The sequence below is a fragment of the Kribbella sp. NPDC104218 genome (assembly GCF_055584105.1).
Genome location: NZ_JBVJMQ010000003.1, coordinates 726,427 through 939,598, shown reverse-complemented (window position 1 = coordinate 939,598; position 213,172 = coordinate 726,427). Strand labels below are relative to the sequence as shown.

The 213,172-nt window shown below is 69.3% G+C and carries 208 protein-coding genes (1 of these 208 cut by a window edge); 100 read left to right on the top strand and 108 right to left on the bottom strand.

The annotated features are described in order from the left end of the window. Positions 1–189: 189 nt before the first annotated feature. From ACZ6ZD_RS29145 to ACZ6ZD_RS29125, 5 genes are read left to right on the top strand one after another with little or no spacing between them, the layout of a single operon-like run. Positions 190–975: a carbohydrate ABC transporter permease gene (locus tag ACZ6ZD_RS29145; RefSeq protein WP_465677116.1), complete on the top strand. Its 786-nt coding sequence runs from the start codon at positions 190–192 to the stop codon at positions 973–975. Beyond that, positions 972–1,838, top strand: coding sequence for a carbohydrate ABC transporter permease (locus ACZ6ZD_RS29140; protein ID WP_465677115.1), 867 nt, complete (start codon positions 972–974; stop codon positions 1,836–1,838). Before ACZ6ZD_RS29145 ends, ACZ6ZD_RS29140 begins: the two co-directional genes overlap by 4 nt. Positions 1,839–1,842: 4 nt before the next feature. Further along, positions 1,843–3,270, top strand: a complete 1,428-nt coding sequence (locus ACZ6ZD_RS29135; RefSeq protein WP_465677114.1) for a polysaccharide lyase 6 family protein — start codon at positions 1,843–1,845, stop codon at positions 3,268–3,270. Next, the gene (locus tag ACZ6ZD_RS29130; RefSeq protein WP_465677113.1) at positions 3,267–4,127 is read left to right on the top strand and encodes a helix-turn-helix domain-containing protein; all 861 of its coding nucleotides are present in this window, start codon (positions 3,267–3,269) and stop codon (positions 4,125–4,127) included. Before ACZ6ZD_RS29135 ends, ACZ6ZD_RS29130 begins: the two co-directional genes overlap by 4 nt. A gap of 11 nt (positions 4,128–4,138) precedes the next feature. Further along, positions 4,139–5,551, top strand: a complete 1,413-nt coding sequence (locus ACZ6ZD_RS29125; RefSeq protein ID WP_465677112.1) for a polysaccharide lyase 6 family protein — start codon at positions 4,139–4,141, stop codon at positions 5,549–5,551. Here the strand turns inward: ACZ6ZD_RS29125 and ACZ6ZD_RS29120 are convergent, their stop codons facing one another. From ACZ6ZD_RS29120 to ACZ6ZD_RS29110, 3 genes are read right to left on the bottom strand one after another with little or no spacing between them, the layout of a single operon-like run. Further along, positions 5,552–6,925, bottom strand: a complete 1,374-nt coding sequence (locus tag ACZ6ZD_RS29120; RefSeq protein WP_465677111.1) for an MFS transporter — start codon at positions 6,923–6,925, stop codon at positions 5,552–5,554. 41 nt (positions 6,926–6,966) lie between these two features. Further along, positions 6,967–7,608, bottom strand: coding sequence for a hypothetical protein (locus tag ACZ6ZD_RS29115; RefSeq protein WP_465677110.1), 642 nt, complete (start codon positions 7,606–7,608; stop codon positions 6,967–6,969). A gap of 42 nt (positions 7,609–7,650) precedes the next feature. After that, the gene (locus ACZ6ZD_RS29110; protein ID WP_465677109.1) at positions 7,651–8,403 is read right to left on the bottom strand and encodes a glycerophosphodiester phosphodiesterase; all 753 of its coding nucleotides are present in this window, start codon (positions 8,401–8,403) and stop codon (positions 7,651–7,653) included. 25 nt (positions 8,404–8,428) lie between these two features. On the opposite strand from ACZ6ZD_RS29110, the gene ACZ6ZD_RS29105 reads away from it, so the two are divergent. The 3 genes from ACZ6ZD_RS29105 to ACZ6ZD_RS29095 all read left to right on the top strand — a co-directional run bounded on the left by ACZ6ZD_RS29105 (position 8,429) and on the right by ACZ6ZD_RS29095 (position 11,442). Beyond that, the gene (locus ACZ6ZD_RS29105; RefSeq protein ID WP_465677108.1) at positions 8,429–9,556 is read left to right on the top strand and encodes an aminotransferase class V-fold PLP-dependent enzyme; all 1,128 of its coding nucleotides are present in this window, start codon (positions 8,429–8,431) and stop codon (positions 9,554–9,556) included. Continuing rightward, positions 9,553–10,167 carry a class I SAM-dependent methyltransferase gene (locus tag ACZ6ZD_RS29100; RefSeq protein ID WP_465677107.1) on the top strand — a complete coding sequence of 205 codons (615 nt, stop codon included), beginning with the start codon at positions 9,553–9,555 and terminating at the stop codon, positions 10,165–10,167. Before ACZ6ZD_RS29105 ends, ACZ6ZD_RS29100 begins: the two co-directional genes overlap by 4 nt. 207 nt (positions 10,168–10,374) lie before the next feature. Further along, positions 10,375–11,442, top strand: a complete 1,068-nt coding sequence (locus ACZ6ZD_RS29095) for a glycosyltransferase 87 family protein (RefSeq protein WP_465677106.1) — start codon at positions 10,375–10,377, stop codon at positions 11,440–11,442. On the opposite strand, the gene ACZ6ZD_RS29090 is transcribed toward ACZ6ZD_RS29095, so the two are convergent. Continuing rightward, entirely contained in the window at positions 11,387–14,143 is a 2,757-nt protein-coding gene (locus tag ACZ6ZD_RS29090; RefSeq protein ID WP_465677105.1) for a family 78 glycoside hydrolase catalytic domain, read from the bottom strand. The genes ACZ6ZD_RS29095 and ACZ6ZD_RS29090 overlap by 56 nt on opposite strands. A gap of 118 nt (positions 14,144–14,261) precedes the next feature. Between ACZ6ZD_RS29090 and ACZ6ZD_RS29085 the strand changes: the two genes are divergently transcribed. After that, a complete protein-coding gene (locus ACZ6ZD_RS29085; RefSeq protein ID WP_465677104.1) occupies positions 14,262–15,158 on the top strand; it encodes an AraC family transcriptional regulator in 897 nt (298 codons plus the stop codon). Positions 15,159–15,174: 16 nt separating this feature from the next. Here ACZ6ZD_RS29085 and ACZ6ZD_RS29080 read toward each other — a convergent pair whose 3' ends face one another. Beyond that, positions 15,175–15,633 carry a PGPGW domain-containing protein gene (locus ACZ6ZD_RS29080; RefSeq protein ID WP_465677103.1) on the bottom strand — a complete coding sequence of 153 codons (459 nt, stop codon included), beginning with the start codon at positions 15,631–15,633 and terminating at the stop codon, positions 15,175–15,177. Between the two features lie 41 nt (positions 15,634–15,674). After that, complete coding sequence (locus tag ACZ6ZD_RS29075) at positions 15,675–17,798, bottom strand: peptidoglycan DD-metalloendopeptidase family protein (RefSeq protein ID WP_465677102.1); 2,124 nt, start codon at positions 17,796–17,798, stop codon at positions 15,675–15,677. 126 nt (positions 17,799–17,924) lie between these two features. On the opposite strand from ACZ6ZD_RS29075, the gene lpdA reads away from it, so the two are divergent. Next, a complete protein-coding gene (gene lpdA, locus ACZ6ZD_RS29070; protein ID WP_465677101.1) occupies positions 17,925–19,322 on the top strand; it encodes a dihydrolipoyl dehydrogenase in 1,398 nt (465 codons plus the stop codon). 3 nt (positions 19,323–19,325) lie between these two features. On the opposite strand, the gene ACZ6ZD_RS29065 is transcribed toward lpdA, so the two are convergent. Together ACZ6ZD_RS29065 and ACZ6ZD_RS29060 are read right to left on the bottom strand one after the other, a co-directional pair. Next, positions 19,326–20,075 carry a metallophosphoesterase gene (locus tag ACZ6ZD_RS29065; protein ID WP_465677100.1) on the bottom strand — a complete coding sequence of 250 codons (750 nt, stop codon included), beginning with the start codon at positions 20,073–20,075 and terminating at the stop codon, positions 19,326–19,328. A 30-nt stretch (positions 20,076–20,105) separates the two neighbouring features. Further along, positions 20,106–21,599: a PstS family phosphate ABC transporter substrate-binding protein gene (locus ACZ6ZD_RS29060; RefSeq protein WP_465677099.1), complete on the bottom strand. Its 1,494-nt coding sequence runs from the start codon at positions 21,597–21,599 to the stop codon at positions 20,106–20,108. 112 nt (positions 21,600–21,711) lie between these two features. Here ACZ6ZD_RS29060 and ACZ6ZD_RS29055 point away from each other — a divergent pair, with 112 nt between their 5' ends. From ACZ6ZD_RS29055 to ACZ6ZD_RS29035, 5 genes are all read left to right on the top strand, one after another. Then, positions 21,712–23,070, top strand: a complete 1,359-nt coding sequence (locus tag ACZ6ZD_RS29055; protein ID WP_465677098.1) for a dihydrolipoyl dehydrogenase family protein — start codon at positions 21,712–21,714, stop codon at positions 23,068–23,070. Positions 23,071–23,115: 45 nt separating this feature from the next. Continuing rightward, positions 23,116–24,129 carry an energy-coupling factor ABC transporter permease gene (locus ACZ6ZD_RS29050; protein WP_465677097.1) on the top strand — a complete coding sequence of 338 codons (1,014 nt, stop codon included), beginning with the start codon at positions 23,116–23,118 and terminating at the stop codon, positions 24,127–24,129. Further along, a complete protein-coding gene (gene cbiQ / locus ACZ6ZD_RS29045) occupies positions 24,126–24,884 on the top strand; it encodes a cobalt ECF transporter T component CbiQ (RefSeq protein WP_465677096.1) in 759 nt (252 codons plus the stop codon). The genes ACZ6ZD_RS29050 and cbiQ overlap by 4 nt, the downstream gene beginning before the upstream one ends. After that, positions 24,881–25,654: an energy-coupling factor ABC transporter ATP-binding protein gene (locus ACZ6ZD_RS29040; RefSeq protein ID WP_465677095.1), complete on the top strand. Its 774-nt coding sequence runs from the start codon at positions 24,881–24,883 to the stop codon at positions 25,652–25,654. Before cbiQ ends, ACZ6ZD_RS29040 begins: the two co-directional genes overlap by 4 nt. A 117-nt stretch (positions 25,655–25,771) precedes the next feature. Further along, positions 25,772–26,557, top strand: a complete 786-nt coding sequence (locus ACZ6ZD_RS29035; protein ID WP_465677094.1) for an SGNH/GDSL hydrolase family protein — start codon at positions 25,772–25,774, stop codon at positions 26,555–26,557. Between the two features lie 12 nt (positions 26,558–26,569). Here ACZ6ZD_RS29035 and ACZ6ZD_RS29030 read toward each other — a convergent pair whose 3' ends face one another. After that, the gene (locus ACZ6ZD_RS29030; RefSeq protein ID WP_465677093.1) at positions 26,570–28,825 is read right to left on the bottom strand and encodes an ATP-binding cassette domain-containing protein; all 2,256 of its coding nucleotides are present in this window, start codon (positions 28,823–28,825) and stop codon (positions 26,570–26,572) included. A 106-nt stretch (positions 28,826–28,931) separates the two neighbouring features. On the opposite strand from ACZ6ZD_RS29030, the gene ACZ6ZD_RS29025 reads away from it, so the two are divergent. The 5 genes from ACZ6ZD_RS29025 (at position 28,932) to ACZ6ZD_RS29005 (ending at position 33,750) form a co-directional block, all read left to right on the top strand. After that, the gene (locus ACZ6ZD_RS29025) at positions 28,932–29,987 is read left to right on the top strand and encodes a LacI family DNA-binding transcriptional regulator (RefSeq protein ID WP_465677092.1); all 1,056 of its coding nucleotides are present in this window, start codon (positions 28,932–28,934) and stop codon (positions 29,985–29,987) included. A gap of 107 nt (positions 29,988–30,094) precedes the next feature. Further along, complete coding sequence (locus ACZ6ZD_RS29020; protein WP_465677091.1) at positions 30,095–31,396, top strand: extracellular solute-binding protein; 1,302 nt, start codon at positions 30,095–30,097, stop codon at positions 31,394–31,396. A gap of 12 nt (positions 31,397–31,408) precedes the next feature. Continuing rightward, positions 31,409–32,296, top strand: a complete 888-nt coding sequence (locus ACZ6ZD_RS29015; RefSeq protein WP_465677090.1) for a carbohydrate ABC transporter permease — start codon at positions 31,409–31,411, stop codon at positions 32,294–32,296. Then, positions 32,293–33,174, top strand: coding sequence for a carbohydrate ABC transporter permease (locus tag ACZ6ZD_RS29010; RefSeq protein ID WP_465677089.1), 882 nt, complete (start codon positions 32,293–32,295; stop codon positions 33,172–33,174). The genes ACZ6ZD_RS29015 and ACZ6ZD_RS29010 overlap by 4 nt, the downstream gene beginning before the upstream one ends. 384 nt (positions 33,175–33,558) lie before the next feature. Then, positions 33,559–33,750, top strand: a complete 192-nt coding sequence (locus ACZ6ZD_RS29005) for a hypothetical protein (RefSeq protein ID WP_465677088.1) — start codon at positions 33,559–33,561, stop codon at positions 33,748–33,750. Positions 33,751–33,833: 83 nt separating this feature from the next. On the opposite strand, the gene ACZ6ZD_RS29000 is transcribed toward ACZ6ZD_RS29005, so the two are convergent. From ACZ6ZD_RS29000 to ACZ6ZD_RS28970, 7 genes are read right to left on the bottom strand one after another with little or no spacing between them, the layout of a single operon-like run. After that, a complete protein-coding gene (locus tag ACZ6ZD_RS29000; protein WP_465677087.1) occupies positions 33,834–34,289 on the bottom strand; it encodes a carboxymuconolactone decarboxylase family protein in 456 nt (151 codons plus the stop codon). A gap of 29 nt (positions 34,290–34,318) precedes the next feature. Then, positions 34,319–35,101 carry a sugar phosphate isomerase/epimerase family protein gene (locus tag ACZ6ZD_RS28995; RefSeq protein ID WP_465677086.1) on the bottom strand — a complete coding sequence of 261 codons (783 nt, stop codon included), beginning with the start codon at positions 35,099–35,101 and terminating at the stop codon, positions 34,319–34,321. Then, entirely contained in the window at positions 35,102–35,926 is an 825-nt protein-coding gene (locus tag ACZ6ZD_RS28990; protein ID WP_465677085.1) for a carbohydrate ABC transporter permease, read from the bottom strand. It lies immediately after the preceding gene. Beyond that, on the bottom strand, positions 35,916–36,857 hold the full coding sequence (locus ACZ6ZD_RS28985) for a carbohydrate ABC transporter permease (RefSeq protein WP_465677084.1): 942 nt from the start codon (positions 36,855–36,857) through the stop codon (positions 35,916–35,918). The genes ACZ6ZD_RS28990 and ACZ6ZD_RS28985 overlap by 11 nt, the downstream gene beginning before the upstream one ends. 5 nt (positions 36,858–36,862) lie before the next feature. Further along, on the bottom strand, positions 36,863–38,170 hold the full coding sequence (locus ACZ6ZD_RS28980; protein WP_465677083.1) for an ABC transporter substrate-binding protein: 1,308 nt from the start codon (positions 38,168–38,170) through the stop codon (positions 36,863–36,865). A 19-nt stretch (positions 38,171–38,189) separates the two neighbouring features. Next, positions 38,190–39,374 carry a mandelate racemase/muconate lactonizing enzyme family protein gene (locus ACZ6ZD_RS28975; protein ID WP_465677082.1) on the bottom strand — a complete coding sequence of 395 codons (1,185 nt, stop codon included), beginning with the start codon at positions 39,372–39,374 and terminating at the stop codon, positions 38,190–38,192. 12 nt (positions 39,375–39,386) lie between these two features. After that, positions 39,387–40,424: a hydroxyacid dehydrogenase gene (locus ACZ6ZD_RS28970; protein ID WP_465677081.1), complete on the bottom strand. Its 1,038-nt coding sequence runs from the start codon at positions 40,422–40,424 to the stop codon at positions 39,387–39,389. A 95-nt stretch (positions 40,425–40,519) separates the two neighbouring features. Here ACZ6ZD_RS28970 and ACZ6ZD_RS28965 point away from each other — a divergent pair, with 95 nt between their 5' ends. From ACZ6ZD_RS28965 to ACZ6ZD_RS28950, 4 genes are all read left to right on the top strand, one after another. Beyond that, the gene (locus ACZ6ZD_RS28965; RefSeq protein WP_465677080.1) at positions 40,520–41,389 is read left to right on the top strand and encodes a LysR substrate-binding domain-containing protein; all 870 of its coding nucleotides are present in this window, start codon (positions 40,520–40,522) and stop codon (positions 41,387–41,389) included. Positions 41,390–41,417: 28 nt separating this feature from the next. Beyond that, positions 41,418–42,368 (top strand): SDR family NAD(P)-dependent oxidoreductase, encoded by a 951-nt coding sequence (locus ACZ6ZD_RS28960; RefSeq protein WP_465677079.1) that lies wholly within the window; start codon positions 41,418–41,420, stop codon positions 42,366–42,368. Between the two features lie 104 nt (positions 42,369–42,472). Beyond that, on the top strand, positions 42,473–43,234 hold the full coding sequence (locus tag ACZ6ZD_RS28955) for a putative protein N(5)-glutamine methyltransferase (RefSeq protein ID WP_465677078.1): 762 nt from the start codon (positions 42,473–42,475) through the stop codon (positions 43,232–43,234). Continuing rightward, entirely contained in the window at positions 43,225–43,998 is a 774-nt protein-coding gene (locus ACZ6ZD_RS28950; RefSeq protein WP_465677077.1) for a phosphotransferase family protein, read from the top strand. The genes ACZ6ZD_RS28955 and ACZ6ZD_RS28950 overlap by 10 nt, the downstream gene beginning before the upstream one ends. On the opposite strand, the gene pyrH is transcribed toward ACZ6ZD_RS28950, so the two are convergent. After that, positions 43,991–44,698, bottom strand: a complete 708-nt coding sequence (gene pyrH / locus ACZ6ZD_RS28945) for a UMP kinase (RefSeq protein WP_465677076.1) — start codon at positions 44,696–44,698, stop codon at positions 43,991–43,993. The genes ACZ6ZD_RS28950 and pyrH overlap by 8 nt on opposite strands. Before the next feature lie 129 nt (positions 44,699–44,827). Between pyrH and ACZ6ZD_RS28940 the strand changes: the two genes are divergently transcribed. Further along, the gene (locus ACZ6ZD_RS28940; RefSeq protein ID WP_465677075.1) at positions 44,828–45,502 is read left to right on the top strand and encodes a VOC family protein; all 675 of its coding nucleotides are present in this window, start codon (positions 44,828–44,830) and stop codon (positions 45,500–45,502) included. A gap of 6 nt (positions 45,503–45,508) precedes the next feature. Here ACZ6ZD_RS28940 and ACZ6ZD_RS28935 read toward each other — a convergent pair whose 3' ends face one another. Then, positions 45,509–46,732 (bottom strand): hypothetical protein, encoded by a 1,224-nt coding sequence (locus tag ACZ6ZD_RS28935; protein WP_465677074.1) that lies wholly within the window; start codon positions 46,730–46,732, stop codon positions 45,509–45,511. After that, positions 46,725–47,231 (bottom strand): RNA polymerase sigma factor, encoded by a 507-nt coding sequence (locus tag ACZ6ZD_RS28930; RefSeq protein ID WP_465677073.1) that lies wholly within the window; start codon positions 47,229–47,231, stop codon positions 46,725–46,727. Before ACZ6ZD_RS28930 ends, ACZ6ZD_RS28935 begins: the two co-directional genes overlap by 8 nt. A gap of 300 nt (positions 47,232–47,531) precedes the next feature. On the opposite strand from ACZ6ZD_RS28930, the gene ACZ6ZD_RS28925 reads away from it, so the two are divergent. Then, a complete protein-coding gene (locus ACZ6ZD_RS28925; RefSeq protein WP_465677072.1) occupies positions 47,532–48,464 on the top strand; it encodes a small ribosomal subunit Rsm22 family protein in 933 nt (310 codons plus the stop codon). Positions 48,465–48,510: 46 nt separating this feature from the next. Here the strand turns inward: ACZ6ZD_RS28925 and ACZ6ZD_RS28920 are convergent, their stop codons facing one another. The 5 genes from ACZ6ZD_RS28920 to ACZ6ZD_RS28900 all read right to left on the bottom strand — a co-directional run bounded on the left by ACZ6ZD_RS28920 (position 48,511) and on the right by ACZ6ZD_RS28900 (position 51,851). Beyond that, on the bottom strand, positions 48,511–49,275 hold the full coding sequence (locus tag ACZ6ZD_RS28920) for an SDR family NAD(P)-dependent oxidoreductase (protein ID WP_465677071.1): 765 nt from the start codon (positions 49,273–49,275) through the stop codon (positions 48,511–48,513). 109 nt (positions 49,276–49,384) lie between these two features. After that, positions 49,385–49,825: a GNAT family N-acetyltransferase gene (locus ACZ6ZD_RS28915; protein ID WP_465677070.1), complete on the bottom strand. Its 441-nt coding sequence runs from the start codon at positions 49,823–49,825 to the stop codon at positions 49,385–49,387. A gap of 10 nt (positions 49,826–49,835) precedes the next feature. Beyond that, complete coding sequence (locus tag ACZ6ZD_RS28910) at positions 49,836–50,330, bottom strand: NUDIX hydrolase (protein ID WP_465677069.1); 495 nt, start codon at positions 50,328–50,330, stop codon at positions 49,836–49,838. 4 nt (positions 50,331–50,334) lie between these two features. Beyond that, on the bottom strand, positions 50,335–51,123 hold the full coding sequence (locus ACZ6ZD_RS28905) for an alpha/beta fold hydrolase (RefSeq protein ID WP_465677068.1): 789 nt from the start codon (positions 51,121–51,123) through the stop codon (positions 50,335–50,337). Beyond that, complete coding sequence (locus ACZ6ZD_RS28900; RefSeq protein ID WP_465677067.1) at positions 51,120–51,851, bottom strand: VOC family protein; 732 nt, start codon at positions 51,849–51,851, stop codon at positions 51,120–51,122. The genes ACZ6ZD_RS28905 and ACZ6ZD_RS28900 overlap by 4 nt, the downstream gene beginning before the upstream one ends. Before the next feature lie 62 nt (positions 51,852–51,913). On the opposite strand from ACZ6ZD_RS28900, the gene ACZ6ZD_RS28895 reads away from it, so the two are divergent. Genes ACZ6ZD_RS28895 through ACZ6ZD_RS28885 form a run of 3 tightly spaced genes read left to right on the top strand, consistent with a single transcriptional unit; the run spans position 51,914 to position 55,186 of the window. Further along, positions 51,914–52,363, top strand: coding sequence for a helix-turn-helix transcriptional regulator (locus ACZ6ZD_RS28895; protein WP_465677066.1), 450 nt, complete (start codon positions 51,914–51,916; stop codon positions 52,361–52,363). 5 nt (positions 52,364–52,368) lie between these two features. After that, complete coding sequence (locus ACZ6ZD_RS28890; protein WP_465677065.1) at positions 52,369–52,782, top strand: VOC family protein; 414 nt, start codon at positions 52,369–52,371, stop codon at positions 52,780–52,782. 49 nt (positions 52,783–52,831) lie between these two features. Further along, a complete protein-coding gene (locus ACZ6ZD_RS28885; protein ID WP_465677064.1) occupies positions 52,832–55,186 on the top strand; it encodes an ATP-binding cassette domain-containing protein in 2,355 nt (784 codons plus the stop codon). On the opposite strand, the gene ACZ6ZD_RS28880 is transcribed toward ACZ6ZD_RS28885, so the two are convergent. Together ACZ6ZD_RS28880 and ACZ6ZD_RS28875 are read right to left on the bottom strand one after the other, a co-directional pair. After that, on the bottom strand, positions 55,179–55,616 hold the full coding sequence (locus ACZ6ZD_RS28880; RefSeq protein ID WP_465677063.1) for a hypothetical protein: 438 nt from the start codon (positions 55,614–55,616) through the stop codon (positions 55,179–55,181). The genes ACZ6ZD_RS28885 and ACZ6ZD_RS28880 overlap by 8 nt on opposite strands. A 46-nt stretch (positions 55,617–55,662) precedes the next feature. After that, entirely contained in the window at positions 55,663–56,196 is a 534-nt protein-coding gene (locus tag ACZ6ZD_RS28875) for a maleylpyruvate isomerase N-terminal domain-containing protein (RefSeq protein ID WP_465677062.1), read from the bottom strand. Between the two features lie 149 nt (positions 56,197–56,345). Between ACZ6ZD_RS28875 and ACZ6ZD_RS28870 the strand changes: the two genes are divergently transcribed. Together ACZ6ZD_RS28870 and ACZ6ZD_RS28865 are read left to right on the top strand one after the other, a co-directional pair. After that, positions 56,346–56,630, top strand: a complete 285-nt coding sequence (locus tag ACZ6ZD_RS28870) for an ArsR/SmtB family transcription factor (RefSeq protein ID WP_465677061.1) — start codon at positions 56,346–56,348, stop codon at positions 56,628–56,630. Next, positions 56,627–57,016 carry a VOC family protein gene (locus ACZ6ZD_RS28865; RefSeq protein WP_465677060.1) on the top strand — a complete coding sequence of 130 codons (390 nt, stop codon included), beginning with the start codon at positions 56,627–56,629 and terminating at the stop codon, positions 57,014–57,016. Before ACZ6ZD_RS28870 ends, ACZ6ZD_RS28865 begins: the two co-directional genes overlap by 4 nt. Here ACZ6ZD_RS28865 and ACZ6ZD_RS28860 read toward each other — a convergent pair. Further along, on the bottom strand, positions 56,997–57,623 hold the full coding sequence (locus ACZ6ZD_RS28860) for an HAD family hydrolase (protein ID WP_465677059.1): 627 nt from the start codon (positions 57,621–57,623) through the stop codon (positions 56,997–56,999). The genes ACZ6ZD_RS28865 and ACZ6ZD_RS28860 overlap by 20 nt on opposite strands. Further along, on the bottom strand, positions 57,620–58,288 hold the full coding sequence (locus ACZ6ZD_RS28855; protein ID WP_465677058.1) for a VOC family protein: 669 nt from the start codon (positions 58,286–58,288) through the stop codon (positions 57,620–57,622). Before ACZ6ZD_RS28855 ends, ACZ6ZD_RS28860 begins: the two co-directional genes overlap by 4 nt. Positions 58,289–58,342: 54 nt before the next feature. On the opposite strand from ACZ6ZD_RS28855, the gene ACZ6ZD_RS28850 reads away from it, so the two are divergent. Next, positions 58,343–58,945: an HAD family hydrolase gene (locus tag ACZ6ZD_RS28850; protein ID WP_465677057.1), complete on the top strand. Its 603-nt coding sequence runs from the start codon at positions 58,343–58,345 to the stop codon at positions 58,943–58,945. Here ACZ6ZD_RS28850 and pqqB read toward each other — a convergent pair. From pqqB to pqqC, 4 genes are read right to left on the bottom strand one after another with little or no spacing between them, the layout of a single operon-like run. Then, positions 58,938–59,750, bottom strand: coding sequence for a pyrroloquinoline quinone biosynthesis protein PqqB (gene pqqB, locus ACZ6ZD_RS28845; RefSeq protein ID WP_465677056.1), 813 nt, complete (start codon positions 59,748–59,750; stop codon positions 58,938–58,940). The genes ACZ6ZD_RS28850 and pqqB overlap by 8 nt on opposite strands. After that, the gene (gene pqqE, locus ACZ6ZD_RS28840; protein WP_465677055.1) at positions 59,747–60,838 is read right to left on the bottom strand and encodes a pyrroloquinoline quinone biosynthesis protein PqqE; all 1,092 of its coding nucleotides are present in this window, start codon (positions 60,836–60,838) and stop codon (positions 59,747–59,749) included. The genes pqqB and pqqE overlap by 4 nt, the downstream gene beginning before the upstream one ends. After that, positions 60,829–61,101 (bottom strand): pyrroloquinoline quinone biosynthesis peptide chaperone PqqD, encoded by a 273-nt coding sequence (pqqD, locus tag ACZ6ZD_RS28835; protein ID WP_465677054.1) that lies wholly within the window; start codon positions 61,099–61,101, stop codon positions 60,829–60,831. Before pqqD ends, pqqE begins: the two co-directional genes overlap by 10 nt. Beyond that, on the bottom strand, positions 61,098–61,778 hold the full coding sequence (pqqC, locus tag ACZ6ZD_RS28830; protein WP_465677053.1) for a pyrroloquinoline-quinone synthase PqqC: 681 nt from the start codon (positions 61,776–61,778) through the stop codon (positions 61,098–61,100). Before pqqC ends, pqqD begins: the two co-directional genes overlap by 4 nt. 537 nt (positions 61,779–62,315) lie before the next feature. Here pqqC and ACZ6ZD_RS28825 point away from each other — a divergent pair. Beyond that, a complete protein-coding gene (locus tag ACZ6ZD_RS28825; RefSeq protein WP_465677052.1) occupies positions 62,316–63,158 on the top strand; it encodes an SAM-dependent methyltransferase in 843 nt (280 codons plus the stop codon). A gap of 8 nt (positions 63,159–63,166) precedes the next feature. Beyond that, positions 63,167–63,751 carry a nucleotidyltransferase domain-containing protein gene (locus tag ACZ6ZD_RS28820; RefSeq protein WP_465677051.1) on the top strand — a complete coding sequence of 195 codons (585 nt, stop codon included), beginning with the start codon at positions 63,167–63,169 and terminating at the stop codon, positions 63,749–63,751. Between the two features lie 3 nt (positions 63,752–63,754). Here ACZ6ZD_RS28820 and ACZ6ZD_RS28815 read toward each other — a convergent pair whose 3' ends face one another. Both ACZ6ZD_RS28815 and ACZ6ZD_RS28810 read right to left on the bottom strand, forming a co-directional pair. Next, a complete protein-coding gene (locus ACZ6ZD_RS28815; protein ID WP_465677050.1) occupies positions 63,755–64,024 on the bottom strand; it encodes a hypothetical protein in 270 nt (89 codons plus the stop codon). Positions 64,025–64,111: 87 nt separating this feature from the next. Continuing rightward, complete coding sequence (locus ACZ6ZD_RS28810; RefSeq protein WP_465677049.1) at positions 64,112–65,107, bottom strand: helix-turn-helix transcriptional regulator; 996 nt, start codon at positions 65,105–65,107, stop codon at positions 64,112–64,114. Between the two features lie 93 nt (positions 65,108–65,200). On the opposite strand from ACZ6ZD_RS28810, the gene ACZ6ZD_RS28805 reads away from it, so the two are divergent. After that, complete coding sequence (locus tag ACZ6ZD_RS28805) at positions 65,201–65,596, top strand: RidA family protein (protein ID WP_465677481.1); 396 nt, start codon at positions 65,201–65,203, stop codon at positions 65,594–65,596. Then, complete coding sequence (locus tag ACZ6ZD_RS28800; protein ID WP_465677048.1) at positions 65,532–66,059, top strand: DUF488 domain-containing protein; 528 nt, start codon at positions 65,532–65,534, stop codon at positions 66,057–66,059. Before ACZ6ZD_RS28805 ends, ACZ6ZD_RS28800 begins: the two co-directional genes overlap by 65 nt. 24 nt (positions 66,060–66,083) lie before the next feature. On the opposite strand, the gene ACZ6ZD_RS28795 is transcribed toward ACZ6ZD_RS28800, so the two are convergent. The 4 genes from ACZ6ZD_RS28795 to ACZ6ZD_RS28780 form a co-directional block, all read right to left on the bottom strand. Continuing rightward, positions 66,084–66,422: a hypothetical protein gene (locus ACZ6ZD_RS28795; protein WP_465677047.1), complete on the bottom strand. Its 339-nt coding sequence runs from the start codon at positions 66,420–66,422 to the stop codon at positions 66,084–66,086. 119 nt (positions 66,423–66,541) lie between these two features. Further along, a complete protein-coding gene (locus ACZ6ZD_RS28790) occupies positions 66,542–66,883 on the bottom strand; it encodes a hypothetical protein (protein WP_465677046.1) in 342 nt (113 codons plus the stop codon). Between the two features lie 208 nt (positions 66,884–67,091). Continuing rightward, entirely contained in the window at positions 67,092–67,457 is a 366-nt protein-coding gene (locus ACZ6ZD_RS28785; RefSeq protein WP_465677045.1) for a hypothetical protein, read from the bottom strand. A 64-nt stretch (positions 67,458–67,521) separates the two neighbouring features. Beyond that, complete coding sequence (locus ACZ6ZD_RS28780) at positions 67,522–69,303, bottom strand: FAD-binding dehydrogenase (RefSeq protein ID WP_465677044.1); 1,782 nt, start codon at positions 69,301–69,303, stop codon at positions 67,522–67,524. Between the two features lie 140 nt (positions 69,304–69,443). On the opposite strand from ACZ6ZD_RS28780, the gene ACZ6ZD_RS28775 reads away from it, so the two are divergent. Continuing rightward, positions 69,444–69,941, top strand: a complete 498-nt coding sequence (locus ACZ6ZD_RS28775; protein ID WP_465677043.1) for a hypothetical protein — start codon at positions 69,444–69,446, stop codon at positions 69,939–69,941. A gap of 4 nt (positions 69,942–69,945) precedes the next feature. Here ACZ6ZD_RS28775 and ACZ6ZD_RS28770 read toward each other — a convergent pair whose 3' ends face one another. The 4 genes from ACZ6ZD_RS28770 to ACZ6ZD_RS28755 all read right to left on the bottom strand — a co-directional run bounded on the left by ACZ6ZD_RS28770 (position 69,946) and on the right by ACZ6ZD_RS28755 (position 72,115). Continuing rightward, positions 69,946–70,494, bottom strand: coding sequence for a DinB family protein (locus tag ACZ6ZD_RS28770; RefSeq protein WP_465677042.1), 549 nt, complete (start codon positions 70,492–70,494; stop codon positions 69,946–69,948). After that, positions 70,491–70,886: an NUDIX hydrolase gene (locus ACZ6ZD_RS28765; RefSeq protein ID WP_465677480.1), complete on the bottom strand. Its 396-nt coding sequence runs from the start codon at positions 70,884–70,886 to the stop codon at positions 70,491–70,493. Before ACZ6ZD_RS28765 ends, ACZ6ZD_RS28770 begins: the two co-directional genes overlap by 4 nt. Next, positions 70,886–71,611, bottom strand: a complete 726-nt coding sequence (locus tag ACZ6ZD_RS28760) for a VOC family protein (protein ID WP_465677041.1) — start codon at positions 71,609–71,611, stop codon at positions 70,886–70,888. Before ACZ6ZD_RS28760 ends, ACZ6ZD_RS28765 begins: the two co-directional genes overlap by 1 nt. A gap of 81 nt (positions 71,612–71,692) precedes the next feature. Then, entirely contained in the window at positions 71,693–72,115 is a 423-nt protein-coding gene (locus ACZ6ZD_RS28755) for a hypothetical protein (protein ID WP_465677040.1), read from the bottom strand. 199 nt (positions 72,116–72,314) lie between these two features. Between ACZ6ZD_RS28755 and ACZ6ZD_RS28750 the strand changes: the two genes are divergently transcribed. Next, the gene (locus tag ACZ6ZD_RS28750) at positions 72,315–72,842 is read left to right on the top strand and encodes a pyridoxamine 5'-phosphate oxidase family protein (protein ID WP_465677039.1); all 528 of its coding nucleotides are present in this window, start codon (positions 72,315–72,317) and stop codon (positions 72,840–72,842) included. Between the two features lie 80 nt (positions 72,843–72,922). Here the strand turns inward: ACZ6ZD_RS28750 and ACZ6ZD_RS28745 are convergent, their stop codons facing one another. From ACZ6ZD_RS28745 to ACZ6ZD_RS28735, 3 genes are read right to left on the bottom strand one after another with little or no spacing between them, the layout of a single operon-like run. Continuing rightward, a complete protein-coding gene (locus tag ACZ6ZD_RS28745; RefSeq protein WP_465677038.1) occupies positions 72,923–73,678 on the bottom strand; it encodes a class I SAM-dependent methyltransferase in 756 nt (251 codons plus the stop codon). Positions 73,679–73,736: 58 nt separating this feature from the next. Beyond that, on the bottom strand, positions 73,737–74,315 hold the full coding sequence (locus ACZ6ZD_RS28740; RefSeq protein WP_465677037.1) for a DEAD/DEAH box helicase family protein: 579 nt from the start codon (positions 74,313–74,315) through the stop codon (positions 73,737–73,739). 35 nt (positions 74,316–74,350) lie between these two features. Next, a complete protein-coding gene (locus ACZ6ZD_RS28735; protein WP_465677036.1) occupies positions 74,351–74,854 on the bottom strand; it encodes a DinB family protein in 504 nt (167 codons plus the stop codon). 84 nt (positions 74,855–74,938) lie between these two features. Between ACZ6ZD_RS28735 and ACZ6ZD_RS28730 the strand changes: the two genes are divergently transcribed. The 8 genes from ACZ6ZD_RS28730 to ACZ6ZD_RS28695 all read left to right on the top strand — a co-directional run bounded on the left by ACZ6ZD_RS28730 (position 74,939) and on the right by ACZ6ZD_RS28695 (position 82,642). Next, positions 74,939–75,709, top strand: coding sequence for a phosphotransferase enzyme family protein (locus tag ACZ6ZD_RS28730; protein ID WP_465677035.1), 771 nt, complete (start codon positions 74,939–74,941; stop codon positions 75,707–75,709). Between the two features lie 19 nt (positions 75,710–75,728). Further along, positions 75,729–77,450, top strand: coding sequence for an ABC transporter transmembrane domain-containing protein (locus ACZ6ZD_RS28725; RefSeq protein WP_465677034.1), 1,722 nt, complete (start codon positions 75,729–75,731; stop codon positions 77,448–77,450). Continuing rightward, complete coding sequence (locus ACZ6ZD_RS28720; protein WP_465677033.1) at positions 77,447–79,159, top strand: ABC transporter ATP-binding protein; 1,713 nt, start codon at positions 77,447–77,449, stop codon at positions 79,157–79,159. Before ACZ6ZD_RS28725 ends, ACZ6ZD_RS28720 begins: the two co-directional genes overlap by 4 nt. Positions 79,160–79,192: 33 nt before the next feature. Then, positions 79,193–80,584, top strand: coding sequence for a serine hydrolase domain-containing protein (locus ACZ6ZD_RS28715; protein ID WP_465677032.1), 1,392 nt, complete (start codon positions 79,193–79,195; stop codon positions 80,582–80,584). 190 nt (positions 80,585–80,774) lie between these two features. Continuing rightward, the gene (locus ACZ6ZD_RS28710) at positions 80,775–81,263 is read left to right on the top strand and encodes a hypothetical protein (protein ID WP_465677031.1); all 489 of its coding nucleotides are present in this window, start codon (positions 80,775–80,777) and stop codon (positions 81,261–81,263) included. 29 nt (positions 81,264–81,292) lie between these two features. Further along, positions 81,293–81,748 (top strand): hypothetical protein, encoded by a 456-nt coding sequence (locus tag ACZ6ZD_RS28705; RefSeq protein WP_465677030.1) that lies wholly within the window; start codon positions 81,293–81,295, stop codon positions 81,746–81,748. Between the two features lie 31 nt (positions 81,749–81,779). Beyond that, a complete protein-coding gene (locus ACZ6ZD_RS28700) occupies positions 81,780–82,178 on the top strand; it encodes a hypothetical protein (protein WP_465677029.1) in 399 nt (132 codons plus the stop codon). 38 nt (positions 82,179–82,216) lie between these two features. Further along, positions 82,217–82,642 (top strand): hypothetical protein, encoded by a 426-nt coding sequence (locus ACZ6ZD_RS28695; RefSeq protein WP_465677028.1) that lies wholly within the window; start codon positions 82,217–82,219, stop codon positions 82,640–82,642. A 5-nt stretch (positions 82,643–82,647) separates the two neighbouring features. Here the strand turns inward: ACZ6ZD_RS28695 and ACZ6ZD_RS28690 are convergent, their stop codons facing one another. Further along, entirely contained in the window at positions 82,648–84,678 is a 2,031-nt protein-coding gene (locus tag ACZ6ZD_RS28690) for an AAA family ATPase (RefSeq protein ID WP_465677027.1), read from the bottom strand. Between the two features lie 113 nt (positions 84,679–84,791). Here ACZ6ZD_RS28690 and ACZ6ZD_RS28685 point away from each other — a divergent pair, with 113 nt between their 5' ends. The 5 genes from ACZ6ZD_RS28685 (at position 84,792) to ACZ6ZD_RS28665 (ending at position 88,619) form a co-directional block, all read left to right on the top strand. Next, on the top strand, positions 84,792–85,100 hold the full coding sequence (locus tag ACZ6ZD_RS28685; RefSeq protein ID WP_465677479.1) for an NUDIX hydrolase: 309 nt from the start codon (positions 84,792–84,794) through the stop codon (positions 85,098–85,100). Positions 85,101–85,112: 12 nt separating this feature from the next. Next, on the top strand, positions 85,113–85,649 hold the full coding sequence (locus tag ACZ6ZD_RS28680; RefSeq protein WP_465677026.1) for a DUF402 domain-containing protein: 537 nt from the start codon (positions 85,113–85,115) through the stop codon (positions 85,647–85,649). Continuing rightward, a complete protein-coding gene (locus tag ACZ6ZD_RS28675) occupies positions 85,621–85,944 on the top strand; it encodes a YciI family protein (RefSeq protein WP_465677025.1) in 324 nt (107 codons plus the stop codon). The genes ACZ6ZD_RS28680 and ACZ6ZD_RS28675 overlap by 29 nt, the downstream gene beginning before the upstream one ends. Next, entirely contained in the window at positions 85,941–87,173 is a 1,233-nt protein-coding gene (locus tag ACZ6ZD_RS28670; RefSeq protein ID WP_465677024.1) for an RNA polymerase sigma factor, read from the top strand. The genes ACZ6ZD_RS28675 and ACZ6ZD_RS28670 overlap by 4 nt, the downstream gene beginning before the upstream one ends. A 237-nt stretch (positions 87,174–87,410) precedes the next feature. Then, a complete protein-coding gene (locus tag ACZ6ZD_RS28665) occupies positions 87,411–88,619 on the top strand; it encodes a S1 family peptidase (protein ID WP_465677023.1) in 1,209 nt (402 codons plus the stop codon). Positions 88,620–88,670: 51 nt separating this feature from the next. On the opposite strand, the gene ACZ6ZD_RS28660 is transcribed toward ACZ6ZD_RS28665, so the two are convergent. After that, positions 88,671–89,549 (bottom strand): hypothetical protein, encoded by an 879-nt coding sequence (locus ACZ6ZD_RS28660; RefSeq protein ID WP_465677022.1) that lies wholly within the window; start codon positions 89,547–89,549, stop codon positions 88,671–88,673. A gap of 88 nt (positions 89,550–89,637) precedes the next feature. Here ACZ6ZD_RS28660 and ACZ6ZD_RS28655 point away from each other — a divergent pair, with 88 nt between their 5' ends. Then, the gene (locus ACZ6ZD_RS28655) at positions 89,638–90,264 is read left to right on the top strand and encodes a hypothetical protein (protein WP_465677021.1); all 627 of its coding nucleotides are present in this window, start codon (positions 89,638–89,640) and stop codon (positions 90,262–90,264) included. Positions 90,265–90,772: 508 nt separating this feature from the next. Here the strand turns inward: ACZ6ZD_RS28655 and ACZ6ZD_RS28650 are convergent. After that, entirely contained in the window at positions 90,773–91,897 is a 1,125-nt protein-coding gene (locus ACZ6ZD_RS28650; RefSeq protein ID WP_465677020.1) for a hypothetical protein, read from the bottom strand. 313 nt (positions 91,898–92,210) lie between these two features. On the opposite strand from ACZ6ZD_RS28650, the gene ACZ6ZD_RS28645 reads away from it, so the two are divergent. From ACZ6ZD_RS28645 to ACZ6ZD_RS28635, 3 genes are all read left to right on the top strand, one after another. Then, entirely contained in the window at positions 92,211–93,140 is a 930-nt protein-coding gene (locus tag ACZ6ZD_RS28645) for a tyrosine-type recombinase/integrase (protein WP_465677019.1), read from the top strand. Between the two features lie 104 nt (positions 93,141–93,244). Further along, entirely contained in the window at positions 93,245–93,571 is a 327-nt protein-coding gene (locus ACZ6ZD_RS28640) for an ArsR/SmtB family transcription factor (protein ID WP_465677018.1), read from the top strand. Next, positions 93,564–94,871 (top strand): alpha/beta fold hydrolase, encoded by a 1,308-nt coding sequence (locus tag ACZ6ZD_RS28635; RefSeq protein ID WP_465677017.1) that lies wholly within the window; start codon positions 93,564–93,566, stop codon positions 94,869–94,871. The genes ACZ6ZD_RS28640 and ACZ6ZD_RS28635 overlap by 8 nt, the downstream gene beginning before the upstream one ends. A gap of 123 nt (positions 94,872–94,994) precedes the next feature. On the opposite strand, the gene ACZ6ZD_RS28630 is transcribed toward ACZ6ZD_RS28635, so the two are convergent. The 3 genes from ACZ6ZD_RS28630 to ACZ6ZD_RS28620 are packed head-to-tail and all read right to left on the bottom strand — an operon-like array spanning position 94,995 to position 96,957. Beyond that, complete coding sequence (locus ACZ6ZD_RS28630) at positions 94,995–95,429, bottom strand: GNAT family N-acetyltransferase (RefSeq protein ID WP_465677016.1); 435 nt, start codon at positions 95,427–95,429, stop codon at positions 94,995–94,997. A 13-nt stretch (positions 95,430–95,442) separates the two neighbouring features. After that, positions 95,443–96,195 carry a DUF3626 domain-containing protein gene (locus tag ACZ6ZD_RS28625; protein ID WP_465677015.1) on the bottom strand — a complete coding sequence of 251 codons (753 nt, stop codon included), beginning with the start codon at positions 96,193–96,195 and terminating at the stop codon, positions 95,443–95,445. Continuing rightward, on the bottom strand, positions 96,196–96,957 hold the full coding sequence (locus ACZ6ZD_RS28620; protein ID WP_465677014.1) for an SAM-dependent methyltransferase: 762 nt from the start codon (positions 96,955–96,957) through the stop codon (positions 96,196–96,198). Positions 96,958–97,101: 144 nt separating this feature from the next. Between ACZ6ZD_RS28620 and ACZ6ZD_RS28615 the strand changes: the two genes are divergently transcribed. Next, positions 97,102–98,127 (top strand): hypothetical protein, encoded by a 1,026-nt coding sequence (locus ACZ6ZD_RS28615; protein ID WP_465677013.1) that lies wholly within the window; start codon positions 97,102–97,104, stop codon positions 98,125–98,127. Here ACZ6ZD_RS28615 and ACZ6ZD_RS28610 read toward each other — a convergent pair whose 3' ends face one another. Beyond that, positions 98,128–99,273 (bottom strand): lipid II:glycine glycyltransferase FemX, encoded by a 1,146-nt coding sequence (locus ACZ6ZD_RS28610; RefSeq protein ID WP_465677012.1) that lies wholly within the window; start codon positions 99,271–99,273, stop codon positions 98,128–98,130. A gap of 259 nt (positions 99,274–99,532) precedes the next feature. Here ACZ6ZD_RS28610 and ACZ6ZD_RS28605 point away from each other — a divergent pair, with 259 nt between their 5' ends. Together ACZ6ZD_RS28605 and ACZ6ZD_RS28600 are read left to right on the top strand one after the other, a co-directional pair. After that, on the top strand, positions 99,533–100,366 hold the full coding sequence (locus ACZ6ZD_RS28605; RefSeq protein WP_465677011.1) for an aldo/keto reductase: 834 nt from the start codon (positions 99,533–99,535) through the stop codon (positions 100,364–100,366). Between the two features lie 46 nt (positions 100,367–100,412). Continuing rightward, entirely contained in the window at positions 100,413–101,069 is a 657-nt protein-coding gene (locus tag ACZ6ZD_RS28600; protein ID WP_465677010.1) for an HAD family hydrolase, read from the top strand. 6 nt (positions 101,070–101,075) lie between these two features. Here the strand turns inward: ACZ6ZD_RS28600 and ACZ6ZD_RS28595 are convergent, their stop codons facing one another. Then, positions 101,076–101,366 carry a DUF1905 domain-containing protein gene (locus ACZ6ZD_RS28595; RefSeq protein ID WP_465677009.1) on the bottom strand — a complete coding sequence of 97 codons (291 nt, stop codon included), beginning with the start codon at positions 101,364–101,366 and terminating at the stop codon, positions 101,076–101,078. Beyond that, the gene (locus tag ACZ6ZD_RS28590) at positions 101,359–102,309 is read right to left on the bottom strand and encodes a helix-turn-helix transcriptional regulator (RefSeq protein WP_465677008.1); all 951 of its coding nucleotides are present in this window, start codon (positions 102,307–102,309) and stop codon (positions 101,359–101,361) included. The genes ACZ6ZD_RS28595 and ACZ6ZD_RS28590 overlap by 8 nt, the downstream gene beginning before the upstream one ends. Before the next feature lie 118 nt (positions 102,310–102,427). On the opposite strand from ACZ6ZD_RS28590, the gene ACZ6ZD_RS28585 reads away from it, so the two are divergent. From ACZ6ZD_RS28585 to ACZ6ZD_RS28575, 3 genes are read left to right on the top strand one after another with little or no spacing between them, the layout of a single operon-like run. Next, positions 102,428–103,333 (top strand): LppU/SCO3897 family protein, encoded by a 906-nt coding sequence (locus ACZ6ZD_RS28585; protein ID WP_465677007.1) that lies wholly within the window; start codon positions 102,428–102,430, stop codon positions 103,331–103,333. A gap of 40 nt (positions 103,334–103,373) precedes the next feature. Further along, positions 103,374–104,210 (top strand): C40 family peptidase, encoded by an 837-nt coding sequence (locus tag ACZ6ZD_RS28580; protein WP_465677006.1) that lies wholly within the window; start codon positions 103,374–103,376, stop codon positions 104,208–104,210. Next, positions 104,207–104,983 carry an SDR family oxidoreductase gene (locus ACZ6ZD_RS28575; protein WP_465677005.1) on the top strand — a complete coding sequence of 259 codons (777 nt, stop codon included), beginning with the start codon at positions 104,207–104,209 and terminating at the stop codon, positions 104,981–104,983. The genes ACZ6ZD_RS28580 and ACZ6ZD_RS28575 overlap by 4 nt, the downstream gene beginning before the upstream one ends. Here the strand turns inward: ACZ6ZD_RS28575 and ACZ6ZD_RS28570 are convergent. Next, positions 104,970–105,395, bottom strand: coding sequence for an OsmC family protein (locus ACZ6ZD_RS28570; protein WP_465677004.1), 426 nt, complete (start codon positions 105,393–105,395; stop codon positions 104,970–104,972). The two genes, ACZ6ZD_RS28575 and ACZ6ZD_RS28570, sit on opposite strands and share 14 nt — an antisense overlap. A gap of 30 nt (positions 105,396–105,425) precedes the next feature. Continuing rightward, entirely contained in the window at positions 105,426–106,076 is a 651-nt protein-coding gene (locus tag ACZ6ZD_RS28565) for an SDR family oxidoreductase (protein WP_465677003.1), read from the bottom strand. Positions 106,077–106,094: 18 nt separating this feature from the next. Here ACZ6ZD_RS28565 and ACZ6ZD_RS28560 point away from each other — a divergent pair, with 18 nt between their 5' ends. Together ACZ6ZD_RS28560 and ACZ6ZD_RS28555 are read left to right on the top strand one after the other, a co-directional pair. Then, positions 106,095–106,910, top strand: a complete 816-nt coding sequence (locus tag ACZ6ZD_RS28560) for an alpha/beta fold hydrolase (protein ID WP_465677002.1) — start codon at positions 106,095–106,097, stop codon at positions 106,908–106,910. Then, positions 106,894–107,814: a threonine/serine dehydratase gene (locus tag ACZ6ZD_RS28555; RefSeq protein WP_465677001.1), complete on the top strand. Its 921-nt coding sequence runs from the start codon at positions 106,894–106,896 to the stop codon at positions 107,812–107,814. The genes ACZ6ZD_RS28560 and ACZ6ZD_RS28555 overlap by 17 nt, the downstream gene beginning before the upstream one ends. Here ACZ6ZD_RS28555 and ACZ6ZD_RS28550 read toward each other — a convergent pair. Then, positions 107,807–108,412, bottom strand: coding sequence for a rhomboid family intramembrane serine protease (locus ACZ6ZD_RS28550; protein WP_465677000.1), 606 nt, complete (start codon positions 108,410–108,412; stop codon positions 107,807–107,809). The two genes, ACZ6ZD_RS28555 and ACZ6ZD_RS28550, sit on opposite strands and share 8 nt — an antisense overlap. A 112-nt stretch (positions 108,413–108,524) precedes the next feature. Here ACZ6ZD_RS28550 and ACZ6ZD_RS28545 point away from each other — a divergent pair, with 112 nt between their 5' ends. After that, positions 108,525–109,724: a Cmx/CmrA family chloramphenicol efflux MFS transporter gene (locus ACZ6ZD_RS28545; protein ID WP_465676999.1), complete on the top strand. Its 1,200-nt coding sequence runs from the start codon at positions 108,525–108,527 to the stop codon at positions 109,722–109,724. Here ACZ6ZD_RS28545 and ACZ6ZD_RS28540 read toward each other — a convergent pair. Beyond that, positions 109,666–111,072, bottom strand: coding sequence for an APC family permease (locus ACZ6ZD_RS28540; RefSeq protein WP_465676998.1), 1,407 nt, complete (start codon positions 111,070–111,072; stop codon positions 109,666–109,668). The genes ACZ6ZD_RS28545 and ACZ6ZD_RS28540 overlap by 59 nt on opposite strands. 144 nt (positions 111,073–111,216) lie before the next feature. Here ACZ6ZD_RS28540 and ACZ6ZD_RS28535 point away from each other — a divergent pair, with 144 nt between their 5' ends. After that, positions 111,217–112,155, top strand: a complete 939-nt coding sequence (locus tag ACZ6ZD_RS28535; RefSeq protein WP_465676997.1) for a transcriptional regulator TrmB — start codon at positions 111,217–111,219, stop codon at positions 112,153–112,155. Here the strand turns inward: ACZ6ZD_RS28535 and ACZ6ZD_RS28530 are convergent, their stop codons facing one another. From ACZ6ZD_RS28530 to ACZ6ZD_RS28520, 3 genes are all read right to left on the bottom strand, one after another. After that, positions 112,156–112,776, bottom strand: coding sequence for an HNH endonuclease family protein (locus ACZ6ZD_RS28530; protein ID WP_465676996.1), 621 nt, complete (start codon positions 112,774–112,776; stop codon positions 112,156–112,158). It abuts the gene before it with no gap. Positions 112,777–112,884: 108 nt separating this feature from the next. Further along, complete coding sequence (locus tag ACZ6ZD_RS28525; RefSeq protein ID WP_465676995.1) at positions 112,885–113,646, bottom strand: YaaA family protein; 762 nt, start codon at positions 113,644–113,646, stop codon at positions 112,885–112,887. Next, a complete protein-coding gene (locus tag ACZ6ZD_RS28520; RefSeq protein WP_465676994.1) occupies positions 113,643–114,587 on the bottom strand; it encodes an aldo/keto reductase in 945 nt (314 codons plus the stop codon). The genes ACZ6ZD_RS28525 and ACZ6ZD_RS28520 overlap by 4 nt, the downstream gene beginning before the upstream one ends. A 34-nt stretch (positions 114,588–114,621) precedes the next feature. Between ACZ6ZD_RS28520 and pepN the strand changes: the two genes are divergently transcribed. The 5 genes from pepN (at position 114,622) to ACZ6ZD_RS28495 (ending at position 124,372) form a co-directional block, all read left to right on the top strand. After that, positions 114,622–117,078, top strand: coding sequence for an aminopeptidase N (gene pepN / locus ACZ6ZD_RS28515; protein WP_465676993.1), 2,457 nt, complete (start codon positions 114,622–114,624; stop codon positions 117,076–117,078). A 218-nt stretch (positions 117,079–117,296) separates the two neighbouring features. Next, positions 117,297–118,646, top strand: coding sequence for a septation protein SepH (sepH, locus tag ACZ6ZD_RS28510; RefSeq protein ID WP_465676992.1), 1,350 nt, complete (start codon positions 117,297–117,299; stop codon positions 118,644–118,646). A gap of 247 nt (positions 118,647–118,893) precedes the next feature. Continuing rightward, a complete protein-coding gene (locus tag ACZ6ZD_RS28505) occupies positions 118,894–119,301 on the top strand; it encodes a hypothetical protein (RefSeq protein WP_465676991.1) in 408 nt (135 codons plus the stop codon). Positions 119,302–119,418: 117 nt separating this feature from the next. Then, the gene (locus ACZ6ZD_RS28500) at positions 119,419–123,276 is read left to right on the top strand and encodes a glycosyl hydrolase family 28-related protein (protein ID WP_465676990.1); all 3,858 of its coding nucleotides are present in this window, start codon (positions 119,419–119,421) and stop codon (positions 123,274–123,276) included. A 7-nt stretch (positions 123,277–123,283) separates the two neighbouring features. After that, positions 123,284–124,372: a Gfo/Idh/MocA family protein gene (locus ACZ6ZD_RS28495; protein WP_465676989.1), complete on the top strand. Its 1,089-nt coding sequence runs from the start codon at positions 123,284–123,286 to the stop codon at positions 124,370–124,372. Here the strand turns inward: ACZ6ZD_RS28495 and ACZ6ZD_RS28490 are convergent. Genes ACZ6ZD_RS28490 through ACZ6ZD_RS28460 form a run of 7 tightly spaced genes read right to left on the bottom strand, consistent with a single transcriptional unit; the run spans position 124,369 to position 131,529 of the window. Next, positions 124,369–124,914, bottom strand: a complete 546-nt coding sequence (locus tag ACZ6ZD_RS28490) for a GNAT family N-acetyltransferase (protein ID WP_465676988.1) — start codon at positions 124,912–124,914, stop codon at positions 124,369–124,371. The genes ACZ6ZD_RS28495 and ACZ6ZD_RS28490 overlap by 4 nt on opposite strands. After that, positions 124,911–126,176 (bottom strand): ROK family transcriptional regulator, encoded by a 1,266-nt coding sequence (locus ACZ6ZD_RS28485; RefSeq protein WP_465676987.1) that lies wholly within the window; start codon positions 126,174–126,176, stop codon positions 124,911–124,913. The genes ACZ6ZD_RS28490 and ACZ6ZD_RS28485 overlap by 4 nt, the downstream gene beginning before the upstream one ends. A gap of 51 nt (positions 126,177–126,227) precedes the next feature. Then, entirely contained in the window at positions 126,228–127,481 is a 1,254-nt protein-coding gene (locus ACZ6ZD_RS28480) for an enolase C-terminal domain-like protein (RefSeq protein ID WP_465676986.1), read from the bottom strand. Further along, entirely contained in the window at positions 127,482–128,354 is an 873-nt protein-coding gene (locus ACZ6ZD_RS28475; protein WP_465676985.1) for an NAD-dependent epimerase/dehydratase family protein, read from the bottom strand. Beyond that, positions 128,351–129,232 (bottom strand): carbohydrate ABC transporter permease, encoded by an 882-nt coding sequence (locus ACZ6ZD_RS28470; protein WP_465676984.1) that lies wholly within the window; start codon positions 129,230–129,232, stop codon positions 128,351–128,353. Before ACZ6ZD_RS28470 ends, ACZ6ZD_RS28475 begins: the two co-directional genes overlap by 4 nt. Next, complete coding sequence (locus tag ACZ6ZD_RS28465; protein ID WP_465676983.1) at positions 129,229–130,149, bottom strand: carbohydrate ABC transporter permease; 921 nt, start codon at positions 130,147–130,149, stop codon at positions 129,229–129,231. Before ACZ6ZD_RS28465 ends, ACZ6ZD_RS28470 begins: the two co-directional genes overlap by 4 nt. Positions 130,150–130,152: 3 nt before the next feature. Then, positions 130,153–131,529: an ABC transporter substrate-binding protein gene (locus ACZ6ZD_RS28460; RefSeq protein WP_465676982.1), complete on the bottom strand. Its 1,377-nt coding sequence runs from the start codon at positions 131,527–131,529 to the stop codon at positions 130,153–130,155. Between the two features lie 112 nt (positions 131,530–131,641). Between ACZ6ZD_RS28460 and ACZ6ZD_RS28455 the strand changes: the two genes are divergently transcribed. Continuing rightward, complete coding sequence (locus ACZ6ZD_RS28455; RefSeq protein WP_465676981.1) at positions 131,642–132,109, top strand: GNAT family N-acetyltransferase; 468 nt, start codon at positions 131,642–131,644, stop codon at positions 132,107–132,109. Here the strand turns inward: ACZ6ZD_RS28455 and ACZ6ZD_RS28450 are convergent. The 4 genes from ACZ6ZD_RS28450 to ACZ6ZD_RS28435 form a co-directional block, all read right to left on the bottom strand. Continuing rightward, positions 132,106–133,107, bottom strand: a complete 1,002-nt coding sequence (locus ACZ6ZD_RS28450; protein WP_465676980.1) for a DUF4185 domain-containing protein — start codon at positions 133,105–133,107, stop codon at positions 132,106–132,108. The genes ACZ6ZD_RS28455 and ACZ6ZD_RS28450 overlap by 4 nt on opposite strands. A gap of 139 nt (positions 133,108–133,246) precedes the next feature. After that, positions 133,247–134,068: a sulfurtransferase gene (locus ACZ6ZD_RS28445; RefSeq protein WP_465676979.1), complete on the bottom strand. Its 822-nt coding sequence runs from the start codon at positions 134,066–134,068 to the stop codon at positions 133,247–133,249. Beyond that, positions 134,065–134,718, bottom strand: coding sequence for a thymidine kinase (locus tag ACZ6ZD_RS28440; RefSeq protein ID WP_465676978.1), 654 nt, complete (start codon positions 134,716–134,718; stop codon positions 134,065–134,067). Before ACZ6ZD_RS28440 ends, ACZ6ZD_RS28445 begins: the two co-directional genes overlap by 4 nt. Positions 134,719–134,724: 6 nt before the next feature. Beyond that, on the bottom strand, positions 134,725–135,354 hold the full coding sequence (locus ACZ6ZD_RS28435; RefSeq protein WP_465676977.1) for a hypothetical protein: 630 nt from the start codon (positions 135,352–135,354) through the stop codon (positions 134,725–134,727). A 123-nt stretch (positions 135,355–135,477) separates the two neighbouring features. Here ACZ6ZD_RS28435 and ACZ6ZD_RS28430 point away from each other — a divergent pair, with 123 nt between their 5' ends. Continuing rightward, positions 135,478–137,100 carry a S8 family peptidase gene (locus tag ACZ6ZD_RS28430; protein WP_465676976.1) on the top strand — a complete coding sequence of 541 codons (1,623 nt, stop codon included), beginning with the start codon at positions 135,478–135,480 and terminating at the stop codon, positions 137,098–137,100. On the opposite strand, the gene ACZ6ZD_RS28425 is transcribed toward ACZ6ZD_RS28430, so the two are convergent. The 5 genes from ACZ6ZD_RS28425 to ACZ6ZD_RS28405 form a co-directional block, all read right to left on the bottom strand. Continuing rightward, positions 137,097–138,221, bottom strand: coding sequence for an alkaline phosphatase family protein (locus tag ACZ6ZD_RS28425; protein WP_465676975.1), 1,125 nt, complete (start codon positions 138,219–138,221; stop codon positions 137,097–137,099). The genes ACZ6ZD_RS28430 and ACZ6ZD_RS28425 overlap by 4 nt on opposite strands. Positions 138,222–138,225: 4 nt before the next feature. Then, the gene (locus ACZ6ZD_RS28420) at positions 138,226–138,837 is read right to left on the bottom strand and encodes a DUF5998 family protein (protein ID WP_465676974.1); all 612 of its coding nucleotides are present in this window, start codon (positions 138,835–138,837) and stop codon (positions 138,226–138,228) included. A 58-nt stretch (positions 138,838–138,895) separates the two neighbouring features. Further along, on the bottom strand, positions 138,896–140,530 hold the full coding sequence (locus tag ACZ6ZD_RS28415; protein WP_465676973.1) for an FtsX-like permease family protein: 1,635 nt from the start codon (positions 140,528–140,530) through the stop codon (positions 138,896–138,898). 5 nt (positions 140,531–140,535) lie between these two features. Further along, on the bottom strand, positions 140,536–141,243 hold the full coding sequence (locus ACZ6ZD_RS28410; protein ID WP_465676972.1) for an ABC transporter ATP-binding protein: 708 nt from the start codon (positions 141,241–141,243) through the stop codon (positions 140,536–140,538). A 92-nt stretch (positions 141,244–141,335) separates the two neighbouring features. After that, positions 141,336–142,352, bottom strand: coding sequence for a P1 family peptidase (locus tag ACZ6ZD_RS28405; protein ID WP_465676971.1), 1,017 nt, complete (start codon positions 142,350–142,352; stop codon positions 141,336–141,338). 52 nt (positions 142,353–142,404) lie between these two features. Between ACZ6ZD_RS28405 and ACZ6ZD_RS28400 the strand changes: the two genes are divergently transcribed. Beyond that, the gene (locus tag ACZ6ZD_RS28400; RefSeq protein WP_465676970.1) at positions 142,405–142,911 is read left to right on the top strand and encodes a DUF2087 domain-containing protein; all 507 of its coding nucleotides are present in this window, start codon (positions 142,405–142,407) and stop codon (positions 142,909–142,911) included. On the opposite strand, the gene ACZ6ZD_RS28395 is transcribed toward ACZ6ZD_RS28400, so the two are convergent. Continuing rightward, positions 142,912–145,638: a bifunctional acetate--CoA ligase family protein/GNAT family N-acetyltransferase gene (locus ACZ6ZD_RS28395; RefSeq protein ID WP_465676969.1), complete on the bottom strand. Its 2,727-nt coding sequence runs from the start codon at positions 145,636–145,638 to the stop codon at positions 142,912–142,914. Between the two features lie 35 nt (positions 145,639–145,673). On the opposite strand from ACZ6ZD_RS28395, the gene ACZ6ZD_RS28390 reads away from it, so the two are divergent. From ACZ6ZD_RS28390 to ACZ6ZD_RS28375, 4 genes are read left to right on the top strand one after another with little or no spacing between them, the layout of a single operon-like run. Next, complete coding sequence (locus ACZ6ZD_RS28390; protein ID WP_465676968.1) at positions 145,674–146,726, top strand: ArsB/NhaD family transporter; 1,053 nt, start codon at positions 145,674–145,676, stop codon at positions 146,724–146,726. Between the two features lie 9 nt (positions 146,727–146,735). Beyond that, positions 146,736–148,436, top strand: coding sequence for an AMP-binding protein (locus ACZ6ZD_RS28385; RefSeq protein WP_465676967.1), 1,701 nt, complete (start codon positions 146,736–146,738; stop codon positions 148,434–148,436). Further along, positions 148,433–149,200, top strand: a complete 768-nt coding sequence (locus ACZ6ZD_RS28380) for an ABC transporter permease (protein ID WP_465676966.1) — start codon at positions 148,433–148,435, stop codon at positions 149,198–149,200. Before ACZ6ZD_RS28385 ends, ACZ6ZD_RS28380 begins: the two co-directional genes overlap by 4 nt. Further along, a complete protein-coding gene (locus ACZ6ZD_RS28375) occupies positions 149,197–149,445 on the top strand; it encodes a DUF2630 family protein (protein WP_465676965.1) in 249 nt (82 codons plus the stop codon). Before ACZ6ZD_RS28380 ends, ACZ6ZD_RS28375 begins: the two co-directional genes overlap by 4 nt. Here the strand turns inward: ACZ6ZD_RS28375 and ACZ6ZD_RS28370 are convergent. Genes ACZ6ZD_RS28370 through ACZ6ZD_RS28355 form a run of 4 tightly spaced genes read right to left on the bottom strand, consistent with a single transcriptional unit; the run spans position 149,442 to position 152,183 of the window. Continuing rightward, entirely contained in the window at positions 149,442–149,861 is a 420-nt protein-coding gene (locus ACZ6ZD_RS28370) for a TIGR03667 family PPOX class F420-dependent oxidoreductase (RefSeq protein WP_465676964.1), read from the bottom strand. The genes ACZ6ZD_RS28375 and ACZ6ZD_RS28370 overlap by 4 nt on opposite strands. Positions 149,862–149,869: 8 nt before the next feature. After that, positions 149,870–150,271, bottom strand: a complete 402-nt coding sequence (locus tag ACZ6ZD_RS28365) for a CoA-binding protein (RefSeq protein ID WP_465676963.1) — start codon at positions 150,269–150,271, stop codon at positions 149,870–149,872. Positions 150,272–150,285: 14 nt separating this feature from the next. Next, positions 150,286–150,939, bottom strand: coding sequence for a response regulator (locus ACZ6ZD_RS28360; protein ID WP_171673285.1), 654 nt, complete (start codon positions 150,937–150,939; stop codon positions 150,286–150,288). After that, positions 150,921–152,183: a sensor histidine kinase gene (locus tag ACZ6ZD_RS28355; RefSeq protein WP_465676962.1), complete on the bottom strand. Its 1,263-nt coding sequence runs from the start codon at positions 152,181–152,183 to the stop codon at positions 150,921–150,923. Before ACZ6ZD_RS28355 ends, ACZ6ZD_RS28360 begins: the two co-directional genes overlap by 19 nt. A 121-nt stretch (positions 152,184–152,304) precedes the next feature. Here ACZ6ZD_RS28355 and ACZ6ZD_RS28350 point away from each other — a divergent pair, with 121 nt between their 5' ends. From ACZ6ZD_RS28350 to ACZ6ZD_RS28320, 7 genes are all read left to right on the top strand, one after another. Then, positions 152,305–153,072, top strand: a complete 768-nt coding sequence (locus tag ACZ6ZD_RS28350) for an ABC transporter ATP-binding protein (protein WP_465676961.1) — start codon at positions 152,305–152,307, stop codon at positions 153,070–153,072. Then, complete coding sequence (locus ACZ6ZD_RS28345) at positions 153,069–155,024, top strand: ABC transporter permease (protein ID WP_465676960.1); 1,956 nt, start codon at positions 153,069–153,071, stop codon at positions 155,022–155,024. Before ACZ6ZD_RS28350 ends, ACZ6ZD_RS28345 begins: the two co-directional genes overlap by 4 nt. 138 nt (positions 155,025–155,162) lie before the next feature. Next, a complete protein-coding gene (locus ACZ6ZD_RS28340) occupies positions 155,163–157,532 on the top strand; it encodes a DNA gyrase/topoisomerase IV subunit A (protein ID WP_465677478.1) in 2,370 nt (789 codons plus the stop codon). A 4-nt stretch (positions 157,533–157,536) separates the two neighbouring features. Continuing rightward, positions 157,537–158,241: an LppX_LprAFG lipoprotein gene (locus ACZ6ZD_RS28335; protein ID WP_465676959.1), complete on the top strand. Its 705-nt coding sequence runs from the start codon at positions 157,537–157,539 to the stop codon at positions 158,239–158,241. Further along, positions 158,238–159,911, top strand: a complete 1,674-nt coding sequence (locus ACZ6ZD_RS28330; protein WP_465676958.1) for an MFS transporter — start codon at positions 158,238–158,240, stop codon at positions 159,909–159,911. Before ACZ6ZD_RS28335 ends, ACZ6ZD_RS28330 begins: the two co-directional genes overlap by 4 nt. A gap of 45 nt (positions 159,912–159,956) precedes the next feature. Beyond that, positions 159,957–160,913 carry a sucrase ferredoxin gene (locus ACZ6ZD_RS28325; RefSeq protein ID WP_465676957.1) on the top strand — a complete coding sequence of 319 codons (957 nt, stop codon included), beginning with the start codon at positions 159,957–159,959 and terminating at the stop codon, positions 160,911–160,913. Beyond that, entirely contained in the window at positions 160,910–161,410 is a 501-nt protein-coding gene (locus tag ACZ6ZD_RS28320; protein ID WP_465676956.1) for a beta-class carbonic anhydrase, read from the top strand. The genes ACZ6ZD_RS28325 and ACZ6ZD_RS28320 overlap by 4 nt, the downstream gene beginning before the upstream one ends. Here ACZ6ZD_RS28320 and ACZ6ZD_RS28315 read toward each other — a convergent pair whose 3' ends face one another. Next, positions 161,411–162,196 carry a carbonic anhydrase gene (locus ACZ6ZD_RS28315; RefSeq protein ID WP_465676955.1) on the bottom strand — a complete coding sequence of 262 codons (786 nt, stop codon included), beginning with the start codon at positions 162,194–162,196 and terminating at the stop codon, positions 161,411–161,413. A 134-nt stretch (positions 162,197–162,330) separates the two neighbouring features. Between ACZ6ZD_RS28315 and ACZ6ZD_RS28310 the strand changes: the two genes are divergently transcribed. Continuing rightward, positions 162,331–163,626, top strand: a complete 1,296-nt coding sequence (locus tag ACZ6ZD_RS28310; protein WP_465676954.1) for a pyroglutamyl-peptidase I — start codon at positions 162,331–162,333, stop codon at positions 163,624–163,626. A 56-nt stretch (positions 163,627–163,682) separates the two neighbouring features. Here the strand turns inward: ACZ6ZD_RS28310 and ACZ6ZD_RS28305 are convergent, their stop codons facing one another. Continuing rightward, positions 163,683–164,309 (bottom strand): HAD family hydrolase, encoded by a 627-nt coding sequence (locus tag ACZ6ZD_RS28305; RefSeq protein ID WP_465676953.1) that lies wholly within the window; start codon positions 164,307–164,309, stop codon positions 163,683–163,685. Further along, complete coding sequence (locus tag ACZ6ZD_RS28300; RefSeq protein ID WP_465676952.1) at positions 164,309–166,393, bottom strand: DNA gyrase/topoisomerase IV subunit B; 2,085 nt, start codon at positions 166,391–166,393, stop codon at positions 164,309–164,311. The genes ACZ6ZD_RS28305 and ACZ6ZD_RS28300 overlap by 1 nt, the downstream gene beginning before the upstream one ends. A 385-nt stretch (positions 166,394–166,778) precedes the next feature. On the opposite strand from ACZ6ZD_RS28300, the gene ACZ6ZD_RS28295 reads away from it, so the two are divergent. Then, a complete protein-coding gene (locus ACZ6ZD_RS28295; RefSeq protein ID WP_465676951.1) occupies positions 166,779–167,021 on the top strand; it encodes a DUF7455 domain-containing protein in 243 nt (80 codons plus the stop codon). A gap of 103 nt (positions 167,022–167,124) precedes the next feature. Here the strand turns inward: ACZ6ZD_RS28295 and ACZ6ZD_RS28290 are convergent, their stop codons facing one another. After that, positions 167,125–168,600 (bottom strand): aminotransferase-like domain-containing protein, encoded by a 1,476-nt coding sequence (locus ACZ6ZD_RS28290; RefSeq protein WP_465676950.1) that lies wholly within the window; start codon positions 168,598–168,600, stop codon positions 167,125–167,127. An 86-nt stretch (positions 168,601–168,686) separates the two neighbouring features. Between ACZ6ZD_RS28290 and ACZ6ZD_RS28285 the strand changes: the two genes are divergently transcribed. After that, positions 168,687–169,319 carry a LysE family translocator gene (locus tag ACZ6ZD_RS28285; protein ID WP_465676949.1) on the top strand — a complete coding sequence of 211 codons (633 nt, stop codon included), beginning with the start codon at positions 168,687–168,689 and terminating at the stop codon, positions 169,317–169,319. On the opposite strand, the gene ACZ6ZD_RS28280 is transcribed toward ACZ6ZD_RS28285, so the two are convergent. After that, on the bottom strand, positions 169,309–173,316 hold the full coding sequence (locus ACZ6ZD_RS28280; protein ID WP_465676948.1) for an RICIN domain-containing protein: 4,008 nt from the start codon (positions 173,314–173,316) through the stop codon (positions 169,309–169,311). The genes ACZ6ZD_RS28285 and ACZ6ZD_RS28280 overlap by 11 nt on opposite strands. A 183-nt stretch (positions 173,317–173,499) precedes the next feature. Between ACZ6ZD_RS28280 and ACZ6ZD_RS28275 the strand changes: the two genes are divergently transcribed. Next, a complete protein-coding gene (locus tag ACZ6ZD_RS28275; protein WP_465676947.1) occupies positions 173,500–179,952 on the top strand; it encodes an RHS repeat-associated core domain-containing protein in 6,453 nt (2,150 codons plus the stop codon). 103 nt (positions 179,953–180,055) lie between these two features. Here ACZ6ZD_RS28275 and ACZ6ZD_RS28270 read toward each other — a convergent pair whose 3' ends face one another. Further along, on the bottom strand, positions 180,056–181,996 hold the full coding sequence (locus ACZ6ZD_RS28270; protein ID WP_465676946.1) for a glycogen debranching N-terminal domain-containing protein: 1,941 nt from the start codon (positions 181,994–181,996) through the stop codon (positions 180,056–180,058). Positions 181,997–182,038: 42 nt separating this feature from the next. On the opposite strand from ACZ6ZD_RS28270, the gene ACZ6ZD_RS28265 reads away from it, so the two are divergent. From ACZ6ZD_RS28265 to ACZ6ZD_RS28250, 4 genes are all read left to right on the top strand, one after another. Then, the gene (locus tag ACZ6ZD_RS28265; RefSeq protein WP_465676945.1) at positions 182,039–182,524 is read left to right on the top strand and encodes a DUF456 domain-containing protein; all 486 of its coding nucleotides are present in this window, start codon (positions 182,039–182,041) and stop codon (positions 182,522–182,524) included. An 81-nt stretch (positions 182,525–182,605) separates the two neighbouring features. Further along, complete coding sequence (locus tag ACZ6ZD_RS28260) at positions 182,606–183,127, top strand: hypothetical protein (protein ID WP_465676944.1); 522 nt, start codon at positions 182,606–182,608, stop codon at positions 183,125–183,127. Between the two features lie 78 nt (positions 183,128–183,205). Further along, a complete protein-coding gene (locus tag ACZ6ZD_RS28255) occupies positions 183,206–183,907 on the top strand; it encodes a response regulator transcription factor (RefSeq protein ID WP_465676943.1) in 702 nt (233 codons plus the stop codon). Continuing rightward, positions 183,907–185,349: a sensor histidine kinase gene (locus ACZ6ZD_RS28250; RefSeq protein WP_465676942.1), complete on the top strand. Its 1,443-nt coding sequence runs from the start codon at positions 183,907–183,909 to the stop codon at positions 185,347–185,349. Before ACZ6ZD_RS28255 ends, ACZ6ZD_RS28250 begins: the two co-directional genes overlap by 1 nt. Here the strand turns inward: ACZ6ZD_RS28250 and ppk2 are convergent. Beyond that, positions 185,346–186,254: a polyphosphate kinase 2 gene (gene ppk2, locus ACZ6ZD_RS28245; RefSeq protein ID WP_465676941.1), complete on the bottom strand. Its 909-nt coding sequence runs from the start codon at positions 186,252–186,254 to the stop codon at positions 185,346–185,348. The two genes, ACZ6ZD_RS28250 and ppk2, sit on opposite strands and share 4 nt — an antisense overlap. Positions 186,255–186,384: 130 nt before the next feature. On the opposite strand from ppk2, the gene ACZ6ZD_RS28240 reads away from it, so the two are divergent. Further along, positions 186,385–189,015, top strand: a complete 2,631-nt coding sequence (locus tag ACZ6ZD_RS28240) for a GH92 family glycosyl hydrolase (RefSeq protein ID WP_465676940.1) — start codon at positions 186,385–186,387, stop codon at positions 189,013–189,015. A gap of 1 nt (position 189,016) precedes the next feature. On the opposite strand, the gene ACZ6ZD_RS28235 is transcribed toward ACZ6ZD_RS28240, so the two are convergent. From ACZ6ZD_RS28235 to ACZ6ZD_RS28185, 11 genes are all read right to left on the bottom strand, one after another. Further along, positions 189,017–190,330 carry an MFS transporter gene (locus ACZ6ZD_RS28235; RefSeq protein WP_465676939.1) on the bottom strand — a complete coding sequence of 438 codons (1,314 nt, stop codon included), beginning with the start codon at positions 190,328–190,330 and terminating at the stop codon, positions 189,017–189,019. A 46-nt stretch (positions 190,331–190,376) separates the two neighbouring features. Next, positions 190,377–190,970, bottom strand: a complete 594-nt coding sequence (locus ACZ6ZD_RS28230) for a LysE family translocator (RefSeq protein WP_465676938.1) — start codon at positions 190,968–190,970, stop codon at positions 190,377–190,379. Continuing rightward, positions 190,967–191,659, bottom strand: coding sequence for a class I SAM-dependent methyltransferase (locus tag ACZ6ZD_RS28225; RefSeq protein WP_465677477.1), 693 nt, complete (start codon positions 191,657–191,659; stop codon positions 190,967–190,969). Before ACZ6ZD_RS28225 ends, ACZ6ZD_RS28230 begins: the two co-directional genes overlap by 4 nt. Beyond that, positions 191,659–192,861 carry a riboflavin synthase gene (locus ACZ6ZD_RS28220; protein ID WP_465676937.1) on the bottom strand — a complete coding sequence of 401 codons (1,203 nt, stop codon included), beginning with the start codon at positions 192,859–192,861 and terminating at the stop codon, positions 191,659–191,661. The genes ACZ6ZD_RS28225 and ACZ6ZD_RS28220 overlap by 1 nt, the downstream gene beginning before the upstream one ends. 300 nt (positions 192,862–193,161) lie before the next feature. Continuing rightward, on the bottom strand, positions 193,162–193,839 hold the full coding sequence (locus tag ACZ6ZD_RS28215; protein ID WP_465676936.1) for a YidC/Oxa1 family membrane protein insertase: 678 nt from the start codon (positions 193,837–193,839) through the stop codon (positions 193,162–193,164). Between the two features lie 48 nt (positions 193,840–193,887). Further along, a complete protein-coding gene (locus ACZ6ZD_RS28210) occupies positions 193,888–194,145 on the bottom strand; it encodes a DUF6412 domain-containing protein (protein WP_465676935.1) in 258 nt (85 codons plus the stop codon). Continuing rightward, positions 194,145–195,464, bottom strand: a complete 1,320-nt coding sequence (locus ACZ6ZD_RS28205; protein ID WP_171673254.1) for an RNA polymerase sigma factor — start codon at positions 195,462–195,464, stop codon at positions 194,145–194,147. The genes ACZ6ZD_RS28210 and ACZ6ZD_RS28205 overlap by 1 nt, the downstream gene beginning before the upstream one ends. A gap of 239 nt (positions 195,465–195,703) precedes the next feature. Further along, on the bottom strand, positions 195,704–196,324 hold the full coding sequence (locus tag ACZ6ZD_RS28200; RefSeq protein WP_465676934.1) for an HhH-GPD-type base excision DNA repair protein: 621 nt from the start codon (positions 196,322–196,324) through the stop codon (positions 195,704–195,706). Between the two features lies 1 nt (position 196,325). Then, positions 196,326–196,739: a universal stress protein gene (locus tag ACZ6ZD_RS28195; protein WP_465676933.1), complete on the bottom strand. Its 414-nt coding sequence runs from the start codon at positions 196,737–196,739 to the stop codon at positions 196,326–196,328. Positions 196,740–197,113: 374 nt separating this feature from the next. Then, the gene (locus ACZ6ZD_RS28190; RefSeq protein WP_465676932.1) at positions 197,114–198,592 is read right to left on the bottom strand and encodes a glutamate-cysteine ligase family protein; all 1,479 of its coding nucleotides are present in this window, start codon (positions 198,590–198,592) and stop codon (positions 197,114–197,116) included. Between the two features lie 81 nt (positions 198,593–198,673). Further along, complete coding sequence (locus tag ACZ6ZD_RS28185) at positions 198,674–199,429, bottom strand: MBL fold metallo-hydrolase (protein ID WP_465676931.1); 756 nt, start codon at positions 199,427–199,429, stop codon at positions 198,674–198,676. 50 nt (positions 199,430–199,479) lie between these two features. Here ACZ6ZD_RS28185 and ACZ6ZD_RS28180 point away from each other — a divergent pair, with 50 nt between their 5' ends. After that, positions 199,480–200,838 carry a DNA polymerase IV gene (locus ACZ6ZD_RS28180; protein ID WP_465676930.1) on the top strand — a complete coding sequence of 453 codons (1,359 nt, stop codon included), beginning with the start codon at positions 199,480–199,482 and terminating at the stop codon, positions 200,836–200,838. Further along, on the top strand, positions 200,831–201,757 hold the full coding sequence (locus ACZ6ZD_RS28175) for a tetratricopeptide repeat protein (RefSeq protein WP_465676929.1): 927 nt from the start codon (positions 200,831–200,833) through the stop codon (positions 201,755–201,757). Before ACZ6ZD_RS28180 ends, ACZ6ZD_RS28175 begins: the two co-directional genes overlap by 8 nt. Here ACZ6ZD_RS28175 and ddaH read toward each other — a convergent pair. After that, entirely contained in the window at positions 201,726–202,487 is a 762-nt protein-coding gene (ddaH, locus tag ACZ6ZD_RS28170) for a dimethylargininase (RefSeq protein ID WP_465676928.1), read from the bottom strand. The genes ACZ6ZD_RS28175 and ddaH overlap by 32 nt on opposite strands. A 54-nt stretch (positions 202,488–202,541) precedes the next feature. Here ddaH and ACZ6ZD_RS28165 point away from each other — a divergent pair, with 54 nt between their 5' ends. Next, positions 202,542–203,054 carry a hemerythrin domain-containing protein gene (locus ACZ6ZD_RS28165; RefSeq protein WP_465676927.1) on the top strand — a complete coding sequence of 171 codons (513 nt, stop codon included), beginning with the start codon at positions 202,542–202,544 and terminating at the stop codon, positions 203,052–203,054. 100 nt (positions 203,055–203,154) lie between these two features. Here the strand turns inward: ACZ6ZD_RS28165 and ACZ6ZD_RS28160 are convergent, their stop codons facing one another. The 5 genes from ACZ6ZD_RS28160 to ACZ6ZD_RS28140 are packed head-to-tail and all read right to left on the bottom strand — an operon-like array spanning position 203,155 to position 207,150. Continuing rightward, entirely contained in the window at positions 203,155–203,889 is a 735-nt protein-coding gene (locus ACZ6ZD_RS28160; protein ID WP_465676926.1) for an MBL fold metallo-hydrolase, read from the bottom strand. Then, positions 203,886–204,278 (bottom strand): YccF domain-containing protein, encoded by a 393-nt coding sequence (locus ACZ6ZD_RS28155; RefSeq protein ID WP_465676925.1) that lies wholly within the window; start codon positions 204,276–204,278, stop codon positions 203,886–203,888. Before ACZ6ZD_RS28155 ends, ACZ6ZD_RS28160 begins: the two co-directional genes overlap by 4 nt. A gap of 4 nt (positions 204,279–204,282) precedes the next feature. Continuing rightward, on the bottom strand, positions 204,283–205,152 hold the full coding sequence (locus ACZ6ZD_RS28150) for an alpha/beta fold hydrolase (protein WP_465676924.1): 870 nt from the start codon (positions 205,150–205,152) through the stop codon (positions 204,283–204,285). Then, a complete protein-coding gene (locus ACZ6ZD_RS28145) occupies positions 205,124–206,260 on the bottom strand; it encodes a saccharopine dehydrogenase family protein (protein ID WP_465676923.1) in 1,137 nt (378 codons plus the stop codon). Before ACZ6ZD_RS28145 ends, ACZ6ZD_RS28150 begins: the two co-directional genes overlap by 29 nt. Then, positions 206,257–207,150: an SDR family oxidoreductase gene (locus tag ACZ6ZD_RS28140; RefSeq protein ID WP_465676922.1), complete on the bottom strand. Its 894-nt coding sequence runs from the start codon at positions 207,148–207,150 to the stop codon at positions 206,257–206,259. Before ACZ6ZD_RS28140 ends, ACZ6ZD_RS28145 begins: the two co-directional genes overlap by 4 nt. Before the next feature lie 70 nt (positions 207,151–207,220). Here ACZ6ZD_RS28140 and ACZ6ZD_RS28135 point away from each other — a divergent pair, with 70 nt between their 5' ends. The 4 genes from ACZ6ZD_RS28135 to ACZ6ZD_RS28120 all read left to right on the top strand — a co-directional run bounded on the left by ACZ6ZD_RS28135 (position 207,221) and on the right by ACZ6ZD_RS28120 (position 211,967). Beyond that, a complete protein-coding gene (locus tag ACZ6ZD_RS28135) occupies positions 207,221–207,811 on the top strand; it encodes a TetR/AcrR family transcriptional regulator (protein WP_465676921.1) in 591 nt (196 codons plus the stop codon). Positions 207,812–207,820: 9 nt separating this feature from the next. Then, a complete protein-coding gene (xth, locus tag ACZ6ZD_RS28130; protein ID WP_465676920.1) occupies positions 207,821–208,624 on the top strand; it encodes an exodeoxyribonuclease III in 804 nt (267 codons plus the stop codon). 40 nt (positions 208,625–208,664) lie between these two features. Further along, positions 208,665–210,749: a S9 family peptidase gene (locus ACZ6ZD_RS28125; RefSeq protein WP_465676919.1), complete on the top strand. Its 2,085-nt coding sequence runs from the start codon at positions 208,665–208,667 to the stop codon at positions 210,747–210,749. Positions 210,750–211,007: 258 nt separating this feature from the next. Continuing rightward, the gene (locus ACZ6ZD_RS28120) at positions 211,008–211,967 is read left to right on the top strand and encodes a sigma-70 family RNA polymerase sigma factor (RefSeq protein WP_171673240.1); all 960 of its coding nucleotides are present in this window, start codon (positions 211,008–211,010) and stop codon (positions 211,965–211,967) included. 87 nt (positions 211,968–212,054) lie between these two features. On the opposite strand, the gene ACZ6ZD_RS28115 is transcribed toward ACZ6ZD_RS28120, so the two are convergent. Together ACZ6ZD_RS28115 and ACZ6ZD_RS28110 are read right to left on the bottom strand one after the other, a co-directional pair. Further along, entirely contained in the window at positions 212,055–212,762 is a 708-nt protein-coding gene (locus ACZ6ZD_RS28115) for an HAD family hydrolase (RefSeq protein ID WP_465676918.1), read from the bottom strand. A gap of 42 nt (positions 212,763–212,804) precedes the next feature. After that, positions 212,805–213,172 carry the final stretch of a lysostaphin resistance A-like protein gene (locus tag ACZ6ZD_RS28110; RefSeq protein ID WP_465676917.1) on the bottom strand. It continues 1,027 nt past the right edge of the window, so only the last 368 of its 1,395 coding nucleotides appear in the window; its start codon lies beyond the right edge, outside the window; the stop codon is at positions 212,805–212,807.

The following is a 213,172-nucleotide window of genomic DNA, read 5'->3' as shown; positions in this document are numbered from 1 at the left end:
GTGTGGCTTTCCCGGCCCCCTTTTCCCCCCCCCCCGCCCCCCCCCCCCCCCCCGCCACCCCCCCCCCCCCCCCCCCCCCCCCCCCCCCCCCAGCACCGCCGCGGACACCGGACGTCGGGCGCCTGGTGGATCCCGTGGCTGTTCCTCGCCCCGGCCCTGATCCTGTTCGTCTACTTCAAGTTCATCCCGATGGCCCAGGCCATCTCGATGTCGGTCCAGGACGTCCGGCCCTACCTGGGCAACCTGTACGTCGGGGCGGCCAACTACACCGAGATCCTGTCGTCGGAAGGTTTCCGCGCCGCGACCTGGAACACGATCCTGCTGGCCGTCGGCCAGACCTTCGGCTCGATGATCCTCGGCTTCGCGCTGGCCCTGCTGGTGGAGGGCCAGACCCGCAAGCTGACATTCATCCGGTCGGCGGCGTTCCTGCCGGTCGTCGTCCCGATCGCCGTGGTCGCCGAGCTCTGGCGGATCATGTACCACCCGACCGGCGACGGCCTGCTGAACCAGCTGCTCGGGCTGGTCGGGCTCGGCCCGTCCGGGTTCATCAACGACCCGGACACGTCCCTGGCCTCGATCGTCGTGACCGGGATCTGGCGCGGCGCGCCGTACGACATGATGATCTTCCTGGCCGGCCTCGCGGGGATCGACCGCGGGCTGTACGAGGCGGCGATCGTGGACGGCGCGTCCGTCCGGCAGCGGATCCGGCACGTCACGCTGCCCGGGCTGCGGGCGGTGTTCGCGATCTTGTTCGTCCTGGCCGCGGTGCGCGGGTTCCGCGCCTTCACCGAGGTCTTCCTGCTCACGAACGGCGGGCCGAACGGCTCGACCGAGGTCGTGATGACGCTGATCTACAAGCTCGGCTTCGAGCAGAACCGGCTCGGGGTCGCCTCGGCGGGCGCCGTCCTGCTGTTCGTCGCGACGCTGATCCTGACGATCTGCGTCCAGCTGCTCCGGCGAAGGAGAGTCGCATGAGTGCCGCCACCGAGACCGCGCTCGGTCTCACCGAGAACAAGGGCCCGGCCGCCAAGGCCGCGAAGTTCGTGATCTACGCCGGGCTGTTCTTCGTCTTCGCGGGCCCGCTGCTCGCGCTGCTGGTCAGCTCGTTCAACCATGTGTCGGACCCGACCCAGCTGAGTGTGATCCCGAAGAGCCCGACGCTGGAGAACTTCCGGATCGCGTTCGACCACGGCGTCCTCAAGTACCTGCTGAACTCGTTCTTCGTGGTCGGCTTCGGGCTGCTGCTGCAGGTCGCGGTGTCGGTGCTGGCCGGGTACGCGCTGGCCCGCAAGCAGTTCCGGTTCATGACGCTGGTGATGGTCGCGATCCTGGCCACGATGATGCTGCCCGAGGAGATCCTCGCGCTGCCGCTGACCCTCGTGCTGGCCGATCTCCCGCTGCTGCACCTCGACCTGATGGGCACGCTGGCCGGGATGATCGTGCCGCTCGGCGCCTGGGCGTTCTCGATCCTGGTGATGACCGAGTTCATGAAAGAGGTTCCGCGCGAGCTGGAGGAGGCGGCCCGGATCGACGGGGCCGGCGAGTTCCGGATCTTCGGCCAGATCATCCTGCCGCTGTGCCGGCCGGCCCTCGGCGTGATCGGCGTCTTCGGCTTCACGATGATCTGGGACCAGTACCTGCTGCCGTTGCTGGTGGCCACGAATTCGTCGGCCTACACGCTGCCGCTGGCGCTGCGGACGCTGCGGATCGACCCGGTCGTCACACCCGGCGTCGTGATGGCGGCCTCGCTCCTCGCACTGCTGCCGTCGGTGACGGTCTTCCTGCTGTTCCAGCGTTCCTTCGCCCGGGGCCTGACCTCGGGCGCCCTGAAGGGGTGACTCCATGAACCGCCGCACGTTTCTCACCACCACGACCGGCGCCCTCGCCGCCGGGGTCGCCGTGACCACGGCCACGCCGGCCGCCGCCTCGGCGTCCGACCGCCGCCACGTCCGGACCCTCGACGAGCTGCGCCGGGCCCTGGAGACCGCGGGCCCGGGGACGACGATCACCGTTGCTGACGGCCACTATCCGGTCACCGAGCCGATCGCCATCACGAACAAGCGCGGCCGCCCGGGCCGGCCGATCACGCTTCGCGCCGAGTCGATCGGCGGCGTCGTCCTGACCGGCGCGCAGAGCTTCGTGTTCTCTGCCTCGGCCGACATCACGCTGCAGGGGTTCGCGTTCCGGCAGAGCACGACGCTGGAGCTGCCGCCGGACTGCCGGCGGATCCGGCTCACCCGCAACGACTTCCAGCTGGCCGACATCGCCGGGCTGCACTGGCTGATGGTCCGGGCCGACCACTCGACGATCGACCACAACGCCTTCCACGGGAAGACGACCCTCGGCATCTACCTCGGGATCGAGGGCGCCGGGACCGACCAGATGGCGCAGGGCGTACATGTCTACCGCAATCATTTCAGCGACCACAGCTTTCCTGGTGACAATGGCGGTGAGCCGATTCGGCTGGGCGTTAGTCCGCGGGCGCTCTCGACGGCGGGCGCGGTGATCGAGTCGAACCTGTTCGAGCGCGCGAACGGCGACCCCGAGGCCATCTCGGTGAAGTCGTCGGGCAACCTGATCCGGCACAACACGATCCGGGACAGCTTCGGCGGGATCGTGCTGCGGCACGGGAACGACAACCGGGTCGAGGGCAACTACCTGCTGACCGGCAAGAACGGCATCCGGATCTACGGTAACGACCATCTGATCGTGAACAACTACGTCGAGCGGATCGCCGGCACCGGCGTCGTCCTCGGCAGCGGGAACGTCCGCGACCACTTCCCGGGGGAGCCGCCGAACTCGCGGACCGGCAACGACGCGCCGGACGGCGTCGAGATCGTCCTGAACACCGTGCTCGACTGCACGACCGCGATCAGCGGCGAGAGCCACCGGACCCTGCCGCCGCTCGGTTGCACGATCGCGGACAATCTCCTGGTGGCTGAATCCGGGCAACTTCTGAACGTGCCGTTCCAGGACGGCATCACCTGGTCGGGCAACCTGCACTGGGGCGCGGCGACCGACGGCAACGCACCCGCCGCCGGCTTCCGCCGCCTCGACCCGAAACTGGCGGCCGGCCACGACGGCATCCGCCGGCTGACGGCGGGCAGCCCGGCCATCAACGCGGCGAGCCGGTCGTACCGAGACGTCGAGGAGGACCTCGACGGGGACCGGCGGACCCGCCGGCCCGACGTCGGCGCGGACGAGTTCTCGCGGCGCCGCCCCTGCCGCGGGCCCCTGACCGCGGCCGACGTCGGCCCGCACGCGCGATGAGTACGACGGAGCCGACCGACGTCCGGACCCGGAGCGAGGACGAGGTGATCCGGGCCCAGCTGGACCGGCTGCGGCTGGACCTGGTGGTCGCGGCGCGGATCACCAAGGTGCACCCGGAGTGGTCGCGGCCGCTGGAGCCGGACCCGTTCTCCCGGCTGTACCTGATCCTCGAGGGCGAAGGCCGCCTGGTGGTCGGCGACGTCGAGCTGTACCCGAAGCCGGGGGAGCTGTGTTACCTCCCGGCCGAGGTCCCGATCTCCTACGAGACGATCAGTGCCAACGTGTTCCGTAAGCACTGGCTGCACTTCTCCGCGCTGGTCGGCGACCGGGACATCGGCGAGGTGCTGTCGCTGCCCTACATCGTGCCGAGCAAGTCGCCCGAAGAGGCGGCGACCCTGTTCGAGCAGGTCGGCGCGGCGGACCGGGACCCGCCCGGGCTGGCGACGCCGCTGCGAGTCCGGTCGGCCCTGACCGCGCTGTTCGCGCACTACCTGGACAGCGCGCCGCCCGGTTCCGTCCGGTTGGCGCAGCAGCAGTCGGCGGAGTCCGGCGTCGTCCAGTACATCCAGGACAACCTCGGCAACCCACTCGCCGTCGAGGATCTGGCGGCCCGCAACGGCCAGGACCTGGCCGGCTTCGTCCGGCGGTTCCGGACCGAGTACGGGTTGTCGCCCAAGCAGTACATCAAGCGGGCCCGGATCGAGTGGGCCCAGCGCGAGCTCATCACCACCACCCGTCCGATGGAGGAGATCGCCGCCGCCGTCGGAATGGACCAGTCGTACTTCTCGAAGGTCTTCCGTCAGGTCAGCTCGGTGACGCCGAGCGAGTACCGAAAGCTGTACCGCCCACGCAGTTGAGGAGCCTCATGATGAAACGTCGTACCTTCCTGACCGGCGCCGTCGGCGTCGGCACCGCCGCGGCACTGCAGGTCAGACCCGCGTTCGCCGCCCCGGTGACGTCGCTGTCCCAGCTCCAGTCGGCCATCAACTCGGCCACCGCCGGCACCACGATCACGCTGGCGAACGGCTCGTACGCCGTCGGCTCGAGCGGCATCACGATCAACGGCCGCAACGGCACCACCAGCTCGCCGATCACCATCCAGGCCGAGACCAAGGGCGGGGTGACGCTGACCGGCTCGAAGAGTTTCGTCATCTCGAGCTCGTCGAACATCACGATCAGCGGTTTCGTCTTCAAGCAGACCTCGACCTTCGACCTGGCCACCAGCGCGACCCGGATCCGGCTCACCCGCAACGAGTTCGCCCTGGGATCGGCGGCCAGCCACTCGGTCGTCGTCCGCGGTGACGACGTCAAGATCGACCGGAACATCTTCCGGGACAAGTCCTCCGTCGGGTGTTACCTGGTGATCGACGGTCCGGGCGGCGACGACGTGATCGCCAAGCGCACCTACATTCTGCGCAACCACTTCCGCGACCACACCTTCAGCGGGTCGAACGGCGGTGAGCCGATCCGGCTCGGCGTCAGCAGCCGCGCGCTCGCGGACGCCGACGCGACGGTCGAGTACAACCTGTTCGAGCGGGTGGACGGCGACCCCGAGGCGATCTCGGTGAAGTCGTCGGGGAACACGATCCGCTACAACACGATCCGCAACAGCCTCGGCGGCATCGTGCTCCGGCACGGGAACGACAACCGGGTCGAGAGCAACTACATTCTCGGCGGCGACAACGGCATCCGGATCTACGGTAACGACCACCTGATCGTGAACAACTACGTCGACGGCGTCGGCAGCGCGGGGATCGTGCTCGGCAGCGGCTCCGAGCGCGACCACACACCTGGTGAGCCGGACGACGACCGCCGCGGGAACGACGCGCCGGACCGGGTCGTGATCGTGCTCAACACCCTGCGCAACAACAGCGAGGCGATCGCGGGCGAGAGCAACCGGACCGTGCCGCCGCTGAGCTGCCAGATCCGGGACAACCTGCTGGTCGGCAGCAGCGGTCAGCTGACCAGTCTGCCCTACCAGTCCGGCATCACCTTCTCCGGCAACATCCTGTGGGGATCGGCGTCCAACGGGACGATCCCGTCGTCCGGCTTCACCCGGGCCGACCCGAAGCTCACCTCGAGCTCGGACGGGGTCTACCGGCTCGGCAGCGGCAGCGCGGCGATCAACGCGACGTCCGCGAACCACTCCAGCCGGGTCACCGACGACCTCGACGGGCAGAGCCGGACGGCGCCGTACGACGTCGGCGCGGACGAGTACTCGACGGCGACGCCGGTCCGCCGTCCGCTGAACGCCGCGGACGTCGGACCGAACGCGACGTAATCAGATCAGGGTGGGCTGGGTGTTGCCGGCTTCGTCGATACCGCGACGCATGTCGACGCGGCTGAGCAGCACCAGCCCCACCAGGAAGAACAGGCCGAGCGCGACGATGGCCGGGCGGTAGGAGCCGGTCAGCTGGTGGACCAGGCCGAAGACGAGCGTGCCGAGCCAGGAGGTGCCGCGCTCGCCGGCCTGGTACAGGCTGAAGTACTCGGCCTCGCGGCCCTTCGGGATCAGCTGGCTGAATGCCGACCGCGACAGCGCCTGGGTACCGCCGAGGACGATGCCGATCGCGGCGCCCATCGCGAGGAACGGCACGATCTGCTTGGCCGGGAGCATGAACCCGGAGATCACGATCAGCATCCAGACGACGAGACCGCCCATGATCGTGTTCTTGGTGCCGAACCGGCGCGCGAACCGGCCGAAGGCGAGCGCGCCGAAGAACGCGATGAACTGGACCAGCAGGATCGTCATGATCAGCACCTGGGTCTCGAACCCGAGCTGCTTCTCGCCGTACGTCGACGACACCGAGATGACGGTCTGGATGCCGTCGTTGAAGAACAGGTACGCGACCAGGAACAGCAAGGTGACCGGGTAGCTGCGCATGTGCTTCAGCGTCGCGGCGAGCTGCCCGAAGCTCTGCTTCATCAAGCTGCCGCTGCGGACCGGGACGACGTTCGCCGGCGGCCGGTTCCGCAGTTTGACGAACGGGAAGAACGTGAACGCGCCCCACCACAACCCGGCGCTCAGCAGACTGAGCCGGACGGCGGTGCCCTGACTGATCCCGAGCGCTTCGTGCGCGGTGACGACGCCGAGGTTGATCGCCAGCAGGATGAACCCGCCGAGATAACCGAACGCCCAGGCGCGCGACGAGACGTCGTCCCGGGCGTCGGGCGGTGCGATGTCGATCAGGATCGAGTCGTAGACGACCATCGACGAGCCGAGACACAGGTTGCCGACGAACAGCAGTAGCGCCCCGAGCTCCCAGCGGCCGCCGCCGACAAACACCATGCCGCAGGCCGCGAGCGCGCCCGTCCAGGCGAAGCCGCACATCAGCAGCTTCTTGCGCTCCATCCGGTCCGCGATCGCGCCGACCACGGGCAGGAAGAGCGCCGAGAACAGCGTCGCGACCGTGACGACGTAGAAGGCGAGTGAGCCGGGCGAGATCCCGAGCCCGAGGACTTCGAGGTTCGTGTGACACGGCTTGTCCGCCGAACCGACGTACCCGCAGGCGGCGGTCTCGGCGACCGAGGTCAGGTACGGCGCGAACAGCACGGTGCCGACGGTCGTCACATAGCCGGAGTTGGCCCAGTCGTACAGGCTGAAGCCCCAGTACTCCCGCTTGTCGACGGCCGCGGGGGCGGAGAGAAGTCCCATGCGCAGAGTCTGGCAGCTTCAGGGGACCAAAAGGTGTCTTGTCAGGAGGAGGCCAGCCGCGCGTCGGCCGCGGCCAGCCCCGCGCGCAGCGCCTCCTGCGCGCCCGGCTCCCACGGCCCGGACCCGGCCAGCGGGATCTCGGTCAGGAACCGGCGCTCGGGCTCGGGGATCCGCGCGACGAGCAGGTCCGGATCCTCGGCGGCCGTTCGGTACAGATCGGGGCCGTCGGCGTAGTACAGATCGGTCACCACGAGCCGGCCGCCGGCGCCGCGCATTACATTGGCCGGGTTGTGGTCGAGCGGACCGCACCAGGGCAGCTCGGCCAGCGCCTGCGCGTGGATCCGGTCGATGATCTCGGCAAGCTGCGCGACCTCGGGGGCGCGCTCGGCGATCGTGCGGTGGAAGGCCGCCGCCTCCTCGGGCTCGACCGGGCTGAGCCACTCCATCAGCTGGAGATCGCCACCGCCGGTCAGGCGCTGGTGCTCGAACAGCTGCGGGACCTGCCGCGTGTGGGCAGCTTCGCGATACAGCTGCGCGGTGTACGGGCCGACCGGGTCGAACGGGCTGATCCGGACGGCGGTGGCGCCGTCGGGCGATCGGAGTGCGAACGCCCAGTCGCCGGTGCCGCACGGCGTCCAGCCTGCTGCCCGGTAGGAACGCTCGGCCTCGCGGTGATCGGTCATGTCGCGCACCTTATGTACTGCGGGTCGGGGCGCGCCTTCGATTTACCGCCACTGACCTCGCTCGATCAGGACGTCGCGGAGCAGATCGGTCCGGTCGGTGATGAGACCGTCGACGCCGGCGTCCAGCATCCGGTGCATGGTGGCGGGGTCGTCGACCGTCCAGACGTGGACGGGTTTGCCGCGGGCGTGAGCGCGCTGGATCAGACCGGGGGTGAGGACCTTGAAGGACTTGTAGGTCTCGGGGATCTGCAGGCAGGCGCCCTTGGACGGCAGGGCGAAGGGCAGGAAGCGGATGAGGGCGGTCTCGTACTCGCCGTAGCCGGTGCAGAGCTCGGGGCCGAGGAGTTTGCGGATCCGGCGGACGCGGGACTGCGAGAAGGAGGACACGCAGACGCGGTCGAGCGCGTTCGCGGCACTCAGGACGCCGGCCGCGGGCAGCAGGCCGTTCTCGTGTTTGATGTCCAGATTGAACCGGACGTCCGGGAAAAACTCGAGCAGCTCGTCCAGGCGGGGGATGGGCTCCCGGCCGTTGATCTTGGCCTGCCGCACCTCGGACCAGGGCAGCTCCGAGATCAGGCCGGTCCGATCGGTGACCCGATCCAGCCGGTCGTCGTGGAAGGCGATCACGACGCCGTCGCTGGTCGCGTGCAGGTCGGTCTCCAGGTAGCGGTACCCGAGACCGACGGCGTGCTCGAAGGCGAACAGCGTGTTCTCGTACCCGATCAGCTCCGGATGCCGGGCGCCGCCGCGATGCGCCATCACGATCGGGCCGTCGTGGTCGAGGTAGGGGTACACGTCAGGAATTATGTACCGTTCGGTGGTGACGCTACTCAGCCCCCGCCCAGACCTGTGGAGCCTCGACCCCGCCGTGGCGCACCTCAATCACGGCTCGTGGGGCGCGGTGCCCCGGCGTACCCAGGAGGTCCTGAGCGCGTTGCGCGCCGAGGCCGAAGCGAACCCGATGCGCTGGTTCCGCTCCGTCCCGGCCCGGCTGGCCGCGGCCCGGCTCGAGCTGGCCGCCTTCCTGGACGCCGACCCGGCCGGCTTCGCCCTCGTCCCGAACGCGAGCGCCGGTATCACCGCCGCCTTCGCGACCGTGCCGATCTCGACCGGCACCCGGATCGTCACGACGAGCCACGTCTACGGCGCCTCCCGGTACGCCGCCGAGCGGGTCGCCCGGGCCCGCGGCGCCGAGCTGTACGTCGTCGACGTCCCACTGCAGGCGGACGACGACACCGTGGTCGCCCTGATCGAGCCGGCCCTGGTCGGCGCGTCGGCGCTGCTCGTCGACCACGTCAGCGCGGCCACCGGGGCGATCCTGCCGATCGCGCGGCTCGTCGCGCTGGCACACGACCGCGACGTACCGGTGATCGTCGACGGCGCACATGCTCCGGCCCTGATCGACGCGCCCACCGGCGACGGCGCCGACTTCTGGACCGGCAACTTCCACAAATGGCCGTCGGCGCCGCGCGCGACCGCCGGTCTGGTGGTGGCCGAGCGCTGGCGGACGGCGTCGTACCCGCTGATCACCTCGTGGTCGGAGTACGACGAGCGGTTGCCGGAGCGCTTCGACATGCAGGGCACGCAGGACTACGCCGCCTGGATCGCGGCGCCGGAGTCGCTGCGGGTGCTGGCCGAGCTGGAGTGGCCGGTTCGGCGTCCGCAGCTGACCGCGATGCTCGATGAAGGCGCGCGGCTGGTCGCCAAGGCGCTGGGGACATCGGTCGGTGAGCTCGTCAACCCGGCCCCGACGCTGCGGCTGGTCGAGCTGCCCTCGGTCGTCGCCGACGCGGAGGCGTTCAAGGAGCGTGTCTCGCGTGAGCACCAGGTCGAGATCACGCTGACCGGGTACGAAGGGCGCAGCTACCTGCGGTTGTCCGCGCACGCTTACAACAGCCCCGAGTGCTACGAGAAACTGTCGGTGGCGCTGCCTAAAGTCCTCGCGTGAATGACATCCAGACCTCGTACAACACTGCCGCTGCCGACTACCACGCGATGCTGAAGGACCTCCTCGCCGACGGCGTCGCCGAGCGGATGATGCTCACCTACTTCACCGAGGTCGTTCCGGCCGGGCCGATCGCCGACCTCGGCTGCGGCACCGGTCGCGTCACCGCTCACCTCGCGGCGGCCGGCCGCGACGTCTTCGGTCTCGATCTCGCCCCGGGCATGATCGAGGTTGCCCGGGCCAGCCACCCCGGCCTCCGCTTCGACGTCGGCTCGATCTTCGACCTGGACCTCGCGGACGACTCGCTGGCCGGCGCTCTGCTTTGGTACTCGCTCGTCCACACCCCGCGTGCCGAGCTCCCAGCGGCCTTCGCCGAGGTCCACCGCGTCCTGCGACCCGGCGGCCATCTCGTCTACGGCTTCAAAGCCGGCGTCGACACGTACCACCTCACCTCCGGCTACGGCCACGCCATCGACCTCGACGTCCACCTCCAAGACCCGTCCGACATGGCCGACCTCCTCACCGCCGCCGGCTTCGAAGAGGTCGCCAGACTCGTCCACGCCCCGGAGTGGGGCGAGAAGCAACCCCAGGCCTACCTCCTGGTCCGCAAGTAGTCCGGGCGAGTGACGACCCGAGGGGCGTAGGTCAGCCGATCCGGTGACCTGGCTGGGCACCTGCGAGCGATGTCCCGCGGGCCGGGCGTGGCAAGGCTGGGCGGTGTGACTTCCAGCCTTGCCGTTGCTCCTCCGCAGCCCGCCGGGTCCGGACGTCGGCGGTGGATTCGGGGTGGCCTTCTCGGTGCCGGGGTCGTGGTCTATCTGGTGGCTTTGTTCGCTCGGTGGCCGCCGCTCGACTATCGCTACGACCTCAGCATCTACGTGGCCGCGACCAACGATCTGCTCCACGGGCATGATCTCTACACCGGTCCGTTGGCCTCGACTTTCGACACCGGCTTCACGTATCCGCCGTTCGCCGCGCTGTGCTTCGTGCCGTTCGCGCTGCTGGGGACGGCGGGCAGCCGGGCGCTGATGATGGGCTTGTCGGCGCTCTGCCTGCTGGCGATCTGCTGGCTGACGCTGCGCGCTGCCCGGCCCACCTGGTCGCCGTACCGGGTTGCTGTGGTGGCGGTGATCTGCGGGCTCGTCGGACTTCGGTTCGAGCCGGTGCAGTCAACCTTCGACCTCGGGCAGGTGAACCTCCTGCTCGCGGCGATGCTCTTGTTCGACCTGCTCGGCCACACCCCGCGACGCTTCCGGGGCGTGCTGGTCGGTATCGCGACCGGTATCAAGCTCACCCCAGGCATCTTCCTGCTCTATCTACTGCTCACCCGCCGGTACGCCGAAGCGCGGACAGCGATTGCCGCGGCCGCGGGCACCGCGCTCCTCGGGTTCGTCGTGATGCCCGCGGCCTCGTGGAACTACTGGACCAACTACCTGTTCGACCCGACCAGAGTCGGCGACGTCCGGCGCTTGGCCAACCAGGCGCTGTCCGGAGTCGCGGCCCGGCTGGCGCTGCCGTCGATGCTGTCGCTGATGGTCGTCGGGGCAGCTCTCGTGCTGGGTCTGCTCGCGGCGCGCTGGGTCTACCTGCGCGGACACCACCTACAGTCCGTGCTGATCGCGGCAGCCACCGGCCTGCTGGTCTCGCCCATCTCGTGGACCAGTCACTGGGTATGGGCCGTGCCGATCACGCTCGTCCTGACGCCCGCCGCCGCGCTGCTGTGGCTCCTGATCTTCGTCACCGGTCCGGAAGACGCTCTGACCAACTCCTATCCGCTCGCCGCGCTCGCGCTGATCGCCCTTTCACTGCACCCGGCGTCATGCACGCGACTGATCAGTGGTCGAGGAGGCCCTCGAGGGCGGAGCGAAGCGCTGCGGAGTCGCCGATGACGTCGCTGAGCTGGGCTGCGGGCCGGTCGAGGTACGGCGTCAGCCGGCCGGCGAGTGCGGCGTCGTCGGCCGCGACACCGCTCTCCACCGCCGCCGCGACGATCGCGGTCCAGCTCGGCTCATGATCGATCAGCTGCCGGATCGTCGGTTCCGCGGCCAGGCCGGGCGGCGTGACGTCGGCCGCGGTCCACTCGTGGGTGCCGTGACCGACCTCGATCGGCTCGGCGATGCCCGGGACGACGACGCGGGCCCGGGATCCGACCGGAACGGTCACAGAGAGCGCTATCTCACCGTTTCTCCGGCTCCAGGCGACGGCCGCTTCGCCGTACGGCGTGAGGTGTTTGGCCGCGGCGCTGGTCAGCGGCGCCGAGATCAGCGGATCGACGACGAGAGAGCGGTATCCCGGTTCTCCGGGCGCGAGGCCCGCGACCCGGCGGTGCAACCAGTCGGCGACCGCGCCGAGGGCGTAGTGGTTGAACGAGGTCATCTCGCCCGGGTTGATACTGCCGTCCGGCAGCATGCTGTCGTAGCGCTCCCAGACCGTGGTCGCGCCCATCGTCACCGCGTACAGCCAGGACGGGCAGCTGGTCTGCAGCAGCAACCGGTACGCCAGGTCGGGATGGCCGGCGTCGGTGAGCGCGTCGGCGATCAGCGGCGTACCGACGAAACCCGTGCTGATCCGGAAGCCGCTGCCGCGGACCAGATCGGCCAGTCGCGCGCCGGCCCGTTCGCGCTGATGAGCATCCGGTAGCAGGGCCCACTGGAGGGCCAGCGCGTAGTTCGTGGCCGAGTCGCTGAGCACGCGGCCGCCCGCGGTGGTGTACTCGGCGGCGAACGCCTGCCGGACGCGCGCGGCCAGGTCCGCGTACTGCTTGGCTAGGTCGGTTTCCCCGAGGACCTGGGCCGCCTGCGCGACGACGCCGGCCGACCGGGCCAGATGCGCCGTCGCGAGGACGTCCGGGTCGGCCTTGGCCAGCGACGCGTTCTCGGGCGGCGCAGTCGGGTCGAGCCAGTCGCCGAACTGGAAGCCGCCCGACCAGAGCAGATCCGGCCCGGCCAGCTCGGTCATCTTGTCCACCCAGGCCCGCATACTCGGCAGCTGGCGGCGCAGCAGCTCGACGTCCCCGCTCGCCGTGTAGACGGCCCACGGGACGATCGTTGCCGCGTCACCCCAAGCGGCCGTGGCCGGTTCGGCGTCCCGGAGGACGTCGGGGATCACGAACGGGACCGAGCCATCCTTGTGCTGCTCGGCCGCGAGGTCGGACAACCAGTTGCCGAGGAACCCGGTGGTGTCGAACAGGAAGCTCGCGGTGGGGGAGAAGACCTGGATGTCACCGGTCCACCCGAGCCGCTCGTCGCGCTGCGGGCAGTCGGTCGGGACGTCGACGAAGTTGCCGCGCATCCCCCAGACGACGTTCTGATGGAATCGGTTCAGCAGCTCGTGGGACGACTCGAACCACCCGGTCCGCCGCAGATCGCTACCGACCACAACCGCGCGCAAATCCTCCAGCCGTAGCTCTGGGACGCCGGTGACCTCGGCGTACCGGAAGCCGTGGAACGTGAGCGGCGAGTCGAGCACGAGTTCCTCAGGCCCGGCGAGCACGTACGAATCGGTCGCCTTCGCCGTCCGCAGCGGCCGGACGCCGAGCTCGCCGTCCTCGAGCACCTCGGCATGCCGGACGACGACCTCATCGCCGGCCGCGCCGCCGCGGACCGTGAGCTGCACCCGGCCGACCAAGTTCTGCCCGAAGTCGACCAGCGTCTTGCCCGACGGCGACGTGCTGATCTCGACCGCGCGCAACTCCTCGGTGATCCGCACCGGCGGCCCGTCCGGCGCGACGAGCAGCGAAAGGTCGGCATCGAGTACGTCGACCGGTGTCGGCGCGCCGATCGGACGCCGGAAGTCGGTGCGCTGGCCGTCGTAGAAATCGTCGGCGACAACAGCGCTCTCCCGAGACGTCCAGGTCGCGTCGCTCCCGAAGGTGTGTACCTGTCCGTCTCCGGTGGTCACCTCCAGCTGGGCGAGGACGGCGAGGCGGTCGCCGTACAGGGCGGTCTGGTCCTGGAAGCCGAGCCGCCCGCGGTACCAGCCGTTGCCGAGCAGGAAGTCGAGCCGGTTGGCGCCCGGCTCGACCAGCTCGGTCACGTCGTGGGTCTGGTAGCGCAGACGTTGCTGGTAGACCGTCCAGCCGGGGGCGAGCTCCTCGTCGCCGACGCGGCGGCCGTTCAGCTCGGGGAAGTAGATGCCGTGCGCGGTGACGAAGAGCCGTGCCTTGGCGATGTCACCGGGCAGCTCGATCTCGGCGCCCACCAGGGGAGCGGGGGAGCCGTGCGGGTTGTCCTGCGGGCTGACGAAGCGGGCGGTCCAGTCGTCCGGGCTGAGCAGACCGGCCTCGACGACGGCCGCCTCGCTCCAATCACTCCAGTCGACCCCACGGACGCGGACCCGGACGACAGCCGCCTGACGCGAGGCCAGCGGCGTACCAGGCCACGGCACGAGAACTTGGTCGGCGGACTCAACAGTGTGGATCTGCGTCGTGTCGGTGCTGATCTCGACCTGGTACGCCGTCTGGACGTAGTCGGCCGGTGCGGACGGGACCTGCCAGGACAGCCGGGGCGCCGGCGTGCCGAGGCCGAGGGCCGGCCCGGAGTCGGTGCGGTGCTCGAAGCGGATGCTGCTCGGTGCGGCGAGGTGCGACATGCGGCTCCAACCGTTGCCAGTGAAACGATTCAGGCCAGCTTGCGACGGTCCGGCGAGCAGTCATAGCCCGGAGTGCACGAGACCTAGCACGAAATGCACCTCGGCCCTAGGGTGAGGCATGCCCAACGAGCCGGTGCGGATCCACGGCACCCTGCTGCACTTCATCGAGGGGACGATCGTGCATGCGGGTCCGCATGTCCACGAAGGCGGGCATCCGCTGCACACGCACAGCTTCTTCGAGATCGCGCTGGTGATCGCGGGGGACGGCGTCCATCACACCCAGGCCGGCCGGCAGTGGCTCACCGCCGGGGACGCCGTCCTGCTCCGGCCGGGCGTCTGGCACGAGTACGAGCAGTGCAACGGCCTGGAGGTCTACAACTGCTGCTTCGCCGCGGACCTCGTCCGACGCGAGCTGGCTTGGACCAGGGAGGATCCACTGCTCGGCTACCTGCTGTGGACCGGGCCGTTCTCCGCGCAGCGGCGCGGCGTACTGAGCATGCATCTGGACGACGAGACGTTCGCCGAAGCGCGCGGGCATCTGGACGGCTTGCGTGAGCTGCGCGACCAGCCGGTCGGCCTGCATCGCGGCGACGTCATCGGCTGGCTGTCGCTCTACTTGAGCTGCCTGGCCCGGGCCGTGGCCGAACGCAACGACCTGCGCCAGCAGATCCACCCCGCCGTCCTCGACGCGATGCGGATGCTCGAAGCCGATCCCGCGCGCCCCTGGACGCTCACCGAGCTCGCACAGTCGCTGCACCTCGCGCCGGGGTACCTCGTCCGCCTGTTCAAGTCGGCCACCGGGCTACCGCCGATGGCCTACCTGTCCCGGCATCGCGCCGAGCTCGCGGCCGGCCAGCTGCTGCACACCGACCTCCCGGTGCACCGCATCGGCGAGGCGGTCGGCTGGCCGGACCAGAACTACTTCGCCCGGCGCTTCAAGTCCCACTACGGGCTGAGCGCCAGCACGTACCGGCAACGTTTCAACCGCCCGAAATACGGCCCGATCGCGCACTGACCGGCTGCCCGGCGGATCAGCCGAGCAGAGGCAGCTTGTGCAGGAACGTCTCCCACGAGTCCGGGAGCCAGCCCGGGACGCCGAGCACGGCCATGTAGAGCCAGACCGCGATCAGGACGCAGCAGAACAGCGCGACACTGCCCAGCGTCTTGAGCCAGGCGGGCTGCTTCCCCGTCCAGGCGGTCAGCTCCTTGACCCAGTCCTTCACCTTGTAGAGCAGGCGCTGCGCCCACTCGAACTCGCTGGCCAGGATGGCCAGACCGGCGATGAACAGCGGGATCCCGCCCGGCCCCGGCAGCCAGCCGGTCAGCGGGGCGGCGATGATCAGCACGCCGCCGACCACACCCACCAGGACTCGGTAGATCAGGTGCTTCTTCGGATCCGCCCGGATCCGTCGGCGCCACTCCCACCGGTCGTCCTGCGCATCCAGCGTGATGTTGTGATCAGTGCGGTCGGGACTTTCCTGCTCGGCCACGTTTCCCACCCTACGTGCTGAGTCCACCGAATTCCCGGACCTCAGGCCTTCGGGGGTTTACCGAATTCCCAGTGCCAGGGCTCTTCGCGGTTCCCGCCCTGGTCGGCCCAGGCCGGATGCCGCCAGCCGAAGGCCTGGGCCTGCTGTTTCATCCACCGGTACTGCGCGGTGCCGAACTTCTCGATCCCGCCGCACAGGTCGACCGCGACACCCCAGCCGTGGTTCGACGTACCGGGCAGGGCGGCCAGCGACGGCTTCCGCGCGTAGAGGTTCACCTGGGCCTGGTAGGACCGGTAGGAGTCGGTGATGCACAGCGACCGGCCGAAGGCCTGCCGGTAGGCGCCGCTGAGCTGCAGGTACGCAGCGGCAGCGTCACAGCGCAGCATGTGACCGTTGCCGACGGCGCACAGTTTGCTCGACGGGATCATGCCGTTGCTGAACCCGCCCCAGCCGGTCGTTGCCGAACCGGTCGCCAGGAACGGCATCGGGTTCACCGGGTCGCCGCCGATCCGGACCTCGAAGTGCAGATGCGAGCCGGTCGAGTTGCCCTCGCTGCCGACGCCGCCGATCCGCTGGCCGGCCTTCACCTGCTGGCCGTCGGTGACGCTGACCGAGCTCAGGTGCGCGTACAGCGTCTCCAGGCCGCCGCCGTGGTCGATGCGGACCAGATTGCCCGCCCAGGGCGGATGCTCGACGCGGACCGTGCCGGACGTGACCGCGCGGACCGGCGTCCCGAGCGCGGCCGGGAAATCCTGACCGGTGTGGTAGCCGCTCGACCACAGCGCGCCGGACTGACCGAACGACGTCCCGATCTCGTACGTCCCGTCGGCGAGCGGCCACGTCCAGGCGCCGGAGGCGACGCTGTACGACGTCCCGGTGTTCCCGCAGCGGAAGTCCTCCGCGCCGGAGCCGGTCGGGGGAGCGACCTGCGGCTTGCTCGGCGCGCCGAGCGTCGGCCGGAGGACGGCGTACAGGGTCTCGGGCACCGGGGTGACGACGACCGCGCCCTTGGCCTCGTCGGCGGCGATCATCTCGTCGTTGTCGAGCGCGACGCCGATGTGGACCAGGCCGAGCGACTTGCCGCCCATGAGCATCAGGTCGCCGGGCTGGGCCTGCTCGTGCGGGACGGCCTGGTAGCCGGGGTAGGTCTTGGCGATCGTGGCCGGGAGTTTCGCGTACGGCGCCCAGGCCGTGCGGGCCGCGCCGAGGCAGCCGAACAGCGTCGGGCCGCTCGCGTCGACGCCGTAGCCGCGCCCGACCAGCGCGAAAGCCTGGTTGACGGCCTTGATCGTCTCGGCCGACAGCACCCGCAGCGACTTCCCGGTGACGAGGACGGACGCCGCGCCCGGGATCGTCTGGCCGCCGTCGATCAGCGGCGTGAGCGGGGCGGGCAGCTTGGAGGGGTCCTTGATCGCGGCGGCCGCGGGCAGGACGACCTTCGCCGTGCTCAGCTCGGTCAGATACGCCTGCCAGCGCATCAGCGCCTGCTGGTTGCGGGCCAGTTGCAGCTGCTTGGACAGCTCGGAGGCGCCGTCCAGCTCGGGGAGCTGGTCCATCGCGCGGGCGGCGGCATCCGCGGCCTTCTGCTTGACGTCCTTGCCGAGCTGGGTGGCCTTGTCGGCCGCGAGCTGGGCGTCGGCGCGTTTACCGGCCGCCTCCGCCTTGGCCTTGGCGGCGTCGTTCCCGGCGTTGACGGCCTTGTTGTACTGCGAGACCTGCGTGCTGCCGAGCTGCTGGATGGCGGTCTGCCGGTCGGCGATCTCCTGCAGGTTCTCCGCGACCGGGGACAGCGACCAGATCATCGACTCGGCGCCGAGCGTGGTCGGGATGCCGAGCTGGTAGGCCTGGGCGGTGATCACGCCGAGCCGCCGGCGCTCCTCGTCGGCGCGGCCGCCGACGGTCGCCGCGGCGGCCTCGGCCTTCTTCGCGGCGGCTTCGGCCTGCTCGGCGGTCTTGAGCGCGTTGGTGTAGGCGATGGTCGCCTTGGCGAACTCGGCCTGCAGCGCGGCCGCTTCGGCCTGGAGCTGCTCGAGCGATCGTTTGACATCGGTGACCGAGGCCGGCGGGGGCGGAGTGGGCGTGTCGGCGTACGCGGGCAGCGAGACCACTGCCAGCAGCGTGCCGAGCGCTGCGAACCGCAGCCCCCGACGGTTCCCCAGAACCATCAGGCCCCCATCGTCGTCGCCTCACCTCAGGCGCGCGGCAGCGAGCGGGCCCCCGCGCCTGCCCAGGGTATGCCGGGAAAGGTCCCCGCGAAACCCCGCCCTGGACGGACCTACTAAAGTTCAGGTATGGCCTCGCACTTTGACGTTGTTGTCCTCGGCGCTGGTCCGGGTGGGTATGTCGCGGCGATCCGCGCGGCTCAGCTCGGTCTCAAGACCGCCATCATCGAGAAGAAGTACTGGGGCGGTGTCTGCCTGAACGTCGGCTGTATCCCGTCCAAGGCACTGCTGCGGAACGCCGAGCTGGCGCACATCTTCCGGACGGAGGCGAAGACCTTCGGTATCAGCGGCGAGGTCAGCTTCGACTTCCCGACCGCCGTCCAGCGCAGCCGCAAGGTCGCCGACGGCCGGGTCAAGGGCGTTCACTTCCTGATGAAGAAGAACGGCATCACCGAGTTCGACGGCTGGGGCAGCTTCACCGACGCGAACACCCTCGACGTCACGCTGAACGACGGCTCCTCGGAGACCGTGACGTTCGGCAACGCGATCATCGCCACCGGCGCCACCACCAAGCTGCTGCCGGGTACGCAGCTGAGCGAGCGGGTCGTCACCTACGAGGAGCAGATCCTCACCGAGGAGCTGCCGGGCTCGCTGGTGATCGCCGGCGCCGGCGCGATCGGCGTCGAGTTCGCCTACGTCCTGGCCAACTACGGGGTCAAGGTGACGATCGTCGAGTTCCTCGACCGGCTGGTCCCGCTCGAGGACCCGGATGTGTCCAAGGAGCTCGCCAAGGCGTACAAGAAGCTCGGCGTCGATGTCCTCACCTCCACCCGGGTCGACTCGATCGACGACTCCGGCGACAAGGTCAAGGTGACCGTCACCGGTAAGGACGGCGCCGGCAAGGTCATCGAGGCCGACAAGGTGATGCAGGCGATCGGCTTCCAGCCGCGCGTCGACGGCTACGGCCTGGACAAGACCGGCGTCCAGCTCACCGAGCGCGGCGCGATCGGCGTCGACGGCCTGTGCCGCACCAACGTGCCGAACATCTTCGCGATCGGCGATGTCACCGCGAAGCTGATGCTCGCGCACGCCGCCGAGGCGATGGGCGTGATCGCCGCCGAGACCATCGCCGGGCACGAGACGATGGAGCTCGACTACGCGATGATCCCGCGGGCGACCTTCTGCCAGCCGCAGATCGCCAGCTTCGGCTACACCGAGGAAGAGGCCAAGAAGCTCGGCCACGAGGTCAAGGTCGCCAAGTTCCCGTTCACCGCGAACGGCAAGGCGCACGGTCTCGGCGACCCGACCGGGTTCGTCAAGGTGATCAGCGACGCCAAGTACGGCGAGCTGCTCGGCGCGCACCTGATCGGCCCCGAGGTCACCGAGCTGCTCCCCGAGCTCACCCTGGCCCAGAAGTGGGACCTGACCACCAAGGAGCTGGCGCGGAACGTGCACGCCCACCCGACGCTGAGCGAGGCCCTGCAGGAGGCCTTCCACGGCCTCGAAGGGCACATGATCAACTTCTGATCGTCAGGGAAACCGGTAGAACGTCTGCAGCGGCCCATCCGGGTAGAGCACATGGAGTGCCAAACCCGGGTGGGCTTCTGTGTCGACGATCCCGCTCGGCACGGCCGGCTCGAACGGCAGCGGGACGGTCGAGCGGATCCCGGGCGCCCCGAGGACGCGATGCCCGGCGAACGAGGTCACCAGCCCGTTGTGCACGTGGCCGGTCAGGATCGCGGTGATCGATTTACCGCTCAGGACTCGTTCGAGCGCGTCCTGGGCGTGCAGCAGCCACTGGTCCATGATCGGATGCCGCATCGTCAGCGGCGGGTGGTGCATCGCGACAAAAGTCGGCCCGTCGTACGGGTCGCTGAGAGTCGCGTCCAGCCAGTCGAGTGAGTCGGCCGAGAGCAGGCCGTGATCCGCGCCCGGGACGCTGGTGTCGACCAGGACGAACCGCGCGCCGGCCACCTCCCGGACCTGGTGGACCGGGTGGTCGACGCCGGGGGATTCGAGGTAAGCGGCCAGGCCCTTGCGCAGCGGCTCGCTGACGTCGTGGTTACCCGGCAGGACCAGGACCGGGACGTCGGTCGGCAGCTCGGCCGCGAGCTCGGCGTACTCGCTGTCGAGACCGTGGTCGGCCAGATCACCCGACACCAGGACGACGTCCACCGGCCGCTGGAAGGCGCTCAGGTACGCCGTGATCCGGCGCAACCGCTCCCGGGGGACGTCGGTGCCGTCGAGATGCGGGTCACTCAGGTGCGCAATGACGATCATCGCCCGACCCTAACCGCAGGACCCGGTCGTTCAACCGCAGAACCCGGTCGGCAGATCCCCGCAGGGCAGCAGCCCGCCGCGCTCCAGCACCGGCCGCGCCTGAGTCGAGCGCAGGTAGTCGAGGAACGCCGCGGTCAGCGACCCCGGCTCCGGGGACTTGTAGGTGTAGGCGTGCTCGACCTCCCAGAACTTGTACGTCCCGTCGGCCACCTTGGACCGGTCCGGGACGACGCCGTCCACCGCGGCGACCCCGATCCCGGGGTACTTGCGCGCGGCGCCGAGCTCGGCGTACCCGATCGCGCCGTCGATCTCGTTGACCCGGGTGAGCAGCTCCTCGGTCGTACCGACCTCGCAGCGGTGGTACTTCGCGCCCGCGTCGTCGTCGCGCCGGCAGTCGTCGGACGAGATCCCCAGCTCCTGGTCCCCGGCCAGCACCTTCTCGCGGAAGACCCGGCGCGAGCCCGAGTCGGGCCCGACTCGGCTGATCATCCGGATCGGCAGGTCCCGTCCGCCGAGCTCTTTCCAGTTGGTCACCTTGCCGCGGTAGATGTCGCGCAGCTGCGCGCCGGTGACCGCTGCCGGTGCGGAGTCCCGGTTCACCACGACCGCGAACAGGACGACGGCGACCGCTTCGCCACGCAGCTCGGGTGCGTCTTCGGCCGGGCCGTCCGACATCGCGATCAGCCCGGCCGCGGCGCCGGCGTCCTTGGCACCGGTCTCGCTGAGCGTGCGGACGCCGCTGCGGCTACCGGTCGCGGCGATCGTGATGTCGGCCCGCGTGCACTCTGCGACGTACGCGGACCGCACCTCGCGCATTGTCGGCTCGACCGCGGTCGACCCGATCACCCGGACCTGGCCGGCCACGCAGTCGTCCGGCGGCTGCAGGACGTCGACCACGAAGAACGCGACCAGGGCGCCGACCAGCACCATCGACAGCGCCCCGAACATCAGCGTCCGCCGGCCCGGACCGCGGGGCCGCGGCTCGTGATAGACCCCGCCGCCCGCCGAGCCGCCGGCCAGGTACCCCGAGTGCGTGACGCCTTCGCCGCGGCCGGACAGCACGAGCAGGAACTTGAAGCTGTCGCCGCGGTTGATCGCGATCCGCGGCAGGACCAGCTTGCCGGTGTCGACGAAGTTCTCCGAGTCCAGCCGGCGCTGCAGCATCTCGCCGAGCGCCTCGGGTTTGGCCTCGGTCACCTCCAGCCCGACGATCGTGCGGTCCGGGAACGCGAACGAGATCTTCTCGTGCATGTCGTGCGGCTCGATGTCCATACCGCCGGCGTTGTCCAGCCGGAGCAGGACGACGCTCGGGTCGTCGACCACGGCCCGCTGGTGGCGGACCTCGACGTCCAGCATGTGCGAGCTCGGGAAGACGCCGATCGGCGCGTCCACCTGGACGCGGTAGACCAGCCGTTTGCGGCGCAGGACGTAGCGGTCGATCAGCCAGGCGGCGGCGGTGCCGAGCAGCGCGACCGCGGCGATCACCGTCTCGAGGTTGATGTCGCCGAGACCAGAGAAATCCAACTCATCCCCTCCGCGCCGGACGCTACGCGCGCGGAGTGAACGCGTCCTTACCGCGTGATGACGCGCCGGGGTGGGGCTTGGCCGGGGCGGGGCGGTCTGCGAGATTGGCGGCATGGCTGAACAGGTTGATGTGGTCGTGATCGGGTTGGGCGTCGGCGGCGAGGAGGCGTCCGGCCGGCTGGCCGAGGCCGGTCTGACCGTCGTCGGTCTGGAGCCGCGGCTGGTCGGCGGCGAGTGCCCGTACTACGGGTGCATCCCGAGCAAGATGATGATCCGCGCCGCGAACCTGATCGCCGAGACCCGTCGCGTCGACGGCCTGGCCGGGACGGCGACGATCGAGCCGGACTGGGCACCGGTCGCGCAGCGCATTCGCGACGAGGCCACCGACAACTGGAACGACCAGGTCGCGGTCGACCGGCTGGTCAAGAAGGGCGTCACGTTCCTCCGTGAGCCCGGCGTGATCACCGGCCCGCGCACGGTGCGTGCGGGCGACCGCGAGTTCGAGGCGAGCCGCGGCATCATCGTCGCGACCGGCACGGTCCCGTTCGTCCCGCCGGTCGAGGGGCTGGCCGGTACGCCGTTCTGGACGAACCAGGACGCCATCCGCGCCGAGACACTGCCTGCGTCGCTGGTGGTGCTGGGTGGGGGCGCGATCGGGCTCGAGCTGACTCAGGTCTTCGCGCGGTTCGGCGTCCAGGTGACCGTGATCGAGGGTGCCGAGCGGGTGCTGTCGATGGAGGAGCCGGAGTCGGGTGACCTGGCCCGCGCGACCCTCGAGAAGGACGGCGTGACCGTCCACACCGGCGTCCACGCGAAGCAGGTCGGGCACGCCGGCGGCGAGTTCACCGTCACCCTGGACGACGGCCGCGTGGTCACCGGCGAGAAGTTGCTGGTGGCAACGGGTCGCCGGGTGGACATCGGCGGCCTCGGCCTGGACCAGGTCGGCCTGGACGCCGGGGCACGGCGGATCGAGGTCGATGAGCATGTCCGGGCCGCGGACGGCGTCTGGGCGGTCGGCGACGTCACCGGTGCCGGTGCCTTCACGCACACCGCGATGTACCAGGCGAACATCGCCGTCCACGACATTCTCGGGACGCCGGACGCGCCGCTCGCGTCGTACCACGCGATGCCGCGGGTCACCTTCCTGGATCCGGAGATCGGCGCGGTCGGGCTGACCGAGAAGCAGGCGCGAGAGAAGGGGCTGAACGTCGCGACCGGCGCCAGCCAGCTGCCGTACTCGTCGCGCGGCTTCATCCACAAGGCCGGTAACGAGGGCTTCATCAAGCTCGTCGTCGACGCCGACCGCGGCGTCCTGGTCGGTGCGACCAGCGCGGGCCCGACCGGTGGCGAGGTGCTCGGCGCGCTGGCGGTCGCCGTCCACGCCGGTGTCCCGGTGAACTCTCTGCAACAGGTCATTTACGCCTACCCGACGTTCCACCGCGCGATCGGGGATGCCCTCAAGCAGTTGTGAGATGTCTTGTTGCGATTCGATCGCAACAGGTTCAAGATCGAGCCCGTGCATGTTCCTGATGGGTTCTTCGACGCCCCGACGTCCGTCGCCACCGGCCTGATCGCGGCCGGGGCGGTGGGCTTCAGTCTGCAGCGTGCGAACCGGGAGATCCGCGAGACCGGTCCCGCGCTGGCCGGGCTGACGGCGGCCTTCGTGTTCGCCGTACAGATGGTGAACTTCCCGGTCGGCGCCGGCACCAGCGGCCACCTGCTGGGCGGCGCGCTGGCCGCCGCGCTGGTCGGGCCCTGGACGGCGGTGCTGGTGATGTCGACCGTCCTGCTCGTCCAGGGGCTGCTGTTCGCGGACGGCGGGCTGACCGCGCTCGGCACGAACATCACGCTGATGGGTCTCATCACGGTCCTGGTCGGCTACTTCGTCACCCGGGCGCTGCTGGCCGTGCTGCCTCGGCGTACCGGCAGTGTCGTCCCGGCGGCCACCGTCGGCGCGCTCGTCTCGGTGCCGGTCGCCGCGCTCGCTTTCACCGGCCTGTACGCGATCGGCGGCGCGGTCGACATCCCGCTCGGCAAGCTCGCGACCGCGATGGTCGGCTGGCACGTCCTGGTCGGGATCGGCGAGGCGGTCATCACCGCCGCGGTCCTCGGTGCGGTCGTCGCGACCCGGCCCGACCTCGTGTACGCCGCCCGGCATCTGCAGCCGGAGCTCGTCCTGATCGATGCCGACGGCAACAGTTCCACCGTCGCCCCGGATCAGCCGATCGCGGCCAAGCCGGCCGGGCGCTCGCTGGGGATCGGTGTCGCGGTGTCGCTCATCGTCGCCGGCGCGGTCAGCCTGCTGGCGAGTGCGCATCCGGACGGCCTGGAGTTCGTCGGCGCCAAGCTCGGCTTCGACAGCGCCGCGAAGGATTCCGCGGTCGCGGGCAGTCCGCTGGCCGACTACGGCGTCAGCGGGATCGGCAACGCACAGGTGTCCGGCGCGCTGGCCGGGATCATCGGCGTCCTGGTCACGATCGCGGTCGGCCTGGCCATCGCGAAGATCGCCTCGCTGCGCAAAGCGTCATGAGCGGCGACGGCCTGCTGGTCGCGGTCGACAGCAAGGTCCATCGCATCCCGGCGCAGGTCAAGCTCGTCGCGCTGTTCGTGTTCGTACTCGCTGTCGTCTCGACCCCGGCGGCGAGCTTCTGGGCCTTCGCCCTGTACGCCGGGCTGCTCGTGGGCGCCGTCGTCGTGGCGAAACTGCCCGCGCTGGTGGTGTCGCGGCGGCTGGCGGTGGAGACGCCGTTCATCGTCTTCGCGCTGCTGCTGCCGTTCGTGGCGACCGGTCCGACGATGGACGTTCTCGGCCTGGAGTTGTCGCGGTCCGGCGTCCTGGGCGCCTGGAACGTACTGGCGAAGGGGACGCTCGGTGTCGTGGCGGCGACTCTGTTGTCGGCGACGACCGGGCCGCGGCAGCTGCTCGCCGGACTCGAGCGGCTGCGGTTGCCGGCGACGCTGATCGCCATCCTGTCCTTCATGGTTCGCTATCTGAGCGTCGTCTCCGACGACCTGCACCGGATGCGGGTCGCACGCGAGTCCCGGGGGTACGTCGGCGGCCGAGCCGGGCACCTGCGGGCCGTCGCCGGGGGAGTGGGCGCGTTGTTCGTGCGCAGTTTCGAGCGCGGTGAGCGGGTGCATCTGGCGATGCGGTCGCGCGGATACACCGGCCGGATGCCGTTGCTCGGTGAGGTCGGCGCGACGCGCGCGCAATGGCTGACCGGGCTGACCATTTCCCTGGCCGCGGTGGCGATCGCGGTGACAGCTAGGGTGGTCGGCTTGTGAGCGGTCCCGCGATTCAGGTCGAGCGTCTGGTCTTCGCCTATCCCGACGGCCGGCAGGCCCTGTTCGGCGTCGACTTCACCGTCCAGCGCGGGGAGCGCGTCGCGCTGCTCGGCCCGAACGGCGCCGGGAAGACCACCGTCGTCCTGCACCTGAACGGCATCCTCGGCTCGGTCGCGGGTGGGACCGGCAGCGGCCGGATCCAGATCGGCGGGACCGGGCTGCACCGCGATCACCTGCCCGAGATCCGCCGCAAGGTCGGCCTGGTCTTCCAGGATCCCGATGACCAGCTGTTCATGCCGACCGTGCGCGACGACGTCGCCTTCGGCCCGGCCAATCTCGGGCTCCGCGGCGCCGAGCTGGACGACCGGGTCCGCGAGGCGCTGGTCCAGGTCGGGATGCAGGATCACGCCGACCTCGCGCCGCATCACCTGTCGTTCGGCCAGCGCCGCCGGGTGGCGGTCGCGACCGTGTTGGCGATGCGGCCCGAAGTCCTGGTCCTCGACGAGCCGTCGAGCAACCTGGACCCGGCCAGCCGCCGCGAGCTGGCCGACATCCTGACCGGTCTCGACGTGACGCTGCTGATGATCACGCACGACCTGCCGTACGCGCTGCAGCTGTGCGAGCGGAGCCTGCTGATGGACGGCGGCCGGATCGTCGCCGACGGCCGGACCAGGGAGCTGCTCGGGGACGCCGAGCTGATGAGCGCGCACCGGCTCGAACTGCCGTACGGGTTCGACCCGCTCTCGGTGCCCGGTCCCGAAGGCCGCTGACCCGCGCCAGAAATACCTCGTCAGTTTCTTACCAGGACCTTGTCTGTTACCCGCTGGTCAGGGAGGGTGACGTTCAGTACTTCTGTCGTCACCCCTCGCACCCAAGGCGGTCCGCCCATGAAGTCCATCGCCAGTGTTCTGTCCGCCGCGGCCCTCGGCGCCGCGATGCTGCTGCAGCCCGGCGTCGCGCACGCCGCGGTCAACTACGTCGCGCTCGGTGACTCCTACGCCTCCGGAGTCGGTACCCGCAGCTACATCGCGGGCAGTGGCAACTGCCAGCGCTCGGCGAAGGCCTACCCGTCCCTGGAAGCCGCCCGGCTCGGGGCGAAACTGACCTTCGTCGCCTGCTCTGGCGCCCGCGTCGCCGACGTGACGAACAACCAGCTCAGCGCGGTGACCAGCGCGGCCAACCGGATCACCGTGCAGGTCGGCGGGAACGATGCCGGCTTCTCGTCGGTGATCACCGAGTGCGCCAAGCCCGCCTGGCTCGGGAACTGCGAGACCGCGATCAACAACTCGCAGGCCACCATCAACAACACGCTGCCCGGCCGGCTGGATGGCCTGTACGCCGCGATCAAGACCCGCGCGAGCTCGGCCCGGATCATCGTGGTCGGCTACCCGCGGCTGTTCAACGGCACCGACTGCAACGCCGGCACCTTCTTCAGCGCCGCCGAGATGACCCGGCTGAACCAGACCGCCAACCTGCTCAACACCAGGATCAAGGCTGCCGCCGACGCGGCCGGCTTTGCGTTCGTGGACCCCACCGCGAAGTTCATCGGCCACGCCGTCTGCGGCAACCCGGAGTGGATCAACGGCCTGTCCAACCCGGTCGGCGAGTCCTACCACCCCAACGTCACCGGCCAGGCCCAGTACGCCACGCTCGTGGCGCCCGCACTGGCCTGACCGGTTCGACGCTCACTGCCGGACGTACTCGCGGAGGTGTTCGGCGGTGAGGGTCGGGCTGCTCTCGACGAGGTCGGCGGGGGTGCCGGTGAAGACGACCTGGCCGCCGTCGTGGCCGGCGCCTGGGCCGACGTCGATCAGCCAGTCGGCGTGCGCCATCACGGCCAGGTGGTGCTCGATGACGATCACCGTGTTGCCGTCGTCCACGAGGGCGTCGAGCATCGCGAGCAGCCGGTCGACGTCGGCCAGGTGCAGGCCGGTCGTCGGCTCGTCGAGGATGTAGATCGAACCGCTCTTCCCCATGTTGATCGCCAGCTTGATGCGCTGCCGCTCACCTCCGGACAGGGTGGTCAACGGCTGGCCGAGGCCGATGTAGCCCAGGCCGACCGTGGACAACCGGTCGAGGATCGCCCGGGCCGGCCCCTTGGTGAAGAACTCGCGCGCCTCGGCGACCGTCATCCGCAGTACTTCGCTGATGTTCTTGCCGCGCAGCTGGTAGGCGAGCACCTCGGCGGTGAACCGGGCGCCGTTGCAGACCTCGCAGACCGACGCGACCTCGGCCATCATGGCCAGATCGGTGTAGGTCAGCCCGATGCCCTTGCAGGCCGGGCAGGCGCCGACCGAGTTCGCGCTGAACAGACCAGGCTTCACCCCGTTCGCCTTCGCGAACTCGGCCCGGATCGGGTCGAGCAGACCGGTGTACGTCGCCGGATTGCTCCGCTTCGATCCGCGGATCGGGTCCTGCCCGGCCACGATCACACCCGGCCGACCGGCCAGCGAGCCGTGCACGAGTGAACTCTTCCCGGAGCCGGCCACCCCGGTGATCACCGTCAGCACCCCGGTCGGGATGTCGACGCTGACATCGCGCAGGTTGTGCAGGGTCGCGTTCTCGATCGCGAGCTTCCCGGTCGGACGGCGGACGTCGTCCCGAACCGGCACCCGATGGTCGAGGTAGCGGCCGGTCAGCGTCCCGGACTTCTTCAAACCGTCCAGATCACCCGCGTAACACAGCCGCCCGCCGGCCGTCCCCGCGCCCGGGCCGAGGTCGACGACGTGGTCGGCGATCCGGATCGTCTCGGGTTTGTGCTCGACGACCAGCACGGTGTTGCCCTTGTCCCGGAGCTGGATCAGCAGGTCGTTCATCCGCTGGATGTCGTGCGGGTGCAGCCCGACGGTCGGCTCGTCGAACACGTAGGTGACATCGCTCAGACTCGAACCCAGATGCCGGACCAGCTTCACCCGCTGCGCCTCGCCGCCGGACAGCGTGCCCGACTCGCGGTCGAGGCTCAGGTACCCCAGGCCGATCGTGACCATCGAGCCGAGCGTCTGCTGCAGCCCCTCGAGGACCGGGCCGACGGAGGGGTCGTCGAGCCCGGCGACGAAGTCGGCCAGGTCGCTGATCTGCATCGACGAGCAGTCGCCGATCGTCAGACCCTTCACGGTCACCGAGCGGGCGGCCTCGTTCAGCCGGGTGCCGCCGCACTCGGAGCAGATGTCCTGGGTGACCGCGCGCTCGGCGAACGCGCGCGCCTGGCTCTGCATCGCGTCGATGTCCTTGCCGACGTACTGGCGCTTGATCTTCGAGACCAGCCCCTCGAACGTCATCGAGACCTTGCCGAGTTTGATCTTGGTCGGCTCCTGGTGCAGGAACTGCTGCCAGGTCTCGGCCGGGTAGTCACGCAGCGGCAGGTCGGGGTCGAACAGCCCGGACTTCGCGAACGCCTGCCACCACCAGGTGTCGACGGCGTAGCCGGGCGCGGTGATCGCGCCCTGGTTGAGGCTCAGCTCGCGGTCGACGAGCTGGTCGACGTCCAGCTCGGTGGTGCGGCCGAGGCCGCCGCAGGCCGGGCACATCCCCTCGGCGCGGTTGAAGCTGAACGCGGACGGCGGCCCGGGGTTCGGCGTCCCGGCCCGGCTGAACAGCACCCGCAACATGGTGTGGGCGTCGGTCGCGGTGCCGACCGTCGAGCGCGAGTTGGCGCCGATCCGCTCCTGGTCGACGATGATCGCGGCGGACAGGTTCTGTAGCGCGTCGACGTCCGGACGGGCCAGACTGGGCATGAAGTTCTGGATGAAGGCGGTGTAGGTCTCGTTGATCAGCCGCTGCGACTCGGCGGCGATCGTGTCGAACACGAGCGAGGATTTCCCGGAGCCGGAGACTCCGGTGAAGACGGTCAGACGGCGTTTGGGGATATCCAGCGACACTCCGGCGAGGTTGTTCTCGCGGGCGCCCCGGACTTCGATCACGTCATGGCTGTCGGCAAGCATCCTTGAATCGTCTCATTGAACCATTCGTACCAACTTGTCCTGAATCCGCAGCCTGCACGTTGCGCCGAAAGCTTCAACACCGACGTGAAGGTGTGAGAATGTCCGGGTGCGAGCCACCGTGAAGGACGTAGCGAAACTGGCCGGGGTGTCCCCGAAAACCGTGTCGAACGTCATCAACGGTGTGGTGTTCGTCCGGCCGGAGACCCGCGCCCGGGTCGAGCAGGCGCTGGCCGAGCTCGACTACGTGCCGAACATGAGCGCCCGCGGCCTGCGCAACGGCCGCTCGGGCATGATCGCGCTGGCCCTGCCGGACCTGCTCCGCCCGTACTCCGCCGAGGTCGTCCACCTCGTCGTCGAGCTGGCCCACGAGCGCGGCTGGGGAGTCCAGATCGAGCAGACCGCGGCCGAGCCCAAGCGCGAATTCGAGTTGTTGTCGAAGGCGCGCGCGTACCTCGTCGACGGCCTGATCCTTAACCCGGTCAACCTCGACGACAGCGCCGTCCTGACCGCTGGGCCGCTGCCGCCCGTCGTCCTGATCGGGGACGTCGACCAGGACATGGTCAGCCAGGTCGCGATCGACAACCACGCGGCCGCCCGCGACATGACCCGGCACCTGATCGCCAGCGGCTGCCGCCGGATCGCCGCCCTCGGGACGCCGGAGATCCCGCGCGGCTCGAGTGGCGCCGGCGTCCTCGCGGGAGCGGCGGAAGGCCCCGGTACGGCGGCTTCGCGGCTGCGGACCGCGGGCTACCACGAGGCGCTCGCCGAGGCCGGGATCGCGCCCGACCCGGCGCTGGAGCTGGGCCTGGACCGGTGGCGGCCCGAGGGCGCGACGAAGGTGGTCAGCCGGTTCCTCGCCGAGCACGAGCTGCCCGACGCGTTCTTCTGCTTCACCGACACCCTCGCGTCCGGCGCGCTGTCGGCGCTCTGGGCCGCGGGCGTCGGCGTCCCGGAGCAGACCCTCGTGGCCGGCTTCGACAACATCGCCGACAGCCAGTTCATGATCCCGCCGCTGACGACGGTCGACTTCGACCGGCGCGCTTTCGTCGCCGCCGCCCTGGACCTCCTGGGCGAGCGGATGACCGACCAGGCCGCCACCCCGCGACGCGTCCTGATCCCGCACCGCATCATCGAGCGCGCGAGCACCCAGCGCCCGCGCTAGTCCACGTTCGCTCACCGATCGACACTTTCCCGCAAAAACAAACAGATTTCTCTTGTCAACGGATTCTAACGATGTAATCCTGCAGGGGCCCTGCGAAGGAGACTCGGATGAGTGCGTTGGAACGGCAGTTCTCGCGGCGCCGGCTGCTCGGATCGGCGGCCGCGGTCGCCGGCGGCGGCCTGCTGCTGGGATGTGCGCCCGGTGCGGCCCGATCGGCCGCCGACCTCAGCTATTGGCACCTGATGACCGGTGGCGACGGGATCGTGATGGCCGGCCTGGTGGACGCCGTCAACGGTCTCGGCCTCGGCTTCCGCGCGACGCAGACCGTGCTCGCGTGGGGCCCGCCGTACTACACCAAACTGGCGATGGCCTCGGCCGGCGGCCGGGCGCCGGATCTCGCGATCATGCACGCGTCGCGGATCGCGGGTTACGCGCCGGGCGGCCTGCTGGAGCCGTGGGACCTGGAGCTGCTGGCCGAGGTCGGCGTCCACGAGCGGGACTTCCCGCCGCTGGTCTGGCAGAAGGGCGTGTACGACGGGAAGCTGTACTCGATCGCGCTCGACACGCACCCGTTCGTCCTCTACTACAACACCGACCACGCTCAGAAGGCCGGTGTCACGGACGCACTGCAGACGATGAAGTCACCCGAGGAATTCACCGAGGTGGCGCTCAAGTTGCAGAAGGTGACCGGCAAGCACGGCTTGTCGTACGGGTATCTCGGCGACGGCTCACAGATGTGGCGGCTGTTCTACACGCTGTACCGCCAGCAGAACGCGGAGATGAAACTCGTCCCGGGGCAGCAGGCCCAGGTCGACGAGGCCGCGGCGGTGAAGGCGTTGCAGTTCGTCCAGTCGTTGCTGGACGACACGATCGCCACGAAAGCCGGCGACGGTGGAACGGCGACGAGTGAATTTCTGCACGGTGAGAGCGGCATGCTGTTCGGCGGGGTGTGGGAGCTGCCGGTCCTGAAGGATTCGAAGCTGCCCTTCGACGCGCGGCCGATTCCAACGTTGTTCGGGACGGACGCTGCGTACGCCGACTCCCATACGTTCGTGCTGCCGCGGCAGTCGAAGACCGACCCGGAGCGGCGGCGGCACACCTATCAGCTGGTCGCGGAGGTACTGAAGCGGTCAGTGAAATGGGCCGGCGCCGGCCACATTCCGGCGTACCAGCCGGTCGTGCAGAGCGCGGAGTACCAGGCGCTGAAGCCGCAGTCGAACTACGCCGGCATCCCGGCGTACGTGAACTACGACCCCGATGCCTGGTTCGGCGGCGCCGGGAGCGACTTCCATCGGTACTTCGCCGAGAACGTCCAGAACGTGTTCCTGGGCAGCGGCGATCCGGCCGCTGGGTTCAAGGGATTCGTGCAGCGGCTCAACGTGCTGCTCGACCGCCCGCAACCGGTCTGAGGAGGCCAGTAGATGTCGACCACCCTCGGCCGGCGCAACGAGAGCCTCACGGGCTGGGCGTTCGCGGCGCCGTTCGCCGTCCTGTTCGTGCTGTTCCTCGTCGTCCCGGCGATCTACGGCCTGTATCTGAGTTTCACCGGCGAGTCCCTGACCGGTAAGGGTGGTGAGCTGCTCGGTTTCTCGAACTACGCCGAGGCGCTGACCGACCCGGACATGTGGCGCTCTCTCGGGAACACGTTGTGGTTCACGCTGCTGAGCACCGTGCCGCTCGTCGTCCTGTCGCTGGCGTTCGCGCTGCTGGTGAACCTCGGCCTGCCGGGGCGCTGGCTGTGGCGGCTGTCGTTCTTCCTGCCGTACCTGCTCGCCTCGACCGTCGTCGTGATGTTCTGGTCCTGGATGTACAACCCGAAACTGGGGCTGATCAACGGCGTCCTGGCCGAGTTCGGCATCGCGCCGGTGGCCTGGCTGCAGGATCCGAACGTCGCGATGATCTCGGTCGTCGTCACCACGCTGTGGTGGACGATCGGCTTCAACTTCCTGCTCTACCTGGCCGCGTTGCAGAACATCCCCGAGCAGCAGTTCGAGGCCGCGGCGATCGACGGCGCCGGCAAGTGGCGGCAGCTGTTCGCGATCGTGATCCCGCAGCTTGCGCCGACGACCGGGCTGATCCTGACGCTGCAGGTTCTCGCGTCGCTGAAGGTCTTCGACCAGATTTACATGCTGACCAACGGCGGGCCGGCCGGATCGACGCGCTCGATCGTCCAGTACATCTACGAGTCCGGCTTCACCGGCTACCGGTTCGGCTACTCGTCGGCCATCTCGTACCTGTTCTTCGCGATCATCGTGCTGGTGTCGCTCGCGCAGTACAAGCTGATCAACCGCAACCGGAGCGCCGCATGAATAGCCAGACGTTGTCGCGTGGGATCAAACAGCGGCACAAGCCGGGGGAGAACCCGTGGAGTGTCTCGCGGATGGTTGCCCTGCTGGTGCTGGCGGTCCTGGCCGCGACCTGGCTGGTGCCGTTCGCCTGGGCGGTGCTGACCTCGCTGAAGAGTGAGGCGGACGCCGGTGCGTCGTCCATCAGCCTGAACCCGCCGGACGGGCTCGGGTTCGATGCCTACCGCAAGGTGCTGGCGGCCGGCGACATCCCGGCCTGGGCGTGGAACAGCCTGATCACCTCGGTCGCGATCACGCTGATCACCGTGGCCACGTCAGCGCTGGCCGGCTATGCGTTCTCGCGGATCGGCTTCACCGGACGGCGCTGGCTGTACGCGGCGATCATTGCCGCGATCATCATCCCGCCGCAGTTGCTGATCGTGCCGCTGTTCCGCCAGATGCTGTCGTTCAACCTGGTCGACACCTATTGGGGCATCATCCTGCCGCAGGCGTTCGCACCCGCGATGGTGCTGATTCTCAAGCGGTTCTTCGATCAGATCCCGGTCGAGCTGGAGGACGCCGCCCGGGTGGACGGCGCGAACCGGTTACGGGTGTTCTGGTCGATCGTGTTGCCTTTGTCACGCCCGATCCTCGCGGCGGTGGCGATCTTCGTCTTCATCGGTGCATGGAACAACTTCCTCTGGCCGTTCATCGTGACCACCGACGCGGAACTGATGACGCTGCCGGTCGGCTTGCAGACCGTGAAGAGCGCTTACGGGCTGCAGTACGCGCAGAACATGGCCTCCGCGATCCTGGCAGCGCTTCCACTGGTGCTGGTGTTCCTGTTCTTCCAGCGCCAGATCATCAAGGGCATCGCTACCACAGGATTTGGCGGACAGTGAGTATTTGAACGATTACGTGATGGCGCAAGCATTTCCTGTCCTGGACAGCAGTTCCGGAACCTGGGAAACCTGTCACCATCCCTTGAAAACGTCGTCACTCTCAGCAAGGCTTCACGGATCACTTCCGCGTCGTTTCCGGGTGCGGGAAGGACGGGGGAGTGTGCGGCCGTGCGCAAAACGCCCACGGTCGCGCCATCCGCCACTCGGGGGTAGTAACGACGAGAAGAAGGGGGATCCGTGTCAGCGATGACAAGGCTCGCCGAGCAGTGCCGTGATGTGAGGAGTCACGGCAACGGAGGACTCGGACGGGCTTCGATCCAACCAGCGGTTTGCACCGGCATCCACGAGGTGACCTCGTCGATCCCGTCGGTGCGTCCGCGACGCGTGGCACTGCTCAGGCTGAGTAGCGGCCTGACGACCACGCTGCGGCTCGACGACGGCGCCCCGGCGCCCGAGCGAGGCGCGACCGTGTACGTCCGGGGTGGCCGAGGGATGGGCGACGAACCGCCCTCAGGTGGCGTCACCCTCGCAACCAGCGACCCCGGCCGGAACCGACGGTCCACCCTGCTGGGCTGAATCAGTGACTCGCCGGTCTCAGGTCCCAACGCCGAGCTGAGGCCGGCAAGTCCCTGCCGAGGTCCCCCGCGGGGGTTACGAGTTCACCAGGTCGCGCCGGCCTTGGCGCGGGTGGTGGCGTTGATGCGGTTGAACATGTTGGTCAGGCCGATCATCAAGATGATCGCGGAGAGTTCGCGCTCGTCGAAGTGCTCGGCCGCGGCCGCCCAGGTCGGATCGGCGACCGCCTCGGCGCGATCGGCGATCCGGGTGGCCTCCTCGATCAGCGCGAGCGCGGCGCGTTCGGCGTCCGTGAACAGGTCGGTGTCGCGCCAGGCCACGACCTGGTGCAGGCGCTCGTCGGTCTCCCCGTTCTTGAGTGCCGACTTGATCCCGCCGTACACGCAGGGCGCGCAGCCGTTGATCTGGCTGGCCCGCAGGTGCACCAGCTCCAGCACCGTGCCCGACGTCCCGGAGGAGTGGATGGCCTTGAAGATGTTCTGGATGCCCTTCATGGCGTCCGGCAGGATCGCGACGGGGTTGGTCAGACGCTCGGTCATGGTGGTGCTCCTGGTTCCGTAGGGGGTGTTCACTCCCTCGACGGAGGCCGGCCCCACGATGTGACAGCCGTGCGCAGATCTTTGTGGACGCGTTCTTCGACCGGGATGCTGAGGTCGGAGTACTGACCGGTCAAGCAGACCGGTCCGCTGAAGCCGACCCGGGTGAGCGCCGCGTGGACGGCGTCCCAATCGGCGAGGCCCTCGTCGGCCTGACCGAAGTGGGTCTTCCAGCCGTCGGCCGTCCGCACGTACTGCGCGTTCTTCAGGTTGACGATGCCGAGCCGATCCGCGCCGAGCTCGATCGTCGTCGCGGGGTCGTCCCCGGCCAGCGCGTCGTGTGCGGCGTCCCAGACCAGCTTGTACCGCTCCGGCAAGCCGTCGAGCAGCTGCAGGACGCCGAGCGTCGACGTCACGAACCGGCCGTGATGGGGCTGCACCCCGACCTGGACGTCGTACCGCTCGGCCAGGACGACGGCGTCCTCCAATTGCGCGCGATTCCGCCGGACGCCCTCGGCATAGCTGTCGGAGCCGAGTGGCGCCATGATCCGGATCATCGGCACGCCCGCTTCCGCACAGGCCCGGAAGACCGGCTCACTCAGATCGCTCGCCACACTGATCGGCTCGACCCCCTCCGCGCGCAGCTGCTTCACGAATCCCGGCAGCTCGGCCTCGACACTCGCGGTGGTGACGTACGCCGAATCCCGCACCGGTACCTCGGCGCCGGCGAACCCGAGCCCGGCGACCAGCCGGCCCAGCTCGGCGCCGGGCAGCCCTGCCCACGGCTTGGTGAAGACGGACCACAAGTAGCTCATTCAGCGGCCTCCCAGCCCACTCATCGTGATACCTCGGACGAACCAGCGCTGCGTCAGGAAGAACAAGACGACCAACGGCACCGTGGTGACGGTCGCGGCCATCAGCAGCAGGTTCCACTGGGTGCCGTTGGTGTCCTGGAAGACCTGCAGCCCGACGGACGCCGTCCGCGTCGCATCGCTGTTGGAGATGATCAGCGGCCACAACAAGTTGTTCCACTGACCGATGAACTTGAAGACCGCGAGCGTCGCGATCGCCGGCACGGCCAGCGGGACGATCACCCGGACGAACGCCTGCCACCGATTGGCGCCGTCCAGCCGGGCGGCCTCCTCGTAGTCGCGCGGGATGCCGAGAAAGAACTGCCGGAGCAGGAAGACCCCGATCGCGGTGAACGCGTGCGGCAGGATCATGCCCGGCCAGGTGTCGATCCCGTGCAGCTTCGCGACCAGCACGAACTGCGGGATCAGCGTCACCTGGGACGGGATCATCAGCGTGGCCAGGTAGATCCCGAACAGCCAGCTCCGCCCGGGGAAGTCGAGCCGGGCGAACGCGTACGCCGCGAGTGCGGCCGTGACGGTCTCGAGCAGCGTCGTCCCGGCGGCGAAGTACACCGTGTTGAGCAGATACTTGCCGAGCGGGACGAGGTCGAACGCGCGAGTCAGGTTCTCCGGGTGCCAGCTGCTCGGCCAGAAGGACGGCGTCGCGGCCATCGACTCGGTGTCGGACTGGAACGCGACCAGCATCATCATCACGACCGGCGTCAGCGTCAGCGCGGTGACGGCGAAACAGGTGAAGACGACCAGCTTGTGCCTGAGGTCAGTTGTCATAGTGCACCAGCTTCCGCTGGAAGGTGAACTGGGCGGCGGTGATGAGCACGATGAACGCGAACAGCACCAGCGACTGGGCGGCGGCGTACCCCTGGTCGTAGTTCTCGAAGCCGGTCCGGTAGATGTACATGACGAGCGTCGTCGTCCGGGTGCCCGGGCCGCCGTTGGTCATGATGAGGGCCTGGTCGAAGACCTGGAACGAGCCGATGATCGAGGTCACGATCACGAAGAACAGCGCGGGGGACAGCATCGGCAGCGTGATGTTGCGGAACGTCTGCCACGGTGAGGTGCCGTCGACGCGGGCCGCCTCGTAGAGCTGTTGCGGGATGGCCTGCAGGCCGGCCAGGAAGACCACCATGCCGAAGCCGAAGCTCTTCCAGACGCTCATCAGGATCAGCGCGGGCATCGCCCAGGCGTCCGAGATGAGCCAGGCCGGGCCGTCGATGCCGATCAGGCCGAGCACGGCGTTCACCAGGCCGTCGTGCGGGATGTAGAGCCAGATCCAGACGAACGCGACCGCTACCGTGATGGTTGCGTAGGGCAACAGGAGGAGCGAGCGGAAGACGGCGACCCGGCGCAGACCCTGGTTGAGCAGGAGGGCCAGGGCCAGGCTCACGAGGATCGTGAGCGGGACGCTGACGAGGGTGAAGTACGCCGTGTTGCCGAGCGCGGACCAGAAGGTCGGGTCCGGGCCGAGGCGGGCGAAGTTGCGCAGTCCGGCCCACTGCGGCGGGCTGAACAGGTTCCAGTTCAGCAGCGAGATGACACCGGCCGCGACGACCGGTCCGGCGGTGAAGATCAGGAAGCCGATCAGGCTGGGCAGGATGAACAGCCACGCGGTCAGCGACTCGCGGTTGCGCCAGCGCGGGGTCGGCTTCTGCGGCGCCGGGGTGGTCGCGGCGGTCGGGCGTTGCACGGTGTCGATGGCCATCGTCGTCACCCCTTCCGGGCGGTGGCTTGGCGGACGTTGTCCTGGTGCTGACGCATCAGGATGTCGAGGCGGGGCGTGAGGCCGGCGACCGTCTCGGCGACCGGGACCTGCCCGAGGAACGTGCGGGGGAGATCCTGACCGAGCAGCTGCTTGACCTGGTTCCAGTTCGTCGTCACGTCGAACGCGTGCCCGCCGGCCACCCTGCCCGCGAGGATGTCCTGGACGACGCCGAGGTTGTCCGGCGGTGGCGTGAACGCGCTCCCCGCGCTCAGCCGGGCCGGATTGTTGCGGCCGGCCTTGGCGTAGATGTCGAGCGCGCCGGTGCTGGTCAGGGTCTTGAGCAGCTTCCACGCGAGGTCGAGCTGAGCGCCCTCGCGAACCCCCGATGGAATGGCGAAGCTGGACCCGGACACCCGCGGAGTGCTCCCGGCGGCCCCGGCCGGGAACGGGACGATGTCCCAGTCGAATTTGGCCTTGCGGACGTTGACGACCTGCCACGGCCCGTTCTGCATGAACGCGACGTTGCCCTGGAGGAAGTTGGCCAGCGAGCTCTCGGTGACCAGGTTCTTGATCGGCGGCGTGACCTTGTCCTTCACGAACAGCCCGATCGCGAACTGCAGCGCCTCCATCGCCTCGGGGGCGCCGAGGGTACTGCGATCGGCGGCGTCGTTCATCACGTTGCCGCCGGCGCAGTAGATCCAGGAGACCAGGTCGTCGATGGCCGGCGCGCAGGTGAAGCCGTACTGGCGATCGGTGGTGAGCTGCCGGGCGAGCTCGCGGAAGGTTGCCCATGGCATCGGCTCGGTGGGTGACGGGAGAGCGATTCCCTGTTTCTCCAGCAGCGTCTTGTTGTAGTAGAGGACGGTCGGTGCGACGTCGAAGCCGATCGCGTAGGTCTTGCCGTTGAAGCTGGAGAGCCGGCGGCTGGTCGGGTAGAAGTCGTCGAGCCGGAAGTCCGGGTCGGCGGCGATCAGATCGTCGAGCGGGCGGTGCGCGCCGCGCGCGGCGTAGGTCGGGATCAGGGTGCCGTTGAGCGCGGTGACCAGGCTCGCCGTCCCGCTGACCAGCTGCAGGTCGAGTTTGGTCGGGTAGCCGCTGGACGGCGTCAGGGTCGGGTACGACGCCACGCCGAGCTGCTGCTCGACGTACGCGCTGAAGTCGTCCCAGACCTTCTTCTCGGCCGCGCTGCTCGACCACATCGCCCAGGTCGCGGCGCCGGCCGGCGGGCCGGTCGAGCAACCGGTGACGGCCGCCCCCAGGCCGGCCAGTCCGGTGAGTTCGAGAAAGCTGCGGCGGGACAGCTTTGCTGGCATGGCTCTCCTCGGTGTCACTTCAGTGGAAGGCGAGGTCGATCGACTCGGCGCGGATACGCTCCTCGTCGACCTGAACGCCCAGGCCCGGGGCGGTGGGGACCGTCGCGACGGCCTTGGTGATCGTCAATCCCTCGACATACAGATCGGCCAGCAGCTCGGGACCGTTGAGCTCGGCGGGCAGCGCGAGCTCGAGCTGGCTGAACACGTGCAGCGCGGCGGCGAACGCGATCCCGCAGTCCGTGAGCCCGCTCGCGAGAATCTCGAGACCGCCGGAGAGCGCTGTCTGAGCGGTCTTCAGCGCGTTCCGCAGCCCGCCGGACTTGCAGACCTTGACCACGACGAGGTCCGCGGCGTCCAGGCGGATCACGCGGGCCAGGTCCTGGGCGGAGAAACTGCCCTCGTCGATCGCGATCGGCAGGTCGATGAGGCCGCGCAGTCGCTGCATCGCGAGCGTGTCGGTGCTCGGAACTGGTTGCTCGACGCAATGAATCGTGCGGATGTCGCTGGTTCGGTCGAGCAGGTGCCGAAGCGCGCTCGGGCGGTACGACTGGTTGGCGTCGAGCCAGATCGGCTTGCCGCCGGCCACCTCGGCGACCGTGCGGATCGCGGCGGCATCGGCGTCCGGATCGCCGCCGATCTTCACCTTGTACGCCGTGTAGTCCGCGGATTGGATCGCGTGTTCGCGCACGGTGTCGGGGTCGCCGACCCCGATCGCGGAACAGAGCGGGATCTCGTCGGTCGTCTTCCCGCCGAGTAACGCGTGCACCGGCACTCCGGCCAGTTTCCCGGCCGCGTCGTGCATGGCGACGTCAACCGCGGCCCGCGCGAACGGAAACCCGTTCGACACTGCCGGGCTCAGCCGTTTCGCCGCCCGCTGGTGGAACAGCTCGACATCGAACGGCGTCAGCTCCAGCAGGATCGGCCTCAAATGCCGCTCGATCACCACGGCCATCGTCTCGGCGGTCTCGTAGCTCCAGCTAGGGAGCGCTCTCTGCTCTCCCCACCCGACAATCCCGTCCTCGGTGGTCAGCTTCACGAACACCACCGCCGACGCCTGATCAGGTTTCGTATCCGGCGCCCCCACCGTCCCGCTCCCCAACACGAATCGCCGCGCGAACGGCACCGCAACCGCGAACACCTCGACCGACCGAATCCGAGCCCCGCTCCCGACTCGCCCTGCCACCTCGCCACCGCTTTCCGTCATCGGGTCGTCCTCTCAGGCGGCGATCGACCAGGTGGCCGGGTCGACGAAGCTTGGCCCTCGGGCGCCCGTGTCGAGCCAGCTGAGGGCGTCGCGCAGGACGTAGCCGGCGAGGGCCAGGTGACCTTCGGTGGTGTCGCCGGCGATGTGCGGGGTCAGCAGGAGGTTCTCGGTCCGGAGAACGCTCTCTCCGAAGCTCGGCGGTTCGGGGTCGTAGACGTCGAGCGCGGCGTACAGGCGGCCGTTGCGGGTGTGTTCGAGGAGCGCCTGCTGATCGACGGCCGGTCCGCGGGAGGAGTTGACGACGACGGCCCCGTCGGGGATGGCGGCGATCAGCTCGCGCGTGATCATGCCTTTGGTCTCGGGCACGTTCGGCACGTGGATCGTCAAGAAAGCGCTCTCTACGGTCTCTCCGAGGGACGCCGTCCGGACGCCGAGCTCGGCTGCCCGCTCCGCGCTCAGGTACGGGTCGTAGACGACGATGTCGCAGCCGAACGGCTTGAGCAGCGTGATCAGCGCCCGCGCGGTGCTGCTCGCGCCGACGATTCCGACCTTGGCTCCGGCCAGCTCGTGCCCGCGGAACGCGCTCTGCTTCCACCCACCCGCGCGGATCGCCCCGTCGAACCGGGGGAGTCGCCGTGCCAGCGTGAGCATCGCCGCCAGGCAGTACTCGCCGACCGACCAGGCGATCCGCGGCCCGGCCGAGAACACCGCGACCCCTGCGTCGAGGATCGACGGGTCGATCAGGTTCTTCACCGTGCCGGCCGCATGCGCGACGACCTTCGGCCCGGCGCCGCCCGTCCACAGCTCTTTGCCGAGCGTCGGCGTCCCCCAGCTCGTCAGCAGGACGTCGGCGCCCGCGGTCAGCTCGCCGAGCGCGGCTGGGTCGAGTGCGGCGGGTTTGGCGGGGGAGTCGGCGCCGCGCAGGTGCTGCTCGGACGCCCACACCACCTCGAACCGCTCGTCGAGCAGTCGGCGCGTCGCGGCGTCCACCACATCGGCGGCCCGCGCGGGCGACATCAGCGCAGCAAGTCTCAGCCTGGAATCCGGCACCGGGTAACTCCCTCAACTCGTCGGTGCTCCGACGGTAGGCGTTTTCCGTTATGCAGGTCCAAGCCCGATTTCGCATGAACCGATACCGTGCCGGTATGGATCTCTCGCTCCAGCAACTGCGCGGCTTCGTCGCCGTCGCCGAGGAACTGCACTACGGCCGTGCGGCCCAGCGGCTGAATCTCACCCAGCCGCCGCTGACCCGGCAGATCCAGGGCCTGGAGCGCTCTCTCGACGTCCGCCTCTTCGACCGCACCGGTCGAGGCGTCCGGCTGACCGCAGCCGGGAGCGCTTTCCTGGAGCATTCCCGCCGCGTTCTGGCGCTGCTCGAAGTCGCTCCCGAGGCGGCGCGGCGGGCGGCCGACGGGCATACCGGGACGCTGCGAATCGCGTTCACCGCGATCGGCGCGTACGCCGTCCTGGCCGACTTTCTGACCACGGTCGGGAAGCACGCGCCGGCTGTGACCGCGGAGCTGACCGAGCTGGTGAGCCCGGCGCAGTTCGAGGCGCTGGCCAAGCTGGAGATCGACATCGGGCTGGTCCGGCCGCCGATCCCGGCGCAGTTCGCGTCCGTGCTCGTGCACTCCGAGGATCTGGTGCTCGCGGTCCCGACCAGCCACCGGCTCGCCGTCGGCTCCGCGCCGGTCACGCTCGCCGATGCCACTGACGACTACATCGGCTACAGCCCGGAGGGATCGCAGTACCTGCACGACATCTGCGCCGCGATGATCGGGATGGACCGGTACGCCGTCAGCCAGCTCGCCTCGCAGGTGCCGACGATGCTCGCGCTCGTCCGGGCGGGCCTGGGGTGCGCGCTGATTCCGCGGTCGATCAAGGCGATGCGCGTCGAAGGCGTGACCTATCGCGAGCTCGATCCGGCTGACGCGCACTCGGTGACGCTGCACGCCTGCTGGAGCCCCGACAACCCGAACCCGGCGCTGCAGCGCCTGACCGCCGCCTTGACTTAGAGCGCGCTCTAGCTCATAGGTTCGAACCATGACTGCACAGCAACCGATCGGCTCCGGCTTCGGGGCGGACAGCACCGCGGACGACGTCCTCGACGGTCTCGACCTCACCGGCAAACTCGCGATCGTCACCGGCGGCTATTCCGGCCTCGGCCTGGAGACCACCCGCGCCCTGACCAAGGCGGGCGCGCACGTCGTCGTCCCGGCCCGCCGCCGAGAAACGGCCGAGGAAGCGCTCTCTGGGATCTCCGGCGTTGAGCTCGACGAGCTGGATCTCGGCGATCTGGCGAGTGTGCGCGTGTTCGCGGACCGGTTCCTCGCCTCCGGCCGGGGCGTCGACATCGTGATCGACAACGCCGGGATCATGGCCGCGCCGGAGACCCGGGTCGGTCCGGGCTGGGAGGTGCAGTTCGCGACCAACCACCTCGGCCACTTCGCGCTGATCAATCGGCTCTGGCCGGCGCTCGTCGCGGACGGCGGCGGCCGGGTGATCTCGGTGTCGTCGAGTGGGCACCGACGCTCGGACATCCGCTGGGACGACCTCGAGTTTGCCCAGGGCTACGACAAGTGGGAGGCGTACGGCCAGGCGAAGACGGCCAATATCCTGTTCGCCGTCCAGCTCGATGCCCTCGGCAAGGACTCCGGCGTCCGCGCGTTCGCCTTGCACCCCGGCGGAATCCTGACGCCGCTGCAGCGGCACCTGACCCGCGACGAGATGGTCGGCTTCGGCTGGATCGATGCCGACGGCAACTCGCTGAACCCCGAGTTCAAGTCGCCCGAGCAAGGCGCCGCCACCCAGGTCTGGGCCGCGACCTCCCCGAAGCTGGCCGGACACGGCGGCGTCTTCCTCGAGGACTGCGAGGTGGCCCGCGTCTCGACCGACGACGCCCCCGGCGTCCGCCCGTACGCCGTCGACCCCGACTCGGCCGCCCGCCTCTGGGCGATCTCCGCCGAGCTGACCGGGGAAAACGCCTTCGCCTGACCCGAGCAGCGCGCGCCCGGCCGGCGTACTCGGCGCGACTAAACTCAGGCCCCGTGCGCTCATCCCGCGACTCGCCGGCTTTCCCTTCCTCCCGAAGGAGGCCTATGTCCGAGGTTGCCGATCGGTTGCGCGCCGCCGGTTGCGTCTTCGCCGAGGACGAGGCCGCGCTGCTCACCGAAACCGCGCGAGACGCGGCCGAGCTCGAGGCGATGATCGAACGCCGGGTCGCCGGCGAGCCACTCGAATACGTGCTGGGGTGGGCGGAGTTCCGCGGCCTGCGGATCGCCGTCGACCCCGGCGTCTTCATCCCACGCCGGCGTACCGAGTTCCTGATCGCCGAGGCGTTGCGGTTCACCGCGCCCAACGCGGTAGTCGTCGACCTGGCCTGCGGCTCCGGCGCCCTCGGCGCCGCCATCGCGGCCGAGCGCGACGTCACCCTCTACGCCGCCGACCTCGATCCGGCCGCGGTCGCCTGCGCCCAACGCAACCTCACCCCCTACGGCGGCCGCGTCCACCAAGGCGACCTGTACGCCGCCCTCCCCACCCACCTCCGCGGCCGCATCGACATCCTCCTGGCCAACGTCCCCTACGTCCCCACCGACGAGATCGCGCTCCTCCCACCCGAAGCACGCCTGCACGAACCACGTGTCACCCTCGACGGCGGCCCCGACGGCCTCACCCTCCTCCGCCAAGTAGCCGCCGAAGCGGCGGCATGGCTGGCCCCCGGCGGCCACCTCTTCACCGAGACCAGCGCCCGACAAGCGCCACTCGCCCAATCCATCCTCGCCACCCAGAGCCTGACCGCCGAGACCATCGTGGACGACGATCTGGGCGCCACCGTCGTCCACGGAGTCCTGTGCACCTGACCGAAGCCACGTTGTACGCCGCCGCCGTCCTCGGCCCGATTCACGCCACCGAACCCGTCCAGGGTTTCGCTGGCAACCAGACCTACCGCTTGCGAGCGGCCTCCGGTCAGGTCGGCTACCTCAAGTCCGGTCCGGCGATCGCGGCCGAGACGCACGCGCTCGAGCAGGCCCGCGGCGTCGGCGTACCGGTGCCGATCGTTCTCGCGGCGACCGGGCGCTACCTGATCACGGCCGAGGTCACCGGGACCCCTTCTGTCGATCCCGACGTTCTGGCCCAGGCAGTACGGCACCTGCGCCGCCTGCACGAGTTGCATGACGCGAATGCCGACTGGGCGGGCCGGCTCCATCAGTTGCTTGCCGGGCTGGACGTGCTGGTCGATCACCTCGGGGAAGCGCTGATCGACCGGCTCCGGCGAGTGCTGACGCCGTCCGTCAACGAGCTCGCTGCCGTGCCGCCGTCCCTGCTGCACGGCGATCTGCATCCTCGCCACCTGTACGCGGCCGACGGCGTCCTGACCGCGATCATCGACTGGGATGACGCCTGCTACGGCGATCCGCTGTACGACATCGCCCGGCTGACGATGACGACTGACCCGGAGTTGGCGCTCGCAGCCTACGGCTTGCAGACGACGCCGGCGCTGAACCGGCGCCTGTCCCACTACCGCATCGTTTGGTCGCTGACCGCGCTTCGCGCCGAGCTGGTCGCCGGTGGGGACTGGTTCGCAGCGCATGTGGAGCGGATCCGCGCCGAAGTGGTTAGTTGATGAGGGTGCCGATGGGGGTGCCGGTGCTGATTGCGGCGGCGGCGGAGGGGCGGTCGATGTCGAAGACGTGGAGGGGGAGGCGGTGGTCGCGGGCGAGGATGAAGGCGGACTGGTCCATGACGCCGAGGCCGCGGTCGATGACGTCCTGGTAGCCGAGGTGGTCGAAGCGTTTGGCGCCGGGGGATTTGTTCGGGTCGGCGTCGTAGACGCCGTCGGTGCCGTTCTTGGCGACGAGCAGGGCGTCGGCCTCGAGCTCGACGGCGCGCTGGACGGCGGGGTAGTCGGTGGTGGTGAACGGCTGGCCGTTGCCTCCGGCAAGGACGATGATCGAGCCCTTCTCCAGGTGCCGGAGCGCGCGCAGCCGGATGTACGGCTCGGCCAGGTTGTTGATCGGGACGGCCGTCATCAGCCGGACGCCGTGCGCGCCGAGCGCCGCGAGCCGGCCGCGCAGGAGGACGGCGTTGATGACCGTGCCGAGCATGCCGATGTTGTCGGCCTCGACCCGGTCGATACCCCAGTCCTCGGCGCGGTTGCCGCGGAACACGTTCCCGCCGCCGACGATCACCGCGACCTGGACGCCGGTGGCGCGTAAGGCGATCACCTCGTTGGCCAGGTGCGTGAGCCGCGCGCTGTCGAACCCGAAGTCGTCACCTCCGGCGATTGCCTGTCCGGACAACTTCAGGACGAGCCGTCGGTACATGGTGCTCCGATCACGTGGGCGGGCGGGCCGTCAGAAGATCTACCACGGATGGCGGGTACCGGGGAGGCGCACAGAGTGTCGGTGGCGGGTTCTAGCCTGCTGGCAAGCGAGAAGTGGGGAGCCGGAGAGATGGAAATGTTGACGGTGCAGGCGATTCAGGCGGCCGGCCTGGCCGACTGGAGCAAACTCGCCCAGGCCTTGCACGCCCGATTCCTGGTCGGCTCGTTCGCGGCCGGGGCCGGCTTCGCCCAGGTCGTCGGCGAGCTGGCCGGTGCGCATGAGCCCGAGGTCCGGGTGACCGCGGCGTTCGTCGACGTCCGGCTCGTCACGCCGGGCGCCGTCCATCGCGGCGCGGACGGCGCCGAGCAGAGCTGGCCGTCGGTCACGCAGCTCGATGTCGATCTCGCCCGGCAGATCAGCGCGGCCGCGGCCGACCGGGGTCTGCGGGCCGATCCAGGCGGGATCGTCCAGCTCGAGACCGGTCTGGACACGGCCGACCCCGACGAGATCGGTCCGTTCTGGGCCGCCCTGCTCACCGGTGATGCGGCCAACTACCACCATGGCGAGGTCGGCGACCCGACTGGCAGTACGCCGAATCTCTGGTTCCAGAAGACAACGCCGCACGACCCGCCCCGCCAGCGGTTCCACTTCGACCTGTGGCTGCCGATTGCCCTGGCGCCCGCCCGGATCGCGGCGGCCGTGGCCGCTGGTGGGGCGGTCGTCTACGACGAGGAGCCGTCGTTCACCGTCGTGGCGGACGCGCAGGGCAATCGGGCCTGTGTGTGCACGATCGAGGGGCGGTGAGCCGGTTCAGCGCGGCTCGAACAGCTGCCAGTCGACGCCGCGGTTGGTGCTGAGAGCGACCTTGCGGATCGGCTCCGGCGTCGGCGGCAGGGGAGTCGGGGTTCCGGTAGGTACGGGGCTCGGGGAGGTGATGGCCGGTCCTTCGACCAAGCCGACGACGGTGTCGCCGTGGCTTTCGATCGATCCGAGCGCGTACTTCGTCTGTGAGTCGGTGCCGATGGCGCCGTCCGCAGCGATTCGGTACAAGCCGGTGGTGACGGCGTTGCGGTACGTGATGTCCGTGATCAGCCCGGTCCCGTCGTTGAACACGGCCTCGAACTGGAGCACCCACTTGTTCGGCTCCTGAATCGTCTCCCACGTCTTGCCGCTGTCCCGGGAGCGCTGGTAGCTGCCGGTGCCCTTCTGCGGGTCGGTCTGGTCGTGCAGGAGGATCGTGCGGCCGTCGAGGCTGAACGCGTCCGTCCAGGACTGTTTGGTGGTGATCAGCTGCCGGGTCCAGGTCCGGCCGTCCGCCGTCCAGGCGAGCATCCGGTTCTTGACCAGCCACCAGCGGCCGGTCGAGTCGTGCCGATAGCGGCTCGGTCCGGCCAGATCCGCGGGCAGCTGCAGTCCTTTCGCGCGCCCGGTCCGCGGGTCGACCACCAGGAGCTTGTTGTCCAGGGTGATGATCAGCCCGGCGCCGATCGCGGTCGTCGTCCCGGAGATGGTCAGCGGACGCTCGATCGGCCGTCCGTTCTCGAAGGTGATGAGCCGCCGGTTCTTCAGATTGTCGTGCACGTTGCGGAAGCCGTAGGTCAGGTCGCCGTGCTGGTCGAGGACGGGGAAGTCGTCGGCCGGTTCGGTGAACTCGACACCGGACGCCGACTTGTACGCCATCGTCGACCAGCAGACCGGGGCCTCTTCCGGGCTCTCCGCGCGGCAGCGGTTCCACAGGGCGACCCACTTCCCGCCGGACAGCGGCAGGATGTTGACCAGCTGTGCGTCGGCCGAGTGTGCGAGCTCGTGCCCGGTCCGCGGGCGGACGGCGAGGGTCGCCGGGTCCGGCGCGACCTCACGATCCTGCTGGCTCAGCACCACGACGGCCGGTACGGCGATCGCGACCAGGCTCGTCGCAACAGCCACCGCGCGGCGGCGCCGGATGCGGGTTCGGCTTCGCTTGAGCAGCGTGTCGAGCGCCGGCGGCGGGGACTGGTTCTGCGCCTGCCAGGCGAGATCCTTCAGTTCAGACATGGTGTTCCTCCGTCTGCGGGTCATCGGCGAACTCGTGGACGAGGGGTGCCAGTCGCTGTCGGCCGCGGCTCAGCCGGGCCTTCACCGTGCCCTCCGGGATGCCGAGCGTCTCGGCGATCTCCCGGACGGACAGATCCGCGATGTGCCGCAGCGCGATCGCTTCGCGCTGGTCCAGCGACAGCCGTCGTAAGGCGTCGACCAGGGCGATCCGGTCCGGCGACAGTCCAGGCAGCGTGACCGGCCTCGGCTGCAGCCGCAGCAACTGCCGAAGCCGCACTGTCCGGCGGAACCTGTTCCGGGCCAGATTGAGCGCGATCGTCCGCAACCAGGCCTCCGGGTTGTCCACCTGGCCCAGCTGCCGCCGCTTCGTCAACGCCAGCACGAATGCCTCCTGGACGACGTCCTCCGCCTCGGCGAGATCACCGCAGACAGCGAACATCTGCCCGATCAGCCGCCCGTAGCAGCCCTCGTACAGCTCCCGCAGCCGCTCGTCGTCCATCAGCCCTCCGAGTTCGTCTTGTCACCTCCACGACAATCGGTACACCACATCGGTTGCACCCCGGCCCAAAATTCCCAGCGCGGACGGCGCCGCCTGGCTAAAGTGCGTGCTGAGCTGCTGTGACGGCAGCGTCCCAGGAGGTGACTCATGGTTTGCATGGCGACTCGGTTCCGTGCCAGCTCCTCCTGCTCGGCTGTTCACTGACAGCCTGACTTCTCCGGACCGGTTGGCGCGTCGCGGCTCAGGCCGCGGGTTCCGTGCGCCCTGGCGCACCCGTGCCGACCGAACCGGAGTCTCCGCATGTCCGCCGAGCTACACACCGCGCTGCTGCGCGCCCTCAGCGGCGTCAACCACGACGCCCTCCGCGCCCGCTTCGCCGACCTTTCCACCCGCTACCGGGCCGCCGAGGCGCCGACCTTTCGTGACGACCTCGATTGTCTCGCCTACGCCGCGGTCCGGATGCCTGCCACGTATCAGGCCGCCGAGAGCGCTCTCCGAGCCGCCGCTCACCACCTTGGCCGCGTCTCGACCCACCTGGATCTGGGCGGTGGCACCGGCGCCGCGGCCTGGGCGGCGCATTCGATCTGGCCGACGATCCGAACCGAAGTCCTGGAGCGTTCGCCGGCCGCGATCGCTCTGGGGCGACGGCTCATGGACGGCTCGTCGGTCCGGGCAGCTTGGACGGCGGCCGATCTCCGGCGCTGGACGTGGTCGGAGCGGGTCGATCTCGTGACCGCCGCATATGTCCTCAATGAGCTGTCGGCTGCCGCCCGGCGTACCGTCGTCGATCAGGCTGCGTCGGCCGCGAGCACCGTCGTGATCGTCGAGCCCGGTACGCCACGGAGTCACGGCATTCTCCTGCAGGCTCGCGACCAGCTCCTGCGGCGTGGCTTCTCGATTGCCGCGCCGTGCGCGCATCAGCTGGTTTGTCCGCTGAGCGACCCCGATTGGTGCCACTTCGCCGTCCGGCTGGCTCGGACCGAGCTGCACCGCAGGCTGAAGGACGCGACGCGGAACTTCGAGGACGAGAAGTTCAGCTATCTGGTCGCGACGCGCGCGCCGGCCGGGGACGCCGATGCGCGGATCCTCAGCCGGCCGGCGATGCCGAAGTCCCGCGTGGTCCTCGATCTGTGCACGCCTGGTGGTGAGCGTCGGCGGACGGTCATCGCCAAATCCGCGCCGGGCTATCGCGCGGCGCGGCGGGCGGCCTGGGGTGATACCTGGCCGGGCTGAGAATTGGCGCCGCCGGGGTGGATCAGCCCCGGCGGCGCGGTTCGGGTCAGAGGTCGTAGCCGCCGGAGGCTTCGAGGGTTTGGGCGGTGATCCAGCCGGCCTCGGGGGAGAGCAGGAAGGCGATGATCGCGGCGACGTCCTCGGATTCGCCGATCCGGCCGAGGGCGGTGGCGGCCGCGATGGGCGGGATGAGCTCGGGGTACTGGGCGAAGGCGTCGCCGCCGAGGCGGGTCCGGGTGACTCCGGGGGCGACGGCGTTCACGCGGATGCCGCGGGCGCTCAGCTCCTTGGCGAGGTACCGGGTCAGGACGACCTGGGCGCCCTTGACGCTGCCGTAGACGGAGTAGCCGGGCGAGGGTCGCGAGCTGAGCAGGCCGGACGAGCTGGTGGTGAAGACGACCGCGCCGCCGTCCGTCATCAGCGGCAACAGACTCTGCGTGAGGAAGTACGGCCCCTTCAGATGGACGCCGACCATCTGGTCGAACAGCTCTTCGGTCGTCTCCTCGAACGGCACCGGCCCCTGCCCGACCCCCGCGTTGTTGACCAGGAAGTCGAACGTGTCGCGATCCCACCGCTCGCGCAACACGCCCGAGATCGCGTCCCGGAAACCGGAGAGCGCTCCCTGGCTGCTCACATCGAGCCGCAGCGCCACCGCCGTCCCGCCGTCCTTCTCGATCCGCGCCGCTGTCTCCAGCCCCCGCTCAGCACTCCCGTGATACGTGAGGATCACCCCCACCCCACGCTTGGCGACCTCCACCGCCGCCGCCTGCCCGATCCCCGAACTCCCACCCGTAATCACGGCAACCTGCATGATCCTCTATCTCCCAATCCGTTGCGGTCAGCTACTACCTCCAGTACATCCCGCACCGAACGGATCCCTTAGACCAATACCCCCCACCCCTTGCCCAATCCTCCAAACCTCACGACGCAGCGTGCGCCACGAACCCGAACTTCGCGTCCCCCGAGAATCCGCACGCCCGATAGAACCCGTGCGTGGACTCCCGCCGCGACCCGGTCAGCAGCATCACCTTGTAGCACCCGAACTCCCACGCCGCCGCCAGCGTCCCGGCCATCACGGCCTTACCCAGCCCACAACCCCGCCGTCCCTCGTCCACCACCACGTTCTCGACGACGCCGTACGGCCGCAGCCCCCGCGACAAGTTCGGCACCAGGTTCAAGTACGTCGTCGCCACCAGCTCGCCGGCCTCCTCGAGCACGTACAACCGCGTCCCCGGCGTCCGCACGATCTCGTCGAACACCACCCGAGCCCGCGCACCATCCGGCACCGCATCCGCCGGATGCAAGTGCCGGTACAACCGCATCACGCCCTCAAAATCCGCCCCACCCGCCTCACGGAACATGGCTCGAACCCTACCCGCGGCAGACCCGCCGTCCGGTGATCACCGGCTCCCAGCCGCCTGCCGTCCGCCGGTGGGTGGCAGTCAGGTGCAAGTGGCCTTCGTTGCCGGCAGCGACGTGGCGGACGGTCGGCCAGGCCAGTGGCGAGGTCTCGGCGAGGTCGAGGGTGCCCGGGTCGAGCCAAGCGACAGCGGTGATCCGCGGATCGCCGGTGCGCAGGTCCGCGGACTGCAGGGTGGCGCGGTAATAGAGGATGTCGACGCCGCGGCCGCGCCAGCGGTGCCGGCATTCCGCGACGAGGTCGCCTGGGACGACGACGGCGCCGGCTTCTTCGCGGGTTTCGCGGACTGCCGCGGCGGGAGCGAGCTCGCCGGGTTCGACGTGTCCGCCGGGGAGTTCCCAGCGGACGACGCCGAGGCGTTCGTGACGGACCATCAGCACCTCGCCGTGGTCGTTGACCGTGCAGGTGAACGCGGTCAGCCGGTGCGGCAGGTCGAGCCCGGGCACGTGGTCAGGAGTCGAGGAAGGTGGTTACGGTTTCCAGGACGAGGGGGGTGCGGGCGAGGCCGTTGAAGTGGGTGGTGCCGGGGAAGACGGCTAGTTGGGAGGTGGGGACGCCGACGAAGTCGCCGTTGACGTCGCCGCCGCGGAGCTGGAGGAAACGGACGGCGTGTTCGAGGGTGACGGCGTCGCAGTCGCCGACGGTGAGGAGGGTGGGGGCGGCGATGGCGCGGATGGCGTCGTCGGACCAGCCGTCGGCGCCGCGGTCGTAGGCGCCGAGTTTGGTGAGGAGGGTCTGGAGGTGGTCGAGGTCGGGGTGCGGCGACTTCGCGAGGTAGTCGGACTCCATCGGCGTCCCGGCGATCATCTCGACCTTCATCTCGCCGACGGCGGAGTTCTCCGGGCGGTCGCCCTCGGGCCGGAACGACACCGAGGAGATGACGGCCTTGCGGATCAGCTCCGGGTGCTCGGCGGCCAGTTTGAGCGCGACGGCGCCGCCGACGCTGAAGCCGAAGACGTCGACCTGCGGTACGTCGAGCGCCTGCAGCAGCCCGACGACGTCGGCGGTCAGGTCGGCGGTGCCGAGTGGGCGGTCGATGTCGTTGGTGTAGCCGTGGCCCTGGAAGTCGGTCGCGATGACGCGACGGCCTTCGGCCAGCCCGGGCAGCAGCGCGCCGAACTGGAGGTCGATGTTGAACAGGCCGCCGTGCAGCAACAGCAGCGGTGTGCCGCCTGAGCCGTGCAGCTCGTAGTACATCCGCAGGCCGTTGACGTCTGCGTATCCGGTTTCCTTGCTCACGGTGCCCCCACGAGTAGACAGAACGGATGCCCGGCCGGATCGGCCAGCACATACAAGGGCTCGGACTCTACCTGCGTCCGGTCCAGCAACACCTGCGCGCCCAGCTGGACGGCGTACTCCCGGTGCAGCTCCAGCGCCTCAGCTGTCGGGACGGCGAAGTCGAGGTGCATCTGCATCGGAATCTCCGTCGACGGCCAGGTCGACCGCGGCAGGACGTCGGTGCGCTGGACGGCGAGCTGCCGCCGTCCAGCCGTATCGACCAGGACGAGCCAGTCGGCGTCGTCCGGCGTCCCATCTGTCGGCGGTTCGTCACCAGGGCGGTACTGCAGGCCCATGAGCTGCCGGTAGAACTCTGCGAGCGCCCGCGCGTCCTCGGCGTCCAGCGCGGTGTGCATGCGCTGCGGGTGGGCGACCTCGTCGACGTCGAAGCGGACGATCAGCAGCTCGTCGTCCGCGGTCAGCTCGGGGTAGTAGTCGCGCAGGCCACCCAGCACGCCCGCAGCGTCCGGGAAGCCGTCTTCGCGCGCCTCGGCGTCCCCCACGGTCGTGACGGTCTTCGCCACCGCCGAGGTGATCCGCCCAGGCAGCCGGACCTCGGGCGTGGACTCGAAGACGAGCGTCGCCGGGCCGACCTCGACAGGGTCCTGGAAGCGCATGGTGATCCGCTTGCTGCCGTTCAGGACGGCGGGGAGGTGCGTCGCGCGAAATCGCAGTTCCTGGAGGCCCATGGCACCCACCCTGTCAGAACGGATACTGGGAAAGGTCCGGGGCTCGTGACAGGATCATGGGTATGGCGGGGAAATCAGCGGACGAGCAGCGGCTGGCGGACCTGGCCCGGCTGCGCCGGGTGCGGGACCGGATCGACCGCGAGTTCGCGCAGCCGCTGGACGTCGACGCGCTCGCCCGCGGCGCGAACATGTCGTCGGGCCACCTGAGCCGTGAGTTCCGGCGCGCGTACGGCGAGTCGCCGTACAGCTACCTGATGACGCGGCGGGTCGAGCGGGCGATGGCCCTGCTGCGGCACGGTGAGCTGAGCGTGACGGAGGTCTGCTTCGCGGTCGGCGGCTCCTCGCTCGGCACCTTCAGCACCCGCTTCAGCGAGCTGGTCGGGATGTCGCCGAGCGCGTACAAGGAGCAGGTCAGCCAGGCCGCCGCGGGGCTGCCGGCGTGTGTTGCCAAACGCGTGACCAGACCGATCAGGAATCAAGAAGCACCCCAGGCCGCGACGCACCTACTGTGATTGCCATGACCGAGCTCAAGATCGTCCACAGTTTCCTTCCGCACAACGACCCCGACGAGTCGATCGCGTTCTACCGCGACCTGCTCGACTTCGAGGTCCGCAACGACGTCGGCGGCGGCGCGATGCGCTGGGTCACGATCGGCCCGGCCGGCCAGCCGGACACCTCGATCGTGCTGCACCCGCCGTTCGCCGACCCCGGGATCACCGAGGCCGAGCAGCAGATGATCCGCGAGATGATGGCCAAGGGCACCTTCGCGACCGTGGTGCTGGCCAGCAAGGATCTCGACGCGACCTTCGAGAAGGCCGTGGCCGGCGGCGGCGAGGTGATCCAGGAGCCGACCGACCAGCCGTACGGCGTCCGCGACTGCGCGTTCCGCGACCCGGCCGGCAACCACGTCCGGATCAACCAAATCGTCTGACCAGCCTGCCCTGACCCCTGCCGCGCCTGGACACCCTGGAGAACCCCGAATGACCGAGCATGTTGCCGACAGCCACGATCTGATCCGGGTCGTCGGCGCCCGCGAGAACAACCTGAAGGACATCAGCGTCGACATCCCGAAGCGCCGGCTGACCGCCTTCACCGGGGTGTCCGGCTCGGGCAAGAGCTCGCTGGTGTTCAGCACGATCGCGGCCGAGTCGCAGCGGCTGATCAACGAGACCTACAGCGCGTTCGTCCAGGGCTTCATGCCGAACCTGGCCCGCCCGGAGGTCGACGTCCTGGACGGGCTGACCACGGCGATCATCGTCGACCAGGAGCGGATGGGCTCCAACCCGCGCTCCACGGTCGGCACGGCGACCGACGCGAACGCGATGCTGCGGATCCTCTACAGCCGGCTCGCCGAGCCGCACGCGGGCCCGCCGACGGCGTACTCGTTCAACGTCCCGAAGCGGACGGCGTCCGGCTCGATGACCACCGACAAGGGCGCGGGCGAGAAGAAGGTCGTCGTCAAGCAGGTGTACGCCGGCGGCATGTGCCCCCGCTGCGAGGGGATGGGCGCGGTCACCGACTTCGACCTGACCGCCCTGTACGACGACTCCAAGTCGCTGAACGAGGGCGCGCTGACCATCCCGGGGTACTCGATGGAGGGCTGGTACGGGCGGATCTACCGCGGCTGCGGCTACTTCGACCCGGACAAGCCGATCAAGAAGTTCACCAAGAAGGAGCTGCACGACCTGCTCCACCGGGAGCCGACCAAGATCAAGGTCGAGGGCATCAACCTGACCTACTCGGGCATCATCCCGCAGATCCAGAAGTCGTTCCTGAGCAAGGACGTCGACGCGATGCAGCCGCACATCCGCGCGTTCGTGGAGCGGGCGGTCACGTTCACCACCTGCCCGGAGTGCGGCGGCACCCGGCTCAGCCAGGAGGCGCTGGCCTCCAAGATCAACGGCAAGAACATCGCCGACCTGTGCTCGATGCAGATCAGCGACCTGGCCGACTGGATCCGTAAGCTGAAGGCGCCGTCGGTGGCGCCGCTGCTCGAGGCCCTCGCGGACACCCTCGACTCGTTCGTCTCGATCGGCCTGGGCTACCTGTCGCTGGACCGCCCGGCCGGCACGCTGTCCGGCGGCGAGGCGCAGCGGACGAAGATGATCCGGCATCTCGGGTCGTCGCTGACCGACGTCACGTACGTCTTCGACGAGCCGACCATCGGTCTGCACCCGCACGACATCCAGCGGATGAACGAGCTGCTCGTCCAGCTGCGCGACAAGGGCAACACCGTGCTCGTCGTCGAGCACAAACCGGAGGCGATCGCGATCGCCGACCACGTCGTCGACCTCGGCCCGGGCGCCGGCAGCGACGGCGGTGAGGTCGTCTTCGAGGGCACGGTCGACAAGCTCCGCACCAGCGGAACGCTCACCGGGCGGCATCTGGACGACCGGGCCGCGCTGAAGACCGAGCTGCGGACGGCGAACGGCGTCCTGGAGGTCCGGGGCGCCGACACGCACAACCTGCGCAATGTGGACGTCGACGTCCCGCTCGGCGTGCTCGTGGTCGTGACGGGGGTGGCCGGCTCGGGGAAGAGCTCGCTGATCCACGGGTCGATCGCGTCGCGAGACGGTGTGGTCACGGTCGACCAGAGCCCGATCCGCGGGTCGCGGCGGAGCAACCCGGCGACGTACACGGGGATGCTGGAGCCGATCCGGAAGGCGTTCGCGAAGCAGAACGGGGTGAAGCCTGCGCTGTTCAGCGCGAACTCCGAGGGCGCCTGCCCGGCGTGTAACGGCGCTGGTGTCATCTACACCGAGCTGGGCGTGATGGCGACGGTCGAGGCGCCCTGCGAGGAGTGCGAGGGGAGGCGGTTCCAGGCGTCGGTGCTGGAGTACACGCTGGGCAGGAAGAACATCGCGGAGGTGCTGGCGATGCCGGTGACCGAGGCGGTCGAGTACTTCGCCGACGGTGAAGCCAAGACGCCCGCGGCGCACAAGATCCTGGAGCGGCTCGCGGATGTCGGGCTCGGGTACCTGAAGCTGGGTCAGCCGCTGACGACGCTGTCCGGTGGCGAGCGGCAGCGGCTGAAGCTGGCGACGCAGATGGCCGACAAGGGCGACGTCTACATCCTCGACGAGCCGACCACGGGTCTGCACCTGGCGGACGTCGACAACCTGCTCGGGCTGCTCGACCGTCTCGTCGACTCCGGCAAATCAGTGATCGTCATCGAGCACCACCAAGCGGTGATGGCGCACGCGGACTGGATCATCGACCTCGGCCCCGGCGCCGGTCACGACGGCGGCAAGGTCGTCTTCGAGGGCACGCCCGCGAAGCTGATCAAGTCCCCGAAGACGCTCACCGGCAAGCACCTGGCCGAGTACGTCAAGTAGCCAGCGGGCTCGGGTCGGGTCGCTCACTACGGACGGCCCGGCCCTTGCCGTACCGCGCGGCGACCGTCAGCCCGATCGCCGCGACGCCGGTGATCAGCACGACCGTCATCAGCCCATCGGGCACGACCTCGCCCGAGTACGACGTCCCGTCGTCCAGAACGCAGTCGAAGCGCGGCGGCAGGTAACCGGTCTTGTGCTCGACGACCCGCTCGGCGAACATCGGCCCGACCTTCTGGCACGACTGCGGCGGCCAAGCCCCGGCTCCGCTCGACGACTCGCTCACCTCCAGCTGAACCATCAGCAGCCCATACGCATACCCGACCACAGCCACCGCCCCGCAAAGCCGCGCCAACCCCCGCGCAACCATCCGCACGTCGCGCTTGATCAGCCCGACAATCGCCGGCACCAGCCCCCAAACAGCAACACCCACCAACACCACCAACAGCAACACCAGAATGCCCACGCGCGCGATTCCATCACGCCGACCGGCCAAACGCCCCCAAAAGCCGCCCCTGCCCACCATCTCGCGATAGACCACGAGGCCCATCCCCATACGCCCCAAAAGCAAGCATCTCGCCAAGATGCGGCTCGACCAGCGCCCAGAGTTCGTCGGTCACCTCTGGGTCGAGCGTCTCGTCCAGGCCTGCCGTGTGCAACAGGTCCCAGGCGTGAACGACCAGGTCGACCAGCCGGTACCTGAGGAATGCTTCCGCCGAGATGTCGCCGCCAGGATGGTGCACGACCTGGTCCGCCCGCGCCGCGCGAAACGCCTCCACCTGGTCACGAGCCGCCTCATCCGTCGCCGTCGTCCCACGGACGGCTTCCCACGCCTCCGCCGCGCTGGCACCACCGAGGACCGCGACCGCGAAGCGGTTCCCCTCGACGACGTGCTCGACGAGCTCCCGGGCGTTCACCTCGCACGGCGTGGCCCGCTCCCAGCTGTCGGCGGGATAGGCGTGGACGACCCGCTCGAACTCCGCCGTCGCCTTGGCCAGCAGCGTCACATCCATAGGGCGACCTTAACGACAGGAGGTAGTTGTCTACGTAGACGCAGGTGGCCGCCTGGGGGCGGTGGGATTGGGGTGGTTTGGGGGTGTACCTCCTGTCGTTGGTGGTGCGGGGTTGATAGGCAAGTGGGGGCTTGCCTATAGTCGGGGATGTGGTGACGGTTTATCGGGCGCTGGACGACGAGACGCGGCGGGTCATTCTGGACGAGCTGGCGGCGCGGGACGGGCAGACGTTGTTCGAGATCTGCTCGGTGCTCGCGACGCGGCACGGGACCGGGCTGACGCGGCAGGCGATCTCGCAGCATCTGGGCGTGCTGGAGGCGGCCGGGCTGGTCGTGACGGAGAAGCGCGGCCGGTCGAAGTTCCACTATTTCAACCCGGAGCCGCTGGCGGAGATTGCGCGGCGGTGGCCCCTTGACGAGAGGAAACAACGATGAGGATCAACCTGGTCAGCGTGTTCGTCGACGATCAGCGCAAGGCGCTGGCCTTCTACACCGACGTGCTCGGCTTCGTGCTGAAGCACGACGTACCGGTCGGTGACGCGTCCTGGCTGACGGTTGTGTCGCCCGAGCGGCCGGACGGGCCGGAGCTGCTGCTCGAGCCGTCGGGTCACCCGGCCGTGAAGCCGTACCGCGACGCGCTCATCGAGGACGGCATCCCGCTGGTGCAGTTCGAGGTGGACGACGTCAGCGCCGAGCACGTGCGCCTGACGGCTCGCGGCGTCGAGTTCACCCAGCCGCCCACCGACATCGGCGCGAACCTGATGGCCGTCTTCGACGACACCTGCGGCAACCTCGTCCAGCTCATCTCGCCGAAGAACTGAGCCAAGCGAGCAACTCCGGCATCGTGTACACGGTCGCCGGCTCGAAACCGGCCTGGGCGTTCGCATCGCTGTCGTCACTGTGGAACAGCACCGGTGTGAACCCGGCCGCCCGAGCGGCGAGCAGGTTCGTCGGCCGATCGTCGACGAACATCGTCCGCCCCGGCTCCAGACCCGGGTGCCGCAGGACGGCGTCGTACGCGGCCGGCGCCGGTTTGCGAGCGCCGAGCTCCGAGCTCACGTACCAGCGCTCGACATCACCATCCAGACCGAACCGCCGCCGCAGCCGCTCCGACCAAGGCGCCGCATCATTGGTCAGCACCAGCGGCGTGATCCCGGCAGACCGGAGACCGCTCAGCAGCTCGGGCGCACCAGGCGTCAGCTCGTGCCGTAGGCAGTAGCCGGCGTCATCAGCTGGTACGCCGAGCAACGTCCAGAGCTCGCTCGTCGAGATCTCGCTAAGCGTGCAGCGGCGGTACGCATCACGGATGTCGGCCTCGGCGCGCGGACAGCCGTGGTCCCGCAGGTACGGGATCAGCACGTCCCGGACGACGTTGCCCCGCCGGTACAGCACTCCCATCGCGTCAAGGACGACGAAGCGCGGGCTCATCGCATCAACAGACCGAACTCGTTCCCGTCCGGGTCCGCCAGGACGCCGTCCTCGAGCACGGTCGCGCCGAGGGCGACCAGCCGCTCGACGTCCTGAGCGTCGTCCGCGCGTACCTCCAGCCGGAGGCGGTTCGGGCCAAGTTTGGCCGCGACCGGCGGGCCGCCCCAGGCGATCTTGGTCCCGCCGCTGGGGGACTGGATGGCGGTCTCCTCGTCCTGGTCCCAGACCAGCGGCCAGTCGAGGGCCTTGCTCCAGAAGTAGCCGACGGCCTGGCTGCCGTCCGACGACAGGGCGCCGATGCCGCGGATCCCGGCGAGGAAGTTGTTCGTCGGCTCGATCACGCAGAACTCGTTGCCCTCGGGGTCGGCCAGGACGACATGCGGCTCGTCCGGCGACTGCCCGATGTCGAGGTGCCGCCCGCCCAGCTCCAGCGCCCGGGCGACCATCCGCTCCTGGTCGGCCGGCGACATACTCGTCACATCGAAGTGCATCTGATTCGGACCGAGCTTCGGCAGATCGCTCTGGACGAACCGGATCCGGTACGCCTCATCAGCCGGAGTCAGCACGACGCCGTCCGCCGCGAACCCGAGCACCCCGGCCCAGAACCGCGCCAGCCCCGCCGGATCCTGCGCCGCATAGGTCAACGTCTCGAACCGAATACCCATGGCCTCACCCTAGGCACGGCCCCATCGCCCCGGCACCTGAATATCATCGGCCGGGTGATTCGCCATCTGCTCTTGGACGCCGACGGAGTACTGCAGGATCTGCCCGGCGGCTGGTACGCGGCGGTCGAGCCGTACGTCGGCGCGCACGCCCGCGAGTTCCTGCACGAGACCTGGAAGGCCGAGCTGCCGATGCTCGCCGGCTCCGGCGACTACCTCCCCGTCCTGGCGGCCGGCCTGCGCAAGTACGGCGCCCAGACTCCCGCCGACGAGGTGTACGACGCCGTCTGGAAACGGATCGTGGTCATCGAGGAGTCGATCGAGGTCGTCCACGCGCTCCGGCGCAACGGGTACGGCGTCCATCTGGGCACGAACCAGGAGCACCGGCGGGGCGGTCACATGCGGACGGTGCTCGGGTACGACGAGCTGTTCGACGTGAGCTGTTACTCGCACGAGCTCGGGGTCGCGAAGCCCGACCCGCTGTTCTTCACCCGGGCAGCCGAACGGATCGGAGCGCCGGCCGACTCGATCCTGTTCATCGACGACCGGGCCCGCAACGTCGAGGGCGCCCGGTCGGCCGGGATGCCCGCCGAGCAGTGGGACTTCACGCAGGGGTACGACGTCCTGGCCCGGCTCCTCGCCGATCACGGAGTCAGCTGAGATCCCACCGGACGCCGTCCTCGGGTACGTCGTGGCCGCGGGCCGTCAGCTCGGCCCGCTCCGGAGAGTTCGGGTCGACGAGCGGGTTCGTGTTGTTCAGGTGTGTGAAGACGAGCGGCCGGTCGAGCCGCTCGATCGTCGTCGCGACCGGGAGGTGGCCCATCACGGTCTGACCGGGCATCTCGTCGGCGCTGTGGAACGTGCCGTCCAGGACGACGTACGACGCGCCGGCCGCGAACTGCTCGAACCCGTCGGGGAGATCGGCGAGACAGGGCGCGTAGACGAGCGCCTGGCCGTTGTGCTCGAAGCGGTACGCGACGACCCACGGGCCGGGTGCGGGCTCATCGGCGTACCGGGGTCGTTTGTTGCTGACAGCAAGCGTGCTGATCGCGATGCCGTCGAGTTTGTCGGGCACCGGGTACCACGACCAGGCGTGGTACCGGTCGGTGATGTCCCGGAAACGGCCGAGCGCGGTCAGGACGGCGGGCGGCGCGTACACGTCGAGGGCCTCGGCCTCCCGCAGGAGCAGCAGGCCGAGGGTGTGATCCAGCTCGGCGTCGGTGAGCAGGACGCCGCGGATCGGTGTCTCCCGCAGACCGGGGCCGGCCCGCAGCTCGGGCGTGGCGAGGATCTGGGCGCGGAGATCGGGTGAGGCGTTCACCAAGTACCAGTTGTTGCCGTCGGCACTGATCGCGAGACCGTCCTGCGTGCGGGCCGGCAGCATGGGGTCGGCGCAGGTCGGGCAGGCGCAGTTCCATTGCGGGAACCCACCGCCCGCGGCGGTCCCGAGCACGATCACCTTCACTGCGGACTCCTCATCACGAAACCGCTCCGGCGCGGCTCGGCCAGGATCAGATCGACGACCCCGCGGTCCGGCGATCGATGGCAGACCGGATCAGTCGCGGCGGCGTCCCCGGTCAGCAGGAACGCCTGACATCGGCAGCCGCCGAAGTCCAGCTCGCGACGGTCGCAGGTGCGGCAGGTGTCGCTCATCCAGTCCTGCCCGCGGTAGGCGTTGAACGCGCCCGAGTCGTACCAGATCGCGGCCAGAGAGCGCTCTCGAACGTTCTCCAGCTGCAGCGTCTTGATCGACGCGGCGGCCGGGCACGGCAGCACCTTCCCGTCCGGCGCAACCGTGATCTGCCGCGCACCCCAGCCGTAGGTACACGGCTTCGGGTACTTCTCCGGGTAGTCGGCGATCACATACACGATCTGCATCCGGCCCTTGAGCCGGCGCATCGCCTCGTCAACGATCGGCTCGGCCGCGGCCAGCTGCTCCGGTGTCGGCATCAGCTGCGAGCGGTTCTTGAGCGCCCAGCCGTAGTACTGCGTGTTGGCCAGCTCCAGCCGATCCGCGCCGAGCTCCTCGGCGAACGTGATCAGCTGCGCGAGCTGGTCGTGGTTGGCGCGATGCAGCACGACATTCACACTCAACGGGAGCCCGGTACGGCGTACCAGCTCGGCGGCGGTGATCTTGTGCTGATGCGCGCGGGCGCCCGCGATCAGGTCGCCGACGGCGGCATCAGCGCCCTGGACGGAGAGCTGCACGTGGTTGAGCCCGGCGTCCACCAAGCTCTCCAGACGTCGCTCGGTCAGGCCGAGGCCGCTGGTGACGAGATTGATGTACGAGCCGAGGCCAGCGGTGTGCGCGATCAGCTCGGCCAGATCGCGGCGTCCAAGCGGCTCGCCGCCGGAGAAGTGCACCTGCAGGACGCCGAGCTCGCGCGCCTGGGTGAGGACGTCGCGCCAGTCGTCGGTACTCAGCTCGTCCGCGCGGCCGAGCAGCTCGAGCGGGTTGGAGCAATACGGGCAGTGCAACGGGCAGCGGTGGGTGACCTCGGCGGTCAGGCTGAGCGGGGGAGCGGCGCCGTACTTGTTCTCGGTCAGCTCCATTGGATGACCTGCTTGTCGGCGAGGCGGTCGAGGAGCGCGCGGATCTGCTCGGGGCGGACGCCGGCGTACGTGTCACCGAGGAGCTTCGCGATCTCGGCCAGAGAGCGCTCTCCGTCGCACAGCTCGAGGACGGCCGTCGCCGTTGCGTTCGGCATCAACACGCCCTCGGGATGCAGCACGACCCAGGCCGAGCGCACGGAGTCGTAGCTCAGCCGGACACCACGCCGCAGCACCGGGCGAGCCTCCGGCTCCGGCGTACTCATCGCTTACTCGCGGCGAGATCGATGGCGTCGAGCAATGACCACAGCACGTCGCACTTGAACGAGAGGGCCGCGATCGCGTCGTCCTGTTCGGCCCGGCTCCGGCAGTGCGTGACGACGAGGTCGAGCGTCGCCTGCCCTTCCCCGGAGACCGCGTCGATCCGGTTCGTGAAGTAGGCGAGATCCTCGCGACGGATCCAGTCGTACTGCGCGAGCATGTCAGCCACCCGCGCCTTCATCAGATGCCCGGAGAACATCTCGGTCAGCCCGGACGCGACCGCGATCACCCACGGCTTGGAGCGCGCGAACTCGACGTACGCGTCAACGGCGAACCGGGCCGCCGGCGCGACATGCCGCTCGTCCAGCACCTCGTCCCGCGTCAGTCCGACGGCTTCGCACAACCGCAGCCAGCGCTCCATCCCGCCTTCACCGGGGACGGCGCCGTCGTGGTAGACGATCCGGGGCAGCCACTGGCGGCGGACGTCGGGCAGCGGGCAGTTGCTGATGATCGCGGCATCCTTGCGCGGGATCGCGCTCTGGTAGTACCAGCGGTTGGCCGCCCACACCTGCAACTCGGGCTGCGACAACTCGCCGGCGTGCATCCGCTGGTGGAACGGATGCGTTCCCCAGTACCGATGCGAAAGGCCGCGCAACGCGTCGACGAATTCACCCGCACCCATCGGCTGCATAAATCCTCCGAGTCCAACGACGGTAATGGAACACCTTCCACACGCCGCCCACGGGATGGAACTCAGGGGAATACGCACCGCATGACCGTGGGCCCGCCCGGCCCGGCGGCACACGGCCGCGGGGCCCGGGCAGGAAGATGATCGAGCTGGGGCGGCGGCCCGATCAGCGTGTCGTCACACGGGTTTCAGGCGAAACTCACCCGAGGCGGCCGGCGTAGCCGGTGACCTCCGTAGGTGTCTCGAACTCGGTGAAATCAGGTACAACCCAGCCAATCCGGCCGTCGTTTTCCACCATCATTTTCTCCTCGCGATCGTGGCGGGGGGCGCCGTCTCGATTCCCGACCCCAGCAGAGCCGGGAATCAGACACTAAAGCCCCGGAGAGCGCATTCCAACCCCTGATCCGCAATCCGATCACTTTCGATCATCGGCGCCGCTCGGCGACCCGCGGCGGGGGAGGCGGTCACAGGGAGCGGGGTGACGGCTACGATACGGATCTAGCCGGACGGGGCACAGCGTCGAGGAGTTTCATGAGCGAGCAGAACGACGAGACCGCGACCTCCATCGCGGATCGACTGAACCTGGGCGTGCCGCACAGCGCGCGGGTGTACGACTACTTCCTTGGCGGTAAGACGAACTTCGCGCCCGACCGCGCGGTGGCCGAGAAACTACTGGAGGCCTTCCCCGGTTTCCGCACCGCCGCGCAGTCGAACCGGATGTGGATGCACCGGGCCGCCCGGTACGTCGCGGAGCAGGGCGTGACCCAGTTCCTCGACATCGGCACCGGGATCCCCACCAGCCCGAACCTGCACGAGGTGGTCCAGGCGGTCCTGCCCGCGGCCCACGTCGTGTACGTCGACAACGACCCGATCGTGCTCGCGCACTCGCGCGCGCTCCTGGTCAGCACCGAGAGCGGCGAGACGGCCTACATCGAGGCCGACATCACCGACCCGCAAGCGATCCTGGACTCCGACGAGGTCGGCTCGGTCCTCGACCTGACCAAGCCGGTCGCACTGAGCATCGTCGGCGTCTTCCACTACCTGCCCGACGACGCCAAGCCCTACGAGCTGCTCCAGCAGCTGGTCGACGCGCTCGCCCCCGGCTCGTTCCTGATCTTCTCGCACTGCACCCCGGACTTCGCCCCCGAGATGTGGGAGCAGGCGATCCAGGTCTACAAGGCCGACGGCGGCGACGCCCAGGTCCGCAGCCGCGCCGAGATCGAGCGCTTCTTCGCCGGCCTCGAACTCGTCGACCCCGGCGTCGAGGTCCCCTACCGCTGGCACCCCGACGACGAAACCCAAGCCCTCGTCGACAACGAAACCTTCACCGACGTCAGCTGCAGCCTCTGGGTAGGCGTAGCCAAAAAGCCGTAACCCGATCGATGGCCGCCACCCAACTGCCATGGCTGGCGGCCGTCCTTCCACGCCTGAACGCCGACGCCGTCTGGCTCGTCGGCTCGTTCGCGACCGGAACAGCCGACAGCTGGAGTGACATCGACCTCCTGCTCGTCGAAGGCGAGCCGCTGCTCGACAACGCCATCCTCACGCTGGACATGCCGTCGAACGGCCCTGCCGGCGGCGGATATCTCGGCGCGATGTACGAGGTGGACAGCCTGCCGCTCTGGGTCGACTGGTACCGGTGGCCGGCGACCGCGCCCATCCCACGCGAGGCGCGCCTGCTGTCGGGGTTCGGCGTCCCAGGAGAGCTTGATCTCTCGGCCACACTCGACCAGATCGGCCGCGGTGCGCCCGGGCCACCCGTCGACCCGACCACCTTCACCCTCGCCATGTTGCCGTTGGCAGCGAAGTACCTGGCTCGGGGCAATCTCTCCACGGCCCGCGACCTGGCTGCCCTCCTCGACGCCGAACCCGAACTTCCCGCTCTGTACGACGTACTTGCGCGCATTGACATAGACCACCCCGCGGCGGCCGTCGTCCGCCGTCAGCTCGACCTTGTCGAGCGGTGAGAATCAGGTGCGCGCTTTGGGAGCAGCCTTTGGGCGCGGGGTGCCGTCGACTGTGAGGCAGATGCCGTAGATGCGGTTGTGGGTTGTCCAGCCGTTGATGCGGCCGCGGTTGTTGCTGATCTGGACGCGGTGGTTGGCGGGGTCCAGGGCGGAGACCAGGTGTAGGTAGGTCGTGCCGGCGACGCGGGCGAGAACGATGTCACCGACTTCGAGTTTGGCGGGGTCGACGGGGGCTACTACGACCTGTTGGCGGCTGCGGATGAGCGGCACCATCGAGGATCCGGTGGGTCGGAAGGTGACTGTCGCGCCTGCTGAGACTCGCTGCGCCACGCCGTCTAGTGCCCCCATCGGTTGATGGTCTCAGGGTTCGTCGGTGCGGTGCACGGGGTTTTCGGCGTACTGGGTGGCTAGGGTGGCGGCTTTGGTTTGGAGGGTTTGGCGGAGCCAGGTGGGGGAGAGGGCTTCGGCGGTGGTGGCTTGTTGCCAGAGGGCCCAGGTGGCGTGGCGGGCGTCTTGGAAGGTCAGGTGGAGGCGGAGCCAGCCGTCGGGGTCGGTGGACTCGGTGTGGATGGTGAGGGCGGTGGCCGCGAGGGGTTCGCGGTGGTCGGGGTGGACTCGGGCTTCGACGGCGACTTGGGGGCCGCTGGTGCGGAAGCGGGTGCTGCGGTCCTGCCAGGCTTGGTCGAGATCGACGGACGCCGGACGATCGGCTGGCTCGGGGAGCTGCTCGGCGGCGTGGATTCGGGAGAGGCGGTACGTGCGGTCCTCGCCGGACTTCGTCGCCAGCAGGTAGCCCTGGTCCCGGACGGTGACCAGACCGATCGGGTCGACGGTGCGCCAGTCGGCCGGCTGGTCGATGGGCTCGTACCGGATGCGGAGTTTGCGACCCGCGAAGACAGCGCGGCGGACTTCGGCGACGACGTCCTCCGGCACCTCGTCGGGGACCTGGCGGCGCGACAGCAGGTCGGTCTCCGGGTCGATCAGTAGCCGCTCGGCGACATCCGCCGCGGTGTCACGCTGACTCTCAGGCAGCGCATCGACGACCTTGAGCATCGCGGACGCCAGCGCTGAGCCGAGGCCGAACGCCTGCGCTCCCCGGCGCGAACCGGCGACCAGGAGCGCAAGCGCCTCCTCATGGTTGAGCCCGGTCAGCTCCGTGCGGAACCCGGGCAGCAGCGCGAAACCGCCATGCCGCCCGCGCTCGGCGTACACCGGTACGCCGGCCGCGGACAACGCCTCGATGTCACGCAGCACCGTCCGCGTCGACACCTCAAGCTCGCGCGCGAGCGTCTCCGCGGACAGCTGGCCGCGCTGGCGCAGCAGCAGGACGAGCGACACCAACCGATCGGCACGCATCCGAAAACCGTACCGGAATACACGACACAGGGTGTCGTGATTGCTCGGCAGGCTGGGCTCCGACAATCCGAACCGAACGGAGCTGAAGTGGCAGTGGAACGAACGGCGATCAACCCGTGGGCATGGTCGGCCAAACTGGGATTCAACCAGGCCGAGCTGGTGTCCGGGCACACCCGAACCCTGTACGTCTCCGGCCAGACGGCCATGAACGCCGACGGCGGCGCCGAGCACGACGGCGACATGGCCGCCCAACTGGCCCTGGCACTCGACAACCTGGAGGCCGTCCTCACCGAGGCCGGTATGACGCTGGCCAACCTCGTCCGGCTCAACGTCTACACGACCGACGTCCCCCGAACCTTCCAGCACTACGGTGTCCTGGCCGCCCGGCTCGGCGCTGCCGGGGTCGCGCCGGCCACGACCATGCTTGGCGTCAGCAGCCTCGCCGTCCCCGCATTGCTGGTCGAACTCGAGGGAACAGCGGTCGCATGATGGTCACGATCGGCGTCTTCGGCTTCACCGTCGACGCCTCGTCGAGAAACTCACCCAAGCCCACGTCGGCCTGCTCCTGGACCTGCGGCAACGCCGGGGCCTCCGCGGACCGGAGTACGCCTGGGCGAACTCCGCCCGACTTCAACAAGCCCTCGCCACCGCCGGCATCGCCTACCGGCACCTCCGCGAGCTGGCGCCGACAACCGAACTACGACACCTCCAGTACCGCGAGGACGACCGCGAAGGCGTCGGCAAACGCAGTCGGGTAGCGCTAGCCCCGGCGTACCGCGAGCGCTACACCCGAGAGATCCTCGACCCGTACGACGTCGACCAGCTGCGCACCGACGTCCGCACCGCGCTGTTCTGCGTCGAGCGCGACCCAGAGGCCTGCCACCGATCACTCGTCGCCGCGCGACTGCGCACGGAGTACGACGTCCCGGTGACAGACCTCAGGCCGGACTGATCGTGAACTACTGGTCGTGGGTTGTTACCGGACTGGGAAATACGGCGAGCAGCCGCCGAAATAGTTCGTCTCGCAGATGGTCACACTGGTGATGGTGTCCTGCGTGTAGTTGAAAGCCCGCTGGCTCTTGGGCGGGATTCTCTTGGTTCGGTCTTTGGGGCCGTCCGAGAACGTCACCTCGAGCCGGATACCGCCGCGACCGCCGTTGACGACATAGACCCAACTGCCCCCGGTGCCGGGCTCGTTGTCGACCTGCAGTGTGTGCTCGCGCCAGTGAAAGAAACGGACAGGGCCGGCTGTTGCCGTCGGTGCGAATGTGACTGTGCTCAGGAGGGAGACCGCTGCAACCAGTAGGGCGCTCAAAGCCCGCATTCTCGAGGTTTTCATACCTGTCAAGACAGGCAACCACGAGGCGTAGTGACTCGTTGACCTGGTGACGGCAGCCACACGTCTCGGCGGCCCGACCGGGGGCGAGTCAGCGGCTAGCGAATCAGGATGTAATGCGAGCAGCGTCGGTTGTAAGACGTCTCGCAGATGTAGAAGCCCGTGATCGTGTCCGGACGGTAGTTGAAGGGCCGCTCGGTCATGGGCGCGATTCTGCCGGAATCGTTGAAGGAGCCGTCGGAGAAGTCGACGCTCAGCTCGATGCCGCCGCGGCCGCCGTTCTTCACATATGCCCAGCTGCCTCCACCGCCGCCGGGCTGGTTTTCGATCTGTACGGTGTGTTCGCGCCAGTAGAAGGTCTGGGCCGGGCCTGCTGTTGCCGTCGGTGCGAAAGTGATCGAGCTGATGACGGAGACTGCTGTTACCAGTAGGGCGCTCAAAGCCCGCATTCTCGAGGTTTTCATACCTGCCAAGACAGGCAACCACGAGGCGTAGTGACCCAACGACGCTGTGATGGCAGTCACGCGTTATACAGACGACCGATGCGCGCTGTCGAACGCGACCAGAGGCCTGCCACCGATCACTCGTCGCCGCACGGAGTACGACGTCCCGGTGACAGACCTCAGGCCGGACTGTTCGTGAAGCTCGTTACCGAACGTCGTAGTCCGGCGAGCAGCGGCCTTGGAACTCGTTCGTCTCGCAGATGGCCAGGCGGACGATCGTGTCCTGCGCGTAGTTGAAAGGCCGCTGGGTCTTGGGCGGGATTCGGCCGGAATCGTTCCTGCTGCCGTCCGAGAACAAGACGAGGAGCTTGATGCCGCCGCGGCCGCCGTTGATCACGTAGGACCAGCTGCCTCCACCGCCGGGCTGGTTGTCGATCTGTACGGTGTGTTCGCGCCAGTGAAAGGTCTGGATGGGGCCGGCTGACGCCGTCGGTGTGAAGGTGACAGCACAGAGGACGGAGGCTGCCGCTACCAGTAGGGCTTGTCGGGTACGCGTTCTCGAGGTCTTCATATCCAGTAGGACAGGCGGCCACGCGGCGTAGTGACCCGTTGACGCTGTGATCGCAGCCACAGGGTCACGCAGTCGCGGATGCGGCGGCGCGGCCGGTTTGGCGGCCGGTGAAGAGGCAGCCGCCGAGGAAAGTTCCTTCGAGGGCGCGGTAGCCGTGGACGCCGCCGCCGCCGAAGCCGGCTACTTCGCCGGCGGCGTACAGGCCGGGGACGGGTTGTCCGGTCGGGCCCAGGACCCGGCCGGACAGGTCGGTCTGCAGGCCGCCGAGGGTTTTGCGGGTCAGGATGTTCATCCGGATGGCGATCAGCGGGCCGGCCGCCGGGTCGAGGATCTTGTGCAAGGACGCCGTCCGGGCCAGGCTGTCGCCGCTGTAGGCGAGCGAGTTCCGGATTCCCATCACCTGACTGTCCTTGGTGAACGGGTTGTCGACCTGCTGGTCCCGGACGACGATCTGCCGGCGGAGCTGCTCGAGGTCGATCAGGCTCGCGCCGGTCAGCCGGTTCATCCCGGCGACCAGCTCGGGCAGGGTGTTCGCGATCACGAAGTCCTCGCCGCGATCCATAAATGCCTTCACCGGCGGCGGCGTACTGTTCAGCAACCGGCTGGCGAGGTAGCCGAGCAGGTCCTTGCGGGTCAGCTCCGGGTTCTGCTCCGAGCCCGACAGGACGAACTCCTTGTCGATGATCTTCTTGTTCAGCACGAACCACGAGTAGTCGTGACCGGACTTGCCGATCAGCTCCAGCGTCCCGAGCGTGTCGTAACTCGGCACGCCCGGGTTCGCGAACCGGCGTCCGGCCGCGTCGAACCACAGCGAGGACGGCGCCGCCAGCACCCGGATCCCGTGCCCGGGCCAGATCGGGCTGTGGTTCACCATCCCCTCGGTGTAGTGCCACATCCGATCCGGGTTCACGATCCGCGCGCCCGCCTGGTTGCTGATGGCAAGCATTCGCCCGTCGACATGCGCCGGTACGCCGGTGATCAGCCGGGCCGGCGGCGTCCCGAGGCGGGCCGGCCAGTTCGCGCGGACCAGGTCCGGATTGCCGCCGATACCGCCCGAGGTGACGATCACGACCGGCGCGTTCAGCTCGAACTCACCGACCTTCACCCGCGAGCTCGGCGTACCGCGCGCCGCACTGCTCGCCTCCAGCACACTGCCCTGGACGCCGGTGATCGCACCGTTCGTCGTGACCAGCCCATCGACCTGATGCCGGAACCGCAACGTCACCTTCCCCTCGGACGCCGCCTTCCGGACGAGCTTCTCGAACGGCTCCATCACGCCCGGCCCCGTGCCCAGCGTCAGGTGGAAGCGCGGAACCGAGTTACCGGGACCGTCCGCGAGCTGGCCGCCGCGCTCGGCCCAGCCGACGATCGGCACCCAGGTCAGCCCGAGGCTCGCCAGCCACGACCGCTTCTCACCGGCCGCGAACTGCAGATACGCCTCGGCCCAGCGGCTGGCCCAGTAGTCCTGGCCGAGCGGATCGTCCACGCCGCGGTCGAACCCGGCCGTGTTGAACCAGTCGTTCCGCGCGAGGTCGAGCGAGTCCTTGATCCCGGCCAGCCGTTGCTCGGGGGAGTTGACGAAGAAGAGCCCGCCGAGCGACCAGAACGCCTGCCCGCCCAGCCCCGTCGCCGGCTCCTGATCAAGCAGCAGCACCCGCCGCCCAGCCGCAACCAACTCGGACGTCGCCACAAGCCCCGCCAACCCGGCGCCGACCACGATCGCATCGGCGTCCGCCCGCGCCCCAGCAGCCGCCGGCCGGACGCCAAGCGCCGTCCCAGCCGCAACCCCGGCGCTGACCGCGAGCACGCGGCGGCGGGTGACGTGATTCTCCTGCGGATCCGTCATCAGTCAGCTCCCTCAGAAAGATGTACTACCGTTCAGTAAGGGTAGGGGTGTAGTCAGTCGACTACCAGAGGTGAGTCCGAGAGTCCGAGTTCAAGCAACAACTGGCGGGACGCCGAGCAGTACGCCGGGTGCGCCGGCAGATGAACCGGCAGCAGTTCACGCACTACGTGTTCAGCGACGGCCGGGGAGCCACGCCGAACCGGGTCGACACCTACCTCGCCGTCAAAGAAGTAACCACCCCGGACGCCGACTATCCGAACGTCCGGCGCTTCGATTCGGTGACCCCAGGACATACCTGGTACCTGCGCCGCCAGGACCCTGACGACCTCGACGCCGCAGCCAGCACCCGCACGATCACCCTCTTCGTCACCGCCGACCGGACGCCGATGCTGCGCTGCGGCCCCGACATCGCACCGGCCTCCCGAGCGGCCTGGACGGCGATGGCGCAGTCCGTCCTCGAACCACTCGCAGACCGCCGCCGGCGCGTCACCGCCGGCGCCCGCGAAGGGACCCTCAACCTGCTGTGGGAGCTCTTGTCCTCACCGGCCGGAATCTTCTGCCTGCTCGTCTTCCTCTCCGCCTTCCTGCTCCTGGGCGGCCTGCTCGTCTCCGAGGTGATCGGGTCGGCGGGGGAGTAGGGGTTTAGTCTCTGCGTCGATAGAGGTCGCGCAGCAGGCAGATCTCGCCGCCGTGGTGAAAGACCTCACCGGTCGTGTAGAGCACCAGCCGCGCGATCGGGGCGTCCGCGAACTCGGGCGGAACCGTCCGCCCTTGAGGTTCGGCGAGGCCCGCGTCACCCAGACGCCGTACGCCGTCGATCCAGTCCGCGTGCGTTTCGTCGAGCTGACCAAGTGCCTGCTTCGCCGTCCCGGCGTACTCGAAGGTCGCGACTCCCGCGGGCGGCCCACCGAAGTGTGTCCCGTTCATCTCAGCGAACCCGACGATCAGGTGCGCCAACCGCCAGGCGATCGTCGTCACCGGCTCCGGTTCCTGCGTCGTTCCGTAGTCCCAGGTGTAGTCACCCGACCCGAGCGACATCGGCGCCGAGCTCGTGCCGCGCCGGCTGACCGTCCAGCAGTCGGCTACCGGCTGCCAGAAGTACTCGTCGTCAGTGAGCCCGTCCAGCCGCGGCCGCAGGCGTTCGTGCCAATGCGTTTCGAGCTGGCCAGCCAACTCGTCGGTCCAGTTCATGAGCGTGCGGCGTCCAGGAGATTGGGGAGGCTTGTTGGGTGCGCGAGGTTCAGGGTGCTGAGTTCAGTTGGTTGGAACCAGCGCAGGGTGTCGTGCTCGTGTGGTGCGGTGTTGGTTGGTTCGCCGTCCCAGCGGGTCACGAGGAAGGCGTGGACGTCGAGGGCCGGGTCGCTGGTGGTCATGGCGAACGGGACGGGCTCGTGGATGCGGACGCCGAGCTCCTCGAGGCACTCACGGACGACGGCCTCGCGCGCCAACTCGCCGGCGTCGATGTGCCCGCCGACGAGATCCCAGCAGTCCGGGTACCAGCGACGCGCCGGGTGGCGGTGCGCCAGCAGTACGCGGCCGTTGCGTTTCAGCAGTGCGACGGCGATCGCCGTCCAGGGGAGCATCACGCGGGGGAGAGGAGGCAGAACTCGTTGCCCTCGGGGTCGGCGAGGACTCGCCAGGAGATGCCGTCGACGTCGAGAGCCGTGGCTCCGAGGGCCTGCAGACGGGCTGCTTCGGTGTCGACCTCGCCGTCCGGGTACGGGCGGACGTCGAGATGCACTCGGTTCCAAACAGTCTTCGGCTCGGGCGTACGCAGGAACTGCAGGTACGGGCCGACACTCTTGGACGAGCGCAGGACGGCCTTGTCGTCGGTCACCTTGAGCAGCGTCCAGTCCGTCGCCTGGCTCCAGAAACTCGCCATCACGTGCGGATCCGCGCAGTCGACCACGACGCTGGCGATCGGCCCGGTCTCGTCGTACAACGAGTCCAGCACACAGAACTCGTTACCCTCCGGATCAGCCATCACCACCCACGACACCTCACCCTGACCCACATCAGCCAGCGTCGCGCCAAGCTCCTGCAACCGCTTGACCAGCTCGACCTGATGATCCGTCGACCTGGCCGCCAGATCGACGTGCACGCGATTCTTCACCGTCTTGGGCTCCACCGAGCTCACAAGATCCAGCACAACAGCCGCCGGATCCGGATACACCGAACCCGCCGGCTCCAGATTCGTCACCCCAGGACCTTCACTGGAAACCGCCCACCCCAGCGCCGCCGCCCAGAAACCCCCGAGCACAACGTCGTCCCGAGCCTTCATATTGATCTGCACCAGCCGCGTCCCCATACGCACGATCCTAAGCTCAGCCCCTCGCACCCGCCCTCCAGATCTGGCAGGTAGGCCGAGGGGACGAGGACCTAGGTTGCGTTACTTGACGATGATGTCAGGGACGTTGCCGGCGACATCGAAGGTCCACCGGTCCCGGAGCTGGTTGTAGGCGGGATACTCGGCCAGGCCTCGTGACACGAACGCGGTCTGCTTGCCGTCCGCCGTCTCGTAGTACCCGATGAACTCGACGTTGGGCTCGCCGTTGTTGATCAGCTGCAGCCCGGTCCCGAGGCCGCCGACCAGGACGCGGGTCACGGTGCTCCCGATGAACTGCAGAACGCTGTAGCCAGTGATCTTGTTGGAGACGATCACCTGCTTGAGGTAGTAATACGACCGGCCCTGCGGGGTGTACGTGGAGGACGCGGCGGCCGGAGTCGGGGCCGCCGGCGCGGCCGAGGCGGTGGCGGGGACCAGCACGGTGGCCGTGAGCACGAGGGCCAGCACGGCGAGAAGTTTCTTCATGGGGCGGAACTCCTGACGGATCCGGAATCTGACCGGTCTCACAGTTCGCGCGACTCCGGCTCATCCAACAGGTCATTCAGCATCCGACTTCTGTTCAGCCGGTCAACTCAGCCCCTCTCAAGCCTCCTCCCAGAAGCGCCGATAAGCGACATTATGTCAACTGGAGTCCACGTAGTGCTGCGGCTGAGAGAATCACGCCATGCCGCCACTCACGAATCCGTGGCTCGCCGGCCCTGTGCCGACAGCGTCGCTCCCCCGTGCCGAACTCGAGGAGCGGATCCTGAATCTGCTTTCCTCGCAGAACATGGCCGTCGTCGCCACGGTCAACGCAGACGGGTCACCTGCGGCCACACCGGTGCGCTACTTCAGCCTCGGACTCGAGATCTTCTACACCAGCTGGAACGCCTCGGTGAAGTCGCGGAATCTGCTCCGTGATCCGCGGGTGTCGGCCGGCATCTTCGCTCCTCTCGTCGGTCAAGCCAGCAGCCGCGGAGCACAACTCTTCGGCACGGCTCGAACCTTGGAGCGCAACGACCCCGACGCCCCCGAGTATTGGGAGGCAGTCCGGTGGCAGTCAGACCACGTCGAGCGCGGGCGTTCGATCGACGAACCGCCAACCGACCCCATCACCATCATCGCGCCGGAACGGATCTTGTACACCGAGCACTGGCTGCGCCGATCAGGCTACGCGCCACGCCAGACCTGGCGAGCCGAGCGCTCTCACTGACTCGCAGCGTGCGCCAGACCCGGTCGACCTACAGACGCCGGAATACACACGACCGTGATACGCAGACTGTGTGGTAGCGGCTAGATCCGCCTCGCTACCACCCTGTAGTTCTCGGCCTCGAGGTCGAAGGTGTTCACTTCCGTATGGAGTCCGGCCTGGTGTAGCTCGGCTTCGAGTTGGTCGTGGCGGTAGGGCCAGCAGGACAGAACTTCCGAGCGGACGTGGACTGGTCCGGTTGCATCGACTTGGGCTATCGCGATTTCGATTCGGTGTTCTTCGTCCCAGGTCGGCGCGATCTCCCAGCGGTAGACCACGACGGCGTCGCGGCCGTTTCGGCGGACGAGTCGGTTGCCGATGTCCAGCCGGGAGCCTCTGGATCGCACGAGTTCCCAGGTGCGGGAGGTGAGCACCAGATGGCCGCCAGGGCGCAGGAGTCGTGACATCGACTCCAGGGCTACTCCCCTGGCTGTCGTGCCCGCGGCGTGGTGAAGTGAGTTGCCAACGCAGAACACCATGCCGAACGTGCCGTCCTCGAAATGGTCGGGCAGTTCGTCCCAGCTCGCCTGTTCGGTTCGGATCGATGTCCCGAGCGCCTCGGACAGCTCTGCAGTCCGTCGAACCATCGCTTCGCTGGCGTCAGTTGCGACAACCTCTATGCCACGCCCGGCGAGCCCAACCGCCAATTGTCCGGTTCCGCACGATGCGTCGAGGACGCGTGCGTTCGGCGGCAGGAGGCTGAGGACGTCGTCGAACGACGCGGCGAATTCGGCCGGCGGCAACTTCGCATCCGAGATCAGCCATTCGTACACCTCGGCAAGCTCATCGTATTCCGTCACGACTATTACCTCCAGGTATATGCCGCGATCCCGATCTGCTTCTCCCCCGCGACTGAAATCAACCGAGCCAGTCGAGCGCGGTCTGGGCGACCGTGGCTGCGGGCTGATCTCGAGTGTCAATGCGAAGATGGCTGTGTCGGGCGAAGAAGTCGTCCGCGGGCGTCGGCGTACAGGCGGCCGGATCAGTATTCAGTTGGTATGTCTCCATTTGCCGGACGTTTTGATCCGACCATTCGATATTTCGTTTGCTCGGTTTCGCGGCCAGCCTGGACTCGCCCCGATTGCGGGCCAGGCGGGTGTCGACGTCGGCGGCCAGCTCGAGTAGGCAGGTTTCCCCACCGGCATCTTCGTACGGCGTGACCAGCTGCTCGACGTAGGCGGTGTCCGCCGGGTCGCGGAAATCCCAGACGAATGTGAAGATCAGATCGAGCTCACTACGCGCTGACTCTTCGATCACGCGGCGGCGGAATTCGAGGTTCAAGACGTTGAATGGCGCGGTTCCGTAGTCGAATACCTCGATGAGCGGCTCGATCGTGTGGTGATTGTGAAACAGTCTGAAATCGCTCCGGGCGGCGATCTCCCGGCCGACCGTCATCTTTCCGACGGCCGGTGGTCCTACGATCAGCAGCAGCTTCATAATCGTCAACGGTTTCGATGTTCGAACACGAGGTTTTACCGCAGGTTGTAGAGGTCGCGGAGTAGGGCGATTTCGGCGCCGTGGTGGATTAGTTCGCGGTTTTGGTGGAGGACCATGCTGGCTACGGTCCAGCCTTCGGTGGGGGTTGGTTGGGCCAGGGCTTCGTCGCTCAGGTTGGTGATGCCTTCGACCCAGGCGCGGACGAAGGTGTCCAGTTGGTCGAGGGATTCTTTGGCGGTGGCGGGGGGTGGGGTTGCGTCTTGCCAGTCGATGGCTGGGCCGCCGATGAGGACTTGTTGGAGCTCGAAGAGGACGTTGAGGTGGGCGAGGCGCCAGGCGATGGTTGTCACGGGCGCGGGTTCTGGGGGTGGGACGGCGAAGTCCGCGCGGAGGATGCCGGTGGCATCGGGGCGGATCGACCAGGCGCCCGGGCCCGGTTCCCAGAGGTACTCGTCGTCGCTCATCCCCGCGAATCGCGGCCGGAACTGCCGGTTCCAGTGGACGTCGACCTGCTGCGCAATCTCATGGCTCCAGTTCATCGCCCCAACCCTTGCCAATCCCCCGGCCCGACCACAACCCATTTTCACTTGCGTTTCACAGTCGATTCGCCGAGCGTCGGGCTCATGACCGACGACTCGGCCGAGCAGGCCAACCGTGCGGCGCGTCCGATCCGTTTCGCCGGCGACCGGGTGATACGGCCGGCGAGTTCGGCGACCGTCCACGACTTCCTTCGTTTCATCCGCGGCCGAGGACTGCGCTCCGTCCCGGAACCGGTTGCCTTGGGCCCCGATGTCGAGACCCTCGGTTTCCTGCCCGGCGCGAGCGGCGGCGACGCCTGGTACCACCAGCACACGGACGCCGGGCTCGCGTCCGCCGCGCGGCTCCTGCGCCGCCTGCACGACGCGAGCCAGGGCTGGACGCCGCCCGCGGACGCCGTCTGGACCGCACCGCCGATCGCGGGCGACGACCTCGTCTACTGTCACGGCGACCCGAGCCCGTGGAACTTCGTCTGGCACGACAACACCGCCGTCGGCCTGATCGATTGGGACTACCTGCACCCCGGTCCGCGGATCGACGACGTCGCGTACGCGTTGCAGTGGTTCGTCCCGATGCGGTCCGACGAGCACGCGCTCAACTGGCACCACTTCCCCACCGTCCCCGATCGCCGCCGCCGGATCGCGACCTTCCTCGACGCGTACGGCGACCTGCCGGCGTTCGATGTTGTCGACGCGGTGATCGATCGCATGTCTGCGACCTGCGACCTCGTCCAGCAACTCGCGGACGCCGGGCAAGAGCCGCAACGCACGTGGGTCCGGGACGGCGTCCTCGAGCGTGATCGCGCCGAGATCGACTGGGTCCGGCGCAACCGGGCGCACCTCTCCCCCGGCGACTGAGGGCTGAGAGGATCTGGGCATGGTGCGCGCGTGGCTCGATCGCATGGCGGATGGGTGGGCGCCGCCGTCCAAGGACGACCTGCGCGGGGCCTATCGGTACCTGTGGTGGTTGACGCGGTCGCAGGGACGGCGGGTCGCGGCGGGGGCGACGCTCGGGACCGTGTGGATGGTGGGGCTAACGGTGCCGCCGTGGGTGTTGTCGCGGGCGGTGGACGACGGCCTGGTCGGGGATGACTCAGGAGCGCTGGTCCGGTGGGCACTCGTGCTGCTCGGAGTGACGGTGCTGAACGCACTCGTGGGCATCAGCCGGCACCGCACGATGACCAAGATCCGGATGGACGCGTCGTACCGCTCGATCCGGACGACGGTCTGGCACACGTCGCGATTGGGGGCGTCGCTCACGCGCAGGGTGAGTGCCGGCGAGGTGGTGACGGTCGGCATCAGCGACGTCCACGTCGTCGCGCAGGCGCTGACCGTCACCGGCCCAGGTGTCGGGGCAGTGGTTGCGTACGCCGTCGTCGCGGTCGTGCTGTTCACGATCTCGCCGTTGCTGGCGGCCGTAGTCCTGGCAGGTGTGCCGCTGCTGGTGCTGGCCGTCGGTCCGTTCCTCCAGCGCATCGAGCGCACCGGCAGCGACTACCGCGCCCAGCAGTCCCGGCTCACCACCCGGTTGATCGACGTCCTGGCCGGTTTGCGCGTCCTGAACGGGCTCGGCGGGAAGGGGTTCGTCGCCGACCGGTACGAAGAGCAGTCGCAACGACTCGTCCGCCGGGGCTATCGCGTCGCCGGTCCGGCCAGCTGGGTCGGCGCCCTGTCGACGGGGCTGCCGGCGCTGTTCTTGGCCGCGGTGGTCTGGCTGTCGGCGCGGATGGCGGCCACGGGCGCGATCTCGATCGGCGAGGTGGTCGCGGTCTACGGGTACGTCGCCGTCCTGGTCATCCCGGTCGCCAGCTTCATCGAGAGCGGCAGCGACCTCGCCCGCGCCCGAGTCGCCGGTCAACGCATCATCGACTTGCTCAACCTGCCGGCGGTCAGCGAAGCGGGCGAGCCGCTCCCCCACGGCAACGGCCCGCTAATCGACCCGTTTTCCGGCGCCGTCGTCCGCCCCGGGCTGCTCACCGCGCTCGTCAGCGCGCGGCCCGCCGACGCGGCGACGGTCATCGAACGTCTGGGCCGGCTGACCGAGACCGAAGCGACCTGGCAGGGTGTCCGACTGGACAGCGTCGCCCGCGGTGAGCTCCGGAGCAGGTTGGTTGTCGCCGACAACGATGCCGAGGTGTTCGCCGGCACTGTGCGCGAGGTCGTCTCGGGACGCCGTGATCCGGACGACGCCCGGCTCCGGGCCGCCCTGCACGCCGCGGTCGCCGAGGACATCGTCGACGCCCGGCCCGGTGGACTCGATGCGAGGATCGCCGCTGGTGGTAGCGATTTGTCCGGCGGTCAGCGGCAGCGGATCCGGCTCGCGCGGGCCGTCTACGCCGAACCCGACATCCTGCTCGCGATCGACCCGACCTCCGCCGTCGACGCGAACACCGAGGCGACCATGATCGATCGCGTCCGCACCGCGCGCCAGGCGATGACCACGCTGATCGCGACGACGTCACCGCTCGTCCTCGATCGTGCCGACGAGGTCGTCGTCCTCGTCGATGGGAAGGCGGCGCTGGTCGGTACGCATCAGGACCTGCTCGATCGTGACGCCTACTATCGCGAGCTGGTCTCGCGCGTTCAGGCGGACCGATGAGCAGCCAGCTGCCGATCGCGAGCCGGACCGCGGTCCGGACGACGGCGCTTCGCGACTTGGCCGCCGATCGCCGTGCCGTGATCGGGCTCGTCGTGGTCAACGCCCTCGCGGCCGCGGCCGGGCTCGCTGCGCCCTGGCTGCTCGGCCGCATCATCGACACGATCCGGGCCGACTCTGGTGATGTGTTGAGTGCGGTGGACAAGTTGGCGTTGGGTGCGCTGCTGTTCACCGTCGTCCAGACCGGTTTGTCGTGGTGGGCGCTGAAGATCGGCTACCGGTTCGGTGAGCGGACGGCGGCGCGCGTGCGGGAGCGGTTCCTGCAGCGGACGCTGGCGTTGCCGCCGCGGGTGGCCGACCATCTGCCTGCCGGTGATCTGATTGCCCGTGGCAACACGGACACGTCGCTGGTCGCGAGCACGCTTCGCTCCGCTGTTCCAGAGGTGCTCGTCGCACTCGTCCACGCACTGTTCTTAGTGGTCGCAGTCCTGATCTTGGATCTGCGGCTCGGGCTGTGCGGGCTGGTCTGTCTGCTCGGCGTCGCCGCGGCGATCCGCTGGTACCTACGAAGGGCGCGTCCCGCGTATCTGGCGGTCGCGGCGACCGGCGCTGACCTCGCGGACGTCGTCGCGAGCACGGCCAAGGGCGCTCGGACGATCGAGGTCCTCGGCTTGGAGGGACGCCGCAGCGAGCTCACCGAAGCCGCGATCGGGAGCTCGCGCCGGGCGCGGATCGACGCGCTGTGGCTGCGGACCATCCTGTTCCCGTGGTCGGAGATCGCTCTCGCGCTGCCGGTCGTCGGCGTCCTGCTGATCGGCGGCGCGCTCTACGCCAACGACTTGGTCAGCCTCGGCGCGGTCGTCACCGCGACGGTGTATCTGCGTCAGCTCATCGGGCCGCTCGACACGTTGATGCTCTGGATCGAGCAGCTGCAAGGCGCCGGCGCTTCCTACGCTCGTGTCGAGGGCTTGGCCGACATCCCGGCCGACGAGCGGGCGGACGCGCGGACCGATGGCGACCGGATCCGGGTCGACAACGCGCACTTCAGTTACACCGGTGAGCGCGACGTGCTGCGCGGTATCGACCTGGTCGTGCAGCCGGGTGAGCGGCTGGCGATTGTCGGTACGTCGGGCGCCGGTAAGTCGACGCTGGCCCGGCTGCTCGCGGGTCTCGACCGTCCGCAGACTGGGGCGGTGACAATCGGAGGCGCGCCAGTCGCGGACCTGCCACCGGATGAGCTACGTGAACACGTCGTACTGGTCACCCAGGATCAGCACGTCTTCCACGACACACTCCGCGCGAACCTGCTGATCGCTAAGCCGTCGGCGACCGACGAGGACCTGTACGCCGCACTGCGCGCGGTCGGCGCCGACTGGGCCCAGGACGAGCTGGACACCGAGGCGGAGCTGGACGACGCCAGTGCGCAGCAGCTGTCGCTGGCACGCGTCGTCCTGGCCGACCCACACACGCTGATCCTGGACGAGGCAACGGCACTGCTCGATCCCCGGACAGCGCGGCAGACCGAGCAATCGCTGGCCGCCGTACTGCGCGGCCGAACGGTGATCGCGATCGCGCACCGGCTGCAGACAGCTCATGACGCGGACCGGATCGCAGTGATGGAGGCGGGGCAGTTGGTCGAGCTCGGCACCCACGCCGAGCTGGTCGCCGCGGACGGCGTCTACGGGCGGCTCTGGCGGACTTGGCACGGCTGAAAACCAGTTGCTCGCGATTGTTAGGTTCCCTGCATGTCTGAGCTGCTGCCCCGGATGACGCCGGCCGAGTCGGGAATCTCGTCGCGGGCGATCCTCACCTTGCTGGATCAGCTCGCGGAGCAGTCCGTCGAGTGCCACTCGTTGATGATCGTGCACCGCGGGCATGTCGTGGCCGAGGGCTGGTGGACGCCGTACAGCGCCGATCGGCCGCATCTGCTCTACTCGCTGACCAAGTCGTTCACGTCGATCGCGGTCGGGCTCACGATCGAGGACGGGTTGCTGTCGCTGGACGACCGGATCGTCGACGTCCTGCCTGATCACGTACCGGACGACGTCTCCGAGCAGGGACGGCGGCTCACAGTTCATCACCTGTTGTCGATGACGGTCGGGTATCCCGAGGACACTCTGTTGCCGGCGTGGGAGCTGGAGCCGCAGGACCTGGTGAAGGGCTTCCTGCGACTGCCGTTCGCCGCCGACGCGGGGCATGTCTACGACAACACGACCACCTTCATCCTCGCCAGGATGGTCGAGCGGGTCACCGGCCGGAGCCTGCCAGAGCTCTTGGACGAGCGTCTGTTCGGCCCGATGGGGATCGATCACGCCGACTGGGATCACGTGGGCGGCGGGCTCGTGTTCGGTTTCCATGGTCTGCATCTGCGGACCGAGGCGATCGCGGCGTTCGGTGAGTTGCTGCTGCGCGGCGGCCGGTGGGGTGAGCGGCAGCTCGTCCCGCGGGCGTGGATCGAGCTGGCGACCCGCAAACACGCCGACACCGTCCCGCTGCCGAACTGGGCGGTGAATCCTGACTTCATCTGCGGCTACGGCTATCAGATCTGGCGGTCCCGGCAGGGGTTCATGGGCAGCGGCTCCTGGGGACAGACCTGCGCCGTCGTCCCGGAGCACGAGCTGGTGATCGCGATGACCGCGACGCTCGTCCCGGAGACCGTCGTCCCCGGCCTGTTCTGGGACAACCTGCTCGACACGTCACCCACTCCCGAGGACGACGCCCTCCTGGCCGCCCGCCTCCGTGAGCTCTCCCTGCCCGCGCCGTCCGGGACGCCGGGGCGCGCGCTCATGTCCACGATCGACGCCTCCCCCGCAGAGTCGGCCCTTCCCGACGGGACGCCGATCGTCCTGGACCCGACCGACGACGGCTGGCGGCTGAGCATCGGCGCGTTCTCGGTCGACGTCGGCCACTCCGGCTGGCGCGAAAGCGCCGCCTTCGGCCGCCCGATCGTCGCGCGCGGCGCCTGGGAGGGCGACACCTTCACCGCCGACCTCCACCTCATCACCTCCCCGCACCGAGTCCAGGTCACCCTCACCCCCGACACCGCCCACGCGACCTGGAACGTCGTCCCTCTCACCACCGCGGACCTCGAGCGCCACCTGCACCACCCGCTCACCACCCGCCCCACCTACGGCTGACTGGTATTGCTCCGTTGAACTGAGTATTGGTCACGCTCAATTAGCCGCGAATCACCAGTCGTACTGCTCAAAGTGGACAGTAATGGACACTGATGGACAGCGGACTGGTCTGGTGACGCGGGTGGTATGCCGATGAGGATCGGGTCATGACCTCGACAATCCGTTGAGGCCCAAGCACTGGGAGTGACCCGTGAACGTACTTCGCAGGAGTGTCGCGGCCGCCGTCCTCGCCGGCGCCGTGTTCGTGCCCACCTGGGCCGCCGGGACCGCCACCGCAGCGCCGTCCGCAACCACCGGAATCCAGGCGGTGCAGGCCGGCAACGTGGACGTGATCTCCGGCTCGCTCGACATCGCCAAGAAGGTCCTGACGATCGCGTTCGACCAGGCCAAGATCAAGGACAACCGGTCCGGCGTCGTGCGCGGGCTGCGGGAGGCCGCCTGGTTCGAGACCGGCGAGCGCCGCAACGTGCTGGTGATCAAGGCTGATCACAACTTCACCCACCAGGTCCATGGGGTCGTCTCCGACGCCGTTTACAAGTACAAGAACTACCCCGACTTCCGGGTGATCGTCTTCGACTCCGGCACCGTGACGAACCGGGGCGACGGCGGCTACATCAACTGGGCCTATCGCGGCTGGTTCACCGAGAACGGCAAGACCGTCACCTTCCGGCGCCCCTGAGCAGCGACGTCGAGGACCAGGAGATCGAGATGAAGAGACGTACTGTGCTGACCAGCCTCGCCGTCGCGTTCGCTGCCGCCGTACCGCTGACCGGGCAGGCCGCCGCAGCGCCGGCCAGTGAGGGGCCGCTGCCGGTGGTCAGCGTGCACAAGGCCGACGGCATCAACGGGGTCGTGGTGGCCAACGCCATCATCGCGGTGCGCGAGGAGAACCGCGCGATTTTCACCCAGAAGGCCGTGGACAAGGCCTTCGAGAGCGACGGCGGTAACTACAACGTCGTGCTGATGAACCTGTCGCAGAACTACAAGGACCGGCTGAACAACGTCCGGCTCTACGCGACCATCCGCCACGGGCGGGTCACCTACGGCCTGTGGATCGCCGAGCACGGCACGTTCCAGAACCAGGGCGACGGCGGCTACATCAACTGGGCCTACCGCGGCTGGCACACCCGGGACGGGAACACCGTCCACTTCCGCCGCCCGTGAGCGCCACCGATTCCGAAGGCAGGACCGTGACATGAACAAACTCCGTCGTACCGCCACCATCACCGCGGTCGCCGCGGCCATGGCCACCGGCGCCGTCGTCGGCGCCACCCCGGCGACCGCCGCCTGGGACTCCTGCGACCTGCGCGTGAAGGTCGAGGAACTCAAGCGCTGGGACGCCAACAACGAGTTCAACATCATCGTCTGGAAGGGCAAGGTCTTCGAGTCCGCGCGGCTGCACGGCGTCGTCCTCAACGACCACCACACGACGAGGGCCTGCGGCTCGCAAACCACCGAAGAGGACACCTACCACTGGGTCGTGTTCAAGTCCGGTGAGTTCACCCGCAAGGGGGACGGCGGCTTCCGCAACTGGTCCTACTCCGGGAACTGGGAGCGCAAGGGCGACAAGCACGTCATCTTCCGCAATCGCTGACCGAACACCTTTCCGAGCGCATCGAAAGAGGTAAATCAATGACCGTCAAGAAGGCGAGCAGCCGGCTCGCGCGCTGCCTGGGCGTGGCCGCCGCGGCCGGTGGACTACTGACCGCCGGAGCGACCTCGGCCGCCGCGGACGACAGCGTCGTCCTCGATCCCTGTGATCTGAGCAAGACCGTTCGCCACCTGCAGAACTACGGCGACGACCTGTCGAAGAACATCATCGTCTACAACACCGCGCGCCAGCAGCACGCCCACTTCGAGGGGATCGTCAAGGAGGACACGATCAAGGCCTGGGGCTGCAACGTCCAAATCGGGTCGCCGTCCCACTACCGGTACGTCGTGTTCTCCGGGAAGGGCGAGTTCGTACGCAAGGGCGACGGCGGCTTCCGGAACTGGTCGTTCGCCGGTAAGTACCACCGGCCCGACAACGGTCCGAAGGTCACCTTCTTCGCCCGCTGATCGGCTCAGCGGCTGAGCCAGAGCTGTTCGCAGACCTCGGCCAGCGCGACCCGGAGGTAGCGGCGGTAGGTGCCGAACGGCATCCCGACCCTCGCCGCCGCTGCCTCCTGCGAGACGGACCGCTCCAAGAAGGTTGCCTGGAGCACCCGATGGTGCCGGACCCGGCGCGGGTTCTCGTCGAGCCGGGCAACCGCCGCCGTGACCGCCGTCCGGACGGCCTGCTCGTTGCCGTGGAGCCGCACCAGCGGGTTCACGGCAACGGCGTCGTCGTCCAGCCAGTCGCGGAGCAGCTGCTTGACGGCCTCGTCGTGCTCGTCGCGGGACATCGCGAGCGCGTCGGCCTGCTTCGGGCGGTAGTAGATGTGCGGCGCGCCGGTCGGTGACCAGAGCGTCGGGATCGACCGTTCGAGGTGCTGCGACAGGGAGAGCTTGCGCCGGTCGTTGAGGAACAGCACCCATGGCGCGCCCCGCGGGCCCGTGAGCTCGCCGGCCGGGAAGTAGTCGAACGACGCGAGGTCGCCCTCGAAGGCGGCCGGGCTGGGGAACGTGAGGAAGTTCGCGACGAGGCCTTCGTGGTAGCGGAACAGCTGGGTCGCGACGCGGACGCCGTGCAAGTGCGAGGTGCGCGAGTACGAACCGCTCGTCGGCTCCGGGACGCTGAATCGCGCGAAGCCGACCGACTGGCCGGGCTGCAGACCGCCGATCTCCGCGACGTAGGTCATGATCTCGGCCACGAACGGGTCGGCCGCGGTCTCTTCGGCGTTCACCTCCTCGAGCCGGAGCCAGGTCAGGAACGAGATCGGGCGCAGGTCGTCCGCGGCACAGTAGACGTGGAAGGCGTCCGGCCGGCGATCCAGCCAGTACGCCACCAATCCGGCGTACGCCTCGCCCTGGTCGTCGCGAGCCAGCCGCAGGACGTCGTCCCGCAGCTCGGCGGCGTACTCGCGCTCGAAGATGCCGCCGGATCTGAGCGCCTCCGCGACCTCCGCGCCGGCTTCATGGCTGTATCGCGTGAGGTAGAGGAGCTCGGCGACGGCGATCCCGACGGCGTCGCCGGTCTGCGCCTGGGCCCGCTCCCCCAGGCGCAGCCAGAGCCGCGCGTGCAGGTCGGCGTACGTCGCGGGGTCGCGCCAGGCGAAGTCGGCGTCCAGGACCTCGCGTACCAGCTCGTGCGGCAACAGGCCGTGCGGGCCGCGCTCGACCCAGGGCAGGTCCTCGAGCCATTCGAAGGCGGCCACGGCGGCGGTTTCGTCGAGGCCGGTCCGCAGCAGGTCGAGGGTGGTGTGCCGGACGTGACTGCAGACGCGGAGGGCGAACTCGTGTGACGCGGACGGCACCTGGTCGACCAGCTGCGCGAGCAGGGCCTTGATGACGTCGAGGCTCGGCTTCCACCGGTCCTCGTCGAGGGACGCGCCGTCGGTCACAGCCTGGGCGGCCAGGGACAGCGCGAGCGGACTGCCGGCCGAGAATCTGGTCAGCGCGTCGCGCAGGCGCTCGGGGATCTGCCAGTTCTCCAGCAGGGTGGTCGCGTCGGCGGGCGACAGCGGTTCGAGCGGCAGCAGCCGGACGAGACCGCGAAGGCCCGGCTCGATCGTCCACTGCGACTCGGGCCGGTTCCGGCCGGCCAGGACGACGACCGCGTCCTCCGGCAGCTTCGGCAGGAACTCCTCGCGCACCCAGCCCTCGAGCGCCTGGCAATGTTCGAAGGCATCCACCAGGATCACGGGCCGGTCGGCGCTGTGAGCCGCGGCCGCCGCGCGTTCGAAGGCCGCGCTCGACGTCTCGACGTCCTGGCCGTCGATCAGGATGACTTGGCGAACGGCCTTCTCGGCGTGGTCCGCGAACTGGCGCAGCAGCGCGGACTTCCCGATCCCGCCCGGCCCGTGCACGAGCAGCACCCGCGGAGCGTCGGCGTACTCGCTCATCGCCGCGACGAAGACCTGCCGCTGCTCCGCGCGCCCGACGAACTCCCGCAGCCGAAGCTGCCGCATCCGGTCGGCCATCGACCGACGCTGACCCAACGGCGGACGGCTCACGACGTCATGCTAACCACGCGTGACAAGACGGTTGCGGCACACCAGCCGCCACGTTCACGAAACCGCGACGCGACTGAGATCGGCCTGTATCGCGCGGAAACTGTCGGCGGCCCCTGGCGATCTCCTCCCATGCCAAGGACGGCGAGACGCCTGAGGAGACCGCCATCCGGGAGCTCGAGGAGGAGACGACGCTGACCGCGACCATCGACCGGCTCCTCTGGAACGGCACGCACAACAGCCGTCCCGCCCACTACTACCTGGTTACCAACGTCCAAGGCACCCCACGCCTGTCCGGTCCCGAAGCCGCCGCCGACCACCCCGACAACAGCTTCGAACTCCACTGGTCCACGCCCGAAGCCCTCCACACCCACGCCATCTACCCCGCCGACATCCAGTCCCGCCTGACCCACCTCCTCCCGTGAGAAGGTCGGGGCGTGGAGAGTGTTCAGGTCCTGCATCGCACCGGGCAGTGGTGTCCTGGGCGTCGGGTCGACGGCGTCGTCGCGTACGACGTGCGGATCTTGCCGCGGTACCAGGTGCCGGGGCGGCCGTCTGTCGAGCGGTGTTTCCTGCTGCTCGATGAGGGCGTGCAGCTGACGCGGCCGGCGGTATTCGAGGGGCCGGTCGAGGGCTGGTGGTACGTCGACGTCGTCGAGATCGAGGGGTCGGGCGACGGTTACGTCGTCCATGATCTGTACGCCGACTTCCTCGTGCCGCCCGGGGGTGAGCGGTACCACGTGCTCGACCTGGACGAGTTGGGTCAGGCGCTGCGCGCGGGCCGGATCACGGCGGAGCAGTGTGCGACGGCGCTGGAGCGGGCGCAGCGGTTCGCCGAGCGGCATTTGCGGGCGGAGGGGACGGTCGAACCGCCGGGGGAATTTCCGCCGGCAGGGGTCTCGGCTTTTGACGGGTTGGGTTGCCTTTTCGAGGGAGAGGTTGGGGATGCAGTTCTTCGTTTCGGTGATCGATGATCGGACGGGGTCGGCGACGGCTGCGGAGATGGCGGCTATTGATGCGTTCAACGAGCGCGTGATGGCGGCCGGGAGCTGGGTGTTCGCGGGTGGGCTGGCGGCGCCGGGGGCGGCGACGGTGGTGGACGGGCGTGGGGCGGAGCCGTTGTTCACGGATGGGCCGTTCGTGGAGACGAAGGAGTATCTGGCCGGGTTCTGGATTTTCGAGGCGCCCGATCTGGAGGCGGCGTTGCGGCTGGCGGCCGAGGGGTCGAAGCACTGCAACCGGCGGGTCGAGGTGCGGGCGTTCCTGTGAGTGACGTTGCGGAGGCGATCGGCGCGGCGCATCGCGGTGAGTGGGCGCGGGTGGTCGCGTCGCTGGCCAAGCGGTTCGGCGATCTGGACGTCGCCGAGGAGGCCGCGGCCGAGGCCTTCGCGACGGCGGTGGCGCGGTGGCCGGAGGACGGCGTCCCGCCGAACCCGGGCGCCTGGCTGACCACCACCGCGAACCGGAAGGCGATCGACCGGCTGCGCCGCGAGAGCAAACGCGATGCCAAACATCGCGAGGCCCAGCAGACGTACGCCGAACCGCCCGAGCCGCTCGGAATCATCGACGACGAGCGGCTGCGGCTGATCTTCACCTGCTGCCACCCGGCGCTCGCGCTGGAGACGCGGGTCGCGCTCACGCTGCGGATGATCGGCGGACTGACCGTGCCCGAGATCGCCCGCGCGTTCCTGGTCCAGGAGACGACGATGGGCCAGCGGATTTCCCGGGCGAAGGCGAAGATCAAGACCGCGCGCATTCCGTACCGGGTGCCGGACGCCGCCGACCTGCCGGAGCGGGTGTCCGGCGTCCTCGCCGTATTGTTCCTGGTTTTCAACGAGGGCTATCTCGCGACCGGCCCCGGCACCGATCCGGTCCGCCTCGAGCTAACCGGCGAGGCGATCCGGCTCACCCGGCTGATCCACGCGCTGCTGCCGGACGACGGCGAGGTCGCCGGGCTGCTCGCGTTGATGCTGCTGACCGAGGCCCGGCGGACGGCGCGGGTGTCGGCGTCCGGCGTCCTGATCCCGCTCGGCGAGCAGGACCGGACGGCGTGGGACGCGGAGCTGATCGCCGAGGGGCACGCGCTGGTTCGCGCGCGGCTGGCGACCGGCGTCGCGCCCGGCCGTTATCAGCTTCTCGCCGCGGTGAACGCCGTCCACACCTCGGCGCGCAAGGTCGAGGAGACGGACTGGTCGCAGGTCGTGGCCCTGTACAACCAACTCGTCCGCCTCGACCCGTCGCCGATCGTCGTCCTGAACCGTGCGATCGCCGTCGCCGAGCTGGACGGCCCGGAGGTCGCGCTCACCGCGGTCGACCAGCTCGCCGGGAGCCTCGGCGGGTACCACGCGTACCACGTGACGCGGGCGGATCTGCTCCGCCGGCTGGGCCGGGCCGAAGAATCTCGCGCGGCCTACGACAAAGCCCTGGAATTGACCGGGAACACGGCGGAAATCGCCTATCTGACCCGTCGGCGGGACGAATTGGACGCCGAAAACTAAACCGGTCTACTGCAGAATGGCGGGCAGAAGGCTCCCCCTCGTTCCGACCTTCGCCGGCTGCCGTTCGGCGCGCGTTCACCCTCGACCTCCGGCGCCCCGGCCCGGGTTCACCGAAGGCATACCCTTGCCCGGCCCCTCGTGACGTGGCGTGCCCTTGTCGTCATCCTGGGTCACCTCAACGATTCAGTGCACCGGAGCCTCCGAGGCAGGCTCCACCGAAGAATCGGATGTGACCCGATGCGCTTCCCGCCCCGCCCCCGTAAGTCCTTCGCCGGCGCCGTCCTCGCTCTCGGACTCGGCGCCGCCGCCCTGGCGCCGATGCAGACCGCGACCAGCGCGCCCGTCCCCGCCCCGGCCGACGGCGTGTACGACGTCCTCGGCAAGACCTGGGGCGTGACCGCGACCCAGGCCAAGGTCCGCCTGGACGGCGAGCACGCCAAGGCGAACGCCTTCGAGTCGGCCAAGAAGGAGTCGGCCAACCTGGACGGCGCGTTCTTCGACGCGAAGCGCCAGCTGGTCGTCAACGTGCACTCGGCCAAGGCCGCCGAGGTCGCTCGCGAGCACGGTCTGAGCCCCCGGACCGTCGCGCGCGGTGAGAAGGCCCTGGCCAAGCTGCAGCAGCAGGTCCAGGCCCTGGCCGACAAGTCCGGCTCGCTGCAGGTGCAGTCGATCGGCGCCGACCTGCCGACCGACCGCCTGCAGGTCGTGCTCCAGCCCGGCAAGCAGTCCGCCAAGACCGCGGCGCTGGTCAAGCAGCTGAAGGCGCTGCCCGGTGTCGACGTCAGCACCAACACCACCACGCTGACCATGACTGCCGACGTCATCGGCGGCCAGATCATGGACCTGGTCCCGGGGACGAACTGCTCGCTCGGCTTCTCCGGCACCCGCAGCGGAAACAACGTGATGCTGAGCGCCGGCCACTGCGTCGAGGGCAACCCGATGGTGCAGAACCGCTCCGGCGTCCGGCTCGGCGTCGGTATCGCGAGCCGCTTCCGCACCGGCTCGCCGAGTGTCGACATGGGCCTGATGGACATCGACTCCAACAACGTCGGCCGCGGCTACATCGACAACCGCAACGGCCAGACCACCCGTGTGACGGGCTCTTCGAAGGCCCCGGTCGGGACGACGATCTGCAAGGCCGGTAACACCACCGGCTGGACCTGCGGCTCGATCACGCAGTACAACCTCACCGTCAACTACGGCGGCGCGGGCGGCAGCGTCACCCGCACCAGCGGCCTGGCCCGCTCGACCGTCTGCACCGAAGGCGGCGACTCCGGCGGCGCCTACATCTCCGGCACCATCGCCCAGGGCATGACCTCGGGCGGCCCGAACGACGGCCACGACTGCGGCTTCAACCAGGGCGGCAACGCCACCGGCTCCTACTCCTTCTACCAGCCCGTCGTCGACGCCGCGAGCTACTACGGCGTCACCCTCACGCTCGGCTGACCCCTCCCCCGCGCGGCCCTCTCACCACTCGGTGAGAGGGCCGTCGCGTTGTCAGGAGATCGTGCCGAGCCAGTCGCCGGGCAGCGGCTCTAGGTTGAGGGCGACGAAGATCAGCTCGTCGACCTCCGGCCGGAGCGGGTCGAACAGAACCAGGACCGCTGCTCCGGCGGCGACCGGCGTCCGCCCCTGGAGCGTGCGGATCACCCACCGATCGACGCCGCCTCGATCGGTGAACTTGACGACGATCTTCGCGCCGACGACGGAGCGCTGGCCGACGTCGTTCGAGGCGGTCTGAACGGTGACATCGGTGACGACGCCTTCGACCTTGGCGCCCTCGGCGAGCAGCCGGGCGCGGTCGGCGAGCTGCTGCCGTAAGCGGCGGTTGTGCCTGACGGCGAAGACGATCGAGGCGATCGCAGCCAGCGCGAAGAGGGCCGGCAGCCAGCTGGTCGCGTGGTACATGACCCAGCCGAACGCACTCCACGGCTTGTCGTGCTGGAACACCGGGTCGACCTTCGTACCGACCGCGAGCGGCTCGACCCAGCCCAGGGTGCTCAGCACGACGCCAACAGCCACCGCGCTCAGCGCGACCGGCAGCTGGACGACGGGCTGCTTCACGCCGCCGCGGTACTCGCCGATCAGATAGCGGGTCAGCCCGGCGGTCAGCATCAGCCCAAAGGTCCCGACGACGAACCAGATACCCATCGCGGCCGGACCCCAGAGCCCGGAGTCGATCTCGTTGTCGGCGAAGATGCTGTCGGTCGCGCTACTGCGCAGCATGCCGACCATCGCGCCGATGCCCAGACCGAGCGCTACAGCGGCGACCGTCTGACCGACGCCGGCAACGATTGCACCGATCAAGAACTTCGGCTTCCCGGCCCGTTGCAGCCGCCGCGTACGGCGTGCTTGTACCGGATCAACTGTGCTCATGGCTCCCCCTCGGACCCCAGCCCCGAGCCCGCAGCCTACCCCGCCGGCAGTCCTGTCACGGCCTGCCGCGGTCAGCTGTCTTGGAGGCATGAAACCAAGAATTCTGCGGATCGGCGCCGCCCTCCTGACGCTGGTCCTCGCATCCACCGCACTTGCCGCGCCGCAGGCGCTGGCCGGCCCGGCGTACACCTGGCAGTGGCGCGAACACACCCTGCAGATCGACCACGCACCGGGAACCGGATCTTCCTGGGCCTGGGTCCACAACGGCGGCCGGGCCGATCTGCGGGTCGCGGCGTACGACTTCGACCGGCAGATCCAGTCGCCCCACACGATCAAGCCGGGAGCGTCCTGGCAGCGGACGTTCGACACCAAAGCCATGCGCCTGCAGATCTGCGAGGCCACCGGGCAGAAGCGCTGCCGCAACGCGATCTACCCCAACGTCGCCCACTCACCGCACAACTACAGCTGGGAATTCGGTACCTGGGGGCTGCAGATCGACAACGATCCCGACATCGGGACTGCCTGGTTCTCCGCCAGAAACCGCTCCGAGCAGCCGCTCCGAGTCTTCCTCGATCTCACCAAAGGCAGCAAAGAGTCGATCATCCCGTCCGGCCGAAACACCTCGGGCGAGCTCAGCGCGCGCGTCGAGAACTTCAAGATGTGCAACCACCACACCAACACCTGCCTGGACTCCCTCATGCCAGTAGGCCCCTAACTCTCCGCCCGCCTCCCCCTCACCCCCAGGGGGAGGCCCAACTCCGGCCCCGGCGCGGGCCCGTTGGAGGCGTACTCCGCGACCCGCGTGCAGAACGGGTGGAACCACCAGGCGTACGCCGCGCAGACCTCATGCACGACCCGCGTGACGCACAGGTGGAACTACCAGGCGTACGCCGCGCAGACCTCTTACACGACCCGCGTGACGCACAGGTGGAACTACCAGGCGTACGTCGCCTGGTTCACCGACCTCATGCATGACGCGGGAGACGCTGCACGGACACCATCGTCACGACGATCGCGCCCGCGTGGGCGCACAACACGGTCGGCGGCATCATCCACGTCTCGTATCGCGGTGAGTTCCGGCGCCGCCTCGCATGGGCCGAGTTTCGAACCCCGTCCGGACAGCTCGACCAGGCCGAGGGCTCTACGAGTCCGAGACCGCGGCTCGGCTCTTCGGCGAGTTTCTGAACGGCCTCAACTGGGAGCGCTACCTCCGGGCTGGGGGGCTAGTTCTGGGGGTCGGTGGTTGGGTCGGGGGTGGTTGTGGCTTGGGCTAGCTGGACTCGGAGGTCGGCGGCGGTTTGTTCGGCGGCCTGTTGGGCTGTGGTGGCGGCGGTGATGCGGTCGGTGGCGGCTTGGCGGAGGTCGGCCAGCTGGGCTTGGTGGTCGGTGCGGAGCTGCTCGCGGTCGGCGCGGTGGTCAGCGCGGAGAGAGTCGAGGGCCGCGCTGTGTTGGGTGTGGAGGTTGCGGAGCTCGGAGCGGAGGTCCTCGGCAGTCTTGAGGGCTGCCTGACGCTCGGAGTCCGCAGTGGCTTTAGCGGTCTGGGCGGCTCGCGCAGCGGCTCGGATCTCGTCGAGCTGGGTCTGGTTGGCGGCTTGGACGGCGGCCAGGCGCGTGTCGGCTTCCGCACGGAGCTGCTGGAGCTCTGCAGCAGCCGTCTGCTGGGCGGTTGCCAGCTCTTGACGCGCCTCAGCCAGCTCACTGGCGGCCACCTCGCGCGCGGCGGCGGCCTCCTGACGGGCCTCCTCGGCTGCGGCCAGCGCGGTGGCAGTCTCACGATTCGCGGTGACGAGCAGCTCGAAGGCCTCCTGAGCTGCGGCGTCCGCCTCGTCTCGAGCGTCTTCGGACTCCGCGGCCTGCTGCTCAGCCTGCCGGCGGCGGTGCTCCTCCTCACCACGCAGGCGCTCGGACTCGGCCAGCTGCGCGCGCGACGACGCCTGGAGCTGCTCGACCTCGGCCGCTACAGCTTCGGCCGAGCCGTACGCCCGGACCGCTTCGGTGATCCCGGTGAGGAACTCCTGCAGCTGGTCGAGCCGACGCGGCAACTCGAGCATCTGATTCTCGAGGGTGGCCCGGGCGGTCGTCACCGGCCCAGTCACCGCCGGCTGCGCATTCACCACGCCAGCTGCGTCACTCGGACGCTTCTGGACAGCCTTCTTCGCCGCCCAGGCCGTCGCCTTGTTATGGACGACCGGCTTCCCGTCGACTCCAGGCCCTTCGATCCCGCAGTACTTCGGCGGCCGGCCGGTCGCTCCGGCGTCCGTCTGTTTCGGGTTCGGGCAGTTCACTCCCGGGAACTCGCACAGGCCCACGCGCGCCTGTGCGGTCTGCTCAATCTCCGCCGTCGTCATGTCCTCACCCTACCACGTTTCGTCACTTCCGTTTCGTATTTCGTTAGTTTAGTTACGTCAAACTAAACTGAACTATCTCTACTAAATCATAATGACTGAGAGCGCATAATCCCCGTTATGCGCTAAGATCTCTCCTGTGGACGACGAGCTGGCGAAGCGCTTTCAAGGAGCTGTAGTCGAGCAGCCAAAACCTGATGGGGTGACGGAAGCCGCTGTACGCCGCTCACTGGGGGCCCGTAAACCGATCGGTGCCGGCCATTCGGCCGAGACTGTGGACCGGCTTGATCTGCTAACCGGAGTACTTACTCCGGAGTTGACCGCTCTGACCGTCCTCTGGCTGGGCGGGAGTCGTCGCGCTAGCCCGCAGACGCGGATCGCGTACGCCGACGACCTGCTGCTCTGGGCCGAGTGGGCCCGCCGCGAGCTGGGCCGGGATCGCTTCGCGCTCGACCTGCACCGCGGTGAGATCACCATGTGGCTGTCGCAGCAGCAAGATGCCGGCGCGTCCGAGTCGTCGATCGCCCGCCGGCTCTCGACCCTGTCCAGCCTCTACCGGTACGCCGCCAGTTGGGGCCTTCCCGTCCTCTCCCCCATCTCCGACGACGACCATCGGCCCAAGTTCCGTCGCGGCCGCCGTGCGACGTCCGCCCGGGTCCTGCAGGCGGACGACGTCACCGCGTTGCTCGCGGCGGCGACCGACGTCCGCGATGCGCTGGTCGTCGGCTTGCTCTTCACCGGCGCTCTGCGTGTCTCAGAGCTGTGCGCGATCGACGACAGCGATCGGCACGACGAGGGTCGGCGTACCTGGCTGGTCGTCACCCGCAAGGGCGGTGAGTCGGTCCGCGTCCCCCTCGAGACCACCGTCGCCGAGCTTCTCGACCTGTACGTCGCCGTCCGCCCGCCCTGGGCAGACACCGGCCCGGCCCCGCTCATCGCCGACACTAACGGCCACCGCCTCGATCGGCACGACGTCACCCGTCTACTCCGCCGGCTGGCGAAGTCCGCTGGTATCCCCCGCCCGGAGAAGGTCACCCCGCACTCCCTGCGCGCCACCGCGATCACCGACCAGAAACGCCGCGGCCTGAACGCCGAAGACATCCAGGAGCTCTCCGGTCACGCCGACGTCCGGACCGTCATGATCTACATCGACGACGACGGCCGCTCCGAACGCGTCACCGCCATCACCGACGACCTCGGCCGCGTCATGCGCGCCGTCCCCCGCCACCTTCGCCGCACAACCTGACCCCGCCAGACGCGTCACCCCAGCCCGACCGTCGCGCAGGAGGCGCGAAGATACACTTGCGTGTATATACAGCTAGCTGTATGTTCTGGGCCATGGTCAATGACGTGCAGCAGCGGCTGACGGTGATCTCCGAGCCGAACCGGTTCCGGATCGTCGAGTCGCTCAGGGACGGTCCCCGGTCGGTCGGCAGTATCGTCGCCGAACTCGAGCTGGGGCAGCCCCAGGTGTCACGCCATCTGCGGCTCCTCGCCGAGGTCGGCGTGGTCGACGCGACGAAACATGCGCAGCAGCGGATCTACCGGCTGCGCCCGGAATCGATGCGCGATCTGAACGACTGGACGCAGCGCTTCGCGGGCCTCTGGGCCGAGCGGATGGAGCGTCTCGACTCCTTCCTGAACGAAACGAAGAGTGAGGACCCAGAACATGCCTGACGACGGGGTCGTGATCGATAGCTCACGCAATACCGTTCGGATCACTCGTCGTTACGGCGCGGGCGTGGACCGGGTGTGGTGGGCCTGGACCGATGCCGCAGCGATCACGCAGTGGTGGGGCCCGGCGGGCTGGGCGACGACCGTTCACGAGATGGACGTCCGTCCGGGCGGCCGCTGGCGTTTCGAGCTCGCGCCGCAGGACAGGTCGGCCGAAACCGTGCGTGGTATCGCGACCTATGGCCGCGTCGTTCCAGGGACCGAACTGACCTATGACGACACGTTTGCCAACGAGGAGTGGCAGGCCGACGGGACCGGCACCTTTCCGACCTCGGTCGTCTTCACTCCGTCCGGCACCGGCACCCGTGTCGAGGTGGAGATCAGCTTCCCCGATCACCGGGCACTGCAGCGAGCGGTCGAACTGCAGATGGTCGAGGGGTATTCCCAGTCCTTCGACCGGCTCAGCGACCTGTTACGAACAAACCAGGAGGACCCGACCTTGTTGACCATCGATTCCGCTGACGGCACCACGATCGCCTACGAGAAGGTCGGCTCCGGCCCAGCCATCATCGTGGTCAGTAACGTCGCCGAGGACCACACTGCCGTCAGCGGCCTGGTCAAGGCGCTCGCCGACCACTTCACCGTGATCAGCTTCGACCGGCGTGGACGTGGCGCCAGCGGTGATCCGCAGCCCTACGACCCGGCCCGCGAGATCGAGGACATCGCCGCCCTGATCGACATCGCCGGCGGATCCGCCGCCCTGACCAGCGGTTCTGGCGGCTGCGCGATCATCCTTGACGCAGCAGATGCACTGGGCGACAAGGTGACCGGGCTCTACCTCTACGATCCGCCGTTCCTCGTCGACGACGCCCGGCCACCGGTCCCCGCCGACTACGTCGAGCACGTAGCAGAGCTGGTCGCGGCCGGCCGGCGCAGCGACGCCGTTGAGTACATGATGACCGAAGTTATCGGCGTCCCCGCCGAGTACATCGAGCCGATGAAACAGGACCCTTCCTGGAACGACATGACCCGCTACGCCCACACTTTCGTCTACGAGGGCAAGAACCTGCACGGACTGATGGACGGCAAACCCCTCCCCACCGACCGCTGGTCCATCACCGCACCGATCGCGGTCGCCATCGGCAGCAACAGCGAACCCCACTTCCACACCGGCGCCGAAGCCCTGGCCGCACTCCTGCCCAACGTCACAGTCCTCAACCTCCCCGACCAGGGCCACGGCGCCTTCTGGGCAGCCCCCCAAGAGGTCTCGGACCAGATCCGCAGGTTCCTACTAACTCAGTAGCCGAGGCCGCACCTCCACCGCCCACCAACTCTCATTCGGGGCTCCTCAGCCGGCGCAGTTGAGCGGGGCTGAGTCGCGAGCAATGAGGTTGGTGGGTGACGGGCGTCCGCCGTACGACCTGGGTTACAGGGGGCGGGAGTAGATGAGGAAGCCGTGGTGGCTGGCGAGCTGGTCGTACAGGTGTCTGGCGGTCTGGTTGGACTCGTGGGTTGCCCAGTAGAGGCGGTCGCAGCCGTGGGTGGTTGCCCAGGTGGCTACTGCGGTGATGAGGGCTCGGGCGGCGCCTTGGCCGCGGGCTTCGGGGGCGGTGAAGAGGTCTTGTAGGTAGCAGGCGTCGCCGGAGGTTGTGCTGGGGTGGGTGAGGAAGTGGGCGATGCCGATCAGGTGGTTGTCGAGGCGGGCGCCTAGGGCGTGGAGTTCGCCGGAGTGGAAGCGCGGCCAGGTTCGGTCGTAGAAGCCGGTCGGCATGGTTGGTCGGCCGTAGAACTCGCTGTAGCCGGCGAACAGGCGCTCCCAGTCGTCGCGGTCGGTCGGCTGCAGCGGGCCCAGGGTCAGCATGTTGGCCAGCTTGTCACGTGGGTCGGGCGTCGGTTCGGCGGCCGTAGTGGGCCAGACAGTGCCAGAGGTGTTTCAGGTCCTGGGCGGACTGGCTGGTGGAAGTGAGGGTGGTGGGTGTTAGTAGTGGGCCGAGGGACTTGGCGAGGTTGGCGATGTGGGGGCCCCGGAAGGTGGGGTCGATTGCTTCGGGGCGGACTTCGAAGCCCGGGTGGTACTCGACCGGGCAACCGAGGCGGGCGGCAGCGTGGGCGACTGGGGTGTTGGCGAAGGACGGGTCGAGGACGACGGCATCGACGTCCGCGGTGAAGCGGACGGGGCCGTGGACGTGGGCTTCGACGTAGTCGTCGAGATCGTCGTTTGCTGTCTTGTCGGCGAGGTGGCACAAGTGCGGCAGGAGGGATTGGTCGCCGAGGTCGGTGGGCTCGTAGACGGAGTCGGGGAAGCAGAAGGTGGCTCGGTCGACTGTGGCTGGGCGCAGCCGGAGGTAGGAGGAGCCGAAGCGGATCGCGCCGCCGTAGGGGCTGGCGTGGCGGTTCCAGGCGCCGTACACGGGACGGCTTGTGGCGGGGGCGTCGTCGTACCGGCCGGCGAAGAGGCGGCTCTCCCAGCGCCAGCGGTCTCCGCCGGGGTGTGCGGTACGGCCGCCGTTGGAGGTGCCGGTGCTGAACTGGGAGCGGTAGATACCGTCGGCGGCCATCGAGTCGATCACGGTGCCGTCGCCGTAGGGCCAGTTCGGGTGGAACTGCAGGGTGATTGCCGGGGGCATCTAGTTGCGGTGGGCGAGGAGGCGGACGAGGCCGATCAGGTTTCCTTGGTCGGCTTCGAGCATGGTGGCGTCGGGTGCGTAGCCACGGCCGATCAGGTCGCAGGCCTTGAGCCAGGACAGCCAGTCGTCCCAGCCGCCGGGGACCAGGTCGGCGGTGTCGATGGTGACCAGGCCGGTGCGTTCCCAGAGGTTGCGCCACCAGTCGGCTGCGAGCCAGGTGAACATGTCCGGCGTCCAGTGCGCGGCGAGGTACGGCGGGAGGCCAGTGCCGAAGTCGTTGACGAGGCCTGGGGTGACGACGCCGAGGGCACCGCCGGGTTTGAGGTAGTTGAGGAGGTACGCGAGGTAGCGGCCCTCGGTGCCGAAGTAGTGGTAGGAGCCGACGCTGACGACGGCGTCGAAGAAGCCGTGGGCGAACAGGAGCTCGGTGGCTTCGGTACGCAGGGGGTGGACGCGGTCGGCGAGCTCCCAGTCGCGGATCCGCGCCCAGTTCTCGGTGGGGTCGATCCACAGGTCGGCCGCCCAGACCTCGACGTCGTACTCGCGGGCCAGGAAGATGGACGTCGCCGCCCGGCCACAGCCGAGGTCGAGCACCCGCATCCCGGGCCGCAACGTCATCACCTGCATCAGCGCCTCGACGCACCACAGCGGATGCGGGCCCATCGCGTTGTCGATGATCCAGAGCGGCTCGTAGCCGGAGCTGCGGGGGTAGCGCTCACGGGTGAGCGCTGCGCGGAGTTCTTCATCGGGAGCTGGAGGCATCTGTTAGAAGGTCGCAGTACGCCGTTGCCGTCGCAACAGAATTTCGGCCTCCGGTTCTGGTCCACTGCCGAGGCCTGATCGGGCAAGGCTCGGCACGGCGGTGGCTTTGGGAGCGGGAACTCCGGCAGGGTGGGGAGGGTGGAGATGAGAAGAAGGCTGGCGGCGGGACTTTCGGTGGCTCTGGTCGGTTCGGCGGTCGGGGCGGTGCCGGCGGCTGCCGAGGTCGGTCCGGTGAAGGTGACGTTGAGTAAGACGAGTGTCGCGGTGTCGTCGCTCAACACGGTGCCGGTGACTGTGACGGTCGAGGGGTCTTACGAGGACTTGTCGTTCGACAAGTCGCTCTTCGTCCAGTTCAAGCGGATCAGCGGAAGTGGGCCGGCGAACGAGTTCTCGTCGATGCCGCTCCAGCTTGTTGATGGTGACGGGACTCCGGGGCTTTGGCGCGGTACGGCGTACGTTCCGTCGACGCTGAACGGGACGGTCGAGCCGGCCGCGGTCGACGGGCTGGAGTTCGTCGAGGGGAAGCCGGCGTCCAGCCCGGTCCCGGTCGCGAATCCGCCGGCGCTGGTGGTGAACGGGGTCCATGTCCCGAAGTTCACCTCGGTCCTGACGCCGAGCGTGGTGCCGTACGACAAGCCGTGGTCGGTGCGGTACACCGTCGTCGACTCGCAGACGGGCAAGCCGTACGGGACGCGGTTGAAGTTGTGGTTCGGGATCGAGGAGCGATGCCTCGAGGCGAACGAGCACGAGGAAGTGCTGAGCGACACCAACGGCAACTTCACCCGGTCGTTCGCCGCGAACCCTAACGGCGACTGGACGAGCTGTATGAAGCTGCCGGGGAAGCCAGGCGGGATCGCGCGGCTCGTCACGCGGGTCAAGCGGCCGGCCGCGATCTCGGCCGCGCCCTCGAAGACCAGCGCGCCGGTCGGCACGATCGTCCCGGTGAACGGCGCCGTCGTCCGCGGCAACTACTGCCAGGTCGCTCTGCAGCGCCTCTACGGCGCGACCGCCTGGCGCACCGTCAGCACCACCAAGGTCCGGATCAGCGACCGCTTCACCCTGAACGCGCAACCGGCGTACAAGGGCAACATCAGCTACCGCGCCTACCTGCCGCCGTGCGGTGACAAGGTCGCCGGCAGCACCAAGCCCTTCGTCATCCGCGGTACCTGATCAGCCTCGGCGGTAGCGAGTCATCGCGCGCAGCAGCAGCTGATTGACCGGACCGGGGAGGGGCCGCTCCCACTCCCCCACGGTCTGGATCAGCTCACCACCGGTCCCGAGCTTCCAGCGGAGCAGACCGAAGGCGGGGTCCGCTGGGTCGAGGCAGCCGCTGACGCCGCGCATGTCGTAGCGCTCGGCGCCGAGCTGGTGAGCGTCCGACATCATCCGCCACTGCAGAATGTGACTCGGACGGACGTCGCGGCGGTGGCTGGCCGATCCGCCGGACTGGTACCAGACTCGGCGTCCGACCACGTTCATCGTGTGCGCGGCGAGCAGCTCGTCCCGATACGTCGACAGGTAGAGCCGCATCCGGCCCTGGAGCTCGGCGTTCAGGACGCGGTACTGGCGTTCGTAGTACGCGAGGGACCGGCCGAGGCGGAAGCCGTTGCGCCGCTCCGTTGCCTGCAGCAACTGGAAGAAGGCGGGCAGGTCGGTCTCGGTGCCGATCCGGATCCGGACGCCGGACTTCTCCCCCTTCTGGATGTTGCGCCGCCACTCCTTGCTCAGCCCCGACCACAGCTCGGCCTCGGTCCGCCCGGCGAGCGGCACCTGGAACTGGTACCGCGGCTGCGCGTCCCCGCCTGTCCCGTCCTCGCCGCCGCGGGACCACCCGAGCGACCGCAGCCGTTCGACCACTGCCGACCCGACCGGCTCCACGACGTCCGGGAGGACGTCGTCCACCTGGCGGCCCGGCGCCCCGGCCGACTTGAGTGTCGCCGCCTGCCAGCGCCGCAGCGCTGGTGGCGGACCGAGCCGGACGGCGAACACCTGTCGCCGGTCGAGGTACTCGAGCAGCGGGTCGAGCCACCGCTCCAGCCGTGGGTCGGCCCAGTCGATATCCGGGCCCTCCGGCAGGTAGGCATACCACCGCGAAACCCCCGGCAACCGGCGCAGCAACACCAGCGTGGTGCCGACGACGGTGCCGTCCGGCTCGCGCCACGCGAGTAACTCCGACGTCCATTCGGCTTTCACCGCGGCCCACGCGGCGACCTGTAGATAACTGCGCCCGCCGTGCAGATCCGCCAGCGCCTGGTATTCCCCCGGAGCAATTGCTCCGATTGTCAGCACACTCGCTCTGGTCGCGACCTCACTCATCGTGTTCCCTCCTCAGCAGCACAACCGCCTCACTACTGAAGAGCGCCTGAACCCACCGAAAAGTCACACCACAGTGTGGATCCGGCGGGCCGGCCGGTCGGCGGGCGCGGGGAAACGGCACCCGGCCAGGCAACAAAAAATCCACCCGGAAAGGGTGGACTGGAGTTTATTGGTGATTTATCCTGGCGGGATGCCGGAAATAGAAATGAATGCGCTATTACCTACAAACTTAGCATCGGGAATTGCGGAGGTCAAGTCGATGGAATTGCGGCGGGTCGGATTCGGGGCGAAGCGGCTGGGCGGCGGCAGCGGGGAGCTGACGGTCGCGGACGGCGCGGCGCTGGTGCGGCTGGCGGTGGAGCTGGGGGTGAACCATGTGGACACCGCGTTGTTCTACCCGTCGTTCGCGCGGGCGGGCGAGGTGTGGGAGTTCGAGGTGCTCGGGTGGGCGAACGAGGCGGTGCGGGCCGGGGTCGGGTCGGCGGAGGTGCTGGTCGCGACGAAGGTCGGGCCGACGCCCGAGGGGATGGCGCGGCCGGACCAGTTGGCGGCGTACGTCGAGGAGAATCTGCGGACGCTCGGTCGGGACACCCTCGATCTGGTGTATTTGCGGCAGGCCGGGCTGACGTCGGTCGCGGAGCATTTCGGAGTGCTGGCCGAGCTGCGCGACAAGGGGCTGATTCGACAGCTCGGGTTGTCGAACATCCGCAACGAGCATCTGGCGCAGGCGCAGGAGATCGCGCCGGTCGCCGCCGTCCAGAATCGGTACGGCGTCGGCTACGGCCGGGTCAACGACGAGCTGCTGCGGGTCTGTGGTGAGCAGGGCATCGCGTTCGTGCCGTACTTCGCGCTGACCGGCGCGTCGCGGGAGGCCGGCGGGCTGAGCGCGGACGACGTCGTCCAGCAGATCGCCGATGCGCATGGCGCGACCGCCGCGCAGGTCCGGCTCGCTTGGGCGTTGGCGCAGGGCGAGCACGTGCTGGTGATCCCGGGGACGGGTAACCCGCGGCATCTGGAGCAGAATCTCGCCGCCGCCGATGTCCGGCTCACGGCGGCCGAGCTCGAAACTCTGAGCGCGATCCCCTCCGACTGAGCGATGATCGGTGCGCCCGGCCCCGGGCGCACCGGTTGGAGGTCTCGTGCTGCAAGCAGTTCTGTTCGATCTCGACGGGACGCTCGTCGAGCAGCAGCAGGCCGCCGCCCGCGCTGCCGTCGAGTGGGCCGCCGAACACGGCGACACCGGGCCGGACGTCGCCGTCCGCTGGGCGCGGATCTCCGAACATCACTACGGCCGGTACCAGCTTCGCGAGCTCACCTTCGCTCAGCAGCGCCGGGCGCGCGTCCGCGAGTTCCTGAACCGGCCTGACGTCTCGGACGCGGCGGCCGACGAGCTGTTCGAGGGGTATGTCTGGCGGTACGAGGCCGGGTGGAGTCTGTACGACGACGCCGTGCCGACCCTGCGCCGGGTCCGGGCCGCGGGGCTGCGCGCGATCGTCTTCACCAACGGGAACACCGCGCACCAGACCTACAAACTCGGGCGCTTCGGTCTCCTCGACGAGCTCGACGACTTCATCTCCGCCGAGCAGTTCCCGGCCGGCAAGCCCGACCCGCGCGCCTTTCAGCAGGCGCTCACCCAGGCCGGGCTGCGGGCGGACGAGGCGCTGATGGTCGGTGACTCGCTCGAGAACGACGTCCGCGGCGCGGAGGCCGTCGGGCTGCCGGCCGTCCTGCTCGACCGCCTCGGCCACCACCCCCAACTCCCCCACATCACCACCCTGACTGCTCTCACCTGGTGAGGGTGGTCAGGTGCGGAGGCGGAGGTGCAGGGTGGGGGTATCGCCGTCGTCGAGGTTCTCCGCTCGGCGGACAGCGGCTTTGAGCGGGACGATGTAGGCGCCATCCTTCGGAAACAGGGAGGTTTCCCAGGTGGTGTCGTTGATCTGGGCGGTGACGGGGATCATGCCCCAGCCGTAGCTGACGAGGGGTGACTCGGCTTCGAGGTAGGCGGACTCCTCGTCGGGGACGGTGACGAAGTAGAAGGGGGACGGGCCGCGCCAGTACCAGATCTCGCCGGTGAAGGTCAGGTCACGCATCGCCGGAGGCCTCCAGGAGTCGTTGGGCCAGCCGGCGGGAGGCCTGCTGGAGCTCGGGTGGGGAGACGATGCGGTACGGCGCGTGGATCGCGGTCAGCTGAGCGGCGTACCAGTCGGGCTCGTCGGTGCTGGCGAGCAGGCGGGTGCGGGCGGGCGTGACCTCCTCGAGGCGGCCCATGCTGCGGGCGATCCACTGGCGGACGTCGTCCACCGGCGCCTCGATCAGCACCTCCAGCGGGTACTTCCAGCCCGAGGACAGGTGTTCTTCGACGGTCGCCAGCGCGTCCAGGTCGTCGGGTGGGCAGAACTCGCCGCCGGTCTCCTCGACCGCGACAACCTTGTCGGCGCGCAGGACGCGGCGGGCGTCCTTGGTGTGCGACCAGCCGAGCAGGTACCAACGACCGCGCCGGACGACGACCGCCCACGGATCGACCTCCATCGCGGCGACCTCGCCGGGGCAGCGCTCGTAGGAGAGCGCGATCCGGCGGCGGTCCACGCTGGCCGCGACCAGGGCGGCGGTGATCTCCGGGTCCGGCGTCCGGACGCCGGGGTCGGAGCCGCGGGCGCTGACCTGGCGGACGGCGTCCGTCGCGCGGGCGACCGGCTCGGGGAGGACGCGGATGATCTTGCCGAGCGCGCTTTCCACCGGATCCGCTGCGCCGCGTGGGCCCTCCAGCACCGCCATCACCAGCCCGAGCGCCTCGGTGGTGCTGAACATCAGCGGCGGCACCCGCAGGCCGCGGCCGACGCGATACCCGCCGTACGGGCCGCGGACGGACTCGATCGGGATCTCGGCCTCGCGCAGGATCGCGACGTACCGGCGGGCGGCGCGTTCGGAGACGCCGAGTTTGCCGCCGAGCTGCTCGGCGGTGATCCCGGGCCGGTTCTGGATCAGCTCGAGCACGGTCAGCGTCCGCGCGGTGGGGCTCACGTCGTGCGCCATCGTCGTCCATTCCGGAAGGAGGTCGTCCGGTGTTGGATCCTAACCGACCGGTGCGGTGATCCCGGGGGAAAGTAAGGTTCACGGGTTCGATTCAGACTTCTAGTCCCAGGAAGTTCTCGTGACCTCAGTTCCCCCGCAGCCCCCGCAGAACCCGTACCCCGGCCAGCCGGGCGGGTACGGGCCCCCGCAGGAGCAGTTCCCGCAGTACAACCAGCCGGCGCCGCAGTACGGCCAGCCGCAGGGCCAGCCCCAGTACGGCGCTCCCCAGGGCCAGCCCGGGTACGGCGCTCCGCAGGGTCAGCCGCAGTACGACCCGCAGCAGTACCAGCCCTACGTCCAGCCGCAGCAGCAGGCGTCGTTCCCCCAGCAGCAGCAGTTCCAGCAGCCGGGTCAGTTCCCGCAGCAGCAGTTCGCCCCGGGGACCTGCCGGTTCTGCGGCGGCTACCCCGCGGTGGATGCGCTCGTTCGCGGCCACCAGGGCTACGTCATCGTGATGCGGTTCCTGAAGCTGCAGGGCCCGTTCTGCAAGACCTGTGGGACGGCGTCGGTCCGGAACATGACCGCGAACAGCCTGATCCAGGGCTGGTGGGGTCTCGCCTCGCTGATCATCAACCCGGTGACGATGATCGCGAACCTGATCACCTTCCAGAAGTTCAAGCGGCTGCCCGAGCCGCAGCCCGGCCCGGGCCGGCCGATGGACCTCGGCAAACCGCTGATCAAGCGTCCGCAGATCGTCATGGTGCTGATCCCGATCGCGATCATCACGGCGATCGTGATCGGCAACCTGACCACCACCTCGACTGCCGAAGCTTCGGTCGGCCAGTGCGTCCAGAACAAGGGCACCAACGACAAGCCCGAGGTCAAGGTGCTCGACTGCAGCAAGGCCGACGCCGAGTTCCGCATCATCGGCAAGGTTCCCGGCACCACCGACAGCAGCCGCTGCGAGCAGTTCCCCGGCTACGAGGCGTCGTACACGGTGCAGGAGCGCTACACCCGCTACACCCTCTGCCTCGGCAGCAAGTAATTCCCGCGCCACGCGGCCGCCGCTGTGACAGGGTGGCCGCGTGCCGCTGACTGTGCTCGGTATCGACGTCTCCCCCGAGCTACTGGCCCAGTGGGTCGACCGGCTGGCGCCCGACGAGCAGCCGTTCTTTGTGACACCTGACGAGGCCGCCGCCTGGGGTCTCCAAGGCAGCGAGCGTCAGCTGACTCGCGACGAGCGGGACACGTTTCTGGTGTACGACGTGGACGCCGCCGCCAGTGTGACCGTCTGGCTCACCGAGGAGCAGTTCAGCGCACTGGAGCCGGCGGTTCGCAGCCGGTTGGTCCGAGCTCAGGCCCGCTACGAGCGTGGCGCAGTACCGACGGTCCGGCGTTGGCAAGGGCTGCTTGGCGACGGCCTGCGCAGGCAAGCCGACGGGCACCGGTTCGTGTGGTGGCGGTCGCTGCTGGCCGAGCACGCGGCGGAGGTGCTTCCGGTCGTGGTGAGCGAGTGGCTCGGGCCCAGCCGGCATGCCGAGGTCAGGCGGTGGCCGACGGCGCTGCCTCGGGCTCAGGAGCTTGCGGGGACGTTTCCGCCGTTCAGCGGGCCCAACTGCTTCGGCACTGTGATGGCCGCGGCCGGTGCGGAGGATGTGTGGATGCAGCGTGAGCCTTTTGAGGCGTGGCTGGCTGGAAACACCAGACCGGGCGGCCGGGACGACGAGCCGGGGACGGTGTTCGTCTGGCGCGCGACCGACGGCAGGGTGAACCATGCGGCGATCACCCTCGGCGACGGCTGGATCCTGCACAAGCCGTCACAGTCCTGGTGGACGCCGCGGAAGGTGCGCACGGTCGCCGAAGTGCGACGCTCCAAGCGGGACGTCGGCCAACGGCTGTTGCGGCGTACGCTGACTCGGTGAAGCTGCTGGTCACTGGTGCCGCGGGGTTCCTGGGCCGCGAGGTCGTACGTCTGGCGACCGACCACGACGTCGTCCCGACGTACCACTCCACGCCGGTGGACGGCGGCGTCCACCTAGACGTCCTCGGAGACGTCCAAGCCGTCATCGACCAGGTCCGGCCGGACGCCGTGATTCATGCCGCGTTCCGGCAGGACGACTGGGCGACCACGGCGGACGGCCCCGCCAACGTCGCAGCCGCCGCGCGGGGCGCCAGGTTCATCCTCGTCTCGACGGACGTCGTCTTCGGCAACAGCCCGGAGCCGTACGCCGAAGACGCGTCGCCGTGTCCAGTGACGCCGTACGGCGCTGCCAAGGCCGCAGCGGAGACCGCGGTCCGCGCGATCCACCCGAATGCGCTGATTGCTCGGACGTCGCTCATCGTCGCCAGCGATCGGACGTCGCAGGCGGAGCGGCTGACGCACGCGCTGGCTGCCGGCGCGGCCGGAGCGCTGTTCACGGAGAACATCCGCTGCCCGGTACATGTGACCGACCTGGCGACGGCCCTGCTCGAGCTGACCACCAGCGACCACACCGGTATCACCCATGTAGCCGGACCGGAGGCGGTCAGCCGACTGGAGCTGGGCCGACTCATCGCCGTCCGAGACGGGCTGGACCCAGATGCGCTGCCGGAAACGCCAGGTGTCGAGTCACATGTCCGTCTGGACGGCGTCCGGACGCAGCGCCTGCTCAGCACGCGACTGCGCCCGGTGAGTGAGTTCCTCAGTCCGCAGTAGTGGTGACCGGCGTGCCCAGCTCGACAGTGCGGCTGACGGTGCAGAGCCGGTCGTGGGACATCTTCACCGCGCGCGGCAGCGCTTCGCGCGCCTTGTCGCCGTCCTCGCCCTCAGGGAAGCGGATCGTGAACTCGACCGCCAGGTTCTCCATCCGGTTGCCCTCTTCGGCGTCGCGGACCTTGTCGCCGCGGACGACGGCGCTGAACTCCGACGGCTCGGCGCGCCGGCTGACCACCACGTCGACGTCGATCGCCGAGCAGGTCCCGATCGCGGCCAGCAGCAGCTCGACCGGCGTGAAGTCGGTGTCGTCACCGCCCGAGCCGACCGTGATACTGCCGCCCCGGACGTTCTGCACCCGGTAGCTGCTGTTGCTCAGCCGCTCGAACGTGACGTGTCGCGAACTGTCGCCCATTGCCTTCACAATCTGTTGCCAGTGGCAACGTCAGAGGTTCTCGAGCGCGTCGGCCACCGGGACGTCCCCGGCCACCAGCTCGAGCGTTCGGCCGATCGCGGCCCGGGTCGTGCACAGCCCGGCGAGCACCAGCGCGACGTCGTCGCGGGTCACCTCGCCGCGGCCGGTCTTGTCGGCCAGCTTCACCAGACCGGTGCCGCGCTCGTTGGTCAGGTGCCCGGGACGCAGGATCGTCCAGTCCAGATCGCGGGCGCGCAGGTCGTCCTCGGCCGCCTTCTTCGCGCGCAGGTAGATCGTGAACGACTCCTCCGGCGGCAGCTCGTCGACGCGGTCCGCGCCCATCGAGCCGACCTGGATGTGCCGCCGGACGCCGGCCTGGCCCGCGGCCTCGGCGAACAGCGCGGCCGCACCGCGGTCGACCGTGTCCTTGCGGTCGTTCCCGCTACCCGGGCCGGCGCCGGCCGCGAAGATCGCGACGTCCGCGCCCTCCAGGACGGCGGCGACCGAGTCGGTGTCGGCGTCCTCCAGATCCAGGACGGCGGCCTGCCCGCCCAGATCCGCGACGTCGGGCAGATGGTCCGGGTTGCGCACCAGCCCGACCACCTCGTGTCCGTCATCGCTCAGCAGCTTGGTCAGCCGCAGGGCGATCTGTCCGTGTCCACCCGCAATCACGACTCGCATACCCCGAGCCTAACCCGCATGGGGCAGACTGCTTACGTGCCGTACGCAACAGCGCAGGACGGAACTCGCATCGGCTACCAAGTCAGTGGCGAAGGGCAACCACTCGTGCTGCTGGCGGGTCAGTCCAACAACCACACCTGGTGGGATCCGGTGCGCCCCGACTTCGAGACGACGTACCGGACTATCACGCTGGACTGGCGGGGCACCGGCGTCAGCGACAAACCGGACGAGGTCTATTCGACCCCTGGATTCGCGGACGACGTCATCGCCGTCCTGGACGAGCTCGGTCTGCCGTCGGCGCACGTGTACGGGACGTCGATGGGCGGCCGGGTCGCGCAGTGGGTTGCGATCAACCACGCCGATCGAGTCCGTGGGCTCGTGCTCGGTTGTACGTCGCCGGGGCCGGCCCATGGGTACGAACGCAGCCAAGAGCTGCGCAAAGCGCTGGCGGATCCGATCCGCGCCGGCCGGGTGCTCATCGATCTGATGTACACCCCGCGGTGGCGGGCCGCGAACCCCGGGCCGTATCCGGTGCTCGGGGACGCCGGGATGCCGCCGTACGCGAAAGGCCGGCATCTGGTCGCGAGCAACCGGCACGAGGCCTGGGAGCGGCTGGTCGAGATCTCCGCGCCGACGCTGGTCCTGCACGGCGCGGACGACATCTTCAGCCCGGTCGCGAACGCGAAGGTGCTCAGTGAGCGGATCCCTGGCGCGCGGGCCGAGGTGATCGCCGGCGCGCGGCACGCCTACTTCCACGAGTTCCGGGCGGTCGCCAGTCCGCTCGTCCTGGAGTTTCTTGCCGTGGCAGGGTTGAGGCATGACAGTTCGGGTTGAGGACGTGCAGGCGGCGGCGCAGCGGATCGCCGGACGGGTTCGGCGGACGCCGGTCATCGAGGTCGCGCCCGGGCTGACGTTCAAGCTGGAGCTGCTGCAGCACACCGGGTCCTTCAAGCCGCGCGGCGCCTTCAATCGGCTGCTGCTCGCCAAGGAGGAAGGCCGCCTGACCGGCCAGGGCATCGTCGCCGCCTCCGGTGGCAACGCCGGTCTGGCCGCGGCGTACGCCGCCCGCGAGCTCGGCGTACCGGCCCGCATCTTCGTCCCGGTCAACGCCCCCGCGCCGAAGGTCGCCAAACTGCACAGCCTTGCCGCGGACGTCGTCCAGGTCGGCAGCCAGTACGCCGAAGCCTACGAAGCTGCCCTGATCGCGCGCGACGAGACCGACGCCCTGCTCGTCCACGCCTTCGACCAGCCCGAGATCGTCGCCGGCCAGGGCACCATCGGCCTCGAACTGCTCGACCAGGTCCCCACCTTCGACACCGTCCTGGTCGCCGTCGGCGGCGGTGGCCTGGTCGCCGGCATCGCCACCGCCCTCGGCGACCGAGCCAACGTCATCGGCGTCGAACCAACTCAAGCCCCCGACCTCCACCGAGCCCTCCAGCACGGCTCCCCCATCGACGGCCCCGTAGGCGGCATCGCCGCCGACTCCCTCGGCTCCCGCCGCCTCGGCGACCTGGCCTTCGAAGCCGTCCAGCAACACTCCATCGGCTCCCTCCTCGTCGAAGAGGAAGCCATCATCGCCGCCCGCCACCACCTCTGGCACAACCACCACCTAGCCGTAGAACACGGCGCCGCCACAGCCTTCGCCGCCCTCCACTCAGCCACCTACCAACCCGCCCCCGGCGAACACGTACTAGTCCTCATCTGCGGCGCCAACACCGACCCGACGACCCTTACCTAGCCGTTTTCTTCTCGTCGGCGAGGAGCCAGGCGGATAGGAGGCCGGCTAGGGCGCCGAAGAGGTGGCCTTGCCAGGAGATGCCGTCTTGTGGGAGGAGGCCGGAGAGGAGGGCTGAGCCCCAGGTGGCGATGACTAGGACGCCGACGAGGACTTGGAGGAGGCTGCGGTTGAAGAGGCCTCGGGAGACAAGGTAGGTGGCGAAGCCGAAGACGAGGCCGCTGGCGCCGATGGTGATGGTGTGGGGTGGGGAGATGAGCCAGGTGCCGAAGCCGCCGATGACCGCGACGAGGGCGGTGACGGCGAGCAGGCGGGTGGCGCCGGACAGGGCGATCAGGGCGCCGAGCATGACGAGGGGCAGGGTGTTGGAGATCAGGTGGCCGAAGCCGAGGTGCAGGAACGGCGAGGTGATGATGCCGAGCAGGCCCTCGGGGTCGCGGGCGATGATGCCGTAGTTGTCGAGGCGGCCGTTGAGCGCGGTGTCGACGATCTCGCTGAGCCACATCAGCCCGAGCAGCGCCGCGAGCAGCTTGAGGCCGCCGCCGATCCGGGCCGTGTCGACCGACCGGCCGGTCCGTCGCGCGGGAGTCTGGTAACTCATGTCTCAACGATGCCGTATGACACAAGTCTCAGTCTGTGACAGGCGCGGCGACAGCGCAGAGTGATTCCTGAGATACTCAAGGTGGCTGTCCAGTGGGGCTTGGGGGAACACGATGCCAGTCGCCGTCTACGTACTCGGGTTGAGCATTTTCGCGCAGGGGACGTCCGAGCTGATGCTGGCCGGGCTGCTCCCGGAGCTGTCACACGATCTCGAGGTGTCGATCCCGGCCGCGGGGCTGCTGATCTCGGCGTTCGCGCTCGGCATGCTGCTCGGTGCGCCGATCCTCGCCGTCGTCACGCTCAGATGGTCCCGCCGGACGGCGCTCGCGCTGTTCCTCAGCGTGTTCGCGCTCACCCACGTCGTCGCGGCCCTCACGCCGAACTACGCCGTCCTGCTCGCGACCCGCGTGGTCGGCGCGTTCGTGTACGCCGGGTTCTGGTCGGTCGCCGCGGTCACCGTCATGTCGCTCGTCGCGGCCGACCGGCGCGCCCGCGCCATGAGTGTGGTCACCGGCGGCCTGACGGTCGCGACCATCGTCGGGCTCCCGATCGGCACGGTCCTCGGCCAGCACCTCGGCTGGCGGGCCGCGTTCTGGACGGTCGCCGGCCTGTGCGTGATCGCGCTGGTCGGCGTGCTGCGGACGATCCCGCCCGGCCGGCCGGATCCGGCGACCGCTCCCGACCTCGGCGCGGAGCTGCGGGCGCTGATCAACCCGCGGCTGTGGCTCGCGTTCGCGACGACCGCACTCGTCACGTCCGCGATCCTGGTCGTGTTCAGCTACCTCGCGCCGCTGCTCATCCGCGAGACCGGGCTGCCGGCCGGCGCCGTCCCCGGCATCCTGGCGCTCTACGGCCTCGGCTCGTTCATCGGGATCACGCTCGGCGGCCGCACCGCCGACGCGCTCCCGTTCCACACCTTGTTCGTCGGGATCAGCGGCCTGATCGCGCTCTCGGCGCTGCTCGCGCTGACCGCGGGCAGCCCGGTGGTCGCGATCGCGACGATCTTCCTGCTCGGCGGGTTCGGCTTCGCCGTCAACCCCGCCCTGAACGCCCGGGTCTTCAGCCTGGCCGGGGACGCGCCGACGCTGGCGACCGCGACGAACTTCTCTTCGTTCAACATCGGGATCTCGCTCGGGCCGTGGCTCGGCGGGCTCGCGATCGGAGCCGGGGCGGGTTACCCCGCCCTCGGCTGGATCGCGGTCGGCACCGGGCTCGCGGCCCTGGCCACGGTCGTCGTGGCCGCCTACCTGCCGGTCAGTTCACCGGACCACTCGGGTCGAGGTGCGACGGATCGAAGTCCGCGTGCCGCTTGAACACGTACTTGTTCAGCAGCCAGGTCAGCACCCACAGGACGACGCCGACCACCATCAGCCAGCCGGCGATCTTGTAGTCCTGGGTCGCGCGGCCGGACAGCGGGCTGGCCAGGTAGACGCAGAGCACGACGCCCAGCACCGGGAGCAGCGTCGGCGCGTGGAAGTGCTTGTGCTCGACCCGGTCCCGGCGGAGCACCAGGACGGCGACGTTCACGATCGCGAACACGCACAGCAGCAGGAACGCCGTCGTCCCGCCGAGCGCGGTGAGGTCGGCGTACCCGATCAGGAAGAACGCGAGCAGCGTGGTGAATAGGATCGCCACCCACGGCGTCCGGCGCTTGCGCAGCACCCGGCCGAGTGGACCCGGCAGCACCTTCTCGTGGGACATGCCGTAGAGCAGCCGGCTGGCCATCAGCATGTTGATCAGCGCCGAGTTGGCCACCGCGAACATCGTGATCCAGGCGAAGATCTCGAGCGGGAAGCCCGGAGCGCCCGCCTCGATCACCTTCAGCAGCGGCGCGTTGCCCTCGTTCAGGTCGTCCGGCGCGACCAGCGTGACCGCCGAGATCGCGACCAGCACGTAGATCACGCCGGTGACGGTGAGGCCGATCAGCATGATCTTGGGGAAGATCCGGACCGGGTCCTTGGTCTCCTCGGCCATGTTCACCGAGTCCTCGAAGCCGACCATCGCGAAGAACGCCAGCGCGGTCGCGGCCGTCACCGCGCCGAACGGCGACTCGCCGTCGGGCGTCTTGAACTCGGTCAGCCGTGAGGTGTCGCCGTCGCCGCTGGCGATCGCCCACACGCCGATCGCGATCACGATCAGCAGACCGGTCAGCTCGATCAGCGTCAGGACGACGTTCGCCTTCACACTCTCGCCGACGCCGCGCAGGTTCACCAGCGCGATCAGCGCCATGAACGCCAGCGCGACGATCAGCAGCACCGTGACCCGATCCTTGTTGATCCCGACCGCGGCGGCGAAGTTCGTCGAGAACGCCTTCGACGCGCTGGACGCCGAGGTCAGGCCGGAGCACATCACCGCGAACGTCAGCAGGAAGGTCAGGAAGTGGATCCCGAACGCCTTGTGCGTGTAGACGGCGGCGCCACCGGCCCGCGGGTACTTCGTCACCAGCTCCAGATAACTGGTCGCGGTCAGCATCGCGACGATGAACGCGCACAGGAACGGCAGCCAGACCGCACCGCCCACCTCACCCGCGACCTTGCCGGTCAGCGCGTACACGCCGGTGCCGAGGATGTCCCCGACAACGAACAGCAGCAACAGGCCGGGACCCATCACCCGTTTCAGCTCGGGACGATCCCCAGTCTGCTGAGCAGTCGTCTCACTCATCGTGCCTCCCTGCGATCGGAGCGTAGGGACATGCTGCCACCACAACGGCCCCACGTAACGCCGGGCGCGCGCCAAATCGGGCCTGGCGTGCGTCGGACATGACAGGAACCGGCCAGTGACCGGGTCAGGGGATAGCTTGATCGGATGCTGGAGCCGCTCGGGGTCGCGACGCCCGACGAGCATGCCTATCGGATGCTGCTGACCGCGCCCGGATCGGGTGTGCGGGAGCTTGCCGGGCTGCTGGATCGCACCGAGGACGACGTCGCCGACACCGTCACCCGGCTCGAAACACTCGGCCTGCTCACCCGGGCCGCCGAGCGCCTGTTGCCGACCCGTCCGGACGTCGCCGTCGACACTCTGGTCGCCGTACGCCGAGCCGAGCACGACCGGGTCCGCGCCGAGGCGCGGGAGATGATGTCCGCGCTGCGCGAGCAAGAGCGTCACCAGCCGGAGAACCTGGTCGAGGTCGTCGTCGGGCAGGAGTCGATCGCCGCTCGCTTCGCCCAGCTGCTGAACGGCACCCACGAGGAGCTCCTCGTTCTGGACCGACCGCCGTACGCCGCCCCCACAGACGACTCGGACAGCCGAGTCCGCGGGCTGCTCGGCGAGGGGGTCAAGGTACGCGGCATCTACTCCCCCGACTCGTTCGAACGACCAGGTGGCGTCGACGACGCCTACAGCGCGGCGGACGCCGGTGAGTCCTCACGGACGCATCCGCTCGTCCCGATGAAGCTGGCCGTGTTCGACCGCCAGGCCGCATTGCTACCGCTGTCCGTCGACGCACTGGTCGACAGCGCGCTCGTCGTGCACCCCTGCTCGCTGCTGGACGCACTGGTGGAGATGTTCACCCTGCTCTGGGACCAGGCCGTCCCGGTCGTGCCAGCTGAGACTCCTGACGCGCTGGACTCGCGGCTGCTGACACTACTGTCGGCTGGCCTGAAGGACGACGCGATCGCCCGGCAGCTCAATCTGAGCAGCCGGACGGTCGGTCGCCGAGTCGCCGAGCTCATGGACACGCTCGGCGCGCGCACCCGGTTCCAGGCCGGCGTCCACGCCCAGCGTCGCCGTCTGCTCGGCGAATAGTCAGCAGCTGGCCAGCATCTGCTGCAGTGCGGTCTTCTCCGTGGGCTGCAGCGACAGCGCGTAGGTGTGCTTCACCCAGATCCACTCCCGCGCGTAGACGCAGTGCACCGAGGTGTTGGTCGGCTTCCACGCCGCTGGGTCGGAGTCACCCTTGGAACGGTTGCTGGACGCCGACACCGCGATCAGCTGCGCGATGCCGAGGTCGTTCGCGAACTGCTCGCGTTTGGCAGTCGTCCAGCCGCTCGCGCCGGACTTCCACGCCTCCGACAGCGGCACGATGTGGTCGATGTCGATCGCGGAGTCGTCCTCGACCCACACCGCGTCGTACACGCTGTACCAACGGCCGCCGGTCGGCTCGCAGTTGGCGTCGACCGTCACACCGGAGCCGTCCCGCTTGAGCACCTGGTCGCGGGTGTCACAGGTGCCGGTCACGGTGTGCCAGTGCGGGAACTTGTCCCGCGAGTAGCCGCTGCTCGAGCCTTCGGCCTTCACCGTCAGCCCGGCCAGCTGAGTGGCCGCGGTACTCGCGGACGGCGGTGTCGGCGGATATGCGAGTGCAGGGCTCGCAGACAGTGCCCAGACGGCGGTACCGGTCAGGAGTAGTGCAGTGGAGCGTCGCATCGGTCAGGCCTCCGAGGGTAGGGCGGATCCCCCCTGACGTTGCTGACTTCAGCCTTCCCCTGGCCGCACCGGCGGGAAACCACCCGCCGGTGAAAGCCGTGTGAACGCTCAGTCGTGCTCGACGACCGTCAGCGTCCACCCGGCCGCGGCCGGAGTGAGCTCCGCGTTCCACCGCTCGCTGACCAGCTTGTGCAGCGCCTTCGGCGTCCCCGGGTCCTTACCGGTCTCCAGCAGGTGCCGCGCGACCAGACCGCGGGTGTGCTTCGCCATATGCGAAACCACCGTCCGGACGCCGTTGCGCTCCCGCACCACGTTCACCGACACCCATTTGGCGGCCTGCTCCGCGCTGGGCCGCCAGGCCGCGACATACGTCGACGAACGGCAGTCGACGATCACGCCGTCGGCTCCGGTCAGTGCAGCCGCCAGTGGCTCGCGCCAGACGCCGGCCAGCGGACCGTGGCCGGGCAGCGTCGTCCCCATCGAAAGCCGGTACGGCGGCACCCGGTCCGCCGGACGCAGCGCACCCCACGCGGCCGAGACGACCAGCAGCCGGTTCGCCGCACGGCGCTTCGACCCGGCCGGCAGCGTCGCGTAGCCGAGAGCGTCGTACAGAACACCGGAGTACAGCTCCGACACCGGTACGGCGGGCTCGGTGCGCCACCGGGTGTTGCGCTCGACCTCGGGCTGCAGCGAAGCGCCGACGCCCAGAACGCCGTACGCGTCCTCGGACGCCGACACCTTGGCGAGCGTCTCCAGGACCTGCTCGCGGACCGGATTCAGCTCGGGGAACGACAGCGACTCGAAGTCGACGGCACGGCCGCGGGCCCGGCCGGTCTTGCCCTCGGAGGGCGGCAGCAGGATCAGGGTCACGTCAGCTCGTCCAGAACGGCCAGGTCGGCGGCGGTGGGCTCCCACTGCCCCGCGGCGACGTTCTGCTGGATCTGCTCGGGCGTCGAGGCGCCCGCGATCACCGACGAGACGGCGGGCTGTGCCGCGAGGCCGCCGATCGCCACGTCGATCATCGACAGGTCACGCTCGGCTGCGAACGTCTCCAGCGCCTCGAGCTTGTCGAAGTCGGCATGCTCCAGCCGCTGCGGCTGGTTGACCAGCCGCGTGCCCTCCGGGGCGGCCTCGCCGCGCTTGTACTTCCCGGTGAGCAGCCCGGACGCGAGCGGGAAGAACGGCAGGATGCCGATGCCCAGGTGCTCGCAGGCGGGGACGAGCTCGTCCTCGACGTCGCGCTCGAGCAGCGAGTACTGGTTCTGCGCACTGATGAAGTGCGCCGAACCGCTCGTCCGCGCGGCCCAGTCCGCGTCCACCACCTGCCAGCCCGCGAACTGCGAGCTGCCGATGTAGCGAACCTTGCCCTCGGCAACCAGCTCGGTGAGCGCGGCGAGCGTCTCCTCGATCGGCGTCACCGGGTCCGGGAAGTGCAGCTGGTAGAGGTCGATCCAGTCGGTGCCGAGCCGGCGCAGGCTGGCCTCGACCGCCCGGCGGATGTAGCGCCGGGAACCGCGGACGCCCCAGTCCGGTCCGTTGTCGCCCTGCATGTCGCCGCCGAACTTGGTCGCGACGACCACCTGGTCCCGGCGGGCGCCGAGCGCGTTGCCGAGCAGCTGCTCGCTCGCGCCGTGCTCGCCGCGGTAGATGTCGGCCGTGTCGAACAGCGTGATCCCGGCGTCGACGGCGGCGTTCACGACCGCGTCCGTGGCGGTCGCGTCCAGCCGGCGTCCGAAGTTGTTGCAGCCCAGACCGACCACACTGACCGTGAGGCCGGAGTCACCCAGTTGCCGGTACTCCATAGTGCTCATGGGGAGAGCCTAGTCATTGCATAGAGTGGCTGACATGCCGAGCCTCTCCGTCGACGGCGCCCGCACCCGGGCCGCCGCGCTCTCCGTCCAGTCGTACGACGTCGATCTCGACCTCACCCAGGGCGATCGCACGTTCTCCTCGACCAGCACGATCCGGTTCACGGCGTCCGAGCCGGCCAGCTGGGTCGACGTCAAACCGGACGAGCTGCTCTCGGTCACGCTGAACGGCGCGCCGGTCGACGTGGCCGGGCTGACCGACGGGCGGCTGGAGCTGACCGGTCTGCAGGCCGACAACGTGCTGGTCGTCACCGCGACCATGCTCTACACCCACGACGGCGAGGGCATCCACCGCGCGGTCGACGCCGCCGACGGCCTCGTCTACACCTACGCGATGTCGTTCCTGGACGCCGCGCCCCGGATCTTCGCCTGTTTCGACCAGCCCGACCTGAAGGCGCCGTACCGGGTCAAGGTGACCGCGCCGGCCGAGTGGCTGGTGCTGGGCAACGGCGCCGCGACGCAGGTCTCCCCCGGGCGCTGGGAGCTGGCCGAGACCAAGCCGCTGTCGACGTACTTCGTCACGATCGTCGCCGGGCCCTACCACCAGGTCACCGACGAGCACGACGGGATCCCGCTCAGCCTGGTCGCGAAGCAGTCGCTGAGCGCCGAGCTGGACCGTGAGGCCGAGGACCTGTTCCGCGTCACCAAGCAGTCCTTCGACGAGTACCACCGGCTGTTCGGCTACCGGTACCCGTTCGGCGAGTACCACCAGGCCTTCGTCCCGGAGTTCAACGCCGGCGCGATGGAGAACCCGGGCTGCGTCACCTTCCGCGACCCGATGATCTTCCGCTCGGCCGCCACCGAGGGCGAGCGCGGCGTCCGCGCCAACACCGTCGTGCACGAGATGGCGCACCAGTGGTTCGGCGACACGGTCACGATGCAGTGGTGGAACGACCTCTGGCTGAACGAGTCGTTCGCCGAGTACATGGCGCACCGGGTGTCGATGGCCGTCACCGAGTACCAGAACAACTGGACGGACTTCGGCTTCGTCCGCAAGTGGTGGGGCCTGCAGGCCGACCAGCGCTCGTCGACGCACCCGGTCGCGGCCGACCCGGTCAAGGACGCGCTCGACTCACTGAACGACTTCGACGGCATCTCCTACGCCAAGGGCGCGGCCGCGCTCAAGCAGCTGGCCGCCTACCTCGGGGACGACGTCTTCCTGGCCGGTGTGAACGCGCACATCCGGGCCAATGAGTTCGGCAACGCGACCTTCGGCGACCTGCTCGCCAAGTGGACCGAGGCCGGCGCGGTCGACATCGACTCCTGGGCGCAGGCCTGGCTGCGGACGCCGGGGGTCGACACGATCAGCGCCGTCCGTACGGCCGACGGCATCAAGCTGCGCCGCGTCGCTCCGGCGGCGTACCCTGCGGCCCGCCCGCACCAGCTGACCGTCGACGGGTACGACGCCGACGGCGGGGTCACGACCGTCGACGTCCTGCTCGACGCGGACGAGGTCGACGTCCCGCTGGATCCGTCGGTCGCGGTCGTCGTCCCGGACGCCGGTGACGACACCTGGGCCAAGATCCGGCTCGACGCCGACAGCCTGGCCAACCTGACCGCCGTCCTGCCGTCGATCAGCAGCGGCGTGACGCGCGCCGTCGTCCTGAACAGCGTCCGGGACTCCGTCGCCGACGCCGAGCTCGACCCGGCGCTCGGCTTCGACATCCTGCTCTCGATGCTCGCCGTCGAGAGCACCGACGTCGGCGTCACGACGATGGCGCAGTGGGCCGAGACGCATGTGCTCGGCGGCTACCTGCCCTACGAGGAGAACCGCGCGCGGATCGAGCAGGTGCTCGCTGACCGGCTGCCGACCGTGGACGCCGGGACGAGCCTGCAGCTGGCCGTCGTCCGGGCGTATGCGCGGTTCAGTGCGCAGGCCGACGTCCTGCGTGGCTGGCTCGCCGGGAACGACGTCCCTGACGGCGTGACGATGGACGACGAGCTGCGCTGGAAGGTCATGCTGCAGCTGGCCCGTCTCGGCGCGATCGGTGCGGCGGAGATCGAGGCCGAGCTCGAGCGGGATTCGTCCTCGGCCGGGCGGGTGCACGCGACCCGCTGCCGGGCCGCGCTGCCCGACGCGGCCGCCAAGGAGGCGGCGTGGGCGACGATCATGTCGGACCCGGATGTCGCGAACTACGATCTCGAGGCCGCCTGCGACGGGTTCTGGCACCCGGCGCAGCTGGAGCTGACCGCGCCGTACGAGGACCGGTACTTCGCCGAGGTGGCCGGCGTCGCGAAGCTGCGGTCCGGCTGGATCGTGGCGACCACGGCGCTGCTCGCGTTCCCGCGGTACTCGATCGACGAGCGGGTGGTCGCGCGCGGCCGCGACATCGCCGCCGACGAGGGCGTCGCCTCCGGCATCCGGCGTTCGGTCGGCGACCGGGCCGACGACATCGCGCGGGCCGTCGCCGTCCGGACGGCGCACCGGGGCTGAGCTGGGGTCGTTCGGCGCGACTCACCAGGGTCCTGCGGTCGCGGTCCCGGCAGGTTGTGACTACTGTGACTGATGTGACTCACAGGGCCCTGGTGAGCAGCGAAATTGTGATTTCGTGACGTAACCTCCACAATGACCGGCCGGTACGGCGCGCCGGTCTTGGTCCGGCCCGGTGTCCCGGGAGAGACTGTCGAGAACCGCACAGGAGAACAAAGGCAATGCGCGAGGCGAGGCTCGTCGGTCTGAGCCAGGATGGCAAGCAGCTCATCCTGGCGATGTCCGAGACGGGTGAGGAGTTCGCCGTCCCGGTCGACGACCGGTTGCGTGCGGCCCTGCGCGGCGACCGTGCCCGACTCGGCCAGCTGGAGATTCAAATGGAGAGCGCGCTGCGGCCACGAGACATCCAGGCTCGTATCCGCGCCGGCGAGAGCCCCGAAGCGGTGGCCGCGGTCGCCCAGATGCCGATGGAGCGCGTGATGGCGTTCGCCGGGCCGGTGCTGGCCGAGCGCGACCACATCGCGAACCTGGCCCAGCGCGCCTCGGTCCGCCGCAAGGGCGGCGCCGACGCCCCGACCCGCAATCTCGGCGCCTGGGTCACCGAGCGGCTGCGCATCCGCCACGTCGACCCGGCCTCCGCCGACTGGGACGCGTGGCGCCGCGACGACGGTCGCTGGGCCGTCCGCGTCTCGTACTTCGTCGAATCCGACCAGGTCGCGGAGGAGAAGGACGAGAAGATCGCGATGTTCGCCTACGACGCGCCCGGGCGGTACGCCGTCCCGGACGACGACGAGGCGCGCTGGCTGGTCGGCGAGCAGGCCCAGGTGGTCGCGCCGCCGCTGCAGCCGATGCCGCAGCCCGGCGAGCGCCGGCTGACCGCGGTCGCCGATATCGATCTGTCCGTCGCGCCCGATCACGGCGCCGACTCCTACGAGGCCGGCTTCGAGGACACCGTCAGCCTGCCGCGGCGCAACCACCCGCCGGCGCGCGAGGTCCGCGAAGCCGACATCCCCTACGGCGCCGAGCCGGCCCACGACGATCGTGGGCCGCGGCGCGGTGAGCCCGCCCGTGAGCTCGCCCGGGACGAGCGCGGCCCGCGCCGCGTTCACGCCGTCCCGAATCCGGACGACGAGCCGACGCTGATCGACGTCCCGATCGAGCAGCCGCCAGCGCTGCATCCGACCGTCCGCGCGGTGGAGCGCCCAGCGCCGCCCGTGGCCCAGCCGGTGGCTCAGCCGACCGAGCGCCCGACCCAGCCGGTGGCTCAGCCTCCGGCCGAGGCGCCGGAGGCCACGTCGCCGGAGGAGCGCGCCGCCGTCCAGCCGACGCCGTTCCCCGACCGGCCGGTCGCTCGTCAGCCGGAGCTCCCGGCCGAGCCGCCGCGGGTCGAGCCGGAAGTTGCCCCCGAGCCCGCGCAGCCTGTTGCCGAGGCTCCGGCGGCTGCCGTGGAGGAGCCCGCTGCCGAGGCTGCTCCGGCCGAAGAGCCCAAGAAGAAGCCCGCCCGGCGGAACTCCAAACGCGCGAGCGTCCCCAGCTGGGACGAGATCATGTTCGGCAAGAAAGCCGACTGACCCGCTCACTCCGAAGCCCGCACCGCACCCGGTGCGGGCTTCGTTCTGTGCTGCGTCAACCAGGTGACGGACAGTCGTCCCGGATGGCGGACAGTGTTTGTGGTGCGCGTCCGGCTCTGCCATGATCGTCCGCATGCAGATGCTGCTGTGTTGTTGCTGTTGTCGCTGACGCGCGCCGTCTGAGGCGCTCGAGGCCCTGTCCACTTGGCCCGCCCGCCGACACCAGCACACACAGGAATCAGCTCTGATGAATCTTCCGGCCTTTGCCGATCTTCTCGCGTCCCGCGGCCTCCGCCTGCTGCCCGGCTCACACGCCGTCCCGGTCGAGCTCCTCGTCGAGCTCCCCGACGCGACCATCGGCCACTTCACAGCCCGCGGCACCACCCTCCGCCTCAGCCGCTACGCCCCCGACGCCCTGATCTCGATCACCATCGCCGCCGAATGCGGCTGCGGCGACCACCACCCCCACACCGGCCCCGACCGCGTCACCCTCAGCCGCTACGCCGTCCCCTTCGAACAACACACCATCGACGGCGAGCTCCTCTTCGGCTGGCGCCACCACGAAGCCGGCCTCCTCACCCTCCCCGACGCCGCCACCCACTTCTTCACCCTCCTCGAAACCCTCCTCACCCGCCAACTGGTCGGCGTCGCCTGACCCCACCCGACCACCGTCTCCAGCGGGTGGATCGCAGGCTCTTGAATTAGTAACACGCTTGGTTTAACTTATCGGCGCTTGGCCTGTGTGCTTCCGGACCGCCACCTGGAGACCCGTATGACCAGACGTCTGCTTGCCCGGTTCTTGCCCGCGTTGTTGCTTGCCGGTGCTGTTGGGGTGCCGCAGGCGCAGGCGGCGACGATGTATCCGAGTGGGGTGGGTGCCGATCTTGGGCCGGCGCCTACGACGCTCGGGGTGAAGCCGGCGGCTGGGGATGCTCCGGCCGGGTTGCGGACGGGGACGGAACAGGGGCGCGGGTACTGGCAGACGGATCGGGCTGCTGGGACGGGGTACCTGGAGTTCGATGTCGATCGGGATTACGTCGACGAGATCGGTACTGACGACGTCCTGGTGACGGTGACCTATCTCGACAACGGCTCGGGGACGCTCGAGTTGCAGTACGACGCCGCGGACAACCCGCAGGCGGATGCGACCGACGTCCAGCTGGCCGGGAGCGGGCAGTGGAAGACCGGGATCTTCGCGCTCAGCGACATCGGCTTCACGAACCGGCTCGGGGACGCCGATATTCGCGTGTTCGGCAGCGGTGACGTGACGATCGGCAGCCTGCGGATCAGCACGGCGGGCGCCTCGGTCGAGCTCGGTACGTCGCCGGTGCAGTCCGGGATCAGCCCGCGGCCTGGTGACCGCGGTGAGAGCCTGGTGACCGGCGTCCAGGACGGCCGTACGTACTGGCAGACCGACCGCACCGCCCCGGCGCCCGGCATGTCGTTCTTCTACATGAACATCGCGGACACCTACCTCTACAACAACTCCGGTCTCGTCCTGGTCAGCATCGACTACTTCGACGCCGGCAACGGCCAGTTCGGCCTGCACTACGACTCCCCCGGCACGACGATCCCGGACATGTTCAAGAACTCCGAGGTCGTCACCTACGGCAACACCTCGACCTGGAAGACGCACACGTTCGCGCTCCCGGACGCCGTGATGACCAACCGCTCGAACGGCGGCGACTTCCGGATCCACAACGGCGACGGCGCGGTCGATCTCAAGGTCGCGGCCGTCCGGGTCGCCAAGGTCGCCAGCACGCTCAACGTGACCGAGGGCCTGCTCGATCTGATCAACACCGCCGCGCGCACGGAGAAGGCCGCGCGCGAGGGGACGCGCGACGGCCAGTACCCGGCCGGGAGCCGCGCGACCCTGCGCCAGGCGATTGCCGACGCGCGCACGGTGGCGAACACGCCCGGCGCGACCGACGTCCAGGTCAAAGCGGCGCTGCAGACTCTGCAGTCCAAGCTCGACGCCTTCACCGCCTCGATCGTCGACACCAACTTCGCCCGCACCGGTACGCCGTCCGCGAGCGGCGGCACCGGCGTCGCGAACCTCAACGACAACAACCACCAATCCGCCTGGACGAGCGGCGCCGGCGACTCGTGGATCCAGCTCGACCTCGGCAAGGCCCGCCCGCTGAACGACGTCCGCGTCGAATGGGCCCAGGCCTTCTCCCCCGACTACAGCGTCCAGGTCTCGAACGACGGTCAGAAGTTCACGACCGTCGGCCGGACCGGTTCGCCAGGTGGCAACCAGTTCAGCCGGACCAGGTTCGCGACGACCTCCGCCCGGTACGTCCGGGTCGCGATGACCGGCGCCGAGTCGTTCATCGTCCGCGAGCTGCAGCTGCGGCTCACACCGGTCGGGACGCCGAAGCCGCGCCTGGTCGACACCGTGCACCCGACCGAGGACGGCGTGATTGCCGACTTCGACGCGACGGCGTACGGCGCGGACCGGACCGGCCGGAAGGACTCGACGAAGGCCATCCAGCAGGCGATCTACGCCTGCCAGGACGCGGGCGGCGGGACGATCTGGCTGCCGGCCGGCAAGTACAAGGTGACCGACACGATCGAGGTGCACGCGTTCTGCACGCTCCGCGGCGACCGGCGCGACCCGGACGGCCGTACCCAGGACGGCCGCGACCGGCGCGGGCAGGCCGACTACGGGACGACGGTCGTCGCCGACCTCGCGCCCGGTGACGACGGGCCGAGCCTGTTTCGGATCGGCGGCAGCGCCGGCGTCCTCGGCGTGACGACGTACTACCCGAACCAGAACGCGACCACCCCGGTGCCGTACGGCTACACCTTCGAGGTTCCAGGCGGCGCCTGGATCGGGAACGAGAACTACATGATGTCGACGATCGCCGACATCACGATGCTCAACTCCTACCGCGGTATCGGCATCAGCACGCTGCCCAACGACCGCGGCAACGCGCCCAGCTCCGGTCAGGTGCACGAGTCCACGACGATCCGGAACATCCGCGGAACCGCTCTCTTCGAGGGCGCCCGGGCCTACAACGGCGCCGACGTCGGCACCTGGGAGAACGTAGCCTTCAGCAACGCCTACTGGGCGGCCGCACCGCGCGCCTTCAACCCGCCGGCCCGGGCCGCGCTCGACACCTGGACCCGGGCCAACGGCACCGGCCTGGCGCTCGGCGACCTCGAGTGGGACCAGTTCCACCGGATCGCGCTCTCCGACTACCGCACCGGGATCCACATCGTCCGCGGCCAGCGGGCCCAGTTCACCGGTAGCTTCCACGAGCTGGACATCCGGCGGACGAACGTCGGCGTCCTGGTCGACGAGATGGACAGCCGCTGGGGCTGGCAGGTCGCGGGCGGCCGGATCGAGGGCAGCCAGCAGGCCATCGACAACAACTCCCAGGGCTACGTGAAGCTGACCGAGGTAGCGCTCTCCGGCGCTCTCGACGGCGTGATTCACCAGATGCCCGGCAAGGCGCCGAGCTACACCCAGAGAGCGCTCCCCAAGCCCGTTCAGCGCTTGTACGTCGCGGCCGCGCCGCACGGGATCGGGTATCTCCCGGCCGCCGATGCGACCGCCGCTGTCCAGAAGGTTCTCGACAAGGCCGGCAAGACCGGCGGGATCGTCTACCTGCCCGCGGGCTGGTACCGGATCAGCACGCACCTGCGCGTCCCGGCGAACGTCGAGCTGCGTGGCGCGTCCGCCGTCCCGAACCGCGACCAAGGCGGCGCCAGCTACGGGACCGTCCTGCACGCCTTCGAGGGCCGCAACCAAGCCGATGGCACGCCGCTGATCACCCTCGGCAAGAGCAGCGGCATCCGCGGGCTGCGCGTCTTTTACCCGGAGAACAACCCGGGCAGCGCGGACGGCGTCGTCCCTTACCCGTACGCCGTTCGCGGGCACGCGGGCGCCAACTACGTGATCAACTCCGGCTTCCCGAACACCTGGAACGGGATCGACCTGCGCGGCGACCGCACCGTCGTCCGCAAGGTCGCCGGAGCCTTCTTCGACCACGCCATCCGCCTCGGCGCCGGTCGGGACGCCCGGATCGAGGGCGTGCTGTCGAACGGCAACGCGGTCACCCGGACGGGCTACCAGCAGCCGTACTGGATGGACGAGGGCCGGATCTTCGAGCTCGTCATCGACAAGTACATGCGCAAGACCGCGAAGATCGTCACCGTGGACGGCGCCACCGGGGTCAACCTGCTGAACGTGTTCGCCTACGGCTTCCACGACGGTCTGGTCGTCAACAGCGGTCAGGTCCAGGCGATCAACCTGGGCACCGACAACCTCGGCGACGGCGGTTTCACCGTCAGGGTCGCCCAGGGCGCGGTCGAGGTCACCAACATCGCCCGCTACAACGGCGCGACGCTGTCCGGGCCGGCGCTGTTGCGCAACGTGATGGCGATCAACATGGTCCAGCGGAGTGTGAGCGTCGAGGCGAACGGGAACGGTACCGTCCGGATCAGCGGGAACGCATCCGAGCCCGGGAAGTACGAACCCGGCGCGCAGGTGACCGTGACGGCGACGCCATCTTCGGATAGCGTTTTCCAGAACTGGACCGTGGCCGGGACCGTGGTCTCGACCGAGCCGTCGTACACGTTCCCGGTGAGCACGGACCAGGTCCTGACCGCGAACTTCCAGTAGGAGCGAGATGGCTGACACAACCCAGCAGGTCGCGATCGTCGGGTGCGGCATCATCGGCCGCACCCACGCCGACACCATCGCGGCGCGGCCCGACGCGACCGTCACCGCGCTGGTCGACAGCGACCCGGCCGCGCGCGAGGCGCTGGCGGCGCGACTGAAGGAAGCCGGTCAGCCCGAGCCGACGCAGTACGACGACCTCACCGCCGCGCTCGGCGGCGGTGAGGTCTCACTGGTCGCGATCTGTACGCCGAGCGGCACGCACGCGGCCCTGGCCGAGCAGGCGCTGGACGCGAAGAAGCATGTCGTCATCGAGAAGCCGCTCGACGTCGAGCTGACCCGGGCCCGCCGCCTCGGCGCGGCGGCCACCCGGGCCGCGAACCACGGCATCATCTCGAGCGTCATCAGCCAGCACCGGTTCGACGCCGGCAGCGCCCAGGTGAAGCAGGCCATCGACGCCGGCCGGTTCGGTCAGCTGACGTCGGCGACCGCGTCGGTCGCCTGGTGGCGCAGCGACGAGTACTACGCCTCGGCCGGCTGGCGAGGCACCTGGGAGCAGGACGGCGGCGGCGCCCTGATGAACCAGGGCGTCCACACCGTCGACCTGCTGCTCTGGTTCATGGGCCGCCCGGTCAGCATCTACGCCCAGGCCATCCGGGCCGCGCACCACGCGATCCAGGTCGAGGACACCGTCGTCGCCACACTCACCTTCGAGAACGGCGCGGTCGCCACCCTGCACGCGACGACCGCGGCCTTTCCTGGTGGCCGGACGCGGGTGTCGGTCCACGGGACCGAGGGCGGCGCCGAGGTCGAGGACGACCTGCTCGCCCGGTTCAACGCCGACGGCCAGAAGGAGGACCAGTCCATCGACGCCGGCCCGCCCGGGGGTCACGAGGCGCAGTACGACGACATCTTCGCGGCGATCGCCAACAACGAGCAGCCCGGCATCACGGTGAACCACGCGATCGACGCGCTGGCCACGGTCCGCGCGGTCTACATCGCGTCGACCCTGCAGCGCCCGGTCAAGTTCGTCGACGTCCTCGAAGGCCGGTACGACGACATCGACGTCTCGCGCGGGATCGGCCTCCCGCCGAGCTAGAGCGGCCGGTTGTGCAGGACTCGCTGGAACAGATGCGAGTCCTGCCAGGCGCCTCCGATGTAGAGGTACTCGGTCGCCGTCCCGATCTGCTGGAAGCCGGTACGCCGAAGCACGGTCTGTGACGCCGTGTTGGCCACCTGTGTGCTGGCGGCGAGCCGGTGCAGCTTGAACTCGGATTCGGCGATCTCCGCGATTGCCTCCACCGCGGTGGTCATCAGACCGCGACCGACGTACTCGACCGAGAGCCAGTACCCGAGGTCGGCGCTGCGCAGGCAGCCGCCGATCACGTCGCTCAGCCCGATCAGACCGGCGACGCGCTTGCCGTCGGCGAGCATCCACGTCCCGCCGCGGCCCTCCGCGTAGCGCTCCTGCAGCGCGACGATCCGCTCGCGCTGGTACTCGCCTGTCAGCCAGGCAGCCGGCCGATCCGGCTCCCAGCGCGCCAGATGCCGGCCACACCGGCGGTACGCGTCGGCCAGCTCGGGGCCGTCGTCCGGAGTGAAGAGGCGCAGCTCGATCCCAGGAGCGAGTTGGAGCGTCACTTCGGCAGCCTACGAGCCTGACTCGAGCCGCTCACCCGTGGGGTGAACGCGTCGTGGAAGATCGTCGACGCGGCGCCGACCGCGGCCGCGTCGGTCTGCAGCATCGACTCCTCGACGGCCACCGGGCGGATCGCCCGCGCGACCGGATGCGCGTTCACCGCGCGAGCGACCTCGGTCATCAAGATGTCCGACACCTCCGGCGCGAACGCGGGCCCGCCGAGGACGACGAGCTCGATGTCGAGCAGGTCGACCAGGCCGACCGCGCCCTGGCCGATCACCTGCGCGATCCGGGTGGCCGCCTGGCGGGCCGGCTCGTTCCCCGCGGCGACCGCGCGGCAGACCGCCTTGTAGCGCTTGGCCTCGTCGGTCGCTGTCGCGTCGGTCTCGACGTACCCGTACTCCGCGGCGATCACCGGTAGCGAGGCGGTCGGGTTGCACTCGGGCAGCATCCGCGGGCCGCTCTCGGCGTCCCACTCCCCCATCCGCAACGCGGCGACCTGGCCGAACTCGCCGGCGTTCGCCGTCCCGCCGCGGTAGATCGACCCGTTGAGGATCAGGCCGCTGCCGACGCCCGTGCCGAGGTAGAGGTAGGCGAAGTCGCGGGCGCGCGCCGAGCGGCCGATCCAGCGCTCGCCGATCGCGGCCGCCGTCCCGTCCTTCTCGACCAGCACGGGGTGCTGCAGCTTGCCCTGGAGCAGATGGCGGATCTTGAGCCCGCGCCAGGCCGGCTGCAGCGGCAGGGCCTGCAGCGAGCCGTCGGCGTCGATCGGCCCCGGGACGGCGACGCCCACGCCGAGCATCGACTTCAGGTCGACCTGGCTGATGCTGAGCGCGGCGGTGACGGTCGCCGCGACCAGGTCGATGAGTTTGTCGGTCGGCAGGTCGTCGGCCAGGTCGACCGTCTCGCGGCGCACGATCGTGCCGTCCAGGTCGACGACGGCGACCGTGAGGAGCTCGGGGTCGAGGTGGATGCCGACGGCGTGCGCGGCGTTCGAGCGCAGGCGCACCGGCGTCCGCGGCTTGCCGAGCCGCTCGGCGCGCTCCTGCGCCTCTTCGACCAGCAGCCCCTGCTGCAGCAGGATCCGCAGGATCCGCGAGACCGACTGCTGGGTCAGCCCGGTCCGCCGGGAGATCTCCGTCCGGCTGACGATCCCCGCGAGCCGGATCGTCTCGATGATCACGGCCTCGTTGAAGGACCCCAGGTCGTACTGGTTGGCCCCCGCGCGTCCCGGCTCGTCGAAGCCGTCGTCGGCCGTCACCATCGTGCACCTCCCCGTCGTATCAGCCGTGATCGTACTGCGCTCACGGCGTCGTCACGGCGCTTCGAGCGCCCCGTCGATGCGTCGCACCCCGGCCGCCCACTCATCGTGTCCGGACAACTCCGCCGGATAACGGGCCGCCGCCTCCAGATCCAGGCCGATCCCCCAGCCCGGCGTGTCGTTCGGCGTCAGCCAGCCGTTCTCGATCCGCAGCGCGCCCGGGAACACCTCGTACGTCGCGTCGTTGTAGAGATGGCCCTCTTGGATGCCGAAGGCAACAGATGTGACGTCGAGCGCGACATTCGCCGCGGCCCCGATCGGCGAGGTGTCGCCGGGCCCGTGCCACGCCGTCCGGACGCCGCACAGCTCGGCCAGGTCGGCCAGCTTGCGCGCCGGCGTCAGGCCGCCGATGTCGGAGACATGCGACCGGATGAAGTCGACGCCGCCGTCGCGGACGAGCCGGACGGCGTCCCCCATGGACGTCGTCAGCTCGCCGACCGCCAGCGGGACCGGGGACGCCGCACGGACCTCCGGCAGCCGGTCCCAGTGCTCAGGCGGCAGCACGTCTTCCAGGAAGAACAGGCCGAACTCCTCCAGCGACCGGGCGAGCAGCACGGCCTCCTTCGGTGTGAGGCGCGAATGGACGTCGTGCAGCAGCTCAGTGTTGGCGGGCAGCGCGTGCCGAGCCTCGGCGAACAGCTCCGGAGTGGCTCGGAGGTAGTCGCGGGCCGACCAGCCGTTGCGGTACGGCGCGTCCGGGTACAGCGTCGGGACCTGGGGAGCGCCGTACCCACCTCCGCCCGGCGTCGACATCTGGAGCCGGACGTGGCGCAGCCCCTGGGCTACCAGTTTCTGCGCGTGGTCCAGCGTTTCGTCGATCGTCCGGCCACTGGCGTGCAGGTAGGTGTCAGCCGCGGCGCGGACCTTGCCACCGAGCAGCTCGTAGACCGGCATGCCGGCGCGCTTACCCGCAATGTCCCAGAGCGCCTGGTCGATACCGGAGATCGCGTTGTTGGTGACCGGGCCGCCACGCCAGTAGCCGCTGAACCCGGCCAACCGGGTCAGGTCGCCAATGTCGCCGGGGTACCGGCCGATCAGCAGCCGGGCCAGATGCTCGTCGACGAACGTCTGCACCGCCTTCCAGCGCTGTGTGAAGGTCGCACAGCCGAGCCCGTACAGCCCCGGCTCGGTGGTGTCGATCTTCACCACGACCAGCGGGATGCCCTGCGGCGCGGTGACGATCGCCTTGACCGCACGGATCCGGACGTCGTCCCGGACCGGCCAGGGCTGGTCGAAGTTGGAGGGCATTCAGAGCTCCAGAGTGGGGAGGTCGAGTTCGTACCGGGCCTGGAAGCCCAGCACGGTACGTACGGCGGTCAGGTCGATCGGGACCTCCCGGCCGACGAACCGGCGGACGCGTGGTACGTCCGGCGCGAAGGCGTCGAGCAGCGCGTCGGTCCGGTACGGCGCGTTCGTCGTACCGGCGGCCACGAAGAACGTGTGCGCGCCGGACAGCTCGGCGGTCAGCCCGAGCTCGATCGCGGTCGCGGCGTCGCGGGTGTCCAGGTAGCTCCAGGCCTCGCGCAGCCCGGCGGCCGGCTTGTCCCGCAGCTGGTCGGCCTGCGCCTGCAGGACCGCGGCCGAGTTGGTGTGCGGGAAGCGCAGGGCGACCACGTCGATCCCCCAGCGCCGCCACGCCATCCGCGTGGTGTTCTCGTCGTTCTGCTTGGACAGCGAGTACGCGTCCGCGATGTCGACCGGCATCCGCTCATCCCACGGGTAGTAGGCCGGGCGGACCTCGTGCAGGTTGAACGGGAGGCCGATCGCGTTGATGCTGCTCGCGACCACCGCCCGCTTGATCCCGAGCGCACCGGCCTGGGCCAGCACGTTGAACGTCGACACCACATTGATGCTGTAGACGTCGTACGGCGTACCGGCCGACGGATGCGCCAGAGCCGCGAGATGGACGACGTACTCCGCGTCGGTCAGCGCCGTCGCGACGTCGGACTCGGATCGGGTGTCGCCGATGAGCACCCGGTCCGCCTTCAGATCCGGATGCTCGGCGTTCGACAACGCTGTGACCAGCGCGCCGAGCTCGTTCAGCCGCTGGACGGCGACCAGCCCGATCCGCCCGCTGGCGCCGGTGACGAGCACTCTTCGGCCGTTGAGCGCAGATGTCATTCCTTGATGCCTCCCGACATTCCGACACCTTTGAGGAACTGTTTCTGGAAGACCAAGAACAGCACGACCGGGATCAGCACGGCCAGGAACAGCGCGCTCATCTGCAGGGAGATCTCGGTCGTCTTGGCCACCCGCGGCAGCGCGACCGAGATCGGCTGCAGGCGCGGGTCCGGCAGCACGAGCAGCGGCCAGAGGTAGTCCTTCCAGGAGCCGATCACGGTCAGCAACGCGACCACGCCGACGATCGGCTTCGACAGCGGCAGGATCAGCGCGGTGAACATCCGCAGGTTGCTCGCGCCGTCGATCCGGGCCGCCTCGATCAGCTCGCGCGGGATCGAGTCGAAGTACCGCTTCATCACCAGCACGTTGAACGCGCCGGCCGCCGAAGGCAGCCAGACCGCCCAGAACGTGTTCTGCAGGCTGACCCCGAGCACGGGCATCTTCAGGATCGTCATGTAGAGCGGGACGAGTGAGATGACACCGGGCAGGAAGAGCGTCGCGAGGACCGCGCCGGTCACGACCGGGCCCCACTTCGGCCGCAGCACGCTCAGCACGAACGCTCCCGTCGTACAGACGAACAGCGTGGAGAGCATCGAGCCGATCGCGATGATCGCGGTGTTGCCGAGGTAGGAGCCGATCTGGACGCGGTTCCAGGCGTCCGGGATGTTGCGCCACTGGATGCCGGACGGCCAGAGCTGCATCGGGCCGCTGAGGATGTCCTGGCTGGTCGAGACGCCGGACTTCAGCAGCCAGAGCAGCGGGCCCACGCCGGCCACCAGGACGCCGATGAAGATCAGCACCTGGATGATCGGCAGCCCGATCCGGACGGCCGTGCGCTGCCGGTCCTTGGTCGAGATGATTCCGCGCTCGTGACTCATGTCGTGCTCCAGCGGCGAGTGACGAAGTGGTAGACGACCGACAGCACGCACAGGACGCCGGCCAGCAGCACACTCAGCGCGGTCGCGGCGCCGAAGTCGCCGTTGATGAACGCGTACCGGTAGATCAGCAGCAGGATCGTGGTGGTCGCGTTGTTCGGGCCGCCGCCGGTGAACAGGAACGGCTCGGTGAAGACCTGGAACGTCCCGATCAGCTGCAGCAGCATCATGATGAAGATGATTCCGCGGATCTGCGGGAGCGTGACGTGCCAGACCCGGCTCCAGATCCCGGCGCCGTCCAGCTCGGCCGCCTCGTACAGCTCGGTCCGGACGCCGGTCAGCGCGGCCAGGTAGATGATGGACGTCGCGCCCGCGCCGGCCCAGGTCGCCTCCAGGACGATCGCCGGCATCGCGAGACTCTGCGAGTTCAGCCAGGCGAACGGCCCGATGTCGAACCAGCCGAGGATCGCGTTGAAGACGCCGGACTCGCTCGGGTCGTAGAAGAACGTCCAGAGCAGGATGGCGGCCACCGGCGGGACGACGGCCGGCAGGTAGGACAGCACGTTGTAGAGCCAGCCGGTGCTGCGCAGCTCGCTGACGAACACGGCCAGGAACAGCGGGACCGGGAATCCGAAGACGAGCGCGAGGGCGGCGAAGTACAAGGTGTTGAGCGCGGCCTGCGGAAGCTGCGGGTCGGTCAGCACGTAGCTGAAGTTCGCCATCCCGACCCACTCGGGCGCGGTGACCAGGTTGTTCTTCTGGAAGCTGAGGACCAGGCCGCGGACGATCGGGCCCCAGGAGAAGTAGAGGAACGTCAGCACCAGGGGGACGGCGAACAGGACGGCGCTGAGCCCGCCGGAGCGGTACCAGGTCACGATCGACCCGGTACCGCCGCGGCTCTGCTTGGTTGACTGGAACATGGGCTACCGCGCGAGGCGCGCGTCGATCTTCGCGGCGGTGTCGCCGAGCAGCTTGTCGATGTCGGCGTCCTTCTTGGTCAGCACCTGCTGGACGACCGGGTCGAGCAGCGAGTAGACCTCCTGGCCCTTGTTGCCGGGCTCGGGCAGCAGCTTCAGCGACGTCGTCGACTCGACGTAGCCCTGGAACTGCTTGACCGGCACGTTCACGAACGGCTCACGCCACTTGTTGTACTGGTCGTACGTCTCCTGGCTGAGCGGCGTGATCCCGGGCCGGCCGACGAAACCCTTGTCGGCGATCGTGGTCTCGGCGTCCTTGACCGCGACGTCCTGGGAGGTGAACTTGTCGAACTGGTCGAACTTGATCCACTTCAGCGCCGCGACGATCTCGTTCTTGGTCGCCTTCGGGCTGATCATCTTCAGCGAGCCGCCGGTCAGCGTGCCGTGCGGGCCGCCGTCCTGCGGGAGCGCGCCGTGACCGTAGTCCGCCGGTTTCATCGCGAAGTTCTTCACGCTCATGTCGTAGGCGTCCGGCGCCTGCATGACCATGCCGATCTTGCCGGCGGCGAAGTCCTGACGGACCTCCTCCTGGTTGTAGAGGAAGCGGCTGCCCATCGAGTTGTCGGTCCAGCGCATGTCCTTGAGCAGCTGCAGGGCCTTCTTGGTCGGCGCGTCGTCGAAGGTCGACTTCTTGCCGTCCTGGCTCTGGACCGTGCCGCCCATGCTGTAGGTCATCGTGGTCAGCATCCAGCCGCCGGTGTTGTTCGTGGTCAGCTGCGCGTAGCCGGCCTTACCGGTCTTCTCGGTGATCTGCTTGGCGTACTGCCGGACCTCGTCCCAGGTCGTCGGCGGCTTGTCCGGATCGAGGCCGGCCTGGGTGAACAAGGCCCGGTTGTAGGCCAGCCCGACCGAGAACACGTCGATCGGGACGCCGTAGATCCGGCCCGCGCCGTCCTGGACGATCTTCAGCACGTTCGGGTTCAGGTCCTTGGTCAGGTCGACCAGTTTCAGCTCGTCGGTGATGTCCGGCAGCTGCTTGTTCGGGATCATGTTGGCCGGCTCGGTGAAGCTGATGCTCATCACCGTCGGCAGCGTCCCGCCGGCCACCTGGGCCTGGAACGTCTGCGCCTGCCAGGCGGTCTCGGTCGACTTCACCGTGATGTTCGGGTGCTTGGCCGTGAAGTCCTTGATCTTCTGCTCGAACGCCTTGATGTCGTTCGGCTTGTCGGGGGTGGGCCGGTCCCCGATCGTGATCGTGACCGGCGCGTTCTGGTCGATCGCGCCGGTGCTGTCCGCGGGCGTCGTACCGTCGGCGCACGCCACCAGGCCGAGCGCCAGTCCCGCCACGCCGACCACGGCGCCCAACCTGCTCACACTCTTCATGCGAACTCCTCACAGGGGAATTTCGAGTAAGTTAAACCAAGCGTGTTACTAACTCAAGAGCCCAGCGATAACTGCTGGAACCGACCCGGGTGCGCCCGGCAGGATGTGTCCCATGCTGATTCGCGCGGCGACTGCCGCTGACCTGCAGTTTCTGACCGCCATGTTGCTGGAGGCCTACAACTGGGACGGGACGCCGGTGTTCACGCTCGAGAAGCTGCTGGCCGACGACAACGCGTCGCCCTACATCAAGGGCTGGCCCCGGCCGGACGACGTCGGCGTGGTCGCGGAGGTGGACGGCGTCCCGGCGGGAGCGGCGTGGGCGCGGCTGATCCCTGGCGGCTACGGCTATGTGGCGGACGACGTACCGGAGCTGACGCTCGGGGTCTCCCCCGATTTCCGCCGCCGCGGCGTCGCCCGAGCGCTCCTGACGGCGCTCATCGATGCCGCGCGAGCCGCGTCGTACCAGCGGCTCGCGCTCAGCGTCGACGCGGCGAACCCGGCGGCCGGCCTCTACCGGTCGGTCGGCTTCACCAAGGTCGGCGTCTCGGGGACGTCCGACACGATGGTGATCGAGCTTTAGCCGAAGCCGCGGACGCGGAACTGCATGGAGCGGTAGGGCCAACCGGCGTCCGTCTTCCACTGGCTCACCGATAGGTGCAGGTCGGAGAGTGTGGAGCCGGGGATGATGTAGCCGCCGTAGAGCTGGGCGACGTGGTTGTCGTTCTCCTGGCCCCAGGCGCCGCCGTAGATGAGGGTCTGGCGGTGGGCGGTGTAGAGGTTGGACGTCGGGGTGTCCATGATGATGCCGTCGATGCGGTAGTCGCCGGCGTTGAACCAGGTCAGGATCCATTTTCCGCCGAGCGGGCGCAGGCAGAGTTCACCGAAACTGCCGTTCAGGATCGGCGTCGCCGGGTTGCCCCAGCCCCAGGCGTTGTTGCGGAACCCCCACGGCTCGTACGCCGCCGGGTTCGCGAGCTGGTTGCTGCGGACGCGTTTGAGGATGATCGGCTTGTTGCGCTGGAAACCGGTCGAGTACACGTAGACGTACCCGTCGTTGCCTTCGCCCCAGGTGATGCACTGGAACAGTCCGCCGTCCAGGTTCGGGGCGAACTTGGCTCCCGTGTGGTACCAGTTCGCGCCCGAGTTGTCGCTGCGCCAGATCTCGGTCCAGACGACGTTGCCCAGGCCCTTGTTCACCATCACGTGCAGGTACATCGACCCGCCGATCGTGATCACGTCCGACGGCAGCACCGTCGAGAACGTCGGGTTGTCGTGCGGATAGTCCCAGAACTGCTGCGCCGCCGCCCCGCCCACGGCCCCCGACCACGTCACTCCCCCCGCCAGATTCGTCGTCGTCGACCACAACCCCACCGGCGACCGCCACCACCCACCCCCGACCCGCGCCTGCTCGAACGTATCCCCGAACACGTACAACGTCCGCCCGTCCGGCGTCCGCGCCGGGATCCCCAGATCCGTCCCCGCCATCCGGAACCGATCCGTCAACCCCGGCCCGGTCAAGTCCTTCACCTTCGTCGTCACCACCGCCTGCGCCCCCACCAACCCAGCAGCAGGCACCACCGCAACACCCTTCAACACAGCCCTACGCGAAACCTTCATCGAGAACTCCCAAACTTCGAGGCGGCCGGGAAATCGATTACTCCCGACACCGTCCAAGAGCGGTCCGACGAAGTCAACCCTTTACACGGACGCCGACGGGTCAGGCGGGGCCGGTGGCTATGGGGCGGGTGGGGTCGGTGATCCAGTCGGACCAGGAGCCGATGTAGACGGGGGCTTGGAGGCCGAGGGTGGTGAGGGCTAGGGCGGTGTGGGCGGCGGTTACGCCGGAGCCGCAGTAGGTGGCCAGGGTGGTGTCGGCGGTTACACCGTGGTGGGCGAAGTAGGTCTGGAGGTCGGCGGGCGGCTTGAAGTGGCCGTCGGGGGTGAGGAGGGCGGCCATGGGGGTGTTGACGGCGCCGGGGATGTGGCCGGCGACCTTGTCCATGGGCTCTACTTCGCCGGCGAAGCGCTCGGGGGCGCGGGCGTCGAGGAGGACGCCGGACGCCGCTACCTTCGCGGCGCCCTCGGCGTCGATGAGGGGGAGGTGGCCGGGGGTCGCGGTGAAGTCGCTTGAGGCGGCGTCGGGGACGGCGGTGGTGAGCTCGCCGCCGGCGGCGCTCCAGGCGGACAGGCCGCCGTCCAGGACTCGTACGTCGGTGAGGCCGAAGTAGCGCAAGATCCACCAGGCGCGGGCCGCGGCCAGGGAGTTGGCGTTGTCGTAGACGACGACCGGGGTGTCGGCGGTGGCGCCGGTACGGCGGGCCAGGGCGGTGACGGTGGCCGCGTCGGGGAGGGGGTGTCGGCCGGGGCCGGGAGCGCCTGCCAGCTCGGTGTCCAGGTCGACGAAGTGGGCGCCGGGGAGGTGGCCGGCGTCGTACGCTTCCCGCCCGGGAGGGCCGGCCAGGTTCCAGGTGGCGTCGATCAGCACCGGCTGCGGCTCCAGCGCGCGCAGTTCGTCGACCGAGATCAGGGGACTGCTCACGATGCGGCTCCTCCAAAGGGCAGGACTTCGGGTGACAGGGTGGCGCGGGCCCGGGCCTGGGTGAGCCGGCGCCGGTGGTGGCGACGGCACAGCACCTCGTACGCCATCTGCGACGCGTTCGACTCGATGTCGCCCACTGCCAGCTGCTCGCCCTCGGTCACCATCTCCCCACCGATCGTACGGGCGTTGTGCGTGGCCCTCTCACCGCACCAGCACAGCGCCTCCACCTGCAGCAGCTCCATCCGGTCCGCCAGCTCGACCAGCCGCGCGGACCCCGGGAACAGCGTCGCCCGGAAGTCAGTCAGGATGCCGAAACAGAACACGTCGATCTGCAGCTCGTCGACCAGCCGCGCCAGCTGCTCGATCTGCAGCGCGCTGTAGAACTGCGCCTCGTCACACACCACGTAGTCGATCCGCCCGCCCTGGGTCAGCTCGTTCACCACGTGGTCCCAGAAGTCGAACTCGGCCCGGACCTCGATCGCCTCCGCCACCAGCCCGAGCCGCGACGACAGCACCGACTCCCCCGCCCGGTCATGACTGGTGAAGATCCGCCCCCGCCTCCCCCGCGCCTTGTGGTTGTGATCCATCTGCAGCGCCAGCGTGGACTTACCGCAGTCCATGGTCCCGGTGAAGTAGAGCAGCTCAGCCACGGGCGATCATCCTGCCAAGTCAGCCGACCGCCCCGCACTCCGGGGTGTGTCGCGGCGCCTGGAGACGGCGTGGGCCAGCTCGTCGGCCAGCTGGATGAGGATGAGCAAGGCGAGGCAGACGAAGAAGACGGCGAAGGCGGGCCACATCCAGCGCGGCCTGCGTACGGGCGTCGGATCTTCCCCGTGCAGCCGCCTGATGTCGTCAACGACGAGCTCGATGAGCACCTCGTCGTCGGCGTCGATCCGGGAGTTTCCCGTCGCCAACGATTTGCTCAACGTGAAGATCCGGCGCGCCTCAGCTTCGGTGAAGTTGCCCAGCGCACCGCCGGTCTGTTCAGGTGGCTCCGGCGTCACCCGCAGCTGCTTCGGGTACCAGGTCACCTCATCGTGCGGCCGCGGCCAGCTGTGGTGCTCGACGGCCATCCGGTCGCCGTCGATGTCGTTGATGTAGAGGTACCCCTCGGAGTACCGCTCGCCCGGTGTCGCGTACCGGACGCCGTACTTCGTCGGCGGGTCGCCGGACCGCTGTAGGCCGATGCCGCTGACGATCAGGCTGGGGACGCCGATCGCGATCGTCAGCAGGAGGGCGCAGCCGACGACGAGTTGGCGGCGCGTCGGGGGCTTGTCGGTCGGCATGGGGTCAGGCAAGCACGGGGTGGTTGTCGGGAGGGTTGGGTGGCCGTTAGCTGCCGACATTCCGTGGACTGGACTTGGGAATGAGCCGTCGGCCGGTTTGAATGGGATGTGCGCAAAGGTCTGGTGCTGGGTATTGCGGTCGGGTTGACGGCTGCCACTTCGTTGACGACGCCTGCGGTGGCGGTGCCGACGGCGGGGTCGCGGGCGTATTTCGTGATCACGGAGCCGCGGCAGACGGCGCGGGTGACGGGGGCGATCACGCAGGGCGGCGGGTCGGTGTACGCCGCGTACGACGAGATCGGGGTGCTGGTCGCGCATTCGAACGCGACGGACTTCGCGAGCAAGATGCGGAGTACGAGTGGCGTGCAGAAGGTGGGCGCGACGCGGACGAGTGATCTGCCGCCGGACGTCGGGGCCCCGGCGCTGCCGCAGGAGCCGGCGCAGAGTGCGACGACGGCGGCCGAGGTCGACCGGTCGGACATGACGCAGATCGGCGCCGACCGGGCCTGGGCGAAGACGCTGGGGTCGAAGGCGGTGACGGTGGCCGTCCTGGACACCGGGGTCGACGATCAGCACGCGGATCTGAAGGCGAACTTCGACGCGTCCAAGTCGGCGTCCTGCGCGTACGGCAAGGCCGACACGCGGCCGGGCGCCTGGCGCGACATCGGCGATCACGGGACGCATGTGGCCGGCACCATCGCCGCGGCGAAGAACGGCGTCGGCATGATCGGCGTCGCGCCCGGGGTGAAGGTGTCGTCGATCCGCGTCGCCGAGGCCGGCAGCCAGCTGTTCTTCCCGGAGAACACGGTCTGCGCGTTCATGTTCGCGGCCGCCAAGGGCGTCTCGGTGACGAACAACAGCTACTACGTCGACCCGTGGATGTACCTCTGCCCCTCGGACCCGGACCAGGCCGCGATCAGCGAGGCCGTCCGCCGCTCGGTCGCGTACGCCGATGCCAAGAACGTCGTCAACGTCGCCGCCGCCGGTAACGAGTCCTACGACCTGTCGAACAAGGCCAGCGACGACACCAGCCCGAACGACTCGACCCCGGTCGAGCGCCCGGTCGCCAACGACTGCATCAGCCTGCCGACCGAGCTGCCGAACGTCGTCGTGGTCGCCTCGGTCAACGGGACCGGTGCGAAGTCCGGCTTCTCGAACTTCGGCGTCGACAAGATCACCGTCGCGGCCCCCGGCGAGAACGTCTACTCGACCGCCCCCGGCGGCGGCTACAAGTCCAACAGCGGTACGTCGATGGCGTCGCCGCACGCGGCCGGCGTCGTCGCGCTGATCCGCAGCGCGAACCCCAAGTTCACCCCGGAGCAGGTCCGCGCGAAGCTCGCCCAGCAGGCCGACGACATCGCCTGCCCGCCCGGCGCGTCAGCCGGTTGCCAGGGCAGCGCCGCCAAGAACTCGTACTACGGCGAAGGCCTGATCGACGCCGCCGAAGCGGTCGGCGCGGGCCCGGGCCAGGCCAAGGGCGGCCTGTCGGTGACCAAGCCCGGTGACCAGCTCGGCGTCGGCGGTTTGCCCGCCGCGCCGCTGCTGATCAAGGGCATGGGCGGCAGCGGCACGATCAGCTACACCGCGACCGGTCTGCCGCCGGGTCTGGAGATCAACCGCGAGCGCGGCTGGATCACCGGCGTCCTCACCCCCGGCCAGGGCCGGTACAAGGTGACGGTCACCGCGCGCGACGGTGAGGCGAAGGTCGCGTCGTCGAGCTTCTACTGGAACGTCTGGAGCTTCTAGCGCCCCGGGTCGACGAGCAGCGGGATCTCCATCTCGTCGGCGGTCAGGGAGCCGTGCAGACCGATCAGCCCGGCCTCCTGCGGGTACCGCCGGCTGGCGACCAGGGCCAGCGGCCCGAGCGCGGCCACGACCACGTCACCCAGCCGCGGCGAGACCCGGTCCTCGACGCCGCCGAACCAGCCGCGCCCGATCGCCTCCTCGCGGCTCAGCACGAGCGCCCGGTCGCCGAGCCGCTCGCGGTAAGTCGCGAGGACGTCGTCCAGCGCGCCGTCCACGCAGTACAGGTGCCGGAAACGCGATTCGCCGCCGACCAGCCGCAGCCCGGCGGTCAGCGCGGGCTCCGCATCCAGGTCGACGCGGTACTCCGGGGCGACGTCGATCATCCCGTGGTCGGCGATCACGACGAGGACGGCGTCCCGCGGGAGCGCGGCCCGGACCTGCGCGGCGAACGAGTCGGCCGCGACCAGCTCCTCCTCCCACTGCCAGGACTCCGACCCGTGGCCGTGGCCGATGTAGTCGAGCTGCGAGTCGTAGACGTAGACCAGGGACGACGCCCCTTCGCGGCTCGCGAAGCGGGTCGCATCCAGCCGGTCCTCGATCGTGTCCGCGCCGCGATGCAGCGTCCCGCGGAAGGCCGACCTGGTCAGCCCGGACTTCTCGAACCGGGCCTTGCTGACGTTGCGCGTGACGACGCCGGCCGCGGCGACCCGGTCGAAGACCGTCTCGTGCGGCTGCCACTGGAACGGGTCGACAGCGGCATCCCACTGCAGCGCGTTCAGCAGGCCGCCGGTCGCCGGGACGATCGACGTGTAGCCGACCATCCCGTGCGCGCCTGGCGGCAGACCCGTCCCGAGGCTGGTCAGACTCACCGCCGTCGTCGACGGCACCCCGGCGGTCAGGCTTCGCCCGGTCGGCAGCAGCGACGCCAGGTACGGCGCCGCCTCGGCATGACGGCGCAGCAGCCCCCAGCCGAGCCCGTCGAACAACAGGACGGCGTACCGGCTGGCGGGCGGCAGGTTGAGCGGGTTGGCGAAGCCGGGAACGGACAGCGCCCCGGCCACCGAGGGCAGGACGTCGGCGAGCGCGCCGCCGCCGTACTGCGGGCTGACCGGGACGATCACGGCACTACCGGCTGGTCGCGAACGACAGCGCGCGAGCGAAGTCGAGCACCTGCTGGATGCCGGCCGGGCCGTCGGCGGCCGCGCTGATCCGCAACGAGATGTCGTCGGCCGCGACCGAGCCGGTGTAGCCGTGGTCGGCCTCGCAGTTCGGGTCGGCGCAGACGGCCGGCTCGAGGTCGATCCGGTTCACCATGCCCCAGCCGATCGTCAGCACGACCTCGCCGCCGCCGGAGACGGCCGGGTCGGCCTTGCCGGAGGCGTAGCCGGCCGGATTCGGGACGACGCGGTTGACGACCACGGCGTTCACCCGCTGCAGCGGGATGGCCTCGGTGGACGTCGACGCGTACGGCGCGCGGATCAGGTCGTCGGCGGCGTGCTCGTCGGTGTGGCCGACGATCAGCCGGGTCGGGGTCAGGCACAGGATCGTGATGTGCCGCCGGACCTCGTCGCGGTCGAAGGTCGGCTCGTGCTGGAGCACGAAGGCCCGGATCGGCTCGCTCGCGATGGCGATCGCGAGCGAGTCCGAGACGACGTCTGGGTAGTAGCCGCACTGGTCGATCGCCTGCCGGAGCGCCGTCGAGGCGTCGGCGAGCTCCGGTGCATTCAGGTCACGCATGCCCTCATCCTTGCACGACCGCGCCCTGGCCCGTTGCCCCCTTGTGGACAACTCGCGATCAGTTCGCACTTGCCTTCCGCAGCACCGGCGAACCCGCGGTGCCGGCGACCGCGACCAGCGCGAGCCCGACGACGACCTGACCGATCAGGAGCAGGACACCGGTGTTGCCCTGGGTGAAGACCTGTCCCCCGCTGAGCGCCAGCCCGCACAGCGCGCCGAACCCGACCACCGGTAGCCCGACCCCGAGCACCGGCGTCACCGCGGCCAGCCGCGCGGACCGCTCGATCACGCTCAGCGGGACCCCGGCCCGGCGCAGCGCCTTGGCTGGTTTGGCCTGGTCCAGCGCCGTACCGACCGCACCGGCCGCAGTGGACGCGGCGACGGTCAGAAAGACCAGACCGAGCAGAAGCGCGACGCCGATCCGCATGTCCTGAGTGGTCGGGTCGCTGTCGCCACCGGGGATGAAGACCGAGATGAACCCAGTCACGAAGCCGCTCAGCACCAGTGCCGCGACCGGCCGGAATGCGCCCTTCGGGTCGTCAGCCAACCGGCGTCCGGCCAGCAGCATCACCGGACCGTTGGACGTGTTCGCCATCATCTTGCCGATCATCTGCACCGCCCACGGCCCGATGATGCGGACGGCGAGTGCCCCGAAGCCGATGGCGATCAGCAGGGGCACGATCGCCGCACCCATCCCCAGGGTGGCCAGCATGATCGGCCCGATCAGCAGAAGCACCAGCCGGAACGCACTGGTCGCTTTCCGGGTCTGACCGCGGACGACGCCCAGCGGGGTGATGCTGACCCGGCCGAGCCCGATCAGCGCACTGATCACCGACAGGACCGGTACGGCGACCAGCACCAGCGGAACGGTCCACCAGTTCGGGGTGATGTCGGAGACGTACCAGCGGCCGCCGCCGAGTGGGATGAGGGCGATCAGCGGTGTCAGGACGACGTACCCGATCAGTCCGACGACCGCACCGGCCAGACCGAGGACGGTCTGCTCGACCGAGCTCAGCCAGAGGACCTGGGCACGGGTGGAGCCAGCCAGACGCAATGCGGCCAGCCGGTGCTCACGCCGCTTCGCAGCGACACCAGCCGCCTGCCCGACCAGACTGAGCAGCGGGAACAGCACCAGGATGATGCCGAACGCGACGGCGATCAGCAGCGCGTAGATGCGGTCGTCCTTGGTGTCGTTGACCCAGCTGCTCACGTAGTTCGGGTAGTTGCTGTCGATCTTCGCCACGCCCTGGATGACGACCAGCTCTTCCGGCGACGCGAGGCCCTTGTCGGTGATCACACCGGTTGGCTTATCGATGCCGTACTCGCCCTTGAGACTGGACCAGTGTTTGGCGACCTCCGGTGAGACGAACACCTCCCCCGGCGCCGGCACGTGGTCCAGCCCGGGCGGCGGCTGGCTGCTCGGCTTCAGCGACTGCAGCTGGAGCACGGTCAGCGGATCGCCGTTGAGCTTCTTGCCGTGCACGTCCTTGAGGACGCCGACCGCCCCCTGCTCGGTGCCCTCGTCCGTACCGCGCCAGCCGACCCGGTCCGAGCGCTGCGCCAGTCCGAGCGAGCCCGCGATCAGAAACGTCAGCAGCAGCGCAACGATCGCCGTCGCGCCCAGCGCCGCCAGGTTGGCCGCCCGTCCACCCGGACCGGGACGGCGGACGAACCGCAGTCCCAGATCAGTCATCGGATTCATCGCACGGCCCCCATCGACTCGCTGACGCGACCGTCGACGATCGTCAGCACTCGGTGGCAGCGTGCGGCGACCGAGTTGTCATGTGTGACCACGACGACGGCAGCACCGCGGTACGTCGCCGCACCGATCAGCAGGTCGATCACCTGCGAACCGGTGGCCGCGTCCAGCGCGCCGGTCGGCTCGTCGGCGAACACCACCTGCGGCTCGCCGACCAGCGCCCGCGCGATCGCGACGCGCTGCGCCTGCCCACCGGACAGCTCGCCAGGACGCCGTCCGGCCTCCTGCGCCAGCCCTACCTGGGCGAGCATGTTCCGGGCCCGGCCGATCGCGTCCCGGCGGCTGAGGCCGTCGACCATCAGCGGCAGTGCGACGTTCTCGTCGGCCGGCAGCTCGGCGAGCAGCTGGTTGTCCTGGAAGACGAAGCCGAGGCGGCGGCGCCGCAGGACGGTGCGGGCGGCGTCGTTCAGGTTGTCGACGCGCTCGCCGCCCAGCCGGACCTCGCCCTGGTCCGGGGTGAGGATGCCGGCCAGGACGTGCAGCAGCGTGGTCTTGCCGTTGCCGCTGGGGCCCATCACGGCCAGCGCCTCGCCGGACCGGACGCCGACGTCCACGCCGGCCAGACCGACGACGTTGCCGTAGTACTTGACCAGGCCGTGACCACTGAGGACGACCTGGGGGCTGAGTTGGGGACTCTGGAAGCTCATGGTGACGAGCTTTCCGCCTGCGCGGCCCTGATTCGTCGGCCCGTGGACCGGTCTTGGTATCGCCTTACGGTGTCGTTCGGCGACGGCGCGTACTACCTCGGTCGTACATCGAAAGCCGAGGGGAACGCGTCGCGATAGCTCGGGAACCCGCCCGCGGACTCCGCGTTCAGGACGCCGTGCACGACCGCACGGCTCAGCGTCCGCGCGCCGGCGGCGAAGACCGTCTCCAGCCGCAGCAGCGCGGCTGGGTCGGTGACGCTCAGGCGCTCCCCGGCGCCGGTAGACAGCGCGAAGATGCTGTCGCCATCGACGAGCGTGTGGATCGGATCGACCGCGCGGGCCAGCCCGTCGTGCGCGACCATCGCCATCCGCTTGGCGGCCGCCTTGTTCAGCGGGACGTCGGTCGCGACGACCGCGATCACCGTGTTCATCGCCGGCCCGGTCGCGACCGGCGGCGGCTCCGTCGGCGGGCGGAGGTCAGCGAACTCCTCCCCCAGGCCGAGCCGCGCGCCGTACAGGACGCCGTCCGCGTCGATCGCCGAGCCGACCGCGTTCACGATCACCAGCGCGCCGACCGTGCTGCCGTCGTCCAGCCGAACGCTGGCCGTGCCGACGCCGCCCTTCAGCGCACCGGCCTTGGCCCCGGCGCCGGCTCCATGGTTGCCCATGGCAACTGGCCCGTCGGTGGCGGCAGCGATCGCGTCGCGACCCCACGACGCCTCCGGCCGCGCCTGGAACCCGCCGCCCCGGCCGAGATCGAAGATCACCGCGGCCGGCACGATCGGGACGACGTCCAGCACGCCGGGCCCGACCCGCACACCCTCGCCGCGCTCCTCGAGCCAGCGCATCACCCCGCCCGCGGCGTCCAGCCCGTACGCGCTCCCGCCGGTCAGTACGACCGCGTTCACCCCGGGGTTGGAGTTCACCGGGTCGAGCAGATCGGTCTCGCGCGTCCCCGGCGCCCCGCCGCGGACGTCGACGCCCGCAACCGCGCCGGCCGGCACGTGAACGACCGTCGTCCCGGTCAGGTAGGGCGCGTCAATGCGCTCGACCTGGCCGACCAGCACCCCCGGCACGTCGGTGATGGCGTTCAGCGGACCGGGCTGCATCGGCGGTTCCTCTCCCGAAAATCTGGTTGCCACCGACATTAGCGTGGAAGCCATGAACACCCATCAGCTCTGTGGTCTGCTGGCCGAACCGTCGAGACTGCGCACGTACTCCGCCGTCGTCCTCGGCGCCACCACTCCCGAGCAGGTCGCCGGGAGCACCGGGCTGAGCGCAGCTGTGGTCGGGAAGGCGCTGCAGAAGCTGATCAAGGCCGGGCTGGTCGAGGCCGCGCCGAAACTCACCGCCGACGAATCAGTGTTCAAGGACGCCGTCCGCGACAACGCCCCGGAGTGGACGCCGCTCGTCGACGACCCCGAGCGCGATCACGTCCTGCGCGCCTTCGTCCGCGACGGCCGCCTGACCCACTTCCCGACGTACCCGGAGAAGCTGCAGATCGTGCTCGAGTACTTCGCGACCGACTTCGAACCCGGCCGCGACTACCCCGAGCGCGAGGTCAACGAGCTTCTCAACCGCCGGCACGCCGACCACGCGGCCCTGCGCCGGATGCTGGTCGACGCCCGCCTGCTCACCCGGGCCGACAGCGTCTACCGCCGGGCCTGATCAGGTCAGGCGGCGGGCCGGGGTGTCCTGGCGGGGCTTCTCGTTCGGGGCGATCCGGATCGTGGTGTCGAGGACGGTCGAGCCCTGGACGGCGACCAGGACCGAGCGGAGGTCGAGTTTGACGACCTCCTCCAGGTCGAGGGTCAGCCGGGACACCCGGTGCAGCAGGTTCTCGATGGCGGAGATGTCGACCGGGTCGCTGCCGCGGTAGCCGTAGAGCAGCGGCGCGGCCCGGACCTCGCGGACCATCTCGGCGGCGTCGCGGGTGGTCAGCGGGGGCATCCGGTACGAGCTGTCGCCGAGCAGGTCGGTCGCGACGCCGGACAGGCCGAAGCTGACCACCGGCCCGAACGACACGTCCTCGATCGCCGAGATCACCACCGGGACGCCGGGCGGCGCCATCTTCTGGACGACGAACTGCGCGCGGCCCGGGTCGGCCGCGACGCCGAAGGTGCGGGTCATCTCGGCCCACGCGGCGCGCATGTCGTCCTCGTCGTGGATGTGCCGCCAGATGTCGGCCAGGTCGGGGCGCATCCGCCACTGCTCGGCGGTCGCCTTCAGGATCACCTCGAAGCCGAGGTCCGCGGCGCGGGCGACCGCTTCGTCGGCGCTGAGCACCGGGAAGGACGGGAGCACCGAGATCCCGTAGAAGCTCAGCAGCCGCTGCCGGTCGGCCTCGTCCAGGTCGGCGCCGCGCGGGTGCCGCTGCAGGTACTCGGCGACGAAGTCCTCCGCGCCGGCGGTGTCGACGTCGGGCAGCTCGGGGATGTGGCTGTCGGACCGGCGGCGCCACTCGGCGTACTGCGTCGCCTTCGCGAGCGCGCCCACGGCGTACTGCGGGTTCAGGAACGAGGGGATCGACCCACGGGCCGCGCCGCCGTCGCCGTCCGGGACGCGGAGCTGCTCGGGGACGCGCCGGGAGGCGAGGAACGTGGACAGCACCGGCTTGTCCGAACCGGCGGCCGCCGCGGTGATCGCCGCCGCGACCTCGGCGCCGCTGGACTGCACCGGCGGGGTGTAGATCACGACGACGGAATGGACGCTGTCGTCGGCGAAGACCTCGGACAGGGCCGCGCCGAAGTCTCCGGCGGCGGCATCCGGGCTCAGGTTGCGCGGCTCCCCCGCCGTCTCCAAGCCGCAGGTCGCCATCGTGTCCAGCGCGAGCAGCGTCAGCGCGTCGGAGTTGCTGACGATCGCGACCCGGCGGCCCTTGGGCAGCGGCTGGTGCGCGAGGAGCTGCGCGACGTCGAACAGCTCGCCGGTGGTGTCGACGCCGATCAGCCCGCTCTGCCGGAACATCGACTCGATCGTGGCCGGGGGCAACTTGCTGCGCCGGACCAGCTGGCCGAGCGGCACGCCCTGCGTGGCCCGCCCCGACTTCAGCGCGACCACCGGTTTGCGCCCGGCGAGCCGGCGCGCGACCCGGCTGAACTTGCGCGGGTTGCCCAGCGACTCCAGGTAGAGCAGGACGACCTCGGTCGCCTCGTCGGAGTACCAGTACTGCATCAGGTCGTTGCCGGAGACATCGGCCCGGTTCCCCGCCGAGACGAAACTCGACAGCCCGACGCCACGCGCGGCCATGTCGGCGAGGATCGGTACGCCGAGCGCGCCGGACTGGCAGAAGAACGCCACCCGCCCGCGGCCCGGCATGACCGGTGAGAGGGTCGCGTTCAGCGAGACGCCGACCGCGGTGTTGATCAGGCCGAGCGCGTTCGGCCCGATCACGCGCATGCCGTACGAGCGGGCCAGACCGGTCAGGTACCGCTGCCGTTTGCGGCCTTCGTCGCCGATCTCGGCGAACCCGCTCGACACGACGACCAGCCCGCGCACGCCCTTGGCCGCGCAGTCCAGGACGACGTCCGCCACGGTCTCGGCCCGGACGGCGACCACGGCCAGGTCGACCGTGTCGTCGATGTCGCGGATCGTTCCGTACGCCGGAACGCCCTCGATCTCGGTCGCGGAGGTGTCCGCGTTGACGGCGTACAGGCGGCCGGGGAAGCCGCTGTCGCGCAGGTTCCGGACGAGGGCGTTGCCGATGCTGCCTTCGCGCCGGCTGGCGCCGATCACCGCGACGCTGGACGGCGTCAGCAGCCGGGCGATCGACAGCGCCTCCGAGCGCTGCTCGCGGGCCTGCATCACCCCGAACGACGTGTCGGTCGGCGCGATGTCGAACTCGACCATGATCACGCCGTCCTCGAACTCGCGCGCGACCTTGTAGCCGGCCTCGGTGAAGACGGTGATCATCTTGCGGTTGTCGGGCAGGACCTCGGCGACGAAGCGGACGATGCCGTTCTCCCGGGCGGCCTGGGCCAGGTGCTCGAGCAGCAGTTGCCCGAGGCCCCGGCCCTGGTGCGCGTCCTCGATCAGGAACGCCACCTCGGCCGTGCGGCGGCCGGTCCGCTCGTAGCGGCCGACGCCGATCATGTCGTTGCCCACGGTCACGATCAGCGCGAGCCGGTCGTGGTAGTCGACCTGGGTGAACCGCGCCACATCGCGGTCGGACAGCTGCGGGTAGGGCGCGAAGAAGCGGTAGTACTTGGACTGCTCCGACACCCGCGCGTAGAACGCGACCAGCAGGTCGGCGTCGCCCGGAGTGATCGGCCGTAAGTGGGCTGTCGCGCCGTCGCGCAGGACGACGTCCGCCTCGTAGTCCACCGGGTAATCCGCCGGAGCCCGCACGGCATACTGTGCAGGCTCGTCGGGCGTCTGGTCATCCGGCGGGGTCACTCGGCCAGCGTACTCAACGGGACTGACAGGGGGCGGTGAATTTGGTCGCGCGGATCGCACCGGTCCTCGTGTTCCTGGTCGCAGTGACGGTCATCGCCGAGCTGGCCGACAAGGCCAAGGTCTTCGACGTCGCCGCCCGCGAGGCAGCTCACCTGGCCCGCGGCAAGGTCTGGCGGCTGTGGCTGCTCGTGGTGGTCCTGGCGACCGGGCTGACGATCGTGCTGTCACTGGACACCTGTGCGGTGCTGCTGACACCGGTCGTGCTGGCGATGGCCAGGCAGCTGAGCATCCCGCCGAAGCTGTTCGCGTTCACCACGGTCTGGCTGGCCGGTACGGCGTCCCTGCTGCTGCCCGTCTCGAACCTGACCAACCTGCTCGCGCTCCACCAGTTCCGCACCCTCGACACGTCGTACCTGGCGCACACCTGGCGACCGGCGATCGCAGCGATCCTCATCACGGTCGTCGTGCTCGCAGTGCTGTTCCACCGCGACCTCGGCCGCTCGTACGACGTACCGGCGACGCCACACGTCGACGACAAGGTGTTGTTCTGGGGCTCGACAGCGGTCTGCGTACTACTCGGACCGGCGTTCGTCTCCGGTGTGGAGGTCGCCTGGCCGGCCAGTATCGGTGCGCTCATTCTGGTCGGGCTGTTCGCGGTCCGGCGCCGCAGCGAGCTCCGCTGGTCGCTCATCCCGGCCAAGCTGGTGGTCGGCGTCGTCATCCTGTTCACGGTCGTTGCCTTCCTCACCGACCACGGTCTGGAGACTGTGCTGCGTCAGGTCGCCGGTACGACGTCCGACCTGCGGCTCAGCGCGACAGCGGCGCTCGGCGCCAATCTGTTCGACAACCTGCCGGCGTACCTGGCCATGGAGCCGGTCGCGTCGTCCGACCCGCACCGGATGACAGCGCTGCTGATCGGCGTCAACACCGGTTGCCTGCTCACCCTGTGGGGTTCACTGGCCACTCTGCTGTGGCGGGCGCGCTGCCGGGCGGCCGGCGTCCACATCTCTTGGTGGTCGTTTCTGTGGCGTGGGCTGATTCTGACACCGCTCGTGATCGTGGGGTCGGTTCTCGCGCTGAATGGGTAATGTGCGGGCATGGCTACGGAACGCAGCACGGCCGAGGTGACGCGGCAATTCCGGGCAGCACGCGACTTTCTGGTTGCGCACCGGGAGGACTACGACACGGCGTACCGGGACTTCAACTGGCCGGTCTTCGAGCGGTTCAACTGGGCGCGGGACTGGTTCGACGCCCTGGCGGTCGAGCAGCCGGAGGTAGCGGCGCTGACGATCGTCGAGGAGGACGGCGAGGTCAACTCGCGCACCTACGCCGAGCTGGCCGAACGGTCCGGCAAAGTGGCCGGCTGGCTCACCGAGGCCGGTCTGACACCAGGCGACCGCGTACTGATCGTGCTGGGCAACAGCGTCCCGCTGTGGGAGGTGATGCTGGCCTGCATCCGCGCCGGCGCAGTCATGATCCCGGCGACCACACTGCTCACCGACGCCGACCTGGCCGACCGGATCGCCCGCGGCAACGTCCGGGCCGTCGTCACCGCCAGCAGCGAGACCAGCCGGTACGCCGGGATCGCGGACGACCTCATCCGGGTCGCCGTCGGCGAGCCGGTAGACGGCTGGCAGCACTACGACGACTTCGCCCAGTACGCCGGCCCGGTGCCGGACGTCGACACCGCAGCCGACGACTCGTTGCTGCTCTACTTCACCTCCGGAACGACCAGCCAGCCGAAGCTCGTCGAGCACACCCAGGTCAGCTACCCGGTCGGCCACCTCTCGACGATGTACTGGATCGGCCTGCAGCCCGGCGACGTCCATCTGAACGTCTCCTCACCCGGCTGGGCCAAGCACTCCTGGAGCAACGTTTTCGCGCCCTGGAACGCGGGCGCGACCGTCTTCCTCTACAACTACACGCGCTTCGACGCCGAGAAGATGCTGCAGGTCCTGCAGACCTACGGCGTGACGACGTTCTGCGCTCCGCCGACCGTCTGGCGGATGCTGATCCAGGCGGACCTGTCCGCGGTCGAGGTCGCGATCCGCGAGTGCATCTCGGCCGGTGAGCCGCTGAACCCAGAGGTGATCGAGCAGGTCCGCAACGCGTGGGGCATCACGATCCGCGACGGCTACGGGCAGACCGAGACCACCGCGCAGATCGGCAACCCGCCCGGCCAGCCGGTCAAACTCGGCTCGATGGGCCGGCCGCTGCCCGGGTACACGATCGCGCTGGTCGATCCGGCGTCCGACGAGATCGGCGACGACGGCGAGATCTGCATCGAGCTCGCTCCCCCGCCGGTCCCGCTGATGCGCGGCTACCGCGATGCGGCCGAGCTGACCGACGAGGTGATGCGGGGCGGCTACTACCACACCGGCGACGTCGCGAGCCGTGACGAGGACGGCTACATCACCTATGTCGGCCGCTCCGACGACGTGTTCAAGGCCAGCGACTACCGGATCTCGCCGTTCGAGCTGGAGTCGGTGCTGATCGAGCATCCGGCCGTCGCCGAGGCCGCCGTCGTCCCGTCGCCGGATCCGGTCCGGCTGGCGGTTCCGAAGGCGTACGTCGTCCTGGCCGCCGGGTACGAGCCGACGCGGGAGCTGGCCGCGGAGATCCTCGGCTTCTGCCGCGACCACCTGGCGCCGTACAAGCGGATCCGGCGGATCGAGTTCGCCGAGCTGCCGAAAACCATCTCGGGCAAGATCCGGCGCGTGGAGCTGCGGACCGCCGAGGCCGCGAAGACCGAGGCCGGCGAGCACGCGTACGACGAAGCCGACTTCAAACCCGAATGAATCTCGACACCGGGCTCGGCTGGGCCGCGATCGCCGTCCTGCCGCTTCTGATCGTGATCGGCGTGGCCGGTTCGCGGTACGCCGGGCTGCGGCACGACAAGGGGATCGTCACGGCCGCGCTGCGGGCAGTCCTGCAGCTGGCCGCGGTCGGCCTGGTCGTCGGGTTCGCGCTCCAGCACACGTACGGCGCGATCGCGTTCGTACTGCTCATGTTCGGCGTCGCCACCTTCACCAGCACGAGGCGGCTGCACGAGACCGCCGCCGTACCCCGCCAGTGGCTCTACTGCGGCACCGCGATCGGAGCGGGCGCTCTGACCGTACTGCTCCTGCTGATCCTGCCCGGCGTCGTCCCGCGGAACCCGGCCACGATCCTGCCCATGGGCGGCATCATCGTCGGCGGAACGATGACAGCGACCACTCTGGCCGGTCGGCGGGTGCTGAGCGAGTACGGCGCCCAGTTCGGCCAGTACGAGGCCGGGCTGTCGATCGGGCTGCTGCCGCGCGAGGCGTTCAAACTCGTCGTAGGCCCGGTCGCAGGCGACGCGCTGCTCCCGGCCCTCGACCAGACCCGCACGGTCGGCCTGGTGTCGCTGCCCGGCGCCTTCGTCGGGATGGTGCTCGGCGGGGCCTCGCCCGCCGCCGCGGCCGCGCTGCAGCTCGTCGTCCTGGTCGGGCTGATCGCCGCCGAGACGATCGCCATCCTGACCATCACCGAGCTGTTGTCCCGCGCCCGCCTTCCGGACGGGCGTACGGTTTCCTCATGACCGATGACAAGAGCCTCTTCAGCCGGATCGACGAGCTCGTCGCGGAGGAGCACGAGCTCCGCGGCAAGCACGCCGCCGGCCAGATCGCCGACGAGGACGAGCACGCTCGCCTGAAGGCCCTCGAGGTCGAGCTCGACCAGTGCTGGGACCTGCTCCGGCAGCGCCGGGCCAAGCGCGAGTTCGGCGAGGACCCGGACACCGCGCAGGCCCGCCCGGCCTCGACCGTCGAGGGCTACCTCAACTAGAACCCGCGCAGCTTGTCCGGAGTGATCCGGATGACCACCGAGTACTCCGCGTGGAACTGCTCGGTGGTCATCCCGAGACCGACGATGTCGTCGCCGTACTTCTTGTTGTAGATCGCGACCACGTCGGCCGGCAGCGGCTCGGCGTCGATCCGCGCCGCCCCGGAGATGACGCCGACGTCGCCGCCGCCGTACGTCGCGTTGAAGTTCACCGCGACCTGCGGATGCGTCTCGATGTTGCGCACCTTGGCCTTGTTGCGCTGGCTGCTGATCAGCAGCTCGCCGTCGTGCCACAAGAACCAGACCGGGTTCGGCGCCGGCGTCCCCGATTTACCGACCGTGGTCAGCCACACGACGCGCTCGTCGTCCAGTTGCCGGGTGATCCGCTTGCCGAAGTCGGTCGAGGTGTCGATGTCCATCTGGCCCCTTAGGTCGGTCCGAGCCGCGCCCACTCGATCGCCGGGCAGTGGTTCATCACCATCGTGAGCCCGGCGGCCGTCGTCCGCGTGTACGCGTCGTGGTCGATTACACCCAGCTGGAACCACACCGCCTTGGCGTTGATTCCCACCGCCTGGTCCGCGATCTCGCCGGCCAGCTCGGAGCGGACGAACACGTCCACGCAGTCCACCGGGAACGGGATGTCGGCCAGCGACGCGTACCCCGGCTCCCCGTGCACGGCCGCGGCCGACGGGTGCACCGGGACGATCCGCTTCCCGCGGCCCTGCAGGAAGCGGGCTACGCCGTACGCCGCGCGCTCGGTGTTGTTCGACAGGCCCACCACGGCCCAGGTCTCGCAGTCGGCCAGGATCTTCCGGATGTCCGCGTCCATACCTCGATGTTCCCTCAGCCACGCAAGTACGTGAGCACCGCGGAGACCCGGCGGTCGAGGCCGTCGTCGAGCTGGAGCTTGGCGAAGATGTTGCCGACGTGTTTGCGGACGGCGGCCTCGCTAACGACGAGCTGGTCGGCGATCGCGCCGTTCACGTGCCCTTCGGCCATCAGCGCGAGCACCTCCAGCTCGCGCGGCGTGAGCGCGGCCAGCGGGCCGTCGTTGCGGCGCCGGGCGAGCAGCTGGCGGACGACCTCGGGGTCGACGACGGTGCCGCCGCCGGCGACCCGGTCCAGCGACTCCAGGAACTCCGCGACGTGGCCTACCCGGTCCTTCAGCAGGTAGCCGATCCCGCCGGTGGTCGACTCCAGCAGCGAGGACAGGTACGCGTCGGCGACGTACTGCGAGAGCACCAGGATGCCGATCGCCGGGAAGTCGGCCCGGATGGCGGCGGCCGCGCGCAGCCCCTCGTCGCTGTGCCCGGGCGGCATGCGGACGTCGGTGATCACGACGTCCGGCGGGTCCTTGCGGACGACGGCCAGCAGCGTCTCGGCGTCCCCGACGCTGTCGCGCACCTCGTGCCCGGCGCGGTCGAGGATGCTGGCCAGGCCCTCGCGTAACAGCATCGAGTCTTCGGCCAGCACAATGCTCAGTCGCCGAGTCGGCACGGGCACTCCATTCGCAGTCGGGTCGGCCCACCGGGCGGGCTGTCGACGACGAGTGTGCCGCCCAAGGCGTCCAACCGAGTCACCAGCCCGGTCAGACCGCTCCCGGCACCGACCGTCGCACCGCCGATCCCGTCATCGGTGATCGTGATGATCAGGAGGTCGTCCGCACGCCGGCCGACCACCTCGCAGGTGGTCGCGTTCGCGTGTTTGGCGACGTTGGCCAGCGCCTCGCTGACCACGAAGTACGCCGCGGCCTCGATCGGCGCGGGCAGCCGGTCCGGAAGTGAGATCGTCACGGTGGTCGGCAGCGGACTGCGGTCGGCGACCTCCCGGATCGCGGCCTCCAGACCGAGGTCGACCAGCACCCGCGGGTGGATGCCTCGCACCGCTTCGCGCAGGTCGGCCAGCGCGGCCTCGGCTTCGGAGTGCGCTTTGATCACCAGCCGCTTGCCCTCGCCCTCGGGCAGGTCCAGCTCAGCCAGACCCAGGGTCATCGTCAGACCGACCAGCCGCTGCTGGACGCCGTCGTGCAGATGCCGCTCGATCCGCTGACGCTCGGTCTCGAACGCGTCGACCAGATCGAGCCGGGACCGGCGCAGCTCGGCCACATTCCGCTGCAGCTCCTCCTGACGCGGCCCGAGCATGGCCTTGGCCAGCGACGCCTCCGCGGCCGCCAGCACACCGATCAGGTACGAGCTCACCGCGTAGAACACCGGACCGAACGTGAACAGGAAGAGGAAGCCTTCCTGCGCGTTGTCCAGCGTCCAGGGCCCCATCCCCATCTCGTCGCCGTCGGCAATGATCGGCGCCAGCACCGTGACGCCGAGGATGGTCGCGCACAGACCGGCCAGCGCGAGGCTGAACGGCCAGACGAACACCCCGAGCACGAACCCGTAACCCAGCGCCCGCATCGACGCCTGCTCCCGACGGCGGAACTTCAGCTTCTGCCGCAGCGTCAGCGCGTCCGGCATCGCCGCGTGCGGACTCCGGACGCCGTCCACCAGCATCAGACCGGCCCGGAACCGCTCGGTGGTACCGATCAGCACCCCGAACAACGGGAACAGCGGCAGCAGCATCAGCCCGATCAGAATCGGGCTCAGCACCGCGCTGGTCGCGGCCGCGCCCATCAACAGCGTGATCGTCACGATCCCGATCGGGACCGAGCTGAACAGGTAGGCATAGCTACGCCACGGCCACGACGACACCAGGAAGCGCGGCGATGCCAGCGCCTGCCAGCCCGTCATCGGTCTCTCCACCCGGTCAACCCTAGGTCCGGCGCGGGCCGCGGGACGGTAGCGTGCGCGCTACTCCGGGTCTCTTCCGTAGGCCCGCGCTTCGCGGCCGCTGCCGCGGTTGGCTGACACCATGACCGCAATCGCGCCCTCGTACCCGAGTGCCCCGCAGGCCTCGGCGCCCGCTCTCGTCCTGGACGGGATCACCAAGACCTACCGTTCCAAGGCCGGTGGAGTCGACGCGCTCCGCGGCGTCACCTACCACTTCCCGCGGGGCTCGTTCACCGCAGTGATGGGCCCGTCGGGCTCGGGCAAGTCGACGCTGCTGCAGTGCGCGGCCGGCCTCGATCAGCCGACCACCGGCGCCGTCGTCCTGGGTGGGGTGAACCTGCGCGGTCTCGGCGAGGTGGAGCTGACGAAGCTGCGGCGTGCGGAGATGGGCTTCGTCTTCCAGGCGTACAACCTGCTCCCCTCGCTGACGGTCTTCGACAACGTCGCGCTGCCGCTGCGGCTGACCGGTAAGCGGCCGAGCCGCAGCGACGTGCTCGGCGTCCTGGAGCAGGTCGGTCTGGGCGACAAGGCCAAGCGGCGTCCGGCCGAGCTGTCCGGCGGCCAGCAGCAGCGGGTCGCGATCGCGCGCGCGTTGATCACCCGGCCGTCGGTGTTCTTCGCCGACGAGCCGACCGGAGCGCTCGACAGCAACAGCAGCCGGCAGGTGCTCGCGCTGTTGCGGGAGGCAACCGACCGGGCCGGGCAGACGGTCGTGATGGTGACCCACGACCCGGTCGCGGCGGCGTACGCCGAGCGCGTGCTGTTCCTGTCGGACGGGCTCCTCGCCGGTCACATCGACCGCGGGACGCCGAGCCAGATCGCTGCTGCGATGAGTGAGCTCGAGCGATGATCTTCCAGCTCAGCCGGCAGACCGTCAGCCGGCACAAGTCCCTGTACGTCGGGTCGTTCGTCGCGCTCGCGTTCGGGGTGTTCATGCTCGGGCTGGCCGCAACGGCGACCGCCGCGACCGTCGCCTATCGCGGCCCGCTCGGCGCGGTCGTCAAGGTCACGACATTGGGCGGGCAGGACACTCCCCCGCAGCGCGTCAGCATCCGGACCGGCGCCGAGGACCTCTCCGGCCTGCAGACCGTCCTCAGCATGGTCGGCTCGATCTGCGGCTTCATCACGATCTTCGTGATCGCCAGCACCTTCGCGTTCGCCGTCGCCTCCCGGCGCCGCGAGCTCGGCCTGCTGCGGCTGATCGGCGCGACGCCGCGCCAGATCCGCCGGATGATCCTCGGCGAGGCCCTGGTCGTCGCGGTCGCCGCCGCGCTGACCGGCGCTCTCTTCGCCCACCTGGCGACTCCGCTACTGCTGGCCAAGGCGTCGTACTCCGAACTCGCACCGGTCAAGCTGGAGCCCGCATCACCCTGGCTGCCGCTGTCGATCGCGATGGCCATCGGACTCGTGGTCGCGCTCCTCGGCGCCCACGCCGCGGCCCGTCGCGCGGGCCGGATCGCGCCGATCGACGCACTCCGCGAGGCCGCGCTGGAACCGCCGCGGATCGGGCCGGTACGGATCGTCTTCGGCAGCCTGTTCCTGGCCGGTTCGATCGCGCTGCTCGCGCTGATCCGGCCGTCGTCCGGCGAGGCCGCGATGCCGTTGGCGATGTTCACCCCGATGCTGCTGGTGATCGGACTGACGCTGATCGCGCCGATCGTCGTCCCGCTGCTCGGCAAGCTCTGGGCCGCGCCGCTGGTCGCCTGGACGCACGTATCCGGGCGGCTGGCCCGCAGCAACATCGTCGCCGCGCCCCGGCGCAGCGCCTCGCTGGCCGCGCCGATCCTGACCATCTCCGCCATCGCCGGGTCGATGGTGCTCAGCCTGAGCTTCGCCGCGGACAGCGAGGCGGCCAGTCTGCGGGACACGATGATCGCGCCGATCGTCGTCCCGGGCGGATCGGCCGCGAAGGTCGCGGCGACACCCGGCGTCGAGGTCGTGGACGCCGGGCTGCCGGTGCAGTTCGTGCGGATCAGCACCGACTACGCGGAGCTGGAGTCCGCCGAGGGCATCGACCCGGCCGTCGCCGGCCGGACCCGGCAGCTGACGCCGCTCAAGGGCGATCTGCGCCGGCTCACCGGCAACACCGTTGCTGTGAGCAAGGAAATGGCCGGGTTCGAGCGGTACCGGGTGGGCAGCAAGATCCCGGTCACGTTCCTGGACAAGACCCAGGTGAAACTCACCGTCGTCGCGATCGTCCCGGACGCGTTCGGGCTGAACCCGTCGTTCCTCGTCCCGGCCGACCTCGCCCGCAAACACGCGCCGGCCGCACAGCCCGAGCGGCTGTTCGTCCTCCCGGCCGCCGGTGTCGACGCCGCCGAGCTGACCACCCGGATCGACGGCGCCATCTCCGCCCGGGCCTGGGAGGCGCAGCAAGCCGAGGGACTGCGGAAGGGCAATCAGTTCGGCCTGATCCTGCTGCTCGGCCCGGCCGCCCTCTACAGCGCGATCGCGATCGCCAACACCCTGCTGATGGGCAGCCTGCAGCGGCGCCAGGAGTTCACCACCTCGCGACTGCTCGGCGCCACTCCGGCCCAGCTCCGGCGGATGGTCCTGTGGGAATCCGTCCTGGTCGGCGCGACCGCGCTCAGCCAGGGCGCGGTGATCACGCTGACCGTCGGCCTGCTCGTCCGGTACGCGATGACGGCGGGTCTGAGCGACGTCCCGATCACCGTCCCGTGGGGTGTTCTGCTGGGTATCGGCGGAGTCTGTCTGACCTTGGCGGTAGGGTCCGCCTTGGCCCCGGCTAGCTACATCCTGCGGGTCGTGAACCGGGAAACGGCGGTTCACCAGGGACAATGAGGGTTGGCGTCCGCCCCGTCGCGGCGCTGCACCGGTTCGATCGAGGAGTCTGCACCCCGTATGGCACGCCGTTCCAGTACCACCGCCGAGCCCGAGGACTTCGAGGAGCGCATCCTCGACGTCGATGTCTCCGACGAGATGCGCTCCAGCTTCCTGGAGTACGCCTACTCGGTGATCTACGCCCGGGCGCTGCCCGACGCCCGGGACGGCCTCAAGCCGGTGCAGCGGCGGATCCTGTTCTCGATGGCGGAGAACAACATCCGCCCCGACCGCGGGCACGTGAAATCGGCCCGCGTCGTCGGTGAGGTGATGGGTAAGTACCACCCGCACGGCGACGGCGCGATCTACGACGCCCTGGTCCGGACGGCGCAGCCCTGGTCGATGCGGCTGCCGCTGATCGACGGCCACGGGAACTTCGGCTCCCTCGACGACGGCCCGGCCGCGATGCGGTACACCGAGTGCCGGATGGCGCCGTCGGCGGTCGCGATGACGAACGGCCTGGACGAGAACGTCGTCGAGTTCCGCCCGAACTACGACGGCCGCGAGGAGGAGCCGGCCGTCCTCCCGGCCGCCTTCCCGAACCTGCTCGTCAACGGCGCCGCCGGGATCGCGGTCGGGATGGCCACCAACATGGCCCCGCACAACCTGATCGAGGTGGTCCAGGCGCTGCGGCACCTGATCAAGACGCCGAACGCCGACCTCGACGACCTGATGCGCTTCGTCCCGGGTCCGGATCTGCCGACCGGCGGCAAGGTGGTCGGGCTGGAGGGCATCAAGGACGCCTACGCCACCGGCCGGGGCAGCTTCAAGATGCGCGCGACCGCCCGGATCGAGAACGTCACCCCGCGCCGCAAGGGCATCGTGGTCACCGAGCTGCCCTACACGGTCGGCCCGGAGAAGGTGATCGAGAAGATCAAGACGCTGGTCCAGGCCAAGAAGCTGCAGGGCATCTCCGACGTCAAGGACCTGACCGACCGCGCGCACGGCACCCAGCTGGTGATCGAGGTCAAGAACGGCTTCGTCCCCGAGGCGCTGCTGGAGCAGCTGTACAAGCTGACCCCGCTGGAGGACTCGTTCTCGATCAACGCGGTCTGCCTGGTCGACGGCCAGCCGCGCACGCTCGGCCTGCGCGACCTGCTGCAGGTCTACCTCGAGCACCGCTACGACGTCGTCAAGCGGCGCAGCGAGTTCCGCCGGACGAAGGCCCAGGACCGGCTGCACATCGTCGACGGCCTGCTGATCGCGATCCTCGACATCGACGAGGTCATCCAGATCATCCGGACCAGTGACGACGCGGCCGCCGCCCGGGCCCGGCTGATCGAGATCTACGACCTGTCCGAGATCCAGGCCAACTACATCCTGGACATGCCGCTGCGCCGGCTGACGAAGTTCTCCAAACTCGAGCTGGACACCGAGAAGGCCGAGCTGGAGCGCGAGATCGAGCGGCTCACCGCCATCCTCGAGGACGAGGCGCTGCTGAAGAAGACCGTCTCCGAGGAGCTGGCCGAGGTCGCCAAGACCTACGGCACCCCGCGCCGCACGGTGCTGCTGGAGTCGTCGGGCGCGACGAAGACCGCGGCCGTCCCGCTCGAGGTCACCGACGACCCGTGCTGGATCCTGATGAGCTCGACCGGCCTGCTGGCCCGGACCAACGGCGTCGAGCCGTTCGGCACCGAGGGCCGCGCCAAACACGACGCGATCGTCTCGGCGATCAAGAGCACCGCCCGCGGTCAGTACGGGCTCGTCACGAGCACCGGCCGGTTGATCCGGCTGGAGTCGCTCGACCTGCCCGCCGTCCCGACGACGGCCAACGCGCCGAACCTGCAGGGCGGCGCGCCGATCGCCGAGTTCGTCTCCCTCGACCCGGGTGAGAAGGCGCTCGCGCTCACCACGATGGATCCGGAGTCCGTCGGCGTCGCGCTCGGTACGGCGGGCGGCGTCGTGAAGCGCGTCGTCCCGGACCACCTGAGCAACCGCGACTCCTGGGAGATCGTCCGGCTCAACGACGGCGACGAGGTGATCGGCGCGGTCGAGCTGAGCACCGGCGAAGAGGAGCTGTGCTTCGTCACCTCCGACGCGCAGCTGCTGCACTTCCCGGCGTCCGCCGTCCGTCCGCAGGGCCGGACGGCCGGCGGAATGGCCGGCGTCCGGCTGGCCAGCGGTGCGAAGGCGGTGTTCTTCGGCGCGATCGACCCGGGCCGGGAGGCTCAGGTCGTCACGATCGCCGGCTCGTCGTCCGCCCTGCCGGGCACGGAGGTCGGCGCGGTGAAGGTGACCCCGTTCTCGGAGTACCCGGGCAAGGGCCGCGGCACCGGCGGTGTGCGGTGCCAGCGGCTGCTCAAGGGTGAGGACGGGCTGCTGCTCGCCTTCATCGGGGCGGCTCCGGTCAAGGCGAGCGCGAGCAGCGGCGCGCCGGTGGATCTGCCGCCGGTCGACCCGCGTCGCGACGGTTCCGGCGTCCCCGTGGCGCAGCCCATCGCGGCCCTGGCCGCCGAGCTGGCAGGCTGATGACATGAAGAAACTGTTCGCGCTCGGCGCGGTGCTCGTGGTGGTGCTCGCCGGTTGCAGCGACAAGAAGGACGCCGGGGGCGGCGGCGGGCAGTCCGACGACGCCGTCGCGCAGCTCACGGCCGCCAAGAAGGCGATCGACGAGGCGAGCAGTGTGCACATCGTGCTCACCGGCCGTGACCTGCCGGACAGCGCCCAGACGCTGGCCAGTGGCGACGGCGTCGCGACCCACGCTCCGGCCTTCAAGGGCAAGCTGACCATCCGGACCGGCGGCTCCCCGATCGACTCCGAGGTCGTCGCCGTCGACAAGAAGGTCTACGCGAAGCTCCCCTTCACCGGCAGCTTCATCGAGCTCACCCCCGACCAGCTGGCCGGCTTCGGCGCGCCCGACCCGGCCATCCTGCTCGACCCGGCCAAGGGCCTGACCGCCGTCCTGCCCGCGCTGAAGGACCCGAAGGTCAAGGGCGACACCCGCGACGGCGCCAAGGTGCTCACCGAGATCACCGGCGCCGTCACCGGCAAGTCCCTGCAGGGCATCTTCCCCAAGGCTCCCGCCGACCAGGACTTCCCCAGCACCTTCAAACTCGACAAGGAGACCAAGCAGCTCGTCGCCGCGACCATCTCCGGCCCGTTCTACGACGGCGCGACCAGCAGCTACGACATCACCTTCGACAAGTACGGCGAGCAGGTAGAAATCACCAAGCCGTGACCGAGGTAGCTGTGCGGCCGCGGGTGCGGCTGGGGCTGGCTTCGGCGGCGGTGGCTTTTGCAGCGGCCGATACCTACGTCGTCGTGCTGGCGTTGCCGGAGCTGATGGCCGGGGTGGGGTTGTCGGCGGACGAGTTGCAGCGGGCGGCACCGATCATCTCGGGGTTCTTGCTGGGCTACATCGCGGTGCTGCCGTTGATCGGGCGGATCGCTGATGTGGTCGGGCGGACGCCGGTGCTGGTCGCGGCGCTGATGTTGTTCGCGGTCGGGTCGCTGGTGACGGCGGCGGCGTACGACCTGCCCTTGGTGGTAACCGGTCGGTTTCTGCAGGGTGTAGGCGGCGGCGGGCTGGTGCCGGCGACGCTGGCGCTGGTGGCGGACCTGTGGCCGGCTGAGCGGCGCGGATTGCCGCTGGGGGTGGTCGGTGCGGTTCAGGAGCTGGGGTCCGTTCTAGGGCCGCTCCTGGGCGCGGCTGTGCTTGCGGTGGCTGACTGGCGGTACATCTTCTGGCTGAACCTGCTGGTCGCCGTCGTGCTGGCTGTCCTGCTGCGCGGCGTACGGCGTCCGCCCTGGTCAGCAGCTCTGGGGGTCGTGGCGTGCGTCGCCCTGGGCTTCACGCTGACCGCACCGCAACGCCTGGCCACCGATGTGACCCTTGGCCTGCCTTTCGTGCCGTTCAGCGGCGACTCACGGCTGCTGACCCCGATCGGCGTCGTCACGCTCGTGCTGGCCCTGGCGTGGGCTGCGCTCGTCTTGTGGCGCGCCCGGGGGCGGCTGACCGGCGTACTGGGCCAGATCGACCTCATCGGCGCCCTCCTGCTCGCGCTGGCGCTGTCCGGCGTCGTCCTGGCCTTCGCCACGGCTGACCCCGAGCGTGAGCTGATGGCGCCGGCTGGGCCCTGGCTGCTGGTCGGCGCCGCGGTCTTCGGCGTCCTGTTCGCGCTCTGGCAGCGGCGTACGACGCATGCGATCGTCCCGGCCGGCCTGTTGCGGCCTGGCCCGGCCTGGGGCTCGCTCCTGGTCAGTTTCCTGGTCGGCTGTGCGCTGATCGCCGCGCTCGTCGACGTACCGGTCTTCGCCCGCACCACTCAGGGCGGCGGTCAGCTGGCTGCGGCTCTGGTGCTGCTCCGGTTCCTGATCGCTCTCCCGGTTGGCGCAGTGGCCGGCGGCTGGCTCACCCGCCGGTTCGGCCTCGGCTGGATCACCGCCGCAGGGCTCGCGCTCGCGGGCGCGATGTTCGTCGTGATGGCTTTCTGGAGCCGCGACGCGCTGGACCATTTCGCCTCGACCGGCGTCCTGCTCCTGTGCGGCTTCGGCTTCGGGCTGGCGCTCTCCCCGGTCAACACCGCCGTCCTCGGCGTCACGCCCGCGCACAGCCACGGCCTGGTCAGCGCGCTCGTCGTGGTCGCGCGGATGGTCGGCATGCTCGTCGGCGTCTCCGCGCTGACCGCGATCGGTCTGCGCCGGTACTTCGCCCTGGTCGCCGACGTCCCCTCGCCGAACGAGCTCTGCCCGTCGTCCCCCGGCTCCTGCCGCCCGTTCGTCGACGCCCTCCAGGACGCCGCCGTCGCACAGGTGCACACGATCTTCGCCGGCGCCGCCGTCTGCGCGTTCCTGGCCGCAATCCTCGCCGTCGCGCTACTCGGGCGGCGTGTCGTTGTGCACACTTGATGGACCCTGCGCCGAACTGAGGCATACCTAACCTACAGTGGTCTCGTGAGAGTTCCACCCGACGCGACCGGTCGGCCAGGTCTGTGCTCGACCTTCTGCCGTCAGCTCCTCGAGCCGCTCGAGGGATCAGCCATTGTCGCCAGCGGCTGGGTCGTCCTGGAGCAACCCGGCCCGTGGGGCGCGGACGCCGTCGTGAACAGCCATCTGAACCCGGAGTTCGGCGGCCGGTTCGATGCCGAGTGCAAGAAGGCCGACGTCCGCTTCGGCCTGATCCGGACGCCGGGGCGGCACTCGTTCCCCGCCAACCACGTCCAGCAGGTCTACGTCGCCTCGACCGTGCCCGGCCGATCCTGGTTGCTGACCGCCCACCTCGAGGACCCGCTGCTCCTCGACCACCTCGATCTCAGCGCGATCGCCCGCGGCGACCGCGAGGCCGTCGACGCCTCGCTGCCCGGGCTGGTCCCGGTCGAGGAGTCGATCATGCTGGTCTGCACCAACGGCAAGCGCGACGAGTGCTGCGCGATCCTCGGCCGCCCGCTGGTGAACGCGGTCGCCGAGGCCAAGCCCGGCCGGGTCTGGGAGGCCAGCCACCTCGGCGGGCACCGCTTCTCGCCGACCGCGACGCTGCTGCCGGCCGGCACCATGCACGGACACCTCAACACCGAGACCGCGCTGGAGGTCCTCGACGCGTCCGACCGCGGCGAGACCGTGCTCACCGGCCTGCGCGGCCGCACGACCTGGACGAAGCGCGGTCAGGCCGCGGAAATCGCGGTGCGTAAACTGACAGGCGAACTAGCACTGGACGCCCTCACCGTCGCGGGCGAAGACGTCGAATCCGTGACTGTGTGGCATCGCGACGGCCGGTCCTGGAAAGTACCGGTCACCAGCGCCCCCGCCGATCCACCCCGTCCGGAATCCTGCGGAAAGGAGCCGTTCGCGATGAACATCCTGCAAGCCGGTATCCCGGTCCCCGTCCTCACCGTCGCCGGTGGCCTGCGATGACGGCCCCGGGTTTCGAGGACCTGCTGGCGGCGAACGCCGAGTACGCCGCCGACTTCCACTACGGCGGTTTCGACGGGATCGCCCAGGCGGGCGTCGGCGTCGTCACCTGTATGGACTCGCGGATCCCGCCGCTGGAGATGCTCGGCCTGAAGCCGGGTGACGCCAAGGTGCTGCGCAGCGCCGGCGGCCGGGTCACCGAGATCACGCTGTCCGGGCTGGTGCTCGGCGTCCAGCTGCTCGGCGTCCGGCGGATCATGGTCATCCCGCACACCCGGTGCGCGATGGCCGCGATGTCGGAGAGCGAGCTGCGCGCCAAGGTCGCGCAGGCCTCGGGCAAGCCGGCCGGCTACCTGCCGATCAGCGTCATCCCGGACCAGCTGGAGGCGCTGCACCACGACGTGGTCGCCGTCCGCGAGCACCCGCTGATCGGCGAGGACATCCTGGTCGGCGGCTTCATGTACGACGTCGACAGCGGCAAGCTCACCCAGCACGACTAGTCAGCTGACGAGTACTTTGCCGGTGTCCAGTTCGTAGTAGGCGCCGACGAGTTTGACCTTGCCGGCCTGTTCGAGCGGGCCGATCACCGGGGACTGGCGCAGCTTGCCGAGCACCATGTCGACATTTGCGTGGATGGCGTTGGTCAGCCGGTCCCCGGGCTGACCTGCCACCCGCCGGACGGCGGGGGCCAGGGTCTCGACCAGGTAGCCGATCTGACCGGCCTCAGCGGTCCGCTGCTTGGCGTCCACCGCCTTGATCGTGGCATCCAGCGCACCGCAGCGCTGATGGCCCAGAACGACCAGCAGCGGCGTGTGCAGCTCGGCGACGCCGAACTCCAGGCTCCCGGTCACCGAATGGTCGAGCGCCTCCCCCGCGCTGCGGACGACGACCAGGTCGCCGAGCCCCTGGTCGAAGACGAGCTCGATCGGGACCCGTGAGTCCACGCAACCGAGGATGGTCGCGAACGGGTGCTGGCCCTTGCTGACGGCGACCCGGCGCGCGACGCCCTCGTCCAGGCGCTCATCGCGTTCGGCGACGAAGCGCGCGTTCCCGGCGAGCAGCCGGTCGAGCGCCTGCCGGCCGGTGGCGACCGGTTCGGCGGTCGGCGGGAACGATCCGCCGGTGGCTGACCCGGCGTTGGTGGGCGGCGCGTCCGAACCGGTACCCCCGGGGACGACCGACGCGTCCGGGGGCGTACCGTCCGAACAGGCGGCGAGGCCGGTCAAACCGGCTCCCGTGGCCAGCGCTGTGGTCAGAAAGCGGCGGCGGGTGGTGGTGCTGCTCAACGGCGTACTCCTCAAAAGGCTGCGCGGCGTGGGCGTCCGCCGCCTTCCGAAGGTAGCGCGTTGCATACTGTCTGCAATACCCATTCTTGTGTAGATCTCTCGGCGTTTGTGCCGAGATCTGATAGACAGCCTCCATGAGACTCCGCCCCGGGTCATTTCCGCGCTCCCTCCTGGTCGGAGCGCTGGCGCTGACCAGCGTTCTGACCGCCGCCCCGACAGTGCAGGCCGCGCCGGTCGTCACCGGCTGCCTGGACCGGACCATCACCGGCACCGTCGAGGAGCAACGCCTGGACAACGGCATCGCCGGCGGGCCCTCGGTCCCGGCCGAGATCCTGCGCCGCAGCGGCTTCGATCGGCAGGTCGAGCTGTTCAGCCGGCTGCTCTGCGTGATGCCGAGCCGCGAAGCCGTCCGGCTGCTCGTCCGCGCCCAGGCCGAGGCCCTGTGGCGGACGGCGACGTTCCGTGCGCAGCGCCCGGTCGAGGCCGCTCCGGACGCGCTACCGGCCAGCGACGACCGCGGGCTCTACTGGGCGCGGATCTCGATGGCGCTGACACTGCGGCAGTGGCAGCCGCGTTTCGGCGTCAGCGCTGCTGAACGAGCCGAGCTGATGCGTTCGCTGGAGTACTCGTCCCGCGGGATCACCGGCACGCGCTTCTCCCCCGGCGTCAAGAAGATCCTCGTGACCGGCTTCGACCCGTTCACCCTCGACGCGGATATCCGGATCGGCAACCCGTCGGGCGCCAACGCGCTCAGCCTCGACGGGCAGCGCTGGACGGTCAACGGGACGACGTACGAGATCCAGACCGTCGTCTTCCCGGTCCGCTACACCGACTTCGACCAGAACATGGTCGAGGACGCGCTCGCCCCGCACTACCGCCCCGGCCCACAGCACGCGGACTTCGTCGTGACGGCGAGCCAGGGCCGGACAGGCATCTTCGACCTCGAGGTCTTCAACGGACGCCGTCGTTCGACCAGCTCGATCGGCGACAACAACAACCTCTGGGGCGGTGGCAGCACCGCAGCCCCGGTCGTCTCCCCCAGCATGCCCGCCGGCCCCGAGTGGCTGACCGCGAGCCTGCCGTTCGCACGGATGACCCAGGCCGATGTCGCGCCGTTCCGCACCCGCGTGAACACCTCGGTCCTGGAGATCCCCGCCGGCCAGTCAGCGCCCGTCCGCCGTCCCGATGGCCCAACCCCCGGCTCGATCGCCTCCGAAGGCGCCGGCGGCGGCTACCTGTCCAACGAGGTCGCCTACCGCAACACCCTCCAACGCGATCTCCTCGACCCGTCGATGCCCGCCGGCCACCTGCACGTCCCGGTCCTGTCCTTCGACCCGGCCAACAGAACCCACATCACCGACCCCACCTACGAGGCCAACCGAACCGCCATCCTCCGCGGCGCCCACAACACTCTTCGCGCCGCCCTCTGATCACTATCCTGCGCGGCGATGATCAGAATTCTGATCATCGCTACCCAGAAACCTGATCACGTCAGGATGATCTCCATCGCCCGCACCACATCCGGCACCTGATGGTCCGCTGCCGGATCTCCCACCCGCTCCCCCACCAGCACAGTCCGCAAACCGGCGTTCCGCCCACCCAGTACGTCGTGCGCGGGCTGATCACCCACCATCCAACCACCGCTGAGCGGCGCTCCGGCGCGCTCAGCGGCAATCTCGAAGATCCGCGCGTCGGGCTTCCGGACGCCGGCCTCCTCGGAGATGACGCAGGCGTCGATCACCGCGGCGATCCCGGTGTGCTCCAGCTTCCGCGTCTGCTGCAGGACAGTCCCGTTCGTCACCACAGCGACTCGCCAGCCGGCTGTCCGCAGTTTGGTCAGTTGGGTGAGCACCGAAGTGTTCACAAAAGTGAACAAGGGGTGTTCATGATCGTAGGTATCCAGGTTCGGAGCGCTGCCGAACTCGCGGCGGAGCCCCTCGAACAGTTCCGCGCGCGGGTGGAAGCCACTGTTGTCGTGGGCAACTAACCAGTCGACGGCGGCGCTGGGCAGGCCGGAGCGCTCGCACCAGCTGATCGACCACGCGCGGAAGGCCGCGTCGCGGTCGATCAGGGTGTTGTCGAGGTCGAAACAGGCCAGCCGCGGGGGCGGCATCAGACGTCGATGCGGCTCTCGTCGAGCTCGTAGGCGCCCTGGACGATGAACTCCTTGCGCGGAGCGACGTCGTTACCCATCAGCAGGTCGAAGACCTGGGCCGCGGCCTCACCATCGTCCACGGTCATCCGCCGCAGCGTGCGGTGCCGCGGGTCGACGGTGGTCTCGGCCAGCTGGTCGGCGTCCATCTCACCGAGGCCCTTGTAACGCTGCGGGGGCTCCTTCCAGCGGACGCCCTTCTTCATCAGCTCGGCCGACTTCCGCTGGTACTCGGCGTCGCTGTACGTGTAGAGGTACTTGTCCTGGCCCTTTTTCGGGTTCGTCAGCTCGAACCGGTGCAGGGGCGGGACGGCGGTGTACACGCGGCCCGCGTCGACGAGCGGGCGCATGTAGCGGAAGAACAGCGTCGCCAGCAGGCAGCGGATGTGCGCGCCATCGGAGTCGGCGTCGGCCATGAAGATGATCTTGCCGTAGCGGACCTGCTCCAGGTCGAAGCTGCGGCCGGACCCGGCGCCGACCACCTGGATGATCGCGGCGCACTCGGCGTTCTTCAGCATGTCGCCGACCGAGGCCTTCTGCACGTTCAGGATCTTGCCGCGGATCGGCAGCAGCGCCTGGAACTCCGAGCTGCGCGCCAGCTTCGCCGTGCCCAGGGCCGAGTCACCCTCGACGATGAACAGCTCCGAGCGGTCGACGTCGTTACTGCGGCAGTCGGCCAGCTTGGCCGGCAGCGCCGACGACTCCAGCGCGGTCTTACGCCGCTGCAGCTCGCGGTGCTGGCGGGCGGCGACCCGCGTCCGCGAGGCGGCGACGACCTTCTCCAGCACGGCCCGGGCCTGGGCCTTGTGCTCGCGTTTGGTCGAGGTCAGGAACGCCTCGAGCTCGCTCTGCACGACCTTCGCGACGATCCGCGAGGCGGCCGGCGTCCCGAGCACCTCCTTGGTCTGGCCGTCGAACTGCGGCTCGGCCAGCCGGACCGTCACGACCGACGTCAGACCCTCCAGGACGTCGTCCTTGATGATCTCCTCGCCGCTCTTCAGCAGCCGGGTGCCCTCCATCGCGGCGGTGAAGCTCTTCGACAGCGCCCGCTCGAAGCCGGCCACATGCGTGCCGCCCTTCGGCGTGGCCACGATGTTCACGAACGAGCGGACCTCGCTCTCGTACCCGTCGCCCCAGCGGACCGCGATGTCGACGTCCAGGTCGCGCTCGACGTCGGTCGGCGTCATGTGCCCGGCGTCGTCGAGCATCGGCACGGTCTCGGTGAAGTGACCGGTGCCGGTCAGGCGGACGACGTCGGTCACCTTCTGGTCGGTCGCCAGGAACTCGCAGAACTCGCTGATCCCGCCGTCGTGCTTGAAGTGCTCCTCGGTCGGCTCGTCGCCGCGCTCGTCGCGGATCACCAGCAGCAGGCCGGGGACCAGGAACGACGTCTGCCGGGCCCGGGTGACCAGCTCGTCGTAGTTGAAGGTGGCGTCCCGGGTGAAGATCTGCCGGTCGGCCCAGTAACGGATCCGCGTCCCGGTCATGCCCTTCTTGGCCCGGCCGGCCTTGCGCAGGCCGGCCGCCGGGGTGAAGCTCGCGTCGGCGCCAGCGGTGTCGAACTCACCGGCGACCCCGCGCCGGAAGGACGTCGTCCAGACCGAGCCGCCGCGGTCGACCTCGACGTCGAGCCGCGCGGACAGCGCGTTCACGACGGAGGCGCCGACGCCGTGCAGACCACCGGAGGCGTTGTACGAGCCGCCGCCGAATTTACCGCCGGCGTGCAGTTTGGTGAACACGACCTCGACGCCGCTGAGCTTGGTCTTCGGCTCGATGTCGACCGGGATCCCGCGGGCCCGGTCGCGGACCTCGACCGAGCCGTCCTGGTGCAGGACGACGTCGATCCGGTCGCCGTGCCCGGCCAGGGCCTCGTCGACGGCGTTGTCGATGATCTCCCACAGGCAGTGCATCAGGCCGCGGCTGTCGGTCGACCCGATGTACATCCCCGGCCGCTTCCGCACGGCCTCGAGACCTTCGAGGACGAGCAGGTTACGGGCGTTGTACGTCGGGTCGAGCTCGGTACTGCGAGGCGTCGGGGCGGCCACAGGGCTCCTTCACTGGTTCACCAACTCACTACGAGGGACAGCCTATGCGGCCGCACCCCCAAAATCCGTTAGCGGCTCCGACACACTGGGCACCTGACAGAACAACGAGAAACCTGCTGTCGCAGATATCGATCCGGACTCGATCGGGCGCGCTCGGACGACACTCCGATCATCAGCACTCGGTGACCGGCAGGTGGCGCACAGTGAGATAGGACACCCCGATAGGGTGGTGAAACGGTCAATTCACCCGAATGCGAAACGATTCCCCGTCAACATGCGTCATACGAGGACAGGTGCTTCGTCTCACATTCGGACACGTTGACCACACCGGGAAGCGATCCGCATGTCAGGATGTTGCTATCTGGTGAGAACGGAACTAGATGAGATGAGGCCTCAAGTGACTACAGCACTCGCCCCGAGTTCGGCCCTGTCGGCCGCGGATCGTTGTGACCGCTGCGGTGCGCAGGCCTACGTCCGTGTCACCTTGACCAGCGGTGGGGAGCTTCTGTTCTGCGCCCACCACGGCCGGGAGCACTCGGACAAGCTGCGCGACATCGCCGTCACCATTCACGACGAGACGGGCCGGCTCGACGCCACCCCCGCCGTCGCCACGGAGGACGAACGGTAAGCCAGGTCTCATAAACGCGCCGACGACGGCGCCAAAGTCCTACAGATCCGATGGCGGTTCCCGGTTCGGGAGGCCGCCATCACTCCTGTTCAGGCGCTGGTGTTCAGACCAGGGGGACGCCGGGGCCCGGGCCGTGCCGGCGCAGCTCACGCCAGGCCGCTGCCAGCCGCCCGACCGCGTCCGCGAGGACCGGCTCCGGATACGCGAACGGGACGCGCAGGTGATCGTCGTACGCGCCGGTCGGGTCCATCGCGCGCCCGGCGACGACCTCGACGCCGTGCCGCAGCGCCACCTGCGCGAAGACCCGGGCATCGACGTCCGGCAGCCGGATCCACAACGCCGACCCGCCGACCGGCTCCTGCCATTCCCAGTCCGGTAGCCGTTCGGTCAGTAGTTGCCCCATCACCTGCTTGCGGATCGTCGCGGTCCGCGCACGCTCCGCGGTCAGTTCGGTGAGCCGGGGCAACATTCGCGCCGTCAGTGCCTGATCGATCAGCGGACTGCCGAGATCGGCCAGCGCCTTGTGCCGGGCGAGCCGTTCGGCACAAGGCCGCGGCGCGCGGATCCACCCGATCCGCAGCCCGCCCCACACCGCCTTCGACACCGACCCGATCGTCAGCACCTCGGCGTCCTCCGGGGCGTACGCCGCCAGCGGGGGCGGGATCTCCGGACCGGCCGGGTCCCACGCGGCGTAGGCGTTGTCCTCGACAACGACCACGCCGTACTTGGCGGCGATCTCAGCCACCTGCCGGCGGCGGTTCGCCGACATCAGGCGGCCGGTCGGGTTGTGGAACGTCGGCATCACGAACAGCATCGCCGGGGAGTGCTCGGCACACGCCGTGGCCAGCAGGTCCGGCCGGATGCCGGCGTCGTCCAGCGGGACGCCGACCACCCGCCCACCGGCCGCCCCGAACAGGTCGAAGCAGCCAGGCCAGCTGGGCTGCTCGATCAGTACGGCGGCGCCTGTGCGCAGGTACATCCGCGTCACGAGCTCAATGGCCTGGTGTGCCCCGGTCGTGACGACGATCTCGTCCGGACTGGTCGGCAACCCACCGTCGGTGAAGTGCTCGGCGACCCGATCCCGCAGCACCTCCAGACCGCGCGGGTGGTAGCCGACGTCGTCCAGCAGCGCCGGGAGGTCCTCCCGGGCTAGCGCCGTCAGCTCGTCAGCCAGCTCGGGCAGCCCGGGGTCGACGGCGTACGTCAGTGAGATCACCTCCCCCGGGCCGACCGCGATCCGGTGGAACAGCGAGTCGCCGTACCCGGCGGGCATCCGCTTGTCGGTCCGTGACCGCCCACGGCTCGCGGACCGCGCCACCGTCGTACCGCTACCGCGCCGGCTGTCCACCAGGCCGCGGGCCCGCAGTTCGTCGTACGCCGCCACCACCGTCGACCGGCTCACCGCCAGCGCCTCGGCCAACCGCCGCTCCGCCGGTAGCCGGGCGCCAACAGGCAGCTCGGCCGAGCCGATCAACGCGGCGATCTCATCAGCCAGCCGCCGGTACAGACCACCGGTCCGCGCAGACAGCCGCGGACCGATCTGCTCGGCCAGCGCGGCGGCATCTCCGGAACGGTCCACTTCTCCTCGGATTGGCTCGGGTGGACTGCTTGCTGTCCCGTCAGGCTAGTCGGTATCAGCAGTCCACCACGAGTAGAGGCGGGTCGATGGGTATCGCGCAGGTTCTGGGCTTCACAGGAGCGACCCTGGTCCTGGTCGGCACACCCGGACCGAACAACCTGTACATCTCACTGCGCAGCCTCACCCAGGGCCGCCGCGCCGGAGTCGTCTCCGCACTGGCCATCGAGACCGGCACCATCGTCTACGTCGTCGTCGCCGCCCTGGGCCTGGCCGCAGTCGTCCAGGCCTCCCCCGGCCTCTTCACCGCCATCTCCGTCGCAGGCGCCCTCTACCTCGCCTACCTCGGCATCCGCACCCTGACCGCCCCCACCGCCGAAACCCCCGGCGGCATCCCCCCGGCCCCCCTGTCCCGCATCTACCGAGACGGCGTCCTGGTCAACCTCCTCAACCCCAAAGCCGCCCTCTTCTTCCTCGCCTTCCTCCCCCAATTCACCACCCAGAACGCCACCCCCACCCAACTGCGCACCGAGATGCTCCTCCTAGGCCTGGCCACCATGCTCATCGGCCTCGCCCTAGACCTCTGCTACGCCTTCGGAGCCGCCGCCATCGGCCGCCGCCTCCGCTCCCCCCGAACCCCCACCAGACTCCGCAACCACCTAACCGCCGCCGTCTACCTCCTCCTAGCCACCATCGCCCTCCTCACCGCCTTCACTGCTTGATGAAGAACCACCGCTGGCACTTCGCGCCGTGGTACGTCCAGGTGATCAGGCCGGTGCCCTTGGCGGGATTGCAGTTGTCGACGTCCAGCGCCAGCCCGGTGCTCACCGACGTGACCGCGTAGCTGCCGTCCGGGCTCGGTTCGATCCGCCAGCGCTGGCATTCGGAGTTGTTACTGGGGAAGGCGATCACGGTGCCCTTCAGCAGCTTCGAGCAGCCGCGGATGTCGAGCGCCCGGTTACTGCTGGGGTCGACGATCTTGTATACGTCGTCGCCCAGGCTCTCGAGCTTCCACTGCTGACACGGGCTGCCCGGCACCCATTCCCACATCCGGATCTTGTCCGTGGCGATGCAGTGCTCGATATCGAGGACATGGTGCGACGTCGCGGCCTCGACCCGATAGCGGGCGTCGCCGTTCTCCCCGAGCTGCGTCGGGTTGTACGACGGCCGCAGCGTCCATTGCTGAGTCGTCAGCTGCCCGCAGGTCTGCTGCTTGATCGGCGCGTAGTCGTCGAAGATCGTCTTGTCCCCGTCCGGGAAGACCGTGGCGCACTTCTTGCTGTGCGCGAACCGCAGCTGGACGACGGTGTCGTAGCTGGTGCCCTCGATGTACTCGACCGTCAGTTGCTGGTTCGCCGTCGGCTCGCCACTGCCGCTGCCGCACGGCCACTGCAACAGCTGGCGACCGTCTTCGAGACCGACGTCCGCGATGTCCGCGCATTTCATGCTGTGCATCGGGCGGACGCTGAACTGATCGGTGCCGGCGATCGGCGTCAGCCGGAAGCGGGCGTTGAGATCCACCGGCAGGCACCCGTACTGGATGTACCGCGCCTGGTCCGCCGTGCTGGCGAACTCCACGTTCAGGCATTTGTTGCTGTTCTTGCTGACCAAGTCGTACGCGCGGTGCTCGAGCTCGAACTTCGGCCCGGTCACCGCGTCGACCTGGCCCGACCAGGTCTGCAGCCGGGCGCCGAAGGCCGCTCCCGTGGACAGTTGAGTGAACGCCTCCCGCACGCCTGGCGTGGACCCGCCAGCGTACAGCAGTGCGATGTCGTCCTTCCGGTCGCCGTTGAAGTCACCGACCGAGAGGCTGGTCTTCGACAGGTCCAGCTCGTTGTCGGTCACCGTCCACCAGGCGCTGCGGGACAGCGTCGCGCCGCTCGGCTTGAACACCTGCAGGGAGACCTTCGCAGGCGTGTCCTCGTAGAGCGCGACAAGGTCGTCGCGGCCGTCCCCATCGGGATCGCCGACGGTGATCTTGCTCTTCTCCCAACAGTAGTTGCCGGCCCCCGAGTCGTACGCCGACGCCCCCGCGGCGAAGCCGGTGCCGCTGGATCGGAAGACCTCCACCGACGTGCGGCAGCCGTCCAGGTTCCGCATGCTGACGAAGTCCGCCTTCCGGTCGCCGTCCAGATCGGCGAGCACTGGCGTACTACGGGTCCACTGGGCCGACGGTTCTGAGGTCAGCCACTTCACCGGCTGGGCGAAGTTGCTCGCGGCGGTGAAGACCAGCACCTCGAAGCCGCCGTCGGCGGTCGCGTTCTGGACCGCGATGTCGGCCTTGGTGTCACCGTCCACGTCGCCGGCGACGATTCTGGCGGTGCTCAGTGGCCACCCGTTCGCGCCGCTGGTCCAGCTCGCGCTGCCGGCCTCGTACCGGTTGCCTTCGGCCCGCAACTTGTACAGCCAGATCTGCCGGCCGGCGCCTTCCCGCAGCAACGCCATGTCCGCGCGGCCGTCGCCGTCCCAGTCGCCTTGGACGGCGCGGCTCCTGGTCAGCGAGAAGGCGCCGCCCTCGCCTGTGTCCCAGCTCATGACACCGGGATGGAAAGCGGCCCCGGCCGACGGCATCGTCCAGATCGCGGTCCGGCCGAACCCTTGGTCGAAGATCGCGTTCAGGTCCGCCTTGCCGTCTCCGTTACTGTCACCCCGCGCGGGCGCCGGGGCCGTGCCGCCGGCCTTGGCGCGCAGCCCCCACGACTCGGTCGGCTCACTCTGGTTGCCGGCCTTGTCGACGGCCACCACGTAGAGCTCCCGATCGAACGAACCGGTCTGCCCGGACGGCGTCAACGTGATCGGCACCGTCGCGGCGCCCCTGGCGCCGGCCTTGGTGCGCATCGCCAGCTTGTCCGAGGCGAAGCCGTACACGTACTCCGCCACCTCGCTCTCCTGCCCCGCCGCCGGCCGGAACGTCACCGTGCCGGTCTGGTACGCCGGCGTCTTACGGCTGCCATCCGGGAAGTCGGCCGAGGCGACGGCCGGAGTCGCCGGGCTGAGCGAATCGATCACGAAGTAGCAGTCGGCCGTCGCCGGGCCGGCGACCAAGGCGTCCCGGGTGAACGCACGGTAACGGTAGACCTCGTTCTCGTTCAGGGTGCCGGCCGGCACCTCGGCCCAGGAGAAGGCTGCGCCGGTCGCGGTCTTGCCGACCGAGCTGGTGTGGACGACGACGTCCGCCGCGTTCCGGATCTCCAGCGTCGTGGTCACCGCGTCCCCGCTGTCGGGATCGTTCGCGACCGCCGAGAATTGCGGCGTCCGGGTGCTGATCGGCGTCGGCGCGTCCGCGGTCCCGCACGGGCGCGGCCGGATCAGGTTGAGCGACTTCGGCTCCCGCGGCGCCGTGTTGTAGGTGATCGACAGCACGGCGCTGTCCGGCTTGAACTTCTTCCACTGGTTCTCGGCGCCTTCGTCGGGCGCCCGCAGGCCGAAGGCGATCGTCGTACGCCGGTCGTTCGCGGCTTGCTGGACCAGTTCGACGATTCGGGGCTCGTTCGCGAACAGCACCGGTTCGTCCTCCGGCGGCGGATAGGCCTCGGCCGAACGAGTCGCGAGCCGCTCCCGCCAGAACTGTTCGTTGTTGTTCCAGTCGATGTAGGTGCCGGTGTCGAAGTCCTTCAGATGCCACAGCGCGACCGGTGTCTTCGCGCCGGTCGGCGAATAGTCCAGGTCGATCCCGAACGAGGCATCGGTGACGGTGGTCCCGGCGATCGTCTGGCCGCCGTTGGTCAGGTTCATCAGGAACATCGAGCGGTACAGGTTCGCGCGAGACTCGTACGCACGACCGACCTTCGCGCCGTCCTTGGTGTCGTAGCCCCAGCCGGTCTGGCCGCCCATCCGCACGTTGACGTGCAGCCAGCCGGCCAGCCGGCCGCTCATGGACGGATCGATGTAGATCGGGAACCTGGATCGCGGATCGGTCAGCAGAGCTTGCTGCGGGCTGAGCTCGAGCTGTCCGCGCCGCAGCTTGATGCCGACCTCGGCCTGCCGCGGCGTCCCTGGGGTGCTGTCCCACATCGTCGGCGGCGGCGCGCTGAAGACCGTCGCGCCGAGCGCGTCGACGGCCGTCGTCGAACCGTCCGGCTGGACGCGCACTCGCAGCCCCTTGCCCGCGAAGGGAGTCCGGAGCGCGCGCAGTGCGGGGTTGAGCGCGGCGGCGCGATCCTTGACGACGAGCAGGTACGAGAAGTTGTCGACGGCAACCTTGATCTGGAGGTCGACGCCCCGGTAGACCTCCGGATACGTGGCGGTGCCGCCGTTGAGGCGCGGCGCCGGTAACTTGTCCGGCCAGCCCATCACGAGCTGTTTCCCCGGCTCGCCCATCGTCAGCAGGGTTGTCGAACCGCCGCCGGACAGCACGATCGGCACCGTGGCCGCGACTGGGCGTACCAAGCCGTCGCGCTGCCGGCGCAGGGTGGGATCGGGCGCGACCCACCGTGATCCGCTCCGGACGCGGACGGGCGTCGCGTGCTGCGTCATGGTCTTCGAGCCGTCCGGGTTGACGTAGATCTCCGCGGTCTCGCTGCGCCAGCTGGTCACCTCGACCCGGCGCCCGGTGCGGGCGGCCTTGTCGGTGGCGATCACCTCCGGCGTGCTCGGCCTGACCACTGCGTTCGGTTGCGCCGTCGCGGGTGGCGGATCGCCCTGGACGGACGCGACCAACGGGACGGCGAGGAGCGCGGACAGGAACGCCGCCAGCAGCCGGCGGTATTTGACGGACATCGAAAGGACCCCTCGACGAAGGCGGGCGGAGTGCCGTCGATGATCCCCGAGCCCGCTCAGGGCCGCGCATGTTTCAGCTGTCGTCGAAGGGGTCTTCGATCCAGGTCGAAACACCTGTTCGGCCCGGGACCGGATGCCAGCCTTGCCCGGTCCCCTGAACAGTCCATTACCGGAGGTATATCCATGTCCGCCCACCCCGGTCGCCGGCGATCACGCCGGTCCGCCCTGCCCCGCGCAGGACTGATAGCGGTCACCGCCGCGACGCTGATCGTCGGCCTGCACGGTCCGGCCGCGCTCGCGCAACCGAGCGACGTCACGAGGGACTCCGAACCCGCAACCACCGATCTCGAATCGGTGCCCAGCCGGCAGGTCGGGCTCGGGCCCGTTCCGATCGATGCCACCGGCAACCTTGATGTCACGAAGCGGCCGACCGTCGTCTGGCCGGCCGTCGGCAGCGCGGAGAGTCAGCCCGCCGCGGCCGCCGTCGATCCGCGCCTCGGCTTCAGCCCACGGACCAAGGCACAGGTGTCGCCCGCCGAGCTGGCCAAAGGCAAGGCCGGTCCACTACCCGTCTGGCTGTCGGCTCCGGCGCCGACCGCGGGCCGGAGCGCCGTGGCCGTCGCACAGGCCGTTCCGGCCAAGGTCCGAGTTGAGTCCTTAGGACGACAGGGCAACCAATTCGTCCTCAAACTGCACCGCGCCGACAAGGTGGCCGCAGCCGGCCGGACCCGGCTGACCGTCAGCTACCAGCAGTTCCGCGACGCGTTCGGCGGCGACTATGCGTCCCGGCTCAAGGTCTACCAGCTCCCGGCCTGTGGGGTGGGTAAAGCCGCACCAGCTCCAGGCTGTACGCCGAGGCCACTGAAGACGGTCAACGACGCCTCCGGCGTACTCAGTGCCGACGTTCCGGTCGCTCCGGCCGGGTCACCGGACGGAACTTTCGCCATCGCTCCTGCCGCGTCCGGCGGCGCGGGCGACTTCAAGGCCACCGCGCTGCGTCCGTCCGCCACCTGGACCGTCGGCAGCTCGTCCGGCGACTTCAGCTGGAGCTATCCGATGAAGTCCCCGCCGGCGCTCGGCGGTCCGGTCCCCCAGACCACCATCGGCTACTCCTCCGGCGGCGTCGACGGCCGGACGTCGGCCACGAACAACCAGCCGTCATGGGTCGGCGAGGGCTTCGAGTTCGCCCCCGGCGGCTCGATCGAACGCCGCTACGCGTCCTGCAGCTCCAAGAACGAGAAGAAGAACGGGAACAACGCGAAGGTGGACTCCGGCGACCAGTGCTGGGCCACCGACAACGCCACGTACACCCTCAACGGCGGCGGTGGCGAGCTCGTCAAGGACGACGCGACCGGCGCCTGGCGGGCCAAGAACGACGATGGCTCGGTCATCAAGCGGCTCACCGGCGCCGACAACGGCGCGCGTGACGGCGAGTACTGGGAGCTGACCAGCAAGGACGGCACCCGGTACTACTTCGGCCTGAACCAGCTCCCCGGCTGGGACAAGCCCGAGCCGACCGAGAAGGCCGAGACCCGCTCGGTCTCGACCATGCCGGTCTTCGGCAATCACCAGACCGAGCCCTGTCACAAGGCGAAGTTCGCCGACTCGTGGTGCACCCAGGGCTACAAATGGGCCCTTGACTACGTCGTGGACCGCAACGGCAACACGATGAGCCTGTTCTACGACCGCGAGACGAACAACTACGGCCGCGCCATGAGCGCTACCAACGTCAGTACGTACACCCGCGCCAACAACGTCGCCCGGATCGAGTACGGCCAGACCGACGGCAACGTCTACCAGACGAAGCCGGTCGCGCGGATCCTGTTCGAGACGGCCGACCGCTGCATCGCCTCCGCTACCTGTACGCCGGCGGACTACCCGGACACTCCGCTCGATCAGGAGTGCAACTCGACGACCAACTGCAACAACAAGTTCAACCCGAGCTTCTGGACCAAGAAGCGGCTGACCAAGGTCACCACGCAGGTGTGGCGCACGGGTGAGAACAAGTTCGGCGACGTCTCGTCGTGGACGTTGCGGCAGTCGTTCCGTGACCCGGGTGACGGAACGCGGGCCGGACTCTGGCTGGAGAGCATCTCCGAGGCCGGTCTGGTCGGCTCGCCGCAGCAGCTGCCCGAGGTGAACTTCGACGGCATCCAGCTGGCGAACCGAGTCACCGGCGACAGCCTGCCGCCGATGAACTGGCTGCGAGTCAACACCGTCCGGTACGGCAGCGGCGGCCAGATCAAGGTCGACTACAGCCGGCCGGATTGCAAGCCTGGCGACGTGCCTGCGTCACCTGACGACAACACCCGGCGCTGTCACCCGATGAAGTGGACGCCGGACAACGGCGACGAGCGAACCGACTGGTTCAACAAGTACGTCGTCGAGCAGGTGACCGAGACCGACCGGCTGCTCAGCACCCGGCCGGCCGTGACCAAGGTCGAATACCTGTCGAAGCCGGCCTGGCGTAAGGACGACGAGGACGGCCTGGTCGAGATCGGCATGAAGACCTGGTCACAGTGGCGCGGCTACAGCCACGTCCGGGTCACGAAGGGCGACGGCACCGACGGACCGCCACAGGTGACCGAGACCAGGTACTTCCAGGGCATGGACGGCGACACCAAGGCTGACGGAACAGTCAAGCACCCGGTGATCACCGACTCGAACGGGACGAAGGTCCCCGACCTGCAGCCGCTGTCGGGCCAGACCCGCGAGCAGACCACGCTGAACGGCGCCGAGGTCGTCGACCGGACCATCAACGACCAGTGGGTTTCCGAGCCCACCGCCACCCGCAAGCGCGACTGGGGAACCACCAACGCCTACAAGTCGCTGCAGGCCGGCAACACCCAGGTCCAGACCGTCGCGGGCGGCGGGCTGCGCAAGATGGCCGCGAAGAACAACTACGACGCCGACGGCGTACTGAAATCGAAGTACGACGCGAACGACGTCACGACCTCCGCGGACGACACCTGCACCTACTACGAGTACGCGAGCAACCCCGGCGCCGGCATGGGCGAGCTCATCAAACGCGAGTACGCCGTCTCGGTCGCTTGCGACCAGCCGTACACCAAAGAGCAGGTGATCAGCGACCAGCGCACCTACTTCGACGGCGCGACCGACATCAACGCCGTCCCGACCAAGGGCAACCCGACCAAGACCGAACGCGTCAAGAGCTACGACGCCGCCGGGAACCCGGTCTACGACGAGCAGTCCAAGCTCGAGTACGACGCTCTCGGCCGGCCCGCCAAGGCGACCGATGCCGAAGGCGGAGTCACCACGACGACCTACTCCCCCGCAACCGGCGGACCGGTCACGCAGCAGGTGGTGACCAAGGCCAACGGCCACACCACCACGAAGGAGCTCGAACCGGCCTGGGGCAAGGAGGTCGCGGTCGTCGACCAGAGCGGCCGTGCCAGTGAGGCGGAGTACGACGCGTTCGGCCGCACCCTCAAGGTGTGGCTGCCCGGCCGTACCGGCTCACCGGCAGCGCAGCGCAAGCTGGCGGGCACCGGCAAGGCCTACACGGCCGACAACGCCGCCGTCCCGAACATGGCCTACGAGTACCGATTTGGTCTGGACGTCGGCACCAGCTCGGTGATCAGCAAATCCCTGCAGAGCGACGGCAGCGTCAAGCAGTCCTACGACCTGTCGGACGGTCTGCTGCGCCCGATCCAGAAGCAGGACGCGGCCCCCGGCAACGACGGCCGCACGCTCACCGAGACCTGGTACGACTCACGTGGCCTGGCCGCCAAGCAACTGGGCCCGTACTGGAGTCAGACACCGCTGGCGGAGAACTTCGCCGCGGGTGACCAGAACGTCATTCCGACCCAGAAGCTGATCACGTTCGACGGCGCCGGCCGCACGACCGAAGAGACGTTCAAGTCGGCGAAGACAGTGAAGTGGAGCACGAAGCGGAAGAACTCGGCCAACGAGGAGACGGTCGAGCCGCAGCAGGGTGAGCAGGCGACGACGAAGGTCACGAACGGCGAGGGCCGCGTGACCGAGCTGCGCCAGTACCGGGGCCAGACAGCGACCGGAGCGTTCGACAAGACGTCGTACGCGTACAACACCCGCGGGCTGCCGACAATGGTGACGGACCCGGCCGGGAACAAATGGACCTGGGAGTACGACATCCAGGGCCGCAAGACCAAGGAGGTCGACCCGGACAAGGGCACCTCGACGTTCACCTACAACGACCTCGACCAACTGGTGACGGCCACCGACAACCTCGGCGCCACGCTGGAGTACAGCTACGACCTGATCGGCCGCAAGACCGCGATCCACGAGGTGCCGAAGTCCGGCGCCAAGAAGCTGCTCTCGGAGTGGAAGTACGACGCCACCCCGGTCGCGGGTCAGCCCGGCGCCGTGGCCAAGGGCAACATCAGCTCGAGCACCCACTGGGTGGACGGCCAGCCGTACACCACGAAGTACACGGAGTACGACAAGAGCGGCAAGCCGCTGGGACAGGAAGTCGTGATCCCGTCGTCCCAGGGTGGACTGGCCGGGACCTACAAGTTCGGCAACACCTACAAGGAGGACGGCGAGATCGCGTCCTCGACGCTGCCGGCCGTCGGCGGTCTGCCGGCGGAGACCCTGCAGCACGGGTACAACGACAGCGATCTCCCCACCACCCTGAGCTCCGACCTGACGACGTACGTCACCGGTACGGCGTACACCGCGATGGGTGAGGTCCAGGAGCTCGTCCAGCGGTCGGCCAACGGCAAGTCGGTCACCCAGAAGTACGACTACGAGCCGGGCACCCGGCGGATGAACAAGGTCACCACGGAGAAGGAGACCAGCGACTCGCCGGTCTCGATCGTCCGGTACGCCTTCGATGCCACCGGCAACATCACCAAGATCACCGACGCCGGTGAGACGACCGACACCCAGTGCTTCACCTACGACCACCTGCGCCGCCTGACCTCGGCGTGGACTCCGGGCGGCGGTGACTGCGCCGCGGCGCCGAACAAGGACACCTTGGGCGGGCCGGCGCCGTACTGGCACTCCTGGACGTTCGACCTGACCGGCAACCGCAAGTCCGAGACCCGGACGAGCGCCGGCGGTACGACGACGTCGACGTACAACTACCCGGAGACCGGTCAGCCGCGGCCGCACGCGGTCCAGTCGGTCACCACGACCGGCGGCGCGGGCGGTACCCGCACCGACAACTACACCTACGACGAGACCGGAAACCTGAAGACCCGGAACCTCAACGGCGCCGGGGTGGAGACCTTCGACTGGGACGCCCAGGGCAAGCTGGCCAAGGTGGCCGGAGCTGGGAAGACCACCGAGATCATCACCTCCGCCGACGGCGACCGGCTGATCCGCAAGGACCCGTCCGGGACGACGCTCTACCTGCCAGGCGGCAACGAGGTACTACTCAAGTCCGACGGCTCGCTGACCGGCACCCGGCACTACAAGCACGGCCAGCAGGTCGTCGCCGTCCGAGTCGGCGCCAACCAGCTCAGCTGGCTCGGCGCGGACCACCACGGCACCGCGACCACGGTGATCGACAACACCGCGGCACAGAACGTGCAGCGGCGGCGCATGGACCCCTACGGCAACCAGCGCGGACCCGCACCGGCCGCCTGGCCCAGCCAGCGCGGCTTCGTCGGCGGCACCGCCGACCCGAGCACCGGACTCGTCCACCTCGGGGCCCGCGACTACGACCCGACCACCGGCCGCTTCATCTCGGTCGACCCGGAGGCCAACTACCAGGACCCGCAAACCATCAACGGCTATTCCTACTCCAACAACAGCCCCATCTCCTTCACCGACCCCGACGGCAACTCCTGGTTCAGCAGCGTCATCTCGGCCGTCGGCAGCGCGATCAAGACGACCGTCGACAACGTCATCAACCGGGTGGCCGAGACGATCAAGGTCGCCGTGCCGATCCTGGCTCCGGTCGTCGAAATGGTCCAGAACGCGGCCACCGGGCTCTGGAAACAGGTCACCGACTTCGTCAACGCGACGGTCGAGGTCGTCAAAACCGTCTACCGCACGGTCATCAAACCGATCGTCAAGAAAGTGGTCACCTTCGCCGCCAAGGTGACGGTCGTGGCCAAGAGCGCCGGCGCCCAGATCAAGAACGAGTTCAAGAGACAGGTCGCCAACAAGATCGATGCCGTCGCCAACAACGTGAAGAACATTGGCTCGGCCTTGTCGTCGGCAGGGAACAGCGTCAAGAACTGGGCGCAGTCCGAGAGCGGCCGAAAGGTTCTGCACCTCGGCACGAACTTCCTCACCGGGGTGCTCTCCGGCCTGGTGGCCGGACTCGCCTGCGGGCCGGCCTTCCTGATCTGCGGTGCAGTGATCGGCGCCGCGGCAGGGAGTGTGATCGGCGCCGGCCTGCACACCGGCGTAGCCGCCCTCACCGGCGAGAAGATCACGCCGGGCAAGATCGGCCAATGGGCCAACCAGGGCGCCGCGGCCGGACTGTTCAAAGGCATCCGGAAGGTCACCGGATCGACCGGCTGGGACATGATCAAGGGAGCCAAGGGACGCGGACTCTCAGGCCTCGGCTCGTCGGCGGCCGAGAAGACCAGCCAGTTGCAGAGCGCGGTGCGAAACCTCGGTAACTGGGGCCCCAGGCAGCCTGGCCTGGCGCCTGGTATCAACCAGTTCCTGCCCAAGTAGGTGAGACGGTGCTGGAGGCCGCTGGCCTCCAGCACCGACAACCGGGCGCCAAGCTCTAGTACAGCTACGACGTGCTCGGCCGCAAGACGGCGATCCACGGTAGTCAGGTGGTGCGGTGGTAGAGGTGGGTTGGGGCGTTCAGGACTGTTGTTTTGCCAGGGGTCCAGGTGAGGGTTAGGGGGTGGGCGGCGAGGGTCAGGTTGAGGGTGAGGGTTGACCAGGGGAGGGTTGGGGGCGGGGTGATGAGGAGGGTGTTGGCGGGGGCATCGGGTTCGATGCCGAGGGCGGCTACCAGGACGGCTACGGCTGAGGCGGCGGCCCAGGCTTGGGGGCGGCAGGAGCCGGGGTAGGGCGAGGGGTGGGTCTCTTCGGTGGCGCCGCGGCCGGCGTACAGCTCGGGGAGGCGGTAGGTGAAGGACTCCGCGGCTTGGAGCAGGCCTTCGACGTAGGTCGAGGCGACTTCGTGGTGGCCGGTGGCGTAGAGGCCCTGGATGGTCATGGCGGTGTCGTGGGGCCAGATGCTGCCGGTGTGGTAGCCGATGGGGTTGAAGCGGGACATGGTGGTGGAGAGGGTGCGGAGGCCGAAGCCGCTGTTCAGGTCGGGGGCTGCGAGGACTTCGGCGACGCGTTGCTCTTCGTCGGCGTCCAGGAGGCCGGTGCCGAGGAGGTGGCCCATGTTCGAGGCGCGGCCGCGGACTGCGTTCTTCTGGCCGTCCAGGGCGATGGCTGGGTAGCCGTCGACCCAGAAGGCCGCGCGGAAGCGTTCCTGGAGGGCTGCAGCCCAGGCGCGCCACTCGTCGCCAGGTTCGCCGTACGCCTCCAGGAGTTCGGCGCCTTGGACGGCGGCGGCGTACGCGTAGCCCTGCACCTCACACAGCGCGATCGGTGCAGTGGCGATCTGGCCATCAGGCCACTGGACCGAGTCGTCGGAGTCCTTCCAGCCCTGGTTGGCCAGGCCGTGGCCGGACTCGTCGATGTACTCGAGGAAGCCATCGCCGTCCGGGTCCGCGTAGTCCCGCAGCCACTCCAGCGCCCGCTTGAGGTTCGGGAGTAGCTCGCGGACCTGGTCGGACGGCATCCCCCAGCGCCACGCCTTGTGGAGCGTCATGATCCACAGCTGGGTGGCGTCGTGCGTCCCGTAGTACACCGGCGGCAGCACGAACCCGGCGCCATGTTCGGCCGCTTCCGCGCGCAGCTCATGCGGAATCTTGCCGGGCTGCTCAGCAGTGTCGGAATCGACCGCTGTACCCTGCCACTGAGCCAGAATCCGCAGTGTGCCCGCAGCAAGTTCCGGATCGACCGGAATCAACATGCCGGCCGAAATGAGCGAGTCGCGACCGAACAGGGTCAGGTACCACGGCGGCCCCGCACCGAGGTAGCGGTCAGTGCCGACAGCGAGCTGCAGCGCTTGGACGTCGGCCAACGACTGCTCGAACCACCGCTCAACCCGGTGATCACTACAGTGAACACTTGCGGTGTACAGAAAAGTGTTCACTGGTGGGTTGATGTCGAACCCGGACACGGATTCCGCGAAGTCCATAGCCACAGTGACCGTCACGGTGCACCGCTCCCCCGGCTCCAGCCGTGGTGTGCTGACCAGGCCCGGATCCACGTCAACGGCCACGCTGGTGCCGGACCGCTCCCAGCTGTCCAGCTCCGGCAGCGATTCCGCCGTACCGTTGCGCACCTCGACGATACTGGCCAGATCGGTGCCTACGGCAACCTCCAGCCGGTACTCGCGCGACTCACGCGAATTGTTGACCAGAGTGATCCGCTCGGTCAGACCGTCCCGCTGGACGTCGCGGCGCCGGTACAGCAGCCCGCCGGCCACGACAGCGACGTACTCGTGACTGGACGGACTGCGCTCGTCAGCCTGCAGCGGAGTCGGCTCCACGCCGTCCACCGTGACCGACAGCCTGGACAGGACCCGCCGGTCCCGCGCGTACACCCCCGCGACGCCGGAGCCGGTCAACTGCCCCGAGCGTGGCGACAGGACCACCCAGGGCGCGGCGAGTGCAGTGACCATTTCGTGTAGCTGGGTCATGCTTCCACCCTAAAGGCCGCCTCTTTACGGCAGAGTGTCCATGTGAACACTGCTGCGACGCTCCTCGTCGGTGTGGCCATCTTCGTCGGCATCCTCGGCATCGTCATCCCGGTGCTGCCCGGCGCCATCCTGAGCCTGGCGGCCATTCTGGTCTGCGCCATCGTCGAGCAGAGCACCACCGGGTGGATCGTGTTCGCCGTCGCCGCGGCTCTGATCGCAGCGAGCCAGGTGGTCAAGTACACCGTCCCGGAACGCCAGCTGCGGGAGTCCGGCGTCCCGAGACGCTCGATGTTCGTCGGCGTCCTGCTCGGCATCGTCGGCTTCTTCGTGATCCCGGTCGTCGGCATGTTCGTCGGCTTCCCGGTCGGCGTCTACGTGTCGGAGCGGCAGCGGCTCAAGACGCACGCCGAGGCGTGGGCCTCCACGAAACATGCGCTGCGGGCGACCGGCCTGTCCATCCTGATCGAGTTCGTCGGCACCTCGCTCGCAGCGGCCGTCTGGTTGTTCGCTGTGATCTTCCTGGTCTGATTGCCAGGGATTTCTCAGCCGCACGGGAGCCTCGTCTCAGACCGGCGGGCGAAGCTGACACACATGGCAACATTCCAGAAGATGTCCGAGAAAAGCTGGCGGATCGCAGGCACCATCGCCGCGGTCGCCGTGACCACCACTGCGGGCGGTGTTGCCTGGGCAGCCACCAACGCCGACCCGACACCGTCTCCCACCGCCTCCCCCTCCACTCCGGCCAACCCCAGCGAGCCCGGCAAGGGCCCCGGTCCCGGCCGCGGCTTCGGCCACCCAGGCCAGTTCGGCGGCGCGCTGCACGGCGAGTTCGTCGTACCGAAAGAGGGCGGCGGCTACCAGACCGTCGCCTCACAGCGCGGGGAGGTGACCGCGGTCAGCAAGGACTCCCTCACCGTGAAGAGCGAGGACGGCTACAGCCGCACCTACACGCTCACCGCCGAAACGCTGGTCAACTCCGCCCGCGACGGCATCGCCAACGTCAAGAACGGCAGCACTGTGACGGTCGCCGCGGTCGTCGCCGACGGCAAGGCCACCGCCGTCCGCGTCAACGACGGCACCGCCCGCAAGGCCGCCGGTGAGAAGTGGGGCTGGAAAGGCGGCCCACGCTGACCCGCTCCCCGGCGACTCACAGCTGATTGCCAGGAAGCTTCCAGGTTTCCCACGGGTCGCGGCAGCACACTGGGAGCCATGAGCCCGCATCTGCTGGTGGTCGACGACGAGCCGAACATCGTCGAGCTGCTGTCCGCGAGTCTGCGCTTCGCCGGGTACGACGTGTCCACGGCCAGCCACGGCACCGAGGCCCTGCGCAAGGCCCGCGAAGTGCAGCCCGACCTGGTCGTGCTGGACGTGATGATGCCGGGGCTGGACGGGTTCGAAGTCGTCCGCCGCCTGCGCGGTGAGGACCGGCACGTACCGGTGCTGTTCCTCACCGCGCGCGACGCCGTCGAGGACAAGGTCCTCGGTCTGCAGACCGGCGGCGACGACTACGTCACCAAACCGTTCAGCCTGGACGAGCTGGTCGCCCGCGTCCGCGCCCTGCTGCGCCGATCCGGACACCGCGAACACAGCGCACCCGAGACCGCCGTACTCCGGTACGCGGACCTGGAGCTCAACGAGGACAGCTACGAGGTCTTCAAATCCGGCCAAGCGGTCCAGCTCTCACTGACCGAGTTCAAACTGCTGCGCTGCCTGCTCGAGAACGCCGAGCGCGTCCTGTCCAAGAGCCAGATCCTGTCCGCGGTCTGGAACTACGACTTCGCCGGCGACGCCGGAGTGGTCGAGTCCTACATGTCCTACCTGCGCCGTAAGGTCGACACCGGCGACCAGAAACTGCTCCACACCGTCCGCGGAGTCGGCTACGTCCTGCGCACCCCCCGAGGACCCAGCTGATGAACTCGCACCGCCGCTTCACCGACCGCTACCCGCTGCGCATCACCATCGTCGTCATCCTGCTGACGCTGGTCGCACTCGCGCTGGTCGCCTCCGGTGTCGTCGCGACGACCATCATGCGTGGCTACCTGGTCGACCGAGTGGACACCCAACTCGCCCAGCTGGCTCGCAGCGGGCCCGGGATCGGCCGCTTCGAGGGCCCGCCACCCGGCGCCAACGCAGGCCTACCGAGCCTGTTCGTCGTCCAGGTGTCGAACGCCGACGGCAGCCCACGGCGCGGCTTCCAAGCTCCCCTGCGCGAAGGAGAGTCCAAGCCCAAGCTCCCGTCCCTGACCTATGACGAGGTGCTGGCCCTGCGCGGCCAGCCGTTCAACGTGCCGGCAACCTCCGGTGGCGACACCTGGCGGGTGCTCGCCGTACCGCGCAACAACAACACGACCATCATGCTCGCGCAGAACCTGCAGGACGTCAGTCGCACCGTGCAGCAGCTGGTCGGGGTACAGGCCGCGGCTGGGCTGATCCTGCTCGTGCTGCTCGCGGGAGTGGGGACGTACGTCGTCCGGCGGAGCCTGCGAGGTCTGGAGGACGTCGAACACACCGCAGTGGCGATCGCAGGCGGCCAGCTCGGACGCCGGGTGCCGGAGCGCGACCCGCGGACCGAGGTCGGCCGCCTGTCGCTCGCGCTGAACCAGATGCTCGGCCAGATCGAGAACGCGTTCGCCCAGCGCAGCGCCTCCGAGCAGGCCGCACGCCAGTCCGAGGACAAGATGCGCCGGTTCGTCGCCGACGCTTCCCACGAGCTCCGGACGCCGCTGACGTCGATCCGCGGATTCGCGGAGTTGAGCCGGCAACGCGGCGGCGAGGTCGAGCCCGATGTCATGCGGCGAATCGAAGACGAGGCCAAACGGATGGGCCTACTCGTCGACGACCTCCTGCTACTGGCCCGCCTGGACCAGCAGCGTCCGCTCCGCCTGGAGACCGTCGACCTGCTCCCCATCGCCGCCGACGCACTGCACAACGCCCACGCCGTCCAGCCCGACCGCGACATCGCCCTGAAGATCCTGCCGGACTCCGAAGCGCCCGTCGTCCAAGGCGACGAGGCCCGCCTCCGCCAGGTCCTCGGCAACCTGATCAGCAACGCGCTGCACCACACGCCCGCCGACGCGCCCATCCTCGTCTCCGTCGGCACCCGCGGCCGCGAAGCCGTCCTCGAAGTCCAGGACACCGGCCCCGGCCTGACCACCGAGCAGAAGGCCCGCGTGTTCGAACGGTTCTACCGCGCCGACTCGGCCCGCACCCGCAGCACGGCCGGCGCCGGCGGCTCCGGCCTCGGCCTGTCCATCGTCGCTGCCCTGGTCGCCGCCCACGGCGGCCGCGTCACAGTCACCGACACCAAACCCCACGGCGCGACCTTCACCGTCGCGCTCCCCCTACCGGACTAGAGAACCGGGAACACCCGCGTCGCGGACTCACCGTGCTCGAGCACCTGAGCCGCCGGCCCGAGGATCTTCGGATCCGGACGACCGACCAGCTCGTGATCCTTGTTGGTGTACTCGTACAAGCTGAGCACGTGCCGCATCGCCTCCAGCCGGGCCCGCTTCTTGTCGTTGCTCTTCACAACAGTCCAGGGCGCGTGCGGCGTGTCCGTGTAGTGGAACATCGACTCCTTCGCCTCGGTGTAGTCGCCCCACTTGTCCAGCGACGCCAGGTCCGTCGGCGACAACTTCCACTGCCGGACCGGATCGATCTGCCGGATCGTGAACCGGGTCTGCTGCTCGGACTGCGACACCGAGAACCACAGCTTCACCAGCAAGATGCCCGAGCGGACCAGCATCCGCTCGAACTCGGGCGCCTGCCGCATGAACTCCTCGTACTCGTCCTGCGTGCAGAAACCCATCACCCGCTCGACGCAGGCGCGGTTGTACCAGGAGCGGTCGAACAGCACCATCTCCCCCGCAGCTGGTAGATGCTCGACGTACCGCTGGAAGTACCACTGCGTCTGCTCGCGCTGGGTCGGCTTCTCCAGCGCGACGATCCGGGCGCCGCGCGGGTTCAAGTGCTCCATGAAGCGCTTGATCGTGCCGCCCTTGCCGGCCGCGTCCCGCCCCTCGAAGACGATCACGACCTTCTGCTGGGACCGCTTCACCCAGTACTGCAGTTTGAGCAGCTCGATCTGCAGCAGGCGCTTGTCCCGGTCGTACACCTCACGCGCGAGCCGCTCGCCGTACGGGTACCCCTCCCGCCAGGTGTCGACCGGCGTCCCGTCGGCCCGCAGCAGGACGGGGTCGTCGTCCTCCTCGTCCACCACGCGGAAGCCAAGCTCTTGGACGAGATCTGGAGTGCTCATGCGCCTACGTTCGGCCCTCTGCATGACTTCCAGGTGAACAACCTGACCGATACCGGACATTCGGCTCGACGGCTTCGACCACGGCGACAAGGTGGTGGCGCCACCGAACGGACGGCTGCTCCCATGAAGTATGAAGCGCATAGACCAGCTGCTCGTCGGCCTCGTACTCGTCGCTGTCAGCCTCACCGCCGGCCCGGGCAATCCGGCGAGCGCAGCCGGCCAGGCGCCGGCCGCGATCGTGGATCCGGCGCGCTACGTCAACACTTTCATCGGTACCGGCGCCCAGGCGCGGGACGACGGCGTCCCCTACACGTTCGGGAACACCTACCCCGGCGCGGTCGCGCCGTTCGGGATGCTGCAGTGGAGCCCGGACACCGTCGAGGGTCGGCCACCGGGCGGCAGCTATGACCCCGGCCGGGACGACATCGACGGGTTCAGCCTGACCCGCATGTCAGGCGCCGGCTGCGAGCAGTACCTCAACATGCCGTTCCTGCCGTTCACCGGCACCACCGCCCCGGCCACCACGAAGCTCGTGCGCAGCACCGAGTCGGCCTCGCCGGGCACCTACGCGGTCACGACCAACAACGGAGTACGGACCGAGCTGACCACGACCACCCGGTCGGGGATCGGCCGGTTCACCTATCCGGAGGGGCAGACGGCTTCGCTGTCCATCAACGCTGCCGGCGGCGAAGTGGTCCGAGGCGCATCGGTCCAGCTCGGCGCCAACACCATCTCCGGGTACGCCGACGCCGGGCCGTTCTGCGGTATCGGCAACTGGACGTACCGGGTCCACTTCCACGCGGTCTTCGACCGCCCCTTCAAAACCTCCACAACGGTCAACAACGGCAGCAAGGCAGTCGTCTCCTTCGACACGACCACCAGCCGCACAGTGGTGGCGAAGGTGGCCGTCTCGTACGTCAGCGTGGACGGCGCCAAGGCGAACATCACGGCCGAAACCGCCTCGAAGGACTTCGACGCAGTGCGGACGGACACCCGCGCCGCGTGGAACCAGTTGCTCGGCCGGATCAGCGTCACCGGTGGGACCCCTGACCAGCTGGCGATCTTCTACACGGCCCTGTACCACTCGTTACTGCACCCGAACGTCTTCAGCGACGCCGACGGCCGGTACCGCGGGTTCGACGACCAGATCCACACCGCACCGAACGGGCATGTGCAGCATGCGAACTTCTCCGGCTGGGACGTCTTCCGCTCCCAAGCGCCGCTCCTCGCGCTGATCGCACCGGAGTACGCCGCCGATATCGCGCAGTCCGCAGTGAACCAAGCCGCCCAGGCCGGCTACTACGATCGCTGGACGGTCGCGAACCGCGGCAGCGGCATCATGGTCGGCGACCCGATCCCGGTCATCCTCTCCACGTTCTACGCCTTCGGAGTCACCGGATTCAACGCGTCCGACGGTCTCACCCGCGCGGTGGCCGGGACCCGGCACTCCGGGCAGCGGTTCGGGTTCGAGGCGTACGACTCGATCGGCTACGTACCGAACGACGTCAAACCGCCGGTGCTGCCGGAGTGGTTCGGGGGCGCGTCGGTGACGGCCGAGTACGCGATCTCGGACTTCGCGATCGCGCAGCTCGCCGGCCGGCTCGGGCGAACCAGCGAGGCCGAGAAGTTCCTCCGCAAGAGCTCGAGCTGGCGCAACGTCTTCGAATCCGGCTCGAAGTTCCTCGTCGGCCGCAACCGCGACACCACGTTCCCGGCCTTCGACCCGATGGACACGATTCCCCACTACACCGAGGGCAGCGGACACCAGTACACCTGGATGGTGCCGCACAACCTCCGCGGCCTGTTCGATGCGCGCGGCGGCGACGGGGCCGTCGTCGGCAAGCTGGACCGGTTCTTCACCAAGTTGAACGACCAGGAGAGGTCGGAGTTCGCCTACCTCGGCAACCAGGTCTCCGCCAACGTGCCCTGGATCTACGGCTACGCAGGCGCTCCGCATCGCACGCAGGACGTGGTCCGGCGAGCGCTCCTCCAGCTCTACCGCAACAGCAAGGACGGACTCCCGGGTAATGACGACCTCGGGCAGACGTCGGCCTGGGCGGTCTGGGCAGCGCTGGGTATGTACCCGCAGGCGCCGGGACGCTCGGAGCTCGTGCTGGCCAGCCCGCAGTTCCCGAGCGTGACGATCGATCGGGGCAACGGCAAGACGATCACCATCAACGCTCCCGGTGCGTCGGACAGCGCGCGGTACGTGCAAAGCCTCAAGGTCAACGGTCAGACCACCCAGAAGTCCTGGCTGTCCGAGGAGTTCGTCGCGGGCGGCGGCGTCCTGGACTTCGTCCTCGGGACCACACCCAACACCAGCTGGGGCAGCCAGCCCGCGGACCGGCCACCGTCCTTCGACGTCGGCCCGGCCGCACCACGGACCACACCGATCACCGGACTGAGCAACCTGTGCCTCGACGTGGACGGCGGCGCTCCGGACCTCGGGGCCAGCATCCGGCTCTGGGGCTGCAACACCACCATCCATCAGCAGTGGACTCTGGCGACGGACGGCACACTACGAGCACGCGGCGGCTGCATGGACATCAAGGGCAGCAGCAGAGCCGACGGCGCGAAGATCCAGCTGTACGCCTGCAACGGCACCGGCGCCCAGCAATGGTGGCCGCGACCAGATGGAGCCCTGGTGAACCCAGCCTCAGGCAAGTGCCTCGACGTACCCAGCAGCAACACGACACCCGGCATCCAACTCCAGCTCTACCACTGCAACGGCAGCTCAGCGCAGAAATGGACTATCGGCTAACTCACCGATCAAGCACTGGCAGCGGCTCCGCCTTGCCGACGACGAACGCGTAGGTGAGCGCACCGACCACGGCGACGCCACCCGCGACCAGGAACGACGGCAAGTAGGAGCCGTCGTACAGATCGAGTAGGAGACCGAAGACGAACGGGCTAATGATGCCTGCGATATTCGACGCGAAGTTCTGGATGCCGCCGATCGAGGCGACGTGCTGCGAGCTCGGGGCGACATCGCCCGGCAGTGACCAGATCCCGGTGGCCGCGATCGCCAGGCTCGCGTAGGAGATCGCCAGGAACAGCAGCGCGACGTACACCGACTTGGCCGGGGCCGCGAACACGATCGCGGCCCCGCCGAGCAGGCCGCCGACCATCACGGTCTTCCGCACCCGCGTGACGTCGGCCCCGGCCCGGATCCGCCGGTCGGCCACGATGCCGGCGATCCAACCGCCGGCGATCGCGGTGATCCCGGGCAGAGTGCCGAGCGTCCCGAGCTCCGCCAGATCGAGCTGCCGGGCGTCCTTCAGATACGACGGGAACCAGGTCAGGAAGAAATAGATCACGAAGTTCAGGCAGAAGAAGCCGAGCATCATGCCGCGCACCGTCCGATACCGGAACAGATCCCGCCAGCGGATCTGAGCGGCGTCCGCATCGTCGGTCTCCTCCAGCCGCGCGCCGTTTGCCGCGATGTACTCCCGCTCCGCGTCGTTCGCACCACTGTGCTCGCGCGGATCCCGGTAGTACCAGTACCAGACGGCGGCCCACATGATGCCGATCACGCCCAGGACGACGAACGAGAAGTGCCAACTCACCAGCGCGATCAGCGCCGTCACCACCGGTAACGACAACACCGTCCCGACCCGCGACCCCGAGTCGATCACCGCGGTCGCGAACGCCCGCTCGTGCCGCGGGAACCACCGCGACGCCGCCTTGGTCGCACTCGGATACGCCGGCGCCTCCCCCGCACCCAGCGCGAACCGGAACGCGAACAGCGACCAGAACCCCCGCGCCAACGGCGTCAACGCCGTCACCACACTCCACCACAACGCCGCGAACGTGAACGCCTTCCGCGACCCGTACCGGTCCGCCATCCAGCCCGCGGCGAGCATCGCGCCGTCGTACGCCCAGAAGAACGCGCCGAGAATCAGCCCCTTCTCGGCATTCGACAGCTCCAGCTGCAGATCTTCCTGGATGAACGGCAACGCGACACTCAGATTGGCCCGGTCCAGATAGTTCAGCGACAACCCCACGAAGGCGAGACCCAGAATCAGGTAACGCCGTCGAGTCGCACCGGGCGGAGCCTTCACCACAGAGGCGGTCATCGACCGCACGCTACTCCGCCCGGTAGTCATGTGCTGACAAAACGTTTCACACAGCGGAATGGATACCGAACACAATCAACACCACCCCGGCGACCCGCGACATCACCGCCCGCAGAACGCCGGTCCGAAACGCGCGACGAGACCAGTGGACGACGCTCGTCCACCCGAGCAGCCACGCCCCTGCCACAACCACGTGGGCGACCGACAGGATCATGAGCTGCGGCAGCAACGGGCGGTCGCCGTCCAGGAACTGTGGCGCCAAGGTGAGGTAGACCGCCCCAGCCTTCGGATTCAGCACGTTGCCGAGGTACCCCTGGACGAGCGGACTACGTCGGCGCGGTTCGGCCGCGGAGCGCCGTGACGGCCACAACGCCCGGACGCCGATCGCGATCAGATAGATCGCGCCGACCAGTTTCAGCAACTGGAAGGCCGCTGGCGAGCTCATCACCAACGCTGACAGACCGGCGCCGGCGAGCAGGGCGTGAGTGAGCAAACCACCGCAAGTGCCGGCGATCACCGCCAGACCCGCGCGTGGGCCGGCGCCGAGTACGCGCTCGGTGACGAGCGTGAAGCTGACGCCGGGCGTCAGGCAGAGCGGGAGAACGGCGAGGCCGAATCCGATTGGTGCGCGCAGGCTCATCTTGGGAGCTCGGCGGCAACGAGGAGGAGTGGAGGTCGGTCGCGGTGGATAGCGAGGTGGGGATGGCGGCGGACCTGATCGGACGTGGGCTGTGGCTCGGCGATCGCGTCGAGGTGGAAGGCGTGACGACGGAGGGTGGTGAGGATGGCGGCGACAGTGCGGTGGTACTTGACAACGTAGTCGACGAACCACTTTCGTTGCCGCGGGCCTGGGTCGGCGTAGCTGTCAAAACCGCCGGCCTGCTGCGGGGCCGTGATGACCGGGTGCTCGATCGAGAAGACGAACCGACCGCCGGGCGTCAGCCAGCGGGCGATCCGGGCGACGAGATGGTCGAAGTCCTCGACATAGTGCAGCGCGAGGCTGCTCACCACGAGGTCGAACTCCGCGGAAAGGTCGAGGACGGCGAGGTCGGCCCGCAGGTAGCGGATGCGCGGATGCCGGACGGCGTTGGCCAGCATGGACGCCGATGCGTCGACGGCCAGGACGTCGATGGCGCCGTCGTCCGCAAGTCGTTGCGCGAGCCCGCCTTCGCCACAGCCGAGGTCGAGCACCCGCAGTCCGGACGCCGGTGGCAGCAGCGCGGCCAGGGCGGGGATCTCCAGCTCGTCGTTCAGCCCGAGCTTCGCGCGCCGCAACTGCTGATAACCGGCCAGGAACTCGGGATCGTCGTACAGCTCCGCGCCCTGCATCACAGCCACCGGGCGAGGTCGTGGACGTCGATCATCGGCAGCTCCCACCGCAATGCGAACTGCTCCAGATCGGCGGCGTCCGCCATCACGCCGTCCGGACGCATCACCTCGCAACAGACGCCGACCGGGGCGAGCCCGGCGGCCGTACAGAGCGCGACGGTTGCCTCGGTATGCCCACCGCGTTCTGACAGCAGCCCCGGCCGCGCGGCGAGCGGGAACACGTGGCCGGGCCGGAGGAAGTCACCCGGTACGGCGTCCGCCGCCGCCAACCGCCGGATAGTCGCGGCGCGCTCCGCCGCACTCACACCCGTCCCGGATGAGGACGCGAGATCGACCGGGACGTGCATCATCGTCCCCTGCCGATCCCCGGCGCCGGGCATCCGCGGAATCTCCAGCCGATCCAGTACCTCCGGCGCACAGGGCACCGTGGTGTGCCCACACGCCTGTGTGAGCAGGAAGTTCATCGACTGCGGACGGAAGCGCTCGCCCGCGAAGACGACGTCCCCCTCCCCCTCCAGCGTCGGATCCCAGACCACGACGCCACCCCCGGCGGCAAGCTGAGCAACGACCTTCTGGACGCCGTCCGCTCCGCTCAACCGACCGGCCCAGGGCAACCTGGCGACCGCCTTCAGCAACTCCGGCCCCTGCCCCTCGCGCGCCATTCGGGCGAGCAGGTCGGTCTCGAGGTTGACCCGATCACCGGCCGCGAGTTCGCCCAGCTTCGTCTGCTCGAGGGTGTGCGGGATCAGCACGACCGAGAACCGATCCTTGAGTACCTCGGCCACGGTCAGGCTGACGCCGTCGACCGCGATCGACGACTTGGCCACCAGCCGCGCCAGCAACCGCTCCCCGGGCTTCACCCAGAGCCGTCGGCCGCTCGGCTCGTCGTCCACCCGAAGCACTTTCCCGACACCGTCGACGTGCCCCTGGACCAGATGCCCGTCGATCCGGTCCCCGACCGCGAGCGGCAACTCCAGATGCACCGACCGGCCGGCCTCGACCCGGTCGAGCGTCGTCCGCCGCCGGGTCTCGTCGGTCACCGCAGCCACCAACTGGCCGGCTTCGACCGACGCGACCGTCAGCCGAACCCCGTCCAGACAGACCGAGCCGCCTGGCGCCACGTCGACGCCGGCCGCCACTCGGACGAAGCCGGCGCCGACCTCGCGAACGGTCGCCGTGTGCTCGATTCTTCCTGTGAACATGTGCTCCCACCTCTGGTGAAGATGCCAACCAGGGACCCGTCCGGGTCCGAGCAGGAGCGGAGTTTCACCGCGTGGCTCCGGCCGTGGCCGGTCTTACTCCGTCAACGGAGCCGACGGGCCGGGATCACTCCCACCGTCACACCTCGGAATTGCACCACCCGCAGTTAACCACATCCCGGGCTCGCGGCTCTCCGCTTTCCTCTCAGCTGAGCGCGACGCCCAGGGATTTAGACAAGACCTCTTGTACAAGATCCATTGCCAGAAGCTCCTGATCAAGGGGCTAGCGGCAACTACTCGCTGTCAGCGTTGCAGGATGGCGCGTTCGGCGACGGTCCAGGTCGTCGTGGTGACGAGGTAAAGGCCGGCGGCGAGTGGGACGAAGGCGGCGGTGAGTACGGTGCCGTACGGGAGGAGGCGCGCCAGCCGGCGGGTCAGCGGGGTTGCGGCGTCGTCCAGCTGGCGGAGCGCGATGCGGGCGGAGAAGTAGGCGACGACGACCAGGAGTACTGCCAGGACGACGAAGCCGGGGGTGGCGGCGAAGACCGGCCAGTGCAGGCCGAGGGGTGCGCCGAACAGGGTGCCGCTGATCAGCTGGTTGGCTTCACCGCCGACGATCGCGCGCGAGAAGAGCGTGTACATCAGCCAGAAGAAGGGCAGCTGGGCGAGCGTCGGGAGGAAACCCGCGAACAGCGACGTCCCCGACTCCGACTGCAGTTTCGCGAGCTCGCGCCGTAAGCGCTCCGGGTTGTCCCGGTGGCGCTCGGTGAGCGATTTCAGCTGCGGCATCATCGCCGCGCGCGCCTTCAGCCCGCGATGCGCGCGCAGGCTGAGCGGTAGCAGACAGAGCCGGACGAACAGCGTGCACAAGATGATGGCGGCGACCGCGGCGTACGGGCCGGCGAGCGGTTGCAGGGCGCTGACGAGGGACGTGAGCAAGTGATAGGCGCCGGACACCGGCGCCTCCAGGAAAGCAGGCATGACAGAACTCCACGAGTGCTGGAAGGGATGAGTAGCGGAAGGTGCGCGCTACTGCCCGGGAGCTCGTGGACGGGGGCGACCGGCAGCGTCCGGATCGCGGAGGCGAAGGAAGGCGGTCTGCTCGACGCGGTCGCGGATCGACGCGGAGCGGGCCAGCATCGGCGCCGGAGTCGGCGCCTGCTGCCGGGCGACCAGCAGCAGGGTGAACAGCAAGGCCGCCGCCGTGAGCACGGCGGCGGCCAGAGAAGCCGTGTCGAGGACAGGGATCACCAGCGCGAGCGCGCCGGCGATCCACTCCCCCATCATCAGTCCAGGTAGTCCCGGAGGACCTGCGAGCGCGACGGGTGCCGCAGCTTCGACATGGTCTTCGACTCGATCTGGCGGATCCGCTCACGCGTCACGCCGTAGACCTTGCCGATCTCGTCCAGCGTCTTCGGCTGGCCGTCGGTCAGGCCGAACCGCATCGAGACGACACCGGCCTCACGCTCGGACAGCGTGTCGAGGACGGCGTGCAGCTGCTCCTGGAGCAGCGTGAACGACACGGCCTCGGCCGGGACGATCGCCTCGGAGTCCTCGATCAGGTCGCCGAACTCGGAGTCGCCGTCCTCACCGAGCGGGGTGTGCAGCGAGATCGGCTCGCGACCGTACTTCTGCACCTCGATGACCTTCTCCGGGGTCATGTCGAGCTCCTTGGCGAGCTCTTCCGGAGTGGGCTCGCGGCCCAGGTCCTGCAGCATCTGGCGCTGGACGCGGGCCAGCTTGTTGATGACCTCGACCATGTGCACCGGGATCCGGATGGTCCGGGCCTGGTCGGCCATCGCGCGGGTGATCGCCTGCCGGATCCACCAGGTGGCGTACGTCGAGAACTTGTAGCCCTTGGTGTAGTCGAACTTCTCGACCGCGCGGATCAGACCGAGGTTGCCCTCCTGGATCAGGTCCAGGAACAGCATGCCGCGGCCGGTGTAGCGCTTGGCCAGCGAGACGACGAGCCGCAGGTTGGCCTCGAGCAGGTGATTCTTGGCGCGCCGGCCGTCCTCGGAGATCCAGTCGTACTCGTCGCGGACCTTGTCCTTGAGCTTGGCGGCCTCGTCGCCCAGCTGCTCCTCGGCGAACAGGCCGGCCTCGATCCGCTTCGCGAGCTCGACCTCCTGCTCGGCGTTCAGCAGCGGGACCTTGCCGATCTGCTTCAGGTAGTCCTTGACCGGGTCGGCGGTGGCGCCGGCGACCATCACCTGCTGCTCGGGCTCGTCGGTCTCGTCGGCCTCGGAGACGACGAAGCCCTCGTCCTCGGTGAGCTCCTTCTCCAGACCCTTCACCGCGTCCGGCTTGAAGTCCGCCTCGTCCACCTCGTCGAGCGCACGCGGCTTACCCGTCTTGGGGTCGATGGCCACACCGGCCTCGGAAACGGCTTTCTTCGCCGGCGCCTTCTTGGCGGCGGTCTTCTTCGCGGCGGGAATTCCGTCCTCCTTGGTGCCGGCGGCCTGGGCCGCGGTCTTCTTCGCGGCCGCCTTCTTTGCAGCGGGGTCGGTCACTCGGACGCTGGTCCTCGGAGCAGCGCTGCGGGCGGTGGCGGCCACTGCCCTCGCTGACTCTGCGGGAACGTTCTCGGACGAGCTGGACGACACGAATTACCTCTCGTCTGACGCAGGGTTTGTACGACGTGCTGGTGCTGATGGAACGGCGTTTCTGGTACCTCTGTCCGGGGCTGCTCGCTGGTCAGGCGGCGGCAACAGTCCATTGTAATCCGGCGACCAAGGTCAAGCGCGCCGCGACCCCCCGAAACGACGCGCCAGAGCCTCCATCGAGCGCGGATTTCCCCGCTCGATGGAGGCCTGAGAACGGTCCCGGCGGACGGGGCGCCGCGCTAGCCGTTCCGCGTCTGCCGCAGCGGCCGGGCGACCACCCGCTGCTGGACCAGCTGCTGTTCCTGTTTGAACTGCCGGACCCGCACCAGCGACGCCACGTCGATCACGTCCGCGACCGACTTGTACGCGCCGTCCTCGCCGTACGGCTCGGAGGCCTCCCGCCAGCCGCGCGGCCGGACCTTGAGCTGCTTGCCGAGCAGGGCGACGAAGATCTTCGCCTTCTGGGCGCCGAACCCGGGCAGCGCCGACAGCCGGGCGAGCAGGTCGTCACCGGACTTCACGTCCGCCCAGAGGCCGGAGGCGTTACCGCCGTACTCCTCGTCGAGGTGTTTGGCCAGGGTCTGGATCCGGGCGGCCATCGCGGTCGGGAAGCGGTGCACGGCGGGCGGGCCGGCGACGATCTCGACGAAGGCGTCCGGGTCGTAGTGCGCGACCGTGGTCGGGTCGAACGGCCCGGCCATCCGCTTGGCGATCGCGACCGGTCCGGCGAACGCGCGCTCCATCGGGATCTGTTGGTCCAGCAGCATGCCGACCAGCAGCGCGAACGGGTCTCTGCTCAGCATCTCGTCGGCATCGGGCTGCTGTGCGAGGCACAGCTTCTTGCTGCGTGTCGAGGTCACCTCAGTCCTCCCCTTCTTCGGCCTTCACGGCCAGCACGGGACACGGAGCATCGAGCAGCACCCGCTGGGCATTGCTGCCGAGGATGAGCTTGCCGACCGGTGACCGGCGCCGCAGGCCGATCACGATGAACTCCGCATGCACCTGCTCGGCGACGGCCACCAGGTCCTCCGCCGGATCCAGACCACGCACCAGCTGCCGCACCTCGTACGGCACACCGGTCGAGTCGAGCTGCTCACGCACCTCGGTCAGCGCGGCGTCGCTGGCCGCGGCGTCGTCGCTGTCGAAGCTGCGCCCGCCGCGGTGCGAGTTCACCACCACCAGCTTGGCGTCGCGCAGCGTCGCCTCCTCCGCCGCTCGCCTCAGGGCGGCACGGCCCTCGGCCTTCGGCACATAACCCACGACGATGGTCGTCATCGCCCTGCCTCACCTCCGGGTGTCATGTCGACCCGTTCCGAACGATACTGCCCCCGGCCGCGGTCGGCATCCGCTGGATTTGCTCCAGCTGTGTCGCGGACGGCCGATCGTCGAGCGGGTAGTACTCCACCATCGGAGCAACTGCCGTGGTGACAGTTACGCCGGTGCCCGAGTACTACCCGCGACCAGACGCTCTAACCTTCCGGTGGCCACACCTTTGCAGGGCTGTCACCCATCGCGCCACCCCTGTAGTCCGGGTCGTTATCGAAGATTCCGCCCAGTTGCCCTGGGCAAGATCGCCGGTTCCACCCGGCTGACCGTGGTTCCGCCGCTCCCCCGAGCGCCCTGTCCACCGTTGTCCTGAGCGGGAATGCTCAGTCGATCGGCCATTCGTGCACCGGCGTGTTCTCGTGCATGTGGTCGCGATAGCGGCGCAACATTCCCCGCAACGCGTCCCGCCGGCCGTGCGATCCCTTTGTATACAGTCGATGAAACTCCTCCACCTGCCAGGACGCGCCGTTGCGATTGGTCAGGCAGCGCTGCTCGATGATGCCCAGCAGCCGATCCCGGACGGCGGCGTCCACACCCCAGCCGTCGAGCCCCTGGGACGCGAGCGGCAGCAGGCGCCGCAGGACGAGCTCGGTCGCGCGCACCGTGCCGACGCCCGGCCAGAAGACCTCCGCGTCGATACCGCTGCGAGCGGCCTCGTGAAAGTTCTCCTCGGCGGCGCTGAACGACATCTGCGACCAGATCGGCCGTTCGTCCTCGGCGAGTGCGCGGACCAGACCGAAATAAAAGGCGCCGTTGGCGATCGTGTCGACGACGGTCGGCCCGGCCGGCAGCACGCGATTCTCCACCCGCAGGTGCGGCTTCTCCCGGACAACGTCGTACACCGGGCGGTTCCAGCGATAGATCGTCCCGTTGTGCAGGCGAAGCTCCGAAAGAGCCGGCGTGTCCCCGCGATCGAGGACGGCGATCGGATCCTCGTCCGACGTCACCGGCAACAAGGCCGGGTAGTACCGCGAGTTCTCCTCGAAGAGGTCGAAGATCGAGGTGATCCACCGTTCACCGAACCAGACCCGCGGCCGGACGCCCTGGGTCTTCAGCTCGTGCGTGCGGGTGTCGGCGGCCTGCTCGAACAACGCGATCCGCGTCTCGCGCAACAACTCCTTGCCGAACAGGAACGGCGAGTTGGCCCCGATCGCGAGCTGGACGCCGGAGATCGCCTGCGCCGCGTTCCAGTACCGGGGAAACGCCTCGGGCGTGACCTGGAGATGGAACTGCGTCGACGTACAGGCCGCTTCGGGCACGATGCTGTCGGCGGTCACCTGCAACCGCTCGACGCCGTCGATCGAGATCTGCACGTCCTCGCCGCGGGCGGCGAAGATCTGGTCGTTCAGCAACGCGTACCGCGGGTTGGTGCTGAGCGCGTCGCGGCGGATGTGCTCGGTCAGCAGCGTCGGCAGGATGCCGACCACCACCATCGACGAACCGGTCCGCTGCGCCTTCTCCTCGGCCGCGTTCAGGCTGTCGCGGATATTCGACTCCATCGTGTCCAGCCCGATGCCGTCGATCTGGCCGGGCGGCACGTTGATCTCGATGTTGAACTGGCCGAGCTCGGTCTGGAACGCGTCGTCCTCGATCGCGCTCAGCACCTCCGAGTTCTTGAACGCCGGATCGCACCGCTCGTCGACCAGGTTCAGCTCGATCTCGATCCCGGTCATCGGCCGGTCGGGTGCGAACCGGGCCTCGCGCAACATCCGCGCGAAGGCGTCCAGGTTGCGATGCACCTGGTCGCGGAACGCCGTCCGGTCCGCCCGGGTGAACTCGACCCGGTCGACTTCCTCACCCATCTGCGCCTCCCCTGCCCTGGCTTATCGCCTCAGTGTGCCTGAAGGTGCCCGTTCACGGCGGTCCTACTCGCGTGGTGGACGTCAGACCGGGTAAACGATGAACTCGTCCCGCACGATCCGCTCCGGCTCCGGCCCCAGCGCAGCGGCCAGCTCGGTCAGGACGCCGGGCGCCAGTTGCAGAACGTGTTCGCCTTCGTGCCGCGACTCCCCCATCGCATAGTCCACTCCCGGCCGGTCGGTCAGCTCGATATGCGCGCCGAGGATCCAGTCGACCGGCTTGCCACTGGCAACGAAGCGCTCCAGCCGCGACACACTCGCACGAAACGCCGCCCAGTCCGGCACGTAGAGCCGGCCGGGATAGAGCGAGTCCCCCGTGAACAGGAGCCGGGACGCCGCGTCGTACACCGCGATGTCAGCGCCCTGATGACCCGGAATCGCGACCACCTCGAGCCGCCGCTCCCCCAGCTCGATCCCGCCGACACCGTCCGGCCATGCCGCGATCCCGAAGTACGCGGCGACCTCCGGCGCCGAATGCCCGACGACGTGGTCGAACTCCGCGTCACCGCCGACGTGGTCCCGATGCGCGTGCGTGTGCGCGACGATCAGCTGCTGACCGGTCAGCAGGCTCTCGACCAGCGGCCGGAGCGGGACGTGTCCGGTGCCGGTGTCGAGGAGCAGCGCGCGCTCGGCGCCGAGCAGCAGATAGAGGAACGGGCCCTCGAAGTTGGTCCGCAGCGCTTGGCGGATGATCGCGGTGCGTTCGTCGTACCAATGGACCTGATGCGGCGCGGACGCCGAGTCGGTGCCGTCGTCCCAGTGCGCCGGGAAGCTCGCCATCCGGTGATCCAATCACGGAAATTGTCGGTGCGGGCGGGGAGACTGTGGGAGTGCGTGGGGATCCTTCGGTGCTGCATGTCGATCTGGACGCGTTCTTCGCGGCCGTGGAGCAGCGCGACAAGCCCTCGCTGCGGGGCAAGGCGGTCGTGGTGGGCGGCGTCGGCGTCCGCGGCGTGGTGTCGACGGCGTCGTACGAGGCGCGTAAGTACGGCGTCCGCTCGGCGATGTCGACGGCGGAGGCGCGCTCGCGCTGCCCGCACGCGGCGTACCTCGGGCCGCGTTTCGAGGTCTACCGGCGGACGAGCCAGGCGGTGATGGCCGAGATGCGGGCGCTGTCGCCGCTGGTCGAGCCGCTGTCCCTCGACGAGGCGTTCGTGGATCTGGCCGCCGCGGGGCTGACCGGGCTGACGGTCGAGGACGTCGAGGCGATCGCGAACGATCTGAAGGCGGCGATCCGCGCGGCCAGCGGCGGGCTGACCGCCTCGGTCGGCGCCGGGACGTCGAAGCTGATCGCGAAGATCGCCAGCGACCTCGACAAGCCGGACGGCGTGGTCGTCGTCCCACCGGGCACGGAGGCGGCGTTTCTCGCGCCGATGCAGGTGACGGTGATCCCCGGCGTCGGCCCCGCGACCGCGCAGCGGCTCAGCATGGCCGGCGTGCGGACGGTCGCGGATCTGCAGCAGCTCGACCAGGAGGAGCTGGTCCGGCAGGTCGGGTCCGCGCATGGCACGAGCCTGTTCCGGCTCGCGACGGCCACCGACGACCGGCCGGTGGTCAGCGACCGGGAGACCAAGTCGATCAGCGTCGAGGACACCTTCGAGACCGATCTGATCGACCGCGCGCTGATCGCCGCGATCGCCGACCGGATGGCGCACCGCGTCTCCGAGCGGCTGCAGAAGGCGCAGCTCTCCGGGCGGACGGTCACGCTCAAGTCCCGGATGCACGACTTCACCACGCACACGCGGTCGTCCACCCTCGCCGGGCCGACGGACGACCCGCGCGTGATCGCCCGGGTCGCGCGGCGGCTGCTCGACGACACCGATCTGGCCGGCGGTATCCGGCTGCTCGGCGTCGGCGTCTCCTCACTCGCCGACTGGATCCAGGACGACCTGTTCACCGACAGCGAGGCCGCCGAGGCGCCGATCGAGGTGATCGAGCTCCCCGAGCGCGCCCGGGACCAGACCGGCTACTACCCCGGCCAGGACGTGCACCACCCCGACTACGGCCTGGGCTGGGTCTGGGGCTCGGGCCGCGGCCGCGTCACCGTCCGGTTCGAGACCGCGGAGAGCGTCGTCCCCGGCCCGGTCCGGACGTTCGCGACCGACGATCCGCTGCTGACAAAACCGGCCACGCCCGGGGCGGAGCGCGACGACGAGGCCGATACCGGCCACAATGGGGCAAATGAATGAAGAACGGCGGGGGGTCTACCCGTTCTGCAGTAGATGTACGGCGTCGTCGGTGGCCTGGCGGGTCGCGGGCGGGCTGGGCAGCCGGTTCTACGGTCATCGCGATGTCTGCGAGGACTGCGGGTCGTCGGTCCGCACGCTGTACAAGACGCTGCTGTGGATCCCGCTCGCGCGGTCCGGTCAGTTCCGGATCATCCCGACCGGCGGCCGGACGTACGTCGCCCGGAAGGTGATCGACCAGCCGCAGGAGACGCGCGAGCCGGTCCCGGCCGCGCACCCGGAGCTCGCCGCGGACCCGGACTACCGGCAGGCGGAGTCCTACTGGGAGGCGAAGGAGCCGGGGCAGGCGCTGCCGTTCTACCAGGCGGTGCTCGGACGCCGGGAGGGCATGCTGCCCGCCGACGAGCCGACGACGTTGCAGGTGCGGCTGCGAGTGGCGCAGGGGCTGCTCGCGACCGGGAACTACGGTCGGGCGATCGCATGGTTCGAGCTGGTGACGCCGCAGCTGGTGCGCGTGTTCGGTGCGAATCACGAGCTGACTCGCTCGGCGAACGAAGGCGCCACGGGCGCGCGGCTGATGGTCGGCGGACCGCGGTCCGAGGCGAGTCTGCTGGCGGACATCGTGGCCGTCGATCGTGCCGAGTTGCCCGCGCGCGACCCGCAGCTGCTGCGTGACCAGGCCGCGCTCGGCCGGGCCCTGCTGGCCGGTGGCCGGATCGCCGACGCGGTCGAGGCACTCAGCGCCGCGCTGGTCTCGGCCGAGGCCGCGCTGGGTGCCGACCACCCCGACACCGCCGTCTACCGGGCGGCGCTCCGCGATGCGTGCCAGGTCGGCGCCGCCCGGGGCAAGAAGCGCGATCTGCCGGCCGTCGAGGCGGCGCAGCGCCTGCTCAGCGGCGAAGACGCACCGACAGACAGGTGACACACCCTTCGAGCTTCTCGAACTCGCTGATGTCGACGACGACCGGCGTGTAGCCGAGCTGCTGGAAGAGCTCGGCCGACTTCGGCGCCGACGCGGCCATCAGGAGCCGGTCGCCGCCAAGCAGCACCACATGCGACCCGCCCTCCTCGGGCACCGCGCGGAACTTCTCGAACGCGGCCGGGTCGTCGACGAGCGGCTCGTACCCGATCACGGTCCCGTCGGGCAGCGCGGTCACGGCCGATTTCAGATGCAGCACCTTCTGCACGGGCACCGCGCGCACGTCGGCGCCCAGCGGCTCCAGCGCCGCCCGGAACTGGCGGATGCCCTCCTCGTTGGTCCGCCCGCCGAGGCCGACGTACACGACCTCGCCGACCTTGAGGACGTCGCCGCCGTCCAGGGTGCCGGGGGCGGTGATGTGGGTGATCCGGTAGCCCTGCGCACGCGCCGTCTCCTCGGCGGCCGGCGCCTCGGGCCGGCGGGACTCCGCGCCGGCGCGGGCGATCACCGCGAGGTCGGCGTACACGACCAGGGCGTCCTCGATGAAGACGCCGTCCGGGCAGTCGTCGGCGGGCGGGACCTCGACCGGCGTCCAGCCGTGCTGTTCGAGGACGTCGACGTACGCCTGCCATTGGCGGGCGGCGAGGTCGAGGTCGATCGGAGTGCGCTCGATGTGGGTCACCAGGCCATCGGCCAGGTGCGGGCTGGGACGGCGGACCAGGGCTGACGGCATGACCGCAGGTTATCCGGGGTACCGGGCGCACATCCGAGACAGGAGGAACCCCTGATGCCGAAGATCCTGCCCGCGGCCCGCGGCGACGTGGTCGAGATCATCCTTGCCGACCACCGCTGGTTCGAGGAGGCGTTGCGCGAGCTGCGCGACGTCCAGAGCGACCGCGCCGCCGTCCTCGCCGATCTGGCGACGGTACTGATCGCGCACGCCGAGGCCGAGGAGTCGAAGGTCTACCCGGCGCTGCGCCGCAAGGACGCGATCGACGCCGACGAGGTCGAGCACTCCGAACACGAGCACGACGAGGGCAACGAGGCGCTGCTCGACCTGATGGAGGTCGACGACACGGCCGGCGACGACTTCAGCAAGAAACTGCACGAGCTCTCCGAGGCGCTCACCCATCACCTCGACGAAGAAGAGCGCGACGTGCTCAACCCGGCCCGCACCGACGTCTCCGACGAGACCCGCCACTCCCTCGGCGACGCCTTCGCCGCCGAGCGCACCCGCTTGATCGAATCCGGCTGCGGCAGCATCGAGAACGTCCGCAAACTCGTCGCCAAGGCGAGCTGAGCACCGCGTACTGACGAACGGGTAGTAGCGGACTTCCGCAGAGGTCGGCAGGCGTAGCCGGGCTCTCCCCAGGCGACTACTACCCGTTGCTCGGTACAACTCAGAGCGGGATAACGAGGCCCTCCTCGGCGGCGATGACCTCGCCGCCGAACTCGGCTTCGGCTTCGGCGACCGAGATCGCGCGGTCGGAGCCGGGCCAGAAGTGGGTCAGCAAGAGTCGTTGGGCGCCCTCGGCCGCGCGGGCGGCTTCGGTCGCGGTCATGACGTAGCGCGGGGTGGTCTGTGGCGAGGGGCCCTGGAGCGTGGCGTCGGCGATGAACAGGTCGGTGCCTTCGGCCAGCTGTCGGTGCAGCTCCGGCGCGGGGCCGCTGTCGCCGGTATAGGCGATCGAAACGCCGGGCGCGGTGAGGCGGACGCCGAGGTCGGTCACGAAGTGCGGCAGGCTCACGGTCTCGACGGTGAACGGGCCGAGCCGGCGCGTCTCCGCCAGCGAGTGGACGGCGAGGACCGTCGCGGGATCCGGGTGCGGTTCGAGTGCGCGCAGGACGTCGAGGACGCCGGGCGGGCAGTGCAGTTCGATCGGCGGCTCGTCGCGTGCTTCGTAGTACCGGACGCGGGCGAGCGCGCTGACGTCGACACAGTGGTCGGGGTGCTGGTGAGTGACCACGACCGCGTCGACCTCGGCACGCGGCCGGTACTTGAGCAGTTGCGGGAGCGCGGCATACCCGAGATCGAGGACGACGCGGAAACCGTCGTACTCGATCAGGAAACCGGCGCAGGCGCGGCCCGGCTCGGGCCACGCGCCGCAGGAGCCGAGAACCGTCAGCGACCTCAACGCGCGCCGAAGAGCTGATCGGTGGGGACGATGTCCTTGCCGAGCGGGAGCAGCGAGATCGGGATCAGTTTGAAGTTGGCGACGCCGAGCGGGATGCCGATGATCGACAGGCAGAGCGCGATCCCGGTGACGAGGTGACCGAGGGCGAGCCACCAGCCGGCGAAGATCACCCAGATGATGTTGCCCAGGACGGCGCCCGCGCCGGCGGAGCGTTTGTCGACGATCGTCCGGCCGAACGGCCACAGGCAGTAGCCCGCGATCCGGAACGACGCGATGCCGAACGGGATCGTCACGATCAGCACGCAGCAGATGATGCCGGCGACGGCGTACCCGACCGCCAGCCAGAAGCCGGCGAGTACCAGCCAGATCAGGTTGAGAAGCGTCCTCATACCCTCAGCGTGCCACCTCGCGGGTGTGCTCCCGTACCAGCCGCGCGACAAGTCCGGGATCATTCCGGGGCATCCAGTGGCCGCCCCTGACCACCCGGACGGTCAGGTTCGGGGCCCACCGCGCGACGTCGGTCTGCAGCGGCGTCGTGACGAACGCGTCCCGGTCCGGCGACACCGCGAGGACGGGGACGTCGGTACGCCGTACCTCGGGCTTGCGCAGTCGCGGGATGACGTTGGCGCGGTACAGGTTGAGGCCGTTCACGTAGTCGCCCAGGGAGCGCTCTCCCGTTTCCGACGACTGTTCTCCGCCGGTTCGCTCGAGCCGGCGGAACACCCGATGTGCCCACCCGCTCCGCCACCCGTGCTCGGGGATCCACGGCAGGTGGAAGTAGAAGATGTACCAGGAGTGCAGCAACTGCCGGAGCGCCTGACCGAGCGGCCGCCGGGTCCGGAAGAAGTAGCCCGCGTGATCCAGCGAAGGCCCCGAGATCGACACGAACGAAGCGATCCGCCCCCGCAACCGCTCACTCGTCACGAAGTGCCAAGCCTGGATCGATCCCCAGTCATGCGCCAGCACATGCACCGGCCGATCCGGCGACACCGCATCCAGCACCGCCGTGAAGTCCTCCTCCAACCGATCCAAGTGATACGCCGCCCTCGCCTGCGGCTTCTCCGACGCCCCAGCGCCGCGCACGTCGTACGCAACCACCCGAAACTCCCCGGCCAACTCCCCCGCCGCGTCCTCCCACAACCCCGCATTGTCCGGATACCCATGCACACAAACGAGTACCGGTTGTTCGGAGTTCGGTGAGTAGTCGTAGAGGGCGATGCGGGTGCCGTCTTGGCTAGTAATCGGTTGTGCTGAGGGTTTCAAAGGTCATCCCTGCTTTCACCAGGCGCTCGCGGAGCGCGGGGCCCATGGCGGCCGCGGTGGTGGTTTGGCCGGCGGTCGGCGGGAGGTCGTCGAGAACGAGGCAGAGAGCGCTCTCCGCGAGCATCTTGGCGGTCTCGTCGTACCCGGGATCGCCGCCCGCGACCTCGGTGATCACCTGTTTGCCGCCGCCGCGACCGACGAAGCGCACCTTGAACCACGACTTCGCCCGGACCTCCGGCGACGGCCCGTCCCCGGGCTGCAGGCGCCCGAGCAACGCGCGCCGTGCCGGGGGAACCTGAGCGGCGGCCGCCAGCAGCGCGACCCCACCGATGCCTCCGGCAACAATCGGCAGCCGCTTGACCGCCGCGTAGTGGGAGTACCGGAAGTCCGGCCCGTAGCTGTCGAGCAGCCGGCCCGAGTACCCGACGATCTGCGGATCGACGGTCGGCAACGGCACCGCCCAGAAACCCTGCTGCCGATGGATCCGGCCGGTCACTGCCCGGGCGCTGCGCCCGGCCGGCCGCGTCTCGGCCCGCTTCCGCGCGGTGTGCGCGTCCAGGTTCTGCTTCGGCCGCGAGAACGCCGTGATCGCGGTGTGGAACGTCCCGCCCGACGGCCGCCCACCGGCCCGCAACAACCCGTCCACCTGAATCGGCACCCGCTCGGGCAACTGCTCGACCGTGTACTGCACGCCCAGGTCGTACGGGATCGAGTCGAACCCGCACGCGTGAATGAGCCGAGCGCCGGTCTGGAGAGCGCGTTCGTGGTACCCGACGTACATCCGGTCCACGAACTCCGGCTCACCGGTCAGATCCAGGTAGTCCGTCCCCGCCTCGGCGCAGGCCGCGACGAGCGGCTCGCCGTACTGGATGTACGGGCCGACCGTGCTGATCACCAGCTTGGTCGACTCAGCGAGCGCTCTCAGCGACTCCGGGTCGGTGACGTCGGCGATGACGACGTCCTTCCCGAACGGCTCGAGCTTCGCCCGGTTCCGGCCCGCCACCGCCCACTTCAGCGACGCCGGCGCGTTCTTCTCCAGATACTCCGCGGTGAGCGCTCCCGTGAATCCGCTCGCGCCGAGCAGGACGACGTCGTACGCCCGGCTCATCGCCCGGAGGCCTTCTCGGTGTCCGCCCGACCGCCGGCGCCCGACGCGCGCGACGAGACCGCCGCACCCCGAGCCTGGACGTCGGCCAGCGCCGCCCGGTCCGCCTTCGGCACGCTGAACCGCGACCCGGCCTCGATCACGTGCGGGATCACCCAGCGGAACACCTTCAGCAGCCCGATCCACTCCGGTACGTGCACGGTCCGCTTCCGCCGCTTGATGCCGTCGGTGAACTTCTCCACCGCGAACTCCAGCGGGTACACCTTGCTCGCCAGCGGAATGCCCGTCCGCACCTTCCCGAAGACCGGGTGGTCGTCCACGCCCCGCACCATGTCGGTGTCGACGAAGGTCATGTGCGCGACCCCGACCCGGACGCCGAGGTGCTTGAGCTCCGGCCGCAGCGTGTCCCCCATCGCCTCGACCCCGGCCTTGGCCACGTTGTACGACGCCAGCCCCGGGATGTGCACCACGGCCGCCAGCGACGACACCAGCAACAGGTACCCCTTGCTCTCCAGCAGATACGGCAGCGTCAGGTGGACGGTGCGCCACACGCCGTACAGGTCGACGTCGAGCACCCGCTCCCACTGCGCCGGGTCCATGCTCCGGGTGAAGCCCGGCGCCGCGATCCCGGCGTTCGCCATCACCACGTCGATCCGCCCGTACCGCGCGGCCACCGACTCGACCGCCGTCCGCAGCGACTCGGTGTCCGTGACGTCGGCCTCCCACCAGCCGGCGTCCGGCCCGCAGTCCTCGGCGACCTGCTTGAGCTCGTCGGGCTCCAGACCGATCAGCGCGAGTTTGGCGCCGTCCTTCGCGAGCTTGCGGGCCACCGCGGCCCCGATCCCACGTGACGCTCCGGTGATGAGCACAACCTGTCCGGGCAGCGGGCGCATCTGGACCTCCTTGTTGAGTGGGTACTCAACAGTAAGTGCTTATTGAGCGAATACTCAATAGACTGGCCGTATGACCCAGACCTCGTCCGCCCGGCTGCGCCCCGACGAGCGGCGCGCCCAGATCCTGGAGGCCGCCCGCCGGGTCCTGCTGGCCGACCCGCACCGCGAGCTGACCGTCGAGCTGGTCGCCGCCGAGGCCAAGGTCTCCCCCGCGCTGCTGTTCCACTACTTCGGCTCCAAGAAGAAGTTCCAGTACGCCGTCATCGAGGAAGCCGCGGCCGAGATCCTGCTCCGGACCGCCCCCGACCAGTCACTGCCGCCCGCCGAGCAGCTCCAGGCCGGCATCCGCGCGTTCGTCCGCGCCGTCCTCGAAGCGCCGCAGCTCTACCGCGCCACCCTGCTGATGTCGGCGGCCGGCGATCCCGAGGTGCGCAAACTGCACAAGGAGATCCGCGGCGTCTTCAGCACCTGGGTGATCGGCGCCGTCCGGGCCAGCGGCCGCGAGATCACGCCGCTCGTCGAGCTCGCGCTGCACGGCTGGCAGGGGTACGTCGAGCAGACCCTGCTGACCTGGATCGAGGAGCCGACCATCTCCCCCACCGACCTCGAGCACCTCTGCGCGCGATCCCTCGATGCGATCGTCTCGACCACACAGCGTTAAGGTGTGCCGGTGCTGACGGTCGCCACGGTGAATGTGAACGGGATCAGAGCCGCCTACCGCCGCGGGATGGCGCCTTGGCTGGAGCAGACCGATCCGGATCTGCTGCTGATGCAAGAGGTCCGCGCGAGCGACGACGTCCTGCGCGAACACCTCGGCGCCGACTGGCACCTCGCGCATGCCGAGCCCGCCATCGACGGCCACAAGGGCCGGGCCGGGGTCGCCGTCGCGAGCCGGCGCCCGATCAAGGACATCCGGATCGACGTCGGTCCGGAGCGGTTCGTCGACACCGGCCGCTGGGTCGAGGCGGACGTCGTCCTCGACGACGGCTCGCTGCTGACCGCGGTCAGCACCTACGTCTACACCGGCGAGTTCGAGACGCCGCCGCGGCAGGAGGAGAAGTATGCCTTCCTGGACGCGATCACCGCGCGGCTGACCGCCCTGCGCGCCGACGACCGGCATGTCCTGATGTGCGGCGACCTGAACATCGCCCACCGCGAGGAAGACCTCAAGGCCTGGAAGGCGAACCGCAAGAAGAGCGGCTTCCTGCCCGAGGAGCGGGCCTGGATGGATCGTTTGTTCGAGGCCGGCTGGGTCGACCTCGGACGCCGGTTCGGCGGCGACGGCCCGGGTCCGTACTCCTGGTGGTCCTGGCGCGGCAAGGCCTTCGACAACGACGCCGGCTGGCGCATCGACTACCAGATCGCCTCCCCCGGGCTGGCCGCGCTCGCGACGGGCTGCGTGATCCACCGCGCCCCGACGTACGCCGAGCGCTGGAGCGACCACGCCCCGGTCGTCGCCACGTACGCCGGATAACGCGGCGCGGGTGTCGGCTCGGGCGGGTAGTCTCGCCCGCATGTCCGAGTTGAACACTTCTCCGCAGCCTCCCGTCGCCGCCCGGAAGCCGGTCGAGCGCACCCATCACGGCGACACGTTCGTCGACGACTACGAGTGGTTGCGGGACAAGACCGACGACGAGGTGCTCGGCTACCTGCGCGCCGAGAACGAGTACACCGAGGCGCGGACGGCGCATCTCGAATCGTTGCGCGAGGCAATCTTCACCGAGATCTCGGACCGGACGCTGCAGACCGACCTGAGCGTGCCCACCCGCCGCGGCGAGTACTGGTACTACGCGCGGACGGTCGAGGGCCAGCAGTACGGGATCCACTGCCGGGTCAAGGTGAACGGCGACGAGCCGCCCGCGACCGACGGCGAGATCGCGGGTGAAGAGGTGCTGCTCGACGGCAACGTCGTCGCCGGCGACTCGGAGTTCTTCTCGATGGGCACCGTCGACGTCTCCCCCGACGGCCGGCTGCTCGCGTACTCGGTCGACCTCAAGGGCGACGAGCGGTTCACACTCCGGATCAAGGACCTGACGACCGGTGAGCTGCTCCCCGACGAGCTGCCCGAGGTGCACTACGGCTCGGCCTGGTCGGCCGACGGCTCGACGATCTTCTACACCAAGGTGGACGACGCCTGGCGCCCGTTCCAGGTCTGGCGGCACCAGCTCGGCGCCGCCGAGGACGTCCTGGTCAAGGAGGAGACCGACGAGCGGTTCTGGGTCGGCGTCGACCTGACCCGCAACGAGCAGGCGATCGTGATCGCCCTCGGCAGCAAGCTGACCAGCGAGGTCTGGCTGCTCGACGCGAACGACCCGGCCGGTGAGCCGGTCGTCGTCGCGCCCCGGCGCGAAGGCGTCGAGTACGACGTCGAGCACGCGGGCGACCAGCTGCTGATCACCCACAACGCCGACGCCGCCAACTTCTCCCTCGCCACCGCATCCCTGGACGCGCCCGGCGAGTGGACGACGCTGATCCAGGGTGACGAGACCAGCCGGCTGCTCGGCGCGGACGCGTTCGCGGACCACGTCATCCTCTACCGCCGGCGCGACGCGCTCACCGAGCTGGCGATCATGCGCCGGACGGGCGACGGCTTCGGCGACCCGGAGACGCTGGAGTTCGACGAGCCGATCTACACGGTGTCCCCGGGCCGCAACGACGAGTGGCACGACAGCCGGTACCGGTTCGGGTACACCTCGCTGGTGACGCCGAGCTCGACGTACGACGTGGACGTCGCGACCGGCGAGCGCCGGCTGCTCAAGCAGCAGCCCGTACTCGGCGGGGTCGATCTCGGCGCGTACACGCAGTACCGGGAATGGGCGACCGCCCCGGACGGGACGCAGGTGCCGATCTCGCTGGTCGCCCGCAAGGACGTCGCCAAGGACGGCAACGCGCCGGTCGTGCTGTACGGCTACGGCTCGTACGAGAGCTCGATGGACCCGTGGTTCTCGATCGCGCGGCTGTCCCTGCTCGACCGCGGCGTCGTGTTCGCGATCGCGCACGTCCGCGGCGGCGGCGAGCTCGGCCGGCACTGGTACGACAACGGCAAGACGCTCACCAAGCGGAACACGTTCACCGACTTCATCGCCGCCGCCGAGCACCTGGCCACCAGTGGCTGGAGCCGCCCGGAGCGGATCGTCGCGCAGGGCGGCAGCGCCGGCGGCCTGCTGATGGGCGCGGTCGCGAACCTGGCCCCGCAGGCCTTCGGCGGAATCGTCGCCGAGGTCCCGTTCGTCGACGCGCTGACGACCATTCTCGACCCGTCGCTGCCGCTGACGGTGATCGAATGGGAAGAGTGGGGCAACCCGCTCGAGGACCCCGAGGTCTACGCGTACATGAAGTCCTACTCGCCGTACGAGAACGTCACCGCGCAGAACTATCCGCGCATTCTCGCGATCACCAGCCTGAACGACACCCGGGTGTTCTTCGTCGAGCCGGCCAAATGGGTGGCGAAGCTCCGGGCGACCGCGAGCGGGGACGCCGACGTCCTGCTGAAGACCGAGATGGAGGCCGGGCACGGCGGCCGCAGCGGCCGGTACGACGCCTGGCGCGAGATCGCGTTCAGCCTCGCCTGGGAGCTGGACACCCTCGGCCTGGCTTAGATTCCCGGAATATCTCCCTGATCCGGTGTGTTCTCCACCACAGAGAACGCACCGGATCAGCTGTTTTCTGCAGGAATTCTCAGCCTTTCCGGCGGCGTGCCTGCCCGCGGTGGTGCGGATCGAGCGGATGGGTACCGGATTCCAGCGGTCGGCAGCGCCGGGAACTCTCAGGGAACGTTCAGGGTGTTTACACACTCGTCGTGGAATCTTGAACCTCACTCGAGCGTTGCTCTCCATGTAACGACGAAGGGAGTTTCGGTGGCTCGCACGACTCGTGTCCGTTCCACGGACGACGGTATCGACGGCAAGGACAGCGTGGGTCTCTACCTCGAAGAGATCGCGCGGACTCCGTTGCTGACGGCTGAGGAAGAGGTCGAGCTCGCTGAGACGGTCGAGGCAGGTCTCCTCGCGGAGCAACTGCTGGCCGAGGGGCGGGTTGGACGAAAGAAGGGCGGAGCGCCCAAGTACGCCACTGCGGAAGAGCTGGAGTGGCTGGCGGAAGAGGGTCAGCGGGCGCAGCAGCGCTTCGTGACCGCGAACCTCCGTCTGGTGGTGTCGATCGCCCGTCGCTACGGACGGTCCCAGATGCCCCTGCTGGACCTGGTCCAGGAGGGCAACACGGGCCTGATCCGGGCGGTGGAGAAGTTCGACTACCGCAAGGGTTTCAAGTTTTCGACGTACGCGACCTGGTGGGTGCGGCAGGCGATCACCCGCGGTATCGCGCAGCAGGCCCGGGTGGTCCGGCTGCCGGTGCACGTGGTCGAGCAGCTGAACCAGATCGGCTCGGCCCGGCGCACGCTGGAGCGCAAGCTCGGGCGCGAGCCGGAGGTCGAGGAGATCGCCGCGGAGCTGGATCTGGACGAGGAGCGGGTGACCGAACTGATCCGGATCGGCCGCGACCACATCAGCCTGGACAACCCGATCGACGACGAGGGCGAGACCTCGCTGGGCGACCTGATCGCGGCCGAGACCGCGCCGGGGCCGGACCAGCTGGTCGCGGACGCGTCGGACCGCTCGGGCCTGTTCAGCCTGGTCGACCAGCTCGACCCGCGGTCGGCGGATGTCATCCGGCGCCGCTACGGGCTGCATGACGGCCGCCAGGCCAAGCTGGCCGATATCGGCGCCGTGCACGGCATCTCCGCCGAGCGCGTCCGCCAGATCGAGCGGGAGGCCCTGGGCCGCCTGCGCCTGATGGCGGACCCGACGCTCGCCGCCTGACACCAGCACCCGAAACCCCTCCGAAGGGCCTCCGGTCACCACGACCGGGGGCCCTTCGCCGTGTCCGGGCCGGCTGCGCCCGGGCTGTCAGGCCGAGGCGTTCCAGTCGTCGATGACCGGCAGCAGCTCGGCCAGCTTGTGGACGGTCGCATCCGGCGTGCCTTCGGTGTGGCCGATCTGGTTGGCCGGGATGGCGCTGTGCGGGATGTGAGCCGCCCGCATCCCGACGTTCTGCGCGCCCCAGACGTCGTCGAACAGCCGGTCGCCGACGAACAGGCACGTCGCCGGGTCGGTCACCCCGACCGCCTTCATCGCCGCCTGGAAGGCCTCCGGGTGCGGTTTCGTGTACGGGATCTCGCTGGTGTAGACGGCGCCGTCCAGTAACTCCAGGACGCCGTCGCGGGCGAAGATGTCCTCGTGCCGGCGGCGCGACCAGATCGTGTTCGACAGCACGCCGACCTTGAGACCGCGCTCGCGCAGCCCGCGGAGGGTGTCGATCGCATCCGGCTCGAGCACCGTGTGCGGCTGCCAGCCCAGCTCGTACACCGCCTCCGCCTCCGCGGTCATCACGACGTCCGCGAGCAGGCAGACCTCCTCCAGCGTGCTGCTCAGGTGCTCGTCGCGGGAGCGCATCCAGATCGAGTGCTCCGCGTCGACGAGCCGCTGGGCGACCTCGTCGGCGCGCTCCTCGTCGATGAGCACCGCGACGGATCGCCACAGCGCCCGTAGGTCGATGTCGTGCCAGGTCGCGAGCGTGCCGCCCCAGTCGAACAGAACCGCCTCAATCTTCGTCACGGCGGTACCTTGTCAGACCGCGCCGACAGTTCGCGCCCGGTTTTAGCTGACCCGGGCGATCTGCTGGCGCTTCGCGAGCCAGGTGACCGCGAACAGGACGAACGCGAGCGCCGGGATGTCGGACAGCAGGATGGTCCACGGCGCACCGCCCTGGTCGGCCCAGCTGTCCAGGCCACCCGTTGCCGCGGGCAACAAGAAGGCGAACAGGTTGTTCAGGACGTGCAGCGCGATCGCGGCCTCCAGTCCCCCGGTCCGCACGGTCAGCCAGCCCGCGACCACCGCGAACAGGAAGATGTCGAGCATCGCCCAGCCGGTGTAGCCGTGCGCGGAGACGAACGCGGCGCCGCCGATCACGATGCCCGGCCACGGCGAGCGGAACAGCACCCGCAACCAGCGGAAGCGGCCCTCGG

Excerpts from the sequence above, each read along its gene's own strand:
- ACZ6ZD_RS28560 (WP_465677002.1), top strand. The coding sequence starts at position 106,095 with ATGGGGCAGACTGCTTACGTGCCGTACGCAACAGCGCAGGACGGAACT.
- ACZ6ZD_RS28545 (WP_465676999.1), top strand. The coding sequence starts at position 108,525 with ATGCCAGTCGCCGTCTACGTACTCGGGTTGAGCATTTTCGCGCAGGGG.
- ACZ6ZD_RS28730 (WP_465677035.1), top strand. The coding sequence starts at position 74,939 with ATGACCGACGACTCGGCCGAGCAGGCCAACCGTGCGGCGCGTCCGATC.
- ACZ6ZD_RS28125 (WP_465676919.1), top strand. The coding sequence starts at position 208,665 with ATGTCCGAGTTGAACACTTCTCCGCAGCCTCCCGTCGCCGCCCGGAAG.
- ACZ6ZD_RS28320 (WP_465676956.1), top strand. The coding sequence starts at position 160,910 with ATGACGGCCCCGGGTTTCGAGGACCTGCTGGCGGCGAACGCCGAGTAC.
- ACZ6ZD_RS28615 (WP_465677013.1), top strand. The coding sequence starts at position 97,102 with ATGAGAAGAAGGCTGGCGGCGGGACTTTCGGTGGCTCTGGTCGGTTCG.
- ACZ6ZD_RS29055 (WP_465677098.1), top strand. The coding sequence starts at position 21,712 with ATGGCTGAACAGGTTGATGTGGTCGTGATCGGGTTGGGCGTCGGCGGC.
- ddaH (WP_465676928.1), bottom strand. The coding sequence starts at position 202,487 with ATGCCGTCAGCCCTGGTCCGCCGTCCCAGCCCGCACCTGGCCGATGGC.
- lpdA (WP_465677101.1), top strand. The coding sequence starts at position 17,925 with ATGGCCTCGCACTTTGACGTTGTTGTCCTCGGCGCTGGTCCGGGTGGG.
- ACZ6ZD_RS28375 (WP_465676965.1), top strand. The coding sequence starts at position 149,197 with ATGACCGATGACAAGAGCCTCTTCAGCCGGATCGACGAGCTCGTCGCG.
- ACZ6ZD_RS28555 (WP_465677001.1), top strand. The coding sequence starts at position 106,894 with ATGACAGTTCGGGTTGAGGACGTGCAGGCGGCGGCGCAGCGGATCGCC.
- ACZ6ZD_RS28215 (WP_465676936.1), bottom strand. The coding sequence starts at position 193,839 with ATGCCTGCTTTCCTGGAGGCGCCGGTGTCCGGCGCCTATCACTTGCTC.
- ACZ6ZD_RS28140 (WP_465676922.1), bottom strand. The coding sequence starts at position 207,150 with ATGCGCCCGCTGCCCGGACAGGTTGTGCTCATCACCGGAGCGTCACGT.
- ACZ6ZD_RS28310 (WP_465676954.1), top strand. The coding sequence starts at position 162,331 with ATGAGACTCCGCCCCGGGTCATTTCCGCGCTCCCTCCTGGTCGGAGCG.
- ppk2 (WP_465676941.1), bottom strand. The coding sequence starts at position 186,254 with ATGAGCACTCCAGATCTCGTCCAAGAGCTTGGCTTCCGCGTGGTGGAC.
- ACZ6ZD_RS28350 (WP_465676961.1), top strand. The coding sequence starts at position 152,305 with ATGACCGCAATCGCGCCCTCGTACCCGAGTGCCCCGCAGGCCTCGGCG.
- ACZ6ZD_RS28335 (WP_465676959.1), top strand. The coding sequence starts at position 157,537 with ATGAAGAAACTGTTCGCGCTCGGCGCGGTGCTCGTGGTGGTGCTCGCC.
- ACZ6ZD_RS28610 (WP_465677012.1), bottom strand. The coding sequence starts at position 99,273 with ATGAGTGAGGTCGCGACCAGAGCGAGTGTGCTGACAATCGGAGCAATT.
- ACZ6ZD_RS28250 (WP_465676942.1), top strand. The coding sequence starts at position 183,907 with ATGAACTCGCACCGCCGCTTCACCGACCGCTACCCGCTGCGCATCACC.
- ACZ6ZD_RS29135 (WP_465677114.1), top strand. The coding sequence starts at position 1,843 with ATGAACCGCCGCACGTTTCTCACCACCACGACCGGCGCCCTCGCCGCC.
- ACZ6ZD_RS28295 (WP_465676951.1), top strand. The coding sequence starts at position 166,779 with ATGAGGCCTCAAGTGACTACAGCACTCGCCCCGAGTTCGGCCCTGTCG.
- ACZ6ZD_RS28570 (WP_465677004.1), bottom strand. The coding sequence starts at position 105,395 with ATGGGCGACAGTTCGCGACACGTCACGTTCGAGCGGCTGAGCAACAGC.
- ACZ6ZD_RS28720 (WP_465677033.1), top strand. The coding sequence starts at position 77,447 with ATGAGCAGCCAGCTGCCGATCGCGAGCCGGACCGCGGTCCGGACGACG.
- ACZ6ZD_RS28225 (WP_465677477.1), bottom strand. The coding sequence starts at position 191,659 with ATGCAGGGCGCGGAGCTGTACGACGATCCCGAGTTCCTGGCCGGTTAT.
- ACZ6ZD_RS28630 (WP_465677016.1), bottom strand. The coding sequence starts at position 95,429 with ATGCTGACCCTGGGCCCGCTGCAGCCGACCGACCGCGACGACTGGGAG.
- ACZ6ZD_RS28345 (WP_465676960.1), top strand. The coding sequence starts at position 153,069 with ATGATCTTCCAGCTCAGCCGGCAGACCGTCAGCCGGCACAAGTCCCTG.
- ACZ6ZD_RS29125 (WP_465677112.1), top strand. The coding sequence starts at position 4,139 with ATGAAACGTCGTACCTTCCTGACCGGCGCCGTCGGCGTCGGCACCGCC.
- ACZ6ZD_RS28195 (WP_465676933.1), bottom strand. The coding sequence starts at position 196,739 with ATGACGACCATCGTCGTGGGTTATGTGCCGAAGGCCGAGGGCCGTGCC.
- ACZ6ZD_RS28285 (WP_465676949.1), top strand. The coding sequence starts at position 168,687 with ATGGGTATCGCGCAGGTTCTGGGCTTCACAGGAGCGACCCTGGTCCTG.
- ACZ6ZD_RS28955 (WP_465677078.1), top strand. The coding sequence starts at position 42,473 with ATGTCCGAGGTTGCCGATCGGTTGCGCGCCGCCGGTTGCGTCTTCGCC.
- ACZ6ZD_RS28940 (WP_465677075.1), top strand. The coding sequence starts at position 44,828 with ATGGAAATGTTGACGGTGCAGGCGATTCAGGCGGCCGGCCTGGCCGAC.
- ACZ6ZD_RS28965 (WP_465677080.1), top strand. The coding sequence starts at position 40,520 with ATGGATCTCTCGCTCCAGCAACTGCGCGGCTTCGTCGCCGTCGCCGAG.
- ACZ6ZD_RS28270 (WP_465676946.1), bottom strand. The coding sequence starts at position 181,996 with ATGACCCAGCTACACGAAATGGTCACTGCACTCGCCGCGCCCTGGGTG.
- ACZ6ZD_RS28760 (WP_465677041.1), bottom strand. The coding sequence starts at position 71,611 with ATGGGGACGCGGCTGGTGCAGATCAATATGAAGGCTCGGGACGACGTT.
- ACZ6ZD_RS28135 (WP_465676921.1), top strand. The coding sequence starts at position 207,221 with ATGACCCAGACCTCGTCCGCCCGGCTGCGCCCCGACGAGCGGCGCGCC.
- ACZ6ZD_RS28675 (WP_465677025.1), top strand. The coding sequence starts at position 85,621 with ATGCAGTTCTTCGTTTCGGTGATCGATGATCGGACGGGGTCGGCGACG.
- ACZ6ZD_RS28420 (WP_465676974.1), bottom strand. The coding sequence starts at position 138,837 with ATGCGTGACCTGAATGCACCGGAGCTCGCCGACGCCTCGACGGCGCTC.
- ACZ6ZD_RS28865 (WP_465677060.1), top strand. The coding sequence starts at position 56,627 with ATGAGGATCAACCTGGTCAGCGTGTTCGTCGACGATCAGCGCAAGGCG.
- ACZ6ZD_RS28620 (WP_465677014.1), bottom strand. The coding sequence starts at position 96,957 with ATGCCTCCAGCTCCCGATGAAGAACTCCGCGCAGCGCTCACCCGTGAG.
- ACZ6ZD_RS28465 (WP_465676983.1), bottom strand. The coding sequence starts at position 130,149 with ATGTTCCAGTCAACCAAGCAGAGCCGCGGCGGTACCGGGTCGATCGTG.
- ACZ6ZD_RS28860 (WP_465677059.1), bottom strand. The coding sequence starts at position 57,623 with ATGAGCCCGCGCTTCGTCGTCCTTGACGCGATGGGAGTGCTGTACCGG.
- pepN (WP_465676993.1), top strand. The coding sequence starts at position 114,622 with ATGCCGAGCCTCTCCGTCGACGGCGCCCGCACCCGGGCCGCCGCGCTC.
- ACZ6ZD_RS28175 (WP_465676929.1), top strand. The coding sequence starts at position 200,831 with ATGAATGAAGAACGGCGGGGGGTCTACCCGTTCTGCAGTAGATGTACG.
- sepH (WP_465676992.1), top strand. The coding sequence starts at position 117,297 with ATGCGCGAGGCGAGGCTCGTCGGTCTGAGCCAGGATGGCAAGCAGCTC.
- pqqC (WP_465677053.1), bottom strand. The coding sequence starts at position 61,778 with ATGGGTGCGGGTGAATTCGTCGACGCGTTGCGCGGCCTTTCGCATCGG.
- ACZ6ZD_RS28260 (WP_465676944.1), top strand. The coding sequence starts at position 182,606 with ATGTCCGAGAAAAGCTGGCGGATCGCAGGCACCATCGCCGCGGTCGCC.
- ACZ6ZD_RS28605 (WP_465677011.1), top strand. The coding sequence starts at position 99,533 with ATGGAATTGCGGCGGGTCGGATTCGGGGCGAAGCGGCTGGGCGGCGGC.
- ACZ6ZD_RS28480 (WP_465676986.1), bottom strand. The coding sequence starts at position 127,481 with ATGCCCTCCAACTTCGACCAGCCCTGGCCGGTCCGGGACGACGTCCGG.
- ACZ6ZD_RS28960 (WP_465677079.1), top strand. The coding sequence starts at position 41,418 with ATGACTGCACAGCAACCGATCGGCTCCGGCTTCGGGGCGGACAGCACC.
- ACZ6ZD_RS28565 (WP_465677003.1), bottom strand. The coding sequence starts at position 106,076 with ATGCGAGTCGTGATTGCGGGTGGACACGGACAGATCGCCCTGCGGCTG.
- ACZ6ZD_RS28700 (WP_465677029.1), top strand. The coding sequence starts at position 81,780 with ATGAACAAACTCCGTCGTACCGCCACCATCACCGCGGTCGCCGCGGCC.
- ACZ6ZD_RS29010 (WP_465677089.1), top strand. The coding sequence starts at position 32,293 with ATGAATAGCCAGACGTTGTCGCGTGGGATCAAACAGCGGCACAAGCCG.
- ACZ6ZD_RS29085 (WP_465677104.1), top strand. The coding sequence starts at position 14,262 with ATGCCCAACGAGCCGGTGCGGATCCACGGCACCCTGCTGCACTTCATC.
- ACZ6ZD_RS28530 (WP_465676996.1), bottom strand. The coding sequence starts at position 112,776 with ATGCGACGCTCCACTGCACTACTCCTGACCGGTACCGCCGTCTGGGCA.
- ACZ6ZD_RS28340 (WP_465677478.1), top strand. The coding sequence starts at position 155,163 with ATGCGCTCCAGCTTCCTGGAGTACGCCTACTCGGTGATCTACGCCCGG.
- pyrH (WP_465677076.1), bottom strand. The coding sequence starts at position 44,698 with ATGTACCGACGGCTCGTCCTGAAGTTGTCCGGACAGGCAATCGCCGGA.
- ACZ6ZD_RS28735 (WP_465677036.1), bottom strand. The coding sequence starts at position 74,854 with ATGAACTGGAGCCATGAGATTGCGCAGCAGGTCGACGTCCACTGGAAC.
- ACZ6ZD_RS28435 (WP_465676977.1), bottom strand. The coding sequence starts at position 135,354 with ATGCCGACCGACAAGCCCCCGACGCGCCGCCAACTCGTCGTCGGCTGC.
- ACZ6ZD_RS28475 (WP_465676985.1), bottom strand. The coding sequence starts at position 128,354 with ATGACATCTGCGCTCAACGGCCGAAGAGTGCTCGTCACCGGCGCCAGC.
- ACZ6ZD_RS28705 (WP_465677030.1), top strand. The coding sequence starts at position 81,293 with ATGAAGAGACGTACTGTGCTGACCAGCCTCGCCGTCGCGTTCGCTGCC.
- ACZ6ZD_RS28155 (WP_465676925.1), bottom strand. The coding sequence starts at position 204,278 with ATGAGGACGCTTCTCAACCTGATCTGGCTGGTACTCGCCGGCTTCTGG.
- ACZ6ZD_RS28535 (WP_465676997.1), top strand. The coding sequence starts at position 111,217 with ATGCTGGAGCCGCTCGGGGTCGCGACGCCCGACGAGCATGCCTATCGG.
- ACZ6ZD_RS28385 (WP_465676967.1), top strand. The coding sequence starts at position 146,736 with ATGGCTACGGAACGCAGCACGGCCGAGGTGACGCGGCAATTCCGGGCA.
- ACZ6ZD_RS28885 (WP_465677064.1), top strand. The coding sequence starts at position 52,832 with ATGACCGAGCATGTTGCCGACAGCCACGATCTGATCCGGGTCGTCGGC.
- ACZ6ZD_RS28220 (WP_465676937.1), bottom strand. The coding sequence starts at position 192,861 with ATGTTCACAGGAAGAATCGAGCACACGGCGACCGTTCGCGAGGTCGGC.
- ACZ6ZD_RS29130 (WP_465677113.1), top strand. The coding sequence starts at position 3,267 with ATGAGTACGACGGAGCCGACCGACGTCCGGACCCGGAGCGAGGACGAG.
- ACZ6ZD_RS29035 (WP_465677094.1), top strand. The coding sequence starts at position 25,772 with ATGAAGTCCATCGCCAGTGTTCTGTCCGCCGCGGCCCTCGGCGCCGCG.
- ACZ6ZD_RS28900 (WP_465677067.1), bottom strand. The coding sequence starts at position 51,851 with ATGGGCCTCCAGGAACTGCGATTTCGCGCGACGCACCTCCCCGCCGTC.
- ACZ6ZD_RS28915 (WP_465677070.1), bottom strand. The coding sequence starts at position 49,825 with ATGTTCCGTGAGGCGGGTGGGGCGGATTTTGAGGGCGTGATGCGGTTG.
- ACZ6ZD_RS28655 (WP_465677021.1), top strand. The coding sequence starts at position 89,638 with ATGAAACCAAGAATTCTGCGGATCGGCGCCGCCCTCCTGACGCTGGTC.
- ACZ6ZD_RS28985 (WP_465677084.1), bottom strand. The coding sequence starts at position 36,857 with ATGGCCATCGACACCGTGCAACGCCCGACCGCCGCGACCACCCCGGCG.
- ACZ6ZD_RS28240 (WP_465676940.1), top strand. The coding sequence starts at position 186,385 with ATGAAGCGCATAGACCAGCTGCTCGTCGGCCTCGTACTCGTCGCTGTC.
- ACZ6ZD_RS28380 (WP_465676966.1), top strand. The coding sequence starts at position 148,433 with ATGAATCTCGACACCGGGCTCGGCTGGGCCGCGATCGCCGTCCTGCCG.
- ACZ6ZD_RS28780 (WP_465677044.1), bottom strand. The coding sequence starts at position 69,303 with ATGACGGATCCGCAGGAGAATCACGTCACCCGCCGCCGCGTGCTCGCG.
- ACZ6ZD_RS28825 (WP_465677052.1), top strand. The coding sequence starts at position 62,316 with ATGAGCGAGCAGAACGACGAGACCGCGACCTCCATCGCGGATCGACTG.
- ACZ6ZD_RS28920 (WP_465677071.1), bottom strand. The coding sequence starts at position 49,275 with ATGCAGGTTGCCGTGATTACGGGTGGGAGTTCGGGGATCGGGCAGGCG.
- ACZ6ZD_RS28770 (WP_465677042.1), bottom strand. The coding sequence starts at position 70,494 with ATGAACTGGACCGACGAGTTGGCTGGCCAGCTCGAAACGCATTGGCAC.
- ACZ6ZD_RS28470 (WP_465676984.1), bottom strand. The coding sequence starts at position 129,232 with ATGAGTCACGAGCGCGGAATCATCTCGACCAAGGACCGGCAGCGCACG.
- ACZ6ZD_RS28990 (WP_465677085.1), bottom strand. The coding sequence starts at position 35,926 with ATGACAACTGACCTCAGGCACAAGCTGGTCGTCTTCACCTGTTTCGCC.
- ACZ6ZD_RS29030 (WP_465677093.1), bottom strand. The coding sequence starts at position 28,825 with ATGCTTGCCGACAGCCATGACGTGATCGAAGTCCGGGGCGCCCGCGAG.
- ACZ6ZD_RS28400 (WP_465676970.1), top strand. The coding sequence starts at position 142,405 with ATGAACACCCATCAGCTCTGTGGTCTGCTGGCCGAACCGTCGAGACTG.
- ACZ6ZD_RS28370 (WP_465676964.1), bottom strand. The coding sequence starts at position 149,861 with ATGGACATCGACACCTCGACCGACTTCGGCAAGCGGATCACCCGGCAA.
- ACZ6ZD_RS28255 (WP_465676943.1), top strand. The coding sequence starts at position 183,206 with ATGAGCCCGCATCTGCTGGTGGTCGACGACGAGCCGAACATCGTCGAG.
- ACZ6ZD_RS28740 (WP_465677037.1), bottom strand. The coding sequence starts at position 74,315 with ATGAAGCTGCTGCTGATCGTAGGACCACCGGCCGTCGGAAAGATGACG.
- ACZ6ZD_RS28505 (WP_465676991.1), top strand. The coding sequence starts at position 118,894 with ATGAATCTTCCGGCCTTTGCCGATCTTCTCGCGTCCCGCGGCCTCCGC.
- ACZ6ZD_RS28855 (WP_465677058.1), bottom strand. The coding sequence starts at position 58,288 with ATGGGTATTCGGTTCGAGACGTTGACCTATGCGGCGCAGGATCCGGCG.
- ACZ6ZD_RS28650 (WP_465677020.1), bottom strand. The coding sequence starts at position 91,897 with ATGACGACGGCGGAGATTGAGCAGACCGCACAGGCGCGCGTGGGCCTG.
- pqqD (WP_465677054.1), bottom strand. The coding sequence starts at position 61,101 with ATGAGTACGCCGGAGCCGGAGGCTCGCCCGGTGCTGCGGCGTGGTGTC.
- ACZ6ZD_RS28235 (WP_465676939.1), bottom strand. The coding sequence starts at position 190,330 with ATGACCGCCTCTGTGGTGAAGGCTCCGCCCGGTGCGACTCGACGGCGT.
- ACZ6ZD_RS29075 (WP_465677102.1), bottom strand. The coding sequence starts at position 17,798 with ATGGTTCTGGGGAACCGTCGGGGGCTGCGGTTCGCAGCGCTCGGCACG.
- ACZ6ZD_RS28975 (WP_465677082.1), bottom strand. The coding sequence starts at position 39,374 with ATGACGGAAAGCGGTGGCGAGGTGGCAGGGCGAGTCGGGAGCGGGGCT.
- ACZ6ZD_RS28635 (WP_465677017.1), top strand. The coding sequence starts at position 93,564 with ATGCCTGACGACGGGGTCGTGATCGATAGCTCACGCAATACCGTTCGG.
- ACZ6ZD_RS28625 (WP_465677015.1), bottom strand. The coding sequence starts at position 96,195 with ATGCCCCCGGCAATCACCCTGCAGTTCCACCCGAACTGGCCCTACGGC.
- ACZ6ZD_RS28750 (WP_465677039.1), top strand. The coding sequence starts at position 72,315 with ATGCCGCCACTCACGAATCCGTGGCTCGCCGGCCCTGTGCCGACAGCG.
- ACZ6ZD_RS28145 (WP_465676923.1), bottom strand. The coding sequence starts at position 206,260 with ATGAGCCGGGCGTACGACGTCGTCCTGCTCGGCGCGAGCGGATTCACG.
- ACZ6ZD_RS28520 (WP_465676994.1), bottom strand. The coding sequence starts at position 114,587 with ATGAGCACTATGGAGTACCGGCAACTGGGTGACTCCGGCCTCACGGTC.
- ACZ6ZD_RS28190 (WP_465676932.1), bottom strand. The coding sequence starts at position 198,592 with ATGGGTGAGGAAGTCGACCGGGTCGAGTTCACCCGGGCGGACCGGACG.
- cbiQ (WP_465677096.1), top strand. The coding sequence starts at position 24,126 with ATGAGCGGCGACGGCCTGCTGGTCGCGGTCGACAGCAAGGTCCATCGC.
- ACZ6ZD_RS28355 (WP_465676962.1), bottom strand. The coding sequence starts at position 152,183 with ATGACGGGCTGGCAGGCGCTGGCATCGCCGCGCTTCCTGGTGTCGTCG.
- ACZ6ZD_RS28415 (WP_465676973.1), bottom strand. The coding sequence starts at position 140,530 with ATGACTGATCTGGGACTGCGGTTCGTCCGCCGTCCCGGTCCGGGTGGA.
- ACZ6ZD_RS28405 (WP_465676971.1), bottom strand. The coding sequence starts at position 142,352 with ATGCAGCCCGGTCCGCTGAACGCCATCACCGACGTGCCGGGGGTGCTG.
- ACZ6ZD_RS28785 (WP_465677045.1), bottom strand. The coding sequence starts at position 67,457 with ATGAAGACCTCGAGAACGCGTACCCGACAAGCCCTACTGGTAGCGGCA.
- ACZ6ZD_RS29015 (WP_465677090.1), top strand. The coding sequence starts at position 31,409 with ATGTCGACCACCCTCGGCCGGCGCAACGAGAGCCTCACGGGCTGGGCG.
- ACZ6ZD_RS28875 (WP_465677062.1), bottom strand. The coding sequence starts at position 56,196 with ATGGATGTGACGCTGCTGGCCAAGGCGACGGCGGAGTTCGAGCGGGTC.
- ACZ6ZD_RS28820 (WP_465677051.1), top strand. The coding sequence starts at position 63,167 with ATGGCCGCCACCCAACTGCCATGGCTGGCGGCCGTCCTTCCACGCCTG.
- ACZ6ZD_RS28485 (WP_465676987.1), bottom strand. The coding sequence starts at position 126,176 with ATGGTGACGGCCGACGACGGCTTCGACGAGCCGGGACGCGCGGGGGCC.
- ACZ6ZD_RS28715 (WP_465677032.1), top strand. The coding sequence starts at position 79,193 with ATGTCTGAGCTGCTGCCCCGGATGACGCCGGCCGAGTCGGGAATCTCG.
- pqqE (WP_465677055.1), bottom strand. The coding sequence starts at position 60,838 with ATGGAGCTGACCGAGAACAAGTACGGCGCCGCTCCCCCGCTCAGCCTG.
- ACZ6ZD_RS29145 (WP_465677116.1), top strand. The coding sequence starts at position 190 with ATGGCCCAGGCCATCTCGATGTCGGTCCAGGACGTCCGGCCCTACCTG.
- ACZ6ZD_RS28930 (WP_465677073.1), bottom strand. The coding sequence starts at position 47,231 with ATGGACGACGAGCGGCTGCGGGAGCTGTACGAGGGCTGCTACGGGCGG.
- ACZ6ZD_RS28185 (WP_465676931.1), bottom strand. The coding sequence starts at position 199,429 with ATGGCGAGCTTCCCGGCGCACTGGGACGACGGCACCGACTCGGCGTCC.
- ACZ6ZD_RS28890 (WP_465677065.1), top strand. The coding sequence starts at position 52,369 with ATGACCGAGCTCAAGATCGTCCACAGTTTCCTTCCGCACAACGACCCC.
- ACZ6ZD_RS28995 (WP_465677086.1), bottom strand. The coding sequence starts at position 35,101 with ATGAGCTACTTGTGGTCCGTCTTCACCAAGCCGTGGGCAGGGCTGCCC.
- ACZ6ZD_RS28980 (WP_465677083.1), bottom strand. The coding sequence starts at position 38,170 with ATGCCAGCAAAGCTGTCCCGCCGCAGCTTTCTCGAACTCACCGGACTG.
- ACZ6ZD_RS28895 (WP_465677066.1), top strand. The coding sequence starts at position 51,914 with ATGGCGGGGAAATCAGCGGACGAGCAGCGGCTGGCGGACCTGGCCCGG.
- ACZ6ZD_RS28755 (WP_465677040.1), bottom strand. The coding sequence starts at position 72,115 with ATGAAGAAACTTCTCGCCGTGCTGGCCCTCGTGCTCACGGCCACCGTG.
- ACZ6ZD_RS29065 (WP_465677100.1), bottom strand. The coding sequence starts at position 20,075 with ATGATCGTCATTGCGCACCTGAGTGACCCGCATCTCGACGGCACCGAC.
- ACZ6ZD_RS29090 (WP_465677105.1), bottom strand. The coding sequence starts at position 14,143 with ATGTCGCACCTCGCCGCACCGAGCAGCATCCGCTTCGAGCACCGCACC.
- ACZ6ZD_RS28305 (WP_465676953.1), bottom strand. The coding sequence starts at position 164,309 with ATGCCGCCCCCGCGGCTGGCCTGTTTCGACCTCGACAACACCCTGATC.
- ACZ6ZD_RS28410 (WP_465676972.1), bottom strand. The coding sequence starts at position 141,243 with ATGAGCTTCCAGAGTCCCCAACTCAGCCCCCAGGTCGTCCTCAGTGGT.
- ACZ6ZD_RS28815 (WP_465677050.1), bottom strand. The coding sequence starts at position 64,024 with ATGGTGCCGCTCATCCGCAGCCGCCAACAGGTCGTAGTAGCCCCCGTC.
- ACZ6ZD_RS28935 (WP_465677074.1), bottom strand. The coding sequence starts at position 46,732 with ATGTCTGAACTGAAGGATCTCGCCTGGCAGGCGCAGAACCAGTCCCCG.
- ACZ6ZD_RS29140 (WP_465677115.1), top strand. The coding sequence starts at position 972 with ATGAGTGCCGCCACCGAGACCGCGCTCGGTCTCACCGAGAACAAGGGC.
- ACZ6ZD_RS29020 (WP_465677091.1), top strand. The coding sequence starts at position 30,095 with ATGAGTGCGTTGGAACGGCAGTTCTCGCGGCGCCGGCTGCTCGGATCG.
- ACZ6ZD_RS29120 (WP_465677111.1), bottom strand. The coding sequence starts at position 6,925 with ATGGGACTTCTCTCCGCCCCCGCGGCCGTCGACAAGCGGGAGTACTGG.
- ACZ6ZD_RS28695 (WP_465677028.1), top strand. The coding sequence starts at position 82,217 with ATGACCGTCAAGAAGGCGAGCAGCCGGCTCGCGCGCTGCCTGGGCGTG.
- ACZ6ZD_RS28660 (WP_465677022.1), bottom strand. The coding sequence starts at position 89,549 with ATGAGCACAGTTGATCCGGTACAAGCACGCCGTACGCGGCGGCTGCAA.
- ACZ6ZD_RS28925 (WP_465677072.1), top strand. The coding sequence starts at position 47,532 with ATGTCCGCCGAGCTACACACCGCGCTGCTGCGCGCCCTCAGCGGCGTC.
- ACZ6ZD_RS28275 (WP_465676947.1), top strand. The coding sequence starts at position 173,500 with ATGTCCGCCCACCCCGGTCGCCGGCGATCACGCCGGTCCGCCCTGCCC.
- ACZ6ZD_RS28550 (WP_465677000.1), bottom strand. The coding sequence starts at position 108,412 with ATGAGTTACCAGACTCCCGCGCGACGGACCGGCCGGTCGGTCGACACG.
- ACZ6ZD_RS29000 (WP_465677087.1), bottom strand. The coding sequence starts at position 34,289 with ATGACCGAGCGTCTGACCAACCCCGTCGCGATCCTGCCGGACGCCATG.
- ACZ6ZD_RS28280 (WP_465676948.1), bottom strand. The coding sequence starts at position 173,316 with ATGTCCGTCAAATACCGCCGGCTGCTGGCGGCGTTCCTGTCCGCGCTC.
- ACZ6ZD_RS28210 (WP_465676935.1), bottom strand. The coding sequence starts at position 194,145 with ATGATGGGGGAGTGGATCGCCGGCGCGCTCGCGCTGGTGATCCCTGTC.
- ACZ6ZD_RS28810 (WP_465677049.1), bottom strand. The coding sequence starts at position 65,107 with ATGCGTGCCGATCGGTTGGTGTCGCTCGTCCTGCTGCTGCGCCAGCGC.
- ACZ6ZD_RS28665 (WP_465677023.1), top strand. The coding sequence starts at position 87,411 with ATGCGCTTCCCGCCCCGCCCCCGTAAGTCCTTCGCCGGCGCCGTCCTC.
- ACZ6ZD_RS28500 (WP_465676990.1), top strand. The coding sequence starts at position 119,419 with ATGACCAGACGTCTGCTTGCCCGGTTCTTGCCCGCGTTGTTGCTTGCC.
- ACZ6ZD_RS28165 (WP_465676927.1), top strand. The coding sequence starts at position 202,542 with ATGCCGAAGATCCTGCCCGCGGCCCGCGGCGACGTGGTCGAGATCATC.
- ACZ6ZD_RS28595 (WP_465677009.1), bottom strand. The coding sequence starts at position 101,366 with ATGCGTGACCTGACCTTCACCGGCGAGATCTGGTACTGGCGCGGCCCG.
- ACZ6ZD_RS28460 (WP_465676982.1), bottom strand. The coding sequence starts at position 131,529 with ATGAAGAGTGTGAGCAGGTTGGGCGCCGTGGTCGGCGTGGCGGGACTG.
- ACZ6ZD_RS28230 (WP_465676938.1), bottom strand. The coding sequence starts at position 190,970 with ATGAGCCTGCGCGCACCAATCGGATTCGGCCTCGCCGTTCTCCCGCTC.
- ACZ6ZD_RS28590 (WP_465677008.1), bottom strand. The coding sequence starts at position 102,309 with ATGGCGCACGACGTGAGCCCCACCGCGCGGACGCTGACCGTGCTCGAG.
- ACZ6ZD_RS28765 (WP_465677480.1), bottom strand. The coding sequence starts at position 70,886 with ATGCTCCCCTGGACGGCGATCGCCGTCGCACTGCTGAAACGCAACGGC.
- ACZ6ZD_RS29115 (WP_465677110.1), bottom strand. The coding sequence starts at position 7,608 with ATGACCGATCACCGCGAGGCCGAGCGTTCCTACCGGGCAGCAGGCTGG.
- ACZ6ZD_RS28540 (WP_465676998.1), bottom strand. The coding sequence starts at position 111,072 with ATGAGTGAGACGACTGCTCAGCAGACTGGGGATCGTCCCGAGCTGAAA.
- ACZ6ZD_RS28725 (WP_465677034.1), top strand. The coding sequence starts at position 75,729 with ATGGTGCGCGCGTGGCTCGATCGCATGGCGGATGGGTGGGCGCCGCCG.
- ACZ6ZD_RS28495 (WP_465676989.1), top strand. The coding sequence starts at position 123,284 with ATGGCTGACACAACCCAGCAGGTCGCGATCGTCGGGTGCGGCATCATC.
- ACZ6ZD_RS28365 (WP_465676963.1), bottom strand. The coding sequence starts at position 150,271 with ATGGACGCGGACATCCGGAAGATCCTGGCCGACTGCGAGACCTGGGCC.
- ACZ6ZD_RS28775 (WP_465677043.1), top strand. The coding sequence starts at position 69,444 with ATGAACCGGCAGCAGTTCACGCACTACGTGTTCAGCGACGGCCGGGGA.
- ACZ6ZD_RS28455 (WP_465676981.1), top strand. The coding sequence starts at position 131,642 with ATGCTGATTCGCGCGGCGACTGCCGCTGACCTGCAGTTTCTGACCGCC.